The organism is Nostoc sp. (assembly GCF_036917135.1).
Classification (GTDB): Bacteria; Cyanobacteriota; Cyanobacteriia; order Cyanobacteriales; family Nostocaceae; genus Nostoc.
Genome location: NZ_JBALEA010000010.1, coordinates 54,311 through 284,996, shown reverse-complemented (window position 1 = coordinate 284,996; position 230,686 = coordinate 54,311). Strand labels below are relative to the sequence as shown.

Below are 230,686 nucleotides of genomic sequence, written 5' to 3'. Positions count from 1 at the left end.
TCCGCTCCGCCCCAATATTCATTGAGCGCAATACCATTATCGCGTCTTTCTCTAGAAACTCTAAATCGATGGTTTGGCGTTCAGTTTGAATTTCAGCAGGTGGGTTGGGGAAGTAACGGTGATAAAGGTGGACTAGTCGCAATAAGTCATCGGTGTATTGGCTGATATAGCTGAGATTTCCGTAAATAAAGCTAACGGGATTGTTGATTTCGTGAGCAATTCCAGCCACCATTTGACCGAGGGCAGACATTTTTTCGCTTTGAATCATTTGAGCTTGCATTTGATGCAAACTATCTAAGGTATTTTCTAACTCTTGGCCTCTGTGCTGCAAGTCTGTCTGAGAGTCTTCTAACTCACAAATGACTTTCTTCAGTAAAAATTCCTTTGTAGCAATGTCAGTTTCTAGCTGGCGGCGTTCATTTTCGCAGCGTTCCAGCTTTTTTCGCAAGATGCGGTTTGTCTTTTCCAACTCTTGCATCTGTATGGAATTGTCTTGGTTATCCATACACTACTCATTTTGTCCCCATTAACAGTGTTACAAAGGTTTTATTATGAAATCGTGTTTGACCTCCACCTACTAAAGGAGCAATTTCACCATAAGCATAGAAACCACAACAAGGTAATGCCTCTGGTAAATGAGTTTTGAGAAGCTGATATTCAAGTTTTGCCATAGTCCCAAGAATTCGCCGTCGGGCTGCACAGGAAATAATTAATGCTGCTGTTGGCTCCACACCAGGATAATCGGCAAGAGCATTTTTCAAAGATGTCTCAGAAGCTAACAGAATATTCTCACGAGTCGTATCGGTAATTTGCACAACTGCCTGTTCAGGAATATCCAAGAAGAACTTCACGCTACCAGACTGTTGATCGTAGCCATTGGGTACCCGCAAATAGAAATGATCTTGATCCTCATAAACCGCCAGGGCATGGATGGCATAGTTGGACGCAAATTTTTCTTCACCGAGATAATGCTGATAGAAATCTAAGGCACGCTGTCCATCAATTTCATAGACTACGTTGCCATCTACTTTAGTTACACGGCTACGTTGGCTGATGGGAGTCCAACCACAGGCAACTCCGTGAGAAAATAGCAGTTGTCCAGAAAACAGCAGCACGGGAACTGAATCACTCAATACTTCACCCTGGAAGAATTGGTAGGTTTTCTCAAAGGTATAGTCATCGGCAGTCATTCCCCCAATGATGGGAATATGCTCTCCCAAGCTTTGTTTTAAACCTTGTAAAATTAAAACCTCATTGCTTGTTAGACTATCGGGAAAGGTGAGGCACAATTTTGGTGAAGATGCACCCTTTGCCTTGGCTTGGGCGATCGCTTCTTGGGCTGCAAGGGTTGGATTTTTGGATACTCGTCGGCCAATACCTGCCCGAATTTCCATTTCATCGGTAGCAAACAGCATTAAGGTCACAGAATCTTGCTGAAACTCCAAAATTGAAGAGATTTCTCCATTTGCAGTTCCACCAATTAACTCAATTCCGGGAAAAGCATCTTGGATGCGTTGCAAAATTAACAGATGGTCAAAGTCTATAGCAGTGAATAAAATTCCAGCTTGAGGAAGTGAGCCGGCAAGAGAACGACTACATTCTTCAAGAACTTCTGCGATCGCATTTTGAGAATCAGGATCGTCGCTATGACCAACAACAACTTGAAACACAGCTACCTCATTGTAAGTTTGAATACCAGGCAGCTAATCCAATTCGGATATCAGCACCCAGCAACCTACACTTAGATTTCCCACTTACTTGAACGAAATCTCAATTCACCCAACTTTTTATTTTCCGTCTCCAGGACGGTACACAAGACTCAGATCCCCGACTTCTCTAAGAAGTCGGGGATCTCGTTGTTCACGAATGATTAAGTAGGGCTATAGTACAATACGGTTCAGTTAAGGCTAAAACTCTTTGTTAAAGTCGATTTTTTAACGAACCGCAAAGGACGCAAAGGAAGAGAAGGAAGAGAAGGAAGAGAAGGAAGAAATGCTTAACTGAACTGTATTGGGCTATAGTACTTTGTCAAGCTAGAGAAAGCCCCCAACCCTAAAAGGCTTCCCCTCTGGGCTTCGGAGAGTTTAATTTATCTGCAATAAATTTTCGCCACGTTGATAAATTTGCCGTGCGTAATCAGTCCAAGCGCCTTGTCCCCAATAACGAAAACAACTGGTTTGCAACAAAAGGTTATGTAAAAGAACGTTACGGTATTGAGATTGTTTAGTGAGCGTTTCTGCTGAGTCAGTTTGCAGTAATGGATCAAATTTTTGATGAAATAAACTGCTTAATTGATACATGGGAGACAACACATTTTCATATCCTTTTACCCAACTGATATGATTTGTCCACGAGGCTCCATCCAGATGAAAATTAGAGTTGATTTGCTTTAATTCTTGAATAGCATTTTCTACAGCTTCTGGTTGATTATTGTCTGGTGAAACTCGCTCCCAAATCTGATGTTGTCCCACTGGCTGACAAGTTGGATAGTCTTCCGGTTTGCATCCAGCAGCTTCGATTAATTCTAAATATTCTGTACCACACACCCCAACAACACCTGATTTTCCTCCGCCGTGATTTACCATATCCCACCAAGCTTGTTTAAAAGCGCTAGGAAATTCATTCATCATCACACCGCCATTTTCACCATCTCCAATTTGGCTAACTATTGGTGGTACAAATACACTGCCAATTTGTTGTTTGGATAATGTTTTAGCTTCATAATAAGGCTGCATTTGGGCAACTAATTTAGTATCCGAACCTTGAGTTTTAATTAAGGCTGTGATACTAATTGTTTCGCCTTGAGAATTGCGGGCAATCAGACGATGTGGTAAATGTTTATGAGTGAGAGATTGACCAGTAAGAGTTTCAACAGAATGTTCTTGAACCAGTAGCCAACGATATCCACATTCTTTCAGCGCTTTCACAAATTCAAAGAGAGCATCAGGGTGATTTGGTAAATGCATTTCTGGGGGCGAAAATCCTTTGACTCGCGCTAGTGCTTCCCAGCCAAAAATTGCCGCAAAGTTATGTTGCCATGCGACGATATGCAATTTAATATCTGCTATGGGTGTAGAAGGAATAACCGCATGACCCCACATAGTACCCAGCCATTCTACATAAGGTTGGTAGGTGCGATCGCAAGTAATGCGTTTCAGATTATCGAGAACATCACCGCGTCCCATTTGCCGCAGTCCCCACAGAAGATTACCAGAGTAATCCAACATCACACGGGGATTGCAACCTTGATTTACAAGTTCGGGGATCAAGTCTCCCATGCGGCTGTAACAATGGGCAAAAGCATCTGCATTGTGGTTATCCCCTTCATGGGGATGTTCAAACATATATTGCAGATTGCTGATGAGTGTACCATCATGTCCAGCAGGTATAGTTGGTTGGTGCATGTGTAAGGCGATCGCAAACACAGCATTTACGTCTTCTAAGCGGATATTCGTTGTTGGTAAAAATACTGGTTCATTGTGGTTAACTACAGAGATAACCTCTGTTTCCCAACCAGAAATATTCGGCAAGCCATCAATGATTTCGGGCAAATTAGTTAGGGTTGTGGGGAATGAAAGCATTTCTGGTTGCTCCGAAATAAGTTGTATTACGATATATGCATGAGTATCTAATAGCACCTGACCCAGTACATATCCAATAAATACCCTGAGCCATAACATTTTTAATTTGGTGATTTTCAGTAACTGCGAACTCAGGCAAGTCTAGTAATCATCGGTGCAGTCTACCCAGATACTCGCATCTTTGGGTTCTATTTATTGATAAAGTTTGTTTACCATCTGCTAAGATGCCAGATTTAGCAAAGGCAAAAATATAATTTTACCATTTGTGTATAAAGATGCGCTAAATTATTGATCGCCCTCTCTCCTTGTTGACAGTAGTTATCGCTTGCTCTTTATATAGTTCCATGCATAAAACCTTTGAGGAGTACAAATGGGCAAAAAACTGATCTGTTGGGTGACTTTGGGAATAAGTGCTTCCTGTTTAAGTTTGCCAGTATTTGCCTCAGCATTAGAAGAAGGTTCCTTAGGAAAAAATGGGATTGATGCTCTTCTATTACATCAAGCGCCGTACAATTTAATCGGTCGCAAAATTGCCATCGGTCAGGTGGAAATTGGGCGTCCAGGAATGTTTGGTTGGGATAAAGTCGTATCTAAAAATCGTGCTGTATCACCAGCTGGAGTATTTTTACGCGATGGACGGGCTAAATCGAATAAAGATGTAGATCCCCACGCCTACAATGTGGCAGCAATAATGGTGAGTACAGATAAAGCCTTGCCGGGAGTAGCCCCAGGAGCGCGACTATATTCAGACGCCGTAGGTAATACCAAAAGAATGGGGCAGCGAGAAGAGTGCTTATCGGCACAATACATCGCTTTGCAAAACGGTGGTGATGTTCGCGCGATTAATTTCAGCTTTGGTGAACCCCTGGAGCATGACCCACGACCGGAGGCTGTTTTAGATGGTAATGCTTTACTAACATTATGTGTTGATTGGTCTAGTCGCGTTCACGATCCTTTATATGTAATTGCGGGGAATCAAGGCAAAGGAGGCATTTCAATTCCCACCGACAACTACAACGGAGTGAACGTAGCTTTTTCATCCCAAAGGGAAGAGATTTATAACAAAGTAGCTGTTGACAATTTGGCAGGTGATGGCAAAGGAGTGAGTAGTCGCTTAATTGGCAAAGAGTTTGATATTGCAGGGCGTCACTCTATCAGTTTAGTAGCGCCAGGTAGTAATATTACTTTAATAAACCCAGATGGCAAGGTAAATGTGTCTTCGGGGACAAGTTTTGCTGCACCTCATGTTACAGCTACCGTTGCCTTGTTACAAGAATTTGGCGATCGACAACTGCGGAAAAAACAACCCCATTGGAGCGTTGCTTCTCGGCATCACCAAGTCATGAAAGCTGTATTGCTTAACTCAGCAGACAAAATCAAAGATCAGGGTGATGGCTTACGTTTGGGAATGACGAAAACGCTAATTGACAAGCAGAATCAAGACTGGTTAGCAACTGATGCATATAAAGATCCAAAAATTTCTTTAGATGCTCAAATGGGGGCGGGTCATTTAAATGCATTTCGAGCATATCAACAATTTAGTCCCGGTCAATGGCCGCCGTCTGATGCTGTGCCTGCGATTGGCTGGGATTATCGCACAGTTAACGCTGGAGCATCTGTAGAATATACATTAGCAAAACCATTAAAGGGGAATAGTTTTATTACTGTTACTCTGGCTTGGGATCGCTTAGTAGAGTTAAACGATCTCAATCATAACCACCAGTATGATATCGGGGAGAATTTTCGCGATCGCGGCTTGAATAATCTCGATCTATACTTGGTAAAAGCTAATGCTAAAAGTTCTGAGGTGGGTGTAGTTTGTTCCTCAATTAGCCAAGTTGACAACGTACAACATATCTTCTGCCCTGTCCCGGCTCAAGGGAATTATAAAATTCGGGTTCACTTTCGCCATCAGGTAAATGAAGCAACTCAACCTTATGCCTTAGCTTGGTGGAGTGTACCTATTAAGTAAGTTTTGGTGGCTTAGATAATTCCTACTCAGCACTCTATTGCTCTCAACTCTCAAAACTAGGTCAACAAAATTATGGGTATTCAGTAGTAGTCTGGCAAGTCAACTTTACGGGTTAAATAACCAACCGCAGAGGCGCAGAGAACACAGAGGAAGAGAGGCAGTCCAGTAATCAAAATGCTGATTGAGTTGGGTTGGTTAAGGACTGCTGATTGCGGTCAATCTAGTTAATTTGGTCGGGTACTCCCGTTTTTAGCCTAAAGGTAAAGACAATTGACCGCATGGCGATCGCCTCTAAAAATTTAGGACTTATGTGCTGATAGCTAAAATATCATGTTCTTGACAAGAACAAATCACCGAAACGATGGATTCTTGTCAAAAAATTCAGTTTCGGGATCAGCTTGTTCAGTCTTTCACCAGGCTGTTGTTTTGTTGGCGCTGGCGGAGTTGCTATTCGTAAAATTAGCTCTAGCAACCAAGGGAACAGGCGTTGACACAATACGGCTAAATGACTTTGCCAGCCAACTAAAATTTCTGGTGAATCATTTTGCATTCCGGTGACGAGTGCTTTAGCCACTTCCTGGGAAGTCATGGGGATCACCCAACGAAATAATTTGAAGTCGCGCACCATGTCTGTATCTGTCAGGGAAGGCAGTAATGCAATGACTCGAATATTGTGTTCAGCTAGTTCCTGGCGCAAGGCTTGGGTAAATCCTAAGATGGCAAACTTGGTTGCTGAGTAAGTTGCCATTGTCGGTGCTGCAACTTTCCCCATCAAGCTCGATACATTGACAATTGTCCCTTGTCTTTGGCTGGCCATGCGTCGAGCAATCAGACTAGTGAGGTTGTACATTCCTAACAAGTTCACAGAGAGTTCTTCTTGAACTTGGGGCATTTTAGATTGCAAAAACGAACTTTGGTATGCGACTCCCGCACAATTAACTAGCAGGTGAATCTGTCCGTAATTGCGCCACAGTTGGGCAACAGCGATATTTACTTCAATTGTCTGAGTCAAATCTAATGGCACGATCGCAGCTTGTGTGCCCAGCGCCTCAATTTCGTTGGCTACGTCCACTAACTTTTGGCGATCGCGTGCTACCAATATCAACCGCTTGATGCCTTGTTGCGCTAGTTCGAGGGCGATCGCTCGTCCAATCCCACGAGAAGCCCCTGTAATTAGGGCAACTTTACCTTGAATCTCCATTGGTTTTATCCTCCAAAATTTAAGTCTTACGAAACTCTTCGTTATTGCCGATACACACAATCAAGAGCTACTCACTTGTCGGCACAAGGTAAGACAAATAATCAATCGCAATTGAAATCAAACTGAAACTAAGCCTTTAGCAACGAGATATTTCTTGGTTAATCTGCAATCCCTCATAATTGTCTATACGAGGCAGAACTTTCTCGTTTTTAACCCGTCAAAGCTTAACACACTTGGCTGAATGGGTATAGCTCATAGATTTTATTTCTCCTAGATCCGAGCGTCATCAGCATCGTTGCCATACACACGTTAGCAATTAAATCAAGGTATTGCAATATTCTTTAATCAGGATTTCTTAATAGTTCTTAACGACAAGCATATATATATCAAAGATTTTATTAAATAAGTTTTTATAAATCCCTCAGTACAAATATCTCACTTTCCTGACAAATAGCCTGATTTGGGGAAATTCTTATATCTAATTCATGCCTTAGAAACAAAAAAGACATATAGCGTTTTTGCTTATGGTTGCAATAGTTAGAAGCTCCTAACTAACTCATGAATTGCAACAGTAAATATACTGTTTAAGTAAAAATCAAGGTTGATGATTATTATTTATTAAAAATAATAAAAGACGGCTAAATCATTGTCTTTAATTATCTGCTAAAACTTTAGTAAAAATAGTAATTTGTTTAGGTTTAGCTTTGAGTTCATCAAAGAAATGTTTGAGACTTGCCTCATTTATCGCAAAATTAATCCTTTGTAAACAATAAGATCCCCGACTTCTCTAAGAAGTCGGGGATCTGAACTGTCAGTTAATATGATTCCTAATTGAGGATTCTGCCTAAAGCTGCACTCCGTGTATTTACGTAATTAGTAATTATTGACCCACGGTTTTGCTTGCTCAGAGCAAGGATAGATATTGGCGCAAATGATTTAGATATAGGAGTGAAAATAATGTAGGCACAATTCAGGAATTCTGCCTACCAAGGATTTCGGGCAACACATAATTAATTTCTGGCGATATTTTCCTAACTTCGTAGAACTAACGAGGAGTAGGAGTAGGTTGAGGATTTGATGGTTTGCTTACCTGCGGAGTTGGCCCACTCCAAATTTGATTGAACTCATTTACCGACAACGACTGTAAAATACTGAGATTAAGCGACTCTTTGCTGATAAATATGGCGTAGGATGGCTGCAAATAGGAACGGTATTCAGGGCGGTTGAGAAGATGGGTTTCTAAAAAAGCGACACTGAGGGCGTTGAGATAGGAATAAACAGGAGCGCTATCGGGACCCAGCAAAGCAGGTGGCACAGGTAAGGCACCGTTTCCAGAAGTAGGTTCAGCGATCGCTGAGAAGTGGGTGGCGTTTTCAATCAAAGCCAGGTATTTGTTGGGATCAGAAAGCCAGGTAAAGGGGCGAATTTGCTCAAATACAGGTGGGGCGAAAATATCTTGACTACCTGCTACCAGCATTACAGGCATTTTAATTTCACCGATTCCGCTCTGACCCAAAACTAAGCTGTCAATGGGATTAATCGCTATGATTGCCTTGATGCGATCGTCATTGAGTTCGTAATTTTTGGCGGGTAATTTGCTTGCTTCACACTGCAACAAGAGCGACAAATTAAAGGATGAATAATTGGGATTACAGTCTTGGCGCAGTTGGTTAAAGTTAATCTTTGCTCCTGCTAGAGTCAAAACAGTATAACCACCAAAAGACTGACCAATCGCCCCAACTTGCTGAAAATTGAGTTTTCCCTGGAGGGTGGGATCAGATTTTTCTAGACGCTGGAGTTCATCGAGTAAATATTTGATATCTAAAGGTCGGTTGATAAACTCTGCTGGTTGTGGTGGACCCGCCAAACCTGCAAAGTATTGCTGAAAGCGTTTGGCATTACTACCAGGGTGTTCTAGTACAGCAACAGCAAAACCATAAGATGCTAAATGTTCTGCCAGATAGACAAAGCTAAAGCGGTCTGAAGCCAGACCGTGAGAAATAACAACAAGGGGAAAGGGTGCTTTCTCTTGGCTTTGTGAACCTGCTTCAGGTAAATAGATATCTACCGGGAGACGGCGATCGCGAGAAGTGTCATTTAACTCGAAGCTTTTTTTGTGCCATTGAAATTTTCCTGGCGATCGCAAATCTGGTTGTTTGGAGAAGTCAATTTTAGAAGTGGCTGCTTCTGCGATCGCTTCTTTTTGAAGAGAGGCAAAAACTTCATCCTTTTTTTTGATCAACTGCGACAAATCATCAACGCTCCTTAACACCTGTGTAAAATTCACTCGGATAGTATTGCTAGGAAATTTCCGCAGCAAATTCACAACTGTTAAGCCCTGTGGATCAGCAGCAGCCAAAATTAAAGAGGCACGTATGGCATAGAAGCCGTTTTTTCGAGACTCAGTGAGAAGTAATTCTCCCAGTTGTTGCACTATCTCCTCTCCAACCGGTGCGTATGTCAGCTGAGACACCAAAGTAGGAGTCACATTAAACCTTTGCTGGAGCAGATCCCGCAGTTGAGCGAGTTGGAGAGGAGTAGCACGGCTAGCATAAAATGAAAAGTCTTCATCGATTTTGCCTTCTTTTGCAAAAGTTTCTAGGGAGTCCACCGACAAGGAGAATTCGCCGAAGGGAGGGTAATAAAAGCTAATACGTTCAGCTCCTAATCCGGGAGTAGCAGTCAAAAACGTAGATAGCAAACCTAAACCCAGGTATCTCAAAAATTTTTTCATTAGAAAAACCCACTATCTAACCCTGCCAAAAAAGTTTGGACATAGAGGAAAGCGGGGCGGGATTTATAACCGCTTTCCTGTTTACACAGATTACAAGTACAAGAAAGCAAGTACTTGCACTCATAGTTTCGCACATACGCAATAACTGGCACTGAATTCAACTGAGCGCTCACGCCTAAGTCTACCAGTCTCACAGAATTCAATTCTGTTAGCGGATAGCTAGGGTTTAGCCCATTCTGGCTCCTGACTTATCAGGTGTTGCTGAATCGAGGTATGAATTTGGATGTAGAGACGTTGCAATGCAACGTCTCTACAAGGATTTTGAAATAACGCAAAATTATTTTTCATACCGCAATCAGCAACGCCACTTATCAAAACAGATGGGGAGCAAATTTTTCAGCCAAACAGCATCAGTAGAGGGATAATAGATATAGAGATCAAAATATGTTATATGTCCTTCGCCTCCTCCACCTGTTGTGTTGTCGTCCTCAACCAACAAAAAGAGCAAAATCTCTGCTACCAAAAGCAATGCCAAGATGTCCCAGTTAACGACAGCAAGAGCATCGTTAAAAGTTGTACTGTAGTTGAAAATGGTCGAGTTGTAGTTAAACCATTAGAACCACCAATTAATAAGACTTCCGAGTAACTTTCAGGAATTTAACTCCTTTAATCCAAAGGGAAAACATCGTGGAAGCGGTTGTAATCAATGTAGCGATTTCCATCGGGTGTATGGTGGAAGATATCGACAAATTGATTGTTCCACAAAATCTCATGAGCAGCGTAACTATGACGAGCATGGACAACCTGTGCAACCGTTTCATCAATGCCACTCAAAGAGATGATCAGCATAGTATTTGTCTGGGTTAACGATTCTGGTGTCATCCCATACAGAGGACTAAACTCATCAATGACATGCATCACTGACCAGCTTAAGGTGAAGCTAGCTGTTTGGTTCCTCAGCAGTTTGAGATCGTAAATCCGACGTATGAACTGCCCTTCTAGGGTTACATCGTCGCGCATCAAATAGACTCGCATCTGCGCCTCCAGAATCATATTCCGACGCTGATTAGCGGTGCGAAATATGAGAGTTGGCATCGCATCATGAGATGTAATTACTGCTACACGGCTAAATAGCACACGGGCTGTGGGTCGAGAGAATCGCGCAAAGGCTAGTCCAGTCATCACAGCAATTCCCATCAAACCGATCATTGCTTCAATGGTGACAATAATGTTGGCGTAAGTTGTTTTAGGATACATTGCCCCATAGCCGATGGATGCTAGGGTTTGCACGCTAAAGAAAAAGACATCTAAAAAAGAGCCGGGTTGGGCGTTGGCAATACAATCTCCTCCAATCAAGTAAGCTAGGGCAAATAGAGCATTAATAGTTATGTAGAAACTACAAATCAGGATTAGAAAACCAATCCAGGGAATCGTTAGCAGCAAATGATAGGGATCGCGCCAGTAGGAATGCCATACACCCATACCCATAATCTCAAATTTTCCATCCCGAACTTGAATCTGAATCGGTGGGATCAGACGCTTTCGTTTCTTCAGTGAAAGTCTCTTTAGTCGAAATTTCATTGCAAGTAGCCAAAAGAACGGCAACTGCTTAGTATTGTAAATTAAGTTGCTTTGGAGACATTCTACTTAGCCGCAAGAGAAGGGAAACTTCACGTTTCTTTTCTGAAATCAGCAAAAAAATAGGGTGTGCAATGCCCACCCTACTAATTTATCTGCTAGAAACTTATTTTGATGGCTTTAGTGATTGCCTTTAGAACAACGGTCAAACCACTCCTGGTATTTTTTTTGGTGGGACTCATCTTCAACAGCAATGCTAACACGCACCTGTTTACAGCCGTGATTTTGCTCTAGTGCGATCGCATTCAACAATAAACTAGCAATTTTCGGTGAGCTAAATTCGCCGCTTACGGTTAAACCGTTGTCAAAGCGTGTAAATTCAAGTTTTTCTACTTCCGTCAAGTCAACGCCAGCAATTTCCTCTTGTCCTAAATCAATTTCTGCGAGTTGTTTGTGTTCTGGGCTAATTTGTTCCACAATCAGCTTTTCACGCCGAACAGGAACTTGTATCATCCTGGTTTCGATAACCTTGCGAACAATTACCTCGCCAACCTTCCGCTTACTGTTTTCAATAACTAGTCGTTCTTCTAGTAGACTAATAATCTGCTCTTCAGTAACCTGTTCTAAATTTACTGGCTCAACTGGGCTATTTGGAATTTGATTATTGGCTAGTTGCTCAGTTGGGTTGCCCTCGCCTGGTGTTTCTGTTTCTAAATATTCAGGCATATATTCGATTTCTGATTTGTTTAAGTCTATGAAAACAGATTTAGTCGGCTTGTGAATTTGTTTGATTTTCTGGCTCTGCAATCGAAATAAATAAGGATGTTTATCGGCTATTTGTTGATTCGCCTGGTTAGATATAACTAAGTTTAGCCGACGATTAGTATCCACAATTAAATCATGAACTACTCCTACCAACTGACCTTGTTTATCGAATACGGCAAAATTGTTAACCTTCTTCCTTAAATCTGCTAATGAGGTGCTAGTGCGAGAGTTACCGTTTGCATATTCAATGTTTGTTGCCATCCGTTGGCTATTCATATTCCAAAGTTTATCAACTGCTTTCTACTTAGCTAAATTAAATGCATTAATGGTCTAGATAGCATTTATAAAAATGCTTGCGATCGCTGCATTTATACAACCCATATCCAGAGCAATATTCGCAATCCTAAATCTAAAGTGGCATCAGCGATCGCACTCCTAAATAATTTGGTGAGATTTGTGAATTCTGTTTTTGTTCTCTTTCCCTTGGCCTACTTGGTTCACCAGTCGCTTACAGCGACTGGTGAACCCGGAGGGAAATTCGTCATCATCCAGATTTATCACAACTCAGAGGATGTTTTAAAAGTGTTTTAGTGTGATTTTAGGCACTTAATGATCCCCCCGAGCAAGCCTTAAAAAAGGGGGGAACCGGAATCAAAGTCCCCCAATTTATCGGGGGATTTAGGAGGATCTAGAAGGTTTTGCTACCGACAAGAGGACTATTTAAAACATCCTCTCAGATAGGATTGCTATATTGCAAGCACAGGTAAAGCTAATTCAACAGCCTCACCTGCACTGTGTAGAATTAATTATTAGTCATTAGCTAGTAACTAATGACTATATTTAGTTAGCGTTCTTCGATGGGAAGATTACCAGAATTCACATCTAACTCTTCACGACGCACAGTTTCTTGAGTTTCAACTGTGTCTTGATCTACCACTTTTCTAACTCTGACTTCTTCACGCAAAAATGCTTCTTTACGAACATCAGCAGTTTCTTCGTGGATTTCTATGCGAGCAACTTCGCCTTCACGGAAGTCTGCTTCGCGTCCAGAAACGGCAGTACCCGCATCTGCTGGAGTTACACGTTCAATCACAACTCGTTCTCTTTCCACCGGTACTACAACCCGTGCAGTATCAGTTTCAACACGCTTGCCAATAGTTACTTCCCCAGTTTTTTGGCGTTTTTTACCAGCAATCAGCCGTTCTTCATATAATTTTAGAGTTTGATGATCTTGGTCATTTAACCCATATAAAGAAGGCTCATTTTCGTAAGTGTAGCTATCACGCGCGTAAGTGGGCTTTGTATCCAATGGTACTACAGGTGTTGGTAAAGGGTCTATAGGCGCTAAAGGGTCTGTAGCTGCTAAAGCTTCTAGAGGAAGGGCGTAGTCTGTGGGTTGGCGATATACACCACGCACCCGTTCTTCATAGTCGTAATCAAGGGTTTGGCGTTCATTGAACTCAGGTAAATCTTCTGCTTGTTCTCTAGTCAAGCCAATTGTATAGACGCGATCAACATTATAGTCGATACGGGCACGACCAAGTGGTAGTAATACTTTTTTACCAAAAATCCAGAAGCCTAAGTCAACGACTAGATAGCGAAAATGACCTTCTTCATCAACTAATACATCGCTGACAGTACCGATCTTTTCATCAGTTGCTTGGGTATACACGCCCAGCCCCTTAATGTCATGACCATCAAAAGTATCCTGATAGCTAGGCTCAAAATCTTCTATTTTGTAAAGAACCATTATTTTTAACCTCAAATATTTTTTTCATCTCATAACAACTAAGTTAGACATTTTTTTATTTGTGTACTTCCTTCTGGCGAGTGAATTATTTCCATAGTTAAATATCGAAAGTTATAGATATTTTTGATCAATATGCCTAAAGTGGGCACAATTCATTAATTGTGCCCACTTTAGGCATATTAACGAGATATTTCATAAGTCGGGAATATTATTGTTGAATAAAGAAACACAGGCAGAGAGAAAAATTAACTTTGCCTGCCTGTATGATTATTTCAGATAAATCTACCAAACCAATTGATTAATCAGCTAGTTAAATAACTTCATGTGTAGTGGTAGCATTTTCTTGGACATTTAAATTACCCGCAGTATCAACATCTAACTCTTCTCGACGAATCGTATCTTGTGCTTCCACAGTGTCCCGTTCTACTACTTTCTTAATCCGCACTTCTTCACGCACAAAGGCTTCTTTATGTATCTCAGGGGTTTCTTCGTACACTTCTATGCGTGCTACTTCCCCTTCTTGAAACTTAAGTTCATTGGGATCTACAACCTTTCCTGCTTCTGTTGGCGTAACGCGCTCAATCAGAACTCGTTCTTTTTGAATAGGTACTGCAAGGCGTACAGTTTCTGTTTCAATGTGCTTACCAACCGTTACTTCTCCGGTTTTAATGCGGTGTTTGTTGGCAATTAATCGTTCTTCATAGAGTCTAAAAGTTTGATCGGATTGGTCATTCAATCCGTATAAATCTGGATCTTGCTGGTAATTGTATGTATCACGATTATAAGTCAGAGCGTTGCTTGGAGAACGAAATACATGACGGACATTTTCTTCATAATCCTGATCAACGATCGCGTCTTCTTTATACTCAGGTAAACTCTCTACTTCCTGTTTGCTTAACCCATCAATATATGCGCGTCTTGCCGGATAGTTGATTCGAGAAAGACCAATTGGTAGCAATATTTTCTTGCTGGCAAAATCTAAGCTTGTCTCAATAATTAAATACCGAAAATGACTATCATCATCAACTAAAACATCAGCCACTGAGCCAACTCTCTCTTCTGCCTTAGTATAAACGTCCAGGGCTTTAATATCGTCTCCGCCAAAAGTTTCTCGATAATTTGGGTCAAAATGTTCGAGTTTGTGAAGAGGCATAAGCTTTTCCTACACTTGTTTATAAGGTTTATTTACAAGTATAAAAAATATTTGGCTAAGTCTCGTCCTGCTGGCGACTGAGTTTAATCGAGTTATTTGATGATTTATATTAGATAAATACTCAAGTAAAACCCGATTCATAATCAATAGATATATAACTTTAGTTATAAAAAACCAGATATTGTACTGGTATAAAATCTTTTTTCAACTGGTCGTGGCGATGTCTACGACGGTCACTGAGCGACTTGCCTTGAGCGAAGTCGAAAGGAGCCGAAGTGCGGGCTACGCCAACGCACAATGGCGATCAGCAAATTTCTGTTGACAAAATCCCAAAGAGATCGAATGAAATAGCCCTGCTTTTTAAGGCAGTTGGGGGATCTGCTCTGCGTAACTCCTAATTGAGAGCTAATACTGAAACAATGGGAGTTAGACACTACAGTACCATCCACATTATGAGTGAACTTCCAAATAGTCTTGAAGATGCGATCGCCCAATCTCGTGTAGCCGTCCAAGCTGCCCTTGCAGATGGCTGTACTCGCATACAAGTTGAGTTCCTGTTTCCAGAACTCAAGTTCATGCCGGTGGCGGAACAATTTCTGCCCGTGTTTACAGAATATGATTCCCGCTTGAAGATTTTCTTTGCTGACGCTGGGGCTGCGGCCTTAGCCAGGCGTAATTGGGCTGATACACCATTTCAAATTTTGGATATTGGTACTGGTAGGGCTGCTTCCTTGCAGACAAAAATTCAGCCGGAGGATGAAATTTTCTTATTCATCGCCCCCACTTCCGTAGAAGTACCGCAGTTGGAAAAGTTGTGTGAAGTAATAGGCGATCGCCCCTTAGTCTTGTTAAATCCTCGTTTAGAAGATTCTGGGGTTGTGGGTATTGGTTATACAGCTAGAAAAATCCGCGATCGCTTTCTCAGTACCATTGAACCCGCCTATTACCTACGCCCCGTAGACGATGAAAGTGCCTTATGTCGTTGCTACCCTGGACAGTGGGAAGTTTGGCTAGAAACCAACGGCGAATATCAAAGAATTGCCGAATTACCGACAAAACCATCGGGCGATGAGTTGGATCTCATTCTGATGAAGGGACAACCGCAAACAACACCAGACGGGACACCTGCGAGAAAGCCCAGTGTGTTTAAGAGTTTGCAACGGTTTTTAAAGGCGTTGAGTAGTTAGGATAAATCAGAGGTAGCAGGAGAGAAATTCTTATCGTAAATTAAAGGGTTTAAGACCCCTACATCTATATGTAGCACCCATTTCAGTCGGGGTTTAAATCCCCGTCTGAAATGTCTTTAATTTTGAATTTTGAATTTTGAATTGTTAACTGCTGCCTCATTTTTAGTTTTTTATAGATAAGCTTGATGCTGAAAACCCTGTATATTGTGCGACATTGCCAAGCAGTTGGACAGGAACCTAATGCACCTCTTACATCAGAGGGGAATTTTCAAGCGATCGCTCTTGCTGATTTGTTATTCGGTTTTGGGATCGAGCGGGTTATCTCCAGTCCATTTATGAGAGCATATCAGTCAATTGCTCCCCTTGCTGAACGTCTGGGTCTCTCAATCGAGATTGATAACCGACTTACCGAGCGCGTGCTGTGTGCAACACCGCTTGCTGATTGGCGTGAGCGATTGGCTGAGTCATTTACCAATCTTGATTTATGTCTAGATGGTGGTGAGTCAAGTCGTGGTGCTATGGCGCGTGGGATCGCTGTAATTAATGAAGTATTGCAACAAAAAACAAGCACAATTGCGATCGTGACGCATGGCAATTTAATGGCGTTGATCCTGAAGCATTTTGATGATCGCATTGGTTATGCTGAATGGCAAAAATTGAGCAATCCAGATGTGTATCGCGTACAGTCTCTTAACGGTGAAACACAGGTAGAGCCAATGATCTGCCCTTAAGATATATTTGTCATATTGGTTGGAGTACCAAAGAGTAATTTACAGTGGTCTAAACAGCACTTGCACTAAGAATGCAGGATAGTTATCCCACGGCATAATCTGTATACTGCCGGATATAGAGTGGGTGAAATCCAACTACAATATCGTTTTTTGGTACTCCCATCGCTGTAAGTTGCTCACCTACATCCTCTTCTGTACCATTCCACTGAATCCAAATTTTGCCATTTTTGATATCAAAATGCATCACAGGGCCAAAAACCCTATGTCTATTTTGCCAACCAATATATATCAATTGGTAATGGTCTTGTTCTACGTCAAAAATTGTTTGAGCTTCAATTTCATTATTAGAAGAGGCGCGTTGAGCATATTCTGTAATTAATTGACGAATACACTTTCGATATTTATCTAAATCTGCCATCGGCTAATTTCCTCCGTTTCCACATCATAAACTATCAGATTTATTTGACTGCGCTGGATAATAGTTTTAATAAATGGTTTATTTAAAAAATCGTTATAAATATTTAAAGGCACTGCTAAATACAAAACTCGCTCAGAATCTATCTCTTCTAATGCGTATCGATAATTAATAAACTGTCCCACGGCAGTATGAAACTCATAAATAGTTGAAGTGCCGATGAAACTTTTAACTTCAACCGCTATTATTTGTCCCTCTCTTTCTGCCGCAATAATTCTCTCTGCCCCCAAGTCAATGTACATATCGGTAATATTTTCTATGCGAATTAGCAAGGGGTCATGAGTAATTCGCCAACCGTCCTTTTGTAATGCCGATTTCACAACATTGTGAAATTTATCTCTAGCTGACATAAACTGTTTTCTCAGCCTGTATGAGCATTATAAATATATTTTGCCAAAATCATCGGCGAAAAAGAGGAGTTAGAAATTTTATTATTAACTCCTAACGTAACGTGAGTTCGATGAACCTCTCCCTCCCCGAAACGGAAAGGGAGGAGCAACGAAAAATTCAGCTTTTTGCTCCCCTCTCCGTGTCGGAGAGGGGCTGGGGGAGAGGTTAAATAAGACTTGTCGAACTCACGTTAACGTACAGACGCGATTAATCACGTCTCTCCTAACTCCTAACTTTTTTAATTCCCTTGCAACGGGGCATTCAAGACTTTCTCAATGCGATCGCGCGTTTCCAGTAAATGTGCTTTAGTATATTCATCCTCAGAATTAACCCCCTTAAGTTTCTCATCAAGCTGTTTTAGCTTATACCAAGCTAGAGTGCGAGCATCTTCTGGGACAGATTCTTTTCGCAATACCATAGCCGTCAAAATGTCCAGATATTGACGCTGCAAGCCTCGTCGCAAACTGGCAATCTTTATTGGTTTGCCTTTTGGTTTGATTATTTCTGTCCAGATATCTGATTGTAAAGTGTCAAATAGTTCGGGAAGGGTCAGTGCTTGTCCTTCGTGAGTTTTGAGTTCAATATCCTTGAGGCGAGAGAGGCGATCGCCTGAGAGTAAATCCCGCAACACGGAACCCTGCATAAGTAACACCAAGTCATGAATTGGAAAATCCAAACGGCCAACTTTTGGAGAACTACCCCAATGTCGCCACCGAGAAGGTGCTAATTTATTCAATAGTTCTGGTGAAAAGCTCAAAGCATCTTCTGCAAATACATACTTTTGCAACGTTTCTAAAGCTTGCCGTTGTTCCTCAACGGGTACTGGTTCAAATGGTAATCGGTGTTGGCTGACTCCAGAAGGGATCTCGCTAGGGTGAATGCGATAGAAAGACTGTCCCCCAATGTATTTTGTGGTGTAGAATATTTGCTGGAAATAGTTACCCAATACTGTGCTAAAACGTTCGCTCACATCAGTATAACTATCACCAGCTATTGGGAAACGTTTATCGATACGTTCCCACATCACCCGTGCATTATTCAACTGCCACTGAGAATAAAGCAGCACATTACTGCTGTTATCCCAAGCATCAGCAGTGGGATCAAGGTCATACATATCTTCATCTGTGGAATAACTCAACTCTGGCTTGTAGGATTGGGCAGCAATTTCTTCTAAAATTGGCTTTTCCGCTATGGGAGTTGATGTCTGAATTGGTGTGTAGCCATACTTAATTGCCCATTCATCATAAGGCCCCACCATACTGGGAAAATAATCTCCCTGTTTTGTACCTTGAGGAGCGATATTTGGGGGAATGTAGTCCATTACCGAACTTGTCAAACCTTTAGTTTTGGTAATTTCCGTATTATTCATGTCCTGTGGTGCTAACAGTGTACTACCACGGAAGTTATGACGTAAACCAAGAGTATGTCCAACTTCGTGGGCGATGATTAAACGTAAATATTGATTGATATATTCTTTCACCTGGTCTGGAGTGGTCATAGTCTCAGGCAGCAGTGACATTGCCAGGGAACCAAAGGCAAACTGATTAGCAGCTTCCATTCCATAACATAAATCGTACTCGCCCGCCATTTTCGATAAACGATTTAACAACCCCTGTTGCCCTTGCATTTGCTGGGGTACACCATTGTCTTTCGCATCTAAACCATTAGCGCAAAGTAGACGATTTTGCATCAAAGCTGATAAAGTAATGCGATTATTTTCTGTTTGGCTGGGTTGGATGATTTTGCGATATTCACTCTTGAGTGCCCTGACAAAACTGGCATCTACGAGAATGTCTGCATCCAAAATTTCCCCTGTCAATGGATTAACACGGGATGGCCCCATTGCAAAATAACCATCGACTGTGTTAATCCAACGAATCGTGTTGTAACGAATATCTGCCGGGTCCCAGGTGGCATCATCTGGCATTTGGCGGACTTCAATGGCATCCTTGAATCCCGCTTTCAGAAAGGCTTTGTTCCACATGAGAACGCCTTCTTTCATCGCATCGCGGTATTCTAAGGGCACAGCGTTATCAATCCAGAAGACAATTGGTTTTTTGGGACGAGAAATGACTGCTTTTGGGTCTTCTTTTTCTAAATGCCAGCGATTGATGTAGCGGACAAAAGAATCGCCGCGATCGTCTTTGGATAAATCTTGGTAGGCGGTGATGAAATAGCCAACGCGATCGTCTGCAAGGCGCGGTCGATAATCTTGATCGGGTAGTTGGGAGAGACTGTAGTGGACGCGCAGGGTAAAGCCCCGCTTGTCAGGTAACGACGCAAAGCCTGGTATTTCACTGTTGGGTTCAGTGCCACCAGTGAAATTCAAAACTGACTCAACTTCTAAGTTTTGAGGAAAAGTTTTAGCAGTACCAAAATAGGACTGGTCTGTGCTTGTTGCTACTCCTAAACTTACAGATAATCCAGCTAAGTCTGTGAGTAACAAATCGCCCAAGTCGATCAGAATAGTTTTGCGTTGTGGATGAATGCTTTTAATGGAAATGCTGTAGAGAACAGAGTCACTAAAAGATCGGGCTAGCGATCGCACCTGGGGATCTCCCTCACGAGTGCGAAAATTCACATTGCGGATCACAAAGTGTAGTTTATCATCCACCCGTTGGAAATAAAACAAAAAATCTTGCAGAGGCATACCACTGTAAATACCCCGTTCGCCAATGCCTGATTCTAGGGTTGTGGTAGCTAGGTAATTTTTATTAAGTTGCTCTGGCTTAATTTCTAGATAAATTTTATTCTTTTCTTTATTCCGATAAAGGGTAAATAATCCCCCTGACTTTTGGGTGTCTTTGACTACTTCATCAAATGCCTCTAACTCATCCTTTGTTGTTGGTGTTTTAGTAGGATTAGGCTTGACAGTCGCTTTTTCGGGGGGTTTTGCAACTTGTAAAAATGGCTGCTGTCCTGCTTTTTTAAGGTCTTTGACTATCCAAATAAACGGTTGAGGCTGTGCGTGTTTATTTTGATTAACTACCCAAACTTGCCCTGAAGGTAGCTTTTCTTTCTGAGAAATATTGATATTATTTGGTGATAAAGCTGAGATTTTACTTGAAGAAGTTTCTGTCCTTAACTCACTATGGGATTTCTCTCCACTTCTGGCTGTAAGCAACCCTTCTACAACTTTATGGTTGGCTGAAAACTCTGGATCAACTATGTTAACAGATGCTGATTTTGCGCTAGCTGTTGCTATTCCTAAAAACAAACTGTGTAACAAAATAACATAAAAGGTTAATCTGTTCATCCCATTCATCCCCGATAACTATCCCGTCGTTAATTTTTAACTTTTGCAAAGCCACGCAGCATAAATTCTGCGGATTCTCTAAGTTGCTTTATATTAAACAGCAAACTTGGGAATTCAATTTTAGTTGATATTTTTCAGCTTTGGTGTGCTGTTTTAGTGTCGGATTTTTCCTAACAATTGCTGTCCGACAAACAGGAAGTGTTATTTTTACATCAGACTAGCAAATCTCTTGGCAAAAAAGTATCACAAATTAGCCAAAGCATGAAAATTACTTGATTTTTGAAAGAATTTAGAACTTACGCAAAGCGGCTTACCGTAGGGTATTGCCCCTAAGAAGAAAATTAGGGTTTCGGCTATTCTTTGCATAAGTCCGAAAATTTTTAAGCTAACACTTGATTTACATCACCAGAAGAAGCTTAAGGCGATTACAGATGAGTGAGAAACTGCCCTCCAGGAATGCCGTTGGCAAATTCACAAGAAGTAACCTGCTGTAGATATCGCCAACTCATGATTTTTTGACTATAGTATTTATTTATACTATTTATTTTTGGGAATGAAAAGCAAACTAGCATAGTAAATTTTCAATTGAGGATTATCAAAAACAGTCATTTAAATGTAACAACGGACACAGAAATGTCAACATATTTATCTCAAGTCTGGCAGCTGCTGAGAAATTATGTGAGAGGTACAAGGTTGCAAGAAATGCCAAAGACCACATTTTTAGAAACAGAAGCAGTTTTACCTCTAGAAAAAAGTATTAAAGAACCAGACAAAAGCGTTAAATTTGGTCAAGATAATTTACAGGAATATTTATCCTCTCCAATACTGCAAAAAAGCTTAGGAAAATGGGCAATACCAAGTAGCAGCTTGACTTCTCAGATAGACGATCGCACATTGGGCACTTTACCCTCTGGGTTTTGCTTTAGAGTGTGCGATCGCCAGATGCATGAAGAGATTTATGATTTACTGGGCAATGGCGCATTGAAACCAGAAATAGTCAACCAAGTAATGGAATTGGTTGTAACTAGTAAAAAAATTCGCCCAGAACTGCTTTTCTGGCGGCTAGAAGATTTTTATCATCGTTGGTGTCAGGGAGAATTTATCGATGGGACACCAGATGATAACCTACCTCAGAAAACAAAGTTAAAGTTAGCGACACAAAATATTGTGATCGGGTTGAGACAGGTAGATATATATACAGGGCTAAACGTACTGATTTTACTGTTAGAGTTACACCGCTACGCCCAAGAGCGAGATGAACTCAAACAAAAAATCACCTTTTATCCATCTGCTCAACCAGACACAGACAATTTTTTCACATCCCAACTGTTGCGGATCATCAATTATAGCGATGCCCTGGAAATTGGCAACTTTAGCAGTATAGTCGGGCAATTCCTCAAAGGTGGCAACTTCACCGGTGCTTACCTGGGCGATGCCAACCTTACCGGGGCAGACTTTAGCGGTGCCAACCTGGGTCAAGCTTATCTCGGCGATGCCAACTTAACGGGCGTAAACTTCAGTAATGCCAACCTTAGCGGTGCCAATCTCGGCGACGCCAACCTCAGTGGTGCTAACCTCAGTGGTGCTAACCTGAGTGGTGCCGACCTCAGCAGCACCAACCTGATGGGTGCTAACCTTAGCTGTGCAAACCTGAGCCGCGCCGACCTCAACCGCGCCGACCTTAGCAGTACCAACCTCAACCGCGCCGACCTCAACCACGCCGACCTCAACCGCGCTGATCTCAGCAGTACCAACCTGAGCCATGCAGACCTCAGCAACGCCATTCTTTTCGGTGCGAATCTAAGTGAAGCTAACCTTAGCAGCGTCAGCCTCAGCCATGCCGACCTTTGCCGCGCCGACCTCAGTGGTGCTGATTTGAGTCACGCCATCCTCAATGGTACTAACCTTAGTGACACAATTCTTTTCAGTACCAATCTTAGTGATGCCATCCTTGTTGCCGCAGACCTCAGCTACGCCAAACTTAACGGTGCCAAACTTAACAATGCCAGACTTAACGGTGCAATGTTCTTGGGTGCCGACCTCAGTGGCGTAGACCTGAGTCGGGTGATTCTCAACGAAGCCGACCTCAGTGGGGTGATTCTCAGCGATGCTGACCTCAGTGGTGCCGACCTCACCGACGCGATCCTTTTCGGCACAGACCTCAGCTATGCCAACCTTAACAGTGCTAACCTCAGTGGCAGTAACCTCAGTGGTGCTATCCTCAATGGTGCGGATCTCAGTCATAGTAATCTAAGTTACGCCATTCTGGGTGGTGCTGATCTTAGCGATGCGAATCTCCAAGAAATGACCTGGGGTAAAAAGCAGCAGTGGGAAGGTGTGCGGGGATTAGAAACAGCAGTTAATGTGCCTCCGGCGTTGAAAGAAGAACTGGGGCTGAATTGAGAAGACAGGGGGATAGGGACAGAAACAGCTGCGATCGCCTTTTCTCTTCCTCCGTGTCCTCTGCGCCTTGGCGGTTCGTTATTCTTAATACATCCCATCAACCCCAAATTTTACACTAGACTCTAAATAAGCAGTAATTACAAGAGTCCCAGCGAATGACCAATACTACCTCAAAGCTAGTTCTGAGTTTGCTAACTCTACATCAGAGGGCGATCGCCTGCTTGCTAGATTGTGAGTAGTTCACGTAGAATATAGTGCCATTGTTGCAGCAGTTCTCATGACCCCATCTGCGTCGTTTGACACATTAGAGTCTTTACAGGCGGATATCGCTGAATTGATCGTTCGTTTACCGACATTAAAAAATCGGCGATTTATTCAGCAAGCACTTGCGACTATTGTTCGTCTAGCTGATACCGAAATTGAGCGTCTCGATTGGAAAATCTTGTCGGCTGCGTTAGCAGATATGGAGCGCGGTTTCCAGCTTTTTTATGATTACCGACACGTTCGGAAAGTTACCATCTTCGGTTCTGCTCGTCTAGCTCCAGATACACCAGAATACCAAATGGCCGTTGAGTTTGCTCGCGCTGTTTCTCAATTAGGATTTATGGTGATGACCGGCGGTGGCGGTGGAATCATGCAGGCGGGTCACGAAGGCGCTGGGCGAGAAAATTCCTTTGGATTAAACATTCAGCTACCCTTTGAACAGCAAGCAAACCCTTTTATAGAAGGTGATCCCAAGCTAATTCACTTCAAATATTTCTTTACCCGCAAGCTGTTTCTGCTCAAAGAAAGTGATGCTGTAGCCTTGTTTCCGGGAGGCTTTGGCACTCAAGATGAAGCATTTGAATGCATGACATTAAGCCAAACTGGTAAATTTGGCCCAGTACCTCTAGTTTTAATTGACCATCCTGGTGGTGATTACTGGCGCTCTTGGAGCAAATATATTGATAAGCAATTAGTGCAGAACGGTCTTGTCAGTCCTGAAGACCCCAGCCTTTACACGGTGACAGATAACCTAGATGTGGCTTGCGATGCCATTACTCGTTTTTACCAGGTTTATCACTCCTCTCGATATGTAGCGAATCAGTTAGTAATCCGTCTGAAGACAGATATATCAGACGCTCTTGTAGAGCAACTCAATGCTGATTTTACCGACATTATTATTCAAGGACGGATTGAAAAAAGTCAGGCATTACCTCAAGAAGCACAAGATGAAACTGTTGGATTACCTCGCCTGATTTTGTACTTCAATCAACGCGATTTGGGGCGCTTGTATCAGATGATTGCCACAATTAATCAGATGGGTACTCCTTCACCAGAGGATGCAGCGCATCCAGAAAGAAAGTAGCTAATGAATTACCTCTAGTGCAGGCGAAGCCAACTAGAGGTTTCTACATCCTCTAAGTGGCATCAAACTATACTTAGTAAAGATTCAATCCAATACTTGAGTGCGATCGCCCCTGTATGAGCGATGTCTTGATGCTGGATTACAATAAATATTGTGCCAGAGTTATTCGATTTAACCCATTCGAGTATGGTGAGAGATAGATTTATAGCCAGGTACTCAGATGCGACCCCTAAAAGGCAGATCAAAAGAGTCCACTGAATAATAAACTTGTCACCAAGGTCTTCGTGAGTTTCTACGGTTATAACAGAAGCCGACATTAGGATACACTGGCTTTTGAGTACACCAGAAGTTCATCAATGACTTACTTTGTCGATCGCTGATGGTGACTTAGTTCCTAGCATCCTATGGCCTTTGGCTGTAGGAAACTTACTCAACTCTACGACAAGTCTCCGTCAAGAAGGTTTCTTAGCATCTAAAACTACTGCCACTGTTTTGAGGCTATAGCCTTAGAATATTTACAAGCTTTACTTACAAATTAGCTCTTTCTACAAAAAGTACCGTTTTTGCTGTGCAAGCTGAAATTATACCTGTTTCTATCCAGATTTGTGCAGCTTAACAAATCAGTGCATTCATTAATATTAAGCCTGTTTTACTATTTAGTTTCTTATCCTGACCTATTAGACTCCCTAGTGTTCATTTCATTTTGTTCAATAGCTATTAGCCCTTATCGCTCCCATGCTGACCCATCACCGCAAGCCCGTGTGCTTATCACTTATTTCCACTGACTTACCAATTTGGTCTGTTGTTGAAACTGCCGGGACATTGTATCAAAAAGATACTGATAGATTCCATTTGTTGCTGACCGCACCGCCTGTAATTAGCTGCGAAGTAGAAAGTGTGGTAAGTCCAGAGGACACACTTCCCCAAAGTCAGAGCAAAGCTTACGCCCCTAACAGTCCCAGAATTTTGTGGCTAGAGATTTCCCCTTACCGGGTAATTATGACTATGCAAGGTAACGGTCAAGTGAGTTACCGCCACTTTTGGGAACAGGGCGTTTATGGCATTAGTCGCTATTGGTTGCCAACTGAGTCATTGCAACCTCACAATCCTATTCGTTTACGAAATTTTACTAGTAGCCTAACTCTCAACGGACATCCTTTACCAGAACATTTGCGTCTGGAATATGAATTGTGGGCAGAAAAAGTCCAGCTAGGATGCTACATTCTTAATTTGGAAATTAAACACTGATCGGTGGGGGAGAAATCAATTCAAAATTAAAGATTAAAGAATTTATTTCTGCCTCCTGCCTCCTCTTTCCCAATGCCCAATGCCCCATGCCCCATGCCCAATTCCTTTCAACCAAAATAACTGGGTTGGTTTCCAGGTTTCCATTTTATGTTGCAACCAACACTCGGCTTTTGCTCACTCGTAACAGGTTTACCCGCTAGCACTGCTTCAATGGCTGCGCGTAAATCTGCGCCAGTTACAGGTTTACCATTACTGGGGCGACTATCATCTAATTGTCCCCGATAAACAAGTTGGCGTTGGTCATCAAATACAAAAAAATCTGGTGTACAAGCTGCTGTGTAAGCTTTTGCCGTTTCCTGGCTCTCGTCGTAACATAAGGTAAAATTAAACCCTAGTTCTGTGGAAAATGCTTGTAACGACTCTGGCGCATCATCTGGGTAATTCTTGGCATCATTCGCACTAATAGCAACGATCGCTAAATCACTCGTAAAATAATCTTTTCCTAACTGCACTAATTCTTTTTGGACGTGTTTTACAAATGGGCAATGCCGACAAATAAACATTACCAACAGCGCTTTTTTATCTGCAAAGGTCGCAAGGGAAGTTGCTTTTCCAGATACTACTTCCGGTAGATGAAAATCTGGCGCTTTAGTGCCTAGTGGCAACATAGTTGAAGCTGTTAAAGCCATAATTTACCTGATAACTTAACGCTGATAACTAACGGCTTTTGCTATCAGTATATTTTTACTCTACCACTAAGTTTTCCATAAAATAAGAGGCGGTAAATTTACCGCCTCTTATGTTGAGAATTATATAAATTAGCTTTTACAGACTTGCCAAAACACCGATGATTCCGTGTCCGGTGAATACTTCTAATGCTATCAGAGAGACAAAACCAATCATTGCTAAACGACCGTTGAGCAGTTCTGCGTAGGGAGTGAAGCCAGTGCGATCGCCTTGCTCATCTATATAAACTTTTGGTTCGATCGCAAAATTGTTCAGTTTGCCTTGGTCGTCAATTATAGCAGTGTTTGTACGCATGGATTTTTCCCTGTCTTCTCTTTATGTAAACAACTGTAACAAAGACATTAATATTTGTAAAGTAAAAATAGCGATTGGGTTCTGGAGGAAGCACTAGAGAGAGGCATAACCCTAGCTGTAGCAAGGAAAAAGTGTTTGTAACATTTATGAGAAATTCAACTCACTGGTAAAGACATCCCTTGCAGTATCTCCTGCATCTGAGGTTAACGTGAGTTCGATGAACCTCTCCCAAAGGGAAAGGGAGGAGCTAACGAAAAATTTAGCTTTTGGCTCCCCTCTGTGCGTCGGAGAGGGGCTGGGGGACAGGTCAAAAGAAGCAGGGGAGCAGGGGGCAGGGAGCAAGGGGGAGAACTGAGACGGAGCTTGTACTTTGCCCCAGCAAGAGCGACCACGAAGGAGGGGCTTGTACCCATGTTCCGCTCCGCTTCACGGCTCCGGGGCAGGGATTACTCCCCCAGCTAAGAAGCCCCCTGCCCCGGAGCCTCTTCGGTCAGACAAGACTTGTCGAACTCACATCAGGTTAATTCCAAGAAACAAATTTCCAAACTAGTGTTAATTTCCATTGGATGGTAAACTAGTTAGGTTTTACTTTTAATCAAAGATGACAGGAACGGGTCAAGTAACCCAATTTCATTACCACGCACAGCACAAGCCCAACCAGCTAATCTATGGATATGGGCAAACAGCAGTGATTACAGGGTGGACGGTGAAGCAAGCGATCGCTAAACACCTGCAAGCTGAAGATTATGCTGTCATTGGGCAACTATACTCGCCCACAAGAGGCATAAACTTACTAATTCGCAATTTGCTGTTAAATCCCCACGTCCGCTATTTGGTTGTCCTCAACGCTACAAAAGAAGACAAGAACGCTGGTGCTGGAGAGTGCTTGCTAGACTTTTTCCGTAATGGTGTTGAAGAAAGCTTAAGCGATACTGGGCGAAAATCCTGGGTAATTCGCTCTGCTATTCCTGGTTATATTGATATTGAAATTGATATTAATACGCTAGAAAAGCTGCGACATTCTATAGAGTACAAAGAAGTAAAATCAATTGCCGAAGCAGTTACTCTAGTTCAATCTTATGCTCAATTAGAAGCACTTTCTCCTTGGGGAAGACCTGTAGAATTTCCCATATCTATCATTGAACCAACTGTTTTACCAGGGCCACGCTACGGGCATCGAATTGAAGGTAAAACTATAGCTGAAACTTGGGTAAAAATCATTCATCGGATTAAGACAACAGGAACAATTAGACCAACTGGTTATGATGGGCAATGGCAAGAACTAATTGATTTAATAGCAATTGTTACTGATGAGCCGGCTGATTTTTATTTTCCTGAGCCGAATTATTTGCCAATTGACCGCCCTTTTCTGGAAGAATACGTTTCGCAGATTTTAGATGACGCACCTTATCGGGAAGGGTTGAAATATACTTATGGTCAACGTTTACGTTCCTGGTTTGGGCGTGACCAAATTGACCAGGTGATTCAGAAATTAATTGGGGAAATTGATGCTGCTAGTGCAGTGATGAATTTATGGGATGTCAAAGACCATGAAAAAGGTGGTAGCCCTTGTCTGAATCATATTTGGTTGAGAGTGGTTGATAATGAATTATCACTAACTGCAACTCTTAGAAGTAATGATATGTTTGCTGCCTGGCCTGCAAATGCAATGGGGTTGAGGGCATTACAACGACATATTAAAAATGAAATTTCTCAGCGTTCTGAGTATGATTTGAAAATCGGACCACTTATTACCATCAGTCAGTCTGCTCATATTTATGATGATACTTGGAGCAACGCCGAACAACTGATTAAACAACAGTATGCCACCTTATGTAAAAAAATAGATTACCACGATCCGGCGGGAAACTTTTTAATTGAGATTGCAGAAAATGAGCTAGTTGTGACACAAACAACTCCCGGTAGTGGTGAAGTTGTAGCTTGTTATTCCGGCAAAGATGGATTGAAATTAATTAGAGAAATTTGCACAGCAACGCCAGCAATACGTGCAGATCATGCTGGATATTTGGGTATGGAATTACAGAGAGCCTCTGAATGTTTGAAAACAGGGGCTAAATACATTCAGGATAGTAAATAATGTTTTGTGATGAGCAAAGACCAACATGGGATGAATACTTTTTGATGTTGGCTAAACTCGCAGCAACTCGCTCAACCTGTTTAGCGTTTCCAGTGGGTGCTGTGATTGTGAAAAACAAGCAGGTCGTAGCAACAGGTTACAATGGTTCACCATCGGGTTCGGCTCATTGTACGACTCAAGGATACTGTTATCCAGGGTTAAGTAGCTGTGATGCTAGTAAAACTTTACCATCCAGGGCTGTACACGCCGAAGCAAATGCGATCGCCCAAGCAGCAAAACATGGTACCTCTACAGATGGTGCAAGTATTTACGTCACCCTAGAACCTTGTCTATCTTGTTTGAAATTAATTATCTCCGCAGGAATTAAGGAAATTTTTTATGAAACTTCTTTCAATAGCGGCGATAAAGCCTTGGTGAGAGATTCCTTTGTGAATGAAGGTTTAGTTACCCTGAAGCAAGTTAAGCTTTCTGAAGCCACAGCAAAAAGAGCCGCCTCGTTCCTGCTATCTTCTACATCTGTTGTCAGTTTTGACATTGTACAAAATTCCTAAAGGAGTTTCACCGACGAGCATTAAATAATTATTGTCAATTTTTTCGATCGCTTGCTAATCAGTCAAAAGCTTGACGATAAAAGTATTTGAGGTGTATTTTTGCTGAGATTTTGGATAACTTAAGCATGAATTAGAGCCGCCATGCAATGTCTAAGGTGTGCATCAACTCATAACCGTAAGAATGTCCAAAAATATGGTAAACAAAATCATCGCAGTGTTGGGCTACTCGCCTGATGAGAAAAGCCTCTTAACAGAAACTGAAACGTCTGGGAATGCTAGTGGTGTAATCATTCCCTCCTCAATAGTATATTTTTCAACGTAATTACCATCTTGAGGGTTTTTTAACACAATTATCTGTTTAGCAGATAAATTTAAAACCCAATATTCTTGAATTGCAGCCTTTGCATAAATTGCAGCCTTGATCTCCAAGTGTTTCTTTAAGCTAGTCTTAGCAACTTCCACAATCCAGAAGATATCTTTAGGAGTAGGATGGCGATCGCTGTAAGATGACTCTGGAAGTCGAACAATGGCAATATCCGGTTCGGGTTCCGAGTCGGATAGTGTAATCGGCCCATTGAAACGAACATCAGCTTTACCTGAGAGCAACTCTTCTAAATATTTTGCACCTCGTTTTGCTGTGGTGTAGTGAATTGGCGTTTCTGGACTCATCTCAACAATTTCGCCTGCTAGCAATTCCAGATGACGACCACGCAGAATGCCAGCCTCAACCATGCGATGATAGTCGTCTACAGACCATTTAGCCAGGGTTTTCATAGCAGAATTGCTCACATTCTTGTGATAGACCTAGTTTAATTTTATGGGGTCTTGGATAAATAGGCTTGAGAATTACTCGTAGCGCACCTTCTTAGATTTAATCACCTCAATTACATCATCATGTCTTTGCCCTTCAATAACATCCTTGAGATGAATTTGCCCACTAATGTATTGAACGTGGATACGCCAGCCTGAGACTTTATCGATATCAGCACGATAAATTGCTTGCTTCACACCCTTTACTTTGTGCAGTCTCGTTTTGGGAAATTTTCTTGTTCTGTGACACTCGTTATCCTCAAGTTCTGCCAATGCTTCAAGAAAACAAATCTTTAGCTCGTCATCTGGCAAAATCTTCATGGCTTCGTAAATAATGCCGTATTCATCACAGACAGTAAGGCTTTGCACCATAAATTCAACTTACGGCTTCTGGGCAATTTTTCGATTGTTATGGACTAGCTCTTGATACAAAGATTCTGCTACACCTTTATATGCTTTATCGAAGTCATCGTGTTTGACTAGTCGAAAAAGAGTAAAAATAACTTGCCCAAAGATTGGATCTTCGTCAACTGCCAAAATCATCCTTAGTTTTTCAGAAACCCGTAGCGTATACAGTGAGGATTCGTAACCATTAAGATATGACAGTTGAGGAAGACGACGCAGCTTACGATAAACATCACCTTTTTGAGTTGGGAAAAGGCTAGCACAATCGTTAATTTTTTGAATCGCTGTTGCTTTCTCTTCTTCACTTAGTTTAGCAATATCTTTCTCAAAGCCTCTTGTTGACTCAATTAGAACATCCACGTTACGAACCGCCAATCTAAATTTAGCTACTTGCCTTGATGATTTAACCATAACAACAAAACATTGTTGCCCAAATAGCCCTGCGAGAACTTAACAACCCTTAAGTTGAAAGATCGTATAAGCAACAAGAAACATATACTGCTTTGTGAGTACGTCCAGGATTCAGAAATATCGATAAAGCCATTACGAAAAGAATAGACCTGATCAAAGCTCAATTTATGAATTATAACTGTACAGACGGGCTATCACGCTCCTAACTCTTTCTTGACATTATGATATACAAACCCCCTCAACCAAAGCTGTTGAGATGGATTGCATTGTTCCTAGTTGGGACATTTCTGCAATTGTTGTTTTACATCCCGACGCCAGTCTTATCCCAAAATTCCAATAGCTGTAGCAATATTACAGCCCCGCTCACATCTGAAGAGCAAACTTATGCTCGTGGTGCTTGGCAGTATTTTGTCAAAAATTATCAGCCAGCAACGGGATTTACCAATTCTACTGGGGGTTATCCTTCGGGTACACTCTGGGATATGGGTAACTACCTGATGGCGTTGAATGCTGCACGCTGGTTGAATCTTACCGATCAAGCAGACTTTGATAACCGCATTAACAAGTTTTTAACGACTCTCAACAGCCTGAAGTTATTTGAAGATGCGTTACCCAATAAAGTCTATAACGCAGCTACCGCAAAGATGGTTGATTATGGTAATAATCCGGTGGAGCAGGGTCTTGGTTGGTCTGCTTTGGATGTTGGACGAATACTGGCCGCCTTTGATGTCATCCGTACCTGTCACCCTCAATATAATGATTGGCTCAAAGGGATTGTAGCAAAGTGGCAGGTGGCGCGATCGCTCAAAGATGGAGAACTTTTTGGCGCTATTGTTCTCCCAGACAAAAAAACCTTACTTGTGCAAGAAGGACGACTCGGCTACGAAGAATACGCCGCTAGAGGTTATCAACTTTGGGGTTTCTCTGCAACCAAAGCTATTGCTTTAGAACCCTTTAAGTTAGTTGAAATTAATGGTGTCCAAATTCCCGTTGATACCCGTGACTTTCAAAGCACCAACGCCAATAATTATGTTGTGAGTGAGTCTTATATCCTTGATGGGATTGAATTTGGCTTGCAAGGTAAGTTAGCTGATTTTGCTGCCAGGGTTTTAGATGTGCAAAAACGGCGTTTTGATACCACAGGTCAGTTGACTGCGGTTACAGAAGATAATATCGACCAAGCACCTTATTTTCTCTACAACACCGTCTACGCAAACGGTGTAAACTGGGCAACAATCACCGATGGCAACCAGCCTTATCCACAGTTTCGCAGCATCAGCACCAAAGCTGCTTTTGGCTGGCGTTATCTATTTCCAGATAATGCTTATGCCCAAAAAGTTTTTGATGCAGTCAAGGATCTCCGCAGTCCTGATGATAGTGGTTACTATGCTGGTATCTATGAAGAATCAAAACAACCCAACAAAGCTTTAACAGGTAATACTAATGGGTTAATTTTAGAGATTTTATACTACAAATCTAGGGGAAATCACCCTTTAATTGCTTCCACTTCTGCGAGTGTGTCTATTGGTAAGCCTAGTGAAAATGCTTCTCCTGCAACACCCGCAAATCAAGCGAATTCTACTGTCAAGCCCAGTGAAAATGCCTCTCTGACAACACCCGCAAATCAGCCGAATTCTACTGTTAAACCTCCGATCGCAACCCCTGCGGATACTTCTAAAGTCATGGAAGTAACCGTTCCACCGATTCCACCAGTGGATAGTCCCCAGGCATCATCCAACCTGAAACTAGATCGACCACTGACGGTTATTGAACGGCGTTATGGGGAAGCGGCTTGGCGATATTTTCAAGCGAATTATCATTCTAAGAGTGGGCTGATAGACGATCGCAGTGATTTCAAAGGTGCAACCCTCTGGGGATTGGGAGATTACCTCGCAGCACTCCATGCAGCGCGATCGCTCGATATAATTACCCCCAAGGAATTTGACGGGCGCACCCGCCATCTGTTAGCAGCCTTGACAAAGTTACCGTTATTTGGCGGTGAATTGCCAAGTCGGAGTTATGATACGCGATCGCTCCAACCAATAGATTATGGTGGAAATCCAGTTGCAGAAGGAAACGGTTGGTCAGCTTTAGATTTAGGTAGAATGCTGGCAGCCCTTTATAACTTAAAGACTTGTCATTCAGAATACACGGCTGCCGTAGATAAAATAGTGCTGGATTGGTCATACTTGCGTGTGGTGCGCGAGGGTATTGTCTCTAGTGCGACTGTCACCAAAAATCAAGAAGGGCGATATCTCACCCGCGTTAACCCAGAAATCCGCTTGGGTTATGAGGAATATGCAGCTCGTGCTTTTCAATTATGGGGGTTTAATGTTGAGCGTTCTGCTGTTGGAGGTGAATATCAAACTGCCTCAGTGGAGGGTTTGAAAATCCCAATTCAACGCCATCGCACAGATACTAATTCCAAAGTTAACCAATATACAGTTAGCAATCCTTTTGTACTCTATGCACTGGAGTTTGGACTAGATCCACAAATGCGATCGCTCTTTGAGCCAATTTTCCAAGCACAAGCTGAACGTTACCGTCGCACCGGTACCTTCACAGCCTCAGCCACCACCTTGATTGATCGTAAACCTTACACTGTCCACAGTACAATTACTGGACAAGGTGAGCCTTGGGTAGCTTTAGGAGATGACGGTCAACCGATACCAAAAGGGCGATTGGTAAGTACAGCGATCGCTTTTGCCTATAATGCCCTGCTTCCAGAAAATAAGTATACTCAACAGTTACTCCAAGGAACCACTGACTTATATAATCCATTAGCTGGATTTTATGAGGGCTTCTATGAAACTACTGGTAAAACAGCAGTTGGTTTCACCAGTAGTACCAACAGTGTGATTTTGCAATCCTTGCTATACAATGTGACGAATCGACAACCCTTAATTCGTCCGACTACCACTATGAACTCTCTTTGGTGGCAAGCAGTTACCGAGGGAAATTCTGGGCGAGGTCTACCAAACATCGCCGCACAAAAAAGCAAGTTAATTTCTGATAGTTCTGGAAGTTATTGGGTTTCAGATAGTGAAAAGACTGACCTAGTAACTGGTGCAAAATAACATAACCGAAAACATGATTTTCACGTAGGGGCAATTCATGAATTGCCCCCTCAGTAGTTTTACATAAGTCCTAGTAATACCAAAATTCTTGTAGAGACGTAGCAATGCTACGTCTCCACATCCAGGCTCATAGCTCAATTCAGCAACGCCAATTTTAGGTTGATCGAGAAGAGGTTGTTAATTAAAAACTAAAGTAGGGAATACTTGTTTTGAGGGGATGTAAATACATTAAGGCGATTTACAGCAATAAATATACCACCGCAGTTGGTTTCGACTTCGCTCAACCAACTGAAAGATCGAGAGTTGAGCGAAGCGATGCACTGAGCGTAATCGAAGTGTCGAAACTCGCCAACACAGGTATTTTCTTTCTTAGAAATCACCTAACTACCGATACTAATACTAAGATGACTTCAGTTCCTATTACAAACTTTTCCGGTAACAGCCGCTCATTTCTCAAAAAAAGAACGCTGCTATTTCGTTATCTAGCAGAAATCAATTTAATTTTTGGCATCTGGTATTTGCAATGGCGCATCACTCATTCCATCAATTTTGATGCCCTCTGGATTTCTATTCCTTTGCTGATAGCAGAGATTTATAGCTATTTCGGTGGCGTAATGTTTGTAATTGGCTTATGGCGACCTTTAGATCGACAAATTAAGTCTCTTGACCAGATAACTCCACCTATACCTAGAGCCGACTGGCCAACAGTGGATGTGTTTATAACCTGCTATAACGAACCGCCAGAAATTGTCGAAGAAACCGCCAAAGCCGCCCTAGCAATGGATTATCCGGCAACCAAGTTACGGGTTTATGTGCTGGATGATGGTAACTCGGCTGATATGCGAGCAATGACAGAAAGATTATATATTAAGGATTTGCAGTCAGCACAATTACAGCAAGAAGTACAGCGAATTGATGCAGAACGCTATTGTTTGTTAGAGCGCCTAAAGCAACTGGAAAATCTCACACCTAATATTCAAACTGCTGAACAATGGCTGCAAGCATCATCACAACCGATAGTTAACGAGTCTGCTCCTGGATTTGTGCAAAGTCTGCGACAGTTAATTCTTTGGCTAGCTCCAGAACATTATACTATTAGCGATCGCCTAACTACTGAACGCAAAGCCTTAGAAGAATCTATTCGCAAGAAAGAACTAGAACTCTTTGAATTTACTCGCTTTTCTTACATTGCTCGCCCCAAAATTGCTGGTATACCCCACCACGCTAAAGCCGGGAATCTCAATCATGCCATTTTTTCTGGAGAAACTTCTGGACAGTTTATTCTTACCCTAGATGCTGACCATATTCCCAAACCCCAATTTCTCAAACGAATCTTACCTTATTTTTATACCTATAATCTTTTCACAGGCAAATATGACCAGAATAGAATTGCTTTTGTCCAAACTCGCCAGGATTTTTACAATATTCCTGCGGGCGATCCCTTTGGACATCGAGCAAATTTATTTTATGGGCCACTTCAACAAGGCAAAGATGGCATGAATGCTGCTTTTTATACAGGCACAAATGCAATCTTAAGGCGGGAAGCACTAATTAGTGTTGGACTACAACATTTTGCTGATGAATTTGCCAAAGATGAAAAACGTTTAGATGAATTTCAATTAATTGGTGGCGTATCCAGCAACAGTATTACAGAAGATATGAATACAGCTATGCGTCTGCATGATGCTGGATGGAAATCTATTTATCACCATGAACTTTTGGCAGAAGGTTTAGCGCCAGATGATTTGAGTTCTACTCTTAAACAGAGGCTACGTTGGGCACAAGGAACTATCCAAGTACTACTGAGAGAAAATCCTCTCACCAAATCAGGGCTAACATTTTGGCAAAAGTTGCACTACTTTAAGACCATGTATAGCTATTTCTCTGGTTTTGCAACCCTGGTTTTTATTTCTTGTCCAATTATCTATTTTTTTACAGACATTATTCCAGTTAAAACCTACGGATCTGACTTTGCTATACACTTTTTTCCCGCTTTTCTAATCAACCGTCTCACTTTCCTCGCAGCCACCTGGGGCATTCCCGCTAGGGAAATTTGGCGATCTGAACAATATGCGATCGCTTTATTTCCCTTATTCATCCAAGCCGTATGGAGTGTATTCACAGGGCAAAAACTCAATTTTCAAGTCACACCTAAGCAACGGCAATCTGGGATTTATCTCAAGCTTGTTTGGCCTCAGTTGGTTGTTTTTGCCCTGACTATCCTGGGAATATTATGGAGCCTTTACCGCTTTTTTACAGGCCATCTAAATTATCCTGAAGTTCACCTAATTAATGGTGCTTGGGCTATCTATAACTTATTACTATTGTCGGCTATTATCCGCGCGTCTGTTTGGCAACCTCCAAAAGAGGTCTAAAAGGATGTTTTAAAAGTCGTCTAAACGGTAGCAAAAAGTTCTAGATCCCCCTAAATCCACGCCACTTGCTTCAAGTCGGGGAACCCGCCCAACGCAGTGGCTCCCTTTAAAAAGGAGGACTTTGATTCCAGTTCCCCCCTTAAAAAGGGGAGCCAGCGCGGTCTTGGGGTCTCCCCAAGTGGAGCGACTGGCGTGGGTTAGGGGGGATCTATAAGTGCCTAAAATCACAGCTAAATACTTTTCAAACAACCTCTAAGAGGTAGGGGGGTTAAAAAGAAAAAAACTAGTGTCTACTGAATCCTAGTTTTGCCAAGTTTAGATTTTGAATTTTAGATTGAAGGAAAACATAAAACCTAAAATTGAATGGCTCCTTATTAATAAATGCAATCCAGTAAAAACAGCTATGAACACTTATTCCGAATCAAATAACTTTGGTCAGCGAACTGTCTTAACAATTTATGCTCATGCTGATGATGAAGTTCTACCTGCTGCTGGTACTCTCAGTCTGATGTCTAAGGCAGGATGGAATGTTCATTGCTTAATTTTGACCGATGGCGGTCTTTCTAGTTCGCCTGTTAAGGGAACACGTCATCAAGAAGCAGATGCGGCTGGTAAAATCATCGGTGCGGCTTACGAGTTTCATGCACTTGAGGAGTGTAATTTTTCAACACAAGCAGTGATTAAAGTTACAGAAGAAGCTCTTGAGCATTGGCAACCGGATCTGATTATTACTCACGCACCACAACCGGAAAAATATGGACATAGAGATCATGAAGTGTGTGCGATCGCAGTTTCTAATGTTGCTACCCGTAAAAATATCCCTTTATGGTATTCAGCACCACCTGTTTTTCTGCGCGGTTTTGAACCCAACTTTTTTGTTGATATCACCTCTGTAATTGAAGAAAAAGTTGCAGCTATCGGTTGTTATGAATCAGAGTTAAATAAAGCATTTATGCAACTTGATGCCATCCTGATTTTGTCTCGTTTCTGGGCGCGAGAATTAGGTCAGAAAGATGGCTATTTTGAAGCTTTTGAAATTTCTCGGCAATGGGTTGATGCTAGCTTCTTTGCTGCCATCGCAAATAGTAGTAATCACCAAGCAATCAAAAAAACCTAATTGCATAACAACACAAAAGTATTTCTATATCTATTGCAGTTTGCCTGATGTCAATGCCAAAATATAAATATATATTTTTCAAGCCAAATAATCGGAAACTAAAGCCATGAACTTGAATGTAACAGTACTAGAATTATCTGGAATTTTAGATGGAATTAGAGGTAATGAGCTACGTCGTGAAGTTAGCGATGTTGTGGCAAAGGGAGCCGATATTTTGTTACTCGATATGAAAAAAGTAACCTTTATTGATAGCTCTGGTTTAGGTGCTTTAGTATCAGCGATGCAAGCGGTACGAAACGCTAAAGGTAAACTTTTTGTCTGTTCTATCAGTGATCAAGTGAAAATGTTGTTTGAATTGACGAAAATGGATAGAATTTTTCAAACCTTTGCTGACCAGGATGAATTCTATCGCCAAGTATTGGCAGCATAATAAGCTGTTACGTAGCTTATCTCATATTAGTTTGAGCCTTAGCATACAAAAAAACCGAATTGGCACATTGACCGATAAATCAAAGAATAAATAATAAGCTGTCGCGCATTTAATTTGCAGAACTAGGGCGCTCATGTTGCCCACCCCACAAGAGAGTTGTTTTTTGGAGGATGCAAATTAAAAGATTTTTAGCTTATCAGGTTCGGTTAAATACTTATAATATCTGTAGGCTTGGTTTAAGGAACGAAACCCAACATTTTATCCTTGTTAACGTTGGGTTTTACTGCCGTTAAACCCAACCTACATTGATAGATTTTATTATAATTTATCACCCGAACTTTATATCACAAGCAGGGACGCGGGTTAAAAATTATGTCGGCAATTGCCATTAATTAAAAAATCTTGAATGCGATTGATAAATTCTTCTAACTCCGCGATTAAATCGACCATAGCAGCGATCTCATATTTAAGACTGAGTAGTTCTAATTTCTCTGCTAATTGCTGGATAATTTTAGCTCCTATATTACCGCTAGAACCTTTAAGATGATGAGATTCCCGCGCGATTTGGTCAAAGTCTTGGGTAGCGATCGCAGCTTTAATAGACTTTAAATGACCTTGGCTATCTTCTAAAAACACTTGCAATAGTTCTAACTCAAACTCTGTATTATTTTCTGAAAGTTCATGTAAGTATTCCCAATCAATTGCTAGTTCGAGTAAATTTCGCTCTTGACTATCTTCAGATGTTGGATCGGGAATAATTACTGCCTGAGAAGTAATAATTATTTGACTCCAATGCTCTAGTACTGCTGCTAAATCTTTTTTATTTACTGGTTTACTTAAATAGTCATCCATCCCTGCATCTATACAGTTTTGTTGGTCTTCTTTCATCGCGTTAGCAGTGAGAGCAATTACCACAGGTTGCCGATGGCTAGCAAATGAACTTGCTGACCGACGACGAATTTCTCTTGTGGTTTCCAAACCATCCAAAATTGGCATTTGATAATCCATGAAAATCAATTCATAAGGAATTTTATCTAATACCTGCAAAACTTCTTGACCATTGGCGACAACATCAGCCTTATAGCCTAAGTTCTGGAGCTGCTTGACGATGACTTTTTGATTAACCAGATTATCTTCTGCTAACAACAATTTTAATTTTGGCTTAGTCGAATCATCAATTGGTTGTGCCTGGATTGGCACAGACGGTTGCTCAATTTTATCAAACTGAGAGTTATCTAATTTTGCTTGGCTTTCTAAGATATTCATGATCGTGTCCAGTAACCGCGATGGCTTTACAGGCTTGACCAAAAAACTAGTAAATCCGATGTTTAGTGCCCTTTGTATTTCATCTCTTTGATTAGTCGAGGTCAACATAATTAAATGGGTATCAGCAATAGCAGAGTTTGCCTTAATTTGTATCCCCAGCGTCATCCCATCTATTTCGGGCATTTGCATATCAATCACAGCAATATTGTATGGTACTCCCTGCTCGACACCTTGCTGTAAAGCTTGTAAAGCTGTAGTTGCACAACTAGCTTCATCTACGTGCATCCCCCAACGGGTAGCTTGGTGATAAATAATTTTGCGATTAGTCACATTGTCATCTACGACTAACAAACGCCGTTGATTGAGAAGCTCATGTTCCTGATTTTGAGAAACAGATTGAGGCTGTTTGGTGAAAGGTAACTCAAACCAAAATTCCGATCCCCTACCTATTTGACTTTTGACCCCAATTTCTCCTCCCATCAAATTCACCAACTGTTTACAGATAGATAATCCCAAACCTGTACCACCATACTTGCGTGTAATAGAAGCATCTACTTGGGTAAATGGTTGAAAAAGTTGACTTTGGTCTTGTGATGCCATACCAATTCCCGTATCTGTAATAGAGAATTTGATCGTAGCTGTAGTGTCGTTTTCTGATTGGAATTCTGCTCGTACTATCACCTCACCAGTGCTGGTAAACTTAATGGCGTTACCTATCAAGTTCATCAGAACTTGCCGTAGGCGATTAGCATCTCCTTGGAGATGAGTCGGGACATTGCGATGAATCAAGGCAGCAATTTCTAATCCCTTATGATGAGCTTGAGGAGCTAATAATTCTAAAACTTCTTCAACACAAATGGATAAGTCAAAATCCAGAGTTTCCAGCATCATTTCCCCAGCCTCCAGCTTGGATAAATCCAAAATCTCATTGATTAGATACAAAAGCGCGTCTCCACTCACACGAATTGTTTCTGCAAAATCTTGTTGTTCTGGAGTTAAGGGAGTGTCTAACAGTAAACCAGTCATTCCCAAAACAGCGTTCATGGGCGTGCGAATTTCATGGCTCATGTTCGCTAAAAAACTACTTTTGGCAACAGAAGCCAATTCAGCTTGTTGATGAGCAACTTCAAGTTCTTGCCGTTGTAGGGTTTCGGCTTCTAGTAACTTCGCTTGAGCTAAAGCAATGCCTATTTGATTAGCTAGTTCTCGTAAAAGTTCAATTTCCCAAGTTACCCATTGTCGGGGATGACTACATTGATGGGCAATGAGAAATCCCCAAAGTTCATGTTTGAGGACAATGGGAACAACAATATTGGCTTTAACAGCAAATCTTTGCATTAATTCCATGAGGCAAGGTTGGATATTAACTTGTTCGATATCGGTAGTAGTTTTTATCCGTCCTTCACGGTATTTTTGGATGTATTTCTCCGTGAAACAATTGTCGATAATGTTCTCTCCCATAACTCTGGAAAAGTTGGGAAGCACTGCTTCTTGAACTGTAATTAAAGAATTCTTTGATTGTAGCTGAATAATTAATACACGGTCTGCTTTTATCAGCTTTTGCACCTCTGTAACGCTGGTTTTGAGGATTTCATCAATTTGTAAAGACTCACGAATTTTTAGGGTAATATTGGCTAACAATTTCGCTCGCAAGCTTTGCTGTTGCAATTCATTCTCTGTTTGCTTTCGTTTGATAAACTGACCGATTTGATTACCAATAGATGTCATAATCTCCAGCAAGTCTGCATTCTGTGGTTCCTGATTCTGATTCAAGAAAGCCATGACACCAATTATTGTTTTGCCACTACGGATGAGAAAACCACAAGCTGTATTAAATCCTACTTTGGCAGCAAGTTGCACTCGCTGAAAATTCTGCTCATTACCAATATCAGTCAGCCACACAGGTTCAGAGTTAGCCCAAATCTGCCCAGGTAATCCAATACCTTGAGCTAAAGTCGTTTGTCGAGTCACGGCTTCAAACTCTTCTAATTCAGGAGATTTTCCACCATACCAAATATCAAAACAACGCAACACATTTGCTTGTTTATCCACTAGCCAAATCTCAGCCCAATCCCATGCTAAAGTCTCACAAATACCTTGCAAAATTCGGGGAGTAGCCTTACTAATTGTCATTGACTCAGCTAAGGCACAGCTGATGGCATATTGTATATTTAAATACTGTTCAGAACGTTTGCGTAAGCGAAGCTCGTCGTAGACATCGCTGATATCACGGCAAACACAAATTAGCCCCCCATTCTCTAGCCCTGTTAGAGAAAGTTCTTCGGTAACTGTACTACCGTCCTTTTTTTTGGCCGTTATCTCTCCATGCCAGTAACCTTGTTCCATGAGTACAGGAAAAACATTCTCCTCAAACCATTTGATTTCTTGTGGGCGGTAAAGCTCTTGCCAAGTTTTGCCTAAAAGTTCAGTAGTATTACTATATCCAAACATCTTGACGTGAGCGCTATTAAGGTAAATGTAGCAACCCTTTTCATCACAAATAGCAATACCATCAGTTGCAGCTTCTACAGCAGTTACTTGCTGTAGCAGATAAGACTCTGAATGCTGGCACTCACGGATTTTACGAGATTTGAGCAAGTAGTAAGGCACTACAAAAATTATTAGACACAAGCAGATAGCGATCGCAAGTACAATCGACATACTTCTGATATCATCAAAAGCAGCTGCCGATGAAGTTTGAATAATTTTATCCTGTAAAAATGCCTTGATTATTTCTGATTCGCTATTAAGTAATGATGTTTTCATATTTGACTATTTAAATAAGTAGGTGGGCATTATTTGAGAAATAATGTCTCAATTTAATTAGCAGTCATATCAATTTAATGTGAAGTTGCACATATCTTGATCCCCCTAAATTCCCCTTAAAAAGGGGGACTTTAATAGATGTTTTTCTGGTTCACCCCTTAATAAGGCTTGCTCGGGGGGATCGAATTATATGCAGCTTCATAAAAAACTGGTATAAGCGTTTCATTGATTTGGAATGGATGGTTTATTTACGCTGTGCTTTAGTAGATAGGCATTACAGCGCAAAAAAAGATGATTTTAACCAAAGTTAACTTTTACTAAAGAAAAGTCATCGTCAAGATTATCTTGAGTATTTAAGGTGAGAATTTTAGCTAATATTTGATTGAGGTTGTAGGGATCTTTTTGACTATATTTAGTTAATAATTCCATGAAAGCATCGATGCCCCAAATTTTCCCATCTGACTGATTAATTTCATAAACACCATCACTAAAGATGTATAAAGTACTATTTTCTTCGATATCAAAAACAGCATCTTCAAATTGAACTTCCGGTAAAAAGCCAATTGGTAAATCTAAAGAACTTAGCTGTTTAACTTGAATACTTGTGGTAGAGGTATTAGAAAATAATAAAGCTGGTGGATGTCCGGCGTTGGCATAAATGAGTTGACGTTTAAGGCGGTGATAAACTCCATACCAGATTGTGAAGTATTTATCACCGTGCTTGCTCATTTGGAAAGCGTGATTGAGGGCTTTCAGGACTTCACTTGGTTGACAAAAGTTAGTGTTCGGTAGAGATTGCGATCGCAAAACATTCAGTACCGATACCGATAGGAGGGCTGAACCCACGCCATGACCTGATACATCTAACAAATAAATTGCCAAATTATCCTCGTCAATCCAATGATGGTCGAAGCAATCACCCCCTAGCTGGGCTGAGGGAATAAACAGATTTTCTGTTGTTACTAATCCTACAAGGGGTGAGGGGAGAAGCGATCGCACATAAGCTGCCGCCTCAGACAATTCTGCTTCCAAAATTTGCTTTTGGGCTGACAAATCTTGATTTAGTGTCTCTAAAGCTTGTTTTCGACTTTGTAAATCCTGATTTAACTGGTGTAACCTTAGTCCTGCTCTTACCCGCGCTTTCAATTCATTCATCTCTATTGGTTTAGAGATAAACTCGTCTGCTCCCGCGTCAAGTCCCCTAACTCTATCTTCCTCCTCTCCTCTAGCTGCTCCCCTAGCCGTCAATAGAATAAAAAAAGTAGTCGCTAACTCTGGATCTGTTTTAATTCGACGACACACTTCTAGTCCATCTAGATGGGACATCATCCAGTCACAGATAATCAGGGCAGGATGTAACAGTTTTGCTTGTATAATTCCTTCTTCGCCATTACTGGCTACAGTAGTCTCATAACCCTGCCTTTGGAGTGTACTTTTCAGTACTGCTCGCACTGTTGGGTCATCATCAATAACCAGAATTTTAAACATAGATTACACTTTATTAAGTAAAATGATGGATAAAAAGTTGCTTTAATTTAAGTTATATGCAATTTAATTTTTAATGTATAGTAAAAATACCCAAATTAAATAAATTAATTAAGGAATATGATGGTTGCAAAATCTTTTATTGGTTAAAAAGTGAATAAAAAAATTCATCTAAAAGTTAACACAGACCTAACAGCCTCACCTCAAGTATTGTCTTGGTTCGAGCAGATGAATCAACCACCTATTCCTGACAAGGAAATTTGGTGGCAATGTCAAACACTTTTGATGGAAGGCTTTACTAACATTGTTGAACACGCTCATAGAAATTTACCTATTGAAACTCCTATTGAGATAGAAGCTGTGCGGTTTGAGGAATACATAGAAATTCGCATCTGTTGTCAAGGTGAACCCTTTGACTTAGAACAAAAACTACGGCAAACAACTGAATTTGAGGAGAATGATCAAGGCCGAGGTCGTGGTTTAAAAATCATGTCCACTATTGCTGACAAGTTGAGTTATGAGCCGATAGCAGATAATCGGTACTGTTTATTTTTTATTAAATATTATTAAATATGTCGTTGAGAGGAATGGGGAATGAGGAAAATTGTTATAAATCCTAACTCCTACAGCAGATTGCGCTCTAATCGAATATACGTAGAGACGTAGCAGTGCTACGTCTCTACAAGGTTTTGGGTTTTATATATGTACTTCATTTACCTGAAATCTGCTGTAATTAAAAACTCTCGGATGCGTTTAATAAACTCTTCCAACTCTAAGATTAAGTTACTGCTACCTCGACGCTCTTGCTTATAAGCGAGCTGTTCTAGTTTTTCTGCTGCCAGAGACATGGTTGTAACTCCCATATTGGCACTAGAACCTTTAATTTGATGTCCTTGGAGCGCTAATTGCTCAAAGTCATCAGCTGCGATCGCTATTTTAACGGCCTCTAGACGAGGTTGAATATCTTCAACAAATATTTGCAGTAGTTCCAATTCAAATTCTGGGTTATTTTCTGATAGTTCATGCAAGCGTTCCCAATCAATTGGGAGGTCAACTGAATCTACATCTGTTGGAGAAACTATCTGCTCGAAAGCTGTTTCTTTTGCCAGGAATATCACCCTTGCCCAATGCTCTAGCGTCGCCGCCAATTTTTCTTTCTTTACTGGCTTGCTCAAATAGTCGTCCATTCCGGCATCTAGGCACATTTCTTGGTCTTTTTTCATGGCATTAGCTGTCATTGCAATTACCACAGGACGATAACCACTGGCAAAGCGGCTTTCTGGCCAACGATGAATTTCTCTCGTGGTTTCTAAACCGTCGAGAACCGGCATTTGGTAATCCATCAAAATTAAATCGTAGGGATTTTTTTCTAATAGTTGCAACGCTTCTTGACCATTACCAGCGACATCAGCACGGTAGCCCAGATTTTGGAGTTGCTTCAAGGCTATTTTCTGATTCACCAGATTATCTTCAGTTAAAAGAATTCTTAATTTATGAGAGTCAGTAAAATGATCATCACCATTGTTTTCGTAACTTTTCACTCCTGAATTCTGACTCCCCTCGGCTGAGGTTCTGGGAAGCTTGAATTCTGACTCATGACTCCCCGCTTCCTCTGAAATCACAGAAGCGGCAATCGTAAAGTGAAATTTACTACCTGTACTAGGTTCACTTTCAACCCAAATTCTGCCACCCATTAACTCGCACAGTTGCTTGCAGATAGCAAGACCTAACCCAGTACCACCATACTGTCGAGTAATGGAGGAGTCAACTTGACTGAATGCTTTAAATAAACGTTCAAGGCGATCGCGTGGAATTCCGATACCTGTATCTTTAACAGTAAACTTAATTTCCTCAGTATTTGCCGCAGAAGAATGATTAATATCAATATTCTTGCCGATTCTAACTGAAACTTCTATACTTCCAGTTTCGGTAAATTTAATTGCATTACTGATTAAATTAATCAAGATTTGGCGCAGTCGAGTTATATCCCCCACAATTGTAGTAGCAAGTTGAGGAGTATCTAAAAATGTGAGTTTTAAACCTTTTTCTCTAGCTTGAGGCGCAAGCATATAAAGAACCTCATTAATGCAAGTTCGCAAAATAAAAGGTTCCTCTTCTAGTTCCAAGTTGCCCGATTGTATTTTAGAGAAGTCAAGGAAATCGTTAATAATTTTGAGTAAGGAATTTCCACTGCTATAAATGATTTCAATAAACTTTTGCTGTTCAGCAGTCAATTCAGTATCTAGCAACAAACTGGCCATACCCATTACCGATGAAATCGGAGTCCGAACTTCATGGCTAATCATTGCTAAGAATTCCTGTTTAGCAAGTTCTGCCTGCTTTCGTTCAGTCATGTCTCGCAAAATGTAAACATAACCTTGAAAATGTTCAATTTCTGTTTTAACTATTGAGGATGAAAAAGCTACGGGAATTTTTTTACCAGTTTTGGTATAGCAAACAGTTTCTATCTCTTTTACTAAAGGAATTATTTCTTGATTATGGGATATGTCAATACTTTCTATATCTCCAATTTTGAACAGAGATATATCTACTTGTCTAATAACTTTTGTGATAGATTGACCCAGGAGTTCTACTTCGTCATATTCTAATAAAACTTGTGCGGCAAGATTTATTTTTTTTATATTTCCTGATAGCGTTGTCACTAGTAACGCGTCTGCCATTGATGTCACAACTTGGTCAATATATTGTTTAGAAGCCTTTAAGTTACGTAATAAAAGATTTGCTTCATTTGCACCTTGAAACAAAGATTGCTCAAGAACCATTCGTTCTGTCGCGTCTTCGACAACAATGATTAGCCGATTGCTAGAATAGTCCGCCTGAATATTATTAGTGATCCGAATATCAATATACAAAGGAAAAGCCATATCTGGCGATCGCCTAATTCCTTTTAATGCAAAATTATCTTGCTCGCCCTGTCGAATTGCATCAAAAACATCTTCAAGTCCCTCCAATTCGGGAAACACAATCCGAACATCCTGACCTGGCTTCACTTCATTAGGAATATCGGCAAAATGATTTATTCCCAAAGACATCTCTAGAATCTTCAAGTTTTCATCAATTATCAAATATTCAATACCACATATAGATAATAGGTTTGTCAACAATGAGTTCATCTTACTAAATTAACCGATTGGCTAAAGTGTGAAATATTTCATCAACATTATTACCTGTTTTAGCTGAAGTTATATATGTATCTAATATATTATTTTGAGTAGTGAAATTATACATTTTACGGATGTTTTCTAAATATTCAGCTGCAATCATGTCTGATTTATTAAGTGCAACGACAATATAGCTTTTAGGATTAACAGCTAAAAAAGTTTGAATATGCTCCTGGATATGATTGAGCGTTTCTGGTTGTGTCACATCACCAACTATTACAGCACCTTTAGAACCTTGAAAATAATTTTGAGCAACTGCCTTAAACTTATTACTGCCTTCAATATCCCAAATTATCAGCTGCAAATCTTGTCCATCAAGTAGGTCTTTTTGAGGAACACCAACCAATTTACGAGATAATTTTACTCCGACAGTTGAAAGGTATTCGTCACTAAAGTTAGACTCTACAAATTGCCTAATTAAACTAGTTTTACCTACACCAAAATCACCAAATAAACATATTTTTCTAGAGATTGTAGACATAATTGGCAAAAAAGAGGAGATGTTTTATAGTAATCATTGTTGCTATCAGATTAGAATTACTTATTTATCACTTCTAGAATGACACAGCGACTTAACCATGAGGGGTTAATTGCATCAATTCCTGGTGGTAAATTTGTCCTACCAATAGTTTCTAGACGAGATGGCTCAATACCTAATTTAATCAGTGCTTGTTGTACAGTATTTGCTCGCATCAGTGCCAATTTTTGAGATGCGATCGCACCAGTGTTGCCATAACTATAACCGATAATTTTTAAATGTTTATTTGGGTGCTGATTTAGGAACAACTTGACATATTGAACCTTGTGTTGTGTGTCGGTTTTCATTAAACTCGCTGAGTCGGGTTGAAAGTAAAATCGAACTTGAATCTGTGCTGGTTGTACTCGCACTGCACTAGATACAAATTTTACACCGGGAATTTGTTCAAATGCATTAGTAATAATCTGAGCATCTGCAATCCGGTTGACGGTACCTTCAACAACTACTTTACCAGTGATGTATTGAGCGGAAATTGCTATACCGTCAGTTTGATTTAAAACTGCTGTGACTCGTTTGACTTCAGCAGCAGCTAATACCGGATCTGCTGGTACTTCTACTAATAAAATTTGATTGTCAATCAACCAATTAGGAGAGTTTATTTTGACAATTTGCTCGGCTTTCTGGCGAAGAACTTGATTAGGTAATCGTCCCATTAATTTTAATTTATTGTGTTCTACTTGTACGGTGAGCCGATATACGGCTAGTTCTGGAGTAGAAGTTAGAGCCAATGAAGTTTGATTTTCAATGGAATGTATCACTCCACTATGGTATTGCCAAATGCCCCAAGGAATTAAAATGCTGCTGATAACTGTTAAGCCTAATATCAATAGTGGTGATAATTTCGCTTTATTTTTCTGCTGAATAGCTGTATCTTTTAGTTCTTCTAGAAGTGTATGAACTTGAATAGGAATTAAATCTGGATCGCCATCAAATCCCTCAATTAAATTACCATATTTTCTAATAATTGTGCTTAAAGCTTGCCGCATTTTCCAAATAAAACTTTTGCTCGGCTCTCCTTGGATAACGATGGCTAAGTAACAGTATCCGGCAACTTCTAAAATTATTTTTGATGCCCCATATTCAATTGCATCTAATTCTGTCATGGTTCCAGATTGATTGATGCAATCATTGGCAAAGCTGCGAATTGCTGTCAGCATTCCTGCTACCATTTCAGCCTCTAGCTGCTCTACATTAGAGTGCTGAATATCTGAGATAACTAAACCAGATGCTTTATGAATTAAAAAAATGGCTTGAATTGTAAATGGTAGAGCTTCTTTAAGAATTAATTCTGCTTCCGAAACACCCTGTAGCTTGGCGCGAATTTTGCGTTTGATGCCTTGAACACTGAGGGCTTCTTCAACTTGTCGGTTAATTGCACGGATTGTCTCTGCCATATATTTGGCTATGGTACTACCAATAATTGGGTAGAGTGCATCCACAACGATATTCTCTTCAATTTCAATTTGCTTTTTTATGGCTCGTCCCATTGCCGGAGCGATCGCGTCTGAAACTTCTTCTGGCGCTATAATAATCTGCTGGGAGATAGCTAGGGGAATCGCAGGTGCGATCGCAGCACCCATACTAGTTTTATCCTGTTCAGTGCGACTGCGAATAGTCTGATCGATAATCGGAGCAATTATTTGTACAATTTCCTCTCTAGACTCTGCAATCGTCAGCTTTAAAAGCTCAGAAATCCAGGGTAGTAGTAGATTGATTAGCTCTTTAGGGTCATAAATTTGATGTTCTAATTTTGTGATTTTTTGTTCAAATTTAGCTGTAATATTGTTTATTTCTGCTAACTCATATCCGACTAATATCTCGCGTAATTTTTGTAACGCATCCTCTGAGTTGTCTAACTTTTCCTCAAATGTTGCAAATATTTCAATAGATTGTTCTAATTCTTCTTGAGTAATGTGTGAGTAATTAGATATATTTTGATGAAAATTAAAATCTGACTCTAGATAAGCTTCACATACTTCTAATGTCACTGGAGAAAGTTGCAGTAATTCAATTTCTTCTGGAATATACTCAGGACTATAATCAGTTTCCGATGGTAATAAGGGAAAAGATGGCTCAGGTGATTCGATAATTTTTAGTTCGACTAGTAAATCCAGTAAATTTTCAAGTTGTATATCATTTTCTGTCTTCAAGTTAACAGATTGATAAATCGAATTTTCCACCTGAGTCATACTTTTAAAATTGCTGAGTTGGGAATTGGGAGTTATGCCTTAATTATGAATGTAATTCTGCCGTACTATTGGAGTGAGTTAACACTTTTGACAACTTTGTAGTTTCTAGAAGCGGTACAGCAGTATAGTCGTCACTGCGTTCATCGGCTGCTTGTCGTAATTTAGGAATGAATTCAGTTTCTTTCAGACGCATTCCCAACGCAAACAAAGTTTCAGCCATATCGTCTTTAGAAACCTTAGTGTCTGTTAACTGTGAAAAGCGTCGATCTATTTCTTCTAAAATTAGATCGCGTAATGCCGTCACATCATCTTGTAAGTGGACTTTAGTCTGAAAGATTTCATCTCGAATCGAGGTAGTTTGGGTATCTAATGTCTCATCAAGGGACTGAACGCTGCTAGAGAACTTTTTATTGAGTCTATCAACCTGTTGCCGTAAATCAAGAGTTTCTTCTTGAGTTGCCAGGTTGAGTGATTTCAGCTTTTTATCCAGCGCCTCAAATCCTGCCTTTAGTTCAGCCGAAAAGTTGGACTTGAGTTGATCGACATGCGATCGCATCTGCTGTTGCAGGAGAGATATATCTGACTCCAGCTTGCTAAATCGATTTTCGTACTCTCTTACCTGTGTCCCCAAAATAATATCGCGGATCTGATCGATATTGCCAAGGCGTTCTCGTACATCGTCTTTATTCATCTGACTCATCAGTAAAACCTCGCTTTTCGGGAATCAATTAGGGATAAGAGGTGATGCATTCAACTGATTTTTAGGCTAAAAGTTCTTAGCATAAGATGCAGCTAACTCACCGAACCTGCTTTTAGTACATTAAAGTTATTATTCCCATTTGTTCACAAGTTATATCAGTTCAAAAACTCTTGGATGCGTTTAACAAACTCTTCTAACTCTAAGATTAAGTTACTAGTACCTCGACGCTCTTGCTTATAAGCTACTGCTTCTAGTTTTTCTGCTGCTAGATACATGGTTGTAACTCCCATATTGGCACTAGAACCTTTAATTTGATGGGCTTGGTGCGCTATTTGCTCCAAGTCATTAGCTGCGATCGCTATTTTAAGGGCCTCTAGACGAGGTTGAATATCTTCAACAAATATTTGCAGTAGCTCCAATTCAAATTCTGGGTTATTTTCTGATAGTTCATGCAAGCGTTCCCAATCAATTGGGAGATCAACTGAATCTACATCTATTGGAGAAACTGTCTGCTCCAAAGCTGTTTCTTTTGCCAGAAATATCACACTTGCCCAATGCTCTAGCGTCGCCGCCAATTTTTCTTTCTTTACTGGCTTGCTCACATAGTCGTCCATTCCGGCATCTAGGCACATTTCTTGGTCTTTTTTCATGGCATTAGCTGTCATTGCAATTACCACAGGACGATAACCACTGGCAAAGCGGCTTTCTGGCCAACGATGAATTTCTCTCGTGGTTTCTAAACCGTCGAGAACTGGCATTTGACAATCCATCAGAATTAAATCGTAGGGAATTTTTTCTAATAACTGTAATACTTCTTTCCCATTAGCAGCGACATTAGCACTGTAGCCCAGGCTTTGGAGTTGCTTCAAAGCTACTTTTTGATTCACCAGATTATCTTCAGCTAAGATAATTCTTAATTTATGGGAGTTAGGAGAATGATAGTTATTGTTATTTTCATAATTTTTCAGTTTTAAATCCTGACTTCTGTTAGCGTAGCGGGGCGTAGCCCATTCTGACTTCTGACTTCTAACTCCTGTCTCTTCTTGCTTGTGCGTTCCTAAGACAGTCATGATGGTATCGAGGAGTCGGGATGGTTTAACTGGTTTGACTAAATAAGCCGCAAATCCTATTTTGAGCGCTCGTTGAATTTCATCCCGTTGATTAGTAGAGGTAAGCATAATCAAAGGTAGCCCAGCGATCGCTGAATTTGCCTTAATTTGTTCTCCTAAAGTCATGCCATCTATTTCTGGCATCTGCATATCAATCACCGCAACATCATAGAGATTTTTTTCCTTGGTAGCCTCCTCAATAGCTTTGAGGGCAATAGTAGCGGAAGCAGCCTGATCTACCACCATCCCCCAACGGGTAGCTTGATGATGGATAATTTTGCGATTAGTAGCATTATCATCCACTACTAACAAGCGCCGATTGAGCAAAAGTTGGTAATCGTCTTCTGAAGAAATCGGGTGAAGTTGCTTGGGTAGTGTTACTTCAAACCAAAACTTAGATCCTTTCCCCAACTGACTTTCTACACCCATTTCTCCTCCCATCAAGTTAACCAGTTGCTTGCAAATGGCTAATCCCAAACCTGTGCCGCCATATTTACGGGTGGTGGAAGCATCTACTTGGGTAAATGGCTTAAAGAGTTTGCATTGGTCTTCATGGGTAATGCCAAGACCGGTATCGATGATGGCAAAATAGATAGTGGCTGTTGTCGAAGTTTGCGATCGCAATTCGACCCTTAATACTACCTCTCCATTGCTGGTGAACTTGATCGCATTGCTGATCAGGTTCATCAGAATTTGCCGCAGGCGGCCAGCATCGCCTTGAAGGTGGGTGGGAACGGTGGGATAGATTAATGCTGCAATTTCTAATCCCTTATGATGGCCTGGGGGAGCCAATAAATCCAACACCTCTTCTACACAAGTAGATAGGTCAAAATCTAGAGTTTCTAGGGCCATTTCCCCAGCTTCAAGTTTGGACAGATCCAAAATTTCGTTGATTAGGCTTAAGAGAGCGTCTCCACTAATGCGAATTGTTTCGATAAAATCTCGTTGCTCCGAGTTGAGGGGAGTTTCTAACATTAAGCCTGTCATCCCCAACACAGCATTCATCGGAGTCCGAATTTCATGGCTCATGTTGGCCAAAAAGGCACTTTTGGTTTGAGAAGCTAATTCAGCTTGCTGACGGGCAATTTCGAGTTCTCGTCGCTGTTGAGTTTCTGCGTTTAACATTTGGGCTTGGGCTAAGGCAATACCTACTTGGTCAGCTATTTGCCGTAACAGATGAGTTTCAAAGCTAGACCATTGGCGGCAAGTGCCACATTGATGGACAATCAGTAAACCGGAGAGTTCTTCTTTAACAAGAATGGGTATGACCAAATTGCACTGGACTCCAAATTCTTGGAGTAATTCAATATGGTTTTTTTGGACTTCAGCGATATCCAATTCTGCCATCCCCATATTCGGTTTTTGACGGTACTGCTGTAGATAGTACTGCTGGATGTATTCTGCTTGAAAGTAAGCATCGGCAAGCTTTTTCTCTTTGATTGCCAGCCAGCCAGAAACTACTGCCTCAACGATGTTGGCTCCAGAACTATCTGCCAAAGGTTGATAAATCAAAACTCGATCGCTATGGAGGATTTTTTGTACCTCGGTGACAGTGATTTGGAGAATTTCTTTGATTTGCAAAGACTGACGAATCTTGAGGGTGATTTCAGTAAATAGTTGCGATCGCAAATGTTGGCGTTGGAGTTCTTCTTCTGCCTGTTTGCGCTCAATAAACTGCCCTACTTGCTCACCAATAGAATTCATCACTTTTGCCAAATCTGGGTCAGGTTGCTGAATTTCATGGCTAAAACAGGTAATGACACCGAGAATTTTTTTACCACTACGGATCGGAAAACCGAAAGCTCCGTGCAGTTCTGCTTGGGCAGCGATTTGAGAGCGGATGAAACTCTGATCTTTAACGACATCAGCGATCCAAACCGGTTCAACAGTAGCCCAGACACGACCAGGCAGCCCAATTCCTGGTGCAAAGGTGATCTGCCGACTGAGGATGTCAAATTCTTCCATCTCTAAGGAGATTTTATACCATATATTTAATAATCTCAGTAGATATTCTCGCTGATCTACTATCCAAAATTCACTTAAATCCCATCCCAAACTTTCGCAGATTCCTTGCAGAATTTGGGGCATGGCTTCGTTAATTGTAGTAGACTCTGCTAAGACGCGGGTTGTAGCATACTCTGCTTTGAGATGTTGTTCAGTTCGTTGGCGTAAGCGCAGTTCCTCGAAGGCATCGCTGATATCGATACCTGTGGCAACAATGTATTCAACGTCGCCCTCATGGTCTCGTAAGGTAGTGTTAGACCAAGAAATGAGCCGCCGACTGCTATCCTTAGTTACCCAATAGTTTTCGTATTTGCTAGGGCTTTCACCAGTTCGTAACTCCTCAAAAACTGCTTTAACCGGTTCTATCTCTTCGGGAACTAGAAACAGGTTCCAGAAATGCCTTCCTTTCACCTCATCAAATGAGTAACCAGTGGTTTGTTCACAAGCTTGATTGAAGCGAACGATTTGCCCTTTAGGGTCAATCACTATTACCAAAGCGCTGGTTGTATCAAGGACTGCTGAGATAAAGTTGCGTTCTTGGTTCAGTGTTTCCTCTGTTAATTTCCGTTCTTTCCCCTCTCGATAAATAAAGTAGTAGACTATAGCCAAAATCAGAAAACTTAGGCAAATAGCGATGGCCTGCGTCAAAATCGTATTCCCGGCACTGGTTTTTGTGATTTTTAACTGCTGCTGAAGCTCCTTCCTCTCTTTGTTTTCCATCTCACGAATGATATTGCGGATATCACTCATTAAGTTATTTCCCTGATTTGTATTTATGACCTCCAATGCAGCATCTAAGCCGATATTCTGGCGCAAGTCGATAGTCTTTTTCAGTTCGTCCAGTTTGACTGCAATCAGGGGTTCAAGGGTGTTGAGTTGATTCAGTTGCTGAGGATCATCTGCTGTTAATTCTCTTAGCTGCTTAATTTCTGGAGCAAGTTTGGCAAGTGCTGTCTGATATGGTTTTAGGTACGCATCTTGTTTCGTGAGTAGATAACCGCGTTGTCCCGTTTCCGCATCCTTGATGTTAGATAACAGTTCTTGCAATCTGTTGATTGCAACTTGGGTGTTGAGCAAATTTTTATTAGTATTAATCAACACTCCCGTACTCTGATATGAGAGTATGCCAATCAGGACTAAAATTGCCAACGCCAACCCAAACCCGGCGGCAACCTTTTTTAAAAATTGTTTGCTTGCCTTCTGTGCCTGTTTGCGTGTATCACTCGCCAATACCAAACTTGCTAAACTGCGCCGGATTTCTAGTTGCTTGATTACCTGGCGACCGAGAATTCGTAATGCTTCAAGTTGTTCTGGAGAAAGTTTTCTTGGTACATTGTCAATTACACAAAGTGTTCCGAGTGCATATCCTTCAGGGTTAGTCAGGGGTACACCAGCATAAAACCGAACATTTGGATCAGAGGTGACAAGGGGGTTTGTGGCAAACCTTTCATCTTCAGTGGCATCAGGCACAACAAAAATTTCAGGTTGCATAATCGCATGGGCGCAGAAAGCCACATTTCGGGGTGTTTCTAAGGCATCAACACCAACCTTTGACTTGAACCACTGGCGATCGCTATCAACTAAACTGATTAAGGCAATGGGAGTTTCACAAATATATGAGGCTAAACGGGTAAGGTCGTCAAAGGCCGCTTCCGTTGGAGTATCGAGGATCTTATACTGCAAAAGAGATTCGATTCGCTGTGTTTCGTTATCAGGTAATGGTGCTTTCATTGTTGAGCCTTATACCATTTGGGATTTTAGATTTTAGATTTTGGATTATTTATCGTAAATTAAAGGGTTTAAGAACCTGCAATCTATATGTAGCAACCATTTCAGTCCTTCTCTACGAGAGGCTGCGCCAACGGCTACGCTCAGGAAGCATCGGGGTTTAAATCCCCCGGAGTTGCTCCTCTACAGCGCTTCTCTTCGAGACGCTTTGCGAACGCGCATCCTACGGCGGGGGAGACCCCAAGACCACACTCCACAAGTCTGAAATGTCTTTAATTTTGAATTTTGAATTTTGAATTTTGAATTTTGAATTGTTAAGGGGTTTGCCTCCTGCCTCCTGCCTCCTAAAATTTGACCCGCAACTGTCCTGTCAAGGAATTACTACCGTTGGCACTTCCCCCAGGATCTTGACTGCGGACATTACTAAAGCTATAACCCAAGTCTGCTTCTAAATTGGGCGAAAACTTTACCGTACACAGCGTTTGATAGGTATTAGCGTTGTCAAATACTCCTTTAAGTCGCTGTCGTCCTAAGTTGGCAGCGAGGCGACAGCGTAAGAAATTAGCAATATCTCCCTCCCAAGCCACCTCACCGTTGTAAAGTAGGAAGTCTGGTGGAGAAAAATAACCACTTGTACGTTCTAAATCGCGATCGTAACTTAAAGTGAATAAGTTACCTGCCAAAGAAAATTGTCCGAACTTGCGCTCTAACCGACTAAAAGACTGCACCTCGGAATTGCCATCGTTGTAGTTACCCAAACGCAATGATGAAAACAAGGTGGTGTCACGGTCAATCTGCCAGTATAAATCAGGCCCAAATCGCCAAGCAGTAATTTGATTGTCTAAAGTTCGGATATTGGATTTATAAGGTCCTTGTTCTAAATTACCTGATAGTACTACTAGCGATCGCAATTGACCTGATGACGAAACTTGCGGCGGCGAAATAGTAGCCTCCACCTTAGCATTGAGATTGATCGCTGTGGGTAAGCGATTGAACACATCGACTCCAACTGCTGTTTGCAGAGTCACTTCCCCAATTTTTCCTTGCCATCCAACTTGCAAAGGAAAATTGCTAATTGATTCAACACCCCGTTGCTCAAAGAGGTTAAAACCTGTCTTGAAAAATATTTTATTGCCATTACTCAATCGAAACTGAATCGTTGAGTCGAGGAAGAAATTAGTTTGGCCAAAGCTGTCTGAATCATAATGATAGTCTGTATCAATACTTTCTAAAACTGCATCCGGGGTTGCTGGTTTGGTGGAAGTTTTTGGTGGGCTACTTGACAAAACTGCATCTGGCTTGACTGGTTCGCTGGAAGCTTTTGGTGGGCTGGGATTCTGCGGTGGTTCAGGTAACACTGTCCGTAATCGCAGATCCGGATTGAAGTTTTCGGGTGCCGCCATTAAAATAGGTTTTGGCTGAAATCGATAGGGGGGCGGCATCGAAAGTTTTAAATGATCGAAGTTAACTTCGCCCTTTTTTGCTCTGGTGTCCGCTCTGACTTCTCTATGAGTTCCAAGTTTTGAGTATTGCTCTGCTGACTCAGGATTTACTCTGGTGACTTGCTCAGTTAATTCTGAACTTGATTTCCATTGGGCAGCTTGTAACTTAGCTTCTGATAATATCCAAATACCTGTGCTACAGATTACTCCCAATTGAATCTGTAGGCATCCCAAAATCAACTCAGTATACAAACTAGATCGAGAAACAAAAAAATAACGTCTAAAACTATCTGCCATCGGTTAATACTATAGTTGTAGATGCAAAATTTGCTGCCAAAAAGGTTCCTGGCTGCTAGCTGATGTATTCGGCTTGGGATTATGATGCCCAGAATAGATGCTTGTTAAGACATCGGAAAGAAAAAAGATGTCCCAATCTTGTGGGGTGGGCAACATCAGCACCTTAGCTTAGGGGCGCTGATGTTGCCCATCCCAAAGAAGTAGTTGAGTATTTTTTATTTGTCAGTCCCTTATTGTTAGCCGAAGCCAGGGAGACAAATCCCTAACTTCGGCTAATTGTCTAAGAAGCGCCGGACTGTAATTTTTCTAATCGTGCCAGCACTTCTGAACTGTGAACCGTTGGATTGACTTTGACAAAAGTCTCGCGCAAAACGCCCTGTGGATCGATGATAAAACTATGACGCATAGATAAAAAGCCTAGCCACGAACCATAAGCTTTACTCACTGAACCATCAGTGTCAGCCAACAGGGGAAATTTTAGTCCCTCTGAATCACAAAATTTGGCGTGGGAATCAATATCATCAGCACTTACGCCAATAATCTGAGCATTTTTTTTCAGGTATTGAGATAAGTCTTGCTGAAAACGACGAGCCTCTATAGTACAACCAGAGGTGAAGTCTTTAGGATAAAAGTACAGGACTAGCCATTTACCGCGCAAGTCAGAGAGGGAAATTTTGCCTTCACCTGTGTTAGTTGGCAAAGTAAACTCTGGTGCGGGTTGATTAATTGCAGGAAGTTTACCACCAAGAGCATCAGCAGCAGGGGTAAAATTCAGCCAGCTGATGACAGAAATACAGCTGGCAAATAATATGCTTAAAAAAGTGCGGCGGGAAATCATGGTGCAAACCAGAATCACAACTTTACACAAGTTTACAATTCTTGGTTGCGATCAATCTTACTCTAAGTGAGATTCTGGAGGGGTATCTGTGCTTTCGATGTATTGACTATCTAGGAGAAAGGCTCCCCTAGTAAAGCGAATACCCCAATATCCACCGGGTCTGCGGTCAATAACTATACCCTCTTCGCCAACCTGAATTACATTGGGGGGGCGTAGCATGGGCATAGGTTCAGCAGTTTTGACGTAGGCTGGTAGTGCCACAACGCGGACTTTACTACCAATTGCGAATTCTTTAGACATCTTAATCAAGCTAGGAGTTTTGATTAACTCATAACTCATAACCATCTTGAAAGTCTAGTGACACACTCCACACACTGACAGGCGTACAGGTACAGTGTGGGCTTCTCAACCAATCCGGCTATTGCTTATTCAAAGAGGCTCTGCCTCTGATCAAGTCACTGGAGGCGGAGCCTCCCAGAATGGGTTCCCAGCATGGAGGCTGAGAACCAGTGAGGACAAGCGTTATATCTTAATTTAGTGCTATTCGGGTATGGGATAAATATGGGAAAGGGAAAGGGGATGAAGTTTTCCCCTTTCCGCATCTTCTGCAAGAAGTCTATTAATTTTTAATAATGGAAAATAATCCCTGGACATCAGTCAAGTGTAAGTGCCAGAGCAATTCTGGTTGCCAAGTATCTGGATCAAGGTGGGAGTGACAACCACGTTGATATGCTTGCCATAGTCTATCCCAGGTAAATTCTTGTCGAGAATTTAAGTCTCTATGGATGACTCGCAACAGTCCTAGCCCCAGCATCAAGTTAGTTATGCTAAATTTGGTTCCTAATAAAAATGCCTGGACTTCGGCTTCACCAATGAAGTCTGTGCCATAACCTGTGATGACATGAACCCCGTCATGGAGTTGTTTCCTGCGGCTACCTGTAGTGAAGGGTTTGAAATTGTGTTCATTGAGGAAGTCTGCCCAAGTTTTGCCAAAAGTGCCAGTAGGGAGAAAACATAATCTCTGTATTTCCACAATCTGGGGAACATCTCGCCCCTGTGCTTGGGCGAAGCGATCGAGTAAATCTAAAACCTGTTGCAGATGAGGAGCGGGATTTGGGTAAGCAGTGAGCGGTTGCATCATAATTTATCTTGGGATGAGATGGGCAGCATTGCCCACCTCAGACTTATGAAGTATTTTTTCAAAGATTGGGGATTATCCGGGATTTCTTTGTTGATGATTTTGACGGAATTGCTCTAGTTTTTGGCGCTGTTCGGGGGTGAAGACTGCTTGAATCTGTTGTTTTTCAGACTCGTGGATTTGTTTGATTTCGGTTTTCTGTGCTTCACTCAGATTTAAGTCAGCAAAATCACCTTTTCCGCGACCATGATGCTGTCCTGGTTGACCTTGACCTGTTTGGCCTTGAGCCTTACGCGCTTGCCACTCAGCCCGACGCGCTTGTTTAGCCGCCTCTAATTTTGCCTTTTGTTCTGGGGTAAAAACTGCCTCGATTTTGGTGCGGCTATCGCGGCGAATTGCCTGAATTTGGGTTTTTTGGGCATCTGTTAGACCCAATTCTTTCCAAGGGCCTCTTTCTTGATGTGGAGTTTGTGCAAGTAGCACGGGTGAAGGAGAGGCTGTTTGGGCGTGAACAGCAAAGGAGGTTGCAGTTAAAGTTAGAGCGATCACTCCAGCAACTAGCGATAATACTTTGAGTTTCATTACTTATCTCGTGGGTTTTTCCTGGTTGGATGCCACTATCATAAGAACTTATCTTCAATAGTTACATGAGGAGAAAGTCATGGTTCTACCCATGACTTTAGTCATGATTGACAATAAATAGTTAGGAGTGGGAAGTTAAGAGTTAGGAGTTTGCAGAGACGCGATTAATCGCGTCTGTAAGTTAGGAGTTAGGAGTTAGGAGTTAGGAGTTAGGAATTAACAGTTAATAGTTAGAAGTTAACAGTTAATAGTTAGGAATGATTAAGATTTCTATTATGATTAATTTATATAGTAATCCTATCTGACTTGCGAGAATTGTTTGGTTTTGATATCCTGTATTTCCTTTTAATTTCTCACTCAGCGAAAAGTTTAAACCCCAGAATGTGACGCTCAAATTTTATTCCCAACTCCCAACTTCCAAATCATTCATAACTGGAGCGAAGCCATTGATGAGTCGTCCAATTCAAATTAAGAAACATCCTTTTCCGTCTCTCCTTTATCTGGAGTGGACACTACTAGCTATCACTGCATTGACGGCAGTTATACCACCTCCGTTACGGCATTTTCATCCTAAGCCTCCAGAACTATCAATTTGTGGTGTATTTCCAGACTTTTCAGCTTGTAGCATATTGCCAGAACTATCAATTTATAGTCTGATTATTTTTGCGGTAATGGGCTTAAGATTACCGAGAAATAACCAGGTAAATAAGGTAATATACACAGCTATTGAAATTTTATTAATTTTAATAATTGGACTTTTTGGGGAAAGATTTGCTCGGCTTTTTCCCTTTCTCTACATAATTTTAGTGACTCGAAGTTGTCTGATTTTTCATTTAAATGGGCGTTTATTCGTTACAAGTTTGTCATTTGCCTTATTTTTAGTTACTACACAACTAAAATATCAGTTATTCAATTTTCAAGCATCGGCACAAGCACAAGAGCGATATCGATTTTTGATTTTGAATTCGTCGCTGGTATTTGGCTTAAGTTTGGTTTTTGTGTTGTTGATGATGAATGCAGTATTATCTGAACGGCATAGTCGAGAAAAGCTAGCGATCGCTAATGAAAAACTCCGCCAATATGCCCTGCAAATTGAAAATCAAGCTACTTTGGAAGAACGTAACCGCATTGCTCGTGAAATTCATGATTCATTAGGACACTCTCTGACTGCTTTAAATTTACAATTAGAAACTGCTTTAAAACTATGGCAATCTAACCCAGGTAAGGCTGAAACGTTTCTAGCAACAGCTAAAGAATTAGGCTCAAAAGCCCTAAAAGATGTCCGTCAATCTGTTTCTACTATGCGTTCTAATCCCTTACAAGAACAGTCTTTAGAACGGGCGATCGCTAGTCTTTCAGAAGATTTTCATCGCTCAAATGGTATTTTACCAATTTATCAAATTAACATTGAATATCCTCTGCCACCTGAAATCAATACCGCTATTTACCGCATTACTCAAGAATCATTGACTAATATATCTAAATATGCGTATGCAACAGAGGTTAAACTAGAACTCACGACGACAAGAGGAAATTTAAGATTGATAATTCAGGATAATGGTAGAGGTTTTAATTTAGGACAAAATACTACCGGTTTTGGACTTCATAGTATGCGCGATCGCACTTTAGCACTGGGCGGTGAATTTAATATTGATAGCGCTCTTAGTTCTGGTTGCAAAATTACAGTTAATATTCCCTTAACAAGGTTGAGATGATGATTAAAGTGTTGCTGGTAGATGACCAAGGTTTAATTCGTCAAGGATTAAGAGCGTTATTAGAACTAGAACCAGATATAGAGATAGTAGGAGAAGCAGAAAATGGGGAACAGGCGATTAATTTGGTTGCGGAATTTCAGCCAGATGTGGTATTACTAGATATTAGAATGCCCATTATGGATGGAGTTGCAGCCACACGAGAAATTCAAAAACATTTTCCCAAAACTAAGATTTTAGTACTGACGACTTTTGATGATGATGAATATGTGTCAGCAGCATTAAAAAATGGAGCAATGGGTTATTTATTGAAGGATACACCTTCAGAAGAATTAGCTGTTGCTATTCGTGCCGTTCAGAAAGGATATACTCAACTCGGCCCAGGTATAGTTAAAAAATTGTTGACTCAGTTTTCTCGTGTTGCAACAACTCAGTCACAGCCTGTACCATCTAGTTTAGCCGAACTTACTCCTAGAGAAAAAGAGGTTTTGCGGTTAATTGCTACAGGTGCCAGTAACCGAGAAATTGCTCAGGGACTTTACATTTCTGAGGGGACGGTAAAAAATCATGTTACGAATATTTTAAACAGGTTAAATTTGCGCGATCGCACTCAAGCTGCAATTTGGGCAAATACATATTTATCTTATTTGAATGAGCCAAGTTAAATAATTCGTAATTGGTAATTTTAATCTTTATAGCAATCCTATTTAACTTGTGATAATTGCAACCAGCAGATCCCCGACTTATTCAATAAGTTGGGGAGCTAAATCTAGCTTATTTAAATAACTCCAAACATTCATTTTTTAAAACGCCTTTGGTGACTTTTATATTTCTAAATGACTTAGCTATCACCTCTTCGCAAGATATATTAATTTGTGATTGATTTGCACTTATTAAATCTTCAATTGAAGCACCGTATACAATTTCTGATAAACCACTCCAAACACAAGCAGTTGCACACATCGGACAAGGTTCGCCAGTTGTATATATGCTATAACCTTCTAAAGAGGGGTTTTGAAGTTTAGCTGTTAAACTACGAATAACGTTGATTTCCGCATGGGCTGATGGATCATTATCCCTCCTCACGGTATTATGAGCTACGGCAACGATTTCGTTATCTTTAACAATCACTGCACCGTAAGGCGAATCGCCTTCTTTTGCTTGGGCTAACGCTAAACGCATAAAATCTTCTGGGTTCATATAAGCTGGGGTTAACATCAGGATAATGGTTAATAATATCGTATTTCTAATGCTATAACTTGGAATTAAGATGTATTAATGGTCGAATATGTTACTGAGCAGACAAGAAACAGAATTTTACTTAAAAGACCTGGAAACACCAATAGGTAAAGCGATTAATTTAACACTTGCCTTTTTGGTGCTAATATCATCAGGAATATTTGTAGCAGAAACATATAATATTCCTGATTATACGCGGTTTCAGTTGAATGTCGCGGATACTGCGATCGTTATCATCTTTGCGGTGGAATACTCACTGCGTTTGTGGAGTGCGGAAAACAAAATTAAGTATATTTTTAGCTTCTATTCAATTATTGATTTAATGGCGATTTTACCATTTTTTCTAGGAATGGTGGATATTAGTTTTATCCGCCTACTCCGATGGTTTCGGATTTTGCGATTAATCAGATTTATAGATAGAAAATTTTTATTCGCCAGTGTCAGTACCGAAGATGGGATGATTTTTGCGCGAATTTTATTTACATTATTTGCAATTGTTTTTATTTACTCTGGCTTAATTTATCAAGTCGAACATCCGGTTAATGCTGAAAATTACGGTACATTTTTGGATGCCTTTTATTTCTCTGTTGTCACAATGACAACTGTTGGATTTGGCGATGTTATTCCAATTTCTGAATTAGGGCGCTTGCTAACAGTATTGATGATTTTCACAGGAATTGCACTGATTCCTTGGCAAGTGGGAGATTTAATTAAGCGAGTTGTGAAAACTGCTAATCAGGTAGAAATAGTTTGTTCAGGTTGTGGTTTGGCTTTCCATGATGTAGATGCTGGGTTTTGTAAAAGGTGCGGGACTAAGTTACCTAGTCGCAGGGTTGATTGAGATGCGATCGCAATCTGCATAATACACTTCACGCTAAAATAATCTTTCTCCGGCGATCGCTCAGGCAAGACAATACAACCAATGGCTAACCTTAACCTCCTTTCAGAATATAAAAGCTTTGGTGGCAAACTCGGCTTTTACAGTCATCACTCCTCTACCTGTAACGCCAAAATGCGCTTTGCTGTCTATCAACCACCACAAGCAACTCAAAAACCTGTGCCGATTCTCTATTTTCTCTCTGGATTAAGTTGCACCGAAGAGAATTTTATGGTAAAGGCGGGAGGAGTGCAGCGCTTGGCGGCTGAGTACGGTTTGATATTGGTTGCACCAGATACGAGTCCGCGCAATACTGGCATTGCAGGTGAGGATGATGACTGGGACTTTGGCACAGGTGCGGGCTTTTATGTTGATGCGACAGAGGAACCGTGGTGTCAACACTACCAAATGTATAGTTATGTCGTCCAGGAATTACCTGCTTTAATTACCGCAAACTTTCCTACGCAACCTGAAAAACAAGGTATTTTCGGTCATTCAATGGGGGGACATGGGGCGCTTGTCTGTGCAATGAGAAACCCAGAACTGTACAAATCAGTATCAGCTTTTGCACCTATGACTGCACCGATGGGTTGTCCTTGGGGTCAAAAGGCTTTCAGTGGTTATCTTGGCAGCAATCAAGAAAGTTGGCGTGCTTATGATGCTAGTGAATTAGTTAAAAAAGTAGGATATCACAGTTCGATTCTCATTGACCAAGGGACTGCTGATAAGTTTTTAGCTGAACAATTACTGCCAAAGGTGTTTGAGCAAGCTTGTGCAGATGTTAACCAGCCGCTAAACTTGCGTTACCAAGAAGGCTATGATCACAGTTATTATTTTATCGCTAGTTTTATTGAAGATCATATCCGCCACCATGCGATCGCTTTATTACAGCAGTTTTGATTTTAGATTTCTATCGGACTCCTATTTGATACTTGAAGAAGCGTCGTTTATATTTATACTTATGCCTGCCTACGTCTGCTATTTTCTTAATTTTTATATTGTAATTAAACAAATAACCCCCGAAATCAAACAGTACCCTGTGATGCTGTAGGAAAATCAATCAGATAAAACTTCAAATGATACATACAAATACCTGGGTAGGGGCACAGCAATCTTCCCTAGGAGAAATCTATATGTATCAAGGTTTGTGTGAAATAGTATGAGCGATCGCTCACCCGATTTTGGGTGATATCCCTAGATATGGTGATCTCAGTTTTGATCAACAATACATTTGCAACTCATTAATCAATTAAATCTCAGGAGAATGACTATGTTAGATATCGATGAAATGGGCACAAAAGAGATACATGAAATCTTGCAGAAAGTAGGATATGGCCACTTAGGTTGTGCTATCGAAGGACATCCCTATGTTGTGCCTATGCGCTATTATTTCGACGAGCCAAACATCTACATCTTCACCACCGTTGGGATGAAGACCAAGTATATGGATGCGAATCCACAAGTCTGTTTGCAAGTTGAAGAAGTTCACGATCTCAAGCATTGGCGTAGCGTTACTGTGACAGGTATTGCCGAACACATCACAGTGCAACAAGACATCGATCGCGTGATGCAATTTGTCAAAACAGAAAATCCAACGCTTTCGCCCGCTATTAATCGCACCTGGATTGATTCCTGGGGTCGTGCGGAGGTGATGGCGCTCTACTGTATCCATCCCAGTGAGATGAGCGGACGAACCACTGATGGAATCAGCAGTAGGTAAGAACCAAAATACCTCAAGAAAGCAATCTAAAATCCAAAATTGATGTTTCATAAGGAAAAACAGGATTATGGTTTCTACTGTCGATCTCAATACTGTGGCTGGCTTATCTGAGCAAGAGGCACACGGCTTGCCGTCTGCGACAGCGATCGCTCGGCTCAAAGACGAAGGCTACAATGAACTCCCCTCGTCGCGATCGCGCAGTATTTTATCGTTCGCTTGGGAAACCGTTCAAGATCCGATCTTTCTCTTGCTGGTCGGTGGTGGTGTCATCTATTGGATTTTAGGCGACCGACAAGAAGCCTTGATTTTGCTAGGTTTCGTCTTCTTCATCACCGGAATTAGCCTTTACCAGGAAGGTAAGACTGAACACGCCCTAGAAGCCTTGCGCGATCTTTCCAGTCCTCGCGCCTTGGTGATTCGGGATGGGGAACGAAAAAGGATTGCGGGGCGAGAAGTTGTTCGGGGAGATATTTTAGTTTTATCTAATACATACTTAGTATTGACAAAAATGGTTTGGGGATGACAGTAGCTGATGCTGACTGTCTAATTTGCTACCGTCGCGTCATGGGTGACAATTGCGATCGCCGAAATAGCAAATGCAGTCGCAAAAGCCATTTCAGCGACTCCCAAAATAGCAAATGCAGTCGCAAAAGCCATTTCAGCGACTCCCAAAATAGCAAATGCGACACCTGCTTTGGGCGTAGCGATCGCCATTTCCATCCCTTTAATTCAAAGCCGCGTATCTTTGCGCCTCATGATGTAACATTGTTTTGTATTTGCATAAATTATTAATTATTTCCGATAACTATATAGGTATTACCGCAGTTTATTTAGACTAACGCAGAAAAAGCATATCCTTTGCCCCTTTGCCCACATCTAAACGATGCTTCTCTTACACTTTTACCTAATTCGGCATTGAGCCGAGATTCGCTAATAGGCATAACTAAAGCTTAAGTAAGGCTTTAAGTAAGCAGCAATCTGTTCTTGTTTGAAGTAGCCCAGTCAATGGTAAAAGTGTACTTGATCAGTTTCATTCCATTGCTTCTTGATAGAATCAAACAATTTAGGAGATGAGTTTATGGACCCTATTTCTCTTATTCTTGCAGCATTGGTAGCTGGCGCAAAAACGGCTGGTGGAGCTGTAGCTCAGGATGCCTACAACGGCTTGAAAGCTTTGATTAAGCATAAGTTTGAGAGCCAAGGTAAATCAGATTCAGCTACTATTCTGGATAAGTACGAACAGAAGCCCGAAAAAACGAAAGCTCTTTTAGAAGATGAATTAACTGAGGCTGGGGCTGATAAGGACGAAGAAATTATTAAACTGGCTCAAAAGTTAATGAAACAATTACATCCTCAAGAAGCAGCAGAGGGAAAGTTTAGTGTTCAAATTTCTGGGGGTACAGTTCAGGGTTTGACACAGCAAAATACTGGAACGATAACTCAGAACTACGGCAAAGATGCTTAGAAAATGACTGACGATAATTTTGTCAACATCTCTGGGGGTAATGTTCAGGGGTTTATCCAAGAAAATAATGGAACTGTTAATCAAAACTTCATTACCCAATATGCTGAGTTGTATAGTGGGCAAGCACCCGATGCAGAAAAACTGACTCAGGTGGAATACCGCCAGAGAAAAGTTTTACTCAGTAAAGTCAAACAATATTGGATTGAAGGGGTTTTAGAAAAGTCATTGCATATCAAAGCAATGATCGAACTCGGTCTGGAAAAGCGATCAGATGCAGTAGAGCGTCCGTTTAGTGGCTTCGAGGAACTACCAGAAGAGTCCAGACAAATTTTGCCTACAGGGACAGGCGCAACTGAGGTCTTCAATCAAATAGGAGAGGGACGAACGCTTTTGATTTTGGGAGATCCAGGAGCTGGAAAAACCATAACCCTCCTGAAACTGGGACAGAATTTAATTGCTCGTGCTGAAGAAAATGTGAGTCGCCTGATTCCAGTGGTGTTTAATTTATCTTCTTGGGGAAGTAAGCAACAAACGATTGCGGATTGGCTCGTACAAGAACTTTCTAGCAAATACCAAGTTCCCAAAGCACTTGGTAAAGATTGGGTTGAAAAGCAACAATTACTACTGTTGCTGGATGGTTTGGACGAGGTAAAGGCAGATCGGCGGGAAGCCTGCGTCAAAGCTATCAACCAATTTATGCAAGGGCATGGACAGACTGAAATGGTGGTCTGTAGTCGGATTGTAGACTATGAAGTTCTTTCCCGTCTGCAATTACGAGGTGCGATCAAAATTCTCTCTCTGACTCCTGAGCAAGTTAACCAATATTTGGACACTGCTGGTGAACAATTAGAAGCAGTCAAAACCCTACTAAACGAAGATACCGACCTGCAAAAGTTAGCGAAGTCTCCTTTAATGCTTAGTATCATGACTCTGGCTTATCAAGGCAAAAAGGTGGAAGAACTACCTCAAACGGGTTCAATAGAAGAACGCAGTGAACATCTGTTTGATGAATACATTAAGCGGATGTTTAGCCACGAAAAAATTGGCAAGCCCAAAGAATATAAATCTCCATATCAGAATCAGCAAACTAAATCGTGGCTTACTTGGCTGGCGCAACCGATGAAGCAAGAATCTGAATCTATCTTTTTAATTGAGAAAATGCAGCCGACTTGGTTATCTCCGACCGAAAAAAGATATTATCTCATCGGAAGTACTTTAACAGTTTGGATATTTATCGGTATAGCTTATCGCTTCTTAAGCGTGAAAGAAAACCCTAATATCTTTCTATCAATTGTTCTAATATTGTTTCCTTTATGTTTCAGAATTTATATTGCTTATTTCAGGGCATGGTTATTTGGTCCATTTCCATGGAGCAATGGGGAAATATTAACTTATGAAAGCATAGTCCTTTCATGGTCAAAAATAAGGGAACTTATTATTAGAATTCTTATACCAGGCTTTCCATTTATTAAAAGATATGTCAGACAGATTACTATAATTTATATATTAATTATCTTTGCTTCATTATTTAATAGGGATAAAAATTATATTGTATTAGCACTTTCCTCACCTTTATTATATTCATATTTCGTCAATATATTTCGTATTTTTGACTTACCAGGTATTGTAAACAGTGTGCTAAAAGGGGAAGAGATAAAAAAGAAAATGAAGCCAAATCAAGGTATTTGGATAACGGGCAAAAACGCTATTATTTTGGGAGGAATAAATATAATATTCTTCGGCTCCATAGGATCTATATTCTATATTGCAATTACATTCTGTGATCTTTTGTTGGGATCTCATCCTTTGTTGGATACAAAAAACTTCTTGTTAGGTATTTTTGTATTTGTACTTCCTTTTGGCGTAATTGGAAGCTTGAGAGGTGGTCTCTTAGACTGTATTCGTCACATACAACTACGTCTTTTTCTCACCATTAGGAATCATGCCCCTTGGAATTATGCTCGCTTCCTTGACTACGCAACTGAGCGCCTTTTTCTGCAAAAGGTTGGGGGGAGTTACATCTTCGTCCATCGGATGTTGCTAGAACATTTTACCCGCATGGAGTGAATTTGGGTAGAGTGCAATGGCTACGCCGATCAAAGGTACGCTGCTTTCGTAGCAACTGGCTTGAAAGTCAAGCGATCGCCAAAACAGCAATTGCTGTTTCAAAATCTATTTTGCCAACTCTCGAAATAGCAAATGCGATGCCTGCTCTGGGCATAGCGATCGCCATTTCCATCCCTTTAACTCAAAGCTGCGTATCTTTGCGCTTTCTCAACAATCAACGAGCAGCAATGAGAAATTATTTGTCAGAGCAATTATGTTTTGAAAATGGTTTAGATTGGAATGGCACCAAGAAAAGATACAGCCCTGCCGCCTCCAGTAGCTTGAGAAGAGGCAGAGCCTCTTTAAATACATTCCCAGTCTGGAGGCTGAGAACGAGACGACACAAGCCTTTGGGCTTTTCTTAGTGCCATTCGGTTTAGATTGTGTGTGAGTTGTATAACTTCTACTAAAACATTCAAAAGGTAGAGGTTAGATTGGGCAAATTTTGTAAATATAAAATGTGCGGCGACACAAACTCAAGCTGAGATTCAATCTTAACTTGACGATAATAGAGCCAAATTTCAGAAATTCAACATAACTAGAGCAATTATCATGAGTACTGAAATTGATAACTTCACCAAAAATCTTCATGACAATTTAGAAGCGGTTCAAGATCGGGTAAAATCGCTGAGAGAAAGTATTCAATCTGCTCCGAAAAAAACTCAGCTTGAGATTGAATCTCAAATTGATGAGGCGAAAACAAAGCTAGAAGCTAAGAAACAAGAATTCGATGAGTATCGGGCAAAGCTCAAAACTCAATTCGAGGAAAAAGAATCTGAGGTGAAGTCCCATGTCGAGGAATGGAAAACGGGTCGCAAAGCAAAGAAACTCGAACATCGGGCAGATAAAGCTGAAAACCATGCGGCTACCGCAACCTTCTTAGCGATCGCCACAATTCAAGAGGCTGAAAAAGCCACCTTAGAAGCGATCGCCGCCAGACTAGATGCTGAAGCTGCTGCGGTAACTACAAAGAAGTCAGACACGATTAACCTGCCAACATTAGACATCCGGTGAAAAAAAGAATTGTTTTGACATAGCAGTGCTACGTCTCTACAAGGTTTCTGGATAACGCATATTTAACTTCTGGAAATATTTAAAGGAATCATCATGGTAAGTAAAATTGACATCAACAAATCTGTGCCGCGTGAGCGATGGGGTGAATTTTTTGATCAGTTTTCAAGTGGTAATCGTGGACGGCATATTTCAATCGAAATCATCGATTCAGAACTCGGTGACGAAGAACTGATTCAGGACGCACCTTTAATGGCAATGGTTTACGATCGCCCTGGAAAGGGAGATGATTTGGTGATTGAAGTCGGTCAACATGAAGTAACCTACGCTCACACCATCGATTCACCAACTGAAGTTTTAACAGGACAGAACTCAAACGGTGTGATGATCGCGATTTGGATTAGTGATGCTGCTGGGAGAAAAACGTTGATCAAGCTACAAGCTAGTTGATATGCTTGAATAATGCTGGGTTCAACTTAAACAGCACCCAATGTTCTATAGGGACTTCCAAGAAATAAATTACTCAAATAAACGAACCACAGAGACACAGAGAGAAGTTGTGTGCGCGGGTTCCCCGCGTTGAGCAAACTTCGGGAGAACACAGAGAAATGAGGAGAAGAGAGTTTTTTGGGTATTTTTTTATTTGGAAGTTCCATAACCCACACACAATAACCCGCAAGAATCAATATGTCTCTTATTCAAAACAAAGTGGTAATCATCACCGGAGCCAGCAGTGGTTTAGGTGAGGCGACCGCAAAGCGACTTGCTGCTAGTGGAGCAAAATTGATGCTGGCCGCCCGCCGCGAAGATCGGCTCAAAGATTTGGTTGCAGCGATCGCTAAATCAGGAGGGACTGCAACCTATCGAGTGACAGATGTAGCAGATCGCGCCCAGATGGAAGCCTTAGCCAAGGAAACTTTGAGTGCTTATGGCCGGATCGATGTACTAATCAATAATGCTGGATTGATGCCGCTCTCTCCCCTCGACCAAGTAAAGGTGGAGGAGTGGGATAAGATGATCGATGTCAACATCAAGGGTGTTCTCTATGGAATTGCTGCCGTGTTGCCGATTATGCGTCAGCAAAAGTCTGGTCACATTATTAACCTATCGTCAGTAGCTGGACATAAGGTGTTTCCGGGGTCAGCAGTCTACTGTGCAACTAAGTACGCAGTGCGAGCGATCTCTGAAGGGCTGCGGCTAGAGTCAAACGGTGAAATCCGTTCGACTAATATCTCACCAGGAGCGGTTGCTACTGAGTTGACTACCACAATTAGCGATAAAGATACAGCAGCCAGAATGAATGAATTTTATGCGATCGCTATTGATGCAGATGCCATTGCCCGGGCGATCGCATACACCATTGAGCAACCTGATGATGTTGATGTGAATGAAATGATCATCCGTCCGACACGTCAAGAACTTTAGAGGATGTTTGAAAAGTCCTGTTGTTGGTAGCAAAAAGTTTTAGATCCCCCTAAATCCCCCTTAAAAAGGGGGACTTTGGTTCCGGTTCCCCCCTTAAAAAGGGGGGTTAGGGGGGATCAAGAGGTGCTGAAAATCACAGCTAACCACTTTTCAAACAACCTCTTAGATTTAGCTGACAAAATATCTAAGACACGATTAATAAGTCCAGTTTTGCTTAGTCTGCAAACTATAGGTTCCATCTTTCACGTTCACCCGCTCAGGAATCAGATTTAAATCTCTAAATATATTTGCTTGATGCTGTAGGGCGTTGAGCGATTGGTCGTCAATGGGGATAATGGCGCGTTCGCCACTATGTTTCTGTAAAGTTTCTACGATGGATGGATCGATTTCATGGTGTTTTGCCAATCGTTGAACAGCTTCTAATTCCTGTCTCTTAGCCCAAGTTCCAGCTTCATTCACCTCTTCTAAAATCACCTTCAGTAGGTCGGGATAGTCGCGTACCAGTTCTGGAATCGCGTAGTAATAGGTGGGAACTTCCACGGAGGTTTTTTCACCAAATATGCTCTCTAAGTCTGTAATCGATCGCCCTGGGTAAGCGCTTCGGGCAAGGGTAGCTGTGTAGGGAACCCAAATCACCCAAGCATCGATTTCACCCCGGCGAAATAGTGGTAGCGCTTCTGGTTGTGTCAGATAAACTGGCTCGATGTCGCTAAAATCGAGGCCGACTTTTGCTAGCGATCGCACAAGTATATAATGTGCGCTTGAGCCTTTGTCAAAAGCGATCTTTTTACCCTTCAAATCGCCAAGAGTCTGAATCGGCGAATCTTCCGGTACCAGAATCGCTTGACCTTTGGGAGCGGTATATTTTTCCTTAGCCACCCGCACAAATACATGATCCGCCGCTTGCGAGAAGATGCTGGCTGTGCCACCGCCACCACAGAAGTCAATCGTCCCGTTGCTGAGTGCTTCGATCAGAGAAGAGGCTGATAAAAAACTTGTCCAAGTGACACTCAGCCCATAAGGTCGCAAACGAGTTTCGAGCAAGCCTTGAGTACGGAGAACTTCTAGATTTGTCATCCCCTCTGGATATCCGATTTTGAGTTGCTTGAGCCGCCGCGCCTGTTGGGCTAAGGGCGTGTTGGTAGATCCGCTAGAACGGTTAGAAAACCAGCGATCCAAAACTATACAGAAAATTATCCCCCCCATAAAAAGTCCCACAGTTTCCAGTAACTGGGTTATTGAGTTTTTGGGTAGTTTAAACTGATTCATTAGAGAGGAGAGCTGATTGCCAGATTCAGAAGCCGCAACAGCATGACCGTCAAAAACTACAGTCCAGATCCAAATCGAGACAAGTCCCATGCAAAATCGAACTGCAAACCTATAGGTAGCCGATCTACGAGTGGCTGATCTGAACAACCGTAAGATGTTTTGACCTGTGTATCTAGATAGGAGGTCAATCAAACGGCTAATCATAATGACTCCTTTGATAAATATAGGTGATGGAGATTGCCCGATGAATTGGAGATGGAGGATAAAGTCAAAGCACCGCTTGATATCTACAAACTACCAGATTTGCTCTGAGTTACACCCAATATGCGATACTCACATTATCATATCGATATTGTGGTAATTCTCTAGAAAAGTTGAGCGATCGCTAGTTTCGGTCAAAGATGGGTGTTGAGTGAGGAATGGTGATGGATTGGTTAATTGCAACAATTAAGATCGGGCTAGCTGCGGCTGTGGCAACAACATTTGATGACAATATTTATCTGACTGCCTTTTTTAGTGAGGTTAATCGAACTTTTCGTCCTCAGCACGTTGTGGTTGGTGAGCTTCTAGGGTTTACGGCATTAGTGGCAGTAAGTTTCCTTGGTTTCTTACTCGGTCTAGCAATTCCTGAGACTTGGATTGGTCTACTAGGGATTCTGCCGATACTCATTGGCTTGAATAATTTGCTCAACCTGAATAAGGATGACTCAGCCGAAGATAAGTCAACCAATCTGAAAAGAAACTCTAAATTTCACGGATTTGATTCCAGAAAGCGATCGCTCTGGGACGTAATCCGCGATCCCCAGACTTATCGCGTCTCTGCGGTCACAATTTCCAACGGCGGTAACAATCTTGGGATCTATATCCCCCTGTTTGCCACTAGCTCAATCCAAAATCTCAGTGTGATCGTACCAGTTTGCTATTTCATTGTTTTTTGCTGGCTGTTTATGTCCTATCATCTGACTCGTCTACCTGGCATCGCTTTGGTACTCAGCCGTTATGCTAGCAAGATTTTTCCCTTCGTGTTGATGTGGTTGGGTTACAGAATTCTGATGGACAGCGAATCATATCGTCTTTTTCTACCAAAGTCTTGACCGCATCCAAAAAATTTATTAGGATTCGCAGAAAACCCCACGCTCTTAGCTTGGGGATGGATAGCGGTCTTGTTATACTGCGATCGCTTTTACTCACTTCCGATCAGCCAGAGATGTCTTCAACATAACTGATCGCTGGGAATTCTCTACGAACTGTTTGCCACATTCCTTACAGCGATAGCACTGTTTACCCCTTCGATACCCATTTTTGGATAACTCCTTCGATTGACAGTGGGGACATATCATTACTTTCATTACATAACTCAACTGAGTGTCACCCATATACGCCTCTAAATATGACACCATCAAGTCCTCAATCTGTTGAGTCAACAGTTTGCGGTACTCTTGATCTGGGCTGCGAAGTGCCGCCAGCATCACCGCATTGCTACTATGCACACACACTTCTGCTAGTAAACTGTAATGTTCCTCCCTCAGTGCGGGATTTCGCTGCTTTAGCATATTTGTCATGAAGTTGATCGCCTCTTGGGTCATGCTTTCATCGATCGACTGGAAAATCTCACGTGCCATAAAAAACTGCACAAACACCACCCGCGATACTGGCTGTTCAAATAGTTTTGCAACAGTCGTTACAAGCCCATGAATCATTTGCCGGAGTGGTAATTGGACAATTGTGGGGATGTCTACCTGTGCCCACATAGCCTTCACCCGCTCAACATGACGTAACTCCATCGCCTTAAAAATAGCAGCTTTGTCAGGGAAAAATTGATAGAGAGAGCCGATGGCTGTCTCTGCCCTGGCTGCAATCTGATGAGTTGTTGCTGCTTCATAGCCGATTTCATCAAATACAGCCGCCGCCGCATCTAGGATTTTTTCAACTCGTTCTTTACCTCGCTGCTGTTTGGGTTGGTGGCGCAAGCTACTTGACAAATGTGAATGTTCTGTCATATTTTGAAAATGCGACAAATCTTTCACAATTTTATCTTGAGGAGAAAATTCTATGCAATCTATGCTTCCTGGAGCGCCCTGGTTATTAGCGCACAAGTCTATGCTGGCAGTGAATCAACCCCGAAAAATTTCTTTGTATGGTGCTGACTATGTGATGTGGAAGGATACAGTTGGAGAGATCCATGCCTTACCCAACGCCTGCCCCCATCTGGGAGCAATGCTATCAGAAGGATGGTGCGAAGCCGAAAGCGATGGCACAAGTGCCATAGTTTGTCCGTTTCATGCCCTGAAGTTTGATGGTTCAGGCTGCACTGTGTTACCCGGCTCAAGTAAGAAAACATTACCCCAATTGAAACCCTTAGAGCTAACAATTCAAGGCGATTTTGTCTGGTCTTATGGGGAATATGAGCCAAAAATTTCCATTCCCACTGTGCTGAATGAAATTGCCAACACTTACTACTTTATCGGGCATACCGCAGATCGAAGTGTTGAGACAGATTTACTAAGCATGCTGCTGAATATGCACGACTACAATCATCAAAACGGCACTCACCGCGAATTATTTCGGATTACCGGGGTGGAATTTCATCAATTTATTGATGATGGGCATCACTCCCAGGCGTTTTATGATATGCCCACAGCCCCTTACAGTTTAGTAGAAAAACTCATAAAACCGGATTTGTTTCTGCTACCCAGCACGATTAAAGCGCATCTGGAAAATCATTTTCCATCCCTGGTGATTTTTCATGGAGAAATGCCGTTGGGTAAAGCGGCACAGTGTCACATTTTTGTGCCAGAAGCTGAGAATCGGACACGAACCTACATTTTGCTATTCGGTCAAGCCAAGCACCCTGCCTTTAAGGTTTTTGGTAACACTTATCTCAAGTTTGGCAAAGTCGTAGTCGATCAAGATGCAGATATTCTCAGAAAAATTTATCCAGATACACCTCAGAAAATTAAACTTAGCAATGAAGTGGGTATGGATTGGGTACGACGTAATTTTGAAAGCTTCCCTAATGTAGTTTCACCTAATTTTTCAAAGTTAATTTCGGACACACCTTCATTACCACGATAGCCGCTCGTTTTAGCTATAATCATTCCCTGTACACCTTTGCCAACCCTGCTTGGATTTTAACCGTTGCCGTTGAGTTTTGTGCTAATTCTGGGGGCGATGTGGTGTTCTACGTTACTGCCGCCAAAAATGTGAACCGAGTGGTTGAGAGCAGTGTAAAATTTTAGTCGTCAAGGCACAGCAGGTTGATTTATTATCAGCAATTCCACAAGCTTAATATAATAACTCGATCTACCACAGACTAAGTAAGTATTAATTAGTCAAAATACCACCCACATATAAAAAAACCATGACTACTAAACCGAAGATTTTCATTGATGGGGAATCGGGAACTACAGGCTTACAAATTTACTCACGCCTCAACCAACGGGATGACATCGAGTTAGTTAGCATTGATGCATCTAAACGCAGGGATGCAACTGAGCGAGCCAAACTAATCAATAGCGTCGATGTTGTGATTCTCTGCCTACCTGATGATGCAGCCCGCGAAGCTGTGAGCTTAGTCAGTAATACTAGGGTTAAGATCCTTGATGCTAGTACTGCCCATCGCACGGCAAAGGACTGGGTATATGGCTTCCCTGAACTAAATCCAGGACAGCGAGAGAAAATTGCCAGCGCCCAATTTGTCAGCAATCCGGGCTGTTATCCCACAGGATTCTTGGCTTGTATTCGTCCGTTGATTGCCAAGGGACTGCTGAAGAGTAATTTTCCCATCACGGTTAATGCAGTGTCAGGTTACTCTGGTGGTGGAAAGAATCTCATTCAACAATACCATAGCTTCCACGAGCAACAAGCTGGGGCAGAATCGCTGTACCCTTATGGCATCTATGGTTTACAGTTTGGGCATAAGCACGTTAAGGAAATGCATCATTACTCAGGGTTAGCATCGCCGCCGCTATTCGTACCAGCAGTAGGGGATTTTGAGCAGGGGATGTTAGTACAAGTGCCTTTGCCGCTAGGGATTTTAGATAATCCACCATCAGGAGAGGTTATTCATCAAGCGATCGCAAACTACTACCAAAGTGAAAAGTTTGTGCAGGTTGCTCCATACCAAGATTCTACTCTGCTGAGAGACGGAATATTTCTAGATGCGATTGCAATCAACGGCACGAATATTGTTCAGGTTTTCGTATTCGCCAATGACACTACCAAAGAAGTGTTACTAGTTGCTCGTCTTGACAACCTGGGCAAAGGTGCATCGGGAGCCGCCGTCCAAAACCTAAACATCATGCTCAGTTTTCCAGAAGAGTTGGGATTGTCTTGAAAGGCTCAGATTTAGGTAATGGGAAAGAAACTTAATAGACATCTGGTAGAAATTAAATGTGCCTTACCCAGAAACCTTGTATAGAGGTAGCATTGCTACCTCTATACATTCATTTTGACTCAATATCTCTATTTTATTTTCTTCTTAGGGCAATTGATGTAGACGCAAAGCGTCTTCCCGCAGGGTATTGCCCCTACAGCGTATAGTTTTGCGTAAGTCCTAATAGAATTGGTACAAGGACAAAACCTCACTCTTAAAGCTTATGAACGCCATCACTTTGAATATTCCCAATCTGGGTATCGAGGGGTTTTATGAACTTTGTCAAGCTAATCAAAATTTGCAGTTAGAACGTACTGCAACTGGAGAAATCATAATTATGCCCCCGACGTATCCGTGGACAGGTAAGAAAAATTTTAGCCTAATTGGTCAACTTGCCATTTGGATTGAAAAAACCGGACTTGGTATCGGTTTCGACTCCTCCAGTGGTTTTACATTCCCGAATGGTGCAGTTTACTCACCGGATGCTTCTTGGGTAAGTAATGAAAAATGGGAAGCTTTAACCCAAATTCAACAAGAAGAAGAATTTTCTCCTGTTGCACCTGATTTTGTGGTGGAATTGCGTTCTAGTAGTGATTCTCTGAAAAAACTCAGAGAAAAGATGCAAGAGTATATTAACAATGGCGTTCGTTTAGGTTGGTTGCTAGATCCGAAGAATAAAACAGTAGAAATTTTTCGTTTCGGGAAAGACGCAGAAATATTAGAATCTCCGACAACTGTATCAGGTGAAGATGTTTTACCTGGGTTTGAATTGAATTTAAATAAAATCTGGTAAAAAGCGCACTCTTCTACTTTTCGTTGATTTACTTAAATTAGGACAAAACCTCACTCTTAAAGCTTATGAACGCCATCACTTTAAATATTCCCAATCTGGGTATCGAGGGGTTTTATGAACTTTGCCAAGCTAATCAAAATTTGCAGTTAGAACGTACTGCAACTGGAGAAATCATAATTATGCCCCCGACGTATCCGTGGACAGGTAAGAAAAACTCTGGTTTGAATGCTCAACTGTGGAACTGGAACGATCGCACAAATTTAGGTATTGTATTTGATTCCTCCAGTGGTTTTACATTCCCTAATGGTGCGGTTTACTCACCCGATGCTTCTTGGGTAAGTAATGAAAAATGGGAGGCTTTAACTCAAATTCAACAAGAAGAAGAATTTTCTCCTCTCGCACCTGATTTTGTGGTGGAATTGCGCTCTAGTAGTGATTCTCTGAAAAAACTCAGAGAAAAGATGCAAGAGTATATTAACAATGGTGTTCGGTTAGGTTGGTTACTTGATCCGAAGAATAAAACAGGAGAAATTTTTTGTCTAGGGAAAGAGGTAGAAATATTAGAATCTCCGACAACTGTATCCGGTGAAGAGGTTTTACCTGGGTTTGAATTGAATTTAAATAAAGTATGGTAAAAAGCGCACTCTTCTACTTTTCATTAATTTGCGTTACCCAAAACCCTTGTAGAGACGCGAAATTGTACTGGGCTTCTCTGCGAGACGCTAAAAGCGAACGCCCCGCTTCGCTAACGCGTCTCTACATTTTTTTTCACTTGTTGTGTCTATTGTTGCAGACACTTTATTTAATTCTTGCCCGGAAGCGGATAAACCCGTAAGAATTAATTGGTGTACCTGGTGCAGTTGCATTTGGTACATTTCCCAAATTCACAACCACTACACCGTTAGTATTGCTGCCATCACATTTGATATCAGGGTACTTGGTCGTGGGGTCAATATCTGGGGATAAATATTCTGCTGTATCATCATCCTTGGCATTAGTTAGGGATTCAGTTACACCATTGTTTTGCCAAATGATACCGCGATCGCCACTTGGAAGACCAGTTGTATTTTTGGTGGGGAAACTATTAAATGCAGTCGGCATGAAAGTGGCATTATCAGGAATGCGATCGCAGATCAAAACATTATTTGCTGTTCCATTACCTGCGGAGAGGAAATAGACAGTATATTCGATTTCATCACTCGGCTTGACTTTACCGCCATTGATGCCACCGAGCATGAAACTATTCAAGGATGGCCATTTGTCTGTGTCCTTGGGCGGGTCTGTTGGTGTCGGTTGGGTGGGAATGGTGATGGTATTATCATCATAGGCATTAGTTGGAGAATCAATATAACCGACTAAAGAATCTCCCCCAAATGTGGTAGTGCCGCCATTAATCGCTGTAATCCGTTTCACCAAGAGAACATTCGGGTTAGTACAAACCTGAGTCGTGGTGGCTTGAACACCCAGAAAGAAACCAACTCGATCGGGGCCAGAATCGACGATGACTTCAATAGTGTTCACCCCAGCTTGCCAACCATTGGTGATGTTAACCGATTTCAATGTGCCATAATCAGCAGCTATGGGATTTGCCGCCGGAGTCGGCACGAGATTTTCCACCCCATTGACCTTAATGCTGACAAATTGATTATCAATCGCTACGCCAACGGGTAAGGAAATTGCGATCGTATTGGCATTACTGGGCAAAGTCAGCTGGGAGGTGAATTTCAGTCGCACATCATCAGAGGTGCCAGGGCCAGAGAAGCCACTATTACCTTCCCCATTAATTCCATCTAAATCAGCATCATTATGAACGCCATTGCTATTCACTGACAATCGGAAAGGATAGCTAATCCAGCGAGCATTGGCTGGCTCATTTATCCAAGCACCAGGGGCGAGGTTGCCAACTACCACCGCTGGCATTACCCCCACCGGGCGCGGCGGGGCATAAGGGGTTCCCGGTCCGCTAGCGGGGCCTGCAATCCACTCAGCAGTCCAGTTTAAGTCATTTGCTCCAGTTGCTACCTGTCCACCAGCAGCAGTAATCCCTGTATTTAATGCAGTTCTATAGTCTGGGTTACAGATTATCGGGGCGATGTCTGCTGCAATGCTGTAGGCTTGACGAATCCCAAAGTTTTCATTGGTAAGATTGCTTGTAGTCGTGGTCAGGGCAATATCGCCCAAAGTGGTAATTACAGGATCGATTGTGCCGTTGAGGTTTTCGCCTGTGTAATACCAGCCACTTGGTATACTAGGGGCTGTAGGTGCGGTTGCCCCAATTGCCACTGTGGAGTCATTAGATAGCCGCAGCGTGAGACTGGAATTTTGCGGGACATTAGTCAGAGTGTAGGTTCCATTCGCGGCGACAGTGGCTTTAGCGACTACTTTGCCAGCAGTATCAATAGCATAAATCGTCAGGTTTGCTGATCCGGCATTGGTTCCCGCATCGCTGCCGTTGATGGTTACATCTGCATCGGCATCGCTAAATACAGTCCCAGTCACGGTGACAAAAGAAGGAACACTAAAGGGCATAGTCACTGAGGCTGAAGTTGGATCTACTTGTCCAGCACTATCGACAGCCGCATAGGTAAAACTAACCGTGATGGCTCCATCGTTAGGGTCAAGCTTCAATAACGTTGGGTCATAGTTACTAATAACCTGCCCTGTTGTCACCGCTACGTTGTTGTAAGTCAGCGTCCCGTTGGTCGGTAGGGTGACAATTTTGAAGCTTTTGCCACTGCCTAATGCGCCATCTTCTGAGTCAGTGCCTGCGAGGGTAGCGACTTGCACTTTTGTTGTGCTACCGGGATTGGTTTGGGAAGATGCGGTGACATCGGTTGTATTCGGGGGTTGTTCGATGCCAAAATTTACCCCAGTTACATCGACAGCCGCTACTGTGATCGAGGTAGTCCCATTGACAGTACCATCGCCTGCTGCTGCTGTTCCTTCACCCGTATTGACCCAACCGGAGGGTATGCTAGCTGCTGGAGCAGTGGAACCCTGTACTCCAGCCGTTGTGCTGATGGAAACAGAATATGAACCTGCCCCGATCGCCAAAAATGAATAAGTACCATTGGCTGCAACGGCAGTACTGGCAACAACATTGCCATTGCCATCCACTAAATTTGCGAACAAACCACCGGCATTGCTGCCTGTCCCACCAATTGCATTATTGGTCAGTCCGTTAGCATCATCAAAAACTGTTCCTGACACAGTAACTGGTTTTGCAATAGACACACCACCAAAGAGAAATTTATCACCATTGTAGTTTCCTGCCGCAGACCAAGTACCTGCTGCATTATCACCTCTGAGGTAAACCTTAAAAGTAAGAGTCTTAATGTTAGTACCTGCAAACTTAACGCTACCGCAAGCTGCACCAGAACCGCAAGTTGCAGCCACGGTGGTAGCACTATTAAGTATTTTATTATTCGTAACATTAAGCTCGGTGGTGCCAGATAACTTGCTAGCAGTAATCCCTGGAGTGACTAATTCAAATTCAGCAGAATGTCCATGAGTACCGTTAGTCCCACCAAGTCCGACTATTTGGATTACTGGGTCGGAAAGAGGTCGGCTAAACGTTAGGGTTAAATCTCCATAATAGTATCTACCATTTGTAGCAAGGTTGGCTTGATCTAACGGCTCAGTCGTCGCAAACATTGAAAATGCATAGTTATCTGTTGTTGATATTCCAGTTCCAGCAGTACTACTGGGATTTGAGGTAAACATACTATTGGTAGGCGTGCCAATCACAGACATTTTGTCAAAGACTGGCTGTGCAACTGGAGTTTTACTTGCGGCGTTAATCGTAGCTCCAAAAGTCAAACCATTTGTATATGTTTGATTGGAAAAAGAACCTGTCACCGTAATTGCGGGCGTATAGGGTGCAAAAGTAGTGCCAGTAGTATTTTCCAGTAAAGTTGCTGTTAGCGGATTGGTTGTTGGGCCATTCGGAATCGGACTCATACTACCGGATGAAAATTCTAATTCCCCTGCGAATGTCTTAGTGGGAGCAAGCGTAGTCAGGAGTAAATAACTGAGTGCTGTACCCCCGGATAATAGTATGGGCATCCAGAGTTTATTCAACATTCCCCGGCTTTTGGAAATATTGCGAACAGTTATAGATCGTTTAGTTCGATCGATATTTTTTTGACCTGCAAATATTGTTGTGAGTATTCCCTGCAACACGAGTCGATGCCAAATTCTGTATGAGCCAAGTAACTGATTCGATTGACCTCGATCGCCTTTTCCTGGGATAGCGATCGCTTTTAAATTCTTAAATAAACATTTCATAATTTAGTTCCAATACTAGAAATCGCACTAAAGCGATCGCCCGGTTTTAGGTTTCCCAATTTATCCGAGAATCTACCATCTAAACTCACATTTACCGAATTTAAATATCATTTTTCGGTTTGTAGAGACGTAGCACTGCTACGTCTTTACAAATAACCGTTTTAGATTTCACGCTTTTGTATCCCCCTTGCAGCCTTGAGTCTACCCACCAAAGTTTTCATCGCAGATTCCTGTGGCTGGCGTGGCGGAATTTTTTGCTGTCCAAAACCGTCAAACAATTCGTTGAGCTTAACCGTGAAGCCCAAATACGCCCCTCCCGCAGAACGTGTACCAGAGAAATCCCGGTCATCAACTTTACCAAACACATATCCAGCAGAAAGGCGCAGGTTAGGAGTCAGATAGTAACCTGTTTCCACCACAAAGCCTGTTTCGCTGTAGTTAGACTGAGTAATTAAACGAGCCTCACCCACCAAATCCCAGCTATATCCCAAACGATAGGTAGCGCGTAATTGCGCCAAATTAACTGTGCTAGTACCAGCTAAATCGTTAGCTATGTAAGAAGTACTGTTACGCAAAGCATACTTACCATAGAATTCCCATTGCCAGTTAGGGGCATAAATAGTTTCTAAGGCGAAGGTATGGTCTTGAGAACCCGTACCACTTCCTAACAGAATCGTGTCAGGGATGGTTGCTGGATTTTGGCGATATTCATAACGCAATAGAGCATTAAAGTTATCGTTGTTAGGGTCACGGTAAGCTAAACCCAGCTTTAAGTTAGCAGTATCTCCCAATCCTGAAAGCGTTTGATTGGAAGAACCGGCTTGTTGATAACGTACCAAGGCTGTGAGAGCCGGAGAAATTTTACCCGCAGCACCTGCGGTAATTACTGTATTCCCCCCACCAGAAGATGAGCGATGCTCATAACGGGCGCTGGCTTGAAACTGTGGATTATCACTATATTCCAGTCCTACACTGTAACTATCGCCACCATCAAATCCGATCGCCGATGCAGATTGACCAACAGCGAAGGGTTGGGCATATTGTTGGCCTGCTCCAGTCCTTCCCAAGAAGTTGCCAAATACGTGTTCGTAAGCAACATTCAGCCGTAATCCCGAAGCAATAGTCCAGCGATTATTTAGACCAATCGCCCCTTGGGTTGTCATTTCGTTAGCGCCACCCAAAATTGAGTAACGACCGGTCAAGGTAGTATCTGATCCGAGTTTGTGTTCACCGTTGACACTCAAGCTGGTAATAGAGTTACCCGAATATTGACCGCTACTATAATACTGTTGAGCTAGACTGACGCTGACACCAGGAATTAATGCCCAGTTCAACCCTAAAATAGTCCGGTCTGGGTAAACAGTATCTTTTTGGGAAGATAAACTCAGTTCATTTTGCGCCTGGAAAGTCAGGTTTTGAGCAAGAGGAATAGAAAAACGCGATCGCAGTTGATCAGAATTACCACTTAAGGCGCTGTCGGGGATGCGGTCTTCCCGATGACGATGAATCCAATCCAGATCCAGAGTCGCTTTACCCAAGCGTTGTTGAATCCCGGCGGAAATCGTTGTCAGCGAATTATCAACTTTACTCCCAGGTATGGCTTCAGAACGGGGTGCAAAAAGTTCTTCAAAGGTGTCTAGGGGTTGGGGAGCAATGCCAAAATTGTCTTCTTGGTCATATTGCACTCTGACGTTAGTGCTTGAGGTCACTTTAGCTGTAACCTGCGCTCCATAACGAGTTTGTCCTGGGACAAAGCTGATAGTGGCATTATTGGCAAAACCTGTATCAGCAAAGCGATAATAGGCGCGACCTTGAATCCCATTGGCAATTTGTCCTTCAGCTTCCAACCGATATGCATCACCCCTGACTTTTCCCACCACATCAGAATCATTACTGGAATGGGCATATTCTGCAATTAACCGGCCCTGATCACCTAAAGCAATCAGCGCATCTGCACCATAGAGTTGGAAATCACGCACTCCCTGATTTTCTTGGACGTAAGTTGCTCCAATCCAACTTTCCTGGTTCAATTTACGCGAAAGGTTATATTGCAAACGACCGGCATAGATACTACTATCAGAGTCTTGGCTGTCGTATTGATAGGTAACAACAATCCGACGTACTAACACTTGTCCAGCCTCATCAATATCAGTGCGAAGAATCGGTTCGCGGAATATTAAGGTACCGCGATCATAGTCGATTTCGTAGTCTGGCCCTCGGTTTAGCTGCTTCCGTTGTAATACAGTCCCAGGACGATTGAGTTCTTCTAACTCGATAAAGACATTTTCGCTACCGGCTTGTAGTAGTCTGCGAGAGAGGAAGTAATAACCACTAGTGCCATCGGGAGCAATGGTATCGCGTTGAAATGCTTCTAAGTGGTTGCCATATAAACCTGTAATTTGGAGGTTTCCGAAGTTGTAATTAGCTTTAAAGCCGTGCAGTTGACGGGTGATGGAAGTAAATTGCTGCGATCGCCGAGCAAATTCTTCTGTGTTATAGTCACCCCACATGGCATAATCAGGATCAGAGCCAGTTATACCAGTTGAACGCTCAAAACGTAGATATACACTGTCAATGGAAGGAGTGATGACATCAACTTTTGAGCTATCGCCGTAGACAGGATAGTTTTGTTCACTGGATTGGTAAGTCCTAAACAGGCGATTATTGCAGTCGCAATCTTCATTGAGGCTACGAGAACTGTTATATGCACCTGTAAACAACCATTCGCCGATGGCACCAGTGGCAAATACTGCTGAGTGAAAATCTAATTGGGTGCTGTTATCTTTGTTAGGAGGGAGGAAATCACGGAAACTGCCGTAATAATTTGTCCCTCTAGCGCCCAAACGTAAATCTACTACCCCTGTCACCAAACTCGGACGCAGTGCGGTTTCAAATTGCAGTTGGGTAAAGGCTTCTAAATCATTAGCTAGGGCGCGAATCGTGACAGTTTCGGCTTTGAGTTGCGATCGCAACTTAGCTGTAAATTGTCCCCCTTTCGCCTCCACTTGGAATCCAGGTTGATCGGGTTTGAAGTCTGTCCCAATAAACTCCCCAGCACTAGGTATCAAAGTGACAACAGCATCGCGGTTAGAGCGATTACCACTAGCATCGATCAGTTGACCCTTGATTGTAGCCGTAGAACGTCCATCGGCTGGAATACGTGACTCAACTGTTTCTATGGTTATTTTCTCTGGCGCTCCCCGAACTGCGACTTGCACAGTTACAGGGGGTTCTGTTCCACCAACAACTTGTGCAGAGATGGTGTTTGCACCTTCTTTTAATGAGACACCATACCATGTCTGTGTTACTAAGTTAGTAGTGGCATCAGTTTCTGTTCGTCCAATCAAGGAAGAGTCTACCAACGCCCCATTCACCCGCAATTCTACCTTACTACCAACAGGAAATTGCACAACCACCGTAGTAGCTTGTACATCTACAACACTTTCAGGCGTTGGAGTCAAGATTTTGATTGCTGTAGATATAGGGACAGTGGGAGAGGCAGGGACTGTCGGAGGGGGGGATATCGGCAGATTTTCCCCCTGTGCCTGGGCTTCTTTGTTGACTACTCCGGCAATTTTGCCTAAGCCTCTAGGTAAACCTACGGACACTGCTGGTTCAAATGTTTGTATTTCTGTTGTAGAAGCTGGAGTCTCTTGGACTTTATCTTTCTTGTCCTCAATTCCGGCAATTTTGCGTAAGCCTCTAGGCACTTCCACAAAAGTTGCTGGTTGAAATGATTGTATTTCCGTTTCACTTGACTGGACATCTGAAATTGAAGTATCAGTAGTTGAGGCAACTTCGATGAGTAGAAACTGCTGCTCAGAACTTGCCAAAAGAGCGGAAGAATTTAAGCGTTGCTGAATTACTCTCCTTAGCTTTGCGCCTTTGTCTTGAAAATTTCTCATTGTCGGCTTCCAGCGATCAGACTTTTCGGTGGGTATTTGCGTGGGCTTTTGGTATCCTGAAACACCAACGCCAGAATTTTTTACATCTATACCTTTTTCAGAAAATTTATCTTGATCGGTTTGATCTTCAACAGCCTTCTGTGTTTGCAAAGGGGAATCAGGAAGAAGCAGATTTTCGTTGGTGAGTTCTGCTTTGACAATAGTAGGATACAAAATGAGGCTGAGAGCTACTGGCATCGCCCCCATCAGTTTCAGATTAAATATAGTTGTATTGTGTAGTCTGGGTTTCATTTCTTCACTGGCTCCTGAAATGTGGGGGTGACAGCGAAGTTCATGCGTACCAAGCCACCAGGCTCTAAACGCACCAAGCGAGATTGGCTATTTCGTTCGCGGAATTTTTGGTTGGTAGCTAAAGTGTAACCAGGGATACTACTGAGGTCTAATACCCCTGTGTGGTATCCAGGTAAGGCATTAGCTAAGGAGAACAAACCATTAGGATCTGTAGTGATGCGGTTTCCATCCTCCAGAAAAATCACTGCATTTGGTATTCCAGGTTCACCAGGTTGTTGTTCACCGTCAAAGTTTTTATCAACAAAAACTCGACCGATAATCGTGCCACAATCAGAGACGATTCCTGGATTAATTTTCAACTGGTGGGTTGCTGGTCCATCCTTGACGCTAAAACGGTTATCAGCTCGTTGGGCATTAGCGATCGCACTATTACGACCTGTTCCCCGTACTGCATCGGGTGTTAATTGAGCAGCGTAGGCAATATTCAGGACTTTCTCTGTGGGAATTATTACATCTGTGCGGAAGGTCACTGTGTTACCATTACGTTCTGAGGCGATCGTGACTGGTTGACCATCCACTTCTCCCCGCACAGCTTTTGGCAAAAACTGGAATCCTAAAGGTAGGTTGTCGGTGACAACTACATTATTCAAACCAGCATCAGCGAGATTTTTTACCGAAAGACGGTAGATTACCGTATCTCCAGGTTCAGCAGCAGCGCGATCGCTTGTTTTGATAATCTGCAACTGATTGGCTTGACACATATTGGTAGTGAATTCAAAGGCTGATAAGTCCAGTCCTACTGTTTCTGCATTAGCAACCAAGACAACTGTTTGCTCTACTCTGGTTTGGCCTGTGAGACTGATAGGTTGACCATCTAGAGAACTGGCGACATACCGCACCACACCATTACCTTGTGTGCCAGTGCTAGCAATGATTTCAATCTTGATACGTCGCTGTTTGTAAATAGAATTTGGTGGTGGATTGACTACAAAAATATAGGTTCTACCTGGATCAGTTTGACCCTTATTCGGATCGAGGAGGAAATTGTAGACACCCGCAGGGTTATTCGTCAGAAAGTAGGGGTTACTATTCTCGGTATTTGGCGATTTACCCCCAGGAACATTGTTATTAGGAACATCTGGTAACTCTGTTCGAGTCAAAGCAGCCAAACCACCCAATTCTGTTCCCGTTGGATCGCTAGGGTTAGGTTCGTACACCCCAACTGAAAAACCTGTATAGTCAGGTAAAATTGCACCAGCGCAACCTAAAACCCGTCCTAATGGGTCAACTAATGGTGTGGGACTAACGTTAAGCTTACTAGTAGTTCCTTGATATTCATGATTACTAGCAGAATCCGTATAAGTATAAGCAGCTTGATTTATGAATGGCACCGACGCAAGCAGATTGTTAGTCTGTTGTGCGATCGCTGGTAGAATTATAGTAGTATGCAAAATACTTCCCAGGAGAACAGTTGTTGTTAACCGTCGCCACCACTTATTGCTAGAAATAATTTGCTTTTGGTTTTGAAGAGGGCTCACTGAACACACCTCCTCTGGTATCCCAAGGTTGTTAGTAATAAAAACACTGCTTTATTTGGGTAAATCTAAATGATTAGATGGTACTTGCTAAACATTTCCAGAAATTATGCTTAATCCAGAACCCTTGTAGAGACGTAGCAGTGCTACGTCTCTATATTTGGCACTTTTGCAGATATATCTAATGGTATTTACTGCAAGTTCACTGCTACAGAAATCCGATTTGATTAGTCAAATAATGTGTGAAAGTCCTTCTTGATCATTTACTAATTACAAAGGACAAATCACCAAAGACAAACATAATTTCAATCAACGCACTTGGGTTTGATAAGTCGCCTTGATTGTTGTCTTGGCTGCAACTGACGGAACCTGTAAACGGATGTGGGTGTAAGCAATGGCTGGTGCTGGTTTAGTTTCCACTTTCCCGTCACGAAGAGTAACTTTAACAGTGGGATTTTCGACAAAGCTGCGCCCACCATCAATGCTATAAGTAATTTTTGCATTATTTGTTGCACTGGTGGACTTAAGTACGTATACCATTCCTTTGGGAATTGGTTGATTAAGAGTCAAATTGCTCACCGAGCGATCGCTCTTATTTTCGCCACTTAAGGTATATCGCAACACATCGCCTGGTTGCACCACAGCTTGACCTTTCAAAGGTTGCCATGTTTTGCTTTGCTTACCTTGTTGATCCTGTGCCACCACTTGCTTTTCTGCCTCTAAGTGCAATTGAATTTGCCCTTGAGTTTTGACATTTTGAGCAACAGCACTTGTAGAATGCCATACAGAAGCCACTCCCGGCACTTGATGGACAAATGGTACTGTCGCAATGAGGGCGATCGCTCCTAAACCTGCAATAGAAAGACGCTTCATAATAAATAACCTCAAAAAGCTCACAAAATGTTGATTGCTGATTTATCTTTCCCAATTTTGCTGAGAAACAATCAGTTCGTAGTTGGCGCTTTAGTGTGAAATCACCAACTACAAACACAGATGGGCGATTTCAGGCCTCTTTGCAAAGAGGCCTGAGGTTAAACTATCTAGTTAACCTTGCGTTGGAAGGTAAATGTTCTTTGAACACCTGGTGCAACTTGTCCGGTAGATGTATCTACATACTTGGTGACATCACTGTTAACTGTCGTTCCAGTTTGATCGATAGCAGAGCTACTAGCGGGGTTACCACTGAAGAACTGAATAGTTGAAGCCCCAGAATCTTTCGCTGAACCAACAATGTTGCTAGTATCAATTTGAGTGTTGGTATCGTTGTCTAACGCCCAGTTGTTGGGGCTTTGCGTACCATCTTCACTAATCACAACTTTGTTAGCATTCAAAATCACGTTACCGGTTCCAGCTTGAGCATCAGAAATATTTTTGTAACGAATCTGATACTCAATAATGTTGCCTGGAGAAGGCTTTCTACCTACATCAACAACGCCTGAATTCGGATCAATAATAGTGCCATTAGCATTGGTGTAAGCTGGTGTAGACTCAAAATCATCTTGACCTGTACCAACAGCAGGCCCAGTTCCTTGTAAAACTCGTGACACTTTCATCAGTTGCAAGAAGCCAGTGTAGACGCGATCGATGCTAACGTTATTGACTTCCGTAGCAGGATCAAATACACCATTAGTATTGGCATCAATGAAAGCAGCGATCAGCACAGGGAAGCCCTTACCAATATCGGTTGAGAGCTTAGTATTAGCAGGTAGGTCAACTTCTACACCATAGTTGACGCTTGCACCAGGAGCAACAGCAAGTACTTTAATTGGAGTTGTACTAGTTGTTGTAAAGGTTCCTGTTGCTTGCACGTAGTTATAGACAACAGAATTACTACCATAGGTAATAGTTACCTTTGTCTGATCTGGTAAATCTGTGTTGTTTGTTGGCTTCGTTGGCACGATTGTAACGTCGTTAGGGCTAGTGCCATTGTTCTTGATGGTGTTAGTGAAGCCAACTGATTGTGGATCAACTGTGCTACCAGGTGTCGTACCAGCAGGAACTAGAGAAGATTTGTTGGTAAAGTCATCGCTGGTCAGACCCGATGGACCAGTTGCATCAGGGGCACCATTAGGTCCATTCAAAACTGAGTTTGGTGAGGCAACTGAAATGGTATATGTGTTGACATACCCAGTAGTAGAAGGAGTACCTGAGTTGTTATTACCTGTGTCAGTTTGAGCTGTAGTAACTGGATTCGGGTAATAGCCCTTGTCTGGTGTAGCAGCCGGTTGTCCAGTAGCGGGGTCAATGTTATCTGGATTTTGGTCACCTGAATCGTCGAAGAGTAGGGTGTTGGTTGTATCTCCAGCAGTTGTACCAAAGACTTGAGCAATGTTGTTAATAGCGGTCGGAGTCGAAGCTGTAACACCAGTGGTCTTCACTTGCACAGTAAAGCCTGTAAGGGTTGTTCCAGTAGCAACGGAGGAAATAACGCTAGGATTATTAATGAAACCAACTCGTTTAACTACACCACCTGTTACTTGAGCAGGGTTAGTTTTCCACAAAGCGTCATTAGCATTTGTAGCTGTAGGATCTTCACCGGCGTAAACTACTATCCACCCTGAAGGAGCGGTTGGGGTGCTATTAAGAGTTGTCGATGCTGGAATTGCATCAGAAACTAAGATATGGGGACTTACAGTACCGTCTACATTGATTGGTGTACCAGATAAAGCTCCGGGAGTTAGCCCATGATTGGTTACATCGTTGCTCTCTACTCGTAAGCTCAAACCATAAGTCAAGAGATCATCATTAAGGACAGAGGCATCACCAGCGTTATAGCCTGTACGAGTTTTTAGGATAGTGGCTAGAGCGATAGTTTTAGCACTGTTCCCTACTTTAATCTGCTGAGTGATACTAGCTTCTCGTACACCATTAACTGGTGCGCCAGCAATTTCCCCAACAAGAGCTGGAGTATCTGGATTATCTACAGTATAAACGTCACCACCATCGGGACTCCGTAGTTGGTTTTGAGCGTCTCCAGGAGTGTTACCAAGAGTAACGGTGATGATGTCGTTGGTTTTGGCACCAGCTTGTACGGTGACTGGCACACGAACCAACACAGTACCACTAACCGGAATTGAAGGTGTATCTACACCACCGGCTGTTACGTTTGTCCAAGTTGTACCACCATCAGTACTGTATTGCAGTGTGCCACTAGCTGGTATTGCACCATTTTTATCAGGATCAAGTGTACCAGAAACTGTACCCGGCCCAGTTGTTGTTGCTTGGTTGGGAATATGGAATTTGGTGGCGTCGTTACCTACGTTGGTTAGGGTGTAGGTGTAAGTTAGTAAATCGTTAACTCCAACAGTGCCACCATTCTTATCTGCAACACCCGACCCAGTGACGGTCATACCAGCCACTTCTGCCACAGTTACGGTAACAGTGTTAGAGGTGGAATTTATAGTTGTCCCTGGATTGCTAGGATCTTCGTAGGTCGCTGTCGCCGTGTTGCTGATTGATTGACCCGCAGCTGTACCGTCAGCTAATACAGGTGCAATAAATTGGAAAAGGCTACTACTTAATAATGCTGTTGCTACTAGAGATTGGTAAGGGTTACGCTGCTTGTTGAGAGATTTTTTTGGGTATACCATAGAAATAGTTTGTTTGTTTGCTGAACTTGTATCTTGGATTTTGAGACAGGATTGAGTTCGGCAATTCCTTAAGAATTACCGAATATCGCTGTCTAAAACTTCAAAGTTTTCTTCGGGGATGTATATTTAAGGAGTTAAATGATTGACACTCCCTAAAAATGATATTGAGGCAATAGGCAAAAATAATTTATACCTATTTGTTTGATGCTGACTCTTGACAATCAAAGCTAGTCAGGGCAAGTATCCCTGAGTTTTGATTGTGTCTTTTGAATTGTCTAAGTAAGTCGGCACAAAAAAACTAAACATACGAAGAAAGCTAAACAGGACTAAAACTGCTTTTCCCTGCTCCCTGCCTTATCCCAACTATAATTATTTACGCCGAGTTACTTATTTAAATAGAATGTAACTTTTTTAGCGAAAAGAGTCTTCAGTATATATGAGTAACTTCCATAGCTGTGAATCAGCGCATCAAAGCCTAAAAATTAACTTTAATTTTGCAATACAAATAGCTTTAATTAGATGCAAAAAATCCTAAAGCCTATATATCAAAGTACTTTTGGGTATTTACTTTCATAATATACAGACTACCCTGTGGAGTAATTTAGATCAAAAAAGATCAGATTTGCTAAGTGATCTAGATCACTAAAAGAGTGATCGGATTTCAAATTATGCAATTTAATCATATATTTAATGCAGTTTAATCATAAAGCTGATCAGTATTAAAACTGAACATTAGAAAGTAGTATCTTTTTTGTAACATGAGCCATTACAGTGTAAGTACTAGATATAGTGATTACTGGGATTAAAATTTTACAAGAATTATTTCTTTCATTACTAGCTATACCCGATAAAAATAGTCGGGTATGTTTGACTGGTATTTTTGCTCGTGTTAGTATCAGGCGACAGTGACAGACAAACTTATTAAAGCTAGTTTATGACTCAGGCAATCACAACCCAAACCCAAACCAGCACTGCCTACTTTCAAGCCTTGAAGTGTAAGGAATGTGGTGCAGAATATGAACTCAAGGCCAGTAATGTTTGTGAATTATGTTTTGGTCCATTAGAAGTCAAGTATGACTACAACGCCTTACGCCTGACTGTCACTCGTGAAACAATTCAAGCTGGTCCCAATTCAATTTGGCGCTACCGTCCCTTTTTGCCCGTCGCAACTGATAATTTTATTGATGTGGGAACGGGTATGACTCCCTTGGTTCGTTCCCACCGTCTTGCCCGTCGCCTGGGTCTAAATAAGCTTTATATAAAAAATGATGCCGTGAATATGCCCACCCTGAGCTTTAAGGATCGGGTGGTGTCAGTTGCTTTATCGAGAGCGCGAGAGTTAGGTTTCACTACTGTTTCTTGTGCTAGCACTGGTAATTTGGCAAATTCTACAGCTGCGATCGCAGCTCACGCAGGTTTAGACTGCTGTGTATTCATCCCCGCAGATTTAGAAGCCGGTAAAATTATTGGTAGTCTGATCTACAGTCCCACCCTGATGGCCGTCAAGGGCAACTACGATCAAGTAAATCGTCTTTGTTCAGAAGTTGCTAATACATACGGCTGGGGTTTTGTCAATATTAATCTGCGTCCTTACTACTCTGAAGGTTCTAAGACCTTAGGTTTTGAAGTTGCGGAACAACTAGGCTGGGAACTACCCGATCATGTTGTTGCTCCTTTGGCATCTGGTTCACTATTTACAAAAATTTATAAAGGGTTCCAAGAATTTGTCGAAGTTGGTTTGGTAAAAAACAAGAGCGTTCGTTTTAGCGGCGCTCAAGCTGAAGGTTGTTCACCCATCGCCCAAGCTTTCAAAGAAGGACGCGACTTTATTAAACCAGTTAAACCGAATACAATTGCGAAATCGCTGGCGATTGGTAATCCAGCAGATGGGATTTATGCTGTGGAGTTAGCTCAGAAGACTGGTGGTAACATTGAATCAGTCAATGATGCAGAAATTATTGATGGCATCAAGCTACTGGCAGAAACCGAAGGCATCTTCACAGAGACGGCTGGTGGTACAACCGTTGCCGTGCTGAAAAAATTGGTAGAAGCTGGCAAAATTGATCCAGATGAAACTACCGTGATTTACATCACCGGCAATGGTTTGAAAACCCAAGAAGCAATCCAAGGCTACGTTGGCGAACCCTTGACTATTGATGCGAAACTCGATAGTTTTGAACGTGCCCTAGAGCGATCGCGTACTCTGGAACGCTTGGAATGGCAACAAGTACTCGTTTAGTTAGGAGTTAGGAGTTATGAGTTTTTTATTCCTCACTCCTCACTCCTCACTCCTCACCCCTCACCCCTCACTCTTAACTTTCTACTTCTATGGCTGTCAAAGTTTTAGTTCCTACGACTCTTCAGAGTTTTACTAATAATCAAGCTACTCTAGAATCCACTGGTAGCACTATTGGCGAATTGTTGGAATCCTTAGAAAAAAGCTTTCCTGGGATTAAATCGCGGTTGTGCGATGAACAAGGTAAGCTACGTCGGTTTGTAAATTTTTACGTCGATAGCGAAGATATCCGCCATTTAGATGGTATCAACACAACTCTTAAAGATGGCGATGAAGTAAGTATTGTCCCAGCTGTGGCTGGTGGTTAACACCAAATAAAGTATAAGCCTGACTAGACAAGCCTTTGAGAAATTGCCTCGTTCCCAGTCTCAGACTGGGAATGCCTATTACTCTTTCTGGCGGCAGAGACGATGCAGCCAGCATTTTCTTCTTAGAGGATGTTTGAAAAGTCGTATTATCGGTATCAAATAGTTTTAGATCCCCCTAAATCCCCCTTAAAAAGGGGGACTTTGATTCCGGTTCCCCCCTTTTTAAGGGGGGTTAGGGGGGATCTAAAAGTGCCTAAAGTCACAGCGAAACAGTTTTCAAACAACCTCTTAGATCCTAGAAACGGGATTTTATCACGTATTTTGGCTGAAGATAAATAATACCTCACCATTTATGTTATCAGGCTTGTTTTACCTGGTTAACTATGCAGCAATTATCTGAGCAAGTCTTTGTTGCCAAGACTCATTGTGATCAATAGTTAAGATCATCCGCTTGTAGGATTCATCTCGCAATTCAATGGTTAAATAATTTGTCTCTCGATTCACATACCAAAACTCTTTACCTCGGTTAGTGTAATAAGTTCCAGCCTTAATCACTCCAGGAATAAAACTACCAGGGGCACGCAATTCCCGCCAATTGCTTTGGGGTTCGGCTGTCGTAACTTGTTCAATATGGGCTAGTGATATTTGCCAAAGTTTATTGAAGCGAACAGCTAGCAATTGCTCATTAAACGTAAATTCTATCTGCAATTTATCATCAACTATATTTAGGTTCATGATGAACTCCATCGTCAGTAATTTTTTCTCTAGTATTACCCACAAAAGTCCTATAACAATCCTATTTGATTTGTAAAAATTGCAAACAGGAGATCGCCGACTTAATTAAAGAAGTCGGTGATCTTATTTCTCACGAATGATTCAGGATTGCTATAGCTATCAATTAACGTTATTTGTTAAAATTTGACCAAGCTTTTGCGATCGCCCATCTTTGATGACTTTCCACCTTCCCGACTCTCTGATTCTCAATACAGCCCTTTCGGTATCTGGATTAACTGACTATATTCGCTTGCTGTTAGAGCAAGATGAACAATTGCGGCAAGTTTGGGTAACTGGGGAAGTTTCCAGTGCTAATCACCATCGCAGTGGTTTATTTTTCACACTGCAAGATACCGATCGCACCGCCGGAATTAAGTGTGTGGTATGGAATAGTCAATTGCCAAAACTTGCCCAAATGCCAGTTGCCGGTGAGCAGATAATTATTTTGGGTAGTATTCGCGTGTATCCGCAACGGGGAGAATATCAGTTATCAGTTTGGCAGACTTTACCTGCTGGTGTTGGTTTACAGGCGTTGCGTTATCAACAATTAAAAAATCGCTTGCTGGCTGAGGGGTTGTTCGACGCGCAAAGAAAGCGATCGCTCCCCACTCATCCCCAAACCATCGCTGTTGTCACTTCACCAACGGCTGCTGCTTGGGGTGATATTCAAAAAACCCTGAAGCAAAGGTATCCCGGTTTACACGTTTTATTTTCTCCGGCGACAGTGCAAGGTGAGCAAGCACCGGAATCTATCGTCAAAGCAATTGAGCGAGTGGAAAGAGATGGACGTGCCGAAGTGCTAATTTTATCGCGGGGTGGTGGCGCGGTGGAAGAGTTAGCTTGTTTTAATGATGAACGAGTGGTGCGATCGCTTGCTAGTTGTTCTATTCCGGTAATTACTGGTATTGGCCATCAACGGGATGAATCTTTGGCAGATTTAGTTGCAGATGTATGTGTGCATACACCCACTGCGGCGGCAGAAATGGTTGTGCCAGGACTTTCAGAGTTGTATACTGAGCATCGGGGGCGAGTTGTGGCTTTACATGAGGCAGTGCATGACTTTAGGGAAAATGCTCTTAATAAACTCCAAGTATTGCGGAATCGTTTGCGACGTTTGCGGTTAGATCGACAAGTGCAGCAAGAGGTGGACAAGTTAGCTTGGAAGCGTCAGCATTTGGTGCAAATTACCACGGGGCGATCGCAGCAAGCAACTCAACATCTAGAATTATTACGGCAAAAGTTGGCTAGTCTTGATCCGAAAGCGGTGTTACAACGTGGTTATGCGGTGGTGAGAAGGGAAGATGGGGCGATCGCTCGTTCGGCGGCGGAGTTGGCTGTGGGGGAAGAGTTAGTGATTCAGTTGGGGCAGGGTGGGGTTAAAGTAAAGGTGATGGAAGTAAACGAACCGCAGAGGCGCAGAGGACACAGAGAGGTTGATGGTTAAACGTAAGAGTGCTTCTAGTTCTGAGGAAGGTTGGAATTATGAGGCGAAGGTTGCTGAAATAGAGGGAATTATTACTCGCATTGAGGCGGGTGAGTTGGAATTGTCAGCTGTGTTTGATCAATTTGCAACTGCTGTGGAGTATTTGCGTCAGTGCGAAGGTTTTTTGCAGCAGCGACAGCAACAGGTGGATTTGTTGATTGAAACATTAAGCGAAGAGTAGAAACCAGAGACTTTAGTGTGATTTCAATTATCGGGCAAGTCTGTGGAGATTATAACCCAATACGGTTCAGTTAAGGCTAAGACCCTTTTTTAACGAACCGCAAAGGACGCAAAGGACGCAAAGTAAGAGAAGGAAGATAAGGAAGAGAAGCTTAACTGAACTGTATTGGATTATAACCGCCTTCAACAGATCCTTTGGAACTTACGTTCAATTTCCGCTTGCTTTGAGTTTTGGGCAATACGAGCAGTATTTTTTTATCCTATATATTTAAAGATAAGTATCTGCTCAAGACAAGTTGAATCACAAAATGAAATGTCCCAGGTGCGAATCTACTTTATATCGTAAAAATGGTCGTCGGAATGACAAGCAGAATTACCTCTGCAAAAGTTGTGGTAGACAATTCCTTGAGCCGACATTCCTTCCTTCCTTGGAAAGTGACTTGGTTGCTAATAAAAATGGGCATACTAAAGCGTCTACGGCTGAAGGGACGGAACTTTATTTGGTAGAAAACCTGCCAGAAGAAAAAGTTACAGAGAAAAGTCTTGGCTCTTTTAGTTTGACATTAGCTGAAGAACTACTGCAAACGATATTATCGCCTGATTGCCTAGAATCTGCCGCCTTTGGTCAATTACTCCTGAAAATTCAGCAAAAAAACGAAATTCAACACAAGTTAGAAACAGGAATCTCTCTTCTACTTTTGGATGCAGAAAACTTAAAATTAGATATTAATACCGAATTATTTTTAGCTAGTATATGTGAGTATTCTCTCCAAGTTAAAATGGCATTTGCTAACTGGAGAAATCCCAATATTGGAAAGCAAGATATTGAACTATATAACCGTGGTTATCAACTTATTCATGTACCTGGAGGTAAAGACAGCGCTGATGCCAAAATGATCGCACTTGGTGCTTGTGTTTTACGCTACTATCCAACAGTTAAAGAAATCTTAGTCTGTTCTGGCGATGGAATTTTGATGCACCTCTGTAACGAACTCCAAAATCAAGGGTTAATTGTCTATTGGGTACGTAGACAAGGACAAAATTTGCATATAGAAAATCGGAATACTGGCAAATTAACTCATTATTCCTTAGCAATGGCAAAAGAAGTTCCATCCTTTGAAAAAGTGGTTGAGCAAATTCAAGATTTAATTAAAAATGAACAGGAATCAATCAATGCTAGATTAAACAGTTTAGTGGCTATTGCTAGTTTATTTCAAGAAAGATGTAATATCAATATCAAAGATAATCCCAAAAAAGCAGAAATTGAGGAAATAATCCCTGCTCTAGATAACTCATCCACACAATCCATTCAAGAGGAAGAAAAAAAAGAAGATTCTGTGGAAATTTTTAATGGAAAAACATTAGATAAATTACTAGCGAAAATTATTCAAGATATACAAATTAAGTCTCCCCAAACTCAATTATCTGTATCCAAGCTAGGTTCAGAGTTACAGAAAATAACCGGAGAATCTCCTAATTCAATTATCAAAAAATTAAAGTTAGGTTCCAATTTTACCAAATATCTAGAATCATCTCCTAGGTTTACATTAAAGGCGAGTGGCAAGGAATATGAGGTAATAGCGCTACTCTGCGAGTAAATAAAATACTTTCTGGATATCTACGTACAAACTCAGCCTGTAATTCAGTATTATGTAAAGAGATGTAAATAAATGTAAATAGTACGATGCAGGATAAAGTCGTTGTTATTGTCGGTGCTACTGGTGGTATTGGTTCAGCTTTAACACACAAACTTGCGCCGACTGGAGTCCGATTGGTACTGGCTGCCAGAGATGGAGTTCGTTTAACAACACTGGCTGCTGATTTACCAGGTGAAGTTTTGAGCGTTCCCACCGATATTACTGACCCCCAACAGGTAGATACTTTAATTAAAAAGGCGATCGCTGAGTTTGGTCAAATTGATGTTTTAGTGAATGCAGCCGGTGCTGGTATCCTCAAGCCCTACAACAGCCTAGAACCTGCTGATTTAGACAAAATGCTAGATGTCAACTTAAAAGGTAGCTTTTACACCACTCAGGCGGCTGCTGAAGAGATGCAAAAGCGCAAGTCTGGTCACATCTGTAACGTGGTAGGAATTCTGGGCAAGCATTCGATGGCAATGGCGGCGGCTTATTCGGCTTCTAAGTTTGGTGTTGTCGGTTTCAGCAAGTGCATGGCAGAGGAACTGAAGCGTTTTGGTATCAAGTTCACGCTATTCTACTTTGGTGGGGTAGATTCTCCTTTCTGGGATAACGTCAACCTAAAAGTAGACCGGAAAAAAATGCTCAGTCCTGAAACTGCTGCCAATGCGATTTTCTTTGCCCTTTCTGCCGAACCGCAAGCTGTGCCAATGGAAATTAACATTCAACCTGATAGTCATCTTTTCTTTTAACGTGAGAGTACGCTTACATAATTCTTGCTTAGGAAGGACGTGAAAATCTAGCAAAAAAGGCAAAATTTACAGACATATAAACTTTTATGCTGGATTTTCAGTAACTATGAAAATTGATCACGTTCATTTCTATGTAGAAAACGCCAAAGTATGGCGGGATTGGTTTGTCCACCATCTTGGTTTTCAATCAGTAAGCGATCGCATTATTTCATTTCACACTTGTACAGAAGTGGTGAAAAGTGGCGATGTCTGCTTTTTTCTGTCTTCACCACTGTTGCCTACAAGTCCAGTCGCTGAGTTTCTGCGTCAATATCCACCGGGTGTGGCAGATGTCGCTTTTGCTGTGGAAGATGTGGAAGCGGCGATTGCCCTAGCTCAAATGCACGGTGCGACAATTTTACAACCCATCCAGGAACGCCAAATAGGTACGGCATTCGTCAAGTGTGGCAAAATTGCCGCCTGGGGTGGACTGACTCATACGTTGATAGAAAGGTCATTGGTCATTTGTCCGTCGTCATTTGCAACTAAAACAAATGACAACAGTATTACCGCCATAGATCACATCGTGCTAAATGTGGCAGTTGGTGAATTAGAGTCTGCTGTCGCTTGGTATGAAAAGATCCTAGATTTTCAACCCCAGCAAGCATTTAAAATTAAAACCAATCGCTCTGCTTTACACAGCCAGGTGATGGTTTCGCGCAACGGTAGCGTCCAATTGCCAATTAATGAACCGGCTTCCAAGAATTCTCAAATTCAAGAGTTTCTCGATGTTAACCGGGGGCCAGGAATTCAACATCTTGCCTTGCGGACGACTAATCTTGTGAGTGCGATCGCTAAATTTCGTGCCAGTGGTTTATCCTTACTCTCAGTTCCCGAAAGCTACTACTCACAGCTAAAACAGCGACCAGGACTTACCCTATCATCTTTAGAATTGGATGCGATCGCTCAACAGGAAATTTTGGTGGACTGGCAAGAATATACTTCCATAGGGGGAGGACAAACCGCGCCTCTACTACTACAAATTTTCACCCAGCCCATTTTTGAACAGCCGACATTTTTCTTTGAGTTTATTGAGCGCCGTTGCCAAGCTCAAGGTTTTGGCGAAGGTAACTTTCGCGCCTTATTTGAAGCCATTGAAAGCGAACAAATCAAACGCGGTACCCTGCAATGATGCCTGAGTACAAAATATCCATTGAAATTCAGCCAGACTCCAAAGAAGTTGATTTTGTAGACAAGCAACTTCAGAAATTCAATGTAGGCAAAATTGGAGATTACCAATATACGCCACTGTTTCTATTGCTTCGTGATTCCGAAAAAAAGGTAGTGGGTGGCTTGGAGGGTTTTATCGGCTTGGGATGGCTTCATATCAGTACTCTCTGGATTGCAGAGGAGTTAAGAGGTTGTGACAACTCTCACCGCTAACTGCAAGCAGTGTAGCGGGAGCATCTCAGATTTACATCTCTAGACTTGCTGCTTCACGGGCTGACTAATGTCTAAGCCTCCACAGCCAGGAATCGGTAGTCCAACCGACCCACTTGCGGTGAGCGCAGTCGAACTGCGCTTTAACAAATTCAACGCGCTGTTCCAATCGCGGTCAATGACCAACGAAAGCTAAATATTCTGTGTCCTCTGACCAACGGAGCGATATCTTTGATCTACAGCTATATCAAACGGATGATTTAGCTTTAATGGACAAAGATTTTGCCTCTTGAGGTGATACCATTTCAGCACACAATTGAAAACTGCTATCACTTTTTCCCACTTCCCACTTCCCAATCTTTACTGTTAAGCTTTTACTGAGTATTTTTTTAACTGAATGTTCAAAAATAATTACTTAATTGCTGACAGATACAAAAATCTATGAAAATATAGTGATCATTCAATTGCCAATTCTTCCCCTACCCTTTTTGCTTACATTATGTTGATACTATCTTTGCATTATCCCTTAATTGTAAATATGACATAATACACGATATGCTTATTAGGCATATAATACTTAGTATTACGGAGACAAGATGAGCAAAGTTGCTCAATTAACACTTTTTCATAAAAATTCATAGGGTACAATCACGGAATATTGCTCAACTCTTTTTGAAATCAAAAGTAGGATTTTTTAATGATTAGCTTAAGTAATTCGGAAAACAGTACAGTTAGCACCATAGCGGCGACTAAGAGGCTGGCAAGGGCGATGATGGTTTCTGGTGGAGAGTTTTCACTGTTATTGGCGTGTTGTAACTGTGTTCAAAGGCAGCAGCAAGTGCTGAATTTGTTAACAGAATTTTCATCAGCAGATATCCACGAAATTTTGCTCTCACCTGGGGCTGACAAACTGTATACAGCTATTACAACTGAAATTGGTGCTACTCAACCCGAAGCTTTGATGATACGGGGTTTAGAATCTGTAGTGGCAATTAATCAACTAATCATTAGTACCAATATCATGCGAGATGAGTTTCGGAAAGAGTTTCGGTTCCCCTTGGTGTTGTGGGTAAATGATGAAATTCTGCGGAAGTTGGTCTGGTTAGCACCGGATTTCAAAGACTGGGCAGCTAGTACTATTAGATTTGATGTACCTAACAATCAGTTAGTTGAATCTGAACAACAAGCCATCAGCGCCTAATATTGCCTGAGATTACTTTCAAAATCTTGTATACGCTAGGTTCAACCGAGAAAAACCTAAGCCATAGTTCTGTAGCGTTCTCTTTTATAATTACTTTTATTGAATCCTCGCTTACGAAGGTGAAGGAAAATAGCTTGCAGGTTATTTTCTCAGTTAGGGGTGTGGATTTTTCTCTCCAACAAGCTTTTCATCTAATAAAGCCTTAGCTTCTTAGTTCTTACTTGATTGCTGTTAGACTATAGGGTGTTGTAATTGAGTGTATTTTCAGCCAGCATTTGTATACAGCAGATTTCAGGTAAATGAAGTACATATATAAAACCCAAAACCTTGTAGAGACGTAGCAGTACTACGTCTCTACGTGTACTCGATTAGAGCGCAATCTGCTGTAAGGAACAAATAATTACTATATCAGCGTCTGTCTTTATATCTGTTTAAAAAGACAGATATTAAATTAATTCCGACTAGTGAATTTCTGGAATTATATTATTATGAAATTTATGCTGAAAAACTACTTCAATAAAAATCAAGCGCGAATTTTCACGGCTTTAATTTTGACTGGAATTTTGTCAGTTGCTAGTGGTTTAACACTTGTCAAAGATGCTACGGGTGCTTCTGCAAACTCCTCGCTAGAAACAAGCAATGAAGCGATCAAAGACAATATTAAACCAAGCCGCCTGCCGCGTTCAGTAGCTAACGCGGTACTGCAAGATTTAGCCCGCAGACAGAAAATTTCTGCCACAGAACTGCAAATTATTGATTATAATCAGCAGACTTGGCGCAATGGTTGCTTAGAACTGGCTCAACCTGATGAAATCTGCACCCAAGCGTTAATTCCGGGTTGGCAAATTGTGGTATCTAATGGCAAAGAAAACTGGACTTATCATACTAATCAAACAGGTTCTGTACTCAGGCGGAATCAAAAGGTTAATGAAAGTACACTAGCCCCTGTGCAAATTCCAGTCAGCGAGTTACCACCACCATTAGATCGAGATGTAGTGTTTCGGCAAATCTCCAGTGGTGGCTTGGCTGGCAGAACTTATGAGACTGTTTTACTCAAAGATGGGCGATTGATTCGCGTGCGGATTGGTGATGCCAATGATTCAGAGCGTAGTATTCGCCGCGTTTCTGTGCAACAGGTGCAACAATTTGTGCGATCGCTAGAACGTTCCAAATTTAGTAAATTCCAGAATTTGAGTTACCCAGCCCCCAGTGGTGCTGCTGATTATATCACCTATACTCTCACCAGCCAAGAAGGTACAGTTCAGTACAACGATATTTCTCGAAATAACCTGCCAAAGAATTTACAAAAAGTAGTCAAAGCCTGGAATCAGCTTGCAGCTAGCGCACAATCATAAACCTCATTAAAGGGACTGACAAATAAAGCGTTAGCGAGTCGGACAGAATTCAATTCTCTTAGCGGTAGCGGGGCGTTTAGCCCATTCTGGCTCCTGACTCCTGAATTCTGTCTTGTGATAGTAACTTTTACAAATTTTGCCCAAACAGGCTTGTATATTGATCAAACATTTGAAAGAATAGCTAAAAGAATCATCAGTGGCACTGAATTGTTAATTCTTAATTATCGGTGTGATAGTAGAGCGAATGAAAATAACCTGCTATCAAGTGCTTTAATATCATCCAAAAATTACATGGAACAAGTGATTACTTCAATAGCAGATGCTTTGTTAGTAACGAGTCGTACAGGAAAAATTAAAAAAGTCAATCGTGCTGCTCAAGAATTATTTGGTTTTCGGGAAGAAGAATTAATTAATCAACCAATATCACTGATTATTGATAATAATCAAGTATTAATACAAGCTATTTATCAGCATTCTTATTTGAAGCGAAACTTACAGAATTTAGAAGTAGTTTGTCGAACAAAAACTAGAGAAAAGCTGTTGATTGCTTTTTCTTGTTCAGTGATTGCGAAAAAAACAGAAGAACTAGAAGATATTGTCTACATTGGTCGAGATATTACTGCTTGGCAGCGTCGAGAACAGCGTACAAGTGCCCAGTATGCTATCACTCGCATATTATCAGAATCCCAAACTATAAAACAGGTAATTCCGCAAATTTTGCAGTCGATTTGTCAAAATTTGGAATGGGATTTAGGCGAACTTTGGACACCAAATCAATATATTGGCACTTCAGTACAAGGACATAGCCTAAATGCAGTACTAAGATGTGTGGAAATTTGGTCAAGTCGAGTAATTTCTGTCCGAGAATTTAAAGCAATTACCTGGCAAACTACCTATATACCCAGTGTTGGCTTACCTGGTCGAATTTGGATCAGACGTTTGCCCTTGTGGATTAAAGATATCGCAGAAGATCAAGACAAAAGGCGATCGCAACCTGCGGCTGAGGCTGGATTGCACACAGCTTTTGGCTTCCCCATCTTAGACGATAGTGAAATCTTAGGAGTGATGGTTTTTTTTAGTCGGGACGTACAACCAAAAGATAAAGACTTATTGCAAATGGTAGGTTCTATTGGTAGCCAAATCGCCCAGTTTATCAAACGTAAACAAGCAGAAGATGCTCTTGTAGAAAGTGAAGAAAGATATCGAGATTTATTTGAAAATGCTAATGACTTAATTCAATGCGTCAATGCATCTGGTCATTTTTTGTATGTCAATCGTGCATGGCGAGAAAGTTTGGGGTATGGCGAAGCTGAAATTGCGAATATGAATATTTTCGATATTATACATCCAGAGTTTAAACAACACTGTTTACAAAGGTTTTATCGCGTGATTTCAGGAGAAAAAATTGGGCAAGTAGAAGCCGCATTCGTTACTAAAAACGGTCAAACAATCTTTCTAGAAGGTAACATTAACTGTAAATTTGTCGAAGGTCATCCAGTTGCGATTCGCGGCATTTTTCGTAATGTCACCCAGCGACTAGCAGCAGAAGCAGCACTGCGCCATCAGCAGGAAGAAACCGAACGTTTATTGCTGAATATTTTACCAGCAGCAATCTTAAAGGAACTGAAAGAACAACCACCTAAGATTGCTGAAGACTTTGCTGATGTCACAGTTTTATTTACAGATATCGTCCGCTTTACCGAAATTGCTACTTCTATGAGTGCAATTCAACTAGTGAACTTACTCAACGGAATTTTCTCAACTTTCCATCGCCTCACTAAACGATATGGTTTAGAGAGAATCAAGAACATTAGTGATGCTTATATGGTGGTTGGTGGCTGGCCGATACGCCGCTCAGATCATGCTCAAGCGATCGCGCTGATGGCACTGGATATGCAAACTGCGATCGCTCTATTTAATACTGAGAATAATCAAAACTTCAGCATCCGTATCGGCATCCATAGCGGTTCTGTAGTGGCGGGAGTAATTGATCTCAACAAGTTTACTTATGATCTCTGGGGAGATACGGTAAACATCGCTAGCTGCATGGAATCCCAAGGTATTGCTGGTAGAATCCAGGTTACAGAAGATACTTATAAGTGCTTGTGTGATGAATTTATATTTGAAAAGCAGGGTGACATTGAACTTAAAGGCAAAGGGAAGATCACAACTTATTTCTTGATTGGACAGAAAGGATGAGGGGCATTGGGCATTGGGCATTGGGCATTGGGCATTGGTTATTTTCCCCCTGCCCCCTGTTCCCCTGCCCCCTGCCTCTTCCCTAATGAGTATTCGGAATCAACCTACCACAGGGATAAGTAGCTGTTTGCTGTGAAGCACTTTCTGCAACGGCGGCTGGAATCTGATCCGATGATTGGGTTTTGGCTGCTAGATAGTCTTTTTGCAGTTTATCGAAAATGGCTTCTCGCTTGTCGTATATCCGCTTCAGGGGACGAGGTTGGCATTTGTTCAAAACGTATGCAGTCACCAATGGTAGAGCGATGGTGCTATCGGTATAACAAACGATTGTGTTAGGTAACTCATCTGGGTCAATCTTACCCCAGCTGACAGCTTCCGATGGGGTTGCTCCAGACAAACCGCCTGTATCTGGACGCGCATCAGTAAACTGCACAAAGTAATCGTGTCCTCGTTCTTCTAACCCCAAGACTTCGTGAAGTTGCGGTTGAGTTTGTAGCAAAAAGTTCTTAGGACTACCGCCACCAAGAATTACAGCCGCACTTTTACCACCTGATTCACGGGCATTATATGCGATCGCTGCTGTCTCATTCACATCAATTGATGGATCTATGACTAATTGCGAACCTTCCAAAGCTAAAGCCGCCACGTTCATCCCAATTGAGCTATCTCCCGGAGAAGACGTATAAATGGGTACGCCATATTCATAAGCTGTCGCCAGCAAACAGGAATGCTGCACACCCAATTGCTTTTCTACTTCCCGGACATACTTACCTAATAAATGATGAAACTCAGCCGTTCCCATCCGCTTTTGAAACGCTTCTCCTTGGAGAATCTTACGGATGAACGCATCAGTTTCTAACAGCACATCGTAACCAAAGATAATATCATAAATACGGATGGTTCCTTCCTGGCGCAGTTTCACATCATCCAAAAATGGATTACCAGCAAAGAGTTCAAAACCCAATCCGTAGTGCATATCGTGGTAAAGATTTGCACCAGTGCTAATCATCCAATCAATAAAGCCATTGCGAATTAAAGGTGCAAGGGCTGAAACCCCGAAACCGGCTGGTGTCATCGCACCGGAAAGGCTAACTCCCACGGTGACACCTTCCGTTAACACATCACGACTCAGTAGTTGGCAAATTTCGCGTAACCGCGCTGAGTTGTAAGCGGTGAAGTATTGATCGATCAAATCCACCACATTGATATCATTTGATATAGGTGTGGGTGCGATTTTTTGACCAAGTTGTTTAGACATTTTGGCACTCCTGAACAGTTAACACGAATCTAATGTTAACTATCTTTCAGCAAATTCTCTCGTCATCTTTAATTAGGAATTACGCAAACAATAGCTAAAACCCTGATTTTTAGGTAGGGGCAATTCATGAATTGCCCCTACAGCGTGTAGTTCTGCCTAAGAGGTTGTTTGAAAAGTAGTTAGGTGTGATTTTAGGCACTCGTTGATCCCCCCTAACCCCCCTTTTTAAGGGGGGAACCGGAATCAAAGTCCCCCTTTTTAAGGGGAGCCACTGCGGTCTTGGGGTCTCCCCAAGTAGAGCAAGTGGCGTGGATTTAGGGGGATCTCCAAGGGTTAGGTGTATACAAAAAAACTTTTCAGACATCCTCTAAGTCCTACCTCAGATGATGAAATTACTGAACCATTGGCAGGATAGCAGAGGCTATATTCAAAATCACATCATTCATTTCAGCATTCAAGGATATGAGTGCATCTACTGTTGATTATGAATCATACAACAAAATCTTGGCAAGAAGTTCGCGCCGCTTTTCAAAAAATCTGGGGTTATGAAGATTTCCGTCCACCACAGGGAGAAATTGTCAGCAGTTTATTGGCACAAAAAGATGCGCTGATTATCATGCCTACAGGTGGCGGAAAGTCCATTTGTTTTCAACTTCCCGCACTTTTACAAACAGGATTAACTCTCGTAGTTTCGCCCTTGGTGGCGCTGATGGAAAACCAAGTACAGGAACTACGAGAAAGCCACCAAAAAGCAGCACTTTTGCATAGTGAATTATCTTCATCACAACGCCGTGCAACTCTGCAAGCTTTGGAACGTCAACAGCTAAGATTACTGTATTTATCGCCAGAAACTCTGCTCAGTCCGCCAGTGTGGGAAAAATTATCTCAGCCAGAATTGCAAATTAATGGCTTAATTTTAGATGAAGCCCATTGTTTAGTGCAGTGGGGTGATACTTTTCGCCCAACTTATCGCAGATTAGGGGCGGTGCGTCCGGCATTGCTAAAATTAAAACCACCAGGAACAAAGATTAGTATCGCCGCTTTTACCGCGACTGCTGACCCGTCAGCGCAAAAAATTATTCAAACAGTTTTACAATTACAGCAACCAGAGATTTTCCGTTTGAATCCTTACCGTCCGAATTTGCATCCCAGCGTTCGCATTGCTTGGACACCACGAGGTAGAAAACAACAATTATTAAAGTTTATTCAAAATAGACCGCAACAATCGGGATTAGTTTATGTTCGTACTCGGAGAGATAGCGAAGATTTAGCCCAATGGTTAGCAGAGATGGGTTATGCTACAGCTAGTTATCATGCGGGATTGGGTGCAACCGAACGCCGTGCAGTAGAAGCAAGCTGGTTAGGTGGTAAAATACCTTTTGTTGTTTGTACCTGTGCCTTTGGTATGGGGATAAATAAAAGTGATGTTCGCTGGGTGGCTCATTTTCACGCGCCACATTTGTTATCTGAATATGTGCAAGAAATTGGCCGGGCTGGAAGAGATGGGAAACCGGCAGAAGCGTTAACGTTAGTGAGTGAACCTACGGGATGGTTAGATCCAGAGGATAAGCAAAGACAGGAGTTTTTTCACGAGCAAATGCGATCGCAACAACAAATAGCGCAGCAACTTGTGAAAAAATTACCAAAACAGGGAGAAGTGAATGTAGTAACCCGACAATTTCCCGAAGGTGCTACGGCGCTGGCTTTACTCCATAGCAGTGGTCAGTTAAACTGGGTTGATCCTTTTCATTACAGCATTGGGCAAAAAGCGGGAAATCAGCCACCGACGCAATTACACGCCGCTAAACAGATGCATCAATATTTGACTACAAAGCAGTGTCGTTGGCAGTTTTTGTTAAATGCCTTTGGTTTTGACAAAGAAGCTGCTAACTGGCGTTGCGGACATTGCGACAATTGCCGTTAAAGTGGGTTTGCGATCGCAGAGGAGTTTCTCGCCAAATACTTAGATGGTAGATTTGAACCTTTGGCAGAGAAGCTGAGAAGAAAAGTTTTGGATTCGTAAATAATAAGCAAAGCATCCTGAAGATTTTTTCAGGATGCTTGCCGCTATCTTTGACCCTGCTTGACCCTCCTTTCTAATTCAGCTTCAGCCTCTTCTATCGACATTAGCTGTGGATTTGGATTGGCTGCGTGCAAGCGATCAACGTATGCGTGAAACGCTTCACTGTTGTTAGGATTTTGCAACACGTAAACTCGTAACTCGGCATCAGTCATATCCACAAAGTTGGGTTGTGTCATTTGGTAACTACCTCTCCATTGGGATAAATTTCTATTTCTATTGTCTCTCCCACCAACATCACTATAGGTTTTGTCCTTTCGTCCTTCACACTAAGTTAATTGGTCGAAGTAAATTGCTCATCCTCACCGACATTTGGTAAAAGCTTCGCAATTGTTCTATTGTTGGTTGCAATTTCACCTCATATTCAGTTTTCAAGGTTTGGTCAAATCATCGAAGCTTACTTAATATAAAAGTTCGCGTGAGCGAAGTTAAATCGCTTTTCGATTCAATATTGACTGATTATTTCAAGCGATCGCTTCCCTAAAATTGTTGTAAAAACCGCAAATCACTAGCATACAACCGACGAATATCATCAATTTGATGTAACACCATTGCAAAGCGTTCTACACCAAAACCGGCAGCAAACCCTGTATAAATTTCTGGGTCATAACCCACAGACTTAAGTACATTTGGATCGACCATACCGCAGCCCATCACCTCCAACCAGCGCCCATTCCACTGCAAATCTACCTCAGCCGATGGTTCGGTAAACGGAAAATAACTAGCGCGGAAACGAATTGGTAAATCCCCAAATATTGCTTGTAAAAATACTTTAATTGTGCCCTTGAGGTCTGTAAAAGTTAGTCCCTCATCAATGGCTAAAAGTTCTATTTGATGGAAAACTGCTGAGTGAGTCGCGTCTACATTATCTCGCCGATAAACTCGCCCTGGAGCCACAACCCGAATCGGTGGTTCTTCTCTCTCCATGTAACGAATTTGCACTGATGAGGTATGAGTGCGTAAAAGATTACCGTCTGGCAGGTAGAAGGTATCCTGCATATCACGGGCGGGGTGGTCAGGGGGGGTGTTGAGAGCCTCGAAATTATAGTAATCTGTTTCCATCTCTGGCCCTTGAGCCACGGTGTAGCCCATACCAACAAAAATATCCAGTGCCCGATCGATAATACCATTGAGGGGATGAATCCGACCTTGGGGGCTGTAAATTCCCGGCATAGTTACATCGAGAGTTTCCGCCTCTAGCAAAGCTTGAATTTGGGCGGATTCTAAGGTAGCACGTTGCTGGTCTAGACTAGTTTGCAGGGATTCTTTAACTGTATTAGCGATCGCACCAATTTTCGGTCGTTCCTCTGCACTCATTTGCCCCATACTTCGCAACAGTGCCCCCAATTCCCCTTTTTTACCCAGATAATTAACTCTGAGTTCCTCCAGACGTTCTAGGGTGTCGGCGGCGGCGATCGCTTTTTCTCCTGACTGCCGCAGTGCTAAAAGTTGAGCTTCTAAATTGCTAGTCATTAGTTATTAGTCATTGGTCATTAGTCATTAGTCTATAGTCAAAAGCTGTGAACTGGTCGATAAATAAACCCCTCAATTAACCAGACAAGCGGCTAGACTTGGGGATTGAGCGACTTGTCTTCAAGGTAGGCAAACTTCTCCCATAGTGTACTAGTGAGTATGTATGTTTTTTGCTGCTTGTGACCTGCGACATTGACAAATGGCTAATAACAAATAACAAATAACTAATGACCAATTGCCAATACTTCGGCTTCTCTACGAGACGCTACGCGAACGCTCAGTACAAGTGACCAATGACTATGAAATTACTAGTTAGCAACGATGATGGCATTTCTGCCTTGGGGATTCGTACCCTAGCCAATTACTTGGCAGAAGCAGGTCATGATGTGAGTGTAGTTTGTCCAGATCGAGAGCGATCGGCAACTGGACACGGGTTAACTTTACACCAACCCATTCGCGCCGAAATTGTTGAAGGGATTTTTCATCCCACGATCAAAGCTTGGGCTTGTGATGGTACGCCTTCAGATTGCGTCAAATTGGCACTGTGGGCTTTGCTAGATACTCCCCCCGATTTGGTTCTCTCTGGTATTAATCAAGGTGCGAACTTGGGAACTGAAATCTTGTATTCCGGCACTGTTTCGGCGGCAATGGAAGGTCTAATTGAAGGCATTCCCAGCATAGCACTGAGTCTTATTAGTCACACATCTAAAGACTTTCAACCTGCTGCTAAGTTTGCCAAAATTCTTGTAGACCAGTTAGCCCAAAAGCCTCTGCCAGATTTAATGTTGCTCAACGTCAATATTCCTCCGGTCAAATGGTCAGAAATTGCCGGCGTTACTCTTACCCGTCAAGGACTGCGGCATTACATTGATGTATTTGATAAACGAGTTGATCCTCGTGGAAAAACTTACTACTGGTTAACCGGAGAGGTAATTGAGGATGTAGAACCGCCAGCCGGATTAAATCTGCCTCAAAATGTACCGACAGATGTAGAGGTTGTACGTAATAACCACATCAGTATTACCCCGTTACAATACAATCTAACTTATGCAACTGGGCTAGATAAATTGTCGGATTGGGAATTCAATTTTTCGTGAATTATTTGATTTATCAGGACAAAACTGGAGTAATTCAAATGCATCACAGAAAAATGTAGGCTATAACGTAGGGGCACTCTTGAAATAACTGATACAGATCCACCCCAAAACCTGGAAAATTCTAACTGATAGTATTTCGTCCACATTTACACAATCAGCCAGAAACAGGGTATGCTGTTTTACCAAGAAATTCTGCCTCTACCAAAATCGGTGAGACAGCATAAACTTAGACAAAATAAGTAGCAATTTTCCAATTATCGCCCGCTCAGTCCAGCAAGCAATACCATGTCTAGGATAGAGAACCAATTTAACGTACAATTTTGGGGCGTTCGCGGCAGCATCCCCAGTCCAGGGCCAAACACCGTTCGTTACGGCGGTAATACCCCTTGCATATCAATGCAAGCGGGCGATAAACGCTTAATTTTCGATGCTGGCACGGGACTACATGTTTTAGGGCAATCTTTGTTGCGCCAAATGCCGTTAGAAGCTCACATATTTTTTACCCACTCTCACTGGGATCATATGCAGGGTTTTCCCTTCTTTACCCCAGGGTTTGTGAAGGGGAATGACTTTCATATCTACGGGGCGATCGCACCTGATGGTTCTACCATAGAACAGCGCCTCAACGATCAGATGTTGCACCCGAACTTTCCCGTACCCTTGCAAATTATGCAAGCCAATTTAAGTTTCTACGACATTCGACCAGGGCAACCAGTCCACATTGATGACGTTACCGTAGAAACAGCACCTTTAAACCATCCAGGTGAAGCTGTAGGATACCGCGTCAACTGGCGTGGTGGTGCTGCTACTTACATCACTGATACCGAACATTTTCCCGACCGACTCGATGAAAATGTGCTGTGGCTAGCTCGTAATGCCGACATCTTGGTTTACGATTCCACTTACACAGACGAGGAATACTATTCGCCCAAATCCCCGAAAATTGGCTGGGGACATTCTACCTGGCAAGAAGCGGTGAAAGTGGCACAAGCTGCTAACGTGAAAACTCTGGTGATTTACCACCACGATCCCGCCCACGATGACGACTTTTTGGATCGTGTCGGCAAAGAAGCAGCTGCGAAATTTCCGGGCGCTATTATGGCACGGGAAGGATTGGTACTTCAGATTCCCACCTCAGTAGCTTTATCAGAATCTTTTCCTGTTAGTAAGTTTTCTACCTAAAGATTGCGATCGGAGGAATTGGAGATTTTAGATTAGATTGGTGATCAGAGGCTTTCAGCGCGAGAGCATACCTGTTGGCTCCACAGTGAGACAGCGCTGCCCAGAGTTGTCAACCAATTTTGGATTTGGGATTTTGGATTGAAAGAGACCACTGTCTTCTCTACGAGACGCTGCGCGAACTTAGCAAGACGAAGTTCGGGTACTTGGCTCTGACGATTTGAAATTGAGGATTTTGGATTTGTTCGCTCTTAATATGGGGCATGAACCAAAAAATCTAAAATCTAAAATCTAAAATCTAAAATTCGTAGTCAAGTTGATAGCACAAGAAATAAACCATCTTGGGCAACTTCCCGTGGGTTAGGCTTTTGGCTGATAGCTAAAAAGGGTGGCATCAATACCCTAGCTGATAGCACAAGACCTCATGGGCAGTTGGTGAATGTCCTCCTGAAGGCGGTTTACCATAGGGTAGCTTCCTGCTGATAGCTAAAATAAACCTAAAATCTCAGAATCCACGTGCTAAATTTGTCTAAAAATGGGTGTTCTGTGCGAGTTGCTTCTTCGAGCGAAGGGCTACTAACGCCGACTGCTGTTGCCCTTGGCAAGTTTGATGGTGTTCATCTTGGTCATCAAAGGGTAATTCAACCAGTCTTGCACGTTGGTAGTCAGCAGTCAAAAGAAAATCAACAACTCACAACGGACAACGGACAACTGACAAATCAAGAGTATACCTACTCAACAGTTGTCACCTTTGACCCCCATCCACAGGAGTTTTTTACGGGTCAACCCCGGACCTTGTTAACGCCACTGGATGAAAAAGTTCAACAATTGCGATCGCTAGGGGTAGAACAACTGGTACTACTACCCTTTGACAAAGAATTGTCTGCTTTGACCCCCGAAGAATTCGTCGAAAAAATTCTCGTGCAACAACTGCGATGCCAACAAATTAGCATCGGGCAGGATTTTTGTTTTGGCGAAAAGCGCAGTGGCACTGCCAAAGATTTGCAATTAATCGCCGCCAAGCACAATATCCCCGTTACCATCGTTCCCTTACAAACTTATACAGGTGACTCGCCCATCGAAAGTACTTGCGTCAGTACTACTGCAACTCAAGATGCCCGCATTAGCACTTCATTGATCCGCGAAACCCTTGAGCAGGGCGACATCGAAAATGCAAATCTCCTGCTAGGACGCTCCTACACCCTCCTTGGTGTAGTTGTTCAAGGTCAACAGTTGGGCAGAACAATTGGCTTTCCCACGGCCAACCTGCAACTACCAAAAGACAAGTTTTTGCCCCGTCAAGGAGTTTACGCTGTCCGCGTTTTCACTCTCGGTGAAACACCAGATGCCATTCCTAGTGAGAGCTTAGGCGTAATGAATATCGGTAATCGCCCAACTGTAAATGGTACTTATTCATCTGCGGAAATACATTTATTGGATTGGTCGGGTGATTTGTATGGTAAAAACCTGGCTGTGGAACTAGTTAAATTTTTGCGCCCGGAACAAAAATTTCCTTCTCTAGAAGCCCTGAAAACACAAATTCAACTTGACTGCGTTGTTGCTAGAGAAGTTTTGAGTGCTGGAGCGCAAACTTAAAAGTTAGGAGTTAGAAGTTAGGAGTTCTGAGTGGGAACAATGTATTTAGGAAAATTGGGCATTGGGCATTGGGCATGGGGCATTGTGAAAACTCTTCCCTCATTTCCACTCCCCAGTCCCCAGTCCCCAGTCGCCAATACTTCGGCTTACCTCGGCTCCGCCCTTCGGCTACGCTCAGGACAGGCTCGGCACAAGTCGCTCAGTACAAGTCCCCACTCCCCACTCCCCACAACCAATGAGAGAAAAAATCGACGCTTTAACACAAAATCTAGCTCTTGCGATCGTTGGCAAAGCTGAGGCAATACGCTTAGTGCTAGTTGCCTTGTTAGGTGGTGGTCATGCTCTCCTCGAAGATGTCCCTGGTGTTGGTAAAACCCTCCTCGCTAAATCCCTAGCTCGTTCACTGGATGGCAAGTTTCAACGGCTACAATGTACCCCTGATTTACTGCCAACTGATATCACTGGTACAAATATCTGGAACCCAAAAAGCGGCGAATTTACTTTTCTGACTGGGCCAGTCTTTACCAATGTGCTACTAGCTGACGAAATCAACCGCGCCACACCCCGCACTCAGTCAGCGTTACTGGAAGTTATGGAAGAGCATCAGGTAACAGTCGATGGTGTCTCTCGTGCAGTTCCCCAGCCGTTTTTTGTCATTGCCACTCAAAACCCCATCGAGTATCAAGGTACTTTTCCCCTGCCGGAAGCGCAAATGGATCGGTTTATGTTGTCGCTGAGTTTGGGCTATCCTTCGGAGGCAGAAGAACTCCTGATGCTGCAAAATCTCCAAAAAGGTGTGAAGGTTGGTGATTTGCAGCCTTGTATTACCTTGGCAGAAGTACAGGAATTGCGTTACTTATGCTCTCAAGTAAAGGTGGCGACTTCTTTGCAACAATACATCCTTGAATTGGTGCGGACAACACGCCAAGATGAGGAAATCGCCCTTGGTGTCAGTCCGCGTGGCACATTAGCATTACAACGGGCTGCCCAAGCGCTAGCTTTTATCTCAGGGCGTGATTATGCCATTCCCGATGATGTGAAATTTCTCGTCCCTCATGTTCTTTGCCATCGCCTTATTCCTAGAGGAGGACGCAATGCCAGAACTGTTGTTGAGCGATTATTGCGATCGGTTTCTATTCCTTAATAAATGGCGATTAGCTTAAGGTGAATTCGACTCGTTAAAAAACCGCTATCCGGGGTGGCGGTAACTCTACTTATTGCTGTGGAGGATTTATGATAGTTTGAGAAATGCGTAGAATTTGCTTGGCAGACATGAACTTCAGTTTCCTGATATTGCTGGAATTTGGACGTGTTAGGATCTCCTACAAAATCAGGTAAATAACAAATGAAAGCGATCGAAGTTACCGGCAGGATTGACTCTCAAGGAAACATCTATTCCAAATCTGACCGAGAAGATATTGATTGATGCAAATGAAATCCGACACATCGTAGCTGATTTTGAGAGTGGGCAAGGTTAAAATTACTAGGAAATTTATTGCATAGTTTCAGTGGTTCGCTCAATAGACAATTACTGTTGTGGATATGAAAGATGCGTTGCTTGCCAAAACTACTTACGCAAAATCACAAAACACTGCCAATACTCCGTAAGTCTTATGATTAGCACAAGCGCCACTTTTAAATATCTGGGAATGTGAGGAATGTCAATTTTTGTTAAGCGCAAAACCCGCGATGCCTACGGCGGGCTACGCCAACGCCAAACGCTACAGCCAAGTGCCGAACGTGAATTCAAACGCCAATTTTTCGGTTTACTTTTGGTAATTATCACCTGGAGTTTAGCTATGGGCTGGCTTCTAGCCTTGGCAACTAACGCCCAAAGTGCTACTCCCTCCGCCGAAATTGGCACTGTTGACGTAGTACCTGCACAATACAAACTAGGGCAAGAACTGTATTTAGAAAATTGCTCCACCTGCCACATTGCCATACCACCAGCCGTTTTACCCACCCAAACTTGGAAAAATCTTCTGCAAGATTCGCAGCACTACGGCGCACAACTTAAGCCTTTAGTCGATCCGCCACGCATTTTGGTATGGAAATATCTTTCGACTTTCTCCCGTGTCAAACTAGACGACGAAGAAACACCGTATCGCCTCAGTAACTCTCGTTATTTCAAAGCTTTGCATCCAGGAGTTAAGTTACCACGTCCCGTTCCCCTTGGCAGTTGTGTCAGTTGTCATCCCAGTGCTAATGATTACAATTTCCGCAGCCTGACAGCAGAATGGAAGTGAAGAGAGAGAAGTTAGGAGTGCGAAGTTAGGAGTTAGGAGTTGAAAAATTCATAACTCCTAACTCTTAACTCCTAACTCTATTCCCCCACTCCCTCTCCGGCATCATCTGGGGGCAAAATGATACTATGAAGAAAGACTAAATATAAGATAAGAGTTAAAATCAATCATTTAGTAAACTGATTGACTAGTTTTTCTCCTGTTTTTGAGGTAATTCTCATTTCACACCCATCCACAACCAATATGGTTAGGTTGGGTTAAATGTTTATAATCAATGCCGACCCTTTAATTCCCATCCCCCTTGATTCAGTTCTATAACCTGCCATGCTAAAACTTTTGTTGGGCGACCCCAACGCTCGTAAGCTTAAAAAATACCAACCTTCTGTTACGGAAGTTAACCTTTTAGAGGAAGAAATTAAGCCTCTTTCTGATGATGAGTTAAAAGGTAAAACCGTTGAATTTAAGCAACGCCTCGCCAAAGGCGAAGCCTTGGATGACATCTTGCCAGAAGCTTACGCCGTTGTTCGGGAAGCAGCACGGCGTGTATTAGGCTTGCGGCACTTTGATGTCCAACTCCTTGGCGGGATCATTTTGCACGTAGGGCAAATTGCCGAAATGAAAACCGGTGAGGGTAAAACACTAGTCGCCACCTTGCCGAGTTATTTAAATGCCCTAACTGGTAAAGGTGTACATGTCATCACTGTGAACGATTACCTCGCTCGTCGTGATGCTGAATGGATGGGACAGGTGCATCGGTTCTTGGGGCTGACTGTGGGGCTAATTCAGTCAAGTATGACTCCCAGTGAACGCCAGAAAAACTACGACTGTGATATCACTTATGTTACCAACAGTGAGGTCGGCTTCGACTACCTGCGGGATAATATGGCGACATCAATGGCAGATGTGGTGCAACGCCCGTTTAATTATTGCGTAATTGACGAGGTGGACTCGATTTTAGTTGATGAGGCGCGGACACCGCTAATTATTTCTGGACAGGTGGAAAGACCTACAGAAAAGTATCTACAAGCTGCGGAAATAGCATTCACACTCAAAAAAGACGAACATTACGATGTAGATGAAAAAGCTCGTAACGTTCTATTGACAGATGAAGGGTTTGCGGAATCGGAAAATCTTTTGGGAGTCACAGATTTATTTGATCCAGAAGATCCTTGGGCGCACTTTGTTTTCAATGCAATTAAAGCCAAAGAACTTTTCCTCAAGGATGTAAATTACATCGTCCGCAATGGTGAAGTGGTAATTGTGGATGAATTTACTGGTCGGGTGCTAGCCGGTCGGCGTTGGAGTGATGGATTACACCAGGCCATTGAAGCGAAAGAACATGTAGAAATTCAGCCAGAGACTCAAACTCTAGCGACAATTACTTATCAAAATATGTTCTTGCTGTATCCAAAACTCGGTGGAATGACCGGAACGGCAAAAACCGAAGAACCGGAATTTGAAAAAATTTACAAACTCGAAGTTGCGGTAATTCCCACCAACCGCGATCGCAGACGAGAAGATTTGTCTGATATGGTCTTTAAGACAGAACCAGGCAAGTGGGGTGCGATCGCTAAAGAATGTGCCGAAATGCACGAACTCGGCAGACCAGTATTAGTAGGAACCACTAGTGTAGAAAAATCCGAACTTCTCAGCCGACTGCTGAAGCAACTAGAAATTCCCCACGAATTACTCAACGCCCGACCGGAAAACGTGGAACGGGAAGCGGAAATCGTCGCCCAAGCCGGACGCAAAGGTGCTGTTACCATTGCTACTAATATGGCTGGTAGAGGCACAGACATTATTTTGGGTGGTAACTCCGAATATATGGCACGTCTGAAGCTGCGGGAATACTTCATGCCCCGAATCGTCATGCCAGAAGATGAAGATAGTTTTAGCGTGCAAAGACCAGCCGGATCACCCACAGGACATGGCGGTGGTCAAGGTTTTGCCCCGGGTAAAAAAGTTAAAACTTGGCGGGCTTCACCAGAAATTTTCCCCACCCAGTTGACCAAAGAAACAGAAAAACTACTCAAAGAAGCAGTAGAAATTGCGGTGCGGGAATATGGCGATCGCAGTTTACCGGAATTGGAAGCAGAAGACAAGGTAGCTGTAGCCGCAGAAAAAGCTCCCATCGATGACCCTGTAATTCAGAAACTGCGGTCAGCATATAATCGCATTAAGCAGGAATATGAACAATTTACAACCCGCGAACATGATGAGGTAGTGGGAATCGGTGGTTTGCACGTAATTGGTACAGAACGCCACGAATCGCGGCGGATTGACAACCAGTTGCGCGGACGTGCGGGAAGACAAGGCGACCCTGGAACCACGAGATTCTTCCTCAGTTTAGAGGATAACCTACTGCGGATTTTTGGTGGCGATCGCGTGGCTGGGTTAATGAATGCCTTCCAAGTGGAAGAAGATATGCCCATCGAATCTGGGATGCTTACCCGCAGTTTGGAAGGCGCACAGAAAAAAGTCGAAACCTACTACTACGACATTCGGAAGCAGGTATTTGAGTATGACGAAGTGATGAATAATCAACGTCGTGCTATTTATGCTGAACGCCGCCGGGTCTTAGAAGGTCAAGACTTGAAAGAACAGGTAATTAAATACGCTGAAAAAACGATGGATGACATCGTTGACTTCTACATCAACATAGACTTGCCCTCGGAAGAGTGGGAGTTAGAAAAGTTGGTTGAAAAAGTCAAAGAATTCGTCTATTTGCTAGCAGATTTGCAGCCAAATCAATTAGAAGATATGTCTGTTACTGAGATTAAAGCCTTCCTCCACGAACAGGTGCGAATTGCTTACGATCTCAAAGAAGCGCAAATTGACCAGGTTCAACCCGGACTGATGCGCCAAGCTGAACGTTTCTTTATCTTGCAACGCATTGATACACTGTGGCGGGAACACCTGCAACAAATGGATGCCTTGCGCGAATCAGTGGGCTTACGTGGTTATGGGCAAAAAGACCCATTGATTGAGTATAAGAGCGAGGGTTATGAATTGTTCTTGGATATGATGGTTAACATTCGCCGAGACGTTGTTTACTCGTTGTTCATGTTCCAGCCGCAGCCTCAGCAGGTGATGCAAGCTTCATCTGAGATGGTGTAAGTAGGGAATATCTCATGCAGAGACGCTAAGAGACAACGATTTCTTAGCGTCTTTGTATATATAAGTAAAACGCTGTTTTTGGATATGAGTCAATTTGTGAGTTCAATTAACCTGCAATTATCTCCAGATTCCATAAGTCAAGGTGAGGAGGCTATTTGTCAGGAAATTGCCTTGCAGTTATACGACCAAAATATTTTTACTTTTGGTCAAGCACGCCGCTTGGCTAATCTATCTGTATGGGAATTTCAGCAACTTCTAGCGCAACAAAAAATTCCCCGCCATTATACTGAAATGGATTTAGCAGATGATATTGAGTCAATTAAAACAGGTTCTTGGTAGTTGTGATAGTTATTTGCAACGCTACGCCTTTGATTAACTTCGCTGCTATCAATCGTCTTGATATTTTACAGGCAGTGTTTGGGACATTATCTGAGTGTATTGTAAGCGACCATCTCAATTCAGAAGGGGCACTATGAAACAGAACAATAGAAGTGATTTCACTTACCGTCAGCTGGAAAATAATTTAATACATATTTCTGAATCAATTATTCAGGGTTTAAAATCTAACAAGTGTGAATTAAGAACTTCTACTGACTATGAAGAAAATGATGCATCTATAAGGTTATCTGAAATAGATGTCAGTCTGGAAAAATCTTTTATTGAGCTAGGAGTTTACTTCAGTTGGCCAAATGATATGTATATAATTCGTGTATGGGATAAAAGCATTACTCCTTCAGAGAAAGACAAAAAAAATTGGAAATCAAAAGAACCATGTCCTGGGCATTTAGTATGGCAACATGAAGACGAAGATTTATCATCAGAGCAAGGATTTTCAAATTTTGATTCAGATTTGCACAAACTTGTTTACGAGTACGTTAAAAAAATTCAGGATTTTTATTTATCTGCTGGTGGTGTAAGTCCTGAAATAAGGAATCTATTGTAGTAAAATTTTTATGTTAGAGATATAACAACTTATAATATAGTTAGCAGTCAAGAGGTCTGACTTTTTCAGATCGCGGAAGCTAGGTCTTCCCTTGACTGATTTTTCTTGTCTAAAAATATAGAACAGCCATGTATTTGCTGTATGCAGATGAGTCTGGCACAACGCACGACTCAAACCAACAATATTTTGTACTGGCTGGATTTTGTGTATTTGAGCGCCAAGGATATTGGATTTCTGATCAGCTTGACCAAATTGCTGCTAAATTTGATCCAGCTGATCCGGTATCAGTTGAATTACACGGTAGTCCAATGCTGAGTGGTAGAGGAAAGTGGAGGAGCTATCCTAAGAGCGATAGAGAGAAAGCCATTGAAGATATTTTGCAGGTTTTCCTACAGTCAAACCCAACTAATCGACTATTCGCAAGTGTGATCAAGAAGACTGTAGTATCACCAAAAGACCCTGTTGAAGTTGCATTTGAACAACTGGCTAGTAGGTTTGATAGGTATTTGATCAGGCTGCACAAAAATGATAATACACAGAGAGGCATCATAATTTTTGACAAATCTACTTACGAGACAACAATTCAATCTTTAGCAACTGACTTTAGAACTATTGGATACAGTTGGGGTGTTATCAGAAACTTTTCTGAAGTACCTTTATTTTTAGACTCAAAAGCTTCGAGACTAATTCAACTTGCTGATATACTCGCTTACGCAATTTTCAGACATTTTGAAAAGGGAGATAGCAGGTTTTTCTCTATCATTCAGTCTAGATTTGATTCGGAAGGCGGTATAGTTCATGGATTACACATACAGCAATAAAATTATATTTGTCTAACACCACACTCCAGTGCAACTTTCTGAAGTTCAACAGATGCGATCGCTTATACTTGGCGTAGTTTTGGGGTTGTCTGTGGTGCGATCGCAGAGTAAAGTAATTTATCTGAACTCCTAACCCTAGTCCAACTAGAATAAGTTTAGGAAACTGGAAAGGAGAAAAAATGGATACATCTATTCTTGCTCAGGTGATTGAGCAACTGAAAGTTATGCCTCAAGACTTGCAGTTGCAAGTGCTTGAGTTTGCACACACCTTGGCAGGTTCAACAATTCAAGGTGTTCCAGGTCAGCAACTAAGTAGAGCGGCGTGAATAATTCAAGGTTTGTAGTGAGGAATTTAGTCCTCAAACAAGGGCTGAAGCCCTTACTACGAACTAATTTCAATGTTTTTTACATTACTTAATATAGTTTGATTTATTCTCACCGACTTACTTACTACGTTTTGCAGGTTCAATACCAACAGATGACATACAGTTAATCCGCGAAGCAATTCAACAGGACTGTGAGCAGATTGACACCAATGAATGGTAAATACTTGCTGGACACTAACATTATTATTGCTCTCTTTGCCGATGAACCAGCAGTCAAAAACCATTTATCACAAACAGAGCAGGTATTCATCCCAAGTATTGCAGTGGGCGAGTTGTATTATGGTGCAAGAAAATCACGACGATCAAAAGAGAATTTAGAACGTATCGAGGAATTTATAGCCAACAGTACTGTACTTGGATGTGATGTAGAAACTGCTCGTCATTATGGTAATGTCAAGAATAATTTACGTCTCAAAGGGCGGGCGTTACCTGAAAATGATATCTGGATTGCAGCAGTTACACTGTAATATAATCTGACGTTAGTTACACGCGATGCTCACTTTCATCAGGTTGAAAACCTACAAACAGTCATTTGGTGAAATGAAAAAGCTCTTATTTATCTGTAGTAAGAATAAACTGCGAAGTCCCACCGCCGAGGCTGTGTTTTCTGAATATGAAGAATTTGAAACAGACTCAGCAGGTTTAGATCGCTCTGCCGAAGTGCCATTATCAACGGAGGCGATCGCATGGGCTGATATGATCTTTGTAATGGAAAAATCCCATAAAAACAAACTATCGAAAAACTTCCAGCCTTTTCTCAAAGATAAAAAAATTATCTGTTTAGATATCCCAGATGAATATGAGTATATGCAACCAGCTTTAATTGAGTTGTTAAAACAGAAAGTTTTACCTTTATTAAAAATAAAAAAATGAATATTCAAGAAGCTTTTAATTCTGCCGCAGTCGATTACGATAACTTACGTCGGATTTTTATTCCCTGTTTTGATGACTTTTACAAAACTGCCGTTGAAATTATCCCAGGCGATCGCACTGCACCTCTGAAAATTTTAGATTTAGGTGCTGGTACTGGACTTTACTCAGGTATGGTTCAGTCCGTCTTCCCTAATGCCGAGTTTACCTTGCTAGACTTAGCCCCTGAGATGTTAGAGAAAGCTAAGTCTAGATTTAGCAAAATGGGTAAATCTCCCAAAATATTAATTGGTGACTACCTTGAAACTGACTTAGGTGATTCCTATAACCTGATCATCTCAGCCTTATCAATTCATCATCTCTCAGATTTGGACAAAGAACGTCTTTATCAAAAGATTTATGATGTTCTCAATCCTGGAGGGATATTTATCAACGCCGATCAAGTTCTTGGCAAAACTCCTGATTTAGAAGAACTTTATCGCCAACACTGGTTAAATTCTGTCCGCGCTAAGAATATCTCAGAGGAAGATTTCAAAGCTGCACAAAAACGGATGGAATACGATCGCATGGCAACCCTTGATATTCAACTTAGCTGGCTAGAAGCGGCTGGGTTTCAAAATGTCGATTGTTGGTACAAAAATTTGAGCTTTGCTGTTTTTGGTGGTTCTCGACCAACTATATAAAAAATGGATAAAAGAAAAAATATCTGAAATTTTCTTGTGGGATGGGTGTCCCCACCCGTCCCAGATTCAGGGCGGGCAGGATGCCCACCCCACAGGACTTATGTTTAATTCGGTTATGCAAATTAAATGTTTTTCAGCTTAACATCCCGGCAATGCGATCGCTATGATAGCGACAAACGACTAGCTGAACGCCGCAGAATACGCCCAGTAACTAGTTTAGACTTGCCGTAGGTATTTACTTCCTCTCGTTACAATGATGTGAAGGAAACTTTTCAGCAGAACATTAAATGCTGAGAATTAGCCTACAAATATCATCAGGTGCGATCGCAGGAGGCAAAAAATGAGCTTGGCTGGATTAAGAATTGTGTTGGTAGAACCAGCCGGGCCGATAAATCTCGGCGCGATCGCCAGAGTCATGAAAAATTTTGGGCTAGATCATTTAGTATTAGTAAATCCCCAATGCGATCCGCTATCGTCGGAAGCTTTGATGATGGCTGTTCATGCTAAAGAAATTTTAGAATCTGCGGTATTAGTGGCGACCTTACCAGAAGCATTGCATGGATGTGTCAGGGCGATCGCTACCACAGGTCGCGCTCGCAGTTTGGAAACACCCCTAGAAAACCCCCGCACTGCACTACCCTGGTTACTGGAGGAACCAGAAAAACCCTCAGCACTGATTTTTGGTCGAGAAGACCGGGGATTAACCAATGAAGAATTAAATTATGCACAGAGGTTTGTTGGCATTCCCACAAGTCCAGATTATCTAATCCTAAATTTGGCTACCGCCGTGGCAATCTGTTGTTATGAATTGTCACAATGTGCCCAGCAACCTGATACTCAAACCTCACCCCAAACTGAACTCGCACCCTTAGATGTTGTGGAAGGATATTACCAACAATTAGAATCACTATTACTGAAAATTGGTTATGTATATCCCCATACGGCAGCTAGTCGCATGGGAAAATTTCGCCAGATGTATAATCGCGCTCACCTCAAAACTGGGGAAGTAGCCATGCTGCGAGGAATTTTGCAGCAGGTAGAATGGGCGATGAAAAACCAGAGTGATGGTGAAAACTTGTAATTATTCGTTTACTATATACGCAATCATCCCCCCAAAATATTTAATATCGCTGAAACTAAACGCAAAAATGCTACTTAGTGGCAAAGTAGAATTTAAGTATTAATATTGCTTAAAGATTTAAGTTTTGGGTCAGGAGTCTGCAAGAAAACAGTCAAGTGGGTCACAAGGAGTAATGGTGTCAGAGTCAAGTGACGAACTAACAGCTTTCTCGCGGCGTCAACCCTTAAATCGCCGCCAACAGCCACAAAAAGTTCAAAAAGTGGCACAGAAGAAAGTTAAAACTAACAGCCAGCAGCAAGCTGCCAATGGACAAAAAGGGGCACTAACACGCCCAAAAAATCAAATCAGTCCTCCCCCAATCCCTGGTGCTACACGTAGGGTAAAATCAGGGTTACTCATGCCAGCAGCAGTAAAACCAATACCTCCTAGTGTAAAGGGGAAAATTCCTCCCTTGCGATCGGGTGCTGTGATGGTCAAAACAGTGCGGATGGAAAAGCCAAAAACAGGCAGACGCTCATCGCGAAAAACGCGGTTAAAGCCAATGGCGAAAACCATATTGTATGTTTTGCGGTTATTGATTGTAGGTGTTGGGATGGGTGCAATTGTCGGCACGGCGTTGTCAGTATTAGACCCGGCGAATCGCATCACCACAACTGCGCCGCCATCTAATAGTAATGTGGTGCGATCGCAGCCGCAACCCGGCCAAACTCCCCCAGCCGCAGCTTCTAGCTTATACCTATCACAGGAAATTACCCCATTGAAAAGTGCCGTGCAAAATTTGGCGGTCACTAACCCAAATCTCACACCCGGAGTTTTCTTAGTAGATTTAGATACTGGTAATTATGTAGATGTCAATGGCTCAACCAGTTTTCCGGCAGCTAGCACCATTAAAGTGCCCATTCTGATTGCCTTTTTCCAAGATGTCGACGCGGGTAAAATTCGGCTGGATGAAATGCTGACCATGCAGCAGGATATGATAGCTGGCGGATCGGGAACTCTGCAATATAAACCAGAGGGAACCCAGTACGCTGCTCTCGATGTCGTCACGAGAATGATTACAATCAGTGACAATACGGCAACAAATATGCTGATAGCCCGATTGGGAGGCATAGACGCTTTAAACCAGCGTTTCCGTAGTTGGGGATTGACAACCACAGTAATTCGTAATCAACTCCCGGATTTGCAAGGGACAAACACCACTAGCCCCAAGGAACTAGGGAATTTGATGGCGATTGTGAGTCAGGGAAATTTAGTGAGTATGCCATCACGCGATCTCATGCTCGATATCTTACGTCGCACCCAGAGAGACACTCTGCTACCATCAGGTTTGGGAACAGGCGCAAGAATATATCACAAAACGGGCGATATTGGCACAATGTTGGCAGATGCAGGTTTAATTGTTGTTCCTACTGGCAAGCGCTACATCGCCTCTGTCATGGTACAACGCCCCGAAAACGATCCTCGTGCCGAAAAATTGATTAGCTCAATTTCTCGTGCTGCCTACCAAGAGTTTAGCCAGAATGCTGTCACACCCAACAGTACCACAGGGACGGTACCCGTAAATGGTTATCAGCCCCCTGTTGTGAGTCCGGTTTTACCCAACAGTACCACAGGGACAGTACCCGCAAATGGTTATCAGCCCCCTGTTGTGAATCCTGTACCCAACGGTATGGGAAGTACTGTGCCGCCAAACGGTTATCAATCTCCAGTTGTTAATCCACAATATTATCCCCCAAGATAAGTAGGTCGGCAAACTATCAACCAAATAGTCATTGCTCAAATTCAAACGTTTGCAACAAATATTCTTCCATATATAAGAAACGCTTAAGTATTTGTTGCAAAGGTATAATAAGTTGCAACAAATTCTTAATACTTTGCAACAAATGCTCTTTCATGTATAAGAAACGCTTAAGTATTTGTTGCAAAGGTATAATAAGTTGCAACAAATTCTTAATACTTTGCAACAAATACTCTTTCATATATAAGAAACGTTTAAATCATTGCAACAATTGTTGTAATGAACTTATGAATTGATTAGTTATTGGTTATTAGACTTCTTGCAAAAGTCCCTAAAAGGATGTTTGAAAAGTATTTTTGGTAACATCAAAGCCTCAGAAACCTAACCCCCCTAACCCCCCTAACCCCCCTTCTCTACAAGGGAATGGGAGTTTCAAAGCCTCTCGACCTTTCGGGGAGAGGTTTGGAGAGGGGTTTCTGGTATACTTTACGACTTTTCAAACAACCTCTAACACCTCTCCTCTAAAGACAGACAAGTTTGATTACCCCCCTTAATCCCCCCGATGTATTGGGGGGAAACAAGAAAGAAATAAATCTAGTTCCCTCCCCTTGTAAAGGCTACGGTGTACACACAAGTTGGTTAAACCCATATCCCGCCAGCGATTTAAATCGCTGGCTAACAGCACAAGTCCATTTTAATGGACTCCCACGCCGACAATATTAGTCATCTTTTAGATGACTTTGGCTATTAGACAACGGTTTACAACCGTTGGCGGGCTGGGTGTGTACAGCGCGCGAAATTATGCATTTAGGCAATTCTATGACTTGTGTGTACACCGTAGCTTAAAAAGGGGGGAACCGGAGTCAAAGTCCCCCTTAAAAAGGGGGATTTAGGGGGATCTAAAACTTTTTGCTACCAACAACAGGACTTTTCAAACATCCTCTAATAAAAAAATAATCAATCGTTGTGTAGGCAGAGGAGTAGGATGAAAAGAAAAATATCATCTGAATAAATTGGGTAATTTATCGAACAGAATAAAGGCGCCAGTCGTCAGAATTCAGCAATGTTTTCTGACCGAAAAAGCGGATAGCGCCGGCGGCAAGCGAGTCTTCTCCCTTGCCGCTAGCCTCTCCCTTTGGGAGAAGGGGAGACGCTTTAGCGCAACGAGCGTCTTGATTCTGACGCCTCGGCGGAGCGTCTCCGGCTCCGCTCCTGAATTCTGACTTCTGAATTCTTCTTCAATTGTTAGAAGTCCCTAAACTAAAGTTGTTGTCTTTTAACTCTTAACTTTTTTGATACCGCATTCCTGGTAATTGCGAAACAAAACCCATAAGTTCCAACTGTAATAAAGCGCCGGAAACTGAGCCAGCAGCCATGCCGGTTTGTTGGACAATAAAATCGAAGGGTAAAGCTTCACTTGTAAACGCATTCATTACCGTTTGCAATTCTGGTGATAAAGTTGGTAAACTTAACTGCTCTGGCGCTGTAGAAGTCTCAATTCCATCAATTTGTGGTATTGCTCCTAGCATTGTTAACAGTTCATCTAATTCTTGGAGCATGAAAGAAGCTCCCTGACTCAGTAACTTTAAGCACCCTTGGGATGGGTAATCATCTACTCTACCAGGCAGTGCATAGACATCTCTACCAAATTCATTTGCGTAGGTAGCAGTAATTAACGCACCAGATTTTAACGGCGCTTCCATTACCAAGATAGCGCGGCTTAAACCTGCAATAATCCGGTTGCGACGGGGAAAGTGAGTGCGATCGGGTGGGGTTTTTGTGGGGTACTCACTCACGACTAAGCCAGCCGTCAAAATTTGCTTGTACAAATCTCGATTTTTATGGGGATAGATGACATCTACACCAGTTCCCAAAACTGCGATCGTGCGTCCACCTGCTTTCATGGCGGCGATGTGGCTTTCTGTGTCAATTCCCTCTGCCATCCCAGAAACAACTGTAAAGCCATTTTTAGCCAAAGCTGTACTAATTTGGCGAGTCCAACGGATACCATATTCTGAGGGTTGGCGGGTTCCGACAATTCCAACCATCGGTTTTTGTCCGAGATTTTCTTGGAGTTCGACTTCACCGCGATAGTACAAAATCGGCGGTGGACTGGGAGTTTCTAGCAGTAAGCGGGGATAATCTGCATCTGCTGGTGTCCAGAAATGGGAATTTTCTTGCTGGTGCTTAGTAAATAGTTGTTCTGGGTGTAGGCGCGATCGCTGTTGTACTACTTTTTCTAGTGTCTGATAACCAAAACCTTCCACCTCTCCCAACTGTACCTTAGTAGCATTCCAAGCAGTTGCCAGCGTCCCAAAATGCTGTTGCAGCCGTCGCAGTAATACCGGCCCAATTCCCGAAATCTGTGCCCAAGCTAGCCAATATGCGCCTTCTTCTACCACCGTTCCATCCTCACACCTATTGCATTGAGTATTCCCAAATTAGGGTTGGGTGTTGATGTGGAGAGGGAGATGAGGGGGACAACCGGAATAACCAATGCCCAATGCCCAATCCCCAATCCCCCTTGACTATTGACCCTTAACCATTGACTATTAACTATTGACTATTTCACTATCTTCTCTGATGAAATATTTCTATCGTCTTCTAATAAGCCTATCTGGGTGCTTAATATTTTTACTGCTGCATAGTTGTTTTGGTTTGTTGCCTAGTTTGGCAGCCGAAAAAGTTACTGTCAGGTACGGATTGTTTGAGCAATCGATCCCGGTGGCAGATATACGCAACTATGGCGAGACGCAAAAGGTTTCTGCGGATCTGCAATCTTTTTTAGGTTATCTCAACACCAAGCAGAAACAGAAGTTTCAAGATGCCCTTCAGGTGAAAATGTCTCTTGATATTGTGGCTTTAGATAAGCTGATAAACACAGGAATGGGCAAGCAAATTTTATCTTTTGCTTCTGGTGCGACTGTCTTTCCGACACGCTCCGCGATCGCCCGTCGCGATCAAGCTAGTATACAAGCCCTACGAGCTGCGATTATCTTGGGAGCAAAATCACCAGAAGGTCTAGGAATAACCAGCTTTCTAGAAGCCTATCCCAGTAATCAACTAGTCGTTGACGTGTCAAAAATTTCCAAGCTAGTCAGCATGGCAAATTTATCTTCTGGTTCTGCTGATGCACCCCCGAAAGACGATGTAAGTTCTTCACCCTTAGGACGAATTGCACTGCAATATCAAATACTCGCTACCCAAGGTAAACAGTTCTCAGGTTGTCTATTTGGCGATTCTGTTTCGGCTGAACTTGGTAATACTCTTGGGGATGGTACTTTTAATTTTGGGTTAAATGGTCTGAGTACAATCTCATTAGTGGAACAACTGAAAAGTTTAATTCCTACCAAGGTGAAATGTGAAAAAGCGATTATTGCCGTAGGTGGAAATGATGCTTGGTATAAAATTAGTGATGAATTATTTACCAAAAATCTGCAAGAGTCCCTCGCACTTGTTCGGACAATGGGAACTAAAGAGATTTTTCTCATTCCAGCTTTTTATTCAACAGTTGCAGCTAGCTTAGATCCAACTGTATCAGCCCCGCTTCCTAGAGTTGAACAAATTAATGTTCTAATTAATCAAGTTGGTGAAACAGAAAAAGTGCCCGTTGCAGCAGCAGGATTAGCACCCTTGTATGAGAATAATGTTCTTAAAGAAAATTTGACCAGTGATGGCGACCATCTGAATGGAGAGGGTCTCAAAATTTATCGACAAGCATTATTACAAATCCTGGGTAAGTAATACCATTTTGGATTTTGGATTGAATGAAAAATCTAAAATCCAAAATATCAATGTTACGCTTTCCAATTCAAAAACCGTGCATAAATATAAGCGATGCCTTCATCAAGAATTGTCCGCACACCTTCGCTAGAACCCCACCATTTGCTTGGATTGTAATCTTGCGTTGTGGCAGCAATCACACCAACTTTAATGTGAGGGGTAAGTATTTTTCTAAAAAGAAACCAACTCCTACGGGCATGAACATCCAAGGAAAAAAGATTAATTGATTCTATCTGTAAATTTGAATTGGATAGCCAGCGATAAAATTCGGCAGCAGATGCATAACTACGATCTTTAACTACAAAAGGTGTCGGCACAGCTATTACTTTTTCTGCTTCTAAACCGAGTTTTATGAAGGTGGCGGCTGACACTTCTGCAAAGTCCTTGTATCCAATAAGATAACTTCCTTTTCCTAATGTACCTCCGGTAGTAATTATTTGACGATAAGAACCGATTTTAAATTCATTCAAAGCTTTTTCTATAGCATAATCTGGTAGCCATCCTTCAACAACTAATACTTGTGCTGATTTAATCGGGGAAGTTACGGCGAGAAATGAGTGTACATGAGTAATAGTGAAAAATATGAAATAAGCAATCAAAGCGATCGCAATCGTCCACCCATGAGTCGTAAGTGTCCACATTTCTTGGCGTTTGATTAGTTTGACTTTGGGAAATTTTTGACACCGACGATTTTTTATCTGCATTAAACCTTAGCTAAATGTTGTTCTTTCAAGTAGGTAAATACAGACTTATCTCCAATATCAGCAGGAATTGCTTGCACTGTCTTTCGCAGGGCAAATACCAAAAATAACGTCGCCCAAATTCCTAGTAAAATGCTTTCTCCCTGAGTTGGTAAAATTCCCGCCAAATGTCCTAACAACAGTAGCGGTACTATTGGGGTCAATATTTTGGTTTCGAGGCGATTGAAGCAAAAAGCCTCTTTAAAATAAATACCTGTCAAAGCAACAAAGATAAAACCAACTCCAAATAGGGTAATCGGCTGATTGTAAACGGCAAGAGCCAAAGGTTGACTACTAGAGATTGCCAGAATCACTGATGCTATACTACCGATCGCCCAAAAAATTTGCAAGGTTCGGTGCAGTGATGCCATGTAAATATGAATGGTAAATAAACTCACGCCGAGAGCGAGACTAAAACAAACATATAGAGGTGTCAGTGCAGTTATAAGAGTCGGGTTATTGTTGAATAAAACCAAAGCACTGCCTATAGCAAAGCTCAGTGCTGCTACCATTAATCCAGCACGGTAGATAATTACACCAGTGCGATCGCTCTGAGTAATTGTAAATTCCCCAAACTGACCTTGATAAACTTCTGGTGCAGAGAGTGTTTGTGTAGTCATAATTTGCTGAGGACGATTGTTTTGTGTATGTATTAATCTTGACAATTATCAAAAAAAGCTAAAATATACATCTATCATTTGGTAGCGGTTAGACTAAATTCGACCTGGGGCTTTCAAGGTAATCAAAGCGTCAAAAAAATGGCAAAGAATAATCAGACTGTTCTGGCATTAACTTTACTAATCACAGCAAGTCTTATAGGTATATTTGCTGTTTTAGGCTGGATTGGGTATTCGTTAACGCGGTCTAAGTCTGAGATCAAAAACCCAGGAAACACTGATTTAGTCAACACAACTATTAATTCTAGCTCATTGAAGCAAATAGAAATTACCACAGCCCGCAATGTCGATTACAGCCAGTTGCAGAAATATTTGCAAAGCAAAGATTGGCAAGCATCTGATCGAGAAACTTACCTGAGAATGCTAGATGTTGCAGGGGCTAAGGCACAAGCGGAGGGTGCGATTGGGAAAGATGAAATGAATGCACTTTCATGTGTTGATTTGAAAACCATTGACAGGCTTTGGAGTGCAGCCAGTGATGGTAAGTTGGGCTTTAGCGCTCAAGAAAAGATTTTGAGGGAAGAAAAAAACGACTATCGCAAGATGTATGACGCGGTTGGATGGCAAACCTTAACAGGTGAGTGGCTGATTCAGTGGAACTATAATCAGCAAACTAAAAGATACGAGTATAAACTTGGCAAGGAACCAAATTTTAAAACCTTTCCCCCAGGACATCTGCCAACTGTGGAAAGAGGATATAACTTTGGTGTTTCTCTTGATGGGGCACTGACAAGGTGCGGTATTTAAGGGATTTCCAAGAAATAAATTATCCATCTTGTGGGGTGGGCATCCTTGCCCGCCCGTATACAAGGGCGGGCGAGACGCCCACCCCACAATAAGTAGTTGAGTGTTTTTTAATTTGTCAGTCTCTAAGTGAGTACAACTTGAAGCGTTTTTTGCCCTAACTGCAACTGTGAGTGAGCATTGCCGCTATTAATGGCAATTTCTACCCAGCCGTGACTGCCAACTAAAGCTAGTATCTCTCCAACCTTCACATCACTGTAAGTTTCACAGCCTGGTATACTCAAGCCAGCTGCTTGCACACACCAAGTTTTACCTTGCACGTAACTCGCTGGAATGTTGCTCACTAGGTTGCCAAAGCGGTCAATATATTGAATGCAGCCCACTACACCAGTGTTTGTCTGCTTGCATTCGTCTATATCCAGCTTTACCAAAGTTGCTGGATCAATTTCTTGTCCTAGCTGTTTGAGGGGGACACCACTAGCAAGATTAGCTCCCACTGGTGCAAAGATATCTCTACCGTGAAAAGTCTTGCTTGGTTGAGGAGTTCGCCAATAATTAAGATTTGTGAGTTCAACGGCTGCGCTCGCTGGACTTTGACTAAGTACGCCGCTAAATATACCATTATCTGGGCCGACCAGAAACCCTTGAGCAAATTCTATTGCGATCGCTCGTCGCTTGCTTCCCACACCCGGATCAACTACTGCGATATGCACTGTCCCAACTGGGAAATAGGCATAAGCATTCATCAGGTTAAACCTGGCTGCGGCGATGTCTTGCGGCGAAATTTGGTGCGTTAAGTCTACTACCGTCAGTCTAGGGTTGATTTGAGCGATGACTCCCTTCATTATGCCTACATAAATATCGCGATCGCCGAAATCGCTCAGTAAAGTCACGAGTGGTTGTTGACCGATCTGGTTCTGAGACATATTTTTTGTAAAATATATATAAAAATATTTTTCTGTAGCAACAGCTACAAAATATGTGTTATGTTAACAATACAAGACATAAAGCGAAAAATTAAACCAAGTAATCAGTATGAATCAAAATAGACTAGAAAGTGTGAGCAAAGCACGAGCAGCTCACAGAGCAAGTATTCAAAAAAGCCTGGAGCATCGCTTGCAAATAGCCAGAGCAAAAGGCGACGAACATCTGATTCGTCAACTAGAAGCTGAGGCGAGGTATTCCAGCTAAATCAAGTTTTCATTGTTCATAGTTTTGTTGTGTAACCCGCTACGGCGGGTTTTTTCTTTTTAGGGTGTTTCCTAGCAATTTTGCTCTTACAGCATTTTGCAATTAATTGAATTACGCTGAAGTTCCAACCATTGTAAAACCCGATTCCATGCCCACCAAGGATCAGAGTCTTGTACTTGACGCTGGCACTCTTTACTACTCAAATAGCCAACATGGCCGCCATACTGGGTGAGGAACAAATCTATTACGGGATTGCGATCGCAAGCAGCTTGCAATTCCGGTATGATAGCTGGGTCAAAAAGTGGATCGTCAGCAGCATATAAAATCAAAGTCGGTTTCGAGATTTGCGGCAATATTTGTAAAGCACTACTAGCTTGGTAATACGCTTCCACTGAAGAAAAACCTAGTCGGCTAATTACTAATTCATGATCAAAACCCCAGATACTATTTGCCCGTTCAATCGCTGCGGGGTCAATGCTTCCAGGATGGGCATCATGTATCTTCCATGCCAGTTTTTTTAAATTTTGGGCAATTCCCGCTTCCAAATATCTACCGAAGGGCTTTGTAACTAGATAAGATAGCGATCGCTCCGAATCCAAACTCGGACAAATCACCATCCCACCGCCAATATCGCTATCTTCTAATCCTAAATCTTCATACTCCCTAATCACTTCAAGAGCGACCTTCACCCCCCATAGCGCCAATTGCCCTCCTAAAGAATACCCTGTAAACCAAAATTTACCCGGACATCCCATTTCTTTCGCCCCCGCCGCAATGCGAACAAAATCTTCTCCTTCATACAAACCATCAGAAGTCAGAGTCGGCGACAATTCGGCCGTTTTGCCGTGGGCACGCCAATCAAATAACACCATCGCGTATCCTTGAGCGTAAGCCTTACGTGCTAGCACTCTCAAAAACCATTCCGTCTCTAACTCTCCAGTAATTCCATAAGTACCGATAATCGTGCTATGAGCATTTTCAGGAATGGCAACCAAGCCAAAAATTGGCACACCTTGGCAACCAATAAAGATTTTCTCGTGATAAGAAGGTTCTTGTAAGAGATTAGTACTTTCACAGTAATCTTTTCCCCACAAAGCGGTGTATACAGTCATCATTACACCGTTTTGTAAAAACCAAGACGGATTGTAGGGGGGAGTATAACACATCATAGACTATAAGATTTCATTTAGTTGAGTCTTGATTTCACAGTCATTTAATCTTAATATTTATGTAAGATTTAAAAACTTTTTCATCATCGATTCAAAATCTTTGTATCTATCAAAGGTTGTTAATTATCCTTAATAAGTAGTAATAATTTTTTAAGAATGCCGAGGATTCTTGTCATAGACGATGACCCAGCGATTTCAGAACTAGTTGCCGTCAACTTGGAAATGGCTGGCTACGATGTTAGTCAAGCTGAAGACGGCATCAAAGGTCAAGCGCTGGCTCTCCAGCTACAACCAGACTTGATCATGCTCGATTTAATGTTGCCCAGGGTAGATGGGTTTACCGTTTGCCAACGCCTGCGGCGCGACGATCGCACCTCTGAGATTCCCGTGTTAATGTTGACGGCTTTGAGCCAAACTCAGAACAAGGTGGAAGGCTTCAATGCTGGCGCAGATGACTACCTCACCAAACCTTTTGAAGTTGAAGAACTGCTGGCGCGGGTGCGGGCACTTTTGCGGCGGACTGACCGCATTCCCCAAGCAGCAAAGCATAGTGAGATTTTGAACTATGGCTCACTCACCCTCGTTCCTGAAAGATTTGAGGCAATATGGTTTAATGACACAGTGAAATTGACTCACTTGGAATTTGAGCTACTTCACTGCTTGCTGCAACGCCACGGTCAAACAGTTTCTCCCAGCGAAATCCTCAGAGAAGTTTGGGGCTACGATCCTGATGATGACATAGAAACGATTCGAGTCCATATTCGCCACTTGAGAACCAAGCTAGAACCAGATCCCCGCCACCCCCGCTATATCAAGACAGTGTATGGTGCCGGATACTGTCTTGAGTTACCCGGTATACCTCCATCAAATGAAGGGGCTTCAGTAACAGTCGTTGAATGAAATCACTCTAAATTCCCTTAAACTTTGCTATCACTTAGGCAATAACTCTTAGAAACTCTGTTTACTTAAGGTCATTGGTGAGGTGTGTAGAGACGTTGCATTGCAACGTCTCTATAAGCGTATCCGTAATAATTTAAGAGAAAGTTTTTGCCTACATAACTACGCATGATTAAAGGCTGTTGGACAATGGCAGTCATTGATGAGAGGTTAACATAAATGACAAAAGTGCAATTACCTTAACCTCTCACTGATGCGACACCTTGGTAAGGGGGTTATGACTATCTCAAATTCTGCGTGTTTGATTTAGGACTGCTATATACCTACAGATAAACTAGGCGATTGTCTAGAAGTTTAAAATATCTAATGATTCTTCTATTTCTAAATCTAATATTCTTTCTCGTGTATCTTTGAGTGCTTCTAGTTTACCTTCTTGACGATAGATGTCTGCCGCTTTTTGAAAATCTTCAATTGCTCCCTGTTTATCTGCCATTTCTAAACGAATATTACCCCGATTATAATAAGCATCGGCATAACTATGATTAATCTGGATTGCCTGAGTATAATCTTCAATTGCTCCCTGAAAATCTCCTAAATCTGAACGCGCATTACCACGGTTATAATAAGCATCGCCATAACTAGGATTAATCTGGATTGCTTGAGTATAATCTTCAATTGCTCCTTCAAAATCTCCTAAATCTGAACGCGCATTACCACGTTTTTTATAAGCTATAGCATCTTGAGGATTAATCTTAATTGCTTGGGGAAATCCCGGTTGAGAGCCTAATAAATAACGAGCAATCCCACGATTTTTATAAGCATCGGCATAATGGGGATTAATTTTAATCGCCTGGGTATAATCCTCAATTGCTCCTTGGTTATCTCCGACATGATAACGAGCTTCGGCACGGTTTTTATAAGCTACCGCAACATGAGGATTAATTCTAATCGCTTGGGTATAATCATTAATTGCTTCTTCTAATCGCCCCAGTTGATATAAAGCTAAACCTCGTTTATTATAAAATTTAGCATCATGAATATTCATTTGCATTGCCTGAGAATAATCTGCGATCGCCGCCTCATAATCTCCTAATTGATAGTGAGCTAAACCTCGCTTATAATATAAATTAACATCACCATGATTAACTTCTAAAGCTTGATTATAGTTGGCAATTGCATTCGTATATTCTCCTTTCTCGAAATATTCATCACCCATTTTTACATCTTCAACGCTATATTCAGGTTTAAAAAAAGATTTGCTCACCTGATTAATAGTTGGCTTAGATGAAATTTCTTGCTTCGGGAGATATTTGTAAATTGCTGGTTGTTGCCGAGAAGAATTATTTAGAGAAGATTGTAACTGTTCTAGATAGCACCATAAACCACCACCATATAGCAGTTGTTCTATACCAAAGGAAATTTTACCAGTCTTCAACTTAATCATCCGGGTTGGCAGAAAGCCAGCCAAAAAAAGGTGATACTCCGATTGTGCTTCACTCACATCTTCTTGAATCAAAATGCAAACTACAACTGCATTTTTTTCAACTTCTTCAGAACTAACTGACCATCTAACTCTGTCAATTCGACCGTGGCGAGATTTAACCTCAATACCAATAGATGGGTCAGAAGTCAAGGTAAAATCTATATTACCATCGCCGCCGAATCGCTTTTCATAATCGACTTCCGTAATCAAATCAGCTAAACGTTCTTTGACAACTTCCTCACCCAACTTCCCTTTAAGATAGCTAATAAAAACGTCACGGACTGGCGAAACACGCTTATATTTCTCAGCCATCAACCAGCAAAATTCCCGTAGTGCCTTTAACCTTTCTCCAGAGATGATAGTTAATTCACTATATTGACCTTCTGTTTCACAATGAAGCAGACAACCAGATGTTAACCTTTTAATAAAATCAGACTGTAGCGATCGCAGTAGTGTAATCCAGTCCATTTATATTTCTGCGAATCTTTTGATGAGATTATTCTATTAAAATATCCAGTTGGCTTGACACTCCCCGCTCTAAAGAGACGGGGATTCTTGAATCAAAGACATGACTTGCTCATGCAGGATTACTCCAGCATGAGTAGCGGTCGTATCTCCCCAAGCGTTGCTTACGTCTAGCGCAAAGGTTCCGGTATGCCCTACCGTACCCAATCCCCGACTAAGGATGTTTCTAGCTGCATTTTCGTCCCTATCCATGACACATCCGCACGAACATACGTGCGTTCTAGTGGATAGAGTTTTCTTAACAACTTCACCGCAGCTAGAGCATTCTTGACTCGTGTATTGCGGATTAACCGCAACCGTGACACGCTTAAATACTTTCCCAAAGTACTCAAGCCATACACGAAACTGATACCAAGAAGCATCATTAATAGACTTAGCTAAACAATGATTTTTCACCATATTTTTAATCCTCAAATCTTCGTAGGCTATCAAGTCGTTAGACTGAACTACGCACCGCGCTAACTTCACAGCGTGGTCTTTACGTTGCCTACTTATTTTGAGGTGGCGCTTACTTAAAATGCAGCTAGCCTTGCCTCTATTATTTGAGCCTTTTACCCTTCTAGAAACCCTACGTTGTGAACGCTTGAGAACTTTTTCACCAATACGAAGAAACTTTGGGTTTTCAACCATTGTTCCATCAGAGTCGGTGTAGTATTCTTTCAAGCCAACATCTAAACCTATTGTGTTACCAGTCGGTTCTATATTCTCAGAACGATCTACGTCAATGCAAAATTGCACATACACACCATCTGCACGTTTTACCAGTCTTACCCGTTTAATCTGGTTTATTTGGTAGAAGTGCAAATCACGAGTACCTTTGAGCTTTAGTCTCCCAATCCCCTTTTTATCACTGAAAGTTATGGATTTACGATTATCTGCAAGCTTCCACCCAGTCGATTTGTACTCAACAGAACGACAGTCTTTTTGAAATTGAGGATATCCCTTTAAACCTGGGACACCCTTACTTCGACTTCGCTCAGTACTAGTCTTGCAGTTGTCATAAAACCGAGAAATAGAAGACCATGCCCGTTCAGCAGAAGCTTGACGAGCCATTGAATTAAGTTCATTGGCAAAAGGGAAATTAGCCGCAAGCACAGCGCAATATTTCTGCAAGTCGTTTTTACCTGTACCTTTAACGTCCATCCATAAACGAATACAGCTATTACGAATAAACTTTGCAGTCCGAATTGCATCATCTATTGCAACTAATTGCGCTGACTTCCCATAAGCTTTGAACTCAAAAACAAGCATCTTTCTACCTCCCACCTTATACTACCATGTTTGGTATAAGAACTTAGGTTAGTTCAAAAAGTTTACACAATATTCACGGTGGCTTAAAAGCCACGCCCGTCGTCTTTCATCCCCTTATCTATTGAACGGAATACATTGCTACGCAATTGTTCCTCCGGGGCTTTCAGACTCCCGTCTGTTTCTTGTAAATGGGATTTTTCTAGTCGCTCTTGCCTAAATAAATCAAATATATCAGCTTCTGAGTCAGGGCTACCGTTTGAAGTCCTGAGCTGCTAAACATGGCTGAAATACCTCAATTGGGTGTAGTACAATTTTCAGAGTTTTTCTTCCGTCGAACTCAGGTTTCTGGGATCTCCCCGAAATGGATCTTTTCTAGCTAAGTAGAAAACTCCAATTGATGTGCAGTACCATCATCTACAAAGCTCTGTTCCCCAACGCCGACTAGTTCCACAATGATTTCACGCCTTATAGGTGAAAACTCACCTTCTCTGGCTGCTATTGTAACAATGGTTCTTTGCTGTTCGGAATAAACATGGCAAGTTGTGGTGCAAAAGGCTCCTGTTTTGTACTCAAAAGTATGACCATCATCTTCATAAAGGGTAAATTCACCAACGCCCTTCCAAATCCGTAGTCTCATTTGGTCTATGGGATGTTCATCGACATATTGCATTACTGGTGCGATCGGAATAATCGAGCCAGCACGAACATATAACGGCATGATCTCCAATGGTGCGGATGCCAGAATGTGAGTTGGTCCCTTAATTGTCTCCCCACTCCACCAGTCGTACCAACAACCTTCAGGTAAGTACACAGCACGGTGTTCAACGCCTGGGCGGGTAATTGGCGCTGCTAGTAAGGAGGGGCCAAGCATTACTTGATCGGCAAGAGAAAAGGTTTTTGGGTCATTGGGGAAATGATACAGAAGTGGGCGAAGAATTGGTGCGCCAGTAGTTGCAGCTGACCAAAAAAGAGTGTAAATGTAAGGTAGTAGTTGATAACGGAGTTCAATATACTGGCGGCAGATTTTTTCGACGCGATCGCCAAATACCCAAGGCTCATGCTGTGCAGTAGTTAATGCTGAGTGTCCCCGCATCAGAGGGTAAAGCATTCCTAATTGCATCCACCGAGCAAATAGTTCCCCAGTGGCGTTTCCTGCAAACCCCCCAATATCACTACCGACAAAGGCAACGCCCGATAGACCCAGGTTACAAAGCATTGGCAGAGACATTTCTAAGTGTTCCCACAGAGATTGATTGTCTCCCGTCCATACCGCCGACCAACGTTGAATGCCAGCATATCCAGCGCGTGTCAAGATAAAAGAGCGTTCAGTCGGACGAGATATTTTAGCTGCTTGATAAGATGCCTGTGCCATCATTAGCCCATACAAGTTATGAGTTTCTGTATGGGTAGTTATCTCATTAGTTGGCCCCTGGGGTGCATCAAGAGGAAAGGAAATTTTGTTACCAGGATCGCCGAATGGACGGTCATCAAGTGCGGGTTCATTCATGTCGTTCCAGATGCCGGCAACACCAATATCAGTTAGACTGTTTTGACAATTTCCCCACCAATCTCTAACTTCAGGACGCAGGAAATCAGGAAAGACAGCTTTATCCGGCCAAACATAGCCGTGAAATAACTGACCATTAGTTTTTCGGATAAAATAGTTGTTGTTTAATCCCTCGTCAAAGACTTTGTAATCTGCTTCTGGCTCGTATTTGACCCCCGGATCAACAATCGTCACTACTTTAAAGCCATCTTGCTTGAGATTTTGGATTAATTCTTGAGGGTGAGGAAATCGCTTGGGACTCCAGGTAAAAACCCGGTAGCCATTCATATAGTCAATATCTAAATGGATAACATCACAGGGAATTCGACGCTGACGAAATTCATCAGCTAGTTTGCTTACTATATCTTGTGACTCGTAACTCCAGCGACATTGGTGATAACCTAATGACCAGCGAGGTGGCAAGGGCATTCTACCGGTTAGTTGGGTGTAAGTCTGCATAATTTTTGCAGGTTCAGGCCCATAAATAATGTAGTAATCCAGTTCACTCCCCTGAGTTTCCATCTGCCAGACTCCGGGTTGCTGTGCGCCCAGATCAAATCGGCTCCAAAAAGTAGTGTTGAAAAAAAGCCCGTACCCCAATCCCGGACGCAACCCGATAAAAAAGGGAATCGCCTGATACATACTGTCTGTCATGATCCCGTAATCGATGGCATCAGATGTCCAGCTTGTTCTTACTTGAGATCGCTGATCGAGTAAACCAGTCGGTTCACCAAAGCCATAGAAATGTTCGTCAGATTCAATCCGTTTCCATCCAGCAATCGCACCAGTCCGCCACCCCATCCCCAAGTCTGTATCCTGAGCAAAGGGCTTTCCTGCTGAGTCGAAGCACTGGATACGACACGGTGAGCGGGACACGACAATAGATAATTGCTCAGTTTTAATTTCTATAGCCTCTGCTTTTTCCTGCACTTCAAACGGCACAGTCGGCCATTCTTCATCCGCAAGTGCCACCGCCCACGATCGCCGGGATAGAAATTCACCAGTTGGGGTCATCCGCACCCGAATTAAGTTTGGTGCTAGCACACTAATTGTGAGACTAGGATCGCCGCACTGGAAGAGGATATGGCGCTGATTCTGTTGTATTGTTTGTACTGCTCCCAGGATTGACCAAGGCGCTTCGGTTGTGTGCAGTTGTCCAAAGTATTGCGGCATAATCCCTGATTCCAAGATCACTACTTTCCCCAATAGGACTTACGCAAAAATTGCCAAAAAGCTTAATTTCTCGTTCGCGTAGCGTGCCGCAGGCATACCGCCAAGACGCCAAGAACGCCAAGAATTCGTAGAGAATGCGTAAGTCCTACCCAATTGAGATTCACATAAACTACTGCTAAAAAGCGTGTATCTTTAGGTATAGCGTATGATGAGTGCCACAGCAGCCTTAACACGAACATTTGCATCTATGTCTTGGTTTTGTGATTTTTAACTAAGAGAAGAAATTTCGGGATGATTGGGGCTTTATACCTGTATCTGGTTTCTTGCTGCTACTGACAACCATAAGCAAGGGAAATATTGTGTAACTGCTGCCAATAATCTCCGAAATGTCTTGCTATCCATGAGTTCACTTTGTTGGGGGTCTGCCGAAAGGTAGAGTCGAAAAGAGGCGCTAGAGTCTTAAAGCTGTTACTTATTACAACAATAATGTTGCACTAAGTGGGTAGATGCGATAAAAAAGCGATTTTACAATTGAATACATCACAATCGGGTAGTAACAGATGATCAACGATCGATTGAAGATGCAAGATCCACGTCGGCAATATCCAGGTCCGCCCTTCCCCCGTCAGCCGCAGCCTGCACCGGGACTTGGCCAAGAGATGAACCCTCAGCCGGATCACGGCGAACAGAGCTATACAGGATCTGGAAAGCTTGTAAACCGAAAGGCATTGATCACCGGAGGAGATTCCGGTATCGGGCGTGCCGTAGCGATCGCCTTTGCGCGTGAAGGGGCGGATGTGGCAATCTCCTATCTCCCCAGTGAGGAGCGGGACGCACGAGAGGTGATAGAACTGATCGAACAAGCAGGACGCAAGGGCATCGCTCTGACTGGTGACATTACGGATGAGAGTTTTTCCCGAAAACTTGTGGCTGATGCGGTAGAAGCGCTAGGCGGTTTAGATATTCTTGTCAACAACGCCGGCTCACAGAGTACTCATCCCTCTCTTGGCGATATCAGCTCTGAGGAGTTCGATAAAGTACTCAAGACCAACCTATACGCGCTATTTTGGATTACGCAGTCGGCAGTGGCGCATCTAAAACCGGGCGCTGCTATCATTAATACAGCTTCTATTCAGGCTTATGAACCTTCACAGAGCATCATTGACTATGCGCTCACCAAAGCAGGCATTGTTGCTTTCACCAAAGCACTCTCCAAAGAAATGATTGAGAAGGGTGTGCGCGTTAACGCTGTAGCGCCCGGTCCGTTCTGGACGCCGCTACAACCCAGTGGCGGTCAGACTCAGGAAAAGATTGAGAAATTTGGCTCTACGGTTCCGTTAGGACGACCCGGACAGCCTGTAGAGATCGCTCCTATATACGTGCTACTTGCTTCACAAGAGGGAAGCTATATCACAGGAGAGGTTTATGGCATAACGGGTGGTGTCGGGATCGCATAATCTCCGTTTGTACTGTGATCTGCCAATTGGTTGCTCATGTAGTGGAGGATATCCGGGACTGTAGAGTAAGTTAAAATACAGCCCTTGGCCAGAGCCGAGACAAGCTTTTGGGCTTTTCTTAGTGCCATTCGGGTCTGAGTCTCCCACTTCTACACCAGTGGTTCTCGTTCAGGTGGGGTTGAATCCCCATCTGAACTATCCCCCTTGCTCCCTGCTCCCCTGCCTCTTCTTCAATGTATTAAGCTGTCGTGCATTTAATTTGCACAGCTAGGGCGGGCAAGATGCCCACCCCACAAGAGATTTATTTTTTAGAGGATGCAAATTAAAATATTTTCAGCTTAACAATAAATTCATCAATGATCAGAACACTCTTAACCAACGGTGAAGGTGGCGTTGGCGTACCTCCTGCTGTTGCCCCTCTGGTGGCTGGGAAGTCTGCCATTACCGATGTTGAAATTGGCATGCGGCTTGTAGAGGATGATCTCAAGGTAACAGTTGTTGGTACAGATGGGGAACTTAACCTTCTTGGTGAAGTAGAGTGTGATGCCTCGATTATGGCGTAAGTGTTTGGTTGATTTGGAATGGGTGGTTTATTTACGCCCTGCTGTACTAGCTTTTAACAGGCTGATGTTTAGCGCTACACGCTACGCATAGTTTACTTCACCAAAGGGTTACACTAACGCACATCTGGAAGCGATCGCTACTAACTCACTTACCTAAATCGACAAGATTGATCTATAGTCGGAGTCTCTTCAAATTGCACCATTATTAGAACAGCTGGCGCATCGCCTACTGTTCCAGATAAGTGACCTTTATGACCTTGCGCGTCTGCTTTCGTACCCTGATCTTCTCCAAAGGAAATTTCGCCAACACCCATCTCGACTCGCTGTCCGTCCATAGTTTCCACAAACCAACGTCCCGACAAAGGGATGATCCACTGGGGTTTCGGGTTCTCATGCCAGTTACCAACCCATCCCACAGGTAGCACAGTAAAGGTGATTGTAGCACCGGACTGCTTCAAATTAGAAAGCCACTGTGGTGAGGTATCTGGGGCTATGCCTTTTTCCATGAAGTCTTCAATTTGACAACGGGATTGGTGACTTATACCGTCGTTGTCAGTCCAGACGTGCCAGTATTCAATTGTTGGTTTGGGTGATGAGTTATTCTGCATAATAATGGCTCTTTTTGCTCCGAAATGTATTGAAAGGCGAATTAGAAATTAAAAATTACGAAATTGCAACTGTATAATCGCACCCTTCCCATTTGCTGCTTTCAATCCAGAAAAAGGTAAAGTTGATTGGCTGTTGCTGATGATCAGAAATAGAAATATCTACAAAATTAACTCCTAATTTTGTAGAATTAGCAGGTGTATCTTTTACGGTTTGCCAATTATCATCTGACCAATGCAAATGAAAAGATGCTAAAGCGTGAATTCGCAATGTATAACCTTTTTTAACTTTGTCTATTTGACGGTTGAACTTCCAAATTTCCAAAGATTTACACTGCTTTCTCTCACCTAGATATCGATTGGATACCTCTGGAATCAAATCAAATACCTGACCATCATGATTTGACCGCAACAGTTTGATATACTCCGAATGCGCCCACATCAAAGGCATTGCAGAACCTGTTGGTTTTCCTAAATACAGATGGTTTTCAGGTATATCTGCTTCATCCCAAACCTGTTCGGGTAGTAAACAAGTATCTGATGCAAATCCTTCCATCGCCTTGATATATGTTTTGACATCGCCGCCAACAGCTAATTCATAATGTCCCCGTTCTCCTGTTAAGAGAGGCCAAGCGCGTCCCTTACCAAAACTGGTATAAGGACTGCTGTCTTCTTGTTGTCCGTAGCCGTCGTGGTTGTAACGATGCCAACAAGGCCCAGCAGATGTATCTACTTTTAAAACTGCATCAATTACTTTGACAGAATCAACAATAATCGGGTCATCAGGCTTGCGAATTCCATAGCGTACTAATTGCAAAAACCCACCATCAACAATTTCCTTCGCGGGAAATTCTGACGGTTCACCAGGTGGTTGACTGCTGATAACCAGAGTTCCTTGGTTAGGATTTTCGTTGGGTTGAGGATTATTAATATCTGTAGGAGTAATCCGAATGTAATGGCGTTTGATGCCAGAAACTAAAGTTCCTTCAGTAGTAACTGTCCAAGCTTCGATGTGAGATTCTAAAAAATCAGCGTATTCTTCGATAAAGTTTGCTGTTGCTTCATCGCCACGTTCACGAACAAATTGAGCAGCACAAATTAAGGCGGCAATATTAGATGCTAATGTTGATGGTGAATAACCACTATTTTCTTCCCAGCGCTCTTGTTGGGTAGCTGGGCCGTGACGAATTAAATAACCCGCCGCCCGTAAAATCATCGGATAAATATCAAAGTTTAAACAAGTTTTCTGTTGGTGCAATAGCCATGCTAACAGAATAGGAAATGCCACCTCATCAAGCTGGATACCTGTCCAATAAGGTTTACCATCAACCCAGAAATTTTGGGGAAAACCGCCATCTTCCTGCTGACTCGTGGCGAGATAAATTAGCGATCGCACTGCTGTATCAGTTTCCCCAGCAGCCACTAAACCTGATACACTACTAACCATATCCCGCGTCCAGACAAGGTGATATCCTCCTTGATCTTGGTCGTCTTTGGCTTCACCCCAAGGGATAGCCAGAGATGCAATTAATGCACCGGGATAAGTCTTGTCTTCATGTGCCAACAACAGACTAATGCTGTTGTGATACAACTTGCCATCATCATAAGAACTATTTTCTAATGGTTTGATGCGCTCACGCGATCGCTTCCACTGTTCGTTATATAGCTGTTTCTGCTTTTCAAAAGGAATATTGAGTGACTGAAATAGTGTGGAAATTGCGTTGTGCAGATTTGTCCCAAATGCCAGTCCTAAAGTAAACTCTTTAGTGCTATCTAAATTTAGTTCTCCAGTTAAAGCAAGGTTGCCATCTACAGCACTATCAAACTCCCAATCCATCTGAAAATTATCAGCTAAATCTGTCCAGCCGTCACTTTCACCGACGTAGCCACAAGAAAGACGGGTAAAGGGAATTGTTGCACCCAGCGCTAACCATGTTCCTCCTTTCTCGGCTGTGAGAATTCGATGTCCAGCAACTTGTACAGCGTAACCATTATTACCTCTACCTCCAACTTCCAGATGCGGCGCACATAAAGCGTATAGTCGGAGTTGGGAAATAAAATCGCTATCTCCTGTTAACTTTGTATGTTGTAAAATACAGGGTAAATGAGGGTCAGCAATTACTTCTTTGATTACAGAATAACGCCCTTGTGGATCGGAATTAGTGATGCGATATCCTAAACCATGAGTCCACATCGGTTCAACTTTTGATTCAAGATGGCGTTTCTCTTCGTGAAAAAAGCTTTTTCCATCAGAAATTAGATACTGTAAATCTCGAACTTGGGGTTTATCTACTGTGGGATGGTAAATTTCAGTGACAACACCATTCCAAATAGTAAACCAAATGTTACTAGAGGTAGAGTAAGCTGTTCCGACTCCATCTTTATTGGCATGAGTCCATCGAGGCTCGATACCCGGTGAGCCAAAAGCCTGTCCTTGACCAATAATTTTTACCATAATTTTTTGTCCAGTTCAGCGCTGTAGTTGATATTTATTTGATTAGAAAATTATTGAGGACTTTGATAAGATTTGCGAGCAGCAGTTAAGGATTTAGCTTCAATAAAAATTTGTTTGATTTCGGGATGCTTTTGGCGAATACTTGCTTCTAAACTTTCTACAGTTAAAGCTATTTCTTCACCTGTAAGATTGTGAGAAAATTGAAGTTCTAAGTTGAGTAATACTTCTTTTGGAGCAAGTTGCATTGTTAGCACCCGGATAACTTCTTTCACTCCTGGTTCTGTTTTTGACAAAGAACGGATATTAGCTATAGTTTGAGGAGCGGCACTCTCACCAACTAACAAACCTTTACTTTCTCTCGCTAGTACCACTGCTACGATAGCTAAGATAATGCCAATAATAATTGAGGCGATACCGTCAAAATAAACATTATTAAATAAATGTCCGAAAAATATTCCGATTAAGGCAACGAGTAAACCTAAAATTGCGGCAGAATCCTCAAATAAGATGGTGAATACTGTAGGATCTTTACTATTTTTGATAGCTTGCCAAAAATTTTGTTTCCCCTTTGTCGGCAAAAACTCTTTTAAAGCTACAGTCCAAGAATAACCCTCTAATAGTATTGCTATACCTAACACAATATAATTCCACCTTGGGTCTTCTAAAGGACTGGGGTTAATTAAATGAGTAATTCCCTCATAAATCGACATCCCGCCACCAATACCAAAGATGAGGATGGCAACGATAAAAGTCCAGAAATAAAGTTCTTGGCCGTAACCAAAAGGATGACTATCATCTGCTAGTTTTTTGCTTCTGCTAATTCCCAGCAAAAGTACTAATTGGTTGCCAGTATCTACAACTGAATGAATACCTTCAGATATCATGGCGGAACTGCCAGTAATAGAGGCGGCGATAAATTTAGTAATAGCGATCGCTAAATTAGATCCCATCGCCGCAAAGATTGTTTTTTTAGATGAATCAGTTGCCATGTTCGTAAATATTAGCTCTTAAATAGGTAGGTTTCTCAGAGATTTATTTCTCCTCTTTCTCATAGCATAATGCATCATCTTATGGTGTTCACTATGTTCTTGCTTGCTGCTATTCGTCATTTTCAGCCCACCGATTTTAAAGAACCGTGCAACTAATAATATTGCTAGAGCAAAAAACAAAATATTCAACACTGTAGTTTAGTTAAATTGGATAAATGCCTCAATTACTTTGGCTTTGTTTCTTGTGGTATTAACCCCCAAATCTAGAACAAAATTTTAATGATTAGCGCCGCATTTACCATTGCTGTGTAGAAAGCAAATTATTTTAACCATTCTCTGTAAATCCTGGATACAAAGTCATACCACCATCTACAAACAGTGTTGTCCCGTTGACATAATCAGAGTCATCAGAAGCTAACCAAACTGCTGCTTTGGCGATATCTTCTACATTTCCCACACGTTTTGCTGGAATTAGTTTTAGTAACTTTGTTTCTGCTTCTGGAGTATCCCAAGCTGATTTGTTAATTGGAGTTTTAATAGCACCAGGAGCAATACTATTAACACGAATTTTGTGAGGAGCAAGTTCTTGGGCAATACTTTTCATCATCATATTAATGCCGCCCTTGCTAGTAGCATAATTAACGTGACCTGCCCAAGGAATTACCTCATGCACAGAACTTATACAAATAATCTTACCTGCGGCAGATGAAATATCAGGCTTCACACCTCGACGTAAGAATTCCTTTGCGGCTTCCCTAGCACATAAGAATTGTCCCGTTAGATTTATCCCAATCACTGCATTCCATTGATCGAGGGTCATATCTATAAATGCTGAGTCTTTTTGAATGCCCGCATTACTTACTAAAATATCAATAGTGCCAAATTGTTTAAGCGTCTGGCTGAACATTGCCTTTACTTCGTCTTCTTTGCTGACATTGGCTTGAATAGCATAAGCTTCTCCATTAGCAGCTTTGATATCATCAACAATTTTTTGGGCTGATTCAGCTTCAGAATGGTAATTGATCGCGACTGCTGCACCTGATGCAGCCAAATAGCGAGCGATCGCTTCACCAATCCCTGAACTAGCACCTGTCACAAGTGCTTTTTGACCTTTAAGCAGATAAGGATAATAACTCATAATAATGTCTGATAATTTTTGCTCATTTGTAAAGTTTGAGGACAGATGATATTCAAAACTTATGATTAAATCCAAATTGAAGTAAGTTTCGCTACGCTGAACTTTTTATACTAGTTATGTGTTTAATTTTTTAGAGCTACTTGTTGTGATTCTGGCATTACTTTAGAGGTTTGCAAGAATAAACGCTTCTAGCTATTGGAATAATAAATATCTCTACCGAAAGAACTATAAAAATTTCCTAACGATTTTAAAGGATGAAGTCAGTTGAACGTCTTTCTTAAGGTGAATTCTAGTAATAAATTTACCATAGCCGTTGGTTTCGACTTCGCTCAACCAACTGAGTAGTCGAGAGTTGAGCGTACCCCTGCGGGGAAGCAAGCTACGCGTAGCGTCTCGTTGGCGCAGCCTCTCGTAGAGAAGATAAGTCGAAACTCATCAACATAGGTATTTTTTTATAAGAAATCATCTAAGCTAAAGATAAATTTTATAATATTTTTTATATTGATTTATAAAAGACTCAGATTGAATTTTTGTGAAGCTAGTACAGAATAAGTATAAAGGCTGTTGAATATGTCTAGCAAAGATGTGCAAGTACAAAAAATTAGAGCTATTGGGTTAACAGTGACAAACTGCGTAGGCGGTCTTAAACATAGCTCTTTGGATTTCTATACACAGGCACTTGGTTTTGAACTCGTTTCTGATATTACTGTTGAAGGACAGGATTACAGTGATTTAGAAGGCGTACCTGGAGTAAAAATTCGCATTATCACCTTGCGACTTGGAGATGAATTTATCAAGTTGATAGAGTATCCAAACATTCAGGGTAAACCCATTCCCAGCGATTCACAAAGTAATGACCTGTGGTTTCAACATCTGGCAATTGTGGTGAGTGATATGGATCGCGCTTATGCTCACTTGCGTTCATTTCCCATTGAACCAATTTCAGTTGCACCGCAGACAATACTACCTGATAATGAAGCATCTGGTGGTGTCCGCGCCTTTAAGTTTAAAGACCCTGATGGCCATGATTTAGAGTTAATTTGGTTTCCGCCTGGTAAAGGACAAGATAAATGGCATCAAAACAGCCATAGCTTGTTTTTGGGAATCGACCATAGTGCGATCGCTATTTCCAACACCGAGCAGAGTCTACACTTTTACCGCGACCTCTTGGGAATGCAAATTGATAGCCGCAGTTTAAACTGGCGTGCAACCCAATCTCGCTTGGATAATTTACCAGGAGCCAAAGTCAAAATTACAGGACTGCGACCTGTTCAAGATGGTATGGGAATTGAACTGTTAGACTATATTGTGCCGGGAAAAGGTCGGACTATACCGAGTGACTGGAAAAGTTGCGATATTGCACATATCCAAATTGAGCTTGTTGTAAATAATCTTGAGCAGTTAGTCGATAAACTACGGCATAACGGCGTTCAGTTTGTATCGTCGCGGATTGTACAGTTTAGCGATCGCTCATTTCCTTATCGGCAAGGTTGTCTAGTTAAAGATTTTGATGGACATTCTATTTTACTAATTGCGGAATAGCTAGATAAACGTCTCCAATATAGTCGAAGTCTAGACTATCTAGCCCGGATTTCTCACCAAGTTCTTGCAACCTAAGTCCAGAGGTTGTAGGGGCGGGTTTAGGGAGATATTCATGAATGATTGAGCTTATCTGTAAACCCGCCCCTACTGCTTGTGAGAAATGTGGGCTAGTAAGGTTATCAGTTGAGTGCAATACAGACCTAACCCCTACGAGCGTTGGGGAGTAAGATTCAAAACCTCTCTCCTTTTAGGAGAGAGGTCAAACACTATTGCTTCCATTCGAGAACTGCTATATTTAACCTTCACCGTCCAAAAATGAGAGCATCGAGCGAATAAGCACCAGGGCCTAAAACCGCGATCGCAATTAGCATGACGCAATACATAAAAGCCTTTTCCCAACTTGGTGGTTCACCTTGTCCTAAAGCACCCTGATATTGTTCTTGAGGAATTAAGTATGGATCTTGGGCTACAAAAGGCTTATTTCCAGTGATGTGCAAATATATCGCAAAAATCATTGAGCAGAGAATGGGCAAAGTTGATAAAAATGTGAGGAATCCAATAATCAGAAAAATTCCGCCACCTAACATTGATGCAGCTGATAAAAAGCAAAGAAAGATAGGCGTTTTTAGAGACTCTGCCCACTGTTGAAGATGGGTTATTTTGGGATAGCCGTGTAATATAAACAACCAACCAAGGCTAACTCTTAGTAGTAAAAGTGCTAATCCGGGAAATCCGTCGGGATACACAGGAGAAAGTGAACTTAACAACTGTGGACTTAGCTGTGGGAAATTAAATGCAGCTAGGAAAAAAGCGATCGCTACACCCAACCCAAATTGATAAATCATCGCTGTACACCACAAGTATTAAGGTCGATAACATATAACGAATGACCGGCTGTGATAAATAAGCGATCGCGTTCGCGTAGCGTGTCCGCAGGACTCAGTGTCCCTAAAAGGGAATCGCCTTTTTTACCCCCGAAAGTCAGATTAGCAGATGTCTCCGGTACAAAAATCTTTCCTAAGCGAGTTCCGTCGGGGGCGTATATCTGTACGCTATCTTCTGAACTCGTAAAAACATTACCATGTTTATCAACCCGCAGTCCATCGGGTTGTCCTGGTTCAATGACTGCAAACACGCGGCCATTTTTTAGATAGCGCTTGCCTACAACCTCATAAACACGAATATGATGAGGCCCCCCAGGAATATTAAACGCAGCTGTATCTGAAACATACAAAAGGCTTTCATCTGGACTGAAAGCCAACCCATTCGGGCGCACCATATCTGTTACTACAGGATAAATCTCAGCAGTTACCGGGTCAAAGCGATATACATAACTTCCGGGTTGTTCTTGTTCGCCACCGTAACCTTGGTTTGGTTCGGTAATCCCATAAGGCGGATCGGTGAACCAAATTGTGCCGTCACTTTTGACTACCAAATCATTTGGACTGTTCAGGCGTTTGTTGTCGTAGCGATCGACTAAAACCTTCCATTCACCATCATGTTCGCGGCGGATAATGGCACGCAAACCGGAGGAACACGCAACCAGACGACCTTCTAAATCGCGGTAATTGCCGCTTTGATAATCAGATGGCGATCGCAAGACACTTACACCATCAGTAGAACTCCAGCGTAACAGGCGGTTGCCGTGAGCGTCACTCCATACAACGCTATCATCTTCGTGGAAGTAAACAGGCCCCTCGCTATGAACGGCACCGTTGTCTAGCTGCTGAAGTGAAGCATCGGGGCGTACAATAGCAAGGAGGCGATCGTCATCAATCTCAATGGCTTTAGCCATAGGAATCTCCTGTTATTTAACTTGGTTACTCGCAAGCAATGGCAGGTTCGAGTTAATACAAATTTAGTTTTTATAAATATCAAATATGTATGATTTACATCATATATAAACATAAATGAAATTGAAATGAAATCTTAGCCTTTCTTTAGGCATAAATAAAAATTAAGCCATTGGATAGAGTCTAAAACTTTAGATCGGTGTTGCCAAAGGTTACTCATAGCAGTTATAGAGTTTCTTCTCTTGTTGGCGTTCTGAACAGTTCAATAATTTCCATAACTCAAATAGGATTGCTGTATGTCTAAAGGCTGAACTTATAATTTTAGGGATATACCATTGATGAGTTGAAAAAATCGAAGTTTGTGACATAAAGTAAAGCGTGCAAGCAAAAACTATCTGAATATTTCTCAATTAATCAGCTTTGCATAAATTGTTCTTAATTAAGAAATAGAGAAGCTAGAGTTTATGGATCTTGGTATTAAAGGGAAAGTCGCTGTAATTACTGGAGGTGATTCCGGCATTGGGAAAGCGACAGCGAAGCTACTCGCCCATGAAGGTGTAAAGGTTACTATTCTTGATAAAACTTCCGAAAATCTGGAACTCGCGGCTCAAGAGTTAAGAAAGTTTGGAGAAATATTTACAGTTCAAGCGGATCTCACTAAACCTGAAGAAGTCGAATCTGCTAAAGAGCAAATTCTGAAGCGCTTCGGAACCGTTGACATCCTTGTTCATGCAGCAGGAATTACAGGTGCTACGGGAGATTTCCTCGAACTGAGTGATGAGGAATGGTACAAAACAATTGAGGTTGATTTGATGGCGGCGGTACGCACCTGTCGCGCGTTTATTGGGGCAATGCGTAAAAATGGTTGGGGCAGAGTTGTCCTCATCAGTTCGGAAGATGCACTACAGCCTTACCCAGAAGAAATACCTTACTGTGCTTGCAAAGCAGCAGTGCTGAATCTTGCAAAAAATTTATCTAAAGCTTATGCAAAAGATGGCGTGCTGGTAAATGCAGTTTCTCCCGCCTATATCGCCACCCCAATGACTGACGCAATGATGGAAAAGCGATCGAAAGAGCTAGGTGTTAGCTTTGATGAGGCAATTGACAGTTTCCTTGATGAAGATCGCCCTCACATCGAACTCAAACGACGTGGCAAACCCGAAGAAGTCGCGGCTGTAATTGCCTTCCTTTGTTCTGAGCAATCAAGCTTTGTAGTTGGTTCCAACTATCGGGTAGATGGTGGCTCAGTTGCAAGTTTGTAACCAAAGCAAATTTAAAGAAAGCTGCTAGTCCATCAATGGATGAATAAGTTCGTAGTAAGGGACTTCCAACAAATAAATTACCCAATATTGTGGGGTGGGCGTCTCGCCCGCCCTTGGCTATGGGCGGGCAAGATGCCCACCCCACAAGAAGTAGTTGAGTATTTTTTTATTTGGAAGTCCCTAAGGAGCATCGATTCAGTAACTACGAATTACTAATTACGAATTACGAATTATTTAAGGGTTGATTATGAAACAAACAGAAGCAGTTGTTACCAAGATTAACGATTTAAATGATGGTGAAATGCAACAAGTTTCTGTCGGCGAGACAGAAATTTTACTGAGTAGAATCAATGGAAAGTTTTATGCTGTCGGCGCACACTGCGCTCATTATGGCGCACCACTGGCAGATGGAGTGCTAAGTGGAGATCGTGTTGTTTGCCCTTGGCATAATGCCTGTTTTGATGTGACGACTGGCAATCAACTAGAGCCACCTGGCTTAGATTCTTTAGCTCGTTATGAAGTACGCATTGAAGGTGAAAATGTCATTGTCAGTGTACCAGAGCAAACCCCAGGATTACGTAGCTTGCCGCCGCAGGCATCGCCTGCAATGGCTCAATTCAACCCCAACGTTGATGGACGCACATTCGTTATTTTAGGCGCAGGTGCAGCCGGTATTCATGCCGCAGAAGCTTTGCGAGTAGCTGGATATCAAGGGCGAATCGTCATGATTACCCAAGAAGACAAACTGCCTTACGATCGCACCAAACTAAGTAAAGCTTACTTAACTGGTAAGGCATCCCCAGAGGAGATGCCCTTGCGAACGCCTGATTTTTTCCCAGAACACGCCATTGAAGTGCTGTTGAATCACCAAGTTGAACGGGTGCAAACCACAAATAAAGCGATCGCCTTTACTAATGGTGATTCGTTAACCTATGATTCCTTACTGGTAGCAACAGGCGGAAAACCACGCCAGCTAGATATTCCCGGCGCAGACTTGCAAAACATTTTCACATTACGCAGTTTTGCTGATAGCGATCGCATTTTGACAGCCATCAAGGAAAAAGGAAAAGCGGTAGTTATTGGCTCCAGTTTTATCGGCATGGAAACAGCAGCGAGTCTTAGTCAGCAAGGCTTACAAGTAACCGTTATCTCACCGGATTCTGTACCTTTTAAGAAAAACTTGGGCGAGGAAATCGGCAAAATCTTTCAGCAAATCCATGAAGAAAAGGGCGTTTCCTTTAAGTTTGAGAGAAAAGCGGTAGAATTTGCGGGAAGCGACAAAGTAGAAGCTGTCATTTTAGATAATGGCGATCGCTTGCAAGCAGATATTGTCATTGTCGGCGTTGGTGTACAACCTGCAACAGACTTTCTTGAAGGTGTCGAATTGCATCCCAAAGATGGCAGTGTTGTTGTTGATGAATACTTATGTGCAGGTGATAGCATCTACGCCGCAGGTGATATTGCCCGTTATCCCGATTGGCGGACAAGCGAATCGATTCGCGTTGAACATTGGCGAGTCGCAGCCCAGCAAGGACGAATTGCAGCTCATAACATGGCAGGTAAAGCAGTTAAATTTAGAGGAGTTCCCTTTTTCTGGACGATGCAATTCAAGTTTTCGTTACGCTATATTGGACACGCCCAGAGTTGGGATGAAATGATTGTAGATGGGGATTTGCAAAAACAGCAATTCGTTGCTTTTTACATCAAAAACAATCAAGTCTTCGCAGCTGCAACCAGTCATCGGGATACAGAAGCAGCAGCTATCTCAGAATTGATGCGCTTGAACCAGATGCCAACTGTTGAAGAATTACGACGTGGTAAAGTTGATTTGATTCACAAACAACCTCAAGTTAGTAGCAAGCGCTAGCAGAGTTAGTAGCAAGCGCTACCCTACGGGAAAGCTCCCCTAACAGCACTGACTAGGAACCAGTTAGACTAATTAAGTTCGAGATAAGAATAATTTGCAACCTCCTGCATATATGACGAACATCACAGAACACTACGACATCATCATTATCGGTACAGGAGCAGGTGGAGGTACACTGGCTCACCGCCTCGCACCCACAGGTAAAAAAATTCTCGTGCTGGAACGAGGCGACTTTTTGCCGAGAGAAAAAGCTAACTGGAATCCAGAGGAAGTTTATCAAAAACATCGCTATCATACAGATGAGCAATGGTATAACAAGGAAGGCAAAGCCTTTAAGCCTCAAACAGGCTACTGGGTTGGTGGCAATACCAAACTCTACGGTGCAGCCCTAATTCGATTCCGGGAGCGAGATTTTGAAAGGGTAATTCATAAAGGAGGAATTTCTCCAGAATGGCCTTTGAAGTATCAAGACTTTGAGCCATACTACACGCAAGCAGAAAAGCTATATGACGTGCATGGACAGGAAGGAGAAGACCCCACCGAACCACCTCGCAGCGAACCATATCCCTATCCGCCAGTGAGTCATGAGCCAGATATGCAGTCTCTCGCTGATGGCATTCGGGAACTGGGTTATTACCCATTTCACCTACCATTAGGATTAAAGCTTAATGAAAGCGATCGCCTAAATAGTCCCTGCATTCGCTGCGATACTTTTGATGGATACCCCTGTTTAGTACAAGCAAAAGCCGATGCTGAAGTCAACGCCATTCGTCCGGCTCGTGAAAAGTATGCCAATCTTACCCTTTTAACTAATGCCAAAGTCTTGCGGCTGCATACCAGTGAGTCGGGGCGAGAAGTAACGAGGGTAGAAACTGAAATTGCTGGGGAAAAATATTGGTTCACAAGCGATGTTGTGGTTGTTGCCTGTGGTTCTGTCAACTCAGCTGCTTTGCTGTTACGCTCTGCTAATGACAAACATCCCAACGGATTAGCAAATAGTTCCGATCAAGTGGGGCGGAATTTCATGAAGCAACTGGAAACGGCCATAGTTTCCATACATCTAGAAGTGAATCACGCCAACTTTCAAAAAACCATCGCCGTCAATGATTTTTACTGGGGAGAGCCGGATTTCCCCTATCCAATGGGCATGGTGCAGAATACAGGTAATGTCCTAGCCGATATGATTCCCGGAGAAGCACCTCCACTGATGGCTCCATTTGTCAAGCTGATTCCTCATTTTGAGCGCCATTTGTTAGCCGAGCGATCGGTTGGCTGGTGGTTGCAGACAGAAGATTTACCAGATCCGAATAATCGGGTTCGGGTGGTGGGTGAGAAGATTCATGTTGACTATACACTGAACAATACCGAAGCAAGCGATCGCTTAATTCACCGATGGACATCTGTACTCAAGTCAATCCCCCACTCTGCTAAACACGTCTTGCCATTTAGCCTTTATCCCCGCACTCAGATACCAGAACAAGCAGTCGCTCATCAATGTGGTAGTTGTCGATTTGGCACAGATCCCAAAACCTCAGTCCTTGACATCAATTGCCGTACCCATGATGTCGATAATCTTTATGTGGTAGATAGTAGTTTTTTTCCGTCAAATTCCGGTGCTAACCCAACACTCACTATTATGGCAAATGCTTTGCGCGTAAGCGCTCATCTAGCTGAACGCTTGAAGTAAAAGGTGATAAAAACAAAGGGACACAGGATTGATTGATTATTTCCAGGATGGACAAATTTATGAATGAGCAACAGACTGATTTAGAAACGCAAAATCAAAATTCTCCAGAAACATTATCCTCTAATACTCATCCGATTGCAACGGGATTAGGAGTTGTAGGAGGCGGGATTGCTGGAGCCGCACTAGGTCGCTCAATTGGTGGTAAAGTTGGTGCTGCGATTGGTGGAGTTGCGGGTGCGATCGCTGGTGGAGTTGCAGCCAATGAACTGGTTGTTTATGCAGAAGAATTTATTGAGGAACTTCAGCCGACTATTAGTTTGGGATTAGGTGCTGATCACAAACCAATTGAATTACCTCTTCATTACAGTTGGGAAGAATTACAAGCACTATCAAAACCCCAAGGTGAAAAAATGCAAGCTACATAAACAAAAATTTTAATTATGAATTACGTAAAGCCTCCGCCATAGCTACGCTGAGAGCGTAGTGGGGCGTAGCTCATTACGAATTAATCCCAAATAATCATGCCAATAAAGGCAACTCACAGCCATAATTGAGTCATATTCTTACCAACAAAATATTTCTTGTGACAACTATGTTATTGATAGTTGTCACATTGTTTATAAAATAGCTATAACGTTTTAGTTCGGTGCATGAAGAACTACCATTTCCCAATTTCACAGCTGACTGTGCTGTTTCTGAACTTAATGAAATTGCTGAAAAAATAACCACGGAAATTTCGTGGCAAAAAAGCGATATTTTAATGATTGATAATACAAGAATACTTCATGGGAGAAGAGATTTTGCTGATGATCAAAGAGATATTTATATCAGGTTATGTTCTCCAGCTTTTTAATTTATAATAAAATCTATCGGGAGTATCCCAAATGTACAAAAATCTTGATAGCCCTAAATCTTTAGTTAATTTTGGGTAAGTTTGACTGATAAAAATCAGTTAACCTGATAGGTAGCAGAGATTTTTACCAGTTTATATCTAATACATTACCTCATATCATAGCCAAACAAATTCGGGTCTACTTCTCCTAACTGCAACTCTGCCAAACCATACTCCGCCCATCGTCTCTCTACCATCGCCGCCACATCTGGATCAGATTCCAAAGGCGAACCCCATTCATGGTTTGTTTCCGGCGGAATCTTTGTAGTTGCATCAATTCCCATACGTCCACCTAAGCCAATCTTTTCACTGGCAAAATCCAAGGTATCAAAAGGTGTATTCGGCAAAATAAAAACATCACGCACTGGGTCAACTTTGGAACTAATCGCCCACACAACTTGACGCGGATCGCGAATATTTATGTCTTTATCTACAACAATTACAAATTTTGTGTATGTAAATTGTGGTAAAGCACTCCAAAACGCTAAAGCCGCCCGTCGCGCTTGTCCTGGATATGCTTTATCAATGGAAATAATCGCGGCTTTGTAACTCAAAGCTTCCATTGGTAGGAAGAAATCGACAATTTCTGATACTTGTTGCCGCAGTATGGGAGTATATATGCGATTTAGTGCGATCGCCATCATCGCTTCTTCTTTAGGTGGACGACCGCTAAATGTTGTTAAGTAAATCGGATTTTTCCGGTGCGTCATACACTCAAAGCGTACCAACGGCGAATCTTCCACGCCGCCGTAATAACCCATGTGGTCACCAAAGGGACCATCTGGTAAAACTTCCCCTGGTGTAATCGTTCCTTCCAAGACAAATTCTGAATCTGCGGGAACTTCCAAATCTACAGTTTTGCATTTCGCCAACTGCACACCCGAACCGCCGTAGAGTCCAGCAAACAGCCATTCTGATAAATCTACAGGGATAGGTGTGGCAGCTGCCATAATAATTAGAGGATCTACACCAAGTGCGATCGCAACTTCTAATTTTTTCCCACGTTCGGCTGCTTTTCGCAAATGCCTTGCGCCACCCCGCACCGATAACCAGTGAACCGTCATCGTATTTTGAGATTGTAGTTGCAAGCGATACACACCTACATTTGGTGTACCCGTTTCACAATCTTTGGTAATTACTAGTCCCAACGTGATAATCTTGCCAGCATCACCAATATAAGGACGTATCAAGGGCAACTTGTTTAAATCTAAATCATTACCTTTAAGCACAACTTGCTGACAAGCAGGGAAAAAGTCACGTCCTGGTTTCGCCTTCACCACGTCAAACAGCACTTTTCCAAAATCTATCGCCTGGGAAATCTTCTTCGGCGGTTTTGGCTGTTGCAGCATACTTAGTTTTTTCCCCAGAGTTTCCAACTCCTCTGGATGCTGCATATTCATCGCCCAGCAAATCCTTTCCACAGTTCCCATCAAATTCACCGCCACCGGGAAGGAAGCGCCTTTGACGTTTTCAAACAACAATCCTGGACCACCTTTTTGCAGCATCCGGTTGGAAATCTCAGCAATTTCTAAATCTGGATCAACTAAAGCTGAAATTCGCCGTAATTGTCCTCTTTCTTCCAAAATTTTCATGAATCCCCGCAAGTCTCTCGCCATTGTTCTGATAAAGCTGATTATTTAAGAAGTGTGAAGGGCTTTCTTATATTATGGGGCATTGGGCATTGGGAAATATTTTTCCGTGTGTGTCCCCATCTCCTCATTTGGCAATTGTTGGTTTTAATTAGAAATTAACCTATTTAGTAACTTTTCTTAACTGTGTTTTCGAAAGGATTTAGTTATTGTATCTAGGGATACGCAATTATTTTTTACAAATAAGCGCTAATCTAATCAAACATGGCCGGAATATACTATACCTTCCTGGCAGGCGGCCTTGTTATATCGCCCCTGCTAGGTTTATTTTTTACAAGCTTGGACTAGGATTGCTATAAGTTAGAGCAATGAATTTAATTAATCTTCAAGACTATCAATAAAAAATATTTTATAAGTAACAATTTTTTATAACATTATTAAACTAAAAATCTTCCGCCTAAAAAGGGTGAGATATTCAAGTAAGAATGTTGACTTTACCAGTATCAATATCGTAACAAGCACCAACAATTTTTAGTTTACCTTCATGGAGCAATTTAGCTAAAATTGTTGAGTTTTCCTGCAATTTTTCAGTTTGATACTGAATGTTGGCTATAACTGCATCCTGCATATTATCACCCGTTCTGAACTTTATCCTTTCTAGAGATGGTTTGATCCCCTCAATAATTAAACCAATTCTGCCAGGAAGTAGTTCGTTTTTAATTGCTTCTGTTACTGCACCGCATCTTCTATGACCCAAAACCACAATCAACTGCGAACCCAATACTGCTGTAGAATATTCCAGACTACCTATAACCGTGTCACTGACGACATTACCAGCAACTCGCACGACAAATAAATCTCCAAGTCCTTGATCAAAGATGATTTCCGCAGGTACTCTAGAATCTGCACAGCCCAATATGGCGGCAAAGGGATACTGAGCTTTAGCAACTAATCGCAGATGTTCTAATGATTGATCGGGATATTGACGTTTTTGATGGATAAATCTTTGATTACCATCCAGCAACCTTCTGATGGCTTCATTTGGACTGATTGAATTAGGGTTAACTGGGTGAATATCAGCAACAGCAGTTTGCTCTGGATTCCAAAAGCTATCACCAAAAGCAGTAGCCGCAATACCTACAATACTGGCGAATTTTAAGAAATCACGTCGCCCGACAAATCCATTAATTCGACTCATCAATCTACCTGACAACAACAAAGCTGTTCCCAAGAAGATATCAGACTTAAGCATGGTGCAAGAGTACCTGATGACACGGTTTAGTTTTAACCTTAACTTGACACCAATGGTGAGACACCCACTCTAGAAGAAGTAGTTGAGTATTTTTTATTTGGAAGTCTCTAAGTAAAATTTTCCCTCTCCAAGTCGGAGAGGGACAGACTTGAACTAAAATTCAAGGCAGGGAGAAGTTCGTTGAATTCAACGCACTGGTTCCCCTACAGTAATTACTTAACACCAGATAATAAGCCAAACCGAACTAACCCGCGCTCATAACCGCGACGCATCAACCCCAACGATAACGCCCCTTGAATGGTAGTCCAACCGGCATTGAGTAAGCCCCAAAGCGCTTGGGGAGTGAACGCCGAATCAATAACTACATTCCAAAAGGGGGCGACGGCGGTTGACCAATCGGCGGTGCGGATATTATGTAATGGTAGTTGAAGTGCGATCGCTTCATACTCTGGCAAAGAAATCACATAAGGCAAACAATACACCCGATAAATATCCTGCAAATGCTTTTCCTCATCCGCCGTCAGTGGTAACTTATCAGTCGGTCGATGACACCATGTAACCATAATTAACTTGCCACCAGGTTTCAACACCCGATAGCACTCCTGGAGAAACTTAGTTTTATCTGGCATGTGTTCACCACTTTCCAGCGACCAAACCAAATCAAAAGAATCGTCAGCAAAGGGCATTTCTTGAGCATTGGCTACCTGGAACTGAGTTTTCAGACTCAAATTAGCTTCCATTGCGCGTTCCGTTGCTCTGGCAGCTTGTACAGGACTCAATGTAATCCCTGTAGCTTTAGCATTAAACTTTTCTGCCAGGTATAAAGAACTGCCACCAATGCCACAACCCACATCAAGGATATTTTCTGCTGCTTCTACCCCTGCCCAATTGAGTAGTTCTTCGATTAAATCAATTTGAGCTTGACGACGGTCTTTTTTCTGGCTACCATCAGCGCCATAATAGCCGTGGTGCATGTGTTCGCCCCAAATCTGTTCCCACAGACCAGAGGAAGCATCGTAGAACTGCTGAATTTGCTGGTAAAGTGTTGCACTCATGAAAAAAGTAGTATTGAGAGATGTGACATTCAAAAAAACATACTGGTGGTAGGCTACCATGTATGTTTTTAAATGAGGTCAGAATATTAATTTTGAATTTTGAATTATTTGTTATTGTCTAGGACTCGTTGCAGCCGGCTGTGGTTCAACTGAGACAGGCACATCGCCAGGATTTGCGGGCATTTCTGGTTGATTTGACATCTGTGGCTCAGGTGTTTGTACTACATTACTTGGAGTAGGTGTTTGACTGGTTTGAGGTTGCTGTTGTCCACTTTTTTGGGCAATTTGCTGCATTAGCTGCTCAATTTTCTGGGCTTGTTCAATATTGCCTTGCTCACTATACTCGTTATGGGCACGTTTTAAGACTCCATTGGCTTTCTTGAACTCACCCTGATTATATAAAGTGACTCCCAAGTTATAGTAAGCTGAAGCGTTTTTAGGATTTTGGCGAATAGCTTGCCGATAAGCGGAAATAGCCTCAGAAGCTTGCCCATGAATTGCCAGCAAACTTGCCATGTTGTTGTAGGCTGTGCCGTTTTTAGGATCTAGCTGCAAAGCTTGGCGATAAGTAGCGATCGCTGACTCTATTTTTCCTTGTTGTTGCAAGGCGATCGCTAGGTTAAAATAAGCATTGGCATTGCTGCTATCGAGACTAATTACTTTTTGGTATGCTGCGATCGCATCCTCAACGTGTCCTTGTTCATACAGCAGCAAACCCAGATTATACAGCGCTGCTACCCTTGTGGAATCTATCACCAGGCTTTGGCGATAAGCCGTAATCGCGGCATCTTTTTCTCCTTGTCGGTGCAACACTAGCCCTAAGTTGTAATAAGCTTCGCTAAAATTAGGATTAATTCTAATGGCCTCTGTATATTCTTGCAAAGCTACATCCAGGCGGTTTTGCTCCATGAATATATTACCCAAATAATTTCGCGCCGCTCCAAGGTTAGGATCTCGTTCCAATGCTTGTCTAAAGGCATATTCCGCACCCTGTAAGTCTTTGCGGTTATAGCGCGTTACTCCTTGCTGGAAAAAGATCGCTGCTTGAAGATCCTGAGAAATTGCGGTTTCTGCCAGCACCTTGCTGACTGGGAAATGAGTAATTGTCGGTGCAACCAAGACCAAAAATGTAGAGAAAGCAAACAGAAATCTGAGAGGCGGTTTTTGCTGAACAGGGTTTCGGTGAGATGTCACCTTAAATAAGCGATGAAAGTACTGATGGGGTTGAGATTTTTTAGACATGAGTGACATAGCTGTACTTCTGCTTAGATGTTTATAAGTCAGAGTACCCACCACAGCATAAAAAATTACAAATCAAAAAATTAAGAATTCCTCATTTTGGGAGCATCCCACTTTTTTACAAATACTCTTGTCATTGTTCAGTTGACTTACCTACCGTAATTAGTGCGGTATTCTACAGGTTTTGTCATCTGGTAATAAACAAATTTAAACCAACTGCTCTTTTACTTTCACGCCATCTCTCTTGATTATATAAGCTGGAACACCGACAACAACACAATTACTGGGAATATCTTTGACGACAACTGCATTTGCTCCTACTATGACATGATCATTTATAGTGATGTTCCCAATGATTTTTGCTCCTGAACTTATGGTTACATTGTTGCCAATTGTCGGAGGAAAATTATCTTTACTGTTATATCCTATTGTCACCTGTTGATTAATCCAACAATTATCACCAATGCTTTTTGCATTTACTATAGTACTAAATCCATGTTGAATAAATAGCCCACAACCAATATGATCGCAATATAAAAATAGGCTGGGACATTCTTTATAAAATAATTTTATAAAATGCATGAGTACCAATCCCAGAAAGTTACCTTTTTTAATTCTGTAATAGTAAAGACTTCTAAATTCGGGATATTTATAAAGCAAATATAGCAAGTTAACCCAGTCAGAAGTATCACTTAGCTCAACTATCTTTGCCCATCGTCTTACATCGACAAGAATCACTTCTTTTTTTGTAGTGACGATAAATAATATGAGCATCGGGGCATTCATGATCTGGATGATAATTTTCACCAATTTAATTGTGAAGTCACGCATAAAATTACTCCTATGGGACATTAAAATTCTGTAAAAAAAGTAAAATTTGCTGCTGTTCAGCAACGGGAGCATCCCAATGAGAGCTTAAAATCTTTTCCCTCACCCCCAGCCCCTCTCCCAAAGATGGGAGAGGGGAGACATAATTCTAGTTCCCCTTCTCCCAAAGATGGGAGAAGGGGTTAGGGCTATCAAGGTTTTTGCATATTTGGGATGCTCGCTTCAGCAACTCTAAACTAACATCAAGTCGAATATACCGAAATTGGTAATCTCATTTTCCTTGTTGACCAAAGTTTATCGCTTTTGATGACAGTTAAACCCCCATGAGCATTTCTAGAAAACTCACAAATAATGGCAGTAGAGAGATTAAAACTTCAGCAAACCCTATTGCCCTCATCCTTGACTCAAAGCTCTTATAGCTTCGGGCAAAATTAGCATAGCATCACCGAATGAATAAAAGCGATACCCTGAAGCGATCGCTTCGTTGTATATATTCAATAATCGTTGTCTGCCAATTAGCGCACTTACCAACATCAGCAAACTGGAACGTGGCAGGTGAAAATTAGTAATCAAACCATCCACCACCCGCCATTGGTAGCCGGGATAAATAAACAAGTCTGTTTTACCGCATAATGGTTGCAAATTCCCCGATTGAGCCGCCCCTTCTAAGGCGCGTACCGCCGTTGTTCCCACCGCAATAATTCGACCACCAGCTGCTTTAGTGGCGCGGATTTGCTCTACTGTGGTGGCGGGAACTTCAATCCATTCTTCATGCATCTGATGGGTAGTTACATCCTCCACTTCCACAGGGCGAAATGTGCCCACGCCAACGTGTAGTGTGACAAAAGCTTGATTGATTTGGCGATCGCGCAACTTTTGTAATAATTCTGGAGTAAAGTGTAATCCTGCCGTTGGTGCTGCGATCGCTCCTGGCTCTTTAGCATAAACTGTCTGATACTGCTCATCAGCAACTTCTGAGGCAGTAATGTAGGGTGGTAGCGGTACTTCACCAAATACCTCTAACAGTTGCACCAAAGTCTTTCCCTCTGGCACATCAAATTGCAACAAACGCCCCCCGGTTGCTGCATCTGTTTCTAAAACCGTAGCCGTGAGTTGAGGATTGGGTACTGGGAACTGGGGACAAGGGACTAGGGAAGAATCTTCCCAATCCCCAATCCCTAATTGCCTTGCATCAAAAATAATCTTCGTTCCCTGTTTGAAGCTTTTTCCTGGCTTAACTAAAGCTAACCAGCAGTTATGCTGCCGTTCTTCCAACAGCAACACCTGAATTTTAGCACCAGTGGATTTATGACCATAAAGCCGCGCTGGAATCACTCTTGTATTGTTCATAACCAACAAATCGCCAGAACGCAGCAGTGCAGGCAAATCATGGAAAATGTGGTGTAAGGGTGCTGTTTGGGTGCCTGTAGTGGGAGAATTAACTACCAGTAACCGCGAACTATCTCTAGGAACTGCTGGATTTTGGGCAATGAGTTCTGGAGGTAGTTTGTAGTCATAGCCAGCTACCGAGCAATCTAATTCCAAATCTTTTACTTGTGGGGCAGAGGTGTCTTTCAAATTCGCTTCTACTAGTTTTTACTTTATCTAGTATTTATACTCTCTCAAAAAAGCTGGTTTGAGTTTTCCCTGATCAAGGAACTTTAAGGCATCTTCGCTCAGTTTTGCCTCTAGGCTATAAGATTGTTACTATTAAGTAACACGGAAAACTTAATATAAAAATTGGGTAAACCTCCCCATCTAAAAACGGGGGCTTTTACCCTACCGGGAACAGGCACTGATTGACGAATATAGATATGTAGGATTGGCTTTGATCCCAAGCACCAACAAACATGGAATACTTGTACTATCTGGCAAATGCCAGTCTAACCCTGAGGGTCGTTCAACACCTCCACGCTAGACCCCAGACACCAGTTTCGTTCGTCACCGTAATTCATCAAATTGATGGCTGGGTGGTTAGGATCAAACTCAAAGGTCAAATCTCAGCCCAAGAAGATGGCGACTTTCGGGCTTTTCTAAATGAATTAGGAATCAGTTACGAACCGCCAATGAGGGTGCAAATGGCACTTTGGAGTTTGGAATCAGGACAGTGCCCTGTGGACGTGATGCGTCGTTATCAAGTAGCGATCGTTTCTCATGGTAGCCCAGAGAGAGACGAAATTGAAGCCTTCCGGCAACAGTTTGTCCGGGGCTTAGGCTACTGTCCAGAAACTTTGGCGTGACACTATTTGGTTGTAATGCCACTACAAAATTATGGTTAATTGGTAATGAAGATATTTTATCCATTACCAATTAACCATAATCAATTAAAGAGTCGAAAGCTGCCGGAATGTATTCTTGCAGCTTAAACTTATATCCGTCTACTGATGAAGTAGCTAGAGCTTCCTGGTTGGCTGTAACCCCAATCAGATTTTTTGGTATCTTTTGACAGTAGACAATAGCAACATCAAATCGACAAGAACAATCTGCCTTTTCAGGGTACTGGGCTAAGAATATTCCAGCTGTCCGACAGATTTTTGCTTGCTTTTGTGGGGTAATAGCGCTTCTTCCCCCTGCATCCCAACTACCTGAACTGCGGGTTTTGACTTCAACAAATGCCAATAATGAGTGCTGAGTAAGGTGTTTTTCCCCAGTTCGTCCATCATATTCAGCAATAATATCGATTTCTCCCCAGCGACTAGAAAAGCGACGATGGAGAATTATCCAACCTGTAGATTGCAACCATTGGGCTACTAGGTCTTCTCCTAATTCACCAATATCTTGATAATGCATATAAACTTTAGTATTATCGGTTATTTAAAGGAAAATAAGAGTTTCTAGCAGTTACCCGAAATCATCCTCCCATGATGTGCTTATTCTTCACTTGCTGGCGTGGAATTCCCAATAGTCAAATTGAAGTAAACATAATTGGGGTAAATATCCATAATTTGGCCATGTTCGATATATATGCCACCACCGCATTCCAGAAAGTTGATGAAAGGCTCATAAGGATCAGGAAGACCATTCGCCGGGACTGCATCAAATTCCCGTAGACGACACCAAAATAAATAATTACATACCCCTTGCACAACATGGATACTACCACGCCTAGTTGGTATCCGGTCGCTGTTGTATAACTCCTCCAGCCATTGCATTAGGGTAGAGGGGAGTTCAATGTCAGGGCGAATCTGGAGAGCAAGATTTTCAAAAATATGCTTCTGTTCGCTCTGCAAAAACTTTGCCCATTGCCTTACCCGCGAGAGAAATTCTAACATCAGTTCTGTAAGTCTTTCGTCTTTCTCCCCCATTCCCAGCGTATCCCACTGGATAGCTTGAAGTCGTGCGAAGGCAACGTTCAAATCGTCGGATGAACTTGAATTAGTATTCATCAAAATATTTTTAAAGGATTTTTGCGCTAACATCTCTGACTCAAGGATAATGAGATGGAGGAGGGTTCGCCATTGGCTACAAATCGCATGAATTCTAAGTTAAGCGCCCGAATTTGGGCAACGATACTCAGCTTATTGCTGTGGGGAATAGTTGCCATCACCGCAACCGCCGGTTTTGCTCCAACAGCTTTGGCTCTGGAATATAATAAAGAAATTTTGGTTGAAGCTGATTTCTCAGGACGTGATTTAACAGACTCCAGCTTTACCAAAGCTAATCTTCGTCAGAGCAACTTCAGCCACGCTAATTTGAACGGTGTCAGCTTCTTTGCCGCAAATTTGGAATCTGCAAATTTGGAGGGTTCTGACTTGAGAAATGCCACTTTAGACTCAGCCCGTTTAGTCAGAGCAAATTTGACAAATGCACTGTTGGAGGGTGCCTTTGCTGCTAACGCCAGATTTGATGGTGCAATCATTGACGGGGCAGATTTTACCGATACGCTGCTGCGTTCCGATGAGCAAAAAAAATTGTGCAAACTTGCCAAAGGGACTAATCCTATTACAGGACGAGATACCCGTGACACGTTGTTTTGTCCTTAGTATATTCTACCTGGGTATTGGGCATGGGGCATGGTTATTCTCCTTGTCTCCTATAGGACTCATATTTGATTATTGAAATATACGTAGGGGAGCCAGTCGTGTGGGCGGGTTTCCCGACTTGAGCGAACTGGCGTTGCGTTACGCCAAAGGCTAACGCACCACCTTCAAGTTTTGGGTGCGTTAGACTACGCCATAACACACCCTACATACTACTTAGATTTTTTCAGAAATCAAATCATATTCCTATAGTCCCTACTTAATAATATATCTTTGTGCATCTTGGGCGATCGCACCTTTCAATATAGCGTATAGCGGTTCTCGTTTACGTGAGGTACACCCGTAGGGGCACGGCACTGCCGTGCCCTTACACCTTGCAATATAATCTTGTACCGCATCTGAATGGGAACCGCTATAACTTGATTTTCTACTTATCCTAACTGTTTATCTTATATTCGATACCATAAAAGCACACTAATCTAATTATTCTTTTGTCAATAGTAATTATTAGAATTATCAATAGTACTAATTGTTAATTCTTTGCAGAAATAGTATTTACTATAATTTAATACTTGCGATATCAACTGATGCTTTGATAAGTCAAATCAGGAAGAAACTTTCTGATATGCAAATTTTAAAGTTAACAAGATAGTCTTGTTAAAGATACTTTAAATTTACTTATCAATACCATTGAAATATCAAAATCAAGTTTGTCACTATTTCATATATAGATTGGGAGTTATCATGGCAAAATATCTACTAGCTTCTGCTGGGGGAGTGGGCTTTTTATGGTTAATTGCTGGCTTATCACCAGTACAAGCCCTGCCTAATTTAGAGATTAAAAATAAAAATGTAGCAATTTATCAAGATATTGCTAGCCATGAAAAAGTGGATTTTCATCAAGGCAATTTAGCCAATGCTATTTCTGATGAGTTACCGATAGCTAATAAAAGCCAAAAAGATTTAGAGGTGGATTCTGCTAATAATTCTTTACAGACAATCACACCCCAATCTACAAATTCATCTAAATCATCAGACAAACTTGCACAAGTAACATCCGTATCCCAATTGTCTGATGTACAGCCCACAGATTGGGCTTTTCAAGCACTACAATCTTTGGTTGAGCGCTATGGTTGTATCGCAGGTTATCCCAATGAAACCTATCGCGGTAATCGGGCGATGACTCGCTATGAATTTGCAGCTGGCTTAAATGCTTGTTTATCTCGAATCAATGAACTAATTGCGACTGCAACTGCTGATTTGGTCAAAAAAGAGGATTTAGCCACGTTGCAGAAACTGCAAGAACAGTTTGCTGCGGAATTGGTAACATTACGGGGTCGAGTAGATGCTGTAGAAGAGCGCACAGCAAAACTAGAAGCAAATCAATTTTCTACTACTACCAAACTCAATGGTGAGGCAATTATTGCTGGGATTGGTGCTACCGGTGGCGCTCCTAATAAGAGCGACCCGAACATCATGCTAGTCAATAGAGTGCGGTTAAATCTTACCACTAGCTTTACTGGTAAAGATTTATTAATTACTGGATTGCAAGCTTATAACTTTTTGGGTGGAGCCAGTGGACAAGGTAGCCTGCAAGAAAGTTTAGGATTAGCTGCGCCGCTTTTAAGTGCGAGTAGCGCACGTACCAGTTTTGAGCCACAATTTCCGGGGTTAAATGTCAATACTTTGTCGGGTGTTGGTGCAAACAGTGTTCAGCTTTACAAATTACTGTATATCTTTCCCGTCGCTAATAAATTAACCTTGTTTGCGGGAACTGCGGCGGAAACATCAGATGCTTTCCCAGCCATTACACCTTTTTATGGTGAAGGACAAGAGTCAATTTCTCGTTTTGGCGGCTTGAATCCTGTGCTACGGGTTTCTGGTGGAACTTCGGGTACTGGTTTAGCATCGGCGGCGGGATTTATTTTTAACATTTCGCCAAATTTGGATTTAAGAGCTTTATACGGCAGTGTAAATGCCAATTTACCCCAAAAATCTGCGAGTGAGGCATTACCAGGAGTTTCTACTACACCTTTGGGTGCAGGTTTGTTTAGTGGTAGTAGTGTTGTAGCCGCACAGTTAACCTTGAAGCCAAGTCGCGATCTTGATATTGGTCTCAATTATGCCCACAGTTATCACGAAATCAATATTTTGGGTACAGGATTAGTTAGTGATGATATCGGTGCTTTACCAGGGGTTGCGGCTGGGACACCGGTGGCGCTCAACTCTGTTGGGAGTACGGTAACATGGCGATTGTCTCCCAAGATAGCCTTGTCTGGTTATGGTGCAGCCTTGTTTGTTGATGCTGCTTCTAGTAGCGTCAATGCTTCCACCACCTTTACAAGTTGGATGGTGGGAGTTCACTTCCGAGATTTACTTAAGTCAGGGAACAATGGGGGGATTATTTTTGGTCAACCGCTTTACCGCACTGATGCTAGTGGTTTGGCTCAACTTGGTGACAATCGAGCGACTCCTTACCATTTAGAAGGGTATTATCGTGTTAAAGTCAGCGACAATATCAGCATCACTCCTGGTGCCTTTATTCTGTTTAACCCAGAAGGTGACAGCAGAAACGAAACCACAACTGTAGGTGTACTTCGTACTACTTTTACGTTTTAACAAAAAGGGGGAGTGGGCAATAGAAAGCAGAGGTTATTCTGTTAAATTTGCAAAAAGTTAGCGATCGCCACAGGTAATGGCAAAACTATTATAATCAACAAAGCCATTGCCATTAACCCCCAAATATCACGTCCGTTATCCAAGTCAGTCACATCATTCAGCGCCGGTTCGTCAATCAATGGCATAAATAACAAGATAATCGCCCACACCAAAAATTCTTCCCGAACTAAAGCCAGTAATAGCAACAGCAATCGGGCAATTTGACCAATGATCATTGCAGTTCGTTGTCCAAACATTGCATGAACAATATGACCTCCATCTAGTTGTCCCACAGGCATTAAATTTAAGGCTGTGACAATTAATCCCAGAAAACCTGCGACTGCAACTGGATGCAGGTCAATGGCTGATTTTGTGGTTAACAGACTTCCTAAAGCTAACTTCGAGAGTAGCGCCACTAAGATGGAATACTTGGGATTAAGGGCATCAGGATTCAAAATTCGGGTTTTTTCAGTTAGGGCAACCACATCAGAATGAGCCAAACCCCATATTATTAAGGGTAAGGTAACAACAAAACCTGCAATAGGCCCAGCGATACTAATATCAAATAAAGCTTTGCGGTTGGGAATTGGACTACGCATCTGAATAAATGCGCCAAAAGTTCCCAAGAAAAAAGGCACGGGAATAAAGTAAGGCAAAGTCGAGCGAATATTGTAGAATTTAGCCGTCAAATAATGCCCAAGTTCATGAATCCCCAAAATAGTCATCAGTCCTAAGGCATAAGGTAATCCCTTAAATAGGACATCTGGGTTAGATAGAACTTTGAACAAAGAGTCAATTTTCCAGATCGGCGGTAGAGAAACACCAGCAATTTCCATACCTACCAAGGTAGTAGTTACCAAAGTAGCTGCAAGCAGTAGAAGCGCTAATCCTGGTCGAGTTAACTTTTCCTGGTCGCGTCGTGGTGTGTTTTTGTCTTTAGCAGCTTGAGCGTTGGGAACCAACACAAAGAAAGGTTTGTCATCTAAACCTTCTTGAAAAATCAGCAAGAAGCGATCGCCAAATTGTGCTTCAATATTAGTCTTAATTTGCTGGTAAGCATTGCTGGCTGTAGTTCGCAACTGACCACGACAAATCACAGATTGGGGTCGATACTCAATGTTTTGAACATAGTATACAGACCAAGGAAAACAATTTCGCAGTAGAGTTTCTTCCGTTGGTTCAATGGGACGCACTATTGGTTCTGGGGTAGGCTGGATAGTCGGTTGTGATTCTGAGGCTTGGGCTTGGGTCTGTGTATCTCTTGGTACTTCACGCCCCCATTGAAACAACAGCCAGTACAACACTGTACAAACAAATATCGACCAGATGATCGGTGCTGGCGGCGGCGGTTGTTTCGCCCCGTACATCAGCGTCCATCCACTCAACAGAAATGCTGGTGTCATTAAAACCAGCCACAACAACCATACTGGTGTTCGGGTGATGTGAGCGACGCTGCGCTGCACCATTAGATAAGTAGCTAGCCCCAGCAGGAGAATAAACAGAAACCAAAATGCCATGTTATCTTCAGTAATTTTGACAAAACGCCCCGCCAGTAGCTTCAGCACCATAGCATTACCTACAAGGCAGACCTCAAATCCGAATTTTTTTCACAATGGTTAACAGGGTGCTGGGTATTGGGGACTGGGTATTAGGGACTGGGTATTGGGGACTGGGTAAAAAATTCTTTTAAGATTTGGTTGGCGTACCAATCTCCATTCAAATCTTCCCCAGTCCCTATTCCCAGTCCCCAGTCCCTAGTCCCCAATCCCTATTCCCCATTTCAATTTGTCCACAACTCTTGAGTTTCGGTTCTTTGATCATGTGCCCTTTACCTCAACCACCAAGTCATATAACTAAGCCGCCACGGGCTGTGTTCTCTAACGAAGTTCTTCGCGGAGGTTCTCTGCAATCGGACTTCGCACAAGAGAGCATTTTTGCTTTTCCACCCAATCGGGACACATTAGGGGGAACCTCTTATTTTATTGTAAGAAATGAAGGCAATATCCTCATAGATTGCCCGGCTCTAGACCAAACAAATCAAGATTTTTTGCGATCGCATGGAGGCGTGCGTTGGTTATTTATCACCCATAGAGGCGCGATTGGCAAGACTGCTGAAATTCAGCAAATCTTTGGCTGCGAGGTGCTGATTCAAGAGCAAGAAGCTTATTTATTACCAGGCTTAACCGTAACTACCTTTAGGCAGGAGTTGACTCTTGATGCAGCAACACAATTGATTTGGACACCAGGACATTCTCCCGGCTCATCTTGTCTGTACTACAGTGAACTTGGAGGTATATTGTTTTCTAGTCATCATTTACTCCCTAACCCGCAGGGGGAATTAGTGCCATTACGGACAGCAAAAACCTTTCACTGGCCAAGACAAATTCAGAGTCTTCAATTATTGTTAGAACGTTTTACACCAGAAACTCTTCGGTATATTTGTCCTGGAGCTAATACAGGTTTTCTTAGAGGTAAGCGTGTCATAGATCAAGCTTATCAACACCTCACCTCTCTGGATTTACCAGCTTTGTTGCGGATACAGATCCTTTAGGGGTGGGGATGAGGGGATGAGGGAGTAAATTCTTCCCAGTCCCCAATACTTCGGCTTACCTCGGCTCCGGCTCCATCGAGCGAAGTCGAGATGCTCGGCACAAGTCGCTCAGTACAAGTCCCCAGTCCCCAATCCCCAATACTTCGGCTTCGCTCAGTACAAGTCCCCAGTCCCCAATCCCCAATTATCTAACGTTTGTTAACCAAGATATTGTCCTGGGAATCATAAGGCTAGTATACAGAAATTCTCGTAAAAATTTATGGGCGCAAAAGTTGATGGAACTTTAAGGATCGCTGGTTGCCAAATCATAGAACAACTATATTCAGGTTCTCGGACTCAAGTGTATCGGGCAGTTCGAGAGTGCGATACCTTCGGTGGGCTTCGCCAACGCCAACCAGTTGTCATCAAGCTCTTAAAACGAGAATATCCTACCTTTAGCGAATTAGTACAGTTTCGCAACCAATATGCGATCGCTAAAAACCTAGATATTCCCTGTATCATCAAACCCTACAGCCTAGAAGCCTATCATAATAGCTATGCCCTAGTGATGGAAGACTCTGGTAGTGTTTCCCTGCGGGAATTTACCCAAGGAAAAACACTGACTTTAGAGCAATTCCTTGCCATTGCTCTGCAATTGCTAGACACCTTACACCAGTTGCATCAACAGCGCGTCATTCACAAAGACATCAAGCCAGCCAACATCCTGATTCACCCTGACACCAAACAAATCAAGCTGATTGACTTCAGTATTGCCTCACTTTTACCACGAGAAACCCAAGAAATCCAAAGTCCCAACGGACTGGAGGGAACCCTAGCCTATCTGTCGCCGGAGCAAACCGGACGGATGAACCGGGGCATTGACTACCGCAGCGACTTCTATTCATTAGGTGTAACTTTCTTTGAACTACTAAGTGGAAAATTGCCCTTTGAATCTGACGATCCGATGGAGTTGGTACATTGCCATATCGCCAAGCAACCCCCCTTCCTCTGCGATTTCAACCCCGATTTGCCCTTAATGCTGGGCGAGATTGTCCGCAAACTGATGGCGAAGAATGCCGAAGATCGCTATCAGAGTGCGCTGGGACTGAAACATGACTTAGTTATCTGCTTAGAACAGTGGCGAGAAACAGGCAAGCATAGCTGGTTTGATTTGGGACAGAGAGATATTAGCGATCGCTTTCTCATCAGAGAAAAACTCTACGGACGGGAATCGGAGGTGCAGACGTTAATAGAGGCATTTGGTCATGTTGCCAATGGTGCATCAGAATTGATGCTAGTGGCAGGCTTCTCTGGCATTGGCAAAACCGCAGTCGTTAATGAAGTGCATAAGCCCATCGTCCGGTGGAACGGCTACTTCATCAAGGGCAAATACGATCAGTTCAACCGCAACATTCCTCTATCTGCTTTTGTGCAAGCCTTTCGAGACTTGATGGGACAATTACTCAGTGAAAGCGATCAGCAACTGAAGCAATGGCAAAACAGGATTTTAGCGGCAGTTGGAGAGAACGGGCAAGTCCTAATTGAGGTGATTCCTGAACTGGAGCAGATGATCGGCAAACAACCTGCCTTTGCCGAACTATCGGGTAGTGCGGCAGAGAACCGCTTCAATCTGCTGTTCCAAAAGTTTATTCAAGTCTTCACCACAAGAGAGCATCCCTTGGTGATGTTTCTCGATGATTTGCAGTGGGCAGATTCGGCATCGCTCAATTTGCTGAAAGTGTTGATGTCCCAGAGCGATGGTGGTTATCTATTCATTATTGGTGCATACCGCGATAACGAGGTATTTGCAGCTCATCCACTGATGTTGACGGTAGATGAAATTCAAAAGACATCCTCGCGCGTCAATACTCTAACTCTAGAGAACTTGAGTCAAGCAGATGTGAACCATTTAATCGCCGATTCCCTCAGTTGTACAACGGAACAGGCATTGCCGTTGACAGAGTTGGTTGATCAAAAAGCCAAAGGCAATCCCTTTTTCACGACTCAGTTTCTGAAAGCGCTATATGAGGATGGGCTGATTACCTTTGATTGGGAGGCAGGTTTTTGGCAGTGTGATGTAGCACAAGTGCGATCGCTTGCTCTCACCGATGATGTAGTGGAATTTATGGCACAACAGCTTCAGAAATTGCCCGACAACACTCAAAATGTTTTGAAACTGGCAGCTTGTATTGGCAATCAGTTTGATTTGGCGACGTTAGCGATCGTTTCTGAACAATCCCAAATCGAAGCGGCTGCAAGTTTATGGAAAGCCTTACAGGAAGGTTTGATTTTACCCCAAAGTGAAATTTATAAGTTTTATGTTGGGGGAGAACATCAACCAGTTACCCAACAAAATTCTGAGATTGTTGCATATAGATTTTTACATGACCGGGTGCAACAAGCGGCATACTCCCTAATTCTCGCTGATGAAAAACAACCCGTTCACCTGAAGATTGGACAGTTACTCCTGAGTAACACTCCCGAAAACAATCGGGAAGAACGCATTTTTGAAATCGTCAGTCAACTCAATGTTGCGGTTGACTCGATCGCCCAATCCGCAGAACGTCAAGAATTGGCGCAATTTAACTTGATGGCAAGTCGCAAGGCAAAGGCGGCGACTGCCTATACTGCCGCCTGCAAATATGCTCAAGTAGGCATTGGGTTACTTGCCCAAAACAGTTGGCAGCATCAGTATGAGTTGACCCTAGCACTCCATCAAGTCGCCACAGAAGCTGCCTATCTGAGCGGTAATTTAGACCAGATGGCAGCCTTTGCGAACCTTGTCCTAAACCACGCCAAAACCCCATTAGATCAAATCAGCGTTTATGAGGTGAAGATTGAGGCATTCATCGCTCAGGGTGAATTTACCGAGGCGATCGCAGCGGCACTTGCGATTTTAAAGCAATTGGGAGTGGAACTGCCCGCCGTGCCCACCCAAGATGATGTGGCAACTGCTTTTAGTATCGTTTCAGATGCGATTGGAGAGCGCTTACCTGCCGAGTTACTCAACCTCAGCCAAGCAAGGGATGCGAACATCCTGGCGGCGGCTCGAATTTTGACATCGGTAGCACCCGGCGCTTATCTGTCTGTGCCACTGCTGTATTTACTGGTGATTTTAAAAAAGGTTTATCTGTCTGTCGTATATGGCAATGAGTCAACCTCGACTTTTAGCTATGCCTCTTATGGAATATTCATGTGTGGTGTGGTTGGAAACGTCGAATTAGGTTATGAATTCGGTCAGTTAGCCCTCGATCTACTTTCACGTTATCAAAATTCTGAATTAAAAGGCAAAACTTTATTACTAGTGTATTTATACACAAGACATTGGAAAATGCACCTGGGTGAGATATTAAATCCCTTGCAGATGACCTATTGTAGTTGTTTAGATGTGGGCGATTTGACTTTCGCGGGCTACTCTGCGTATAACTACGGTTTTTACTCCTATTTTGCCGGACAGAATTTAACGCAACTGGAGTCAGAAGTTGCTGGATATTGTGAAGCACTCAAGCATCTCCAGCAAAATTTAACTCTGACTTATTCCCAGTTGATTCGACAAATTTTGCTCAATTTAATGGGCGATGCAGATAACGTGTTGGTGTTGAACGGTTCAGCCTACAATGAACAGCATCAACTTCCATTACATGAAGCAGCAGGCGATCGCACTGGATTAGCATTGCTGGGGATTAATAAACTGGTTGTGTCCTATCTGTTTTCAGACTTTGAACAAGCCGTAGAACAGGCTAGGCAGGCAAGACAGTATTTGGATGCTGTCCTTGCTTTCGTATATGTACCGATCTTTCATTTTTATGAGTCTCTAGCTCAACTAGCATGGTTTGAGCAACTTTCAACCCCAGAACAGCAGCAAGCAAAGGAATGCATCGCTGCCAACCAAGAAAAACTCAAGTATTGGGCAACTCATGCCCCGATGAATTTCTTGCACAAGTTTCATCTAGTTGAGGCGGAACGAGAGCGAGTGCAAGGCAATAAAGCCGAGGCAATAGATTTGTACGATCGCGCCATCACCGAAGCCAAAAAAAACCATTACATTCAAGAAGAAGCGCTGGCCAATGAACTGGCAGCTAAGTTTTACCTCGACTGGGGTAAACAACGGATTGCTCAGGAATACATAACCCAAGCCTACTACGGCTATGCTCGTTGGGGTGCTAAAGCCAAAGTCGCCGACTTGGAACGACGCTATCCCCAACTTCTCGCCCCCATCTTAGAGCAAACCCGCGCTCCCCTTTCAACTAACGAAACTATCTTTACATTGGGGAGTGTCACCTCCACCAGTTCCGCCACTTCCAGCAGTAGCAGCGTCTCTGTTGCTTTAGATTTAGCTGCCATTCTCAAAGCTTACCAAACCCTTTCTGGGGAAATCGAACTCGAAAAACTGCTAAAAGCATTACTGCATATCGTCATTGAAAATGCCGGAGCCGATAAGTGTGTGTTCATGCTTTTAGAGTCAGATCGGTTGTTAATTCAGGCATTAGCACAGCTTTCCCTGAGCGGTGTCCAAAACCAGGCTACCAAAGTCGATTTTTACCCAATGTTGCTGAACCCACAGCCTGTTGAAGACTCTGTTGATGTGCCAATTAGCTTAATTAATACCGTCAAACGCAGCTTACAACCAGCAGTGATTATTGATGCCACGGTGCATCCTCAATTAATCAATGACTCGTATATTCAGCAACAGCAGCCCAAGAGCATCTTGTGTAGCCCGATTTTGCATCAGGGTAAGTTGCTGGGCATATTGTATCTGGAAAATAATTTGACAATAGGAGCCTTTACGAGCGATCGCGTCGATCTGCTCAACTTACTTTGCGCTCAAGCGGCGATTTCTCTGCAAAATACTCGACTTTATCGAAATTCACAGAACTACGCGAAACAGTTGGAAGAATCTCTAGCAAAATTGCAAGCGACTGAAATCCGCTTCCAAAATTTGGCGAATAATATTCCTGGGATGGTGTATCAATTCCGTCTGGAGGCTGATGGTTCTATTTCAACACCCTACGTTAGCTCTGGCTGTTTCGACTTGTATGAGTTAGCACCCGAATCGGTGATGGCAGGGATGCACAGCCTTTATGCTATGCATCATCCTGATGATAACCCAGTCATTGCCCAAGCGATCGCTGACTCTGCTCAAAATCTGACACTGTTTGAGCAAGAATGGCGCATTATTTTACCTTCAGGAACCGTGAAATGGATTCAATCTGCGGCTCGGCCAGAGCGACAAGCCGATGGCTCAATTCTATGGGATGGGGTGGTGGTTGATATTAGCAATGGCAAACAGGCCGAAGCATCTCTAGCCAAAGAACGAGAGTTCTTGAATGCCATTATTCACAATATTACAGATGGGATTGTTGTTTGCGATGCTAGTGGCAAATTGATTCTATTTAACAAAGCAACTCGTGAATTTCATGGCTTACCAGTAGAATCATTAGCACCAGAACAATGGTCAGAACACTTCGATCTCTATCAAATTGATGGTCAAACACCCCTATCTAAAACAGAAATTCCTCTGTTTCGCGCCTTACAAGGGGAAATCGTTGAAAATGCCGAAATGGTAATTGCGCCGAAGCATGGTTCTAAAAGAATTTTATTAGCAAGCGGACAAGCAATCTTCGATTCTTCGGGTAACAAACTTGGTGCAGTAGTTGCGATGCGAGATATTAGCGATGTCTATGAGGAGCTTCGCTTACGCAAACTTGCTGAACTTGCCTTGCAGCAAAAATCACAAGACTTAGAACAAGCGCTAACGGATCTGCAAAACGCCCAATTACAAATTGTCCAAAGTGAAAAAATGTCAGCACTAGGCAACTTAGTTGCTGGGGTAGCTCACGAAATGAATAATCCCCTTGGTTTTATTGCTGCCAGCCTCAAACAAGCTAAACCTACCTTTGCTGATATTATCGAACACTTAAAACTCTATCAAGAAACCTTGTCTAATGCGAGTGATGAAATTCTTAACCATGCCGAAGAAATCGACTTGGATTATAGCTTAGAAGACTTACCCAAGATGATTGATTCTATGAGTATGGCGTGCGATCGCCTGAAAAATATCAGCACGAGTCTCCGCACTTTCTCTCGTGCTGATAGAGATTATAAAGTGCCATTTAATATTCATCAAGGCATCGAAAGCACGATTTTAATTTTGAAACATCGTCTTAAGGCTAATGAACAACGTCCAGCAATTGAAGTAATAACTGAGTATGGAGAGTTACCTGAAATTGATTGTTTCCCTGGACAATTAAATCAGGTATTTATGAATATTATAGCAAACGCCATTGATGCGTTGGAAGAATCGAATAATGGATGTTGTTTTGAGGAAATTAAAGCTAATGCTAACTGCATTATAATTACAACTTCCTCTTCAGATAATTTGGTAAAAATTGCCATTGCTGACAATGGGAAAGGAATGACTGAAGAGCTTAAACAAAAGATATTTGACCATTTATTTACGACGAAAGCTGTGGGTAAAGGTACAGGGTTAGGATTAGCGATCGCTCGTCAAATTATTGTAGAAAAACATGGCGGAGCGATCGCGGTTGATTCTACCCTGGGACAGGGGACAGAATTTACGATCCAACTTCCGATTAATGAGACAGCTTAGGAAGGATCTTGACGTTGCAAGAGCGATGTCTACGACGGGCTACGCCTACGCAGGTGAGCTAATTCCCGTTCAGCGACTTCTGCCCGTTGGCGTTCTTGCTCTGCCCGTTGGCGTTCCAAAACCACCTGCTCGTTGCCAATTAGCAGGTGATTTCCCGACAAATCCCACCACCGCAACCACAGCATTTCCTGATTTTGATAGCTACCTTGCCATAACCCTAACTCAACCTGCATCGGCAAAATTGGATAATGTCCACGTTCATTGGGGGTGAGTTTCTCATAAACAATATCGACAAGGTGATAAACCTCTAACTTCCCGCTAATGATTTCATAAATGCCGTAGTAGGGAACCCGCATCACCCGCTCATACACCCAAAATTTTCCCTTGAAGGGAGTTTGATCGCGCTCCTCCGATCCATTGCCCGAAGCAAATTCCAGCACAATTGTCGGGGTAATCAGTTCACGCCACAGCACATAGGAGCGGCGATACCGTCCATCTAAAGTTTCAGTATAAATCGAGAGATTGATCTAACCACAATCCTGGAAAGACTGCTTCAATTCATCCGGGGTTGAATCCCATAAGTGAATTGCTCCTCCAAACTCCTAACTCCTAACTCCTAACTCCTAACTCCTAACTTTTTACGCCTTCCCCGCCACCACCGAGTTTTTAACCAAAAGTTCCACTGCTGCTTGATATTGCAGATCCGCTTCGGTACCAATCTGTTCACGGTTAATAGCTGGTTGGGAAATCACTTTATCCGGCTTAATACCTAGTTTGTTAATATCTCGATGTTGAGGAGTTTCATACTTAGCAATTGTGACTGCTAAACCTGAACCATCTGATAATTCAAATAAGGATTGAATTAAGCCCTTACCAAAGGTGGTTTCGCCTACCAATTGGGCGCGATCGTTATCTTGGAGTGCGCCGGCGAGAATCTCACTGGCACTGGCAGTTCCTTGATTCACCAAAATCACCAGAGGATCTTTGGTTAGGGCTGGCCCAAGGGCTGCAAAACTACCCTGAATGCCTTGTCGGTTAACAGTGTAGACGATAGTCCCGGAGTCTAACCACAGACGGGCGATTTCAATTCCTGATTGCAATAACCCCCCAGGATTATTTCGTAAATCCAGAATGTAGGCATCAGTGCCCTTTTTTTCTAAACTAGAAATAGCGTGTGCCAATTCTGTTGAAGCGTTGGCATTAAATTGTGTGAGGCGAAGGTAGCCAATAGGTGTACCCTCAGGGGAAACACGCAATTCTGAGACCACAGGGTTAAGAGCAATGCGATCGCGTGTCAGTCTAATTTCCGTTTCTGCCTCTCCGTCCCGTTCAATCAGGAGAGTCACCAGGCTGCCACTCGGGCCGCGCATTCTAGTTGCAGCTTCATCAAGAGTCAGATTCTCAGTCAGAACGCCTTCGATTTTGAGAATGCGATCGCGTGGTCTAATTCCCGCTTTATCTGCTGGTGAACCTGCTATAGGAGCCACTACTTCCAACTTTCCATTCTCAGGATTCAAGGCAATTTGTAATCCTACCCCAGTGAGTTCCCCAGAAGTATTGACCTGTAAGCTGCGGTACTGCTCTGGATCTAAAAAGCGGGTAAAAGGATCGTCAAGGCTCTTGAGCATCTTCCCAATTGCCGTATAAGCAGCATTTGAGTCTGTGATCTGCTTCTGGAGTGCCTTTTGCCTTACTGCTGCCCAGTTTTGATGATTAAACGTCTCATCTAGATAAGTGCGATTAACAATTCGCCAAACTTCCGAAACCAGCTTTTGTTCTGTCGTCAAAGCCAGCGCCGGCTGTGTCAGCGTACCCAACGCCAACCAAAACGCCATTAACAATGAAAATCCAACCCGAAAGACTTGTTTGTTCATGAACCCCATTATCAATTCCACCTCAACCCAAATTGCCTAGATAATGCCCAATTGCCCTGTTGTTGATGAAATCTATCTCTCGATTATGTTACTTTTTTTATAGAAGTGGTGCATTTTTCTCATCAAGTTGTTCAGTCAACTGATGCATCGTATCCACTCACCAAAGGATAAAATCTACTTTGTGTCCACCATTTTGTGTGTAGGGGCGTAAAGAGATCGCAATATATTCCGTCTTTACAGAGTGTAAAGTTTCTGAAGTCTCTTAGCACGCCAAAAGCTAACAAGCAAACAAAACTCCCCTTTACTAAAATCCCAAACTTGCTAATTGGGAGAGAAGTCTGAACGAAGGCTTTTGCCGATTCAGAACTTCGGGATTTATCAACCGCAACTGACTTTTAGGAACTTGAGATTGTATGGCCAACGTTTCCGACTGGTTTGAGGAACGCCTAGAAATTCAGGCGATCGCTGAAGACGTCACTAGTAAGTACGTCCCTCCCCACGTCAATATCTTTTACTGCCTGGGTGGAATTACCCTAGTTTGCTTTCTGATCCAGTTTGCCACTGGATTTGCGATGACGTTCTACTACAGGCCAACTGTGACTGAAGCTTTCTCCTCAGTGGAGTACATCATGAATGAAGTAAGTTTCGGTTGGCTAATTCGCTCCATTCATCGTTGGTCTGCCAGCATGATGGTGTTGATGATGATTTTGCACACCTTCCGGGTTTACCTGACTGGTGGTTTCAAAAAGCCCCGCGAATTAACCTGGATCAGTGGTGTCATCCTCGCTGTAATTACAGTTTCCTTTGGAGTCACCGGCTATTCTCTACCTTGGGATCAAATTGGCTACTGGGCTGTGAAAATCGTTAGTGGTGTACCAGAAGCAATCCCCGTGGTTGGTGTTCTGATTTCTGACCTACTGCGTGGCGGTTCGAGTGTTGGTCAAGCAACACTAACCCGTTACTACAGCGCACACACCTTTGTACTGCCTTGGTTGATTGCAGTCTTTATGCTGTTTCACTTCTTGATGATCCGCAAGCAAGGCATTTCCGGTCCCTTGTAATCTCAGCTATTAGCGAAAGGCAATATTTGTCAGTTTTCAGATGAGGTTGTTTGTTTTAAACTGATGAAACACCAGAAATTGATCGCACATAAGTTCCAAAAAACAAACACTTGTATCTGAAGCCTAAAGCTGTAGATAGCCTCCAGGCGGCTGACTGTAGATAGACAAACGCTTTTGCCGCCTGCTGGTTGCCTAGTAGCTGATAGCTTTCATAAATGCTTTAATTTAACTTAAGCAGGAGAGCACATTTCAAAATGTCAACACAAAAAAAACCTGACCTGAGCGATCCTCAGTTAAGAGCCAAACTCGCTAAAGGCATGGGTCACAACTACTATGGTGAACCCGCTTGGCCTAATGACCTACTTTACGTTTTTCCAATTGTGATCATGGGTTCCTTCGCTGCAATTGTGGCTCTAGCTGTGCTAGATCCCGCAATGACCGGTGAACCAGCAAATCCTTTCGCCACACCATTGGAAATTTTGCCAGAGTGGTACTTGTATCCAGTCTTCCAAATTTTGCGATCGCTTCCTAACAAACTTTTAGGAGTGTTAGCAATGGGTTCCGTACCAGTTGGGCTAATCCTCGTTCCCTTTATTGAGAACGTGAATAAGTTCCAAAATCCCTTCCGTCGCCCAGTTGCGACCACAGTATTCCTTTTTGGTACCCTTGTCACTCTGTGGCTGGGTATTGGCGCTGCTTTACCATTGGATAAATCTTTGACCTTGGGACTATTCTAAATTAGTCACCACAAAGTGCTTTGACGCCTGTAGTTTCAAGAGCAGATGCAGATGTGCTTTTGAAAACAATCAACAGGCGTCAATTTTAATAATTCAGATTGCATCTTGGCATGGTCAACAAATACAACCATTTTTCACTTACTTAACGTAAGTTGCTAGTTACAACCCTCGAAATGCCAAAATCCCTCATGTTTTGTATTTTGGTACACAAAATATGTAAGTTTAGATTTTTCTATATCAGAGAAATTTTGCGAAGAGCGCAAAATTTAATAACTAGCAACTTGGGTTTACTTATATTCAAGTCACAGTTAATGTTTAGCATAGTGCAGCAAGAGCATCTGATGGTTAAGAGCGAACTCAGACTCTTAAACCAGGTGCAAGAATGGTTTGAGCAATTTTGTCTGCGACACTTGTCTCAACTTGGCTGGTCAAAAACCCAACTTGATCGCCTCAATTTAGCATTAGCAGAAGGCTTTACCAACGCTGTACGTCACGCTCATCATGCTCTACCGCCGGAAACAACCATTGAGATTAACATTTATCTGTGGATTGACCGACTAGAGATTAGAATTTGGGATTATGGAAAACCTTTCAATCCTGATGCGATCGCAGAACCAGTCCCAGGTACTCTGCAAGTAGGCGGGTATGGATGGTTTCTGCTGAGGCGGTTAGCTGATCGTGTTGTATACGAACGTGGTGCAGATGGTAGAAATTGCCTGCTCATCGTCAAATACTCTGTAGAAGCACAAAAGTGAATTACCTACACTGTAGTGTTCCACAGGAAAAGTCAATGTAGGTTTTCAATCTCTGCTTAAATATATGGTGATTTGATTGATAAAAGTATACTCCTTTTTCAAAATTATTTGAATAGGAGTAACATATTTTTTACGTAAAATTGCTTAGTTATTATGATTTTTTTGTAAAATCTCAAAGAATGTTTTTGTATAAAAAGAATTAGTGAATATAGTAGAGATAGCATTCGAGTTAGACTAACTCCCTTGTTAAGATTTGTCAGCAGTGTTGAGAGTTTTAATTTTTGTTCTCCAACAAGTGCCATTTAGTGGTTAAAGAGATAGAAGGAATGGGGAGAAAATTATGACTAAGACAGCCCTAATTACAGGAATTACTGGTCAAGATGGCTACTATCTCAGCCATTTGCTCCTCAACCGTGGTTATCGAGTTGTCGGACTAGTACCCCCCCATCGACAACCTAATTTAACAAAATTGGGAACACTAGCAAATCAGGTAGAAATTTTTACCGTTGACTTGAGAGATCATGCGGCGCTGTTGACCGCAGTTGAACAACTACGTCCCCAAGAAATTTACAATTTAGCGGCTCCCAGTTTTGTACCCGACTCTTGGAACGATCCATTGGGAACCCTAGATTTGATCACTGGTACGGCTACCAGACTTTTGGAAGCAGTACGAAAAGTTGGTTTGTCTACTAGATTTTATCAAGCCAGCAGTTCAGAAATGTTTGGCGATGTATTTATTTCGCCTCAAGATGAAGAAACCCCCTTTCGTCCTAAAAATCCCTACGCTGCGGCCAAAATGCATGCCCACTGGACGATGGTGCATCACAGACAGCGCTATGGACTATTTGCCTGTAGCGGAATTTTATATAATCACGAGTCTCCTCTCCGCGCACCTCAATTTGTGACACGGAAAGTTTCTTTAGCAGCCGCCTCGATTAAATTGGGTTTAGCTGACACCTTAGAAATGGGTAATCTAGATGCCAAACGCGATTGGGGCTTTGCCGGAGATTATGCAGAAGCGATGTGGTTGATGTTGCAAGTTGATGAACCAGAAGAATATGTAATTGGCACTGGGAAACTACACAGTGTTAGAGATTTAGTTGCTACCGCCTTTGAGTCTGTCGGATTGGATTGGACGCAGTATGTAGTCCTAAATACTAGCTTGTTGCGACAAGATGAGCATTTTCAACTAGTAGCTAACCCCAGTAAAGCTAAAAGAAACCTCGGCTGGGAACCCCAAATTAGCTTTGAGCAACTTTTAGAAAAAATGGTGAAAACAGATTTAGAGCGGTTACAAACTGGTGCGATCGCGCCCTTACCGCAAGTGTAAATCTAATATGAGTATGATTACAGTGACAGAAAACCTCAAATTAAGTGATAAAATTAACAAAAAAACTAACCATGTCTTCGTATTTTTAGAAATTTTTGCCCACGAAGGCGGTATTCAATCATATATAAAAGATATTTTTCGCGCCTATCTAGGATTGAGCCAAGACTATAAAGCAGAAGTCTTTTTGCTCCGAGATAGTCGTGATAGCTTAAATCCCTTTGAAGACGAGAACTTAAAATTTCATTACTTTAAAAATCAGTCTCCTGATTTGGGGAGACTGCAAATGGCAGCAGCCTTACTTAAGTGTCTATTGCAAAGCCGACCGCAGCAAGTTTTCTGCGGTCATATGAACTTAGCAGTATTAATCCAAACTCTTTGCCGTCCCTTGGGAATTCCTTACACCGTGCTAACTTACGGAAAAGAAGTCTGGGAACCACTGAAAAATCAAGAACGTCGCGCCCTGACATCAGCAGCTGGAATTTGGACAATTAGCCGCTACAGCCGCGATCGCGCTTGTGTTGCCAATGGTCTAAACCCGAAAATAGTACAAATGATGCCTTGTGCAATTGATGGGGATAAATTTACTCCTGGTTCCAAGCAGCCAAATTTAGTTGATAAGTATGGCTTAACTGGTGCTAAAGTATTAATGACAGTAGCGCGGTTATGGTCGGGGGATATTTACAAAGGTGTAGATGTCACCATTCGGGCGTTACCACAGATCGCTCAAGTTTTCCCAGAAGCCAAATATTTGGTAATTGGTCGGGGTGATGACCAACCACGATTGGCACAGTTAGCTGCATATTTAGGTGTGAGCGATCGCGTTGTATTTGCTGGTTTCGTGGCTACAGAAGAATTAATGGAACATTACCGCCTTGCTGATGCATATATTATGCCTTCGCAAGAAGGCTTTGGCATTGTTTATTTAGAAGCAATGGCTTGTGGAGTGCCCGTATTATCTGGTGACGACGATGGCTCTGCTGACCCTTTGCAAGATGGTAAACTGGGGTGGCGAGTACCACACCGCAGTCCTGATGCTGTAGCCGCAGCTTGTATAGAAATGCTTCAAGGGGATGATCGGCGATGTGATGGACATTGGCTGCGAGAACAAGCGATCGCTCTGTTTGGTATAGATGCCTTTCAACAGCACTTGCAAAAAATGCTTCTATCCTCAGTTTTGAGTCCCAATAACAAATGACTAAAATCGCTATCCTAGAAGGAGAGCAGGACGACATTTAAAAAATGAGCTTTAAGTCATTTCAATTGAATCTTTTAAATCTCCGCCCTTGGCTCACCCTGCTGGCAGTTGTTTGGTTGCTAGCATCAGTGGGCTTGGGTTGGTTAGTTAATTCGTTGCTAATTATTTTCGGATTGGTGTTGTTGGCACCCATTGTGGCTTTTTTTGGCTTTCGTTGGTGGCTGCAACGCAACTTGATTGCTGATCAGTGTCCCGTCTGTGGATACCAATTTACAGGTTTAAATAACAGTCAATTGCAGTGTCCTAACTGTGGAGAGTCATTGTTAGTACAAAATAGTCATTTTCAGCGCTTGACACCAGAAGGCACAATTGATGTCACTGCTGTCGAAGTTCCAGCCCAATCACTGGAAGATTAGTCATTGGTCATTAGGTGATTTCCGAGAAAGAAAATACCTGTGTTGGCGAGTTTCGACACTTCGACTACGCTCAGTGCATCGCTTCGCTCAACTCTCGATCTCTCCGTTGGTTGAGCGAAGTCGAAACCAACGGCGGTGGTATATTTATTCCTGTAAATCGCCTTAGTCATTGGTCATTGGTCATTGGTCATTAGTCATTAGTCATTAAGCTGATGTGGAGCTAAATTGTATAACACGAAAACGTAAAATTATTGTAGTGCGGGCAACATGAGCGCATCACATATACAAATTAAATACGTAACAGCTTAGTAACTGACTAATGACTAATTCTTGACATTTGAAGATAAAGTTATTTTCTCAAATAGTCAAATTTTTGTGCTGGGAAAAACTTGAAATAAAGTATTAAAGTTTTATTAATTATTCACAAATAATATAGCAGTTTAACCTCTCAAGAATGCCCAATGCCCAATACAACTCTTGGAGAGGCTGCGCCAACGGCTTCTCTACGAGAGAGACGCTACGCGTAGCTTGCTTCCCCGTTCGCGTAGCGTCCCGTAGGGAAGGGGTACGCTCAGTACAAGTGCCCAATGACTATTTATTTTTTTGCGAGATTGAGAGGTTGTAGCGATACTGTCCTTGGGATAGTTCGCCCACATACAGCGAGTATTTTCCTGGCTGCCAGTAACCAGAAAGTTCTGCCTTGTCTCCAGAGTAGCTATCTGCCATTACACAAAAGCGCCCCCCAGGCCCGTCAATCAGCAGCGTTGGCTTCCCTTGACTCTCTACTGTTAATCGCAAATAAGGCAGTGACTCTGTAACCTGGATAACTTGATTAGGTTCAGTGGTGATATTGCCACAATTACTTTTGACAGTTCCCCCAGACTTTCCCTTCAAAACCACTGGATCTGGTTGGAAATTCCGATTAATTTGGGTTGTTGGTGTCTGTGCCAAATTAGCCTCAGTGAAAACCAAACTCATCGCCAAAGCAGTGGGAACAATTGCAAGTAGCCTAAGCGTCTTCATTTTAATTAATGCTCCAGATTTTTTTAGAGCAATATTGTTATACAGTCTGATTTATATAGACGACAGCAATCCGTCATGGTTCCAAAATGTGCCGTATAAAGCAATACCATTTGTTTAAGGATTGTTTGTGAAGGTTTGATGGGTGTGTGTAGAGACATTGCATTGCAACATCTCTAGAATTGATGTCTGGAAAGCAGCAAGAAAAAACATAATTTTTCCCTGTGCAGAAAGTTCTTGCACTCACAGACATTAGCTAAAATCACTAAGACAACTACCAAAAATAGAATTTGGTTGGTCTATTGTTGAATAAGTATGCTATCTCATGTAGAAAAGATTGATGAATTCTCAACCAGAAGAAGACTTACAGCGTCGCCTCGATCGGCTAGAGGCAGAGATTAATTCCCCACCTGGGGTGGTTCCACAACCACAAAAACAAACGCCTCAGTCTGTGTTTGCGAACTTGAACTTGCAACTGGAGCGATTTCAGATTTGGTTCAACAGCTTGTCTGGGGTAAAAAAGCTGGTAGTTTCGGGTGTGACGGTGCTAGTAGGCTTGGTGATGCTGCAAACAGTGTTTAAACTGGTTGCATCTGTAATCACTCTGGCACTTTTGGCAGTGTTAGTGTATGTTGGATACAAATTTTTTGTGTCTGGTAGCTTTCAACGTAAGCAATAAGTTGATATGCATTTACTTGGCACTCTGCCCGGAGTTATGAGAGTCAGGAGCCAGAATATAAAAGGCTCCTGACTTCTGACTCCTAAATCCTATTTCAATATGCTTTTCTTTTTGCTGATTAGCTTAGTTTATTTTAATTGTGCCGATCGCGGCGTAGAAATAATATCAAAGGGAATTATCCGATGACGTCACCAATTGTCAAAAGAACTAGTAATCAATCCGATCAATCAAAAAAACCGGAAAAAGCTAAGTCGCTGTTGCTAGCAAGTAGGCGTTTTGCTGCTTGGGCGGCTGAAATCACACTAGTAGTTACCAGTGGGTTGATTCCCTTTGGCGTTGGTGTTTATGCCAATTCTAGAAGCGATGTGAACCGAGTGCCCCTTAACCCTGTGCTGGTAGTAACAGGTAGAGCGATCGCTAGACCCCTCGCTCTACCTGTGAGCTATGGCATCGTTAACGTCGCATGGCCAACTAATATTTTGTGGACAATTGCCCTGTTAGCGCCTGTAACTCTCTCGTGGTGGCAATTGTATTTACTAGCTAAGACTGGTAGCACACTTCCGAAACGTTGGTTAAAAGTGCGGGTTGTCAACGAGCAAGGGAAGCCGCCCGGATTGGGAGCAGTTGTGATTAGAGAAGGAATTGGGCGTTGGACTGTACCCATTTCCATCGCTTATCTACTGTGGCGCTACAGCTTTGCTTTTCCAAATTTAGGATTATTCACATTTTTGTCTTTGTTAATGATTGTGGGTGAAGGGATAGGCTTACCATCGCGCCGAGGGCGTCGCGCATTCCACGATCAACTTGCAGGCACTTATACAATAGATGCACTATTAACTAGCAACAGACAAGCTCAGTCTGCTGGCGGTAATTATGAACCAGAAGAATGGCAAGAGGGAAATGAAGAATTAGCCGCAGCCCAAACCGAACACTCACCTAATCTCTGGCGGCGAATACAGCAAAATCCTAATCTGACTTTGTTTGGGGTAGGGCTGACGAGTATGACTGCTGTGTTGGCAACTTTAATCGGCACTCAAGTTTATATCCAAGTTCAACAATCTCAGCGAGCAACTAACCAAATCAACAGCCAACAGTTCCTCGAACTTGTCAAACAATTGAGTCCCAACTCTGGGGCGACTAATGAGCAACGCCAAAGTGCAATTCTGGCTATAGGTGGTCTTAATGATCCACAGTCCATTAAATTTCTGGCGGATTTATTGGTTAGCGAAACCAACCCCAGCCTTCTGGATACGATTCAACAAGCCTTGACAACTGTCGGACCCCAAGCCATCCCGGAACTAAAAAATAAAAATCAGTTTTTGGTGGGTGAATTGGAGTCTGTGGGTAGCACTGCAAGCCAAGAACGGGAATTACGGCAAGGGCAGTTACAAAGAAACCAGAGGACGATCAACAAGATTCTCTCCGTTTACAGTGGTAAAACCAACGGTGTTGACCTTAGTAGCACCCAATTAGGTCAAAGCGGTACTCCCGGAAGTTCCTTCTTCAACTTGGTACTAGACAACGTTGATTTATCAGGAGTTAAGTTAAAATCTGCAAATCTTAACCAAGCTAGTTTGAAAGGTAGCCGCTTCCGAAGTGCAGGTGAAGATGGACGCTGGGATACTTACGACGATGTAATGGCTGATTTAAGCCAAGCTCAGTTGCAGCAAGCCAATCTGACTGATGCTAACCTCAGTCGCGTCTTGATGAACCGTACTGATTTGAGCCGCGCCACTCTCAACAGAGCCAACTTATCCAATGCGCGTCTATATGACGCCAAACTCAATAGCACCCAACTAGTAGGAGCCGATCTGCGAAACGCAGTTTTGGAAAGAGCCAGTTTAACTGGAGCCGATTTAGGTGATGCTAAATTGAACGAAGCCAATTTGTACGGGGCGCGTTTAGGACGCGTCAGTGCGATCGGAACACAATTATCCTTTGCGAACTTAACTAATACTGATTGGCAAGGGGCAGATTTATCAGGAGCCTATTTGGATCATGCTAATCTCAGCAATGCTAACCTTAGTGCTACTCGTCTAGCTGGTGCTGTTTTGCGTTCTGCCCAAATGGAAAACGTTAACTTGCAAAATGCCGACCTGAGTCAGACAGATTTACGAGGGGCAAATGTCGCCGGAGCAGATTTTAAGGGGACAATTCTCGCTCCTAGTAAACAAGATCCAGCAGATCAATTTGTCAAAACCCCAGATTTAGGCTCAGTATCTGCCGTAGTCCAAGGCGTTGATTTTTCTCAAGCCAAAAATCTAGATGCCAAGCAATTAGCATACATTTGTACTCAAGGGGGCATTCATTCCCGTTGCCCGTAGAATAGAAGGGGCAGAGGGGCAGGGAGATGAGGGAGATGAGGGAGACAAGGGGAATAACCAATGCCCAATAACAAAATGGTGTGAGGAGTTCGGTTATGAAGTATATTCCATCTTTGGTTTCAGTGTTGGGGGCTGGCTTGGTCTTGAGTCTGGTGACTACGAAACCAGCACAAGCTCAAGTCGCTTATGGCAGTTATATCGGTATAGGTCCCACTGTTGGGATTACCGATGGTATCCAGTTGGGGGGGGTGATAGCGGGACGCTACAAGCTTCTGGAAGCGCCAATTTCACTCCGCGCTCAAGTGCTAATTGGTCGGAATACGGCAGTTGTGCCAACGGTTTCTTACGATTTACCTCTTAACTGGCAAGCTGATGCCTACCTGGGTGCTGGATTGGTACTGGCTGGTGGTGGTGATTCTTCTCCTGTAGGGGACAAAATTAGTTTTGCTTTACAACCGGGCATTGATTATATGATCCCAAATAGCAATACTGTCCTTTTTGGCAACGCCATCATCGCTTTTGATGCCTACCGTGATAGCGGTGGTACAGCGATCTCTGTACAAGGTGGTGTTGGTTTGAGATTTTAATGGACTGGCAATGGACTGGCGACACCGATAGCGTTCGCGTAGCGTCTCGTAGAGAAGCGTTAGTCAGTCCGCGTTCGCTTTTAGCGTCTCGTAGAGAGCGTCATAGCCGATCGTAGACATCGCTATCCCGCTATAAGCGTTAAACTTCATTGCAAATTAAGAAGTTAGTCCAAACAACGTGATAGTTTTTGGTTATGAAGAGAAACAGCACAGGATTAACACAGGAGAACACAGTGGCAATGGAATCAAATTTATTAACGGATGCGATCGCAGACGAAGTGAATCAAGATTTTAGTGAATATGTCGCCAACCTGCAACTTCACATGACTCTGCAAGCTCGCAATCTTGTTCCAACCCTGAAACAAACACTGGTAGATAGTCGCCAGCAATTACTCCATCAAACCCAAGCCCACTTTGAAAAGCTAGTTTCTCGACAAGGGCTATAAATATATACAAACTTTAATCAAAATTCAAATAGAATAAGGGCAGATGTTGTTGGGTCAATGCCAATGGTGTTCTCACAAGGTCTGCTTTTCTGCTTTTTTAAGTATTAAGTTACTAGAATTACCCTTTTGGCACAATAGTAGAGAGCAGAAACTAGTTAAGATTATTGCAGCAGTTCCTTTTAAGAGCAGTTAGTTAAGGCTAAATGTCGGCTCGAATAAAAATGACTTCATTACTTCCCAGAAACCTCAGCGTTGTTATCCGACCAGTCCAATACCGGGATCTGGACGGCATTGAGCGTATAACTCAAGAGTCATTCGCAGCCCTCACTCCCAAGGGAGCAGGTTTTGCCATCAGCCAGATGCTCATGCTGCGTCGCTGGTATGGATTACTCAAATTTTTAAGTTGGTTTCCTAACCCGCTCCAGTATCGCCTCTGTGCTTATGTAGCAGAACAAGGGCGGATGCTTCTAGGAATGATTCAAGTGTCACCTTTTAACCGCACACGCAGTACTTGGCGAATTGATCAAGTGCTACTAGAGCGTGGTGTCGATAAACAAGGAATTGGTTCGCAACTTTTGCGTCATTGCTTTGAATCGATGTTGGAAGCTCGCACTTGGTTACTGGAAGTTAACATCAATGACATTGAGGCGCTGGCACTATATCGACAAAATGGATTTCAGCGTCTGGCAGAAATGACATACTGGGAAATTGGGCCAGAATTACTGGCTGAATTGGCACAAGCAGAGCCAGATTTGCCCAACCTCTTGCCAGTGAGTAATGCTGATGCCCAATTGCTATATCAATTAGATACTGCATCGATGCCACCTTTGGTACGTCAGGTTTTTGACCGCAATACCCGCGACTTTAAAACTAGTTTGTTCGGCGCTTTAACTGATGCAGTGAAGCAATGGCTGACTAAAATGGAAGTAATCAGTGGTTATGTGTTTGAACCCCAACGCAAAGCGGCGATCGGCTATTTTCAGGTGCAACTTGATCGGAATGGTGAAGTTCCCCATGCTGCAACGCTGACAGTTCATCCTGCTTACACTTGGCTATATCCAGAATTGCTATCTCAACTGGCTCGGATTGCCCAAGATTTTCCCCAGCAAGGGTTACAACTAGCTTCCTCAGACTATCAGGCAGAGCGAGAAGAATATTTGGAGCGAATTGGGGCGAAACGCATAGAACATACATTAGTTATGTCTCGCTCTGTGTGGCACAAGCTACGGGAGTCTAAATTTGTTTCCTTAGAAGGAATCCAGTGGACTGATATGTTGCAAGGTTTACAACCGACACGTAAACCTATACCAGGTGGGATGTCATGGATACAACCAGGAAAGCTGCCATCGTCAGATAAACCACTGCAAAGCTTGTCAGAACCGATTAACTTTTCGGGAAAAAACCCTAGTATTGAAGCATCGCCGATTTCTGAATCAGCAGATGCACAGCAGGAGAATTAGTGTGATATCCCAGGGGCAAGCAAAACCGTTTATTTCAGCGTTGGGACTAGATTTTGGTCGCAAGCGCATTGGCGTGGCTGGGTGCGATCGCACGGGTTTAATTGCCACGGGAATCACCACAATTGAGCGCACATCTTTTGAGCAGGATGTCGAGCAAATCCGCCAAATAGTCAATGAACGTGAGGTGCAACTTCTAGTTATGGGCTTACCTTATTCAATGGATGGCTCACTAGGATTTCAGGCACGTCAAGTTCAGAAATTTACTAAAAGACTTGCGAAAGCGCTAAATCTACCTGTGGAATATATGGATGAGCGATTAACTTCATTTCAAGCAGAGCAACTGCTGATAGCTGAGAACCGCTCCCCGTCACGCCATAAAGGTTTAATTGATCGCAAGGCAGCCGCTTTGATTTTGCAACAATGGCTGGATGTGAAGCGTGCCAGTTCCCGCAGTTCAGTTGCGGCTATTGAATATTGATACCTTTCAACATGATATTCTAAAAACGATTAGCCAGCAGTTGCATCTACGTATAAAGCTATTTGGTTGACATAGTATGTCATTAATATAGTTAAGCGATTTTCCAAGTTGCTGGTATTTATTAAATTTCTACATTTCGGCTATGTTTTCCTCTCCATTTCCTGAAGAAAATGATAACGCTCATGCGGGTTCCATCACTTTAACCGATGAAAAAGGGCGATCGCTCGACTGTTACGTAGAGCATCGCCTTGAGGTTGATGAGCAAGAATACGTTTTACTTCTTCCTGTAGACTCACCTGTAGAAATTTTTTCTTGGGAAGGTGACGGTGAGGAAGAAGAAGCAGTTCTGGTAGAAGATGACGCCATCATTGAGCAAATTTTTGCTAATGCCCAAGCTGTACTATCTGAGCAGAACCTGATCTTGAAGAATACAGCTTATGCTTTGACTGTTGAAGGTGATTTACCGCCAGTTGATGAATCAGAACTCTTCACCTTAGAAATCGAAGATGAAGAAGCAGATTTAGAGCCTGAGCAATTACAGTTACTCGCTAGCTTCTATGATGAAGATCAGGAGTATGCAATTTATACACCCCTCGATCCCCTATTGTTTTTTGCCCGAATAGCGAAAACAGGTGAACCGCAACTACTCTCTCCAGAGGAGTTTCGGGAAGTGCAACCTCTGTTAGAAGAACATCTTTTTAATGAAGTTGAATAAGATTAAAAATTCAAAATGTTATATTTTCATTTTGAATTTTTTAATTAGGAATTTTCATTTTCAGCACAATCTACTTAAAGTTTTACCATGTCTCATTAAATGAAAAAGCAATGAAACACTAAATTGTGACAATTAAGCTAATCGGCATTTAATTTGCATAATCAAGGCGGGCAAGATGCCCACCCCACAAGATGTTGAGAAAATTTTAATATGCAAATTAGATGTTTTTTAGCTTAGTTTTGTTTAAAATCCTGTAAAAAGCATTTTAGTTTGTAGAGATTTTCAATCTAAAATTCCAAAATCCAAAATCAGTATGAAGTGCTGAAAATGGCTTATAGCGACTTTACATTAAGTAAATTTAAAAAGTCATTCAGCATCCGCATTGATGAAGAAACTGATTTATGCGGCGACATAAAACCTTTACAGGCAAGTGATCAACTCAAAAATTCTTTAGAAGAAACTACAGAACTGGCTTTAGCAATTAATACTGAAAAAGCCCGTTCAGAAATGATTATCACTCCGATATTATTGGAAGTAAGACGCAGGGCTAATTATCCAATTAGTTTATTTTCGGGAACAGATTTTAATGTAGATCCAGAAAATGGTCTGAATGGATACTGTGACTTTATCATCAGTCGTTCTAAAGAGCAACTAACAATTAATGTGCCTGTGGTGGTTATTATTGAAGCCAAAAATGAAAATATTAAAGGTGGATTAGGTCAATGTGCTGCCGCAATGTTGGCAGCACAATTGTTTAATCAACAAGAAGGAAATGAAATCAGAAAAATTTACGGCGCGGTAACAACGGGTGATATTTGGAAGTTTTTGAAGTTAGAAGAAAACGATATATTTATTGATTTGAGTAATTATTACATCAAAGAGATAGATAAGATTTTAGGGATTTTATCTCAAAGTGTTCAGGGAGATATGCCAGGATGGAGTTCGACTAACTAAACTATATTGGGTTATGCTCATTTGTCTAGAGCAATTTAAATTTGACTGGTGACTATGGCCTGGAACAATCTTTTGCAACCTGACTTGATTTTAGAAGGTTCAGTATTGAAGCTAACACCAGATATTATCCAACAATACGGGCTGAAGGGGCTGGTATTGGATGTAGATGAAACTTTGGTACCCTTTACAGTGGGGATGGCTTCCCCAGAACTACGAGAGTGGGTGGAGCAAATTCGCACCTGTACTGCACTGTGCTTGGTGAGTAACAACCTGAGTGAAGCGCGAATTGGTGGAATTGCGCGATCGCTCAATCTACCTTACTATTTGGGTGCAGCCAAGCCTTCCCGCCGCAAAATTAGGGCAGCAGTGAGGACAATGGATCTACCAGTGCATCAAGTGGGGATGGTAGGCGATCGCTTGTTTACCGATGTCATAGCAGGTAATCGCCTGGGAATGTTTACAATTTTAGTTGAACCGATTGTCCATGCAGACGCGGCTCTGCGCTCTCATCCCATCCGCAACTTTGAAGTTTGGATATCTGAGATTCTGGGAGCCTCTATTACCCCCAAGAAAAAGAAGATTCACAAAAGTTGAGAAATCGTCAGGAAAGTAAATCTAAAGAAATCATTAAGGAATCTTACTTGAATCTAAAAATCGGGGATCATAAGTATTAATAACATGGGGTCAGCCAAAAAAGACCTTAACTCATACTAAGTAAATATACTTCCGTAAAGCGTCAGCCTTCACTATAGAGGGATTGGCGCTTTACAATTTTGGATTTCAGATTTTGGATTAAATCTAATGTGGGTAGATTTAAAGCCTAAAAGCTTGTTTCCATTGGCTTTAGTCTGTTTATCTGGCTTGTGCTTTAGGGTAGAGGTCTAAAAAACTCATACAAGATGTCTAATCTGAAATCTAAAATCTAAAATCTAAAATCTAAAATTGAAAGATGTCATTAACAATTGTTGTCAAAATCGGTACTTCTAGCCTAACCCAACCAGAAACGGGACAATTAGCACTTTCTACCATCGCTACTTTAGCGGAAACACTCTGCCATTTAAGACACCAAGGACATCGGGTAATTTTGGTTTCCTCTGGGGCTGTGGGGGTAGGTTGTGCGCGGTTGGGTTTAACTGAACGTCCCAAAGCGATCGCACTGAAACAGGCTGTAGCAGCAGTTGGACAAGGCAGGTTAATTCGGATATACGATGATTTATTTACTACCTTGCAACAGGCGATCGCTCAAGTATTATTAACTCGCAGTGACTTAGTACAGCGTAGCCGCTATCTCAACGCTTACAACACTTTTCAAGAACTACTGGGACTGGGAGTGATCCCCATAGTCAATGAAAATGATACCGTAGCAATAGACGAACTAAAATTTGGTGATAATGACACCCTTTCGGCATTAGTTGCCAGCTTAGTAGAAGCAGATTGGCTATTTTTGCTTACCGATGTTGATAGGTTGTACTCAGCCGATCCGCGTTCTGTACCAGATGCGCGACCGATCGCATTAGTTAGTAGCATTAAAGAATTAACAGAATTACAGATACAAACAAGTTCCCAAGGTTCCCAGTGGGGTACTGGTGGAATGACGACAAAAATTTCGGCTGCGAGGATTGCGATCGCGGCGGGAGTGCGGACTGTAATTACCCAAGGGCGATTTCCCCGGAATATCGAAAAAATTATCCAAGGTGAACTGATTGGGACGCATTTTGAACCGCAACCAGAACCAACTTCGGCGCGTAAACGTTGGATAGCTTACGGACTTTTACCTGCGGGTAAATTGTATTTAGATGAAGGTGCGATCGCGGCAATTTCTCTAGCAGGAAAATCGTTATTAGCGGCTGGAATTAAGTTAGTAGAAGGAGAGTTTGACACACAAGAAGCTGTGCAATTGTGTGACACCAATGGTAATGAAATTGCCAGAGGACTGGTGAATTACAACAGCAATGAACTGCAAAAGATTCGTGGGTGTCATTCACGAGAAATTTCTACAATTTTAGGCTACGCCGGTGCAGAAACCGTGATTCACCGAGATAATTTGGTTTTGACTTAAGATGGAAATCAGATGAATTTCGTGACTAATAATCGGGAGAGTAAAAAATATTATGACTCAAACATTAGAAAATACTGTTAACTTACCAGAAGAACAACGATTCTTTCGAGATGGGTTAAGTTGGGAACAGTTTAAAGCAATTCAAGCCAGCTTTGAAAATGTGCCAGGTGTGCGGCTGTTTTATTGTGAGGGAATTTTAGAAATTGTGAGTATTGGTAAGCCGCATGAAGTGATTAAGTGTTTAATCGCTGGACTATTGATTACTTATTTTGAAGTCAAAGGCATTGAATTTTTTCCCAGTGGCAGTTTTAGCCAGATTATTCCCAAAATAGTAGAGTATCAAGCTGACTTATCTTATTGCTTTGGAAACGACAAACCTGTAGCAGACCTCTGCATTGAGGTAGTGATTACTAGTGGTAGTCCCATAAAATTACAGAAGTACAAATTAATGGGAATCCCGGAAGTTTGGTTTTGGGAAGATGGCACAATTGAAGTTTACTGCTTACGAGAACAAGAATATGAGAAACTTGTTAAAAGTGAGCTATTAGCACAATTAGATTTATCCCTGCTCAATCGTTGTGTTTTGTTATCGTCTCCCTTGGAAGGTATTAGAGAGTTTCGTCAAAATATTCAACAGTAGTAAATAGTAGGTTTAAATGAAAGAAAATATTTCAATATAGCTGAGATTGTTAGTTTTTACATGAAACTCAGAATTATAAGTCTAATGGTATGATAACAAAGAAGGCAGTTGGTACATAGAGTAAAAGACACGCGCCCCAGATGCCTCAAGTAGAGCAGCCTCACTTTGCTCGGTGTAACCTAAAACTTTCATCCCAGCAGCAACACCTGCACTTACACCCAAAACGCTATCTTCTACAACTGTACAGGATGCAGCTTTAATTCCCATATTTTTAGCCGCATATAAGAATAAGTCCGGTGCTGGCTTCCAACTTTGAATTTGATATGAGCTAAAGATACGTCCTTCAAATCGAGGCAATAGGTTAGTTACACGCAAAGCTAACTTAATTTTTTCCGGTGGGCCACTGGAAGCAACGCAAATAGGTAGATTAATCTTGTCTAAAGCTGCTTCTATTCCTTCTACAGGACGTAGTTCACGCTCGAATGCCTCAGCAGTACGGGTACGAAGCTGAGTTACAAAATCTTGCGGCATCTTTTTCCCAAGTCTTTGCTCAATTACAGCAACACAATCAGCCATTTTGCAACCCTTAAATAACAAAATGGCTTCTTCAAGTTTCATTGCAAGTCCAAACTCAGCGATAAATTCCACAAGAACGCGATTGCCTAATCCCTCGCTGTCTACTAACACTCCATCACAGTCAAAAATAACTAATTCTGTTTGCATTTCGCTCCACGCCTCACTCATTTATAAATTCGGGATTTGTCATAGAAGCGATCGCCACACCGCCCCACAATGGCGCATCATCCCCCAGAACCGCCGGCACAATTTCAAAATCAACCTCCGGTAAAGCCGTCTCCCGCGCCACCTGACGCACCACCCGCCAAAAATTCTCCCCCGCCTTCGTCACACCACCTCCCAACACAAAGCGCTGCGGATTCATCAAATTCGCCACATTGCCAATACCCACACCCAGCGCCCAAGCAGCCTTATGCAAAACTTCCTTAGCCAAATCATCCCCAGCAGCAGCCGCCTCACTTACCAACTGCCCCGTCAGCAACGTTAAATCATCCCCCACCAAACCCCTCAAAATCTCTCCATCTCTGAGTCCTCCGCGCCTCTGTGGTTCGTTCTCCAAAATTTCCCTAACATTTTGCGCCATATAAGGCCCTGAAGCCAAACGTTCCACACATCCCCGCTTACCACACAAACAAAGTGGGCCGGCAGGATCGACAACTATATGTCCAATTTCGCCAGCCATCCCACCAGCACCCCGCCAAGGCTGGCCGTTGAGTATCCAACCACCACCCACGCCAGTACTGACAGTAATGTAAAATAGGCTATCGTATCCCTGTCCAGCACCAAAGCGATGTTCACCCAAAGCAGCAATATTGGCATCATTATCTACACCAACACTCACGCCAAATTCCTCCTCTAGCAACCCTTTGAGAGGAATGTTTTCCCATCCAGCGACATGATGAGATAGTCGCACCGTCCCTGTAGAAGCGTCAACTGGACCCCCAAAGCTGACACCGATCGCAGCAGGTTTTGTGTCTTGCAGCAGCGAGTAAATTAGCGATCGCATTATTTCCAAGTCAGTGTTAGCATCTGCATTCGCTGGTGAGAGACGACGTTCATAATGCAACCACGTTCTAGAACCAGCATTTACAGTTGCTGCCGCGAGCTTAGTTCCGCCAAAATCGAGAGCTAAAATTAATGTCATGGTTTTTTATACCTCTTTTGAATTATTACAATATCTGGTTTATTTCTCAAGAAAGATGTTTACAAGCAAAATAAATTCAACACTAAAGAAAAGGGCATAAATAATAATTTGGTAACTTATGACTCCCGATCAACCCAATCCACTCATCGATTTATCTTACGCCAAACAACCTCCTCGCTCTATTGATATCGATAAAGCTCAAGAGGCAGATCCCATTGAACCAGAAGAAGTAACTGGAGAGAGTAAGCAAAACCCCACTCCTGATGATTTGAATCGCCAAGATGAAGATCCAAGAATCGGGGGTAGTCAAATAATTAGTGGCAATATTTCAGCTGGTTAAATAATTGGCATGATCAAGTAAGGTGCGATCGCACATTTTCTCGTAGTTGATCAATAATGGCTCAATACGCTTGGCTTTGTGGAAAATTGTAGGTTGGGTTGAAGAACCCAACCCAACCTACAATTTTCAATTTTTTTGGCGCTAACTAAACAGTATTGAGGAAAGCTAGGTGATGAAATTACACTGTTGCCTTGAAAAGGTGTCATTTGATATTCATCATCAACTAATTCGCATACAAAAATAGTGGGTTGCTTAGGATTGCCGATGAACTTTCTTGCACCCAATGCAGCATAATCAGCAATCCAATATTCAGGAATGCCCATTTCCTCATAATCTCTAAATTTATTGTAGTAATCATCTCGCCAGTTAGTTGAAACAACTTCAATTTTGTATGGAAGTAGAAATATGCGATCGCCATAGCTACAGATATTTAGATTATTAAGTGCCCCTTCATAGCAACAATTTGTCACAATTGCAAAATTGTATCTATTGTATTGAAATTATCAATGCTTGTTTTAGGGACTTCCAAGAAATAAATTATCCAAATAAACGAACCACAGAGACACAGAGAACACAGAGAAAGGAGAAATAGAGAGGGTCTTTGGTCAATTTTGGGACATTTATTTATTTGGAAGTCCCTTAGTGAGCTATTTCCACTATGAAATGCCTGTTACCTTGATTTAACCAACGTTTTAGATGTAAAGAAGTTATAAAGATTCTTAAATACTTGCATTTATTATTGACTTCAGTTACAGTCAAAGCAGATACCTATCATCAAACCCTGACATCAACTTCAGAAAGTTAGATGAGGTAAAACGCTAAATACCAGGTTTGTTAATGTTGATATCAGTGAGGCTGCTAATAATTAATCACTAGTTTTGATTATTAATTTATCGCAAATAGATTTTACGGGGCAATAAAGCATTTCCCCCTTATTTCGTTGTTTTTATTTTTTCTCAGCTAATTGAGAATTATTTTCAATACAGATAGATCGATAGATACATTAAAAGCAGATAGTGTGGAATAAGTCTTAAAACATTATTGGCTTACCAAAGCAACACCTGTTGATTAAATGTTTCCGCATCTATCTTTAGGAATATGTTTCTCAGAAGAGCGGCACAGAATTATATCTTTATGTGTAAAAACAGGATCTATAAGTAGCTATGCAGATAATTTCAGCAAAACTTTAAATAACTAAGTTGCTGCTAGGAATATTTTTGATTGTAGTATCAGCTACATCAATATTGTAAGCAAGTTAATCATCCCTAGCTCTCCAAGTTGCTTTCCGTCTATGTAGCAGGTTTAATCTATTTTATTTTAGCAAAGAAACCAAGTTCAGAAAAACCGAGTTTCAGTAAGTGAAAATTTATGGAATACCTGATAACAATAAAACTAGATACAAAATTAACGCCACTCATACGGAAAAATATCTCTTGACACTATTTATCTCTATTGTGGAGAATTTATTAACCGGAAAGACCTCGATCAATAATGATGTTATTAAAGTGGCTACCTAGTTTTAGCTGGGAAATGAATATTGTTCTTTTTTATCTCCTTTAGCCAAGGATTTGTAGCTAAGAACACAATTGTATTTTGTAATACCTTTTGTCCATAAAATACGCTAATGAGTACAGCGAGATGAATACTTTTTTTTGTTCTGATGATTCACGGCAAGTAGGAGAAGATGTTATTGGTAGCGCCACCAATTATCAAACTTATATTTTAGTTGAGTGTCCTTTACCTTGGACATCAGAAGCCTTTAATTCTAAATGGGTGCCCCAGAATTTGAGGATTTTGGTAGAGGAAGTGAAGCGTGCTAATCTACCCATTAGATTCCTCTTAATTGCTAATGATGTATCACATAAAGTAAATCATACTACACTTTTGATTTATCAAAAAGAAGAGGGACTAAGTAATGGATACCATAAGCAAGAATTTAAGCTAGCAAATATTGAGCAAGTAGCAGCAGTAGTCCAAAAATGGATCTGGGGTATCAGTTCTAATTCTGAGGTAGAAGCTAGTACAACTAGAGATATTTTAATTTGTACCCACGGTAGCCATGATAAGTGTTGTGCAAGATATGGCGCTCCTTTTTACTTCCATGTTACAGCGAGTAATGCTGATTTGGGCTTAGATAATGTGCGAATTTGGAAATCATCGCACTTTGGGGGACATCGGTTTGCACCAACAGTCATAGACTTGCCAGAAGGAAGATACTACGGTCGTCTTGATCAAGATTCATTTAGAGCAATTTTAACTCGTACTGGCGATATTCAATGCTTATATCAAGTCTATCGAGGCTGGGGAATTTTGCCTGCTACACTTCAGGTTTTGGAAAGAGAACTAATTCTCTCTAAAGGATGGGATTGGTTTAACTACAAAGTTGCAGGAAAAATTTTAGAGCAAAGTTTAGACAATAATACTATCCTGGCTGAACTAAGTTTTGAACAACCTTCTGGTTCTCTCTACACTTACCAGGCTAAACTTGTGAAAGATGAAACCAAGACTCAACAACTAAAGAGTTCATGCAATGCTACGCGAGAGTTGGTAGTTACTAAATATGCTGTGGGTAGTCTTTGGATTACTTCTAGTAAGATAATGAGTTATAGTACGTAAAAGGTAAGAGTTTTTCAACGCAGAGGGGAGGCAGCGCGTTGCGGGGGTTCCCCCCGTTGTAGCGACTGCCGTCACGCAAAGGGAAGCGCATAGGTACGCGAAGTATTGCTGTATTTAGTATAACGCTGCACAAATTCTTAAGGACTTCCAAATAAAAAAATATCCAATTAATTCTTGTGGGGTGGATGTCTCGCCCGCCCAGTTTATCGTAAATTAAAGGGTTTAAGAACCTGCAATCTATATGTAGCAGCCATTTCAGTCCTTCTCTACGAGAGGCTGCGCCAACGGCTACGCTCAGGAACCATCGGGGTTTAAATCCCCCGGAGTTGCTCCTCTACAGCGCTTCTCTTCGAGACGCTTTGCGAACGCGCATCCTACGGCGGGGGAGACCCCAAGACCGCACTCCACAAGTCTGAAATGTCTTTAATTTTGAATTTTGAATTTTGAATTGTTAACATGGCGCTCATGTTGCCCACCCCACAATATTGGATAATTTATTTCTTGGAGTTCCCTTAATAAAATCTCTGCGTACCTTTGCGTTTCCCTCTGCGTTTAAATTCCGAATCAAGATTAAGTCATATTTAAGACTTTTCTTAAAAGTATTTGGTCTTCTAATTTGGCTTTTAAACGACCATTTTCGATATCTCTAATCCAGCTTTGGCTTTTACCTGTAAGTTTTGCCAATTCTCTTTGGGAAAGATTCAAATTTTTTCGCGCTTCCAAAATCTGTTCACCCAATAAATCGTTTGTAGCTTTGGGCTTCCTTTTGGCTTTGGCAGTTCTTGTTTTCTTTTTTTCTGATTCTGAAATTTGCTGTTCCCATTCTGGTGGGAGTTCAAAAGCCAAAATCCGCGCATTCATTAGCAGATTCCATTTACCACGGGGGCCTGTGTCTGTGAGGCGAGTTTCAGCACCACCGTCATTAGTCCAAAATTCTAATGCTTCATCTGGATCTTCAGGAAGATCAACTAATTTTGCCCACAAAGGTTGAATTTCTGGTGGGTAAGTAACTGGATCGAAAAGTGGCTTCATTCCATAGTGATTGAGAATTTCCAAATCGCTTTCAAAGGTTCGCAGTAGACGTTTGCGTTCTTCCCGTTGTCTGGATGCAAGGGCAACTTTTTCCTCACCGTAAGCAATACGCAGCAAGGTAGGAATGGTGATGCGTTGTTCTTTGCCCATTTTAGTTTTAAACAGCAACCACAGCATTAATCGGACTGCGCCTTCATGTTGCTGCCAAATACTCATGACTGTAGTTAACAGCGTTTTGGGAAGACTGCCGTATTGATAGAATGCGGTTCGCTCTTTACACGCTTGTTTGTTTAAGAAATATTGTGCCCAAATACCTGCTTTTACTTTAAAAGTTAGCCCAATCAGATATTTGCATCCGAGATTGTCTTCTTGAAAGTGGTGCTGAATGTCTACTAAGTGCCATAAGCGGCTTCCGACAACAGAGAATCCGTTAATTCGACCTTGTTGAGGCCAGTCAATGGAGATAATCAGAGAGCAAGCTTGCTGAACAATGTTTTTCATTAAAGCTAGCTTGGCAGCTTTGCTCAAATCTTTGCGTTTCTCCATCCCCAAATATTTCTCAATTTGTCGCTCATCGATCGCAAATTCTTGTTCCCAAGGTTGATCTAAGGCTGTGGCATAAGCTGCAAAAATTAGATGCATACAAGAGGCTCTAATGTCAAGACCCTCAATTGCGGCGATATCTGTGGCCTTGTCGTTAACTTTGAAGGGATCTTGGATGTGAAAAGCGATCGCACCTCGCCCTTGGTTGACTTGTCGGCTGTAACTGATGTAGCCTTCTTCATCGGTTTCCCAATGTAGAGATGTGCGTTGTGCTAGGACATTACAAGCTTCCCAAATTGCGATCGCAGAAGCAAATGGGTTATTCTTGCCATTAGAAAACAAGTCTAAACTGCTAGCATCTCTCGGTTCAACTTTGCATCTCCCCTTTTTCGCCTGCCAAGGAATGGGAGAATTTATTGGACAAGCTATTACACATTGCGGTTCTGAATAATAGCCCTCACAATTATTACAAAGACCAGGATCAATCCAATATTCATTGTTCTCTATTCTGATTGCACCCGTAGGACATTGAGGGCGGCAGTTGTCACATCCAACGCAACTGTTGTTAGGAATTGTATAAGGCATAAGGCTCTTTTCCCACTCTAATCGTTGAGATGTCTGTCTCAGGTCTCCCCTGGATGAGTCCTGTTTATTCACGACTCGCTACCACATTATCTTTATGGCGAGAATAATCTTTTCTCACCACACTCATTCCCTACATCCATACTTTGACTTTGCATCCAATTGGAAGCTATTTAAGACTTTAAAACTGAGTCTAAAAAAACTTCGTATTAACTATAAATTTCATGAAAAAACTAATTAATTTGTTCGGATTGAGCTTAGGAAAAAAACTTAGCATTTATTTAACTACGTACTTAATGAACATTTTAACTTTGACCATAAAACCTGACTCAAAGTGTGTTGGCAAACTATTTAAGCCTACTGGTCTTGGACTTTATCGGATTTATTAATAATTTTTATATTTAATGCATGATCATATTCTGCCATGAACTTTACAGTTACTTCATAAATTAATTATGTTTTTTAATTTAAAAACTAATATTTGTTTTGTCATCATTTCTCTAAATAGTTAAACCAAACTAAATTAGAAATTGTTGCTTTGTAAAATACATATTGCATATATCAAAATGTAATTAATGAACATTTAATTTTGTATATATGTATACTTTTTATCTATATTTATTTGTTTAAGTTTAAAAATATTTGAAAAAGAATATCATTACTCTGATAAATATAGTTGCATTTCCTGGAAGTAATAGTTAAATCGGCAGTTAAGTAGGTAGGCACAATTAAACCGAACTACGTAAACTTATGTAAAGCACCAGAAACGCTTTGAATGTAAGCTTTTAAGGGATTTACATTTCTTAATCTAGTTGTGTTTTTTAGCGCCCACCTACTTACACCCGTAGGGGCACGGCAATGCCGTGCCCCTACACCTCGTTATGTAATGTTGTACCGCATCTGAATGGGAACCGCTATATGTACTTTATACTCTGCATAGGAACCAGGAATGCTAAAGATTCATAAGAATAATTGGCAATAATTTTCATCGATAAAATGAAATGAAAAACAATTTAGCATTGTGTTCAAAGTCATCGAAATTTGATGAGATAAAAGTAACTTTTGAATACAAAAGAATAAAAGATTAGGATAATATGATGATTAATGCACAAACAGATTTACAGGCAAAATTGCCGAGGATTTATTCATGGCACAACTAACAGGTTTGACATTTGGCGGTAAGGCTTGGACACCAAAATTCGCTCAGGAAATCGACAAAGATAAATGTATCGGCTGTGGCAGATGCGTTAAAGTATGCGGTTACAACGTGCTAGGTTTGAAGGCGCTCAATGAAGAAGGCGAATTTGTAGAAGATGAAGATGATGAAGAAATTGAACGGAAAGTAATGGCAGTTACTTCTCCAGATAACTGTATTGGTTGTGAAGCTTGTTCCCGGATTTGTCCTAAGAACTGCTACACCCATGTTGCATTAAATAATTAAGGTTTTTAGAGTTAGTCAAAATTGTTGTTCATTCCAGGAGGCACTGTTTTTAATCAGCGCCAATGCGCTAGGCAAGGTAACTTGAGGGGAATACTAAATATTTACTGGAATTAATAAAAAGTTCGCAGTAAACAAATCCGTAAATCGTAAATTGTTCGCTATTAACAAATTTAAACTTGCTGCTAATATAGCCTAATCAATATTAGGTCTGACAGTGCCCCTTGGAACAACTAGCTTTTCTGAAAGCAGGGGGCTAACTTTGTGGTATGAGTTGGAATATAATTTGTAACTTTTTGGGGGAAAGATATGGAAAAAATCTGGAAGTTTCCCCCTTTTTTTATGGCTGCACGTTAGAAAGTTAATAAGTGAAAAGGGAATGGGGAATAGGGAATGGGGAACTTGTACTGAGCGACTTGCCTTGAGCGAAGTCGAAAGAAGTCGAAGTATGGGGAATAAATAATATGCTCAGTGCCCAATTCCTAAAACTCAGAAAAGAACACCTCTAAAGACGGTTTACAAAGCAGGTAGCATATATGCAACAAATTCCTGTTTCACTATGGACTCTGGTTGCTGGGGTAGTAGTTACAGCAATCAGCATTTGGATCGGTCAAAACCATACTCTGATGCCGGTGCAAGCATCGCTACAAGCGCCTTTGGTAGACGGTTTTTTTAACGTCATGTTTACCATTGCGATCGCACTCTTCTTGGTGGTAGAAGGAACTATTCTGATTTTTTTGGTTAAGTTTCGTCGCCGTCGCGGTGATGATACTGATGGTTTACCAATAGAAGGTAACGTTCCCTTAGAAATCTTCTGGACAGCAATCCCAACAGTGATTGTTCTCGGCTTGGGCATCTACAGTGTAGATGTTTTTAACCAAATGGGCGGTTTTGAGCCTGCCGGTCATCCTCATTCAGCAGCTCATGTTGCTCATCAGCCGGGGAGTGCGATTGCCGCTACATTAAGCGATACTGAAGCAACAACTGCCCCGACAATTGCCCCAACAATTGGGATCGGCGCGTCTCCTGAAACCCTTAACAAACCAGCCGATTTAGTTGTTGATGTCAAAGGCATACAGTACGCCTGGATATTTAATTACCCCGATAGTGGCATTACCTCTGGGGAATTGCACATACCCGTCGGTGCTGATGTGCAACTCAACCTTTCAGCAGACGATGTAATTCACTCATTTTGGGTGCCAAACTTCCGCCTGAAGCAAGATGCACTTCCCGGTATCCCTACCGAACTACGATTTGTGGCCACCAAACCAGGTACATATCCCGTAGTTTGTGCTGAATTGTGCGGTGGTTATCACGGTTCAATGCGGACACAGGTAATTGTCCACACACCAGAAGCTTATGATAGCTGGCGGACAGAAAACCAGATTGCTCAACAACAAAACTTAAATCAAGTTGTTGCAATTAATCCAGCCGACTTATCAACATCAGAGTTTCTCGCGCCTCACACCCATGATATGGGAATTAGTGCAGCAACTCTAGAGTCATTGGTCATTGGTCAGGAGAGACGCGATTAATCGCGTCTGTACAAGAGCCAAATTTAATTACTTTGGACGTTTGATCCTGGACTTTGCATAGCGGGAAAAAATATGACGCAGGTAGAATTTCCACGGAATAATCCACCAGAAGAAAATAAACCGAAAACTCTGGTGGCTGGCCACACCTCCCATCCAAAGGCGTGGAAATGGCAAGACTATTTTACATTTAATGTTGATCACAAGGTTATTGGTATTCAATACCTAGTGACCGCCTTTGTGTTCTATCTCATCGGCGGATTGATGGCTGTTGCTCTCCGTGTCGAATTAGCAACACCAGAATCAGACGTACTCGACCCCAATCTATATAACGCTTTCATGACCAATCACGGGACGATTATGATCTTCCTGTGGATTGTCCCTAGCGCCATTGGGGGATTTGGTAACTATCTGGTGCCGTTAATGGTCGGTGCGAGGGATATGGCGTTTCCGAAGCTAAACGCGATCGCCTTTTGGTTAAATCCCCCAGCCGGTGCGCTCATTTTAGGTAGTTTCATTTTTGGCGGTTCGCAATCTGGTTGGACAGCTTACCCACCTTTGAGTTTGGTGACAGCACCAATCGCTCAAACTATGTGGATACTTGCGATCGTTTTGGTGGGAACTTCTTCAATTTTGGGTTCACTGAACTTTGTGATCACCATTTTAATGATGAAAGTTCCTAGCATGAAATGGGATCAAGTGCCCTTATTTTGCTGGGCAATCTTGGCAACTTCACTGCTGGCACTTCTCTCCACACCTGTATTAGCAGCCGGTTTAGTTCTGCTGTTATTTGACCTCAACTTTGGCACCTCCTTCTTTAAACCAGATGCAGGTGGTAACGTTGTAATTTATCAGCACTTATTCTGGTTTTATTCTCACCCGGCAGTATATTTAATGATTCTGCCCATCTTCGGCATCATGTCGGAGGTAATTCCAGTTCACGCCCGTAAGCCGATTTTTGGTTATAAAGCGATCGCTTATTCTAGTGTAGCCATCTGCGTTGTGGGTTTGTTCGTCTGGGTACACCACATGTTTACCAGTGGCACACCTGGTTGGATGCGGATGTTTTTCACCATATCCACCCTCATCGTTGCAGTTCCCACGGGCGTAAAGATTTTTGCCTGGGTTGCTACCCTCTGGGGTGGGAAAATTCGCTTTACCACAGCGATGCTTTTCGCTATTGGCTTGTTGTCGATGTTTGTCATGGGCGGCTTAAGCGGTGTGACGATGGGAACAGCCCCCTTTGATGTTCACGTCCACGACACATATTATGTAGTAGGACATTTCCACTACGTTCTGTTTGGTGGTTCCGTGTTTGGCATTTACGCCGGCATCTATCACTGGTTCCCCAAAATGACCGGACGAATGCTAAATGAAACTTGGGGACGCGTTCATTTCGCCCTCACCTTCATCGGTACTAATCTCACCTTTTTACCGATGCACGAGTTGGGTTTAAAAGGAATGCCGCGACGAGTGGCAATGTATGACCCCCAATTTATCGACCTCAATCAGATTTGTACCTTTGGTTCATTTGTTTTGGGGATATCGGTAATTCCTTTTGCCATCAACATGATCTACAGTTGGCTGAAAGGGCCTTTGGCTGGTGATAATCCTTGGCAAGCTTTGACTTTAGAATGGACAACTAGTTCACCACCCGCAATTGAAAACTGGGAAGTGTTGCCGGTTGTGACTCATGGCCCTTATGACTACGGTCATGGTCATAGTACTGAAGTACAGCCATCTGCAACGCCGCAAGCTAGTGCTTAGTTAGTAGAGTGAGTACCGCTATTCTTGTTAAGGCCACTGCAATTTCTAATCATTTTATTTGAGAACTCGGAATTTCAAGCTTGGAACTCGAAACTTGAGCTTCTGAACTCGGAACTTCAAGCTTGGAACTCGAAACTTGAGCTTCTGAACTCGGAACTTCAAGCTTGGAACTCGAAACTTGAGCTTCTGAACTCGGAACTTCGAGCTTGGAACTCGAAACTTGAGCTTCTGAACTCGGAACTTCGAGCTTGGAACTCGGAACTTGAGCTTCTGAACTCGGAACTTCGAGCTTAGAACTTGAAACTTGGAATTTCGAGAATTTCTGAACAAGTAAAGAGTAGGGTGAAACAAGGACTTTGGATGAATGGCACGCTTGTAAAGCCCAAAGGCTTGTGTAACCTTGTTCCCAGTCTCAAGACTGGGAATGTATTCCCAGAGGCAGAGCCTCTGGTCAAGAAACAGGAGGCTCCGCCTTCCAGAGTGGGTTCTCAGCCTCCAGGCTGGGAACCAGTCAGGGTAAGGGCTGTATCATAACTTAGTGCCATTCGACTTTGGATGAAGAATGAAAATTTTGCCACTTCAGACTTCATTCTTCATTCAAGCTTCCACAACAGACGCAGCGAATAATATTGTCAAAAAATCTATGACTATAGCTACAACCACGAGCGAAGATCACAGTGCAGGACACGAAGAACATCCAGATTTAAGAATTTGGGGACTGTTGACGTTTCTCGCCTCTGAATCCCTGATGTTTGGAGGATTTTTTGCCACTTACTTGTTTTTCCGAGGTACTACAGCAGTTTGGCCTCCAGAAGGGAGTGAAGTAGAATTACTTGTGCCGACGATTAACACCATTATTTTGGTGTCTAGTAGTTTTGTGATTCACTTCGGAGATACAGCCATTAAAAAGAATAACGTCAAGGGAATGCAACTGTGGTATGCAATTACTGCACTCATGGGGGCAATTTTCTTGGGTGGTCAGGTTTATGAGTATTCAACATTAGGATATGGACTGACTACCAACGTCTTCGCCAACTGCTTTTATATCATGACAGGGTTCCACGGTTTGCACGTTTTTATCGGACTGTTATTGATCTTACGTGTATTGTGGCGATCGCGTCTTCCCGGCGAATATTCTGCAACCAATCATACTTTCATCGAAATGGCAGAAATTTACTGGCACTTCGTAGACATTATTTGGATTGTTCTCTTTACCCTGGTGTACGTTCTCACTTTGTTTTAAATTGGGCATGGGGTATGAGTCTATATTAAGTAATGAGTAATGAGTAAATACCATTACTTATTACTTATTACTTATTACTCATTACTCATTACTTATTACTCATTACTTATTACTCATTACTCTTCAGAAATCTCAGTGTCTTCAGACCTGAGAAGCTTAACCCCCTCATCCTCATCTCCCTCATCTCCCTCATCTCCCTCATCCCCCTCATCCTCCTCACCTCCCTCATCCTCCCCAATATGGAAGCTAATACAAACAAATTCTCATGGTTCCAGGTTCCAGAGGATATCAAAAATCTATTAATTTTAGCAGCACAAAACTGGGAGAATACATCAGAATCAGAAAAATATATTCAACAAGCTTTAGCACAGACTAGTGAAAATACAGATGTATTGGTAGCAGCATATAGATTTTTTTATTATAAGAACAATTATTCTCTTGCACTACAAACAACAATCAAATTATTAGATAAAATTAAAGAACTAGAAAAATTCCCTGATGAATGGGAGCAACTTAAGCCGATATTAGTCAATCGCAAAGAAGACCCACAAATTCGATTGTACTTAAATGCTTATGCTGCTTCTGGATTAGTACTAGCCAAGTTAGGAAAAATTGAGCAAGCCAAAGAAATCAGCACCAGAGTCAAACAGATAGACGAAAAGAATGATTTTGGTTCTGGTATTCTGCTAGATATTTTGACACGTCCGGCAGAAGAAGACGATTAATTAGTCAGCAATGAAAAGTCAAGGTGAAAATCATGAACAATTGGTTATCTACTAAATCCTATTCTCTATTAGGATCTGCTACTGATAGGAACTCTATCTTTCCTGTGATTACCATACCTACTAAACTTCCTGCGGGTAATATTCCTAATGTCTCACCGATCATTGTGATCGAATCTTCTCCACTATCAATTTAAAAGTTATGAAAGGTAGGGATTGGCTGCTAACAGGGGATGGTCAGCATCAAGACTGTAAATCTGTAAGAGCCTGGGATTTATTGAGAGAAAATTACCGCCTTTATCGGTTTTTAACTGAGGTGGAAGATGTTCTCAATGGCAGTGACAATGAAACCAATTGTCTGCCAGAAATTCGGATGCTTGTAAGGCGCTTGATTGTAAATTCCTACTGGGTGCGAAGTCAATATTTAGAGCCTTCGCCCAAAACGGGAACCTCTGTTTTACTCCTATATGATGAATTGGGTTTTCCATTGACGGTGCAAACAGTAACCTTTGCACCGGGAACCCGTTCAAACATTCATAATCATGGAACGTGGGGAATCGTGGCGGTGCTAAAAGGCCAGGAAAAAAATACTTTTTGGCGACGCACCAATAGCCCAGAATTTCAGGACAAAATTGAAGCAACGGGAGAGCTAACTCTCTTCCCAGGAGATATTATTAGCTTTACTCCCGATGCAATTCACTGTGTAGAAGCAGTGGGTGATGAACCAACTGTGACTTTTAATATTTATGGCGAAACTGATCCAAATGAGAGATTTGAGTTTGACTTAGCTAGCCATAAAGCTAGGAATTTTTAATTTCATCGGTTCGTAGTTGGCACTTTAGCGCTAAAGAGTAATTAGGAGTTTGTTAAATGGCAAGGATAATTTTCTATAGCAAACCAGGCTGTAAAGGTGGTACTAAGCAAAAAGTTTTGCTCACAGCTGCCGGTCATGAGGTGATACCATACAACCTGTTAACAGAACCTTGGACAGTTGAACGGTTGCGTTCATTTTTTGGCGATCGCCCCGTAGCCGAATGGTTTAATTCTTCCGCACCAAAGGTAAAATCTGGTGAGATAGTTCCTGAAAAATTGGACGAACAAACCGCTTTGGCGCTGATGCTGAAAGAACCGTTGTTGATTCGCCGTCCTTTGTTAGAAGTAGGCGAACAGCGCGAGGTAGGATTTGATGTCCAAAAGATTGATGCTTGGATTGGCTTACAAGCTGTGGATGAATCCTTGCAAGGAATCAGCGACAATCTCATGAAGGAGAATTTACAAGGCTGTTCCCACGGTAAGGATCATAGCCATCAACACCATAAGGAAGGTGGCTGTAAGCATTAGACCTCTTGCATAAATCAAAAATAAAGAACCCCACCCCGCATTTGAGTAAAGCAAACGCTCCCCTCCCCGCAAGCGGGGAGGGGTTGGGGGTGGGGTGTTAAGGACTTTTGCAAGAGGTCTATTAGACATAGGAGTGAAAAACAGTGTAGAGACGTAGCACTGCTACGTCTCTACAAGAGTTCTCTGCTTAGGGACTTCCAAGAAATAAATTACCCAAATAAACGAACCACAGAGACACAGAGAACACAGAGGAATAAGGAGGAGGGAGTTTTTTCACCAATTTTTTGGGTATTTTTTTATTTGGAAGTCCCTTAACGTACCCCAGCAGTTTCTAAGGACAAATCTTGAAACATGGGTGTGCTGAGGTAACGTTCGCCAAAGGAAGGCTGAATCATCACGATTAAACGTCCGGCATTTTCTGGACGTTTACCTACTTGAATTGCAGCACACAAAGCTGCACCAGAAGATATCCCAGACAATAAGCCTTCTTCTTTTGCTAAACGTCGCCCGTAAGCGATCGCTTGTTCATCGCTGACTCTAATTACTTCATCAACCAATTCTAGGCGCAGAACATCGGGGATAAATCCGGCCCCAATACCTTGAATTTTATGTGGCCCGGCTTCACCACCGGAGAGAACTGGGCTGTTGCTGGGTTCAACTGCGATCGCTTTAAAAGTCTTTTTGCGCTGCTTAAGTACTTCTGCAATCCCAGTAATCGTCCCACCAGTACCTACCCCAGCAATGACAATATCTACTTCTCCATCTGTATCTGCCCAAATTTCTTCGGCGGTGGTTTCCTGGTGAACCTTGGGATTAGCAGGGTTGCGGAACTGTTGCAGCATAAAAGCATTGGGAGTATTAGCCACAATTTCTTCAGCTTTGCGAATTGCTCCCCGCATCCCTTCCGCGCCTGGTGTCAACTCCAAAGACGCACCATAAGCTTTCAACATAGCCCGTCGTTCTTGGCTCATCGTCTCAGGCATGGTCAAAATCAAACGGTAGCCACGCGCTGCTGCTACCATTGCTAGAGCGATTCCTGTATTACCGGAAGTAGGTTCAACTAAAATCGTCTTTCCAGGGGAAATTGAGCCAGCCGCTTCTGCTGAAAGTACCATACTTAACCCAATGCGGTCTTTCACCGAAGCCGCCGGGTTCATCCCTTCTAATTTGACAACTATCCTTGCTACTACTCCCTCAGCTTGAGGAATCTTGTTCAGTTGAACTAAAGGAGTTCGTCCGATCAGTTCGGTTACGTCTTGAGCAATCCTCATTTATTTAACTCCTTAAATCCTAAATTTTAGTACAGAGTATTTACTTATAACAATAAGCTTTTGTATATTTAATTTGCAGTTTAGTGTCAATGAGTGCATATACTATGTATTCTAACTAAACCACAAAATATGAAAGTTTAGGAAGAACTTTTATCAGACTTCCCATTGATTATCACCTCAGCAGATGTCTAACTTGTCATCCTGATATTTTACCATTGGGAATTGCTGATTATTGTCTCTGAGACTGAGATTAAATTTCTGAAATTCTGTATATATGAATAATTTTTCCAATTATTTCCTATTTTTTAGGGAAAGATAATTTACTTTTAAAATATTTAATTGCTTTTTTAAATTTATTAGTCTATCTTGATCAGGAGATATTGATAATTTCTTTTGAGTGCAGATTTTATCAGCCCAAAGTTGCATCAAAAACAGTCCTTAACCATTGCCTACATTGCTTTTAGCTTGAGTGCAAAAATACCAGAACCCCACCTCGAAAACACTAGAACCCCGTCTGGAAAACACTAGCACCCATACCCCAATGAATTTTTATAAGACTTATCAGATGAGGATTACAGGCTTTGAGTACTATTCTAATAAATTTAATAATCTTAAGGGGGCTGGGGTAAACTGTTTTGTGGAGAGCGGCTGATATAAATCGTATAGGATTTACGCAGAGATTCCCCTCTACCCCCCAACATTCCTGAGCGAAAGCTGAGTGAACTAGGGGGGACTTCTTAATCTCTCTTTTGAGAGTAGGATGAAACCAGATCCTAGAATCTAAGTGCGTTATTTCTGACTGAATAATCCGACATTTTGTAAAAATGTTGGTAACTTTTCATTAGTCAGTAGTCAGTGGTGATTAGAAAAATAACTGATAACTAACAATTGTGAAAATTACCCGTTACACATATTTTAATATCAAAACTGTTTAAAAGGTAGAAATATATAGCTACTTTGGAGAAACAGCAAAAGATATTTTCTTACTGGGTGCATACTACCTAGCAAGGGAGAGCCAAGATGAAAGCCAAACTTTTAAATGTTCTTACAGTTTGTGTCGTTACTTTAGCAGTGCTTTCACCAGAACTAGTAGTATTTGGCATAATTTGGGAGCGACATATAGAGTTAGTAAAATCTCAGAATTTAGCTGCCCAAGTTAGCAACACTACTACAGATGCTCTCACCTTGGCTCCCCAGACAGAGGGTACACATTCCCCTCAGACTAGCATTCAATCCTCTGATCGTAATGTGGTTCATCAAATGCTGACTGTTGCTGAACAATATAAATTTGCCAATATCCTGCAATGGTTCTTCTTGTTAACCCCGATTTGTGTTGGGTTAGGGATTCTCTTTTACGACAGATATCTTGTTCATCGTGCTGCTGTTTTAAAAGAACAAGTTGAAATGTTAGAAAGGCTTTGGCAGCAAAGTATCGAACAGTAATCTATTTACAATTCACTCACTCAAATCAACAAAATTACCATGTCAGAACAACGCCAACAACTATATTTTAACCTGATTGATGAGCTACTCAAATGCCCTAATGGTCAGGAACCAGAAATTTTGGAATCTAAGCCAGAATTGATTGACTCTGGCTTTGTAGAAACAATGTTACAAGTAGCTACTATGTTTGCCCATGAAGGCAATCAAGATGGGGCTAAATTTTTATTTTTTGTGGCGCGTGAGCTAGCGAAAGAATTGGGTTTATACCCTGAAGTTTCCAATCCTGAAGTTGCAAATACTGAAGCTGCAAATACTGAAGCTGCAAATAAGGAGTAAAAATGCTGTTGACTTCAACCGATGCGGGACAAATAGCTTTAGAACTGCTCATGGCAGATTGGAATATTTCAGAAGAGAACAGGCAGTGGTTCACAATCTTTAACTCTCGTCTGATTGGCGAGAGTTGGTACACTGTGGAGCTAGGTGTAGAAGGATTTCCTGATCGGTGGTTTATTCAAGTATATGACAATGGAGTGTGTGATCCAAACTATACATTTATTTCACCAATTCGTGGTTCAGAAGGATTTACGGACTTTATGAATGTGCCGGATATCGTCGCAGAAGTTTTAGTTTGTGAACGCAATGCTCGGTAATAATAATTAAAAATTCAAAAGTTATAATCCAACAATGATTACGAATTTTTAATATAAAGATGCTTTACGCAAATCGGAGGTGATACCAAATAGGGTATACCTCTTTTTTATGTAATATTTAAGATTTTATTTAAGCCTAATCAGCTATTTTGCCATATTTAATTGATAAAACTATGTTATATTAAATAGCGTGATAGACGCTACAGAAATATCAGTTCCAATGATTGCTGAAGATATCTTAGCCAAAGAATTCACAAGAGTCCTCAACCACTACTACCCAAAAGTTGGGGAATTACTAGACGGGTGTTATGTGAAAGTCATCACCTGTTTTTGGGGACGACCTGCTAGACGTTTGCAATATATAGGAATTTATTGCTCTGACGAAATGATTTCCTGTGTGCAAGCTCAAAAAGAAATACTCAGAGAAGTAGCAGACAATATGGGTTTAATCCAGGTTGTCTGCATGAATGCCAAGCGATTATTGCGCGATCCGATGTCGAAGGTCAAACAAAACAACCCACGCCTATGGTTGGAGTTGCAGTGGGTTGCAAATTAGTGATTCATCGCATTAATTGAGAGGGGAAATTGTAGTGACGACTTGAGTCGTCAAATATTTAAGCATTAAAATGCTTACTACAAACCTATCGACCACTAGAATAGCCAGCACCTACGGTGAGTACAAAGTATCAACACAAGTAATGAAAACTGGAATTTTCTGCAATTACGATAATTTTCACCAAGATGCTCGTCGTGCCATGTTTGAGCAAGTCACGCTGGTAAAACAGGCTGAAAGCTTGGGTTTTGAGTCAGCCTGGGTAAGCGAACACCATTTTAGTGAATCCAATCTCAGCCCGTCCATGTTGCTGTTAATGGCACATTTGGCGGGGCTGACTTCAACTATCCAATTAGGCACTGCGGCGGTGTTACTGCCATTCCATAACCCGATTCGGGTAGCGGAAGATATCGCCACTCTGGATAACCTATGCAATGGACGATTATTATTTGGAGTTGCCAAAGGTGGCCCCTTTCCTCAACAAAACAAGCATTTTGCGACATTACCAAGTGAATCCCGTCCCAAGATGCTAGAGGCGATCGCACTGATTCACAAGCTGTTATATGAAACTGATGTATCATTTAATGGCAAGTATTATCAATGCGATCGCTTAACAATTCACCCAAAACCATTGCAGAGTCAAATACCAGTGTATGTTGCTACTGGCGGTGATGACGGTATCGAGTTTGCTGCTAAACATTCCTTCAGCTTAATGGGTGGGCCGCCATTTTCCCTAGAGAGATTGAAGGATACTGTTAGCAAATATCGAGCCTTAAATTCTAGTGGTGCGGAAAACTTCGTGCTGGCACGCTTCTTTTTTGTTGGCAAAACATTTGACGAGGCTGTGAGTGAAGCGTTACCTTTCGTTCGCCAATTTAGCCAGAAAATGAAAGCTAATTCGGCTGAAATATTGAAAAATAGTGCCAATCCCAACCAAAAACCATTCGATCGCACAAATATTTGTTTCGATGAAGATTATTTAATTGAAAATTCAATTATCGGTGATGTGGAGACTTGTCGAGACAAAATCAAGAAATTTCAGGACGAATTAAATTTAGGTACGCTAGCACTCAAACCCTCGTCTGCGGATTTGCAAAAAAACCTGGACAGTTTGACGCGCTACAACCAAGAGGTGCGAAATTATGTCTTCTAAACTATATTTGCTTCCTCCCGATGATTTACCTCCCACTGAGGTAACGAAACAGGATGGAATGCTGCAAATGGAGCTAGAACAGTCTACAGGTAGATGCTTTTATCTAGCTTGCGATCGCATTACGCGAGTCCTGTTATCTAATTGTCAATGGTATCTCACAACAAATGCTAGCATCCTCACATTAATTATTGACTGCCCTGACTTAGTATCTTACTGGCATATCGTCAGCAATATTCCCCAGTTAGGTAATAGGTTAGAGCGGTTTGCTAAGAATGGGAAAATCCGCGTTTATCCGCCATTCGGGAAGGGGACGCCGTTTGAAATCAGCGTAAATGAAATATCAGCTTATCGAGATTGGCTTTGAGGTAAATAGAAACTGGGAATCACACAAAATATAGCTGTCTTACACCCTGTACCCCTAAAGTGCAGGGTGTTGCAATTTTTATCAAGAAAGAATTCAGCAGGCGCGATCGCACTCTTTGCAACGAATACCCACCCCCAATCGCACCGCCAGTTCTAACCCTATAAGTCAATCAGAGTTTTTACTATAATGATGCAGTTACCCATTTATACCAATTATCTAACCCAGTACCAGTAGTTGCAGAAACCTGAAAAATCTGAATTTGGGGATTTACTTCTATAGCATATTCTATGCACTTTTGAACATCAAATTGCAGGTAAGGTAGCAAATCGATTTTCGTAAGAATCATAATGTCACTAGCACGGAATATATGCGGGTATTTTATTGGCTTATCTTCTCCCTCCGTGACGGAAAGAATCACGACTTTTGCCTGTTCTCCTAAATCAAATAAGGCTGGACAAACTAAATTTCCCACATTTTCAATCATCACAACAGAATTTAGTGGCGGATTCAGTTGTTGTAAACCCCTGTCTATCATTGATGCATCTAAATGACAGCCTGTTCCGGTATTGATTTGGATGACTTTAGAACCTGTTTCTTGAATTTTTTTAGCATCGTTAGCAGTTTCTTGGTCGCCTTCAATGACACTAATAGATAATTGATGCTTTAAATCATTAATAGTTCGCGTTAAAAGAGTTGTTTTTCCAGCACCAGGAGAACTCATCAAATTTAAGGCGAGAATATTTCGACCTTTAAACCATCCCCGGTTTTGGGCAGCTAGCAGGTTATTTTTTGCTAATATATCCTGTTCTAAGGATATCGTTGTATTGTGTATTTTGGCATGAATTTGAGGTGCTTCTATATGAGTGTCGTGACTGTGGGAATGAGTGATGACAGTTCCATCTGGTAAAGTGTGAGTATGATGATGTTCAGCTTCATCTGTTTCTAAATTTGTAATTTTTATTTCGCCATCATCAGAACAACCGCAGGTTACACACATAATTCCTCTATTTCTATTTCTTTAATTTTCAATTCTTCACCAGTAATTAAATCTAATCGCACGCTACCACAGTTACAGATACCAAAAGGTTTATCTAAAAAAATTTCTGCACCGCATTGGCGACATCGCCCTAAACCAGGAATTTCCAAAATTTCTAATGTCGCCCCTTCTAAAACTGTACCTTGAGTACAAATATCAAAACAAAATCGGATTGCATCGGGCATGATGGCTGAAAGTTTGCCAATTTCTAATAAAACTCGCTGCACTTTTGCACCTTTAGCGTGTTCAGTCACAATTGCCACAATATTTTGGGTGATTCCAAGTTCGTGCATACTATAAAATTTATTAACAAATTCGTGGTAATTGGTCGCCTACTAACATATCAACAATCCTTTCAGCACCAAAAACTGTTTTTAACAATACAATACCTGGCGGTGAAGAAATAACTTCGCCAATAATACAAGCATCTTTCCCTGCTGGGTGTAATTTCATGGCGGATAAAACAGTTTCTGCGTATTCACCTGCTACCACCACAACTACCTTACCTTCATTAGCTAAATACAACGGGTCTAAACCGAGAATTTCACAAACTCCGTTGACTTCTTCCCGCACTGGGATAGATTCTTCAAAAAGACGGATTCCTATATTAGAACTGAGGGAAAATTCATTTAGTACTGTGGCTAAACCACCGCGTGTAGCATCTCGCATAGCATGAACTTGTGGACATACATGGAGAATAGTTTCTACTAAACTATGCAATGGCCGACAATCACTTTCAATATTAGTATCTAAGGCTAACTCGCCACGGGCAATTAAAATTGCTGCCCCATGATTGCCTATTTCACCATTAATAATTATGGCATCTCCAGGTTTAATATTATGGGCAGAAATATTAACTCCTTGTGGGATGATACCAATACCAGCAGTATTAATAAATAGTTTATCGGCAGCACCACGATGTACAACTTTTGTGTCACCAGTGACAATTTGCACACCAGCTTCTTTTGCGGCTGCTTTCATGCTGGCTGCGACACGCCGCAAGATTTCTACAGGTAATCCTTCTTCTAAAATAACGCTACAAGTTAAATATAAAGGTTTAGCACCGCTAACAGCTAAATCATTAACTGTACCGTTGACGGCTAATTCTCCTATATCACTACCGGGAAAAAATAATGGGTCTACAACATAAGAATCTGTAGTAAATGCCAGTCTATCTCCTAGTTGCATGAGACTGGCTAAATTGAAGCTGGCTTGGTCTTCTAGTTGTGAGAGAATCGGGTTATCGAAATTGCTAATAAAAATATCATCAATTAAGTCACGCATGGCTTTACCACCACTACCATGTGCGAGAGTTATATGAGTATCTTGCACTTTTCCTTGGCGACGGCGGATTTGTTCTATTTTTTGAAAGAGAGGATTTTGTATTGAGTTTGTGGGGGAAAGATTCATAATTTTTTTTTAAATGCAAAGACACGCAGAGAGAAGCGCAGAGGTACGCGGAGTATTATTCGTCTGAGGAGAAGCCGCAAGCGGGGAGAGGTTCTTGAGTTATTTTTGGTTTTTGGGCGATTGTTCTTTTGGCAATTGTCGAGAGTCGCCCGTATTTGTAATAGGCTGCACAAGCACCTTCGGAAGATACCATACAAGTACCGATTGGTGTTTCTGGTGTGCAAGCTGTACCGAATACTTTGCACTCCCAAGGCTTTAAGACTCCTTTGAGAATTTCTCCACATTTACAAGCTTTATGGTCGGCTACTTTGAGGTTAGGAATGGTAAATTTAAGTTCGGCATCAAATTGAGCATATTCTGGTTGAATTTTTAAGCCTGAATAAGGAATGTCACCTAAGCCACGCCAATCAAAACTATCTCGCACGGCGAAGACTTTGTTAATAGCTTGTAGCGCTACTATATTTCCAGATTTTTGGACAATTCGGTTATATTGATTTTCAACTTCACAACGATTTTCTACTAGCTGTTGCAATAGCATCCAAATTGATTGGAGAATATCTAAGGGTTCAAATCCTGAGACGACTATTGGCTTATTATATTGTTGGGAAATAAATTGATATGGGTCACTGCCTATTACCATGCTGACATGGCCAGGGCCAACAAATCCATCTAGTTGCAAGTCGGGATTATCTAATAGTGCTTTCAGGGCGGGAATCACGAGGACGTGATTGGAAAACATACTAAAGTTATGAATTTCTTCGGCTGCTGCTTGTAGGATGGTGAAGGCGGTGCTGGGGGCTGTGGTTTCAAAGCCTAATGCGAAGAAGACTACTTGTTTGTCGGGGTTATCTCTGGCAATTTGCAGGCTATCTAGGGGAGAGTACACCATACGGATGTCTGCACCTTGTGCCCTAGCTTGCAGTAATGTGGTGTTGGAACCGGGAACTCGCATTGCGTCGCCAAAGGTGGCAAAAATGACGTTATGATTTTGAGAGATTGCGATCGCATCATCTAATCTCCCCTTTGGCATAACGCATACTGGACAACCAGGCCCATGAATTAGTTCAATGGCTTGGGGTAAAATTTCTTCGATACCATATTTAAATATGGTATGAGTATGTCCGCCGCATACTTCCATGATTTTGATAGGTTTTTCTAGCTGGTGGCATAATTTGGCGATTTCGCGGCGTATAGCTTCAGCTTTTTCCGGTTCGCGGAATTCATCAACATATTTCATAGGGATTGAGAAATAGTTTTTGGATATCAGTTAATTTCGTTTTCTTTACGGGGTATTTTTTTAACGAACCGCAAAGGACGCGAAGGGCGCGAAGAAAGAAAGAAAGAAATTAAACTCTTTCTCTGTGCCTCTACGTAAGACAAGAAAAGCCTATGGTTTAAGTACTAATTGTTGCTTGTGCTGCGGCTAATTCTTGAAATAGTTGTAATGTTTCTGCTGCTTCTTGTTCGTTAATTCGATTCATGGCAAAGCCAACATGGACTAATACCCAATCCCCAATACAAGCTTCGGGGGGATGTTGTTCATCTACGATACAAGCAATATTTACTTCTCGCTTGACACCAGCAATGTTAACTATGGCTAATTTATGGTTAACGTTGGTAATTTCTACAATTTGTCCGGGGATTCCTAAACACATTTTTTTTTAAGATAAACGAACCGCAGAGGCGCAGAGAACGCAGAGAATTATTTATGAGAAAAAGTTTGTCAAATATCAACACTCATGTATTAATTGTGCGGCTGTAATAACTGCTTGTCCTAAAGATAATCCGCCGTCATTAGCTGGAACTAAGCTATGAGTAAGTACTTTTATTCCCAATATTTGTAATCCTTTGGTAACTTGCTCTAACAATATACAATTTTGAAATACTCCTCCTGTTAAGGCTACCTGATAAATCAGATTTTCTTCAGAAAGATGCTTAACCATTTCCACAATCGCATTTGCTAAACCTTGGTGAAATTTGGCAGCCATAACTGGTTGGGGAATCTGCTGCTGTAAGTCATTAAGCAAGGCTTGCCACATGGGACGCGGGTCTATACAATAAATACTATCTGAAAAGCTAAAACTAAAAGGATATATTAGCGTTTCTTTATCATTATTTAAGCTGCTAACATCTACTATAGCTTCCATTGCGATCGCAGCTTGTCCTTCATAGCTACATTCCTCTCGATAAATACCGATAGCCGCCGCCACTGCATCAAACAACCGCCCCACTGAGGAAGCTCGAGGTGAGTTAATCTCTTTCTCTATTAGTTGATTGAGTAGCTTAAGTGGTTTATTTTTCAAGAATTTAAATATTTCTAAATCCGCATACTTTTGTTCGCAATCATCCCAGAGGTTAGCAGCTACTAAATGGGCATAAGTATTACGCCAAGGCTGATAAATTGCTTGTTCACCGCCAACCATTGCTACTGATTTAAATGTTGCTAGTCGTTTAAATTTCCGGTAATCTGCTAAAAGAAATTCTCCACCCCAAAGTGTACTATCGTCGCCGTAACCTAAACCATCTAAAGTAATGCCTAATATTGGAGGTGAATCTAGATGAATATCATTTTCTGCCATGCAAGCGGCAATATGGGCGTGATGATGTTGGATTTGATGAACTTTGATTTGATTTGTGTCCGCAAGTTTTTTGCCAAGTTTGCTTGAGAGATATTCAGGATGTTTATCAATAGCAATTACTTCTGGTTGATGTTCAAATAAATTTAAGTATAAATTTAAAGTTTCTTGGTAAGCATTAAAAGCCGCAGCATTTTCTAAATCACCTAGATGTTGAGAGAGAATTGCTTCTCCTTCACGCAATAAGCAAAAAGTATTTTTTAACTCACTACCCATTGCTAAAATTTGGGGTACTTTGTGAAATCCGGGTGGTAAACTAATTGGTGCTGGTGCATATCCTCTAGCACGGCGGATTGTTTGGACTTTATCGCCAATAACCCGCACAACCGAATCATCTACTCGATTAATAATCTCCCGATTGTGAAAGATAAAATAATCAGCGACTGTCTTTAATTTTTCTCTGGCTTCGTCATTATTAATACATTGTGGTTCATCGGCAATATTTCCACTTGTTAAAACAATTGGGCGATTCATCCGCCGCAGAATTAAATGATGTAAGGGCGTATAAGGTAACATGAAACCGAGGGTATTTTGCCCTGCGGCAACTGACGATGCAATATGAAGAGAGTTAAGAGAGTGAGGAGTTAGGAGTGAGGAGCGATGCCCTGAGCCTGCCGAAGGGTTAGGAGTAAATAAACCTCTTTCTTTTAGCTGTAATAAAACAATTGGTGCAGCAGCACTTGTCAATAATTCTTTTTCTTTAGCGTTGACAGTGCAATATTGTTCAATTACTTCGATATCCCGCGCCATTAAAGCAAATGGTTTGTGATAGCGCCTTTTGCGCTGACGCAATCTTTGTACAGCAGTTTCCTGTGTTGCATCGCAAGCCAAATGAATACCACCTAACCCCTTAATTGCCACAATCTCACCCTTTTGCAACAGGGTACAAACAGCATCGACATCATCTAACATAGAAAACATAGAAGCAGTAACCGATTTCCCATCAGCGCGTTCTAACCAAGCTATAGGGCCGCAAGCATGACAAGCTACAGGTTGGGCGTGAAAACGCCGATTTTCAATATTGTTGTATTCTTTTGCACATTCTGAACATATAGCAAACGCAGACATACTGGTATTGCATCTGTCGTAAGGAATGGCACGAATAATACTCAGGCGAGGACCACAATGAGTGCAGTTAGTAAATGGGTAACGATAAAAGCGGCTAAAAGGGTCAAATATTTCTTGTTGACACTGTAGACAAGTAGCGGCATCAGGGACAATTTCTGTTTTAATGGCATTACTGATGCTAGTAGAAATCACAAAATTATTAAAGTTAAATTTACCTTCATAAGGAGTTCTAGTTAGTGCATTAATTTTTGCTAATGGTGGACATTCTGTTTGCAACCTGGCAACAAATTCTGTTAATGCATCCTCACTACCAGATACTCTAATTAATACACCTTGGCCATCATTACAAACATCTCCACGCAAACCGCAAGCTTTAGCAAGACGATATACAGTAGGGCGAAATCCTACTCCCTGAACAGTACCGCGAACTCTAATTTCTTCAGTCGCCATATAAATCTGACTTTCCAAAATTACGAATTAGGTTGCCGAGCGGAGTCGAGGTACGAATTATTAAACTCCCACAGCAAAATTCGGTTATTTCCAGAATCAGCTATCACCGCTATATTGCCACAAATCTTTATTCCGTAACACCAATTTAGACTATCTCGTTTAGGTAGTCCAAAATTACGGTTTTCACCTTTACTTTGAAAATTTATTTGTCCCGCCAACCTATCAGCCACCGCACCTTGCAGTGATAAAATTGATTCTGGCTTTCTCCATGCTAACAACCGAGAATTAGCAGTATCTGCAACTACTAACCAATCTTCAGTCACCCCTACACCATAAGGCATACTCAAACTACTAGAACTTGGCAAATAAACTCCTTGATTCATTTCCACGAAATCAAAGCTTTTTTGTCCTAAAACCACTGCACAAGAGGCATTATTTTCTGTTGGTATTCCTTCCCAAATCATCACTCGATGATTACCTGCATCACTAACAACTAAATTGTCTCCCCAAAAGGTGATATCGTGACACCAACGCATACTCGCTGCGGTTGCAGAAGCGCCGCCGTTTTCATTACGAGATATCATATCAGGTTGTCCCAAAACTAAATCAGCAGGCTGACCATTTTCTGTTGGTAATTGATGCCAAATTAATACCCTTCGATTACCAGTATCAGCAACAAATAGCCGTCCTTGATGATAGAAAACACCATAAGGCCAGTGCATTGTACTGGCAGATGCTTGTTGAGTTCCGCGATTTGGTTCATTATCGATAAAGTTACCTTGTCCTAACACCAAATCTGCTGGAACATTGTGATCTTCTGGTAAGTTTTTCCAAATCAAAACCCGATGATTCCAAGCATCTGCTACCGCTAACCCTTCGCCGCAAGCACAAATTCCTGTTGGTACACTCAAGGTTGCACTTCCCGGTGTACTTTTAGCATTTTGTCCTTCATGATAAAAGTCAGGTTGTCCAATTACCCAATCAGCAGGTTGACTATCTCTTGTTGGTAAATTCTGCCATCCCAATAATCGATGATGTCCTGTATCTGATACCCAGAATGGGCCAGTTTTTGATAATAAACAAGTACCACGAGGCCCAAACATTGTTGTGGGACTCACTGCTACAGGTATTACTAATTGTTGTGGTTCAATAATGTTACCTAAAATTACCTCTGCACCTTGAGGTGATAGAGGTGAATATTGAGAAGTTTCTGTTGCTTCTGGCGGTAATTGTGATATAGGATTAATTGTGATTGGGATATCCATGAACCGCAGATAGACGCTGATAATTATTTAAAAACATTAATGTTGATTAGCGTGTAACAACAGTAACAATTTTGCATTATGTTTTATTTAAATCAAGTGAAAAATTTAAATAAACTTCCCTATTAATCAATCTTAAAAAATTCTACCTATCGTCCAGTAGCTTTTACTACATAGCAATATTTGACATGAGTGCGTGATGTACTTAAAACAGAAAGTCAAAAGGCATTTTGAGTAAGCCAAAGGTCATTTTGCTTGCGGTAAACACTAAAATGAGTAAGTCAAAGTTCATTTGACTTGCGGAAAATACTAAAATGAGTAAGTCAAATGTCATTTTGAGTGAGTCAAAGTTTATTTGACTTGCGGAAAATACCAAAATGAGTAAGTCAAAGGTCGTTTTGAGTAAGTCAAAGTTCATTTTGCTTTCTCAAAATCATAAAAGGAACAACTGAATTACACAAATCAGAAAAGATTCCGGTATATTGACAAAGCATTTTGACATTTGGCTTACACAAAAGATAAAAGTGAATGTGCAAACTACTGATATGACAAAGCAAAATAGCTGTGACTTCTTAATCGTCAAGTATATTTGCTGATATCTTACCTTCGCATCATCATTGTTGTAGTTTCACAAAAACCTTATCGTCTTTAATCTTGACTGGATACGACTGAAGTGAAATATGAGGTGCAGTTAAGCATTCACCTGTCTCTAATTTGTACTGAAATCCGTGGGAAGGACAGGTAATAATACCATTTTCAACTTTACCCTTTTCTAAGGGAGATCCTAGATGAATGCAAGCATTACGGTAACATTTTATTGTTACACCTTGACGATGTAAAATCAGTGATTTACCAGCCAGTTGTACTGCCAATACGCTCAATTCAGGAACTTGATCAATAGTTGCTACTTTGAGCCAAGTAGAAGTTATTTTTGAAGAGAATGGACTGATTAAATCAGGATTTGCATTGTTACTAGTAGGGTTGTTATTAACTGCAAGCACTTTGGTAATTTCGGGACAATGGTTTTTAATTGCCTGTTCTACTCCCTGAGATAAAGTCAAAGTAGAAGCCGGACAACTGCGGCAAGTTCCGATTAATCTGACTTCTACTGTATCTGGTGGCTTAATTGCCACTAGTTCTACATCCCCATCATGGCTTTTTAAACCTGGGCGAACTTCTTCAAGGGCTGTTTGAATGCGCTGTGCTAATGGTGCTTTTGGTGGTTTTACTAGTTCGTGATAAAGCAGTACTGCGTACACTACTTCATCAGTAACAGCATGACGTAAAGCAGGCATTGATTCTTGTTTGAGGCTTTTAATTAAACTAGTTAACGCTGCTTTATGCAAAGATTCAATTGCTCTTTTTAAACCCACTGCTACGCACCGTTGGCTTTCATCCCACTCAGATATAATTGCCTCAAAGCGGTTAATTTCCTGAACTAATTCTTCAAGGTTTGTCATTTGTCATTAGTCATTACTCATTGGGCATTGGGCATTGGTTATTCATCAATGACAAATCATTTCGTTTTGAAATCTTTGAGAAGAAATGGCATAATCATGCCGGTCACTAAGCTAGATAATATTATTGGTAAGTAGAAGGGAATTGGAGTTTGTGCTAGTAACACTAGCAGCAAGAAACCTACAGCAATACCAATAGTAGTTTGCTTGACAAAATACACTGGGTCACGTAGTAGCTTTCCTTTAAAAAATAATTTGGCTGAAAACCATCCTAGCTCTAACATGTTTTCTCCTAATAATTTGTCAATAAATTTAAAGCAGCAAGCCCTAAGAGGATGGCGGGAATTACACCCACAGGCCCAAAGAATGCACCAAGCATTGCTGAAAGCTGATAGCCTATATCTTTCCCAGCTAACAGTATTCCACCAATGGCACCGCCAATCATAGACAAGGCTGTTGCTATGACTATCCACACTAATCCTGTTGCTATGTTCAAGTCACCATCTGCTAAACTTGTGAGAAAATCTCTCACAGCAGCGTTGGTTAAAATATCTCTCATGCTGTTTTGTTCTCTTGATAATGAGGGGAGTGGGGAAAATTAAAGTTAAGAGTTAAAAGTGAGGAGTTAGGAATTCAATTAGATGGATATTTCCTAACTTATCTGACTCCGGTTTGATTAATAAAAAACTTTTAAAATCAAACCATTTTGGTAAAAAGATTTTAGTCTCAATATACTTTTAAAACTAAAGTCTAATTACTCTATAACTCCTAACTGTTAACTCCTAACTCATAACCTTTGATTTCTGCTTGTACATCTTGTAGAGCTTGGGCTACTACCTCTGCTTGTTCCATTTGTTGGTTCTGAGTAAATATTTCTAAAGCTTGTTGATAGTAGATACCTGCTTGCAAAAGATTTTTAGGATTACCAGCTTCAGGTTTTTCCAAATCATCAGGTAAGTTGAATAAGGCGTTGGCTTTGTTTGAAATTGTGTTAGCGTACTCTAGGGGTGTATCTTTGAGATTACGAACTTTTAACGCCTCCTGATAAGCTGCGATCGCACGTAAGTTATTCTCCACAGGATGGGAACTCACTAAATATTGCAAGGCGTTACCCAAGTTGTTTTGCAACATCGCATATTCTCTGGGATGATCAATCAGGTTAATATGCTTCAGCGCCACCTCAAATGACTGCACTGCTAACCCTTGACGCAAGTATTCTCGTTCTGATGCTAGGGGCATAGAAAGGTAAGCGATCGCAATATTGTTATATAAAATCGCGTATTCTTGGGGGTAATCCTCCCAAGTAAACACCCGCAAAGCCTCATGATAAGCCTGGATGCTGTCGGTTATCCGCGCCAAATTAAATGGCACAAGGGACTGCAACACCAGCCCAAAATTCATCTGTGTCTCTGCCACTTCTTCTGGTGAAGCTAATTGCTGTAGAATTGGTAGAGCTTCTTCATAACCTACTTTCGCTTGCACCAGCAGTTGGTACTCAGCATCGGGGATTGCCTGTAACGTCCCTGCCATGCCTACTTGCGCCCTGGCTTTCAGTAAGGGATATTCCTCACCACACATCTCATAAGCCCGGTAATATAACCCAACTGCATTCCGCAAATCTTGGGCAGTTTTGGGCTTTTTTTGAAAACCCTGTGCTATCTCAATCAGCATCTGAATTTTTTCTTCTGCTGGGGCTGACTCCGATGCAACAGCTGCTAACGCAGCCTTCACTACTGAATCTGTAATGCTGGGGGTCATAACTCTGCCGTACTCTAGCCAATTGGGAATTGAGTCCAACACCCATGAATGATCGAAACACGCTTGACGCATCTCATCACGGGCCATACTGATTTACGCAGGCTTCGAGTCCTTTAGGCGGAATTCCCCTTTTTGGTCTGAGACGAGGCTAAGTATTAAGGACTATGGAAAGAGTTGATCCCATGTCCAATATCCAATACCCCATGCCCAATCAATTTTTTTACTATAAAACACCCTATTTCTAAAATTCTAGGGGGAAATTGCTAATATTAATGTCAGCTTTAAACACCTAATATTTTTAAAATACTTTTTGTATCATCACTAGACACAATCCAAATATTCTTTATTGAATTGTTGACATACATATATGCACTATCTTACCAGCTAATTTTTGTATACTCCAAAGATTGCCACGGGATCGTCGAAGTGTAAAATATATTCATCAACTGTAAAACAAGCTCCCTTGAAAACAGACAGCATCTTCTATCGGATCTTTCAGAGTATACCGACTACGTTCTTTGAACTTATTAACCAACCGCCCCAACTAGCTAGTGTTTACCAATTTTCTTCAGTAGAAGTCAAACAACTGGCGTTTAGAATCGATGGTGTATTCCTCCCAAATGCAGCAGAACTACCCATTTATTTTGCAGAAGTGCAATTTCAACCAGATAAAAAGTTCTACTCACGTTTATTTACCGAAATCTTTAACTATCTCGATAAAACCGAATTAACCAACAATTGGCGTGGTGTTGTCATCTACCCCAACCGTACCGTTGATACTGGAGATACCGAAAGATATACAGAATTACTCAACTCACAACGTGTCACTCACGTCTATCTTGACGAATTAAGCTCAATTGAGACATCATCAATCGGTATAGAGACAGTTAAACTCATCATCGAACCTGAATCAAGCGCGACAACAAGAGCGATCGAAATAGTCAACAGTGCCCGACAGCAAATTTTAGATGTCGCTACTGTTAGGGAAATTATACAATTGATAGAGACGATATTAATCTACAAGTTGCCGCGATTGACCCAGGAGGAGATCGGAAAAATGTTTGGATCAAATGAGTTAAAGCAAACTAGATTTTACCAAGATGTTTTTGCAGAAGGTAGACAAGAAGGTAAACAAGAAGGAAAGTTAGAAACGATACCTCGCTTATTAGCATTGGGTTTAAGTATTGAGCAGATAGCTCAAGGCTTAGGTTTGGACGAACAAGTTGTTAGGCAAGCTGCACAACCAAAATCTTAAAAAACTGATATATAGCTGACGGGGTGCAAGACTTTGCATCCCAATATTTTGCTGAATTTGACTTGGTTATTGCATTAAAATCTAACTATTTAAAATACAATACAGTTCAGTTACAGCAGATTGCGCTCTAATCGAATACACGTAGAGACGTAGCACTGCTACGTCTCTACAAGGTTTTGGGTTTTATATATGTACTTCATTTATCTGAAATGTGCTGTAAGGGTTATTGGTGTAGATAATTGGTATTTCAAGACGCGATTTATCGCGTCTCTACATGAGGGTTTTTGGCTTATCTGAACTGTATTGGCTTAAAATATTCATCCTTTCGTACAGATTAATACTTGGCAATAATTGTTATTAATGATTTCAGAGCTTTAACCGCAATAAACTAAGCATATTTATGTTATTGAATGCGAGGAGTTAAAATCAAAAGACAATTTTATTTTTATTTGTTAAAGATGTTACATATATAACAGATGCAGCCCTTTAAAATAATCTTAATTAAATCTAAGCTATTGTTAATGATTAATTCTTTTTTAATCAAAGAGAATTAAATAAAAAAATATCTTAGTATTGAAAAACAAATATTGATAAGCAGGTGAGACTTTAGAAGCATTATCACCTACATCATGCATGGGAAACAATAGAAAAATACATAGCCGATGACTAACGTACTATGGCTACAGGGTGGTGCTTGTTCAGGTAACACCATGTCATTCCTCAACGCCGAAGAACCGACAGTCTGCGATTTAATTGCCGACTTTGGCATCAATTTACTTTGGCATCCCTCCTTGGGATTGGAACTGGGCAATAACTTGCAAAAACTACTGCGGGATTGCATTTCTGGCGCAATTCCCTTAGATATCTTGGTATTTGAAGGCAGTGTTGTTAACGCTCCCAACGGCACTGGCGAATGGAATCGGTTTGCCGATCGCGCCATGAAAGATTGGTTAGCAGACCTCGCTAAAGTTGCTAAATTTATCGTCGCGGTGGGAGATTGTGCCACATGGGGAGGAATTCCCGC

At 42.0% G+C, this 230,686-nt stretch carries 197 protein-coding genes and 3 pseudogenes (2 of these 200 cut by a window edge); 111 read left to right on the top strand and 89 right to left on the bottom strand.

Going from position 1 to position 230,686, the window contains the following annotated elements; genetic code table 11:
• From V7K50_RS03360 to V7K50_RS03350, 3 genes are all read right to left on the bottom strand, one after another.
• A protein-coding gene (locus V7K50_RS03360) for a sensor histidine kinase (protein WP_334957214.1) crosses the window boundary here: on the bottom strand, positions 1 to 505 show its beginning. The gene continues 575 nt to the left of window position 1, outside the view; 505 of the gene's 1,080 nt are visible here — the first part of the coding sequence; the start codon lies at positions 503 to 505; its stop codon lies beyond the left edge, outside the window.
• Between the two features lie 7 nt (positions 506 to 512).
• Positions 513 to 1,670, bottom strand: coding sequence for an FIST signal transduction protein (locus tag V7K50_RS03355; protein WP_334957212.1), 1,158 nt, complete (start codon positions 1,668 to 1,670; stop codon positions 513 to 515).
• A gap of 414 nt (positions 1,671 to 2,084) precedes the next feature.
• Positions 2,085 to 3,581, bottom strand: a complete 1,497-nt coding sequence (locus V7K50_RS03350) for a glycosyl hydrolase family 57 (protein ID WP_334957294.1) — start codon at positions 3,579 to 3,581, stop codon at positions 2,085 to 2,087.
• Between the two features lie 370 nt (positions 3,582 to 3,951).
• Between V7K50_RS03350 and V7K50_RS03345 the strand changes: the two genes are divergently transcribed.
• Positions 3,952 to 5,553, top strand: coding sequence for a S8 family serine peptidase (locus tag V7K50_RS03345; protein ID WP_334957210.1), 1,602 nt, complete (start codon positions 3,952 to 3,954; stop codon positions 5,551 to 5,553).
• 328 nt (positions 5,554 to 5,881) lie between these two features.
• Here V7K50_RS03345 and V7K50_RS03340 read toward each other — a convergent pair whose 3' ends face one another.
• Positions 5,882 to 6,754 (bottom strand): SDR family NAD(P)-dependent oxidoreductase, encoded by an 873-nt coding sequence (locus V7K50_RS03340; protein ID WP_334957208.1) that lies wholly within the window; start codon positions 6,752 to 6,754, stop codon positions 5,882 to 5,884.
• 1,045 nt (positions 6,755 to 7,799) lie between these two features.
• Entirely contained in the window at positions 7,800 to 9,488 is a 1,689-nt protein-coding gene (locus V7K50_RS03335) for an alpha/beta hydrolase (protein ID WP_334957206.1), read from the bottom strand.
• A 451-nt stretch (positions 9,489 to 9,939) separates the two neighbouring features.
• Here V7K50_RS03335 and V7K50_RS03330 point away from each other — a divergent pair, with 451 nt between their 5' ends.
• Positions 9,940 to 10,134: a hypothetical protein gene (locus V7K50_RS03330; RefSeq protein WP_334957204.1), complete on the top strand. Its 195-nt coding sequence runs from the start codon at positions 9,940 to 9,942 to the stop codon at positions 10,132 to 10,134.
• 20 nt (positions 10,135 to 10,154) lie between these two features.
• Here V7K50_RS03330 and V7K50_RS03325 read toward each other — a convergent pair whose 3' ends face one another.
• The 4 genes from V7K50_RS03325 to V7K50_RS03310 all read right to left on the bottom strand — a co-directional run bounded on the left by V7K50_RS03325 (position 10,155) and on the right by V7K50_RS03310 (position 14,734).
• Positions 10,155 to 11,069: an ion channel gene (locus V7K50_RS03325; RefSeq protein WP_334957202.1), complete on the bottom strand. Its 915-nt coding sequence runs from the start codon at positions 11,067 to 11,069 to the stop codon at positions 10,155 to 10,157.
• Positions 11,070 to 11,246: 177 nt separating this feature from the next.
• Positions 11,247 to 12,107, bottom strand: coding sequence for a YsnF/AvaK domain-containing protein (locus tag V7K50_RS03320; RefSeq protein ID WP_334957200.1), 861 nt, complete (start codon positions 12,105 to 12,107; stop codon positions 11,247 to 11,249).
• Between the two features lie 568 nt (positions 12,108 to 12,675).
• A complete protein-coding gene (locus V7K50_RS03315) occupies positions 12,676 to 13,581 on the bottom strand; it encodes a DUF2382 domain-containing protein (protein ID WP_334957198.1) in 906 nt (301 codons plus the stop codon).
• 310 nt (positions 13,582 to 13,891) lie between these two features.
• Positions 13,892 to 14,734 (bottom strand): DUF2382 domain-containing protein, encoded by an 843-nt coding sequence (locus V7K50_RS03310; protein WP_334957196.1) that lies wholly within the window; start codon positions 14,732 to 14,734, stop codon positions 13,892 to 13,894.
• Positions 14,735 to 15,186: 452 nt separating this feature from the next.
• Between V7K50_RS03310 and V7K50_RS03305 the strand changes: the two genes are divergently transcribed.
• Positions 15,187 to 15,921, top strand: a complete 735-nt coding sequence (locus V7K50_RS03305; RefSeq protein WP_334957194.1) for a DUF1995 family protein — start codon at positions 15,187 to 15,189, stop codon at positions 15,919 to 15,921.
• A 185-nt stretch (positions 15,922 to 16,106) separates the two neighbouring features.
• The gene (locus V7K50_RS03300) at positions 16,107 to 16,652 is read left to right on the top strand and encodes a histidine phosphatase family protein (RefSeq protein ID WP_334957192.1); all 546 of its coding nucleotides are present in this window, start codon (positions 16,107 to 16,109) and stop codon (positions 16,650 to 16,652) included.
• A gap of 82 nt (positions 16,653 to 16,734) precedes the next feature.
• On the opposite strand, the gene V7K50_RS03295 is transcribed toward V7K50_RS03300, so the two are convergent.
• The 3 genes from V7K50_RS03295 to V7K50_RS03285 form a co-directional block, all read right to left on the bottom strand.
• Entirely contained in the window at positions 16,735 to 17,070 is a 336-nt protein-coding gene (locus V7K50_RS03295) for a XisI protein (RefSeq protein WP_334957190.1), read from the bottom strand.
• Positions 17,058 to 17,477: a XisH family protein gene (locus V7K50_RS03290; RefSeq protein ID WP_334957188.1), complete on the bottom strand. Its 420-nt coding sequence runs from the start codon at positions 17,475 to 17,477 to the stop codon at positions 17,058 to 17,060. The genes V7K50_RS03295 and V7K50_RS03290 overlap by 13 nt, the downstream gene beginning before the upstream one ends.
• A gap of 278 nt (positions 17,478 to 17,755) precedes the next feature.
• Positions 17,756 to 20,773 (bottom strand): zinc-dependent metalloprotease, encoded by a 3,018-nt coding sequence (locus V7K50_RS03285; protein ID WP_334957186.1) that lies wholly within the window; start codon positions 20,771 to 20,773, stop codon positions 17,756 to 17,758.
• Positions 20,774 to 21,406: 633 nt separating this feature from the next.
• On the opposite strand from V7K50_RS03285, the gene V7K50_RS03280 reads away from it, so the two are divergent.
• Positions 21,407 to 23,176, top strand: a complete 1,770-nt coding sequence (locus V7K50_RS03280) for a pentapeptide repeat-containing protein (protein WP_334957184.1) — start codon at positions 21,407 to 21,409, stop codon at positions 23,174 to 23,176.
• Positions 23,177 to 23,453: 277 nt separating this feature from the next.
• Positions 23,454 to 24,524 carry an LOG family protein gene (locus tag V7K50_RS03275; RefSeq protein WP_334957182.1) on the top strand — a complete coding sequence of 357 codons (1,071 nt, stop codon included), beginning with the start codon at positions 23,454 to 23,456 and terminating at the stop codon, positions 24,522 to 24,524.
• Positions 24,525 to 24,586: 62 nt separating this feature from the next.
• Here the strand turns inward: V7K50_RS03275 and V7K50_RS03270 are convergent, their stop codons facing one another.
• The gene (locus tag V7K50_RS03270) at positions 24,587 to 24,841 is read right to left on the bottom strand and encodes a hypothetical protein (RefSeq protein WP_334957180.1); all 255 of its coding nucleotides are present in this window, start codon (positions 24,839 to 24,841) and stop codon (positions 24,587 to 24,589) included.
• A 418-nt stretch (positions 24,842 to 25,259) separates the two neighbouring features.
• Between V7K50_RS03270 and V7K50_RS03265 the strand changes: the two genes are divergently transcribed.
• Positions 25,260 to 25,772: a hypothetical protein gene (locus tag V7K50_RS03265; protein ID WP_334802889.1), complete on the top strand. Its 513-nt coding sequence runs from the start codon at positions 25,260 to 25,262 to the stop codon at positions 25,770 to 25,772.
• A 107-nt stretch (positions 25,773 to 25,879) separates the two neighbouring features.
• On the opposite strand, the gene V7K50_RS03260 is transcribed toward V7K50_RS03265, so the two are convergent.
• On the bottom strand, positions 25,880 to 26,461 hold the full coding sequence (locus V7K50_RS03260) for a thioredoxin family protein (protein WP_334957178.1): 582 nt from the start codon (positions 26,459 to 26,461) through the stop codon (positions 25,880 to 25,882).
• 136 nt (positions 26,462 to 26,597) lie between these two features.
• On the bottom strand, positions 26,598 to 26,813 hold the full coding sequence (locus tag V7K50_RS03255; RefSeq protein WP_334802891.1) for a chlorophyll a/b-binding protein: 216 nt from the start codon (positions 26,811 to 26,813) through the stop codon (positions 26,598 to 26,600).
• 601 nt (positions 26,814 to 27,414) lie between these two features.
• On the opposite strand from V7K50_RS03255, the gene V7K50_RS03250 reads away from it, so the two are divergent.
• Positions 27,415 to 28,911 carry a thymidylate synthase gene (locus V7K50_RS03250; RefSeq protein WP_334957176.1) on the top strand — a complete coding sequence of 499 codons (1,497 nt, stop codon included), beginning with the start codon at positions 27,415 to 27,417 and terminating at the stop codon, positions 28,909 to 28,911.
• A complete protein-coding gene (locus V7K50_RS03245) occupies positions 28,911 to 29,462 on the top strand; it encodes a deoxycytidylate deaminase (protein ID WP_334957174.1) in 552 nt (183 codons plus the stop codon). The genes V7K50_RS03250 and V7K50_RS03245 overlap by 1 nt, the downstream gene beginning before the upstream one ends.
• A 222-nt stretch (positions 29,463 to 29,684) precedes the next feature.
• Here the strand turns inward: V7K50_RS03245 and V7K50_RS03240 are convergent, their stop codons facing one another.
• From V7K50_RS03240 to V7K50_RS03230, 3 genes are all read right to left on the bottom strand, one after another.
• On the bottom strand, positions 29,685 to 30,236 hold the full coding sequence (locus tag V7K50_RS03240) for a Uma2 family endonuclease (protein WP_334957172.1): 552 nt from the start codon (positions 30,234 to 30,236) through the stop codon (positions 29,685 to 29,687).
• Positions 30,237 to 30,308: 72 nt separating this feature from the next.
• The gene (locus V7K50_RS03235; protein WP_334957170.1) at positions 30,309 to 30,644 is read right to left on the bottom strand and encodes a hypothetical protein; all 336 of its coding nucleotides are present in this window, start codon (positions 30,642 to 30,644) and stop codon (positions 30,309 to 30,311) included.
• Between the two features lie 9 nt (positions 30,645 to 30,653).
• Entirely contained in the window at positions 30,654 to 31,088 is a 435-nt protein-coding gene (locus V7K50_RS03230; protein ID WP_334957168.1) for a hypothetical protein, read from the bottom strand.
• 221 nt (positions 31,089 to 31,309) lie between these two features.
• On the opposite strand from V7K50_RS03230, the gene V7K50_RS03225 reads away from it, so the two are divergent.
• The 4 genes from V7K50_RS03225 to V7K50_RS03210 all read left to right on the top strand — a co-directional run bounded on the left by V7K50_RS03225 (position 31,310) and on the right by V7K50_RS03210 (position 38,087).
• Positions 31,310 to 34,165, top strand: coding sequence for a DUF3131 domain-containing protein (locus V7K50_RS03225; RefSeq protein WP_334957166.1), 2,856 nt, complete (start codon positions 31,310 to 31,312; stop codon positions 34,163 to 34,165).
• Positions 34,166 to 34,374: 209 nt separating this feature from the next.
• Positions 34,375 to 36,540, top strand: coding sequence for a glycosyltransferase family 2 protein (locus V7K50_RS03220; RefSeq protein ID WP_442944541.1), 2,166 nt, complete (start codon positions 34,375 to 34,377; stop codon positions 36,538 to 36,540).
• A 403-nt stretch (positions 36,541 to 36,943) separates the two neighbouring features.
• Positions 36,944 to 37,657 carry a PIG-L deacetylase family protein gene (locus V7K50_RS03215; protein ID WP_334957164.1) on the top strand — a complete coding sequence of 238 codons (714 nt, stop codon included), beginning with the start codon at positions 36,944 to 36,946 and terminating at the stop codon, positions 37,655 to 37,657.
• Positions 37,658 to 37,763: 106 nt separating this feature from the next.
• Complete coding sequence (locus V7K50_RS03210) at positions 37,764 to 38,087, top strand: STAS domain-containing protein (protein ID WP_334957162.1); 324 nt, start codon at positions 37,764 to 37,766, stop codon at positions 38,085 to 38,087.
• Positions 38,088 to 38,450: 363 nt separating this feature from the next.
• On the opposite strand, the gene V7K50_RS03205 is transcribed toward V7K50_RS03210, so the two are convergent.
• Together V7K50_RS03205 and V7K50_RS03200 are read right to left on the bottom strand one after the other, a co-directional pair.
• Positions 38,451 to 42,119, bottom strand: a complete 3,669-nt coding sequence (locus tag V7K50_RS03205) for a response regulator (RefSeq protein WP_334957160.1) — start codon at positions 42,117 to 42,119, stop codon at positions 38,451 to 38,453.
• A gap of 297 nt (positions 42,120 to 42,416) precedes the next feature.
• Entirely contained in the window at positions 42,417 to 43,607 is a 1,191-nt protein-coding gene (locus V7K50_RS03200) for a SpoIIE family protein phosphatase (protein ID WP_334957158.1), read from the bottom strand.
• 150 nt (positions 43,608 to 43,757) lie between these two features.
• On the opposite strand from V7K50_RS03200, the gene V7K50_RS03195 reads away from it, so the two are divergent.
• Positions 43,758 to 44,174 (top strand): ATP-binding protein, encoded by a 417-nt coding sequence (locus V7K50_RS03195; protein ID WP_334957156.1) that lies wholly within the window; start codon positions 43,758 to 43,760, stop codon positions 44,172 to 44,174.
• 143 nt (positions 44,175 to 44,317) lie between these two features.
• Here V7K50_RS03195 and V7K50_RS30630 read toward each other — a convergent pair.
• The 12 genes and pseudogenes from V7K50_RS30630 to V7K50_RS03140 all read right to left on the bottom strand — a co-directional run.
• Positions 44,318 to 45,574, bottom strand: a pseudogene (locus V7K50_RS30630) (ATP-binding protein); the annotation flags it as partial.
• Between the two features lie 171 nt (positions 45,575 to 45,745).
• Positions 45,746 to 46,387, bottom strand: a pseudogene (locus V7K50_RS30625) (histidine kinase dimerization/phospho-acceptor domain-containing protein); the annotation flags it as partial.
• 355 nt (positions 46,388 to 46,742) lie between these two features.
• Entirely contained in the window at positions 46,743 to 47,267 is a 525-nt protein-coding gene (locus V7K50_RS03185) for a Rab family GTPase (RefSeq protein WP_334957152.1), read from the bottom strand.
• A gap of 56 nt (positions 47,268 to 47,323) precedes the next feature.
• Complete coding sequence (locus tag V7K50_RS03180; RefSeq protein WP_334957150.1) at positions 47,324 to 49,513, bottom strand: OmpA family protein; 2,190 nt, start codon at positions 49,511 to 49,513, stop codon at positions 47,324 to 47,326.
• Between the two features lie 43 nt (positions 49,514 to 49,556).
• Positions 49,557 to 50,213, bottom strand: coding sequence for a hypothetical protein (locus V7K50_RS03175; RefSeq protein ID WP_334957147.1), 657 nt, complete (start codon positions 50,211 to 50,213; stop codon positions 49,557 to 49,559).
• Between the two features lie 155 nt (positions 50,214 to 50,368).
• Positions 50,369 to 55,057, bottom strand: a complete 4,689-nt coding sequence (locus V7K50_RS03170; RefSeq protein ID WP_334957145.1) for a response regulator — start codon at positions 55,055 to 55,057, stop codon at positions 50,369 to 50,371.
• Positions 55,058 to 55,398: 341 nt separating this feature from the next.
• Positions 55,399 to 56,793 carry a hypothetical protein gene (locus tag V7K50_RS03165; protein ID WP_334957143.1) on the bottom strand — a complete coding sequence of 465 codons (1,395 nt, stop codon included), beginning with the start codon at positions 56,791 to 56,793 and terminating at the stop codon, positions 55,399 to 55,401.
• 9 nt (positions 56,794 to 56,802) lie between these two features.
• Complete coding sequence (locus V7K50_RS03160) at positions 56,803 to 56,949, bottom strand: hypothetical protein (RefSeq protein ID WP_334957141.1); 147 nt, start codon at positions 56,947 to 56,949, stop codon at positions 56,803 to 56,805.
• A gap of 124 nt (positions 56,950 to 57,073) precedes the next feature.
• Entirely contained in the window at positions 57,074 to 57,631 is a 558-nt protein-coding gene (locus V7K50_RS03155) for a peroxiredoxin (protein WP_334957139.1), read from the bottom strand.
• 57 nt (positions 57,632 to 57,688) lie between these two features.
• The gene (gene sipA / locus V7K50_RS03150) at positions 57,689 to 57,931 is read right to left on the bottom strand and encodes a regulatory protein SipA (protein WP_334802912.1); all 243 of its coding nucleotides are present in this window, start codon (positions 57,929 to 57,931) and stop codon (positions 57,689 to 57,691) included.
• A gap of 319 nt (positions 57,932 to 58,250) precedes the next feature.
• Positions 58,251 to 58,772: a Coq4 family protein gene (locus V7K50_RS03145; protein WP_334957137.1), complete on the bottom strand. Its 522-nt coding sequence runs from the start codon at positions 58,770 to 58,772 to the stop codon at positions 58,251 to 58,253.
• A 72-nt stretch (positions 58,773 to 58,844) separates the two neighbouring features.
• Complete coding sequence (locus V7K50_RS03140; RefSeq protein ID WP_334957135.1) at positions 58,845 to 59,351, bottom strand: Spy/CpxP family protein refolding chaperone; 507 nt, start codon at positions 59,349 to 59,351, stop codon at positions 58,845 to 58,847.
• A 449-nt stretch (positions 59,352 to 59,800) separates the two neighbouring features.
• Between V7K50_RS03140 and V7K50_RS03135 the strand changes: the two genes are divergently transcribed.
• A complete protein-coding gene (locus tag V7K50_RS03135; protein ID WP_334957133.1) occupies positions 59,801 to 61,066 on the top strand; it encodes a sensor histidine kinase in 1,266 nt (421 codons plus the stop codon).
• On the top strand, positions 61,066 to 61,728 hold the full coding sequence (locus tag V7K50_RS03130; protein WP_334957290.1) for a response regulator transcription factor: 663 nt from the start codon (positions 61,066 to 61,068) through the stop codon (positions 61,726 to 61,728). Before V7K50_RS03135 ends, V7K50_RS03130 begins: the two co-directional genes overlap by 1 nt.
• A gap of 109 nt (positions 61,729 to 61,837) precedes the next feature.
• On the opposite strand, the gene V7K50_RS03125 is transcribed toward V7K50_RS03130, so the two are convergent.
• Positions 61,838 to 62,263 carry a nucleoside deaminase gene (locus tag V7K50_RS03125; RefSeq protein ID WP_334957131.1) on the bottom strand — a complete coding sequence of 142 codons (426 nt, stop codon included), beginning with the start codon at positions 62,261 to 62,263 and terminating at the stop codon, positions 61,838 to 61,840.
• 88 nt (positions 62,264 to 62,351) lie between these two features.
• Here V7K50_RS03125 and V7K50_RS03120 point away from each other — a divergent pair, with 88 nt between their 5' ends.
• From V7K50_RS03120 to V7K50_RS03105, 4 genes are all read left to right on the top strand, one after another.
• On the top strand, positions 62,352 to 63,143 hold the full coding sequence (locus V7K50_RS03120) for an ion transporter (protein WP_334957129.1): 792 nt from the start codon (positions 62,352 to 62,354) through the stop codon (positions 63,141 to 63,143).
• A gap of 81 nt (positions 63,144 to 63,224) precedes the next feature.
• Positions 63,225 to 64,079 carry an S-formylglutathione hydrolase gene (gene fghA, locus V7K50_RS03115; RefSeq protein ID WP_334957127.1) on the top strand — a complete coding sequence of 285 codons (855 nt, stop codon included), beginning with the start codon at positions 63,225 to 63,227 and terminating at the stop codon, positions 64,077 to 64,079.
• A gap of 370 nt (positions 64,080 to 64,449) precedes the next feature.
• Positions 64,450 to 64,899: a pyridoxamine 5'-phosphate oxidase family protein gene (locus V7K50_RS03110; RefSeq protein WP_334957125.1), complete on the top strand. Its 450-nt coding sequence runs from the start codon at positions 64,450 to 64,452 to the stop codon at positions 64,897 to 64,899.
• Between the two features lie 67 nt (positions 64,900 to 64,966).
• Positions 64,967 to 65,422 (top strand): cation-transporting P-type ATPase, encoded by a 456-nt coding sequence (locus V7K50_RS03105; RefSeq protein ID WP_334957123.1) that lies wholly within the window; start codon positions 64,967 to 64,969, stop codon positions 65,420 to 65,422.
• Between the two features lie 20 nt (positions 65,423 to 65,442).
• Here V7K50_RS03105 and V7K50_RS03100 read toward each other — a convergent pair whose 3' ends face one another.
• Positions 65,443 to 65,613 (bottom strand): hypothetical protein, encoded by a 171-nt coding sequence (locus V7K50_RS03100; protein WP_334957121.1) that lies wholly within the window; start codon positions 65,611 to 65,613, stop codon positions 65,443 to 65,445.
• Between the two features lie 364 nt (positions 65,614 to 65,977).
• Between V7K50_RS03100 and V7K50_RS03095 the strand changes: the two genes are divergently transcribed.
• From V7K50_RS03095 to V7K50_RS03070, 6 genes are all read left to right on the top strand, one after another.
• A complete protein-coding gene (locus V7K50_RS03095) occupies positions 65,978 to 66,364 on the top strand; it encodes a hypothetical protein (RefSeq protein WP_334957119.1) in 387 nt (128 codons plus the stop codon).
• A gap of 3 nt (positions 66,365 to 66,367) precedes the next feature.
• The gene (locus tag V7K50_RS03090) at positions 66,368 to 68,431 is read left to right on the top strand and encodes an NACHT domain-containing protein (RefSeq protein ID WP_334957117.1); all 2,064 of its coding nucleotides are present in this window, start codon (positions 66,368 to 66,370) and stop codon (positions 68,429 to 68,431) included.
• Entirely contained in the window at positions 68,428 to 68,835 is a 408-nt protein-coding gene (locus V7K50_RS03085) for a hypothetical protein (RefSeq protein ID WP_334957115.1), read from the top strand. Before V7K50_RS03090 ends, V7K50_RS03085 begins: the two co-directional genes overlap by 4 nt.
• Before the next feature lie 187 nt (positions 68,836 to 69,022).
• A complete protein-coding gene (locus V7K50_RS03080; protein ID WP_334957113.1) occupies positions 69,023 to 69,484 on the top strand; it encodes a hypothetical protein in 462 nt (153 codons plus the stop codon).
• 93 nt (positions 69,485 to 69,577) lie between these two features.
• The gene (locus tag V7K50_RS03075) at positions 69,578 to 69,931 is read left to right on the top strand and encodes a DUF5335 family protein (protein WP_334957111.1); all 354 of its coding nucleotides are present in this window, start codon (positions 69,578 to 69,580) and stop codon (positions 69,929 to 69,931) included.
• A 237-nt stretch (positions 69,932 to 70,168) separates the two neighbouring features.
• The gene (locus V7K50_RS03070; RefSeq protein WP_334957109.1) at positions 70,169 to 70,906 is read left to right on the top strand and encodes an SDR family oxidoreductase; all 738 of its coding nucleotides are present in this window, start codon (positions 70,169 to 70,171) and stop codon (positions 70,904 to 70,906) included.
• 195 nt (positions 70,907 to 71,101) lie between these two features.
• Here V7K50_RS03070 and V7K50_RS03065 read toward each other — a convergent pair whose 3' ends face one another.
• On the bottom strand, positions 71,102 to 72,265 hold the full coding sequence (locus V7K50_RS03065; protein WP_334957107.1) for an aliphatic sulfonate ABC transporter substrate-binding protein: 1,164 nt from the start codon (positions 72,263 to 72,265) through the stop codon (positions 71,102 to 71,104).
• A gap of 335 nt (positions 72,266 to 72,600) precedes the next feature.
• Between V7K50_RS03065 and V7K50_RS03060 the strand changes: the two genes are divergently transcribed.
• A complete protein-coding gene (locus V7K50_RS03060; RefSeq protein ID WP_334957104.1) occupies positions 72,601 to 73,269 on the top strand; it encodes a cadmium resistance transporter in 669 nt (222 codons plus the stop codon).
• 93 nt (positions 73,270 to 73,362) lie between these two features.
• Here the strand turns inward: V7K50_RS03060 and V7K50_RS03050 are convergent, their stop codons facing one another.
• Positions 73,363 to 74,175 (bottom strand): TetR family transcriptional regulator, encoded by an 813-nt coding sequence (locus tag V7K50_RS03050; RefSeq protein ID WP_442944540.1) that lies wholly within the window; start codon positions 74,173 to 74,175, stop codon positions 73,363 to 73,365.
• Positions 74,176 to 74,236: 61 nt separating this feature from the next.
• Between V7K50_RS03050 and V7K50_RS03045 the strand changes: the two genes are divergently transcribed.
• The 4 genes from V7K50_RS03045 (at position 74,237) to V7K50_RS03030 (ending at position 77,978) form a co-directional block, all read left to right on the top strand.
• Entirely contained in the window at positions 74,237 to 75,250 is a 1,014-nt protein-coding gene (locus V7K50_RS03045) for a Rieske 2Fe-2S domain-containing protein (protein ID WP_334957288.1), read from the top strand.
• 286 nt (positions 75,251 to 75,536) lie between these two features.
• Positions 75,537 to 76,511 carry an N-acetyl-gamma-glutamyl-phosphate reductase gene (gene argC / locus V7K50_RS03040; protein ID WP_334957102.1) on the top strand — a complete coding sequence of 325 codons (975 nt, stop codon included), beginning with the start codon at positions 75,537 to 75,539 and terminating at the stop codon, positions 76,509 to 76,511.
• A gap of 262 nt (positions 76,512 to 76,773) precedes the next feature.
• Complete coding sequence (locus tag V7K50_RS03035; protein WP_334957100.1) at positions 76,774 to 77,343, top strand: Uma2 family endonuclease; 570 nt, start codon at positions 76,774 to 76,776, stop codon at positions 77,341 to 77,343.
• A 65-nt stretch (positions 77,344 to 77,408) separates the two neighbouring features.
• Positions 77,409 to 77,978, top strand: a complete 570-nt coding sequence (locus V7K50_RS03030) for a Uma2 family endonuclease (protein ID WP_334957098.1) — start codon at positions 77,409 to 77,411, stop codon at positions 77,976 to 77,978.
• A 163-nt stretch (positions 77,979 to 78,141) separates the two neighbouring features.
• On the opposite strand, the gene V7K50_RS03025 is transcribed toward V7K50_RS03030, so the two are convergent.
• From V7K50_RS03025 to V7K50_RS03005, 5 genes are all read right to left on the bottom strand, one after another.
• On the bottom strand, positions 78,142 to 81,630 hold the full coding sequence (locus V7K50_RS03025; RefSeq protein ID WP_334957096.1) for a beta strand repeat-containing protein: 3,489 nt from the start codon (positions 81,628 to 81,630) through the stop codon (positions 78,142 to 78,144).
• A 161-nt stretch (positions 81,631 to 81,791) separates the two neighbouring features.
• Positions 81,792 to 85,826, bottom strand: a complete 4,035-nt coding sequence (locus V7K50_RS03020; protein ID WP_334957094.1) for a TonB-dependent receptor — start codon at positions 85,824 to 85,826, stop codon at positions 81,792 to 81,794.
• Complete coding sequence (locus V7K50_RS03015) at positions 85,823 to 87,373, bottom strand: hypothetical protein (protein ID WP_442944539.1); 1,551 nt, start codon at positions 87,371 to 87,373, stop codon at positions 85,823 to 85,825. The genes V7K50_RS03020 and V7K50_RS03015 overlap by 4 nt, the downstream gene beginning before the upstream one ends.
• A 297-nt stretch (positions 87,374 to 87,670) precedes the next feature.
• A complete protein-coding gene (locus tag V7K50_RS03010; RefSeq protein ID WP_334957090.1) occupies positions 87,671 to 88,234 on the bottom strand; it encodes a hypothetical protein in 564 nt (187 codons plus the stop codon).
• Between the two features lie 167 nt (positions 88,235 to 88,401).
• Positions 88,402 to 90,951 carry a beta strand repeat-containing protein gene (locus V7K50_RS03005; RefSeq protein ID WP_334957088.1) on the bottom strand — a complete coding sequence of 850 codons (2,550 nt, stop codon included), beginning with the start codon at positions 90,949 to 90,951 and terminating at the stop codon, positions 88,402 to 88,404.
• A gap of 934 nt (positions 90,952 to 91,885) precedes the next feature.
• Between V7K50_RS03005 and thrC the strand changes: the two genes are divergently transcribed.
• Positions 91,886 to 93,190, top strand: a complete 1,305-nt coding sequence (gene thrC, locus V7K50_RS03000; RefSeq protein WP_334957086.1) for a threonine synthase — start codon at positions 91,886 to 91,888, stop codon at positions 93,188 to 93,190.
• 89 nt (positions 93,191 to 93,279) lie between these two features.
• Positions 93,280 to 93,555, top strand: coding sequence for a ubiquitin-like small modifier protein 1 (locus tag V7K50_RS02995; RefSeq protein WP_334957083.1), 276 nt, complete (start codon positions 93,280 to 93,282; stop codon positions 93,553 to 93,555).
• Between the two features lie 381 nt (positions 93,556 to 93,936).
• Here V7K50_RS02995 and V7K50_RS02990 read toward each other — a convergent pair whose 3' ends face one another.
• Entirely contained in the window at positions 93,937 to 94,290 is a 354-nt protein-coding gene (locus V7K50_RS02990; protein WP_334957081.1) for a hypothetical protein, read from the bottom strand.
• Between the two features lie 214 nt (positions 94,291 to 94,504).
• Between V7K50_RS02990 and xseA the strand changes: the two genes are divergently transcribed.
• From xseA to V7K50_RS02940, 9 genes are all read left to right on the top strand, one after another.
• On the top strand, positions 94,505 to 95,773 hold the full coding sequence (gene xseA, locus V7K50_RS02985; protein ID WP_334957079.1) for an exodeoxyribonuclease VII large subunit: 1,269 nt from the start codon (positions 94,505 to 94,507) through the stop codon (positions 95,771 to 95,773).
• Complete coding sequence (xseB, locus tag V7K50_RS02980) at positions 95,766 to 95,993, top strand: exodeoxyribonuclease VII small subunit (protein WP_334957077.1); 228 nt, start codon at positions 95,766 to 95,768, stop codon at positions 95,991 to 95,993. The genes xseA and xseB overlap by 8 nt, the downstream gene beginning before the upstream one ends.
• A 307-nt stretch (positions 95,994 to 96,300) precedes the next feature.
• The gene (locus tag V7K50_RS02970; protein ID WP_442944538.1) at positions 96,301 to 97,590 is read left to right on the top strand and encodes an IS1/IS1595 family N-terminal zinc-binding domain-containing protein; all 1,290 of its coding nucleotides are present in this window, start codon (positions 96,301 to 96,303) and stop codon (positions 97,588 to 97,590) included.
• Positions 97,591 to 97,676: 86 nt separating this feature from the next.
• Entirely contained in the window at positions 97,677 to 98,381 is a 705-nt protein-coding gene (locus V7K50_RS02965; protein WP_334957075.1) for an SDR family oxidoreductase, read from the top strand.
• 106 nt (positions 98,382 to 98,487) lie between these two features.
• Complete coding sequence (hppD, locus tag V7K50_RS02960; protein ID WP_334957073.1) at positions 98,488 to 99,552, top strand: 4-hydroxyphenylpyruvate dioxygenase; 1,065 nt, start codon at positions 98,488 to 98,490, stop codon at positions 99,550 to 99,552.
• Positions 99,549 to 99,803, top strand: coding sequence for a hypothetical protein (locus tag V7K50_RS02955; protein WP_334957071.1), 255 nt, complete (start codon positions 99,549 to 99,551; stop codon positions 99,801 to 99,803). Before hppD ends, V7K50_RS02955 begins: the two co-directional genes overlap by 4 nt.
• A 694-nt stretch (positions 99,804 to 100,497) precedes the next feature.
• The gene (locus V7K50_RS02950) at positions 100,498 to 101,001 is read left to right on the top strand and encodes a hypothetical protein (protein WP_334957069.1); all 504 of its coding nucleotides are present in this window, start codon (positions 100,498 to 100,500) and stop codon (positions 100,999 to 101,001) included.
• Between the two features lie 488 nt (positions 101,002 to 101,489).
• Positions 101,490 to 102,356 carry a hypothetical protein gene (locus V7K50_RS02945; protein WP_334957284.1) on the top strand — a complete coding sequence of 289 codons (867 nt, stop codon included), beginning with the start codon at positions 101,490 to 101,492 and terminating at the stop codon, positions 102,354 to 102,356.
• A gap of 114 nt (positions 102,357 to 102,470) precedes the next feature.
• A complete protein-coding gene (locus V7K50_RS02940) occupies positions 102,471 to 104,555 on the top strand; it encodes an adenylate/guanylate cyclase domain-containing protein (RefSeq protein ID WP_334957067.1) in 2,085 nt (694 codons plus the stop codon).
• Between the two features lie 82 nt (positions 104,556 to 104,637).
• On the opposite strand, the gene V7K50_RS02935 is transcribed toward V7K50_RS02940, so the two are convergent.
• Positions 104,638 to 105,813: a homospermidine biosynthesis protein gene (locus V7K50_RS02935; protein WP_334957065.1), complete on the bottom strand. Its 1,176-nt coding sequence runs from the start codon at positions 105,811 to 105,813 to the stop codon at positions 104,638 to 104,640.
• Between the two features lie 484 nt (positions 105,814 to 106,297).
• On the opposite strand from V7K50_RS02935, the gene V7K50_RS02930 reads away from it, so the two are divergent.
• On the top strand, positions 106,298 to 107,737 hold the full coding sequence (locus V7K50_RS02930; RefSeq protein WP_334957063.1) for a RecQ family ATP-dependent DNA helicase: 1,440 nt from the start codon (positions 106,298 to 106,300) through the stop codon (positions 107,735 to 107,737).
• 143 nt (positions 107,738 to 107,880) lie between these two features.
• Here V7K50_RS02930 and V7K50_RS02925 read toward each other — a convergent pair whose 3' ends face one another.
• The 4 genes from V7K50_RS02925 to pheS all read right to left on the bottom strand — a co-directional run bounded on the left by V7K50_RS02925 (position 107,881) and on the right by pheS (position 109,366).
• On the bottom strand, positions 107,881 to 108,072 hold the full coding sequence (locus V7K50_RS02925; RefSeq protein ID WP_334957061.1) for a DUF6887 family protein: 192 nt from the start codon (positions 108,070 to 108,072) through the stop codon (positions 107,881 to 107,883).
• Positions 108,069 to 108,131, bottom strand: coding sequence for a hypothetical protein (locus V7K50_RS30620; RefSeq protein WP_442944543.1), 63 nt, complete (start codon positions 108,129 to 108,131; stop codon positions 108,069 to 108,071). The genes V7K50_RS02925 and V7K50_RS30620 overlap by 4 nt, the downstream gene beginning before the upstream one ends.
• 26 nt (positions 108,132 to 108,157) lie before the next feature.
• Positions 108,158 to 108,205 carry a hypothetical protein gene (locus tag V7K50_RS30615; protein ID WP_442944542.1) on the bottom strand — a complete coding sequence of 16 codons (48 nt, stop codon included), beginning with the start codon at positions 108,203 to 108,205 and terminating at the stop codon, positions 108,158 to 108,160.
• Positions 108,206 to 108,373: 168 nt separating this feature from the next.
• Positions 108,374 to 109,366, bottom strand: coding sequence for a phenylalanine--tRNA ligase subunit alpha (gene pheS, locus V7K50_RS02920; protein ID WP_334957059.1), 993 nt, complete (start codon positions 109,364 to 109,366; stop codon positions 108,374 to 108,376).
• A 299-nt stretch (positions 109,367 to 109,665) separates the two neighbouring features.
• On the opposite strand from pheS, the gene surE reads away from it, so the two are divergent.
• The 15 genes from surE to V7K50_RS02845 all read left to right on the top strand — a co-directional run bounded on the left by surE (position 109,666) and on the right by V7K50_RS02845 (position 125,123).
• The gene (gene surE / locus V7K50_RS02915) at positions 109,666 to 110,463 is read left to right on the top strand and encodes a 5'/3'-nucleotidase SurE (protein ID WP_334957282.1); all 798 of its coding nucleotides are present in this window, start codon (positions 109,666 to 109,668) and stop codon (positions 110,461 to 110,463) included.
• A gap of 285 nt (positions 110,464 to 110,748) precedes the next feature.
• Positions 110,749 to 111,645 (top strand): MBL fold metallo-hydrolase, encoded by an 897-nt coding sequence (locus V7K50_RS02910; protein WP_334957057.1) that lies wholly within the window; start codon positions 110,749 to 110,751, stop codon positions 111,643 to 111,645.
• 513 nt (positions 111,646 to 112,158) lie between these two features.
• Positions 112,159 to 113,238 (top strand): bifunctional riboflavin kinase/FAD synthetase, encoded by a 1,080-nt coding sequence (locus V7K50_RS02905; protein WP_334957055.1) that lies wholly within the window; start codon positions 112,159 to 112,161, stop codon positions 113,236 to 113,238.
• 235 nt (positions 113,239 to 113,473) lie between these two features.
• Positions 113,474 to 114,382: an AAA family ATPase gene (locus tag V7K50_RS02900; RefSeq protein ID WP_334957053.1), complete on the top strand. Its 909-nt coding sequence runs from the start codon at positions 113,474 to 113,476 to the stop codon at positions 114,380 to 114,382.
• A 514-nt stretch (positions 114,383 to 114,896) separates the two neighbouring features.
• On the top strand, positions 114,897 to 115,484 hold the full coding sequence (locus tag V7K50_RS02895) for a cytochrome C (RefSeq protein WP_334957051.1): 588 nt from the start codon (positions 114,897 to 114,899) through the stop codon (positions 115,482 to 115,484).
• 321 nt (positions 115,485 to 115,805) lie between these two features.
• A complete protein-coding gene (secA, locus tag V7K50_RS02890) occupies positions 115,806 to 118,598 on the top strand; it encodes a preprotein translocase subunit SecA (protein ID WP_334957049.1) in 2,793 nt (930 codons plus the stop codon).
• Between the two features lie 84 nt (positions 118,599 to 118,682).
• Positions 118,683 to 118,937, top strand: a complete 255-nt coding sequence (locus tag V7K50_RS02885) for a UPF0175 family protein (RefSeq protein WP_334957047.1) — start codon at positions 118,683 to 118,685, stop codon at positions 118,935 to 118,937.
• A 133-nt stretch (positions 118,938 to 119,070) separates the two neighbouring features.
• Positions 119,071 to 119,541 carry a hypothetical protein gene (locus tag V7K50_RS02880; RefSeq protein WP_334957045.1) on the top strand — a complete coding sequence of 157 codons (471 nt, stop codon included), beginning with the start codon at positions 119,071 to 119,073 and terminating at the stop codon, positions 119,539 to 119,541.
• A gap of 128 nt (positions 119,542 to 119,669) precedes the next feature.
• Positions 119,670 to 120,362: a DUF3800 domain-containing protein gene (locus V7K50_RS02875; RefSeq protein ID WP_334957043.1), complete on the top strand. Its 693-nt coding sequence runs from the start codon at positions 119,670 to 119,672 to the stop codon at positions 120,360 to 120,362.
• A gap of 179 nt (positions 120,363 to 120,541) precedes the next feature.
• Complete coding sequence (locus tag V7K50_RS02870; RefSeq protein WP_334957041.1) at positions 120,542 to 120,688, top strand: hypothetical protein; 147 nt, start codon at positions 120,542 to 120,544, stop codon at positions 120,686 to 120,688.
• 191 nt (positions 120,689 to 120,879) lie between these two features.
• Positions 120,880 to 121,215: a type II toxin-antitoxin system VapC family toxin gene (locus V7K50_RS02865; RefSeq protein WP_334957039.1), complete on the top strand. Its 336-nt coding sequence runs from the start codon at positions 120,880 to 120,882 to the stop codon at positions 121,213 to 121,215.
• 73 nt (positions 121,216 to 121,288) lie between these two features.
• Entirely contained in the window at positions 121,289 to 121,621 is a 333-nt protein-coding gene (locus tag V7K50_RS02860; protein ID WP_334957037.1) for a low molecular weight protein tyrosine phosphatase family protein, read from the top strand.
• Positions 121,618 to 122,301, top strand: coding sequence for a class I SAM-dependent methyltransferase (locus tag V7K50_RS02855; protein ID WP_334957035.1), 684 nt, complete (start codon positions 121,618 to 121,620; stop codon positions 122,299 to 122,301). The genes V7K50_RS02860 and V7K50_RS02855 overlap by 4 nt, the downstream gene beginning before the upstream one ends.
• A 340-nt stretch (positions 122,302 to 122,641) precedes the next feature.
• On the top strand, positions 122,642 to 123,382 hold the full coding sequence (locus V7K50_RS02850) for an RNA methyltransferase (RefSeq protein WP_334957033.1): 741 nt from the start codon (positions 122,642 to 122,644) through the stop codon (positions 123,380 to 123,382).
• A 172-nt stretch (positions 123,383 to 123,554) separates the two neighbouring features.
• Positions 123,555 to 125,123, top strand: coding sequence for a serine hydrolase (locus V7K50_RS02845; protein ID WP_334957031.1), 1,569 nt, complete (start codon positions 123,555 to 123,557; stop codon positions 125,121 to 125,123).
• Between the two features lie 1,280 nt (positions 125,124 to 126,403).
• Here V7K50_RS02845 and dprA read toward each other — a convergent pair.
• Positions 126,404 to 127,522, bottom strand: a complete 1,119-nt coding sequence (dprA, locus tag V7K50_RS02840) for a DNA-processing protein DprA (protein ID WP_334957029.1) — start codon at positions 127,520 to 127,522, stop codon at positions 126,404 to 126,406.
• A 181-nt stretch (positions 127,523 to 127,703) separates the two neighbouring features.
• On the opposite strand from dprA, the gene V7K50_RS02835 reads away from it, so the two are divergent.
• Positions 127,704 to 128,864 (top strand): alpha/beta hydrolase, encoded by a 1,161-nt coding sequence (locus V7K50_RS02835; RefSeq protein ID WP_334957281.1) that lies wholly within the window; start codon positions 127,704 to 127,706, stop codon positions 128,862 to 128,864.
• A gap of 53 nt (positions 128,865 to 128,917) precedes the next feature.
• On the opposite strand, the gene V7K50_RS02830 is transcribed toward V7K50_RS02835, so the two are convergent.
• Both V7K50_RS02830 and V7K50_RS02825 read right to left on the bottom strand, forming a co-directional pair.
• On the bottom strand, positions 128,918 to 129,607 hold the full coding sequence (locus tag V7K50_RS02830) for a YdcF family protein (RefSeq protein WP_334957027.1): 690 nt from the start codon (positions 129,605 to 129,607) through the stop codon (positions 128,918 to 128,920).
• The gene (locus tag V7K50_RS02825; protein WP_334957026.1) at positions 129,607 to 130,263 is read right to left on the bottom strand and encodes a DUF2301 domain-containing membrane protein; all 657 of its coding nucleotides are present in this window, start codon (positions 130,261 to 130,263) and stop codon (positions 129,607 to 129,609) included. Before V7K50_RS02825 ends, V7K50_RS02830 begins: the two co-directional genes overlap by 1 nt.
• A gap of 138 nt (positions 130,264 to 130,401) precedes the next feature.
• Between V7K50_RS02825 and V7K50_RS02820 the strand changes: the two genes are divergently transcribed.
• Positions 130,402 to 131,067, top strand: coding sequence for a GUN4 domain-containing protein (locus V7K50_RS02820; RefSeq protein WP_334957025.1), 666 nt, complete (start codon positions 130,402 to 130,404; stop codon positions 131,065 to 131,067).
• Between the two features lie 122 nt (positions 131,068 to 131,189).
• On the opposite strand, the gene V7K50_RS02815 is transcribed toward V7K50_RS02820, so the two are convergent.
• A complete protein-coding gene (locus V7K50_RS02815) occupies positions 131,190 to 131,990 on the bottom strand; it encodes an SAM hydrolase/SAM-dependent halogenase family protein (protein WP_334957023.1) in 801 nt (266 codons plus the stop codon).
• A 109-nt stretch (positions 131,991 to 132,099) separates the two neighbouring features.
• Between V7K50_RS02815 and pirA the strand changes: the two genes are divergently transcribed.
• Entirely contained in the window at positions 132,100 to 132,255 is a 156-nt protein-coding gene (gene pirA, locus V7K50_RS02810) for an arginine synthesis PII-interacting regulator PirA (RefSeq protein ID WP_334957021.1), read from the top strand.
• Between the two features lie 86 nt (positions 132,256 to 132,341).
• Here the strand turns inward: pirA and V7K50_RS02805 are convergent, their stop codons facing one another.
• On the bottom strand, positions 132,342 to 133,424 hold the full coding sequence (locus V7K50_RS02805; protein WP_334957019.1) for a YheT family hydrolase: 1,083 nt from the start codon (positions 133,422 to 133,424) through the stop codon (positions 132,342 to 132,344).
• A gap of 156 nt (positions 133,425 to 133,580) precedes the next feature.
• Between V7K50_RS02805 and V7K50_RS02800 the strand changes: the two genes are divergently transcribed.
• Positions 133,581 to 134,324, top strand: coding sequence for a response regulator transcription factor (locus V7K50_RS02800; RefSeq protein WP_334798913.1), 744 nt, complete (start codon positions 133,581 to 133,583; stop codon positions 134,322 to 134,324).
• 343 nt (positions 134,325 to 134,667) lie between these two features.
• Here the strand turns inward: V7K50_RS02800 and V7K50_RS02795 are convergent, their stop codons facing one another.
• The 3 genes from V7K50_RS02795 to V7K50_RS02785 all read right to left on the bottom strand — a co-directional run bounded on the left by V7K50_RS02795 (position 134,668) and on the right by V7K50_RS02785 (position 140,299).
• Positions 134,668 to 136,272, bottom strand: coding sequence for a tetratricopeptide repeat protein (locus V7K50_RS02795; protein WP_334957017.1), 1,605 nt, complete (start codon positions 136,270 to 136,272; stop codon positions 134,668 to 134,670).
• Positions 136,273 to 136,341: 69 nt separating this feature from the next.
• Positions 136,342 to 137,580, bottom strand: coding sequence for an RNA-guided endonuclease InsQ/TnpB family protein (locus V7K50_RS02790; protein WP_334957015.1), 1,239 nt, complete (start codon positions 137,578 to 137,580; stop codon positions 136,342 to 136,344).
• Between the two features lie 376 nt (positions 137,581 to 137,956).
• Positions 137,957 to 140,299: a glycoside hydrolase family 31 protein gene (locus tag V7K50_RS02785; RefSeq protein WP_334957013.1), complete on the bottom strand. Its 2,343-nt coding sequence runs from the start codon at positions 140,297 to 140,299 to the stop codon at positions 137,957 to 137,959.
• A 560-nt stretch (positions 140,300 to 140,859) separates the two neighbouring features.
• Between V7K50_RS02785 and V7K50_RS02780 the strand changes: the two genes are divergently transcribed.
• Positions 140,860 to 141,756 carry an SDR family oxidoreductase gene (locus V7K50_RS02780; protein WP_334957011.1) on the top strand — a complete coding sequence of 299 codons (897 nt, stop codon included), beginning with the start codon at positions 140,860 to 140,862 and terminating at the stop codon, positions 141,754 to 141,756.
• A 356-nt stretch (positions 141,757 to 142,112) separates the two neighbouring features.
• The gene (locus V7K50_RS02775) at positions 142,113 to 142,319 is read left to right on the top strand and encodes a hypothetical protein (protein WP_334957009.1); all 207 of its coding nucleotides are present in this window, start codon (positions 142,113 to 142,115) and stop codon (positions 142,317 to 142,319) included.
• 149 nt (positions 142,320 to 142,468) lie between these two features.
• Here the strand turns inward: V7K50_RS02775 and V7K50_RS02770 are convergent, their stop codons facing one another.
• The 4 genes from V7K50_RS02770 to V7K50_RS02755 all read right to left on the bottom strand — a co-directional run bounded on the left by V7K50_RS02770 (position 142,469) and on the right by V7K50_RS02755 (position 147,506).
• Positions 142,469 to 142,927, bottom strand: coding sequence for a cupin domain-containing protein (locus V7K50_RS02770; RefSeq protein ID WP_334957007.1), 459 nt, complete (start codon positions 142,925 to 142,927; stop codon positions 142,469 to 142,471).
• A gap of 55 nt (positions 142,928 to 142,982) precedes the next feature.
• Positions 142,983 to 145,379 carry a glycoside hydrolase family 15 protein gene (locus V7K50_RS02765; RefSeq protein ID WP_334957005.1) on the bottom strand — a complete coding sequence of 799 codons (2,397 nt, stop codon included), beginning with the start codon at positions 145,377 to 145,379 and terminating at the stop codon, positions 142,983 to 142,985.
• 50 nt (positions 145,380 to 145,429) lie between these two features.
• Positions 145,430 to 146,368: a cation diffusion facilitator family transporter gene (locus V7K50_RS02760; RefSeq protein ID WP_334957003.1), complete on the bottom strand. Its 939-nt coding sequence runs from the start codon at positions 146,366 to 146,368 to the stop codon at positions 145,430 to 145,432.
• 325 nt (positions 146,369 to 146,693) lie between these two features.
• Positions 146,694 to 147,506: an SDR family oxidoreductase gene (locus V7K50_RS02755; protein WP_334957001.1), complete on the bottom strand. Its 813-nt coding sequence runs from the start codon at positions 147,504 to 147,506 to the stop codon at positions 146,694 to 146,696.
• Positions 147,507 to 148,076: 570 nt separating this feature from the next.
• On the opposite strand from V7K50_RS02755, the gene V7K50_RS02750 reads away from it, so the two are divergent.
• Positions 148,077 to 149,048 carry a VOC family protein gene (locus tag V7K50_RS02750; protein ID WP_334956999.1) on the top strand — a complete coding sequence of 324 codons (972 nt, stop codon included), beginning with the start codon at positions 148,077 to 148,079 and terminating at the stop codon, positions 149,046 to 149,048.
• Positions 149,049 to 149,350: 302 nt separating this feature from the next.
• Here the strand turns inward: V7K50_RS02750 and V7K50_RS02745 are convergent, their stop codons facing one another.
• Together V7K50_RS02745 and V7K50_RS02740 are read right to left on the bottom strand one after the other, a co-directional pair.
• Positions 149,351 to 149,893 (bottom strand): DoxX family protein, encoded by a 543-nt coding sequence (locus V7K50_RS02745; RefSeq protein WP_334956997.1) that lies wholly within the window; start codon positions 149,891 to 149,893, stop codon positions 149,351 to 149,353.
• Positions 149,890 to 150,843: an SMP-30/gluconolactonase/LRE family protein gene (locus V7K50_RS02740; protein WP_334956996.1), complete on the bottom strand. Its 954-nt coding sequence runs from the start codon at positions 150,841 to 150,843 to the stop codon at positions 149,890 to 149,892. The genes V7K50_RS02745 and V7K50_RS02740 overlap by 4 nt, the downstream gene beginning before the upstream one ends.
• A gap of 462 nt (positions 150,844 to 151,305) precedes the next feature.
• On the opposite strand from V7K50_RS02740, the gene V7K50_RS02735 reads away from it, so the two are divergent.
• The 5 genes from V7K50_RS02735 (at position 151,306) to V7K50_RS02715 (ending at position 156,510) form a co-directional block, all read left to right on the top strand.
• Entirely contained in the window at positions 151,306 to 152,103 is a 798-nt protein-coding gene (locus V7K50_RS02735; RefSeq protein ID WP_334956994.1) for an SDR family NAD(P)-dependent oxidoreductase, read from the top strand.
• A gap of 247 nt (positions 152,104 to 152,350) precedes the next feature.
• Positions 152,351 to 153,970: an FAD-dependent oxidoreductase gene (locus tag V7K50_RS02730; RefSeq protein WP_334956992.1), complete on the top strand. Its 1,620-nt coding sequence runs from the start codon at positions 152,351 to 152,353 to the stop codon at positions 153,968 to 153,970.
• A 112-nt stretch (positions 153,971 to 154,082) separates the two neighbouring features.
• Positions 154,083 to 155,657: a GMC family oxidoreductase gene (locus tag V7K50_RS02725; RefSeq protein WP_334956990.1), complete on the top strand. Its 1,575-nt coding sequence runs from the start codon at positions 154,083 to 154,085 to the stop codon at positions 155,655 to 155,657.
• Between the two features lie 59 nt (positions 155,658 to 155,716).
• Positions 155,717 to 156,082, top strand: coding sequence for a hypothetical protein (locus tag V7K50_RS02720; protein ID WP_334956988.1), 366 nt, complete (start codon positions 155,717 to 155,719; stop codon positions 156,080 to 156,082).
• Positions 156,083 to 156,303: 221 nt separating this feature from the next.
• A complete protein-coding gene (locus V7K50_RS02715; protein ID WP_334956986.1) occupies positions 156,304 to 156,510 on the top strand; it encodes a TauD/TfdA family dioxygenase in 207 nt (68 codons plus the stop codon).
• A gap of 146 nt (positions 156,511 to 156,656) precedes the next feature.
• Here the strand turns inward: V7K50_RS02715 and V7K50_RS02710 are convergent, their stop codons facing one another.
• The 6 genes from V7K50_RS02710 to queA all read right to left on the bottom strand — a co-directional run bounded on the left by V7K50_RS02710 (position 156,657) and on the right by queA (position 164,090).
• The gene (locus tag V7K50_RS02710) at positions 156,657 to 158,165 is read right to left on the bottom strand and encodes a UbiD family decarboxylase (protein ID WP_334956984.1); all 1,509 of its coding nucleotides are present in this window, start codon (positions 158,163 to 158,165) and stop codon (positions 156,657 to 156,659) included.
• Positions 158,166 to 158,613: 448 nt separating this feature from the next.
• Positions 158,614 to 159,336, bottom strand: a complete 723-nt coding sequence (locus V7K50_RS02705; protein WP_334957279.1) for a carbonic anhydrase — start codon at positions 159,334 to 159,336, stop codon at positions 158,614 to 158,616.
• 266 nt (positions 159,337 to 159,602) lie between these two features.
• A complete protein-coding gene (locus V7K50_RS02700) occupies positions 159,603 to 160,445 on the bottom strand; it encodes a methyltransferase domain-containing protein (protein WP_334956982.1) in 843 nt (280 codons plus the stop codon).
• 111 nt (positions 160,446 to 160,556) lie between these two features.
• Complete coding sequence (locus tag V7K50_RS02695; protein ID WP_334957277.1) at positions 160,557 to 161,687, bottom strand: tetratricopeptide repeat protein; 1,131 nt, start codon at positions 161,685 to 161,687, stop codon at positions 160,557 to 160,559.
• Positions 161,688 to 161,891: 204 nt separating this feature from the next.
• Positions 161,892 to 162,515, bottom strand: a complete 624-nt coding sequence (locus V7K50_RS02690; RefSeq protein ID WP_334956980.1) for a serine O-acetyltransferase — start codon at positions 162,513 to 162,515, stop codon at positions 161,892 to 161,894.
• Positions 162,516 to 162,905: 390 nt separating this feature from the next.
• On the bottom strand, positions 162,906 to 164,090 hold the full coding sequence (gene queA / locus V7K50_RS02685; RefSeq protein WP_334956978.1) for a tRNA preQ1(34) S-adenosylmethionine ribosyltransferase-isomerase QueA: 1,185 nt from the start codon (positions 164,088 to 164,090) through the stop codon (positions 162,906 to 162,908).
• A 272-nt stretch (positions 164,091 to 164,362) separates the two neighbouring features.
• Between queA and V7K50_RS02680 the strand changes: the two genes are divergently transcribed.
• Positions 164,363 to 164,752, top strand: coding sequence for a hypothetical protein (locus tag V7K50_RS02680; protein WP_334956976.1), 390 nt, complete (start codon positions 164,363 to 164,365; stop codon positions 164,750 to 164,752).
• 70 nt (positions 164,753 to 164,822) lie between these two features.
• On the opposite strand, the gene V7K50_RS02675 is transcribed toward V7K50_RS02680, so the two are convergent.
• Positions 164,823 to 165,302 carry a YraN family protein gene (locus V7K50_RS02675; RefSeq protein WP_334956974.1) on the bottom strand — a complete coding sequence of 160 codons (480 nt, stop codon included), beginning with the start codon at positions 165,300 to 165,302 and terminating at the stop codon, positions 164,823 to 164,825.
• A gap of 80 nt (positions 165,303 to 165,382) precedes the next feature.
• On the bottom strand, positions 165,383 to 165,898 hold the full coding sequence (locus tag V7K50_RS02670) for a hypothetical protein (RefSeq protein WP_334956972.1): 516 nt from the start codon (positions 165,896 to 165,898) through the stop codon (positions 165,383 to 165,385).
• Between the two features lie 87 nt (positions 165,899 to 165,985).
• Here V7K50_RS02670 and V7K50_RS02665 point away from each other — a divergent pair, with 87 nt between their 5' ends.
• Together V7K50_RS02665 and V7K50_RS02660 are read left to right on the top strand one after the other, a co-directional pair.
• The gene (locus V7K50_RS02665) at positions 165,986 to 166,495 is read left to right on the top strand and encodes a pentapeptide repeat-containing protein (RefSeq protein ID WP_334957275.1); all 510 of its coding nucleotides are present in this window, start codon (positions 165,986 to 165,988) and stop codon (positions 166,493 to 166,495) included.
• Between the two features lie 741 nt (positions 166,496 to 167,236).
• Entirely contained in the window at positions 167,237 to 169,111 is a 1,875-nt protein-coding gene (locus V7K50_RS02660) for an iron uptake porin (protein ID WP_334956970.1), read from the top strand.
• Between the two features lie 41 nt (positions 169,112 to 169,152).
• Here V7K50_RS02660 and V7K50_RS02655 read toward each other — a convergent pair whose 3' ends face one another.
• A complete protein-coding gene (locus V7K50_RS02655; protein WP_334957273.1) occupies positions 169,153 to 170,667 on the bottom strand; it encodes a site-2 protease family protein in 1,515 nt (504 codons plus the stop codon).
• A gap of 302 nt (positions 170,668 to 170,969) precedes the next feature.
• Between V7K50_RS02655 and V7K50_RS02650 the strand changes: the two genes are divergently transcribed.
• Both V7K50_RS02650 and V7K50_RS02645 read left to right on the top strand, forming a co-directional pair.
• Positions 170,970 to 171,701 carry an MBL fold metallo-hydrolase gene (locus V7K50_RS02650; RefSeq protein WP_334956968.1) on the top strand — a complete coding sequence of 244 codons (732 nt, stop codon included), beginning with the start codon at positions 170,970 to 170,972 and terminating at the stop codon, positions 171,699 to 171,701.
• A 259-nt stretch (positions 171,702 to 171,960) separates the two neighbouring features.
• Positions 171,961 to 178,290, top strand: a complete 6,330-nt coding sequence (locus V7K50_RS02645; protein ID WP_334956966.1) for an ATP-binding sensor histidine kinase — start codon at positions 171,961 to 171,963, stop codon at positions 178,288 to 178,290.
• 29 nt (positions 178,291 to 178,319) lie between these two features.
• On the opposite strand, the gene V7K50_RS02640 is transcribed toward V7K50_RS02645, so the two are convergent.
• A complete protein-coding gene (locus tag V7K50_RS02640) occupies positions 178,320 to 178,805 on the bottom strand; it encodes a Uma2 family endonuclease (protein ID WP_334957271.1) in 486 nt (161 codons plus the stop codon).
• A 123-nt stretch (positions 178,806 to 178,928) separates the two neighbouring features.
• On the bottom strand, positions 178,929 to 180,173 hold the full coding sequence (gene ctpA / locus V7K50_RS02635) for a carboxyl-terminal processing protease CtpA (RefSeq protein WP_334956964.1): 1,245 nt from the start codon (positions 180,171 to 180,173) through the stop codon (positions 178,929 to 178,931).
• A 404-nt stretch (positions 180,174 to 180,577) separates the two neighbouring features.
• Here ctpA and petB point away from each other — a divergent pair, with 404 nt between their 5' ends.
• The 7 genes from petB (at position 180,578) to V7K50_RS02600 (ending at position 185,852) form a co-directional block, all read left to right on the top strand.
• Complete coding sequence (gene petB, locus V7K50_RS02630; RefSeq protein WP_334798894.1) at positions 180,578 to 181,225, top strand: cytochrome b6; 648 nt, start codon at positions 180,578 to 180,580, stop codon at positions 181,223 to 181,225.
• A 254-nt stretch (positions 181,226 to 181,479) separates the two neighbouring features.
• Positions 181,480 to 181,962, top strand: a complete 483-nt coding sequence (gene petD, locus V7K50_RS02625; protein ID WP_069068452.1) for a cytochrome b6-f complex subunit IV — start codon at positions 181,480 to 181,482, stop codon at positions 181,960 to 181,962.
• A 311-nt stretch (positions 181,963 to 182,273) separates the two neighbouring features.
• Positions 182,274 to 182,717, top strand: coding sequence for an ATP-binding protein (locus V7K50_RS02620; RefSeq protein WP_334798893.1), 444 nt, complete (start codon positions 182,274 to 182,276; stop codon positions 182,715 to 182,717).
• A 340-nt stretch (positions 182,718 to 183,057) separates the two neighbouring features.
• Positions 183,058 to 184,047: a GDP-mannose 4,6-dehydratase gene (locus V7K50_RS02615; protein WP_334956962.1), complete on the top strand. Its 990-nt coding sequence runs from the start codon at positions 183,058 to 183,060 to the stop codon at positions 184,045 to 184,047.
• 7 nt (positions 184,048 to 184,054) lie between these two features.
• On the top strand, positions 184,055 to 185,242 hold the full coding sequence (locus V7K50_RS02610; protein WP_442944536.1) for a glycosyltransferase: 1,188 nt from the start codon (positions 184,055 to 184,057) through the stop codon (positions 185,240 to 185,242).
• Positions 185,243 to 185,286: 44 nt separating this feature from the next.
• A complete protein-coding gene (locus V7K50_RS02605) occupies positions 185,287 to 185,658 on the top strand; it encodes a hypothetical protein (protein ID WP_334956960.1) in 372 nt (123 codons plus the stop codon).
• Between the two features lie 14 nt (positions 185,659 to 185,672).
• On the top strand, positions 185,673 to 185,852 hold the full coding sequence (locus V7K50_RS02600; protein ID WP_334956958.1) for a hypothetical protein: 180 nt from the start codon (positions 185,673 to 185,675) through the stop codon (positions 185,850 to 185,852).
• Between the two features lie 397 nt (positions 185,853 to 186,249).
• On the opposite strand, the gene V7K50_RS02595 is transcribed toward V7K50_RS02600, so the two are convergent.
• Positions 186,250 to 186,681, bottom strand: coding sequence for a hypothetical protein (locus V7K50_RS02595; protein WP_334956956.1), 432 nt, complete (start codon positions 186,679 to 186,681; stop codon positions 186,250 to 186,252).
• 337 nt (positions 186,682 to 187,018) lie between these two features.
• Here V7K50_RS02595 and V7K50_RS02590 point away from each other — a divergent pair, with 337 nt between their 5' ends.
• The 11 genes from V7K50_RS02590 to V7K50_RS02540 all read left to right on the top strand — a co-directional run bounded on the left by V7K50_RS02590 (position 187,019) and on the right by V7K50_RS02540 (position 197,020).
• Positions 187,019 to 187,357: a hypothetical protein gene (locus V7K50_RS02590; RefSeq protein ID WP_334798888.1), complete on the top strand. Its 339-nt coding sequence runs from the start codon at positions 187,019 to 187,021 to the stop codon at positions 187,355 to 187,357.
• A 182-nt stretch (positions 187,358 to 187,539) separates the two neighbouring features.
• Complete coding sequence (locus V7K50_RS02585; RefSeq protein WP_334956954.1) at positions 187,540 to 189,681, top strand: pentapeptide repeat-containing protein; 2,142 nt, start codon at positions 187,540 to 187,542, stop codon at positions 189,679 to 189,681.
• 95 nt (positions 189,682 to 189,776) lie between these two features.
• Entirely contained in the window at positions 189,777 to 190,268 is a 492-nt protein-coding gene (locus tag V7K50_RS02580; RefSeq protein WP_334956952.1) for a hypothetical protein, read from the top strand.
• A gap of 239 nt (positions 190,269 to 190,507) precedes the next feature.
• Positions 190,508 to 190,714 (top strand): hypothetical protein, encoded by a 207-nt coding sequence (locus V7K50_RS02575; protein WP_334956950.1) that lies wholly within the window; start codon positions 190,508 to 190,510, stop codon positions 190,712 to 190,714.
• 203 nt (positions 190,715 to 190,917) lie between these two features.
• Positions 190,918 to 192,174, top strand: coding sequence for a GNAT family N-acetyltransferase (locus V7K50_RS02570; protein WP_334956948.1), 1,257 nt, complete (start codon positions 190,918 to 190,920; stop codon positions 192,172 to 192,174).
• A 1-nt stretch (position 192,175) separates the two neighbouring features.
• Positions 192,176 to 192,652, top strand: a complete 477-nt coding sequence (gene ruvX, locus V7K50_RS02565; RefSeq protein ID WP_334956946.1) for a Holliday junction resolvase RuvX — start codon at positions 192,176 to 192,178, stop codon at positions 192,650 to 192,652.
• Between the two features lie 142 nt (positions 192,653 to 192,794).
• Positions 192,795 to 193,367: a DUF3727 domain-containing protein gene (locus tag V7K50_RS02560; RefSeq protein WP_334956944.1), complete on the top strand. Its 573-nt coding sequence runs from the start codon at positions 192,795 to 192,797 to the stop codon at positions 193,365 to 193,367.
• A gap of 327 nt (positions 193,368 to 193,694) precedes the next feature.
• Positions 193,695 to 194,321: a hypothetical protein gene (locus V7K50_RS02555; protein ID WP_334956942.1), complete on the top strand. Its 627-nt coding sequence runs from the start codon at positions 193,695 to 193,697 to the stop codon at positions 194,319 to 194,321.
• A gap of 54 nt (positions 194,322 to 194,375) precedes the next feature.
• Positions 194,376 to 194,915 carry a YqeG family HAD IIIA-type phosphatase gene (locus V7K50_RS02550; RefSeq protein ID WP_334957267.1) on the top strand — a complete coding sequence of 180 codons (540 nt, stop codon included), beginning with the start codon at positions 194,376 to 194,378 and terminating at the stop codon, positions 194,913 to 194,915.
• Between the two features lie 355 nt (positions 194,916 to 195,270).
• Positions 195,271 to 196,380 (top strand): glutamate 5-kinase, encoded by a 1,110-nt coding sequence (gene proB, locus V7K50_RS02545; RefSeq protein ID WP_334956940.1) that lies wholly within the window; start codon positions 195,271 to 195,273, stop codon positions 196,378 to 196,380.
• A 52-nt stretch (positions 196,381 to 196,432) separates the two neighbouring features.
• Entirely contained in the window at positions 196,433 to 197,020 is a 588-nt protein-coding gene (locus tag V7K50_RS02540) for a Uma2 family endonuclease (RefSeq protein WP_334956938.1), read from the top strand.
• 81 nt (positions 197,021 to 197,101) lie between these two features.
• Here V7K50_RS02540 and V7K50_RS02535 read toward each other — a convergent pair whose 3' ends face one another.
• Both V7K50_RS02535 and V7K50_RS02530 read right to left on the bottom strand, forming a co-directional pair.
• The gene (locus tag V7K50_RS02535) at positions 197,102 to 197,764 is read right to left on the bottom strand and encodes an HAD family hydrolase (protein ID WP_334956936.1); all 663 of its coding nucleotides are present in this window, start codon (positions 197,762 to 197,764) and stop codon (positions 197,102 to 197,104) included.
• Positions 197,757 to 198,740, bottom strand: coding sequence for an ROK family protein (locus tag V7K50_RS02530; protein WP_334956934.1), 984 nt, complete (start codon positions 198,738 to 198,740; stop codon positions 197,757 to 197,759). Before V7K50_RS02530 ends, V7K50_RS02535 begins: the two co-directional genes overlap by 8 nt.
• A 118-nt stretch (positions 198,741 to 198,858) precedes the next feature.
• Here V7K50_RS02530 and V7K50_RS02525 point away from each other — a divergent pair, with 118 nt between their 5' ends.
• Positions 198,859 to 199,080 carry a hypothetical protein gene (locus V7K50_RS02525; protein ID WP_334956932.1) on the top strand — a complete coding sequence of 74 codons (222 nt, stop codon included), beginning with the start codon at positions 198,859 to 198,861 and terminating at the stop codon, positions 199,078 to 199,080.
• A gap of 140 nt (positions 199,081 to 199,220) precedes the next feature.
• Here V7K50_RS02525 and V7K50_RS02520 read toward each other — a convergent pair.
• Positions 199,221 to 199,478: pseudogene (locus V7K50_RS02520) on the bottom strand (Uma2 family endonuclease); the annotation flags it as partial.
• Positions 199,479 to 200,718: 1,240 nt separating this feature from the next.
• Here V7K50_RS02520 and V7K50_RS02515 point away from each other — a divergent pair.
• On the top strand, positions 200,719 to 201,696 hold the full coding sequence (locus V7K50_RS02515; RefSeq protein ID WP_334956930.1) for a sucrase ferredoxin: 978 nt from the start codon (positions 200,719 to 200,721) through the stop codon (positions 201,694 to 201,696).
• A gap of 570 nt (positions 201,697 to 202,266) precedes the next feature.
• Here the strand turns inward: V7K50_RS02515 and V7K50_RS02510 are convergent.
• Positions 202,267 to 203,856, bottom strand: a complete 1,590-nt coding sequence (locus V7K50_RS02510) for a helix-turn-helix domain-containing protein (protein ID WP_334956928.1) — start codon at positions 203,854 to 203,856, stop codon at positions 202,267 to 202,269.
• 1,144 nt (positions 203,857 to 205,000) lie between these two features.
• Between V7K50_RS02510 and fdxB the strand changes: the two genes are divergently transcribed.
• From fdxB to V7K50_RS02470, 8 genes are all read left to right on the top strand, one after another.
• Complete coding sequence (gene fdxB / locus V7K50_RS02505; RefSeq protein WP_334956926.1) at positions 205,001 to 205,294, top strand: ferredoxin III, nif-specific; 294 nt, start codon at positions 205,001 to 205,003, stop codon at positions 205,292 to 205,294.
• A gap of 533 nt (positions 205,295 to 205,827) precedes the next feature.
• The gene (locus V7K50_RS02500) at positions 205,828 to 206,826 is read left to right on the top strand and encodes a cytochrome c oxidase subunit II (protein ID WP_334956924.1); all 999 of its coding nucleotides are present in this window, start codon (positions 205,828 to 205,830) and stop codon (positions 206,824 to 206,826) included.
• 72 nt (positions 206,827 to 206,898) lie between these two features.
• Positions 206,899 to 208,590, top strand: a complete 1,692-nt coding sequence (gene ctaD, locus V7K50_RS02495; protein WP_334956922.1) for a cytochrome c oxidase subunit I — start codon at positions 206,899 to 206,901, stop codon at positions 208,588 to 208,590.
• Positions 208,591 to 209,233: 643 nt separating this feature from the next.
• Positions 209,234 to 209,833: a cytochrome c oxidase subunit 3 gene (locus V7K50_RS02490; RefSeq protein ID WP_334957265.1), complete on the top strand. Its 600-nt coding sequence runs from the start codon at positions 209,234 to 209,236 to the stop codon at positions 209,831 to 209,833.
• A 239-nt stretch (positions 209,834 to 210,072) separates the two neighbouring features.
• A complete protein-coding gene (locus tag V7K50_RS02485) occupies positions 210,073 to 210,558 on the top strand; it encodes a hypothetical protein (protein ID WP_334956920.1) in 486 nt (161 codons plus the stop codon).
• Positions 210,559 to 210,590: 32 nt separating this feature from the next.
• Positions 210,591 to 210,752, top strand: coding sequence for a hypothetical protein (locus V7K50_RS02480; protein ID WP_334956918.1), 162 nt, complete (start codon positions 210,591 to 210,593; stop codon positions 210,750 to 210,752).
• Between the two features lie 5 nt (positions 210,753 to 210,757).
• Positions 210,758 to 211,369 (top strand): cupin, encoded by a 612-nt coding sequence (locus tag V7K50_RS02475; RefSeq protein ID WP_334956917.1) that lies wholly within the window; start codon positions 210,758 to 210,760, stop codon positions 211,367 to 211,369.
• A 56-nt stretch (positions 211,370 to 211,425) separates the two neighbouring features.
• Complete coding sequence (locus V7K50_RS02470) at positions 211,426 to 211,896, top strand: ArsC/Spx/MgsR family protein (RefSeq protein ID WP_334956915.1); 471 nt, start codon at positions 211,426 to 211,428, stop codon at positions 211,894 to 211,896.
• Positions 211,897 to 212,207: 311 nt separating this feature from the next.
• Here V7K50_RS02470 and cysK read toward each other — a convergent pair whose 3' ends face one another.
• The gene (gene cysK, locus V7K50_RS02465; RefSeq protein ID WP_334956913.1) at positions 212,208 to 213,167 is read right to left on the bottom strand and encodes a cysteine synthase A; all 960 of its coding nucleotides are present in this window, start codon (positions 213,165 to 213,167) and stop codon (positions 212,208 to 212,210) included.
• Positions 213,168 to 214,187: 1,020 nt separating this feature from the next.
• Here cysK and V7K50_RS02460 point away from each other — a divergent pair.
• From V7K50_RS02460 to V7K50_RS02435, 6 genes are all read left to right on the top strand, one after another.
• The gene (locus tag V7K50_RS02460) at positions 214,188 to 214,610 is read left to right on the top strand and encodes a hypothetical protein (RefSeq protein WP_334956911.1); all 423 of its coding nucleotides are present in this window, start codon (positions 214,188 to 214,190) and stop codon (positions 214,608 to 214,610) included.
• 39 nt (positions 214,611 to 214,649) lie between these two features.
• Entirely contained in the window at positions 214,650 to 214,946 is a 297-nt protein-coding gene (locus V7K50_RS02455) for a hypothetical protein (protein ID WP_334956909.1), read from the top strand.
• A gap of 2 nt (positions 214,947 to 214,948) precedes the next feature.
• Positions 214,949 to 215,260 (top strand): hypothetical protein, encoded by a 312-nt coding sequence (locus V7K50_RS02450; RefSeq protein WP_334956907.1) that lies wholly within the window; start codon positions 214,949 to 214,951, stop codon positions 215,258 to 215,260.
• A 220-nt stretch (positions 215,261 to 215,480) separates the two neighbouring features.
• Entirely contained in the window at positions 215,481 to 215,816 is a 336-nt protein-coding gene (locus V7K50_RS02445) for a hypothetical protein (protein ID WP_334957263.1), read from the top strand.
• A gap of 142 nt (positions 215,817 to 215,958) precedes the next feature.
• Entirely contained in the window at positions 215,959 to 216,966 is a 1,008-nt protein-coding gene (locus tag V7K50_RS02440) for an LLM class flavin-dependent oxidoreductase (protein WP_334957261.1), read from the top strand.
• Entirely contained in the window at positions 216,956 to 217,330 is a 375-nt protein-coding gene (locus V7K50_RS02435; protein WP_334956905.1) for a hypothetical protein, read from the top strand. Before V7K50_RS02440 ends, V7K50_RS02435 begins: the two co-directional genes overlap by 11 nt.
• 181 nt (positions 217,331 to 217,511) lie before the next feature.
• Here V7K50_RS02435 and hypB read toward each other — a convergent pair whose 3' ends face one another.
• The 11 genes from hypB to V7K50_RS02380 all read right to left on the bottom strand — a co-directional run bounded on the left by hypB (position 217,512) and on the right by V7K50_RS02380 (position 228,407).
• A complete protein-coding gene (gene hypB, locus V7K50_RS02430; protein WP_334956903.1) occupies positions 217,512 to 218,327 on the bottom strand; it encodes a hydrogenase nickel incorporation protein HypB in 816 nt (271 codons plus the stop codon).
• Positions 218,318 to 218,659 carry a hydrogenase maturation nickel metallochaperone HypA gene (gene hypA / locus V7K50_RS02425; protein WP_334956901.1) on the bottom strand — a complete coding sequence of 114 codons (342 nt, stop codon included), beginning with the start codon at positions 218,657 to 218,659 and terminating at the stop codon, positions 218,318 to 218,320. The genes hypB and hypA overlap by 10 nt, the downstream gene beginning before the upstream one ends.
• 13 nt (positions 218,660 to 218,672) lie before the next feature.
• Positions 218,673 to 219,776 (bottom strand): hydrogenase expression/formation protein HypE, encoded by a 1,104-nt coding sequence (gene hypE / locus V7K50_RS02420; protein ID WP_334956899.1) that lies wholly within the window; start codon positions 219,774 to 219,776, stop codon positions 218,673 to 218,675.
• Between the two features lie 55 nt (positions 219,777 to 219,831).
• The gene (hypD, locus tag V7K50_RS02415; protein WP_334956897.1) at positions 219,832 to 221,013 is read right to left on the bottom strand and encodes a hydrogenase formation protein HypD; all 1,182 of its coding nucleotides are present in this window, start codon (positions 221,011 to 221,013) and stop codon (positions 219,832 to 219,834) included.
• A gap of 157 nt (positions 221,014 to 221,170) precedes the next feature.
• Positions 221,171 to 221,431: a HypC/HybG/HupF family hydrogenase formation chaperone gene (locus tag V7K50_RS02410; RefSeq protein WP_334956895.1), complete on the bottom strand. Its 261-nt coding sequence runs from the start codon at positions 221,429 to 221,431 to the stop codon at positions 221,171 to 221,173.
• A gap of 75 nt (positions 221,432 to 221,506) precedes the next feature.
• Positions 221,507 to 223,930, bottom strand: coding sequence for a carbamoyltransferase HypF (locus V7K50_RS02405; RefSeq protein WP_334956893.1), 2,424 nt, complete (start codon positions 223,928 to 223,930; stop codon positions 221,507 to 221,509).
• 20 nt (positions 223,931 to 223,950) lie between these two features.
• The gene (locus tag V7K50_RS02400) at positions 223,951 to 225,195 is read right to left on the bottom strand and encodes a hypothetical protein (RefSeq protein ID WP_334956891.1); all 1,245 of its coding nucleotides are present in this window, start codon (positions 225,193 to 225,195) and stop codon (positions 223,951 to 223,953) included.
• 611 nt (positions 225,196 to 225,806) lie between these two features.
• Entirely contained in the window at positions 225,807 to 226,652 is an 846-nt protein-coding gene (locus V7K50_RS02395; protein ID WP_334956889.1) for a NifU family protein, read from the bottom strand.
• Between the two features lie 56 nt (positions 226,653 to 226,708).
• Complete coding sequence (locus V7K50_RS02390; protein WP_334956887.1) at positions 226,709 to 226,933, bottom strand: hypothetical protein; 225 nt, start codon at positions 226,931 to 226,933, stop codon at positions 226,709 to 226,711.
• Positions 226,934 to 226,941: 8 nt separating this feature from the next.
• On the bottom strand, positions 226,942 to 227,208 hold the full coding sequence (locus V7K50_RS02385; protein WP_334956885.1) for a hypothetical protein: 267 nt from the start codon (positions 227,206 to 227,208) through the stop codon (positions 226,942 to 226,944).
• A 209-nt stretch (positions 227,209 to 227,417) separates the two neighbouring features.
• On the bottom strand, positions 227,418 to 228,407 hold the full coding sequence (locus V7K50_RS02380; RefSeq protein WP_334957259.1) for a hypothetical protein: 990 nt from the start codon (positions 228,405 to 228,407) through the stop codon (positions 227,418 to 227,420).
• A gap of 463 nt (positions 228,408 to 228,870) precedes the next feature.
• On the opposite strand from V7K50_RS02380, the gene V7K50_RS02375 reads away from it, so the two are divergent.
• Both V7K50_RS02375 and V7K50_RS02370 read left to right on the top strand, forming a co-directional pair.
• Complete coding sequence (locus V7K50_RS02375; protein ID WP_334956883.1) at positions 228,871 to 229,662, top strand: Rpn family recombination-promoting nuclease/putative transposase; 792 nt, start codon at positions 228,871 to 228,873, stop codon at positions 229,660 to 229,662.
• A gap of 662 nt (positions 229,663 to 230,324) precedes the next feature.
• Positions 230,325 to 230,686, top strand: the start of a protein-coding gene (locus V7K50_RS02370) for a hydrogenase small subunit (RefSeq protein ID WP_334956881.1). It continues 601 nt past the right edge of the window; the window shows 362 of its 963 coding nt (coding positions 1–362); its start codon is at positions 230,325 to 230,327; the stop codon falls past the right edge of the window.

What these genes read in the sequence shown, in the direction of transcription:
- V7K50_RS03010 (WP_334957090.1), bottom strand. Translation starts at nt 88,234, where the DNA reads ATGAAGCGTCTTTCTATTGCAGGTTTAGGAGCGATCGCCCTCATTGCG.
- V7K50_RS03270 (WP_334957180.1), bottom strand. Translation starts at nt 24,841, where the DNA reads ATGTCGGCTTCTGTTATAACCGTAGAAACTCACGAAGACCTTGGTGAC.
- V7K50_RS02445 (WP_334957263.1), top strand. Translation starts at nt 215,481, where the DNA reads ATGATTGCTGAAGATATCTTAGCCAAAGAATTCACAAGAGTCCTCAAC.
- hppD (WP_334957073.1), top strand. Translation starts at nt 98,488, where the DNA reads ATGAAAATTGATCACGTTCATTTCTATGTAGAAAACGCCAAAGTATGG.
- V7K50_RS03240 (WP_334957172.1), bottom strand. Translation starts at nt 30,236, where the DNA reads ATGAAAACCCTGGCTAAATGGTCTGTAGACGACTATCATCGCATGGTT.
- V7K50_RS03045 (WP_334957288.1), top strand. Translation starts at nt 74,237, where the DNA reads ATGCTTCCTGGAGCGCCCTGGTTATTAGCGCACAAGTCTATGCTGGCA.
- V7K50_RS02855 (WP_334957035.1), top strand. Translation starts at nt 121,618, where the DNA reads ATGAATATTCAAGAAGCTTTTAATTCTGCCGCAGTCGATTACGATAAC.
- V7K50_RS02400 (WP_334956891.1), bottom strand. Translation starts at nt 225,195, where the DNA reads ATGGATATCCCAATCACAATTAATCCTATATCACAATTACCGCCAGAA.
- V7K50_RS03310 (WP_334957196.1), bottom strand. Translation starts at nt 14,734, where the DNA reads ATGCCTCTTCACAAACTCGAACATTTTGACCCAAATTATCGAGAAACT.
- V7K50_RS02510 (WP_334956928.1), bottom strand. Translation starts at nt 203,856, where the DNA reads ATGCCTTATACAATTCCTAACAACAGTTGCGTTGGATGTGACAACTGC.
- V7K50_RS02735 (WP_334956994.1), top strand. Translation starts at nt 151,306, where the DNA reads ATGGATCTTGGTATTAAAGGGAAAGTCGCTGTAATTACTGGAGGTGAT.
- V7K50_RS02405 (WP_334956893.1), bottom strand. Translation starts at nt 223,930, where the DNA reads ATGGCGACTGAAGAAATTAGAGTTCGCGGTACTGTTCAGGGAGTAGGA.
- V7K50_RS02755 (WP_334957001.1), bottom strand. Translation starts at nt 147,506, where the DNA reads ATGAGTTATTATCCTTATCTGCTTAAAGGTCAAAAAGCACTTGTGACA.
- V7K50_RS03275 (WP_334957182.1), top strand. Translation starts at nt 23,454, where the DNA reads ATGACCCCATCTGCGTCGTTTGACACATTAGAGTCTTTACAGGCGGAT.
- petB (WP_334798894.1), top strand. Translation starts at nt 180,578, where the DNA reads ATGGCCAACGTTTCCGACTGGTTTGAGGAACGCCTAGAAATTCAGGCG.
- V7K50_RS03105 (WP_334957123.1), top strand. Translation starts at nt 64,967, where the DNA reads ATGGTTTCTACTGTCGATCTCAATACTGTGGCTGGCTTATCTGAGCAA.
- V7K50_RS02440 (WP_334957261.1), top strand. Translation starts at nt 215,959, where the DNA reads ATGAAAACTGGAATTTTCTGCAATTACGATAATTTTCACCAAGATGCT.
- V7K50_RS02775 (WP_334957009.1), top strand. Translation starts at nt 142,113, where the DNA reads ATGATCAGAACACTCTTAACCAACGGTGAAGGTGGCGTTGGCGTACCT.
- V7K50_RS03340 (WP_334957208.1), bottom strand. Translation starts at nt 6,754, where the DNA reads ATGGAGATTCAAGGTAAAGTTGCCCTAATTACAGGGGCTTCTCGTGGG.
- fdxB (WP_334956926.1), top strand. Translation starts at nt 205,001, where the DNA reads ATGGCACAACTAACAGGTTTGACATTTGGCGGTAAGGCTTGGACACCA.
- V7K50_RS02535 (WP_334956936.1), bottom strand. Translation starts at nt 197,764, where the DNA reads ATGAGTGAGGCGTGGAGCGAAATGCAAACAGAATTAGTTATTTTTGAC.
- V7K50_RS03335 (WP_334957206.1), bottom strand. Translation starts at nt 9,488, where the DNA reads ATGAAAAAATTTTTGAGATACCTGGGTTTAGGTTTGCTATCTACGTTT.
- V7K50_RS03140 (WP_334957135.1), bottom strand. Translation starts at nt 59,351, where the DNA reads ATGAAACTCAAAGTATTATCGCTAGTTGCTGGAGTGATCGCTCTAACT.
- V7K50_RS02560 (WP_334956944.1), top strand. Translation starts at nt 192,795, where the DNA reads ATGTTTTCCTCTCCATTTCCTGAAGAAAATGATAACGCTCATGCGGGT.
- V7K50_RS03165 (WP_334957143.1), bottom strand. Translation starts at nt 56,793, where the DNA reads ATGGCAGATAGTTTTAGACGTTATTTTTTTGTTTCTCGATCTAGTTTG.
- V7K50_RS03175 (WP_334957147.1), bottom strand. Translation starts at nt 50,213, where the DNA reads ATGAGTCAGATGAATAAAGACGATGTACGAGAACGCCTTGGCAATATC.
- V7K50_RS02825 (WP_334957026.1), bottom strand. Translation starts at nt 130,263, where the DNA reads ATGACTACACAAACACTCTCTGCACCAGAAGTTTATCAAGGTCAGTTT.
- V7K50_RS02585 (WP_334956954.1), top strand. Translation starts at nt 187,540, where the DNA reads ATGACGTCACCAATTGTCAAAAGAACTAGTAATCAATCCGATCAATCA.
- V7K50_RS02990 (WP_334957081.1), bottom strand. Translation starts at nt 94,290, where the DNA reads ATGAACCTAAATATAGTTGATGATAAATTGCAGATAGAATTTACGTTT.
- V7K50_RS02780 (WP_334957011.1), top strand. Translation starts at nt 140,860, where the DNA reads ATGATCAACGATCGATTGAAGATGCAAGATCCACGTCGGCAATATCCA.
- V7K50_RS03170 (WP_334957145.1), bottom strand. Translation starts at nt 55,057, where the DNA reads ATGAAAGCACCATTACCTGATAACGAAACACAGCGAATCGAATCTCTT.
- hypD (WP_334956897.1), bottom strand. Translation starts at nt 221,013, where the DNA reads ATGAAATATGTTGATGAATTCCGCGAACCGGAAAAAGCTGAAGCTATA.
- pheS (WP_334957059.1), bottom strand. Translation starts at nt 109,366, where the DNA reads ATGACTAGCAATTTAGAAGCTCAACTTTTAGCACTGCGGCAGTCAGGA.
- V7K50_RS02995 (WP_334957083.1), top strand. Translation starts at nt 93,280, where the DNA reads ATGGCTGTCAAAGTTTTAGTTCCTACGACTCTTCAGAGTTTTACTAAT.
- V7K50_RS03285 (WP_334957186.1), bottom strand. Translation starts at nt 20,773, where the DNA reads ATGAACAGATTAACCTTTTATGTTATTTTGTTACACAGTTTGTTTTTA.
- V7K50_RS02760 (WP_334957003.1), bottom strand. Translation starts at nt 146,368, where the DNA reads ATGGCAACTGATTCATCTAAAAAAACAATCTTTGCGGCGATGGGATCT.
- V7K50_RS03060 (WP_334957104.1), top strand. Translation starts at nt 72,601, where the DNA reads ATGGATTGGTTAATTGCAACAATTAAGATCGGGCTAGCTGCGGCTGTG.
- V7K50_RS02435 (WP_334956905.1), top strand. Translation starts at nt 216,956, where the DNA reads ATGTCTTCTAAACTATATTTGCTTCCTCCCGATGATTTACCTCCCACT.
- V7K50_RS03005 (WP_334957088.1), bottom strand. Translation starts at nt 90,951, where the DNA reads ATGGTATACCCAAAAAAATCTCTCAACAAGCAGCGTAACCCTTACCAA.
- V7K50_RS02820 (WP_334957025.1), top strand. Translation starts at nt 130,402, where the DNA reads ATGGCAAAGAATAATCAGACTGTTCTGGCATTAACTTTACTAATCACA.
- V7K50_RS02450 (WP_334956907.1), top strand. Translation starts at nt 214,949, where the DNA reads ATGCTGTTGACTTCAACCGATGCGGGACAAATAGCTTTAGAACTGCTC.
- V7K50_RS03235 (WP_334957170.1), bottom strand. Translation starts at nt 30,644, where the DNA reads ATGGTGCAAAGCCTTACTGTCTGTGATGAATACGGCATTATTTACGAA.
- V7K50_RS03120 (WP_334957129.1), top strand. Translation starts at nt 62,352, where the DNA reads ATGTTACTGAGCAGACAAGAAACAGAATTTTACTTAAAAGACCTGGAA.
- V7K50_RS02910 (WP_334957057.1), top strand. Translation starts at nt 110,749, where the DNA reads ATGTCTAGGATAGAGAACCAATTTAACGTACAATTTTGGGGCGTTCGC.
- ctaD (WP_334956922.1), top strand. Translation starts at nt 206,899, where the DNA reads ATGACGCAGGTAGAATTTCCACGGAATAATCCACCAGAAGAAAATAAA.
- V7K50_RS03345 (WP_334957210.1), top strand. Translation starts at nt 3,952, where the DNA reads ATGGGCAAAAAACTGATCTGTTGGGTGACTTTGGGAATAAGTGCTTCC.
- V7K50_RS02925 (WP_334957061.1), bottom strand. Translation starts at nt 108,072, where the DNA reads ATGACACAACCCAACTTTGTGGATATGACTGATGCCGAGTTACGAGTT.
- V7K50_RS02745 (WP_334956997.1), bottom strand. Translation starts at nt 149,893, where the DNA reads ATGATTTATCAATTTGGGTTGGGTGTAGCGATCGCTTTTTTCCTAGCT.
- V7K50_RS02515 (WP_334956930.1), top strand. Translation starts at nt 200,719, where the DNA reads ATGAATACTTTTTTTTGTTCTGATGATTCACGGCAAGTAGGAGAAGAT.
- V7K50_RS02575 (WP_334956950.1), top strand. Translation starts at nt 190,508, where the DNA reads ATGGAATCAAATTTATTAACGGATGCGATCGCAGACGAAGTGAATCAA.
- V7K50_RS02900 (WP_334957053.1), top strand. Translation starts at nt 113,474, where the DNA reads ATGAGAGAAAAAATCGACGCTTTAACACAAAATCTAGCTCTTGCGATC.
- V7K50_RS02410 (WP_334956895.1), bottom strand. Translation starts at nt 221,431, where the DNA reads ATGTGTTTAGGAATCCCCGGACAAATTGTAGAAATTACCAACGTTAAC.
- V7K50_RS03100 (WP_334957121.1), bottom strand. Translation starts at nt 65,613, where the DNA reads ATGGCGATCGCTACGCCCAAAGCAGGTGTCGCATTTGCTATTTTGGGA.
- sipA (WP_334802912.1), bottom strand. Translation starts at nt 57,931, where the DNA reads ATGTCTAAAGAATTCGCAATTGGTAGTAAAGTCCGCGTTGTGGCACTA.
- V7K50_RS02580 (WP_334956952.1), top strand. Translation starts at nt 189,777, where the DNA reads ATGAAGTATATTCCATCTTTGGTTTCAGTGTTGGGGGCTGGCTTGGTC.
- V7K50_RS03210 (WP_334957162.1), top strand. Translation starts at nt 37,764, where the DNA reads ATGAACTTGAATGTAACAGTACTAGAATTATCTGGAATTTTAGATGGA.
- V7K50_RS02615 (WP_334956962.1), top strand. Translation starts at nt 183,058, where the DNA reads ATGACTAAGACAGCCCTAATTACAGGAATTACTGGTCAAGATGGCTAC.
- V7K50_RS02525 (WP_334956932.1), top strand. Translation starts at nt 198,859, where the DNA reads ATGACTCCCGATCAACCCAATCCACTCATCGATTTATCTTACGCCAAA.
- V7K50_RS02380 (WP_334957259.1), bottom strand. Translation starts at nt 228,407, where the DNA reads ATGACCCCCAGCATTACAGATTCAGTAGTGAAGGCTGCGTTAGCAGCT.
- V7K50_RS03125 (WP_334957131.1), bottom strand. Translation starts at nt 62,263, where the DNA reads ATGAACCCAGAAGATTTTATGCGTTTAGCGTTAGCCCAAGCAAAAGAA.
- V7K50_RS03065 (WP_334957107.1), bottom strand. Translation starts at nt 72,265, where the DNA reads ATGGGACTTGTCTCGATTTGGATCTGGACTGTAGTTTTTGACGGTCAT.
- V7K50_RS03250 (WP_334957176.1), top strand. Translation starts at nt 27,415, where the DNA reads ATGACAGGAACGGGTCAAGTAACCCAATTTCATTACCACGCACAGCAC.
- V7K50_RS02875 (WP_334957043.1), top strand. Translation starts at nt 119,670, where the DNA reads ATGTATTTGCTGTATGCAGATGAGTCTGGCACAACGCACGACTCAAAC.
- petD (WP_069068452.1), top strand. Translation starts at nt 181,480, where the DNA reads ATGTCAACACAAAAAAAACCTGACCTGAGCGATCCTCAGTTAAGAGCC.
- hypA (WP_334956901.1), bottom strand. Translation starts at nt 218,659, where the DNA reads ATGCACGAACTTGGAATCACCCAAAATATTGTGGCAATTGTGACTGAA.
- xseA (WP_334957079.1), top strand. Translation starts at nt 94,505, where the DNA reads ATGACTTTCCACCTTCCCGACTCTCTGATTCTCAATACAGCCCTTTCG.
- V7K50_RS03255 (WP_334802891.1), bottom strand. Translation starts at nt 26,813, where the DNA reads ATGCGTACAAACACTGCTATAATTGACGACCAAGGCAAACTGAACAAT.
- V7K50_RS03030 (WP_334957098.1), top strand. Translation starts at nt 77,409, where the DNA reads ATGAACGCCATCACTTTAAATATTCCCAATCTGGGTATCGAGGGGTTT.
- V7K50_RS03180 (WP_334957150.1), bottom strand. Translation starts at nt 49,513, where the DNA reads ATGACTCAGGTGGAAAATTCGATTTATCAATCTGTTAACTTGAAGACA.
- V7K50_RS02860 (WP_334957037.1), top strand. Translation starts at nt 121,289, where the DNA reads ATGAAAAAGCTCTTATTTATCTGTAGTAAGAATAAACTGCGAAGTCCC.
- V7K50_RS03095 (WP_334957119.1), top strand. Translation starts at nt 65,978, where the DNA reads ATGGACCCTATTTCTCTTATTCTTGCAGCATTGGTAGCTGGCGCAAAA.
- V7K50_RS02395 (WP_334956889.1), bottom strand. Translation starts at nt 226,652, where the DNA reads ATGACAAACCTTGAAGAATTAGTTCAGGAAATTAACCGCTTTGAGGCA.
- V7K50_RS03200 (WP_334957158.1), bottom strand. Translation starts at nt 43,607, where the DNA reads ATGTTTAAAATTCTGGTTATTGATGATGACCCAACAGTGCGAGCAGTA.
- V7K50_RS03070 (WP_334957109.1), top strand. Translation starts at nt 70,169, where the DNA reads ATGTCTCTTATTCAAAACAAAGTGGTAATCATCACCGGAGCCAGCAGT.
- V7K50_RS02750 (WP_334956999.1), top strand. Translation starts at nt 148,077, where the DNA reads ATGTCTAGCAAAGATGTGCAAGTACAAAAAATTAGAGCTATTGGGTTA.
- V7K50_RS03330 (WP_334957204.1), top strand. Translation starts at nt 9,940, where the DNA reads ATGTCCTTCGCCTCCTCCACCTGTTGTGTTGTCGTCCTCAACCAACAA.
- V7K50_RS02590 (WP_334798888.1), top strand. Translation starts at nt 187,019, where the DNA reads ATGAATTCTCAACCAGAAGAAGACTTACAGCGTCGCCTCGATCGGCTA.
- V7K50_RS02690 (WP_334956980.1), bottom strand. Translation starts at nt 162,515, where the DNA reads ATGCGTGACTTCACAATTAAATTGGTGAAAATTATCATCCAGATCATG.
- V7K50_RS03205 (WP_334957160.1), bottom strand. Translation starts at nt 42,119, where the DNA reads ATGAAAACATCATTACTTAATAGCGAATCAGAAATAATCAAGGCATTT.
- V7K50_RS02695 (WP_334957277.1), bottom strand. Translation starts at nt 161,687, where the DNA reads ATGTCTAAAAAATCTCAACCCCATCAGTACTTTCATCGCTTATTTAAG.
- V7K50_RS02950 (WP_334957069.1), top strand. Translation starts at nt 100,498, where the DNA reads ATGATTAGCTTAAGTAATTCGGAAAACAGTACAGTTAGCACCATAGCG.
- thrC (WP_334957086.1), top strand. Translation starts at nt 91,886, where the DNA reads ATGACTCAGGCAATCACAACCCAAACCCAAACCAGCACTGCCTACTTT.
- V7K50_RS02850 (WP_334957033.1), top strand. Translation starts at nt 122,642, where the DNA reads ATGAGCTTGGCTGGATTAAGAATTGTGTTGGTAGAACCAGCCGGGCCG.
- V7K50_RS02815 (WP_334957023.1), bottom strand. Translation starts at nt 131,990, where the DNA reads ATGTCTCAGAACCAGATCGGTCAACAACCACTCGTGACTTTACTGAGC.
- V7K50_RS02700 (WP_334956982.1), bottom strand. Translation starts at nt 160,445, where the DNA reads ATGAGTGCAACACTTTACCAGCAAATTCAGCAGTTCTACGATGCTTCC.
- V7K50_RS02870 (WP_334957041.1), top strand. Translation starts at nt 120,542, where the DNA reads ATGGATACATCTATTCTTGCTCAGGTGATTGAGCAACTGAAAGTTATG.
- V7K50_RS03080 (WP_334957113.1), top strand. Translation starts at nt 69,023, where the DNA reads ATGAGTACTGAAATTGATAACTTCACCAAAAATCTTCATGACAATTTA.
- V7K50_RS02550 (WP_334957267.1), top strand. Translation starts at nt 194,376, where the DNA reads ATGGCCTGGAACAATCTTTTGCAACCTGACTTGATTTTAGAAGGTTCA.
- V7K50_RS03230 (WP_334957168.1), bottom strand. Translation starts at nt 31,088, where the DNA reads ATGGTTAAATCATCAAGGCAAGTAGCTAAATTTAGATTGGCGGTTCGT.
- V7K50_RS02480 (WP_334956918.1), top strand. Translation starts at nt 210,591, where the DNA reads ATGAACAATTGGTTATCTACTAAATCCTATTCTCTATTAGGATCTGCT.
- V7K50_RS02485 (WP_334956920.1), top strand. Translation starts at nt 210,073, where the DNA reads ATGGAAGCTAATACAAACAAATTCTCATGGTTCCAGGTTCCAGAGGAT.
- V7K50_RS03075 (WP_334957111.1), top strand. Translation starts at nt 69,578, where the DNA reads ATGGTAAGTAAAATTGACATCAACAAATCTGTGCCGCGTGAGCGATGG.
- V7K50_RS02490 (WP_334957265.1), top strand. Translation starts at nt 209,234, where the DNA reads ATGACTATAGCTACAACCACGAGCGAAGATCACAGTGCAGGACACGAA.
- V7K50_RS03155 (WP_334957139.1), bottom strand. Translation starts at nt 57,631, where the DNA reads ATGATTTCCCGCCGCACTTTTTTAAGCATATTATTTGCCAGCTGTATT.
- V7K50_RS03245 (WP_334957174.1), top strand. Translation starts at nt 28,911, where the DNA reads ATGTTTTGTGATGAGCAAAGACCAACATGGGATGAATACTTTTTGATG.
- V7K50_RS02665 (WP_334957275.1), top strand. Translation starts at nt 165,986, where the DNA reads ATGAATTCTAAGTTAAGCGCCCGAATTTGGGCAACGATACTCAGCTTA.
- V7K50_RS02895 (WP_334957051.1), top strand. Translation starts at nt 114,897, where the DNA reads ATGTCAATTTTTGTTAAGCGCAAAACCCGCGATGCCTACGGCGGGCTA.
- V7K50_RS02730 (WP_334956992.1), top strand. Translation starts at nt 152,351, where the DNA reads ATGAAACAAACAGAAGCAGTTGTTACCAAGATTAACGATTTAAATGAT.
- fghA (WP_334957127.1), top strand. Translation starts at nt 63,225, where the DNA reads ATGGCTAACCTTAACCTCCTTTCAGAATATAAAAGCTTTGGTGGCAAA.
- V7K50_RS03280 (WP_334957184.1), top strand. Translation starts at nt 21,407, where the DNA reads ATGTCAACATATTTATCTCAAGTCTGGCAGCTGCTGAGAAATTATGTG.
- V7K50_RS02530 (WP_334956934.1), bottom strand. Translation starts at nt 198,740, where the DNA reads ATGACATTAATTTTAGCTCTCGATTTTGGCGGAACTAAGCTCGCGGCA.
- V7K50_RS02675 (WP_334956974.1), bottom strand. Translation starts at nt 165,302, where the DNA reads ATGCATTATCAAGATATTGGTGAATTAGGAGAAGACCTAGTAGCCCAA.
- argC (WP_334957102.1), top strand. Translation starts at nt 75,537, where the DNA reads ATGACTACTAAACCGAAGATTTTCATTGATGGGGAATCGGGAACTACA.
- proB (WP_334956940.1), top strand. Translation starts at nt 195,271, where the DNA reads ATGTCATTAACAATTGTTGTCAAAATCGGTACTTCTAGCCTAACCCAA.
- V7K50_RS03260 (WP_334957178.1), bottom strand. Translation starts at nt 26,461, where the DNA reads ATGGCTTTAACAGCTTCAACTATGTTGCCACTAGGCACTAAAGCGCCA.
- V7K50_RS02710 (WP_334956984.1), bottom strand. Translation starts at nt 158,165, where the DNA reads ATGGCGAGAGACTTGCGGGGATTCATGAAAATTTTGGAAGAAAGAGGA.
- V7K50_RS02880 (WP_334957045.1), top strand. Translation starts at nt 119,071, where the DNA reads ATGAAACAGAACAATAGAAGTGATTTCACTTACCGTCAGCTGGAAAAT.
- V7K50_RS03160 (WP_334957141.1), bottom strand. Translation starts at nt 56,949, where the DNA reads ATGTTGCCCACCCCACAAGATTGGGACATCTTTTTTCTTTCCGATGTC.
- V7K50_RS02830 (WP_334957027.1), bottom strand. Translation starts at nt 129,607, where the DNA reads ATGCAGATAAAAAATCGTCGGTGTCAAAAATTTCCCAAAGTCAAACTA.
- V7K50_RS03185 (WP_334957152.1), bottom strand. Translation starts at nt 47,267, where the DNA reads ATGTCTACAATCTCTAGAAAAATATGTTTATTTGGTGATTTTGGTGTA.
- V7K50_RS03050 (WP_442944540.1), bottom strand. Translation starts at nt 74,175, where the DNA reads ATGACAGAACATTCACATTTGTCAAGTAGCTTGCGCCACCAACCCAAA.
- V7K50_RS02935 (WP_334957065.1), bottom strand. Translation starts at nt 105,813, where the DNA reads ATGTCTAAACAACTTGGTCAAAAAATCGCACCCACACCTATATCAAAT.
- V7K50_RS02555 (WP_334956942.1), top strand. Translation starts at nt 193,695, where the DNA reads ATGGCTTATAGCGACTTTACATTAAGTAAATTTAAAAAGTCATTCAGC.
- V7K50_RS02645 (WP_334956966.1), top strand. Translation starts at nt 171,961, where the DNA reads ATGGGCGCAAAAGTTGATGGAACTTTAAGGATCGCTGGTTGCCAAATC.
- V7K50_RS03215 (WP_334957164.1), top strand. Translation starts at nt 36,944, where the DNA reads ATGAACACTTATTCCGAATCAAATAACTTTGGTCAGCGAACTGTCTTA.
- V7K50_RS03110 (WP_334957125.1), top strand. Translation starts at nt 64,450, where the DNA reads ATGTTAGATATCGATGAAATGGGCACAAAAGAGATACATGAAATCTTG.
- V7K50_RS02670 (WP_334956972.1), bottom strand. Translation starts at nt 165,898, where the DNA reads ATGAATACTAATTCAAGTTCATCCGACGATTTGAACGTTGCCTTCGCA.
- V7K50_RS02390 (WP_334956887.1), bottom strand. Translation starts at nt 226,933, where the DNA reads ATGTTAGAGCTAGGATGGTTTTCAGCCAAATTATTTTTTAAAGGAAAG.
- V7K50_RS02655 (WP_334957273.1), bottom strand. Translation starts at nt 170,667, where the DNA reads ATGGCATTTTGGTTTCTGTTTATTCTCCTGCTGGGGCTAGCTACTTAT.
- V7K50_RS02650 (WP_334956968.1), top strand. Translation starts at nt 170,970, where the DNA reads ATGTGCCCTTTACCTCAACCACCAAGTCATATAACTAAGCCGCCACGG.
- V7K50_RS03035 (WP_334957100.1), top strand. Translation starts at nt 76,774, where the DNA reads ATGAACGCCATCACTTTGAATATTCCCAATCTGGGTATCGAGGGGTTT.
- hypB (WP_334956903.1), bottom strand. Translation starts at nt 218,327, where the DNA reads ATGTGTGTAACCTGCGGTTGTTCTGATGATGGCGAAATAAAAATTACA.
- pirA (WP_334957021.1), top strand. Translation starts at nt 132,100, where the DNA reads ATGAATCAAAATAGACTAGAAAGTGTGAGCAAAGCACGAGCAGCTCAC.
- V7K50_RS02680 (WP_334956976.1), top strand. Translation starts at nt 164,363, where the DNA reads ATGGAATACTTGTACTATCTGGCAAATGCCAGTCTAACCCTGAGGGTC.
- V7K50_RS03265 (WP_334802889.1), top strand. Translation starts at nt 25,260, where the DNA reads ATGCTGACCCATCACCGCAAGCCCGTGTGCTTATCACTTATTTCCACT.
- V7K50_RS03295 (WP_334957190.1), bottom strand. Translation starts at nt 17,070, where the DNA reads ATGGCAGATTTAGATAAATATCGAAAGTGTATTCGTCAATTAATTACA.
- V7K50_RS02845 (WP_334957031.1), top strand. Translation starts at nt 123,555, where the DNA reads ATGGTGTCAGAGTCAAGTGACGAACTAACAGCTTTCTCGCGGCGTCAA.
- V7K50_RS02835 (WP_334957281.1), top strand. Translation starts at nt 127,704, where the DNA reads ATGAAATATTTCTATCGTCTTCTAATAAGCCTATCTGGGTGCTTAATA.
- V7K50_RS02385 (WP_334956885.1), bottom strand. Translation starts at nt 227,208, where the DNA reads ATGAGAGATATTTTAACCAACGCTGCTGTGAGAGATTTTCTCACAAGT.
- V7K50_RS02610 (WP_442944536.1), top strand. Translation starts at nt 184,055, where the DNA reads ATGAGTATGATTACAGTGACAGAAAACCTCAAATTAAGTGATAAAATT.
- V7K50_RS02785 (WP_334957013.1), bottom strand. Translation starts at nt 140,299, where the DNA reads ATGCCGCAATACTTTGGACAACTGCACACAACCGAAGCGCCTTGGTCA.
- V7K50_RS02885 (WP_334957047.1), top strand. Translation starts at nt 118,683, where the DNA reads ATGAGTCAATTTGTGAGTTCAATTAACCTGCAATTATCTCCAGATTCC.
- V7K50_RS02475 (WP_334956917.1), top strand. Translation starts at nt 210,758, where the DNA reads ATGAAAGGTAGGGATTGGCTGCTAACAGGGGATGGTCAGCATCAAGAC.
- V7K50_RS02765 (WP_334957005.1), bottom strand. Translation starts at nt 145,379, where the DNA reads ATGGTAAAAATTATTGGTCAAGGACAGGCTTTTGGCTCACCGGGTATC.
- V7K50_RS02460 (WP_334956911.1), top strand. Translation starts at nt 214,188, where the DNA reads ATGAAAGCCAAACTTTTAAATGTTCTTACAGTTTGTGTCGTTACTTTA.
- V7K50_RS03290 (WP_334957188.1), bottom strand. Translation starts at nt 17,477, where the DNA reads ATGTCAGCTAGAGATAAATTTCACAATGTTGTGAAATCGGCATTACAA.
- V7K50_RS02540 (WP_334956938.1), top strand. Translation starts at nt 196,433, where the DNA reads ATGACTCAAACATTAGAAAATACTGTTAACTTACCAGAAGAACAACGA.
- V7K50_RS03020 (WP_334957094.1), bottom strand. Translation starts at nt 85,826, where the DNA reads ATGAAACCCAGACTACACAATACAACTATATTTAATCTGAAACTGATG.
- ctpA (WP_334956964.1), bottom strand. Translation starts at nt 180,173, where the DNA reads ATGGGGTTCATGAACAAACAAGTCTTTCGGGTTGGATTTTCATTGTTA.
- V7K50_RS03025 (WP_334957096.1), bottom strand. Translation starts at nt 81,630, where the DNA reads ATGAAATGTTTATTTAAGAATTTAAAAGCGATCGCTATCCCAGGAAAA.
- V7K50_RS02660 (WP_334956970.1), top strand. Translation starts at nt 167,237, where the DNA reads ATGGCAAAATATCTACTAGCTTCTGCTGGGGGAGTGGGCTTTTTATGG.
- secA (WP_334957049.1), top strand. Translation starts at nt 115,806, where the DNA reads ATGCTAAAACTTTTGTTGGGCGACCCCAACGCTCGTAAGCTTAAAAAA.
- V7K50_RS02790 (WP_334957015.1), bottom strand. Translation starts at nt 137,580, where the DNA reads ATGCTTGTTTTTGAGTTCAAAGCTTATGGGAAGTCAGCGCAATTAGTT.
- V7K50_RS02965 (WP_334957075.1), top strand. Translation starts at nt 97,677, where the DNA reads ATGCAGGATAAAGTCGTTGTTATTGTCGGTGCTACTGGTGGTATTGGT.
- V7K50_RS02570 (WP_334956948.1), top strand. Translation starts at nt 190,918, where the DNA reads ATGTCGGCTCGAATAAAAATGACTTCATTACTTCCCAGAAACCTCAGC.
- hypE (WP_334956899.1), bottom strand. Translation starts at nt 219,776, where the DNA reads ATGAATCTTTCCCCCACAAACTCAATACAAAATCCTCTCTTTCAAAAA.
- V7K50_RS03320 (WP_334957200.1), bottom strand. Translation starts at nt 12,107, where the DNA reads ATGAATAGCCAACGGATGGCAACAAACATTGAATATGCAAACGGTAAC.
- V7K50_RS03305 (WP_334957194.1), top strand. Translation starts at nt 15,187, where the DNA reads ATGAGTGAACTTCCAAATAGTCTTGAAGATGCGATCGCCCAATCTCGT.
- V7K50_RS02595 (WP_334956956.1), bottom strand. Translation starts at nt 186,681, where the DNA reads ATGAAGACGCTTAGGCTACTTGCAATTGTTCCCACTGCTTTGGCGATG.
- V7K50_RS02800 (WP_334798913.1), top strand. Translation starts at nt 133,581, where the DNA reads ATGCCGAGGATTCTTGTCATAGACGATGACCCAGCGATTTCAGAACTA.
- V7K50_RS03325 (WP_334957202.1), bottom strand. Translation starts at nt 11,069, where the DNA reads ATGAAATTTCGACTAAAGAGACTTTCACTGAAGAAACGAAAGCGTCTG.
- surE (WP_334957282.1), top strand. Translation starts at nt 109,666, where the DNA reads ATGAAATTACTAGTTAGCAACGATGATGGCATTTCTGCCTTGGGGATT.
- V7K50_RS02605 (WP_334956960.1), top strand. Translation starts at nt 185,287, where the DNA reads ATGAGCTTTAAGTCATTTCAATTGAATCTTTTAAATCTCCGCCCTTGG.
- V7K50_RS02455 (WP_334956909.1), top strand. Translation starts at nt 214,650, where the DNA reads ATGTCAGAACAACGCCAACAACTATATTTTAACCTGATTGATGAGCTA.
- V7K50_RS02705 (WP_334957279.1), bottom strand. Translation starts at nt 159,336, where the DNA reads ATGAGTCGAATTAATGGATTTGTCGGGCGACGTGATTTCTTAAAATTC.
- V7K50_RS02970 (WP_442944538.1), top strand. Translation starts at nt 96,301, where the DNA reads ATGAAATGTCCCAGGTGCGAATCTACTTTATATCGTAAAAATGGTCGT.
- xseB (WP_334957077.1), top strand. Translation starts at nt 95,766, where the DNA reads ATGGTTAAACGTAAGAGTGCTTCTAGTTCTGAGGAAGGTTGGAATTAT.
- V7K50_RS02470 (WP_334956915.1), top strand. Translation starts at nt 211,426, where the DNA reads ATGGCAAGGATAATTTTCTATAGCAAACCAGGCTGTAAAGGTGGTACT.
- V7K50_RS03145 (WP_334957137.1), bottom strand. Translation starts at nt 58,772, where the DNA reads ATGATGCAACCGCTCACTGCTTACCCAAATCCCGCTCCTCATCTGCAA.
- V7K50_RS02620 (WP_334798893.1), top strand. Translation starts at nt 182,274, where the DNA reads ATGTTTAGCATAGTGCAGCAAGAGCATCTGATGGTTAAGAGCGAACTC.
- V7K50_RS02955 (WP_334957071.1), top strand. Translation starts at nt 99,549, where the DNA reads ATGATGCCTGAGTACAAAATATCCATTGAAATTCAGCCAGACTCCAAA.
- V7K50_RS03315 (WP_334957198.1), bottom strand. Translation starts at nt 13,581, where the DNA reads ATGGTTCTTTACAAAATAGAAGATTTTGAGCCTAGCTATCAGGATACT.
- V7K50_RS02930 (WP_334957063.1), top strand. Translation starts at nt 106,298, where the DNA reads ATGAATCATACAACAAAATCTTGGCAAGAAGTTCGCGCCGCTTTTCAA.
- V7K50_RS03090 (WP_334957117.1), top strand. Translation starts at nt 66,368, where the DNA reads ATGACTGACGATAATTTTGTCAACATCTCTGGGGGTAATGTTCAGGGG.
- V7K50_RS02500 (WP_334956924.1), top strand. Translation starts at nt 205,828, where the DNA reads ATGCAACAAATTCCTGTTTCACTATGGACTCTGGTTGCTGGGGTAGTA.
- V7K50_RS03350 (WP_334957294.1), bottom strand. Translation starts at nt 3,581, where the DNA reads ATGCTTTCATTCCCCACAACCCTAACTAATTTGCCCGAAATCATTGAT.
- V7K50_RS02725 (WP_334956990.1), top strand. Translation starts at nt 154,083, where the DNA reads ATGACGAACATCACAGAACACTACGACATCATCATTATCGGTACAGGA.
- V7K50_RS02740 (WP_334956996.1), bottom strand. Translation starts at nt 150,843, where the DNA reads ATGGCTAAAGCCATTGAGATTGATGACGATCGCCTCCTTGCTATTGTA.
- V7K50_RS03130 (WP_334957290.1), top strand. Translation starts at nt 61,066, where the DNA reads ATGATTAAAGTGTTGCTGGTAGATGACCAAGGTTTAATTCGTCAAGGA.
- V7K50_RS03225 (WP_334957166.1), top strand. Translation starts at nt 31,310, where the DNA reads ATGATATACAAACCCCCTCAACCAAAGCTGTTGAGATGGATTGCATTG.
- cysK (WP_334956913.1), bottom strand. Translation starts at nt 213,167, where the DNA reads ATGAGGATTGCTCAAGACGTAACCGAACTGATCGGACGAACTCCTTTA.
- V7K50_RS02770 (WP_334957007.1), bottom strand. Translation starts at nt 142,927, where the DNA reads ATGCAGAATAACTCATCACCCAAACCAACAATTGAATACTGGCACGTC.
- V7K50_RS02795 (WP_334957017.1), bottom strand. Translation starts at nt 136,272, where the DNA reads ATGGACTGGATTACACTACTGCGATCGCTACAGTCTGATTTTATTAAA.
- V7K50_RS02945 (WP_334957284.1), top strand. Translation starts at nt 101,490, where the DNA reads ATGAAATTTATGCTGAAAAACTACTTCAATAAAAATCAAGCGCGAATT.
- V7K50_RS03135 (WP_334957133.1), top strand. Translation starts at nt 59,801, where the DNA reads ATGAGTCGTCCAATTCAAATTAAGAAACATCCTTTTCCGTCTCTCCTT.
- V7K50_RS02805 (WP_334957019.1), bottom strand. Translation starts at nt 133,424, where the DNA reads ATGATGTGTTATACTCCCCCCTACAATCCGTCTTGGTTTTTACAAAAC.
- V7K50_RS02720 (WP_334956988.1), top strand. Translation starts at nt 155,717, where the DNA reads ATGAATGAGCAACAGACTGATTTAGAAACGCAAAATCAAAATTCTCCA.
- V7K50_RS03300 (WP_334957192.1), top strand. Translation starts at nt 16,107, where the DNA reads ATGCTGAAAACCCTGTATATTGTGCGACATTGCCAAGCAGTTGGACAG.